The organism is Nocardia inohanensis NBRC 100128 (assembly GCF_001612945.1).
GTDB classification, from domain to species: Bacteria; Actinomycetota; Actinomycetes; order Mycobacteriales; family Mycobacteriaceae; genus Nocardia; species Nocardia inohanensis.
Map to the genome: position 1 here is coordinate 1 of NZ_BDBK01000008.1, position 228,815 is coordinate 228,815.

General features: G+C 67.7%; 223 protein-coding genes, 2 pseudogenes and 1 riboswitch (1 of these 226 running past the window's edge). Of the genes and pseudogenes, 103 read left to right on the forward strand and 122 right to left on the reverse strand.

The annotated features are described in order from the left end of the window. Positions 1–39: 39 nt before the first annotated feature. Together NI1_RS15725 and NI1_RS15730 are read right to left on the reverse strand one after the other, a co-directional pair. Positions 40–1,335, reverse strand: coding sequence for a DUF6882 domain-containing protein (locus NI1_RS15725; protein WP_157535143.1), 1,296 nt, complete (start codon positions 1,333–1,335; stop codon positions 40–42). Between the two features lie 42 nt (positions 1,336–1,377). Continuing rightward, a complete protein-coding gene (locus tag NI1_RS15730) occupies positions 1,378–1,989 on the reverse strand; it encodes a flavodoxin family protein (RefSeq protein ID WP_067820654.1) in 612 nt (203 codons plus the stop codon). Positions 1,990–2,289: 300 nt separating this feature from the next. On the opposite strand from NI1_RS15730, the gene NI1_RS15735 reads away from it, so the two are divergent. Further along, complete coding sequence (locus tag NI1_RS15735; protein WP_067820657.1) at positions 2,290–3,201, forward strand: short-chain dehydrogenase/reductase; 912 nt, start codon at positions 2,290–2,292, stop codon at positions 3,199–3,201. Between the two features lie 210 nt (positions 3,202–3,411). Continuing rightward, a complete protein-coding gene (locus NI1_RS15740) occupies positions 3,412–3,630 on the forward strand; it encodes a DUF397 domain-containing protein (RefSeq protein ID WP_218026752.1) in 219 nt (72 codons plus the stop codon). Between the two features lie 85 nt (positions 3,631–3,715). Here NI1_RS15740 and NI1_RS15745 read toward each other — a convergent pair whose 3' ends face one another. Genes NI1_RS15745 through NI1_RS15755 form a run of 3 tightly spaced genes read right to left on the reverse strand, consistent with a single transcriptional unit; the run spans position 3,716 to position 5,919 of the window. Next, positions 3,716–4,624, reverse strand: a complete 909-nt coding sequence (locus tag NI1_RS15745) for a helix-turn-helix domain-containing protein (protein ID WP_218026753.1) — start codon at positions 4,622–4,624, stop codon at positions 3,716–3,718. A 15-nt stretch (positions 4,625–4,639) separates the two neighbouring features. Continuing rightward, entirely contained in the window at positions 4,640–5,314 is a 675-nt protein-coding gene (locus NI1_RS15750; protein ID WP_157535144.1) for a trimeric intracellular cation channel family protein, read from the reverse strand. Next, a complete protein-coding gene (locus NI1_RS15755; protein ID WP_067820662.1) occupies positions 5,311–5,919 on the reverse strand; it encodes a cysteine hydrolase family protein in 609 nt (202 codons plus the stop codon). Before NI1_RS15755 ends, NI1_RS15750 begins: the two co-directional genes overlap by 4 nt. Before the next feature lie 150 nt (positions 5,920–6,069). Here NI1_RS15755 and NI1_RS15760 point away from each other — a divergent pair, with 150 nt between their 5' ends. Next, positions 6,070–6,906, forward strand: a complete 837-nt coding sequence (locus NI1_RS15760; RefSeq protein WP_067820665.1) for a helix-turn-helix domain-containing protein — start codon at positions 6,070–6,072, stop codon at positions 6,904–6,906. On the opposite strand, the gene NI1_RS15765 is transcribed toward NI1_RS15760, so the two are convergent. Beyond that, positions 6,877–7,512 (reverse strand): lysophospholipid acyltransferase family protein, encoded by a 636-nt coding sequence (locus NI1_RS15765; RefSeq protein ID WP_245663241.1) that lies wholly within the window; start codon positions 7,510–7,512, stop codon positions 6,877–6,879. The two genes, NI1_RS15760 and NI1_RS15765, sit on opposite strands and share 30 nt — an antisense overlap. A gap of 102 nt (positions 7,513–7,614) precedes the next feature. On the opposite strand from NI1_RS15765, the gene NI1_RS15770 reads away from it, so the two are divergent. The 9 genes from NI1_RS15770 to NI1_RS37950 all read left to right on the forward strand — a co-directional run bounded on the left by NI1_RS15770 (position 7,615) and on the right by NI1_RS37950 (position 15,586). Next, on the forward strand, positions 7,615–8,265 hold the full coding sequence (locus NI1_RS15770) for an NAD(P)H-binding protein (protein WP_067822327.1): 651 nt from the start codon (positions 7,615–7,617) through the stop codon (positions 8,263–8,265). A gap of 149 nt (positions 8,266–8,414) precedes the next feature. Next, entirely contained in the window at positions 8,415–9,620 is a 1,206-nt protein-coding gene (locus tag NI1_RS15775) for an AAA family ATPase (RefSeq protein WP_067820671.1), read from the forward strand. A 26-nt stretch (positions 9,621–9,646) separates the two neighbouring features. After that, a complete protein-coding gene (locus NI1_RS15780) occupies positions 9,647–10,621 on the forward strand; it encodes a DUF58 domain-containing protein (RefSeq protein ID WP_067820674.1) in 975 nt (324 codons plus the stop codon). Then, entirely contained in the window at positions 10,618–11,622 is a 1,005-nt protein-coding gene (locus NI1_RS15785; protein WP_067820677.1) for a VWA domain-containing protein, read from the forward strand. The genes NI1_RS15780 and NI1_RS15785 overlap by 4 nt, the downstream gene beginning before the upstream one ends. 136 nt (positions 11,623–11,758) lie before the next feature. After that, positions 11,759–12,475, forward strand: coding sequence for a 3-oxoacyl-ACP reductase FabG1 (gene fabG1, locus NI1_RS15790; protein WP_067820680.1), 717 nt, complete (start codon positions 11,759–11,761; stop codon positions 12,473–12,475). Positions 12,476–12,529: 54 nt separating this feature from the next. Continuing rightward, complete coding sequence (inhA, locus tag NI1_RS15795) at positions 12,530–13,369, forward strand: NADH-dependent enoyl-ACP reductase InhA (RefSeq protein WP_067820683.1); 840 nt, start codon at positions 12,530–12,532, stop codon at positions 13,367–13,369. A gap of 97 nt (positions 13,370–13,466) precedes the next feature. Beyond that, the gene (locus tag NI1_RS15800; protein ID WP_245663298.1) at positions 13,467–14,450 is read left to right on the forward strand and encodes a ferrochelatase; all 984 of its coding nucleotides are present in this window, start codon (positions 13,467–13,469) and stop codon (positions 14,448–14,450) included. A gap of 120 nt (positions 14,451–14,570) precedes the next feature. Then, the gene (locus NI1_RS15805) at positions 14,571–15,266 is read left to right on the forward strand and encodes a hypothetical protein (RefSeq protein WP_157535145.1); all 696 of its coding nucleotides are present in this window, start codon (positions 14,571–14,573) and stop codon (positions 15,264–15,266) included. 74 nt (positions 15,267–15,340) lie between these two features. Continuing rightward, positions 15,341–15,586, forward strand: a complete 246-nt coding sequence (locus NI1_RS37950; RefSeq protein ID WP_157535146.1) for a hypothetical protein — start codon at positions 15,341–15,343, stop codon at positions 15,584–15,586. Between the two features lie 8 nt (positions 15,587–15,594). On the opposite strand, the gene NI1_RS15810 is transcribed toward NI1_RS37950, so the two are convergent. Further along, complete coding sequence (locus NI1_RS15810; RefSeq protein ID WP_067820689.1) at positions 15,595–16,278, reverse strand: DUF1345 domain-containing protein; 684 nt, start codon at positions 16,276–16,278, stop codon at positions 15,595–15,597. Positions 16,279–16,391: 113 nt separating this feature from the next. Beyond that, positions 16,392–17,255, reverse strand: coding sequence for a M48 family metalloprotease (locus NI1_RS15815; protein WP_067820691.1), 864 nt, complete (start codon positions 17,253–17,255; stop codon positions 16,392–16,394). Positions 17,256–17,430: 175 nt separating this feature from the next. On the opposite strand from NI1_RS15815, the gene NI1_RS15820 reads away from it, so the two are divergent. Both NI1_RS15820 and NI1_RS15825 read left to right on the forward strand, forming a co-directional pair. Then, positions 17,431–17,886: a hypothetical protein gene (locus NI1_RS15820; RefSeq protein ID WP_157535147.1), complete on the forward strand. Its 456-nt coding sequence runs from the start codon at positions 17,431–17,433 to the stop codon at positions 17,884–17,886. A 120-nt stretch (positions 17,887–18,006) separates the two neighbouring features. After that, positions 18,007–19,227 carry a cytochrome P450 gene (locus NI1_RS15825; RefSeq protein ID WP_084523285.1) on the forward strand — a complete coding sequence of 407 codons (1,221 nt, stop codon included), beginning with the start codon at positions 18,007–18,009 and terminating at the stop codon, positions 19,225–19,227. A gap of 15 nt (positions 19,228–19,242) precedes the next feature. On the opposite strand, the gene NI1_RS15830 is transcribed toward NI1_RS15825, so the two are convergent. Then, on the reverse strand, positions 19,243–20,385 hold the full coding sequence (locus NI1_RS15830) for an acyl-CoA dehydrogenase family protein (RefSeq protein WP_067820698.1): 1,143 nt from the start codon (positions 20,383–20,385) through the stop codon (positions 19,243–19,245). A gap of 75 nt (positions 20,386–20,460) precedes the next feature. Between NI1_RS15830 and NI1_RS15835 the strand changes: the two genes are divergently transcribed. The 3 genes from NI1_RS15835 to NI1_RS38820 all read left to right on the forward strand — a co-directional run bounded on the left by NI1_RS15835 (position 20,461) and on the right by NI1_RS38820 (position 22,636). Beyond that, positions 20,461–21,057 (forward strand): TetR/AcrR family transcriptional regulator, encoded by a 597-nt coding sequence (locus NI1_RS15835; RefSeq protein ID WP_067820701.1) that lies wholly within the window; start codon positions 20,461–20,463, stop codon positions 21,055–21,057. Positions 21,058–21,155: 98 nt separating this feature from the next. Then, positions 21,156–21,935: an FAD-binding oxidoreductase gene (locus NI1_RS38815; protein WP_218026754.1), complete on the forward strand. Its 780-nt coding sequence runs from the start codon at positions 21,156–21,158 to the stop codon at positions 21,933–21,935. Beyond that, positions 21,932–22,636 (forward strand): FAD-binding oxidoreductase, encoded by a 705-nt coding sequence (locus NI1_RS38820; RefSeq protein WP_218026755.1) that lies wholly within the window; start codon positions 21,932–21,934, stop codon positions 22,634–22,636. Before NI1_RS38815 ends, NI1_RS38820 begins: the two co-directional genes overlap by 4 nt. Before the next feature lie 21 nt (positions 22,637–22,657). On the opposite strand, the gene NI1_RS15845 is transcribed toward NI1_RS38820, so the two are convergent. Further along, entirely contained in the window at positions 22,658–23,404 is a 747-nt protein-coding gene (locus tag NI1_RS15845) for a serine protease (protein WP_245663242.1), read from the reverse strand. A gap of 72 nt (positions 23,405–23,476) precedes the next feature. On the opposite strand from NI1_RS15845, the gene NI1_RS15850 reads away from it, so the two are divergent. Both NI1_RS15850 and NI1_RS15855 read left to right on the forward strand, forming a co-directional pair. Beyond that, positions 23,477–23,971: a pyridoxamine 5'-phosphate oxidase family protein gene (locus NI1_RS15850; protein ID WP_067820708.1), complete on the forward strand. Its 495-nt coding sequence runs from the start codon at positions 23,477–23,479 to the stop codon at positions 23,969–23,971. Next, positions 23,971–24,813, forward strand: a complete 843-nt coding sequence (locus NI1_RS15855) for a helix-turn-helix domain-containing protein (protein WP_245663243.1) — start codon at positions 23,971–23,973, stop codon at positions 24,811–24,813. Before NI1_RS15850 ends, NI1_RS15855 begins: the two co-directional genes overlap by 1 nt. Positions 24,814–24,891: 78 nt before the next feature. Here the strand turns inward: NI1_RS15855 and NI1_RS15860 are convergent, their stop codons facing one another. Together NI1_RS15860 and NI1_RS15865 are read right to left on the reverse strand one after the other, a co-directional pair. Then, positions 24,892–25,296: a VOC family protein gene (locus NI1_RS15860; protein ID WP_067820711.1), complete on the reverse strand. Its 405-nt coding sequence runs from the start codon at positions 25,294–25,296 to the stop codon at positions 24,892–24,894. Between the two features lie 58 nt (positions 25,297–25,354). Continuing rightward, positions 25,355–25,933: a PadR family transcriptional regulator gene (locus tag NI1_RS15865; RefSeq protein WP_067820714.1), complete on the reverse strand. Its 579-nt coding sequence runs from the start codon at positions 25,931–25,933 to the stop codon at positions 25,355–25,357. A 155-nt stretch (positions 25,934–26,088) separates the two neighbouring features. Here NI1_RS15865 and NI1_RS15870 point away from each other — a divergent pair, with 155 nt between their 5' ends. Then, entirely contained in the window at positions 26,089–27,543 is a 1,455-nt protein-coding gene (locus NI1_RS15870; protein WP_067820717.1) for a hypothetical protein, read from the forward strand. A 52-nt stretch (positions 27,544–27,595) separates the two neighbouring features. Continuing rightward, positions 27,596–28,414, forward strand: coding sequence for an alpha/beta hydrolase (locus tag NI1_RS15875; RefSeq protein ID WP_067820720.1), 819 nt, complete (start codon positions 27,596–27,598; stop codon positions 28,412–28,414). 13 nt (positions 28,415–28,427) lie between these two features. Here the strand turns inward: NI1_RS15875 and NI1_RS15880 are convergent, their stop codons facing one another. The 4 genes from NI1_RS15880 to NI1_RS15895 form a co-directional block, all read right to left on the reverse strand. Further along, entirely contained in the window at positions 28,428–29,285 is an 858-nt protein-coding gene (locus tag NI1_RS15880) for an enoyl-CoA hydratase-related protein (protein WP_067820723.1), read from the reverse strand. A gap of 61 nt (positions 29,286–29,346) precedes the next feature. Continuing rightward, entirely contained in the window at positions 29,347–30,351 is a 1,005-nt protein-coding gene (locus tag NI1_RS15885) for a DNA topoisomerase IB (RefSeq protein WP_067820726.1), read from the reverse strand. Positions 30,352–30,438: 87 nt separating this feature from the next. After that, entirely contained in the window at positions 30,439–32,454 is a 2,016-nt protein-coding gene (locus NI1_RS15890; RefSeq protein ID WP_084523289.1) for an AMP-binding protein, read from the reverse strand. A 202-nt stretch (positions 32,455–32,656) separates the two neighbouring features. Next, positions 32,657–33,064, reverse strand: coding sequence for a hypothetical protein (locus NI1_RS15895; RefSeq protein ID WP_067820728.1), 408 nt, complete (start codon positions 33,062–33,064; stop codon positions 32,657–32,659). A gap of 175 nt (positions 33,065–33,239) precedes the next feature. On the opposite strand from NI1_RS15895, the gene NI1_RS15900 reads away from it, so the two are divergent. Next, complete coding sequence (locus NI1_RS15900) at positions 33,240–34,157, forward strand: hypothetical protein (protein ID WP_067820731.1); 918 nt, start codon at positions 33,240–33,242, stop codon at positions 34,155–34,157. Positions 34,158–34,167: 10 nt separating this feature from the next. Here the strand turns inward: NI1_RS15900 and NI1_RS15905 are convergent, their stop codons facing one another. After that, positions 34,168–34,977, reverse strand: coding sequence for an Rv1486c family protein (locus NI1_RS15905; protein ID WP_067820734.1), 810 nt, complete (start codon positions 34,975–34,977; stop codon positions 34,168–34,170). A gap of 262 nt (positions 34,978–35,239) precedes the next feature. On the opposite strand from NI1_RS15905, the pseudogene NI1_RS15910 reads away from it, so the two are divergent. Then, positions 35,240–37,420, forward strand: a pseudogene (locus NI1_RS15910) (MMPL family transporter); the annotation flags it as partial. Between the two features lie 16 nt (positions 37,421–37,436). On the opposite strand, the gene NI1_RS15915 reads toward NI1_RS15910, so the two are convergent. Next, entirely contained in the window at positions 37,437–38,261 is an 825-nt protein-coding gene (locus NI1_RS15915; RefSeq protein ID WP_067822342.1) for a DUF3097 domain-containing protein, read from the reverse strand. A 175-nt stretch (positions 38,262–38,436) separates the two neighbouring features. Here NI1_RS15915 and NI1_RS15920 point away from each other — a divergent pair, with 175 nt between their 5' ends. Next, complete coding sequence (locus tag NI1_RS15920) at positions 38,437–38,868, forward strand: NfeD family protein (RefSeq protein ID WP_067820738.1); 432 nt, start codon at positions 38,437–38,439, stop codon at positions 38,866–38,868. 3 nt (positions 38,869–38,871) lie between these two features. Then, a complete protein-coding gene (locus tag NI1_RS15925; RefSeq protein WP_067820741.1) occupies positions 38,872–40,074 on the forward strand; it encodes an SPFH domain-containing protein in 1,203 nt (400 codons plus the stop codon). 50 nt (positions 40,075–40,124) lie between these two features. Here the strand turns inward: NI1_RS15925 and NI1_RS15930 are convergent, their stop codons facing one another. From NI1_RS15930 to NI1_RS15955, 6 genes are all read right to left on the reverse strand, one after another. Further along, positions 40,125–41,063 (reverse strand): TauD/TfdA dioxygenase family protein, encoded by a 939-nt coding sequence (locus NI1_RS15930; protein WP_067820745.1) that lies wholly within the window; start codon positions 41,061–41,063, stop codon positions 40,125–40,127. Positions 41,064–41,099: 36 nt separating this feature from the next. Beyond that, positions 41,100–42,449 carry an LLM class flavin-dependent oxidoreductase gene (locus NI1_RS15935; RefSeq protein WP_067820748.1) on the reverse strand — a complete coding sequence of 450 codons (1,350 nt, stop codon included), beginning with the start codon at positions 42,447–42,449 and terminating at the stop codon, positions 41,100–41,102. Positions 42,450–42,477: 28 nt separating this feature from the next. Then, complete coding sequence (locus NI1_RS15940; protein WP_067820750.1) at positions 42,478–43,353, reverse strand: ABC transporter permease; 876 nt, start codon at positions 43,351–43,353, stop codon at positions 42,478–42,480. Beyond that, positions 43,346–44,179 carry an ABC transporter ATP-binding protein gene (locus tag NI1_RS15945; protein ID WP_067820753.1) on the reverse strand — a complete coding sequence of 278 codons (834 nt, stop codon included), beginning with the start codon at positions 44,177–44,179 and terminating at the stop codon, positions 43,346–43,348. Before NI1_RS15945 ends, NI1_RS15940 begins: the two co-directional genes overlap by 8 nt. Next, positions 44,176–45,255 (reverse strand): ABC transporter substrate-binding protein, encoded by a 1,080-nt coding sequence (locus NI1_RS15950; protein WP_067820756.1) that lies wholly within the window; start codon positions 45,253–45,255, stop codon positions 44,176–44,178. The genes NI1_RS15945 and NI1_RS15950 overlap by 4 nt, the downstream gene beginning before the upstream one ends. Before the next feature lie 251 nt (positions 45,256–45,506). Continuing rightward, a complete protein-coding gene (locus tag NI1_RS15955; protein ID WP_067820759.1) occupies positions 45,507–46,283 on the reverse strand; it encodes an IclR family transcriptional regulator in 777 nt (258 codons plus the stop codon). A gap of 522 nt (positions 46,284–46,805) precedes the next feature. On the opposite strand from NI1_RS15955, the gene NI1_RS15960 reads away from it, so the two are divergent. After that, the gene (locus tag NI1_RS15960; RefSeq protein WP_157535197.1) at positions 46,806–47,111 is read left to right on the forward strand and encodes a transglycosylase family protein; all 306 of its coding nucleotides are present in this window, start codon (positions 46,806–46,808) and stop codon (positions 47,109–47,111) included. Positions 47,112–47,200: 89 nt separating this feature from the next. Here NI1_RS15960 and NI1_RS15965 read toward each other — a convergent pair whose 3' ends face one another. Genes NI1_RS15965 through NI1_RS15975 form a run of 3 tightly spaced genes read right to left on the reverse strand, consistent with a single transcriptional unit; the run spans position 47,201 to position 49,889 of the window. After that, positions 47,201–47,998, reverse strand: a complete 798-nt coding sequence (locus NI1_RS15965; protein ID WP_067820763.1) for an ABC transporter ATP-binding protein — start codon at positions 47,996–47,998, stop codon at positions 47,201–47,203. After that, positions 47,995–49,047, reverse strand: a complete 1,053-nt coding sequence (locus tag NI1_RS15970) for a taurine ABC transporter substrate-binding protein (protein ID WP_245663244.1) — start codon at positions 49,045–49,047, stop codon at positions 47,995–47,997. The genes NI1_RS15965 and NI1_RS15970 overlap by 4 nt, the downstream gene beginning before the upstream one ends. Continuing rightward, positions 49,044–49,889: an ABC transporter permease gene (locus tag NI1_RS15975; protein ID WP_067822343.1), complete on the reverse strand. Its 846-nt coding sequence runs from the start codon at positions 49,887–49,889 to the stop codon at positions 49,044–49,046. The genes NI1_RS15970 and NI1_RS15975 overlap by 4 nt, the downstream gene beginning before the upstream one ends. 279 nt (positions 49,890–50,168) lie before the next feature. Here NI1_RS15975 and NI1_RS15980 point away from each other — a divergent pair, with 279 nt between their 5' ends. Together NI1_RS15980 and NI1_RS15985 are read left to right on the forward strand one after the other, a co-directional pair. Next, the gene (locus tag NI1_RS15980) at positions 50,169–51,104 is read left to right on the forward strand and encodes a pyridoxamine 5'-phosphate oxidase family protein (RefSeq protein ID WP_067822347.1); all 936 of its coding nucleotides are present in this window, start codon (positions 50,169–50,171) and stop codon (positions 51,102–51,104) included. A gap of 21 nt (positions 51,105–51,125) precedes the next feature. Then, a complete protein-coding gene (locus NI1_RS15985) occupies positions 51,126–52,136 on the forward strand; it encodes an AraC family transcriptional regulator (RefSeq protein WP_169815585.1) in 1,011 nt (336 codons plus the stop codon). A 1-nt stretch (position 52,137) separates the two neighbouring features. On the opposite strand, the gene NI1_RS15990 is transcribed toward NI1_RS15985, so the two are convergent. Beyond that, on the reverse strand, positions 52,138–53,007 hold the full coding sequence (locus NI1_RS15990; RefSeq protein WP_067820772.1) for an alpha/beta hydrolase: 870 nt from the start codon (positions 53,005–53,007) through the stop codon (positions 52,138–52,140). A gap of 122 nt (positions 53,008–53,129) precedes the next feature. Further along, on the reverse strand, positions 53,130–54,095 hold the full coding sequence (locus NI1_RS15995) for a DUF1152 domain-containing protein (RefSeq protein ID WP_218026756.1): 966 nt from the start codon (positions 54,093–54,095) through the stop codon (positions 53,130–53,132). A gap of 256 nt (positions 54,096–54,351) precedes the next feature. Here NI1_RS15995 and NI1_RS16000 point away from each other — a divergent pair, with 256 nt between their 5' ends. Beyond that, positions 54,352–55,692 carry an MFS transporter gene (locus NI1_RS16000; protein ID WP_084523295.1) on the forward strand — a complete coding sequence of 447 codons (1,341 nt, stop codon included), beginning with the start codon at positions 54,352–54,354 and terminating at the stop codon, positions 55,690–55,692. 28 nt (positions 55,693–55,720) lie between these two features. Here NI1_RS16000 and ligA read toward each other — a convergent pair whose 3' ends face one another. Next, positions 55,721–57,712 carry an NAD-dependent DNA ligase LigA gene (gene ligA, locus NI1_RS16005; protein ID WP_157535148.1) on the reverse strand — a complete coding sequence of 664 codons (1,992 nt, stop codon included), beginning with the start codon at positions 57,710–57,712 and terminating at the stop codon, positions 55,721–55,723. Positions 57,713–57,886: 174 nt separating this feature from the next. Here ligA and NI1_RS16010 point away from each other — a divergent pair, with 174 nt between their 5' ends. After that, positions 57,887–58,900 carry a DUF5995 family protein gene (locus NI1_RS16010; protein ID WP_157535149.1) on the forward strand — a complete coding sequence of 338 codons (1,014 nt, stop codon included), beginning with the start codon at positions 57,887–57,889 and terminating at the stop codon, positions 58,898–58,900. Between the two features lie 149 nt (positions 58,901–59,049). On the opposite strand, the gene NI1_RS16015 is transcribed toward NI1_RS16010, so the two are convergent. Then, positions 59,050–59,763 carry a TVP38/TMEM64 family protein gene (locus NI1_RS16015; protein ID WP_439957265.1) on the reverse strand — a complete coding sequence of 238 codons (714 nt, stop codon included), beginning with the start codon at positions 59,761–59,763 and terminating at the stop codon, positions 59,050–59,052. Between the two features lie 168 nt (positions 59,764–59,931). On the opposite strand from NI1_RS16015, the gene NI1_RS16020 reads away from it, so the two are divergent. The 4 genes from NI1_RS16020 to NI1_RS16035 are packed head-to-tail and all read left to right on the forward strand — an operon-like array spanning position 59,932 to position 65,646. Continuing rightward, positions 59,932–61,791 carry a methylmalonyl-CoA mutase family protein gene (locus NI1_RS16020; RefSeq protein ID WP_067820781.1) on the forward strand — a complete coding sequence of 620 codons (1,860 nt, stop codon included), beginning with the start codon at positions 59,932–59,934 and terminating at the stop codon, positions 61,789–61,791. Between the two features lie 2 nt (positions 61,792–61,793). Beyond that, positions 61,794–64,052, forward strand: coding sequence for a methylmalonyl-CoA mutase (gene scpA / locus NI1_RS16025; protein WP_067820785.1), 2,259 nt, complete (start codon positions 61,794–61,796; stop codon positions 64,050–64,052). Beyond that, the gene (gene meaB / locus NI1_RS16030) at positions 64,049–65,116 is read left to right on the forward strand and encodes a methylmalonyl Co-A mutase-associated GTPase MeaB (RefSeq protein WP_084523297.1); all 1,068 of its coding nucleotides are present in this window, start codon (positions 64,049–64,051) and stop codon (positions 65,114–65,116) included. Before scpA ends, meaB begins: the two co-directional genes overlap by 4 nt. After that, positions 65,113–65,646 (forward strand): GNAT family N-acetyltransferase, encoded by a 534-nt coding sequence (locus tag NI1_RS16035; protein ID WP_245663245.1) that lies wholly within the window; start codon positions 65,113–65,115, stop codon positions 65,644–65,646. The genes meaB and NI1_RS16035 overlap by 4 nt, the downstream gene beginning before the upstream one ends. A 152-nt stretch (positions 65,647–65,798) precedes the next feature. Here NI1_RS16035 and NI1_RS16040 read toward each other — a convergent pair whose 3' ends face one another. The 4 genes from NI1_RS16040 to NI1_RS16055 all read right to left on the reverse strand — a co-directional run bounded on the left by NI1_RS16040 (position 65,799) and on the right by NI1_RS16055 (position 69,734). Next, a complete protein-coding gene (locus tag NI1_RS16040) occupies positions 65,799–66,452 on the reverse strand; it encodes a response regulator (protein ID WP_067820789.1) in 654 nt (217 codons plus the stop codon). Positions 66,453–66,576: 124 nt separating this feature from the next. Further along, the gene (locus tag NI1_RS16045; RefSeq protein WP_067820791.1) at positions 66,577–67,452 is read right to left on the reverse strand and encodes an amidohydrolase family protein; all 876 of its coding nucleotides are present in this window, start codon (positions 67,450–67,452) and stop codon (positions 66,577–66,579) included. Beyond that, positions 67,449–68,483, reverse strand: coding sequence for a nucleoside hydrolase (locus NI1_RS16050; protein ID WP_067822361.1), 1,035 nt, complete (start codon positions 68,481–68,483; stop codon positions 67,449–67,451). The genes NI1_RS16045 and NI1_RS16050 overlap by 4 nt, the downstream gene beginning before the upstream one ends. A 39-nt stretch (positions 68,484–68,522) precedes the next feature. Next, complete coding sequence (locus NI1_RS16055) at positions 68,523–69,734, reverse strand: FAD-dependent monooxygenase (protein ID WP_067820794.1); 1,212 nt, start codon at positions 69,732–69,734, stop codon at positions 68,523–68,525. Positions 69,735–69,841: 107 nt separating this feature from the next. Here NI1_RS16055 and NI1_RS16060 point away from each other — a divergent pair, with 107 nt between their 5' ends. Further along, positions 69,842–70,414, forward strand: coding sequence for a TetR/AcrR family transcriptional regulator (locus NI1_RS16060; RefSeq protein WP_067820796.1), 573 nt, complete (start codon positions 69,842–69,844; stop codon positions 70,412–70,414). On the opposite strand, the gene NI1_RS16065 is transcribed toward NI1_RS16060, so the two are convergent. Continuing rightward, on the reverse strand, positions 70,415–71,980 hold the full coding sequence (locus NI1_RS16065) for an MFS transporter (protein ID WP_084523299.1): 1,566 nt from the start codon (positions 71,978–71,980) through the stop codon (positions 70,415–70,417). Positions 71,981–72,125: 145 nt separating this feature from the next. Further along, the gene (locus NI1_RS16070) at positions 72,126–73,511 is read right to left on the reverse strand and encodes a CoA transferase (protein ID WP_067820799.1); all 1,386 of its coding nucleotides are present in this window, start codon (positions 73,509–73,511) and stop codon (positions 72,126–72,128) included. A 34-nt stretch (positions 73,512–73,545) separates the two neighbouring features. Between NI1_RS16070 and NI1_RS16075 the strand changes: the two genes are divergently transcribed. After that, complete coding sequence (locus tag NI1_RS16075; protein WP_245663246.1) at positions 73,546–74,382, forward strand: thioesterase II family protein; 837 nt, start codon at positions 73,546–73,548, stop codon at positions 74,380–74,382. On the opposite strand, the gene NI1_RS37200 is transcribed toward NI1_RS16075, so the two are convergent. Together NI1_RS37200 and NI1_RS16080 are read right to left on the reverse strand one after the other, a co-directional pair. Beyond that, on the reverse strand, positions 74,265–74,642 hold the full coding sequence (locus NI1_RS37200; protein WP_157535150.1) for a DUF2784 domain-containing protein: 378 nt from the start codon (positions 74,640–74,642) through the stop codon (positions 74,265–74,267). The two genes, NI1_RS16075 and NI1_RS37200, sit on opposite strands and share 118 nt — an antisense overlap. Positions 74,643–74,652: 10 nt before the next feature. Beyond that, positions 74,653–75,006, reverse strand: coding sequence for a hypothetical protein (locus NI1_RS16080; RefSeq protein WP_067820805.1), 354 nt, complete (start codon positions 75,004–75,006; stop codon positions 74,653–74,655). A gap of 140 nt (positions 75,007–75,146) precedes the next feature. On the opposite strand from NI1_RS16080, the gene NI1_RS16085 reads away from it, so the two are divergent. Both NI1_RS16085 and NI1_RS16090 read left to right on the forward strand, forming a co-directional pair. After that, complete coding sequence (locus NI1_RS16085; protein WP_157535151.1) at positions 75,147–76,490, forward strand: helix-turn-helix domain-containing protein; 1,344 nt, start codon at positions 75,147–75,149, stop codon at positions 76,488–76,490. Next, on the forward strand, positions 76,487–77,068 hold the full coding sequence (locus NI1_RS16090) for a GNAT family N-acetyltransferase (protein WP_067820810.1): 582 nt from the start codon (positions 76,487–76,489) through the stop codon (positions 77,066–77,068). Before NI1_RS16085 ends, NI1_RS16090 begins: the two co-directional genes overlap by 4 nt. Here NI1_RS16090 and NI1_RS16095 read toward each other — a convergent pair. From NI1_RS16095 to NI1_RS16110, 4 genes are all read right to left on the reverse strand, one after another. Beyond that, complete coding sequence (locus NI1_RS16095; RefSeq protein ID WP_067820813.1) at positions 77,059–77,832, reverse strand: O-methyltransferase; 774 nt, start codon at positions 77,830–77,832, stop codon at positions 77,059–77,061. The genes NI1_RS16090 and NI1_RS16095 overlap by 10 nt on opposite strands. A 332-nt stretch (positions 77,833–78,164) precedes the next feature. Further along, positions 78,165–79,625 carry an SDR family NAD(P)-dependent oxidoreductase gene (locus NI1_RS16100; RefSeq protein WP_067820816.1) on the reverse strand — a complete coding sequence of 487 codons (1,461 nt, stop codon included), beginning with the start codon at positions 79,623–79,625 and terminating at the stop codon, positions 78,165–78,167. A gap of 93 nt (positions 79,626–79,718) precedes the next feature. Next, positions 79,719–81,251, reverse strand: a complete 1,533-nt coding sequence (locus NI1_RS16105) for a hypothetical protein (protein ID WP_067820820.1) — start codon at positions 81,249–81,251, stop codon at positions 79,719–79,721. After that, positions 81,248–81,463 (reverse strand): hypothetical protein, encoded by a 216-nt coding sequence (locus tag NI1_RS16110; protein WP_067820823.1) that lies wholly within the window; start codon positions 81,461–81,463, stop codon positions 81,248–81,250. Before NI1_RS16110 ends, NI1_RS16105 begins: the two co-directional genes overlap by 4 nt. Positions 81,464–81,697: 234 nt before the next feature. On the opposite strand from NI1_RS16110, the gene NI1_RS16115 reads away from it, so the two are divergent. The 3 genes from NI1_RS16115 (at position 81,698) to NI1_RS16125 (ending at position 84,372) form a co-directional block, all read left to right on the forward strand. After that, the gene (locus NI1_RS16115; RefSeq protein ID WP_245663247.1) at positions 81,698–82,393 is read left to right on the forward strand and encodes a TetR/AcrR family transcriptional regulator; all 696 of its coding nucleotides are present in this window, start codon (positions 81,698–81,700) and stop codon (positions 82,391–82,393) included. An 88-nt stretch (positions 82,394–82,481) separates the two neighbouring features. Further along, positions 82,482–83,627: an acyl-CoA dehydrogenase family protein gene (locus tag NI1_RS16120; RefSeq protein ID WP_067820828.1), complete on the forward strand. Its 1,146-nt coding sequence runs from the start codon at positions 82,482–82,484 to the stop codon at positions 83,625–83,627. 109 nt (positions 83,628–83,736) lie between these two features. Next, entirely contained in the window at positions 83,737–84,372 is a 636-nt protein-coding gene (locus NI1_RS16125; RefSeq protein ID WP_067822368.1) for a TetR/AcrR family transcriptional regulator, read from the forward strand. A 142-nt stretch (positions 84,373–84,514) separates the two neighbouring features. On the opposite strand, the gene NI1_RS16130 is transcribed toward NI1_RS16125, so the two are convergent. Beyond that, positions 84,515–85,435: a LysR family transcriptional regulator gene (locus NI1_RS16130; RefSeq protein WP_067822372.1), complete on the reverse strand. Its 921-nt coding sequence runs from the start codon at positions 85,433–85,435 to the stop codon at positions 84,515–84,517. 219 nt (positions 85,436–85,654) lie between these two features. Here NI1_RS16130 and NI1_RS16135 point away from each other — a divergent pair, with 219 nt between their 5' ends. From NI1_RS16135 to NI1_RS16150, 4 genes are read left to right on the forward strand one after another with little or no spacing between them, the layout of a single operon-like run. Further along, positions 85,655–85,852 carry a hypothetical protein gene (locus NI1_RS16135; protein WP_067820830.1) on the forward strand — a complete coding sequence of 66 codons (198 nt, stop codon included), beginning with the start codon at positions 85,655–85,657 and terminating at the stop codon, positions 85,850–85,852. Further along, positions 85,852–86,664 carry an SDR family oxidoreductase gene (locus NI1_RS16140; protein WP_084523302.1) on the forward strand — a complete coding sequence of 271 codons (813 nt, stop codon included), beginning with the start codon at positions 85,852–85,854 and terminating at the stop codon, positions 86,662–86,664. Before NI1_RS16135 ends, NI1_RS16140 begins: the two co-directional genes overlap by 1 nt. 5 nt (positions 86,665–86,669) lie before the next feature. After that, positions 86,670–87,866, forward strand: a complete 1,197-nt coding sequence (locus tag NI1_RS16145) for an MFS transporter (protein ID WP_067820833.1) — start codon at positions 86,670–86,672, stop codon at positions 87,864–87,866. 40 nt (positions 87,867–87,906) lie between these two features. Continuing rightward, entirely contained in the window at positions 87,907–88,470 is a 564-nt protein-coding gene (locus NI1_RS16150) for a dihydrofolate reductase family protein (protein WP_067820835.1), read from the forward strand. A 6-nt stretch (positions 88,471–88,476) separates the two neighbouring features. On the opposite strand, the gene NI1_RS16155 is transcribed toward NI1_RS16150, so the two are convergent. Continuing rightward, positions 88,477–90,063 carry a DUF4139 domain-containing protein gene (locus NI1_RS16155; RefSeq protein ID WP_067820838.1) on the reverse strand — a complete coding sequence of 529 codons (1,587 nt, stop codon included), beginning with the start codon at positions 90,061–90,063 and terminating at the stop codon, positions 88,477–88,479. A gap of 74 nt (positions 90,064–90,137) precedes the next feature. On the opposite strand from NI1_RS16155, the gene NI1_RS16160 reads away from it, so the two are divergent. After that, a complete protein-coding gene (locus NI1_RS16160) occupies positions 90,138–90,974 on the forward strand; it encodes an LLM class F420-dependent oxidoreductase (protein WP_067820841.1) in 837 nt (278 codons plus the stop codon). On the opposite strand, the gene NI1_RS16165 is transcribed toward NI1_RS16160, so the two are convergent. From NI1_RS16165 to NI1_RS16190, 6 genes are all read right to left on the reverse strand, one after another. Further along, a complete protein-coding gene (locus NI1_RS16165; RefSeq protein WP_067820844.1) occupies positions 90,975–91,391 on the reverse strand; it encodes a VOC family protein in 417 nt (138 codons plus the stop codon). It lies immediately after the preceding gene. Between the two features lie 83 nt (positions 91,392–91,474). Next, positions 91,475–92,530, reverse strand: a complete 1,056-nt coding sequence (locus tag NI1_RS16170) for a DNA polymerase domain-containing protein (RefSeq protein WP_067822378.1) — start codon at positions 92,528–92,530, stop codon at positions 91,475–91,477. Positions 92,531–92,538: 8 nt separating this feature from the next. Next, entirely contained in the window at positions 92,539–93,642 is a 1,104-nt protein-coding gene (locus tag NI1_RS16175; protein ID WP_218026757.1) for an ATP-dependent DNA ligase, read from the reverse strand. Between the two features lie 52 nt (positions 93,643–93,694). After that, on the reverse strand, positions 93,695–94,087 hold the full coding sequence (locus tag NI1_RS16180) for a cold-shock protein (protein ID WP_067820847.1): 393 nt from the start codon (positions 94,085–94,087) through the stop codon (positions 93,695–93,697). 40 nt (positions 94,088–94,127) lie between these two features. Then, complete coding sequence (locus NI1_RS16185; RefSeq protein ID WP_067820849.1) at positions 94,128–95,228, reverse strand: SPFH domain-containing protein; 1,101 nt, start codon at positions 95,226–95,228, stop codon at positions 94,128–94,130. Between the two features lie 45 nt (positions 95,229–95,273). After that, complete coding sequence (locus NI1_RS16190; RefSeq protein ID WP_369690139.1) at positions 95,274–95,573, reverse strand: NfeD C-terminal domain-containing protein; 300 nt, start codon at positions 95,571–95,573, stop codon at positions 95,274–95,276. 181 nt (positions 95,574–95,754) lie between these two features. Here NI1_RS16190 and NI1_RS16195 point away from each other — a divergent pair, with 181 nt between their 5' ends. Both NI1_RS16195 and NI1_RS16200 read left to right on the forward strand, forming a co-directional pair. Beyond that, positions 95,755–97,284, forward strand: coding sequence for a DHA2 family efflux MFS transporter permease subunit (locus NI1_RS16195; protein ID WP_067822387.1), 1,530 nt, complete (start codon positions 95,755–95,757; stop codon positions 97,282–97,284). 199 nt (positions 97,285–97,483) lie between these two features. Then, complete coding sequence (locus NI1_RS16200; protein ID WP_067820853.1) at positions 97,484–100,327, forward strand: transglutaminase domain-containing protein; 2,844 nt, start codon at positions 97,484–97,486, stop codon at positions 100,325–100,327. A gap of 240 nt (positions 100,328–100,567) precedes the next feature. Here NI1_RS16200 and NI1_RS16205 read toward each other — a convergent pair whose 3' ends face one another. From NI1_RS16205 to NI1_RS16215, 3 genes are all read right to left on the reverse strand, one after another. Then, complete coding sequence (locus NI1_RS16205) at positions 100,568–102,298, reverse strand: type IV secretory system conjugative DNA transfer family protein (RefSeq protein ID WP_067820856.1); 1,731 nt, start codon at positions 102,296–102,298, stop codon at positions 100,568–100,570. A 437-nt stretch (positions 102,299–102,735) separates the two neighbouring features. Next, complete coding sequence (locus NI1_RS40115; protein WP_067820858.1) at positions 102,736–103,842, reverse strand: redoxin family protein; 1,107 nt, start codon at positions 103,840–103,842, stop codon at positions 102,736–102,738. Between the two features lie 148 nt (positions 103,843–103,990). Then, complete coding sequence (locus NI1_RS16215; protein ID WP_067820861.1) at positions 103,991–104,881, reverse strand: DUF2268 domain-containing putative Zn-dependent protease; 891 nt, start codon at positions 104,879–104,881, stop codon at positions 103,991–103,993. A gap of 114 nt (positions 104,882–104,995) precedes the next feature. Then, a riboswitch (M-box (ykoK) riboswitch) is annotated at positions 104,996–105,176 on the forward strand. Between the two features lie 201 nt (positions 105,177–105,377). Here NI1_RS16215 and NI1_RS16220 point away from each other — a divergent pair. Genes NI1_RS16220 through NI1_RS16230 form a run of 3 tightly spaced genes read left to right on the forward strand, consistent with a single transcriptional unit; the run spans position 105,378 to position 109,158 of the window. Continuing rightward, on the forward strand, positions 105,378–106,085 hold the full coding sequence (locus NI1_RS16220) for an MgtC/SapB family protein (protein WP_067820862.1): 708 nt from the start codon (positions 105,378–105,380) through the stop codon (positions 106,083–106,085). Further along, on the forward strand, positions 106,082–107,815 hold the full coding sequence (locus NI1_RS16225; protein WP_067820865.1) for an ABC transporter permease: 1,734 nt from the start codon (positions 106,082–106,084) through the stop codon (positions 107,813–107,815). Before NI1_RS16220 ends, NI1_RS16225 begins: the two co-directional genes overlap by 4 nt. 17 nt (positions 107,816–107,832) lie before the next feature. Then, the gene (locus NI1_RS16230) at positions 107,833–109,158 is read left to right on the forward strand and encodes an ABC transporter ATP-binding protein (protein ID WP_067820868.1); all 1,326 of its coding nucleotides are present in this window, start codon (positions 107,833–107,835) and stop codon (positions 109,156–109,158) included. A gap of 51 nt (positions 109,159–109,209) precedes the next feature. Here NI1_RS16230 and NI1_RS16235 read toward each other — a convergent pair whose 3' ends face one another. Beyond that, the gene (locus NI1_RS16235; protein WP_067820872.1) at positions 109,210–109,641 is read right to left on the reverse strand and encodes a hypothetical protein; all 432 of its coding nucleotides are present in this window, start codon (positions 109,639–109,641) and stop codon (positions 109,210–109,212) included. 111 nt (positions 109,642–109,752) lie between these two features. Between NI1_RS16235 and NI1_RS16240 the strand changes: the two genes are divergently transcribed. Beyond that, positions 109,753–110,679 (forward strand): RpnC/YadD family protein, encoded by a 927-nt coding sequence (locus NI1_RS16240; protein WP_067822390.1) that lies wholly within the window; start codon positions 109,753–109,755, stop codon positions 110,677–110,679. Positions 110,680–110,725: 46 nt separating this feature from the next. Here NI1_RS16240 and NI1_RS16245 read toward each other — a convergent pair whose 3' ends face one another. Both NI1_RS16245 and NI1_RS16250 read right to left on the reverse strand, forming a co-directional pair. Then, positions 110,726–110,935 carry a DUF6374 family protein gene (locus NI1_RS16245; RefSeq protein ID WP_067820875.1) on the reverse strand — a complete coding sequence of 70 codons (210 nt, stop codon included), beginning with the start codon at positions 110,933–110,935 and terminating at the stop codon, positions 110,726–110,728. A 114-nt stretch (positions 110,936–111,049) separates the two neighbouring features. Next, a complete protein-coding gene (locus NI1_RS16250; protein WP_067822393.1) occupies positions 111,050–111,973 on the reverse strand; it encodes an oxygenase MpaB family protein in 924 nt (307 codons plus the stop codon). Positions 111,974–112,080: 107 nt separating this feature from the next. Between NI1_RS16250 and NI1_RS38835 the strand changes: the two genes are divergently transcribed. Beyond that, positions 112,081–112,701: a TetR/AcrR family transcriptional regulator gene (locus NI1_RS38835; RefSeq protein WP_218026758.1), complete on the forward strand. Its 621-nt coding sequence runs from the start codon at positions 112,081–112,083 to the stop codon at positions 112,699–112,701. 1 nt (position 112,702) lies between these two features. Here the strand turns inward: NI1_RS38835 and NI1_RS16260 are convergent, their stop codons facing one another. The 7 genes from NI1_RS16260 to NI1_RS16290 form a co-directional block, all read right to left on the reverse strand. Then, complete coding sequence (locus NI1_RS16260; RefSeq protein ID WP_067820881.1) at positions 112,703–113,329, reverse strand: TetR/AcrR family transcriptional regulator; 627 nt, start codon at positions 113,327–113,329, stop codon at positions 112,703–112,705. Between the two features lie 68 nt (positions 113,330–113,397). Next, positions 113,398–115,260, reverse strand: a complete 1,863-nt coding sequence (locus NI1_RS16265; protein WP_369690140.1) for a Na+/H+ antiporter — start codon at positions 115,258–115,260, stop codon at positions 113,398–113,400. Between the two features lie 72 nt (positions 115,261–115,332). Then, positions 115,333–116,661 carry a pyridoxal-phosphate dependent enzyme gene (locus tag NI1_RS16270; RefSeq protein WP_067820885.1) on the reverse strand — a complete coding sequence of 443 codons (1,329 nt, stop codon included), beginning with the start codon at positions 116,659–116,661 and terminating at the stop codon, positions 115,333–115,335. Then, entirely contained in the window at positions 116,661–118,091 is a 1,431-nt protein-coding gene (locus NI1_RS16275) for a type III PLP-dependent enzyme domain-containing protein (RefSeq protein WP_067820888.1), read from the reverse strand. The genes NI1_RS16270 and NI1_RS16275 overlap by 1 nt, the downstream gene beginning before the upstream one ends. Next, positions 118,088–119,338, reverse strand: a complete 1,251-nt coding sequence (locus NI1_RS16280) for a heavy-metal-associated domain-containing protein (RefSeq protein WP_067820890.1) — start codon at positions 119,336–119,338, stop codon at positions 118,088–118,090. The genes NI1_RS16275 and NI1_RS16280 overlap by 4 nt, the downstream gene beginning before the upstream one ends. Before the next feature lie 2 nt (positions 119,339–119,340). After that, positions 119,341–120,609, reverse strand: a complete 1,269-nt coding sequence (locus NI1_RS16285; protein WP_084523312.1) for an aminotransferase class V-fold PLP-dependent enzyme — start codon at positions 120,607–120,609, stop codon at positions 119,341–119,343. A 139-nt stretch (positions 120,610–120,748) separates the two neighbouring features. Next, complete coding sequence (locus NI1_RS16290) at positions 120,749–121,261, reverse strand: DUF2599 domain-containing protein (protein ID WP_067820892.1); 513 nt, start codon at positions 121,259–121,261, stop codon at positions 120,749–120,751. 202 nt (positions 121,262–121,463) lie between these two features. Here NI1_RS16290 and NI1_RS16295 point away from each other — a divergent pair, with 202 nt between their 5' ends. Continuing rightward, the gene (locus NI1_RS16295; RefSeq protein ID WP_067820895.1) at positions 121,464–121,964 is read left to right on the forward strand and encodes an HAD family hydrolase; all 501 of its coding nucleotides are present in this window, start codon (positions 121,464–121,466) and stop codon (positions 121,962–121,964) included. A 96-nt stretch (positions 121,965–122,060) separates the two neighbouring features. Here NI1_RS16295 and NI1_RS16300 read toward each other — a convergent pair whose 3' ends face one another. Then, complete coding sequence (locus tag NI1_RS16300) at positions 122,061–123,791, reverse strand: GMC oxidoreductase (RefSeq protein ID WP_067820898.1); 1,731 nt, start codon at positions 123,789–123,791, stop codon at positions 122,061–122,063. Positions 123,792–123,894: 103 nt separating this feature from the next. Here NI1_RS16300 and NI1_RS16305 point away from each other — a divergent pair, with 103 nt between their 5' ends. Further along, positions 123,895–124,563 (forward strand): MerR family transcriptional regulator, encoded by a 669-nt coding sequence (locus NI1_RS16305; protein WP_067820901.1) that lies wholly within the window; start codon positions 123,895–123,897, stop codon positions 124,561–124,563. A gap of 12 nt (positions 124,564–124,575) precedes the next feature. Here NI1_RS16305 and NI1_RS16310 read toward each other — a convergent pair whose 3' ends face one another. The 6 genes from NI1_RS16310 to NI1_RS16330 all read right to left on the reverse strand — a co-directional run bounded on the left by NI1_RS16310 (position 124,576) and on the right by NI1_RS16330 (position 129,372). Next, positions 124,576–125,901 carry a family 1 glycosylhydrolase gene (locus NI1_RS16310; protein WP_067820904.1) on the reverse strand — a complete coding sequence of 442 codons (1,326 nt, stop codon included), beginning with the start codon at positions 125,899–125,901 and terminating at the stop codon, positions 124,576–124,578. Between the two features lie 95 nt (positions 125,902–125,996). Beyond that, entirely contained in the window at positions 125,997–127,310 is a 1,314-nt protein-coding gene (locus NI1_RS16315) for a family 1 glycosylhydrolase (RefSeq protein ID WP_067820906.1), read from the reverse strand. 103 nt (positions 127,311–127,413) lie between these two features. Next, a complete protein-coding gene (locus NI1_RS16320; protein WP_245663249.1) occupies positions 127,414–128,016 on the reverse strand; it encodes a class I SAM-dependent methyltransferase in 603 nt (200 codons plus the stop codon). Between the two features lie 35 nt (positions 128,017–128,051). Continuing rightward, entirely contained in the window at positions 128,052–128,534 is a 483-nt protein-coding gene (locus tag NI1_RS37960; RefSeq protein WP_157535154.1) for a hypothetical protein, read from the reverse strand. Between the two features lie 90 nt (positions 128,535–128,624). After that, positions 128,625–129,086: an NUDIX hydrolase gene (locus NI1_RS16325; RefSeq protein WP_067820911.1), complete on the reverse strand. Its 462-nt coding sequence runs from the start codon at positions 129,084–129,086 to the stop codon at positions 128,625–128,627. 16 nt (positions 129,087–129,102) lie between these two features. After that, positions 129,103–129,372, reverse strand: coding sequence for a methyltransferase domain-containing protein (locus tag NI1_RS16330; protein ID WP_067820914.1), 270 nt, complete (start codon positions 129,370–129,372; stop codon positions 129,103–129,105). 90 nt (positions 129,373–129,462) lie between these two features. On the opposite strand from NI1_RS16330, the gene NI1_RS16335 reads away from it, so the two are divergent. Further along, positions 129,463–132,642, forward strand: coding sequence for an acetyl-CoA carboxylase family protein (locus NI1_RS16335; protein WP_067822399.1), 3,180 nt, complete (start codon positions 129,463–129,465; stop codon positions 132,640–132,642). Between the two features lie 128 nt (positions 132,643–132,770). On the opposite strand, the gene NI1_RS16340 is transcribed toward NI1_RS16335, so the two are convergent. Further along, complete coding sequence (locus tag NI1_RS16340; RefSeq protein WP_067820917.1) at positions 132,771–133,220, reverse strand: MarR family winged helix-turn-helix transcriptional regulator; 450 nt, start codon at positions 133,218–133,220, stop codon at positions 132,771–132,773. Positions 133,221–133,282: 62 nt separating this feature from the next. On the opposite strand from NI1_RS16340, the gene NI1_RS16345 reads away from it, so the two are divergent. Further along, positions 133,283–133,651 (forward strand): VOC family protein, encoded by a 369-nt coding sequence (locus NI1_RS16345; RefSeq protein ID WP_067820920.1) that lies wholly within the window; start codon positions 133,283–133,285, stop codon positions 133,649–133,651. A gap of 24 nt (positions 133,652–133,675) precedes the next feature. Here the strand turns inward: NI1_RS16345 and NI1_RS16350 are convergent, their stop codons facing one another. Continuing rightward, positions 133,676–134,431 (reverse strand): IclR family transcriptional regulator, encoded by a 756-nt coding sequence (locus NI1_RS16350; RefSeq protein WP_084523405.1) that lies wholly within the window; start codon positions 134,429–134,431, stop codon positions 133,676–133,678. A 282-nt stretch (positions 134,432–134,713) separates the two neighbouring features. Here NI1_RS16350 and NI1_RS16355 point away from each other — a divergent pair, with 282 nt between their 5' ends. From NI1_RS16355 to NI1_RS16390, 8 genes are read left to right on the forward strand one after another with little or no spacing between them, the layout of a single operon-like run. Then, positions 134,714–135,757, forward strand: coding sequence for an NrtA/SsuA/CpmA family ABC transporter substrate-binding protein (locus NI1_RS16355; RefSeq protein ID WP_067820926.1), 1,044 nt, complete (start codon positions 134,714–134,716; stop codon positions 135,755–135,757). A 1-nt stretch (position 135,758) separates the two neighbouring features. Continuing rightward, the gene (locus NI1_RS16360) at positions 135,759–136,598 is read left to right on the forward strand and encodes an ABC transporter permease (RefSeq protein WP_067820929.1); all 840 of its coding nucleotides are present in this window, start codon (positions 135,759–135,761) and stop codon (positions 136,596–136,598) included. Next, positions 136,595–137,353, forward strand: a complete 759-nt coding sequence (locus tag NI1_RS16365) for an ABC transporter ATP-binding protein (protein ID WP_067820931.1) — start codon at positions 136,595–136,597, stop codon at positions 137,351–137,353. The genes NI1_RS16360 and NI1_RS16365 overlap by 4 nt, the downstream gene beginning before the upstream one ends. Continuing rightward, on the forward strand, positions 137,350–138,369 hold the full coding sequence (locus NI1_RS16370; protein ID WP_067820935.1) for an ABC transporter substrate-binding protein: 1,020 nt from the start codon (positions 137,350–137,352) through the stop codon (positions 138,367–138,369). The genes NI1_RS16365 and NI1_RS16370 overlap by 4 nt, the downstream gene beginning before the upstream one ends. Beyond that, entirely contained in the window at positions 138,366–139,580 is a 1,215-nt protein-coding gene (locus NI1_RS16375) for an LLM class flavin-dependent oxidoreductase (RefSeq protein WP_067820938.1), read from the forward strand. Before NI1_RS16370 ends, NI1_RS16375 begins: the two co-directional genes overlap by 4 nt. Then, a complete protein-coding gene (locus tag NI1_RS16380; protein ID WP_067820941.1) occupies positions 139,577–140,740 on the forward strand; it encodes an LLM class flavin-dependent oxidoreductase in 1,164 nt (387 codons plus the stop codon). The genes NI1_RS16375 and NI1_RS16380 overlap by 4 nt, the downstream gene beginning before the upstream one ends. 9 nt (positions 140,741–140,749) lie before the next feature. Continuing rightward, positions 140,750–141,457, forward strand: a complete 708-nt coding sequence (locus NI1_RS16385; protein ID WP_067820944.1) for a class II aldolase/adducin family protein — start codon at positions 140,750–140,752, stop codon at positions 141,455–141,457. A gap of 28 nt (positions 141,458–141,485) precedes the next feature. Beyond that, positions 141,486–142,433, forward strand: a complete 948-nt coding sequence (locus NI1_RS16390; RefSeq protein WP_067820947.1) for an ABC transporter substrate-binding protein — start codon at positions 141,486–141,488, stop codon at positions 142,431–142,433. Positions 142,434–142,535: 102 nt separating this feature from the next. On the opposite strand, the pseudogene NI1_RS40255 reads toward NI1_RS16390, so the two are convergent. Together NI1_RS40255 and NI1_RS16400 are read right to left on the reverse strand one after the other, a co-directional pair. Next, positions 142,536–143,087, reverse strand: a pseudogene (locus tag NI1_RS40255) (hypothetical protein); the annotation flags it as partial. An 87-nt stretch (positions 143,088–143,174) separates the two neighbouring features. After that, complete coding sequence (locus tag NI1_RS16400; protein WP_245663250.1) at positions 143,175–143,774, reverse strand: TetR/AcrR family transcriptional regulator; 600 nt, start codon at positions 143,772–143,774, stop codon at positions 143,175–143,177. A 51-nt stretch (positions 143,775–143,825) separates the two neighbouring features. On the opposite strand from NI1_RS16400, the gene NI1_RS16405 reads away from it, so the two are divergent. Further along, entirely contained in the window at positions 143,826–144,668 is an 843-nt protein-coding gene (locus tag NI1_RS16405) for an alpha/beta fold hydrolase (protein WP_067820953.1), read from the forward strand. On the opposite strand, the gene NI1_RS16410 is transcribed toward NI1_RS16405, so the two are convergent. Genes NI1_RS16410 through NI1_RS16420 form a run of 3 tightly spaced genes read right to left on the reverse strand, consistent with a single transcriptional unit; the run spans position 144,587 to position 148,271 of the window. Further along, complete coding sequence (locus NI1_RS16410) at positions 144,587–146,188, reverse strand: SulP family inorganic anion transporter (RefSeq protein WP_067820956.1); 1,602 nt, start codon at positions 146,186–146,188, stop codon at positions 144,587–144,589. The two genes, NI1_RS16405 and NI1_RS16410, sit on opposite strands and share 82 nt — an antisense overlap. An 8-nt stretch (positions 146,189–146,196) precedes the next feature. Further along, on the reverse strand, positions 146,197–146,886 hold the full coding sequence (locus NI1_RS16415) for a cysteine hydrolase family protein (RefSeq protein ID WP_067820959.1): 690 nt from the start codon (positions 146,884–146,886) through the stop codon (positions 146,197–146,199). After that, positions 146,883–148,271 (reverse strand): allophanate hydrolase, encoded by a 1,389-nt coding sequence (locus NI1_RS16420; RefSeq protein WP_067820962.1) that lies wholly within the window; start codon positions 148,269–148,271, stop codon positions 146,883–146,885. Before NI1_RS16420 ends, NI1_RS16415 begins: the two co-directional genes overlap by 4 nt. A gap of 322 nt (positions 148,272–148,593) precedes the next feature. Here NI1_RS16420 and NI1_RS16425 point away from each other — a divergent pair, with 322 nt between their 5' ends. Genes NI1_RS16425 through NI1_RS16440 form a run of 4 tightly spaced genes read left to right on the forward strand, consistent with a single transcriptional unit; the run spans position 148,594 to position 151,268 of the window. Continuing rightward, a complete protein-coding gene (locus NI1_RS16425; RefSeq protein ID WP_067820966.1) occupies positions 148,594–149,907 on the forward strand; it encodes an ATP-binding protein in 1,314 nt (437 codons plus the stop codon). Next, complete coding sequence (locus NI1_RS16430) at positions 149,907–150,338, forward strand: roadblock/LC7 domain-containing protein (protein ID WP_067820969.1); 432 nt, start codon at positions 149,907–149,909, stop codon at positions 150,336–150,338. The genes NI1_RS16425 and NI1_RS16430 overlap by 1 nt, the downstream gene beginning before the upstream one ends. Beyond that, positions 150,335–150,682, forward strand: a complete 348-nt coding sequence (locus tag NI1_RS16435) for a DUF742 domain-containing protein (protein WP_067708509.1) — start codon at positions 150,335–150,337, stop codon at positions 150,680–150,682. Before NI1_RS16430 ends, NI1_RS16435 begins: the two co-directional genes overlap by 4 nt. Beyond that, a complete protein-coding gene (locus NI1_RS16440) occupies positions 150,657–151,268 on the forward strand; it encodes a GTP-binding protein (RefSeq protein ID WP_067820972.1) in 612 nt (203 codons plus the stop codon). The genes NI1_RS16435 and NI1_RS16440 overlap by 26 nt, the downstream gene beginning before the upstream one ends. Here the strand turns inward: NI1_RS16440 and NI1_RS16445 are convergent. Further along, a complete protein-coding gene (locus tag NI1_RS16445) occupies positions 151,249–151,584 on the reverse strand; it encodes a hypothetical protein (RefSeq protein WP_067820975.1) in 336 nt (111 codons plus the stop codon). The genes NI1_RS16440 and NI1_RS16445 overlap by 20 nt on opposite strands. A gap of 176 nt (positions 151,585–151,760) precedes the next feature. Between NI1_RS16445 and NI1_RS16450 the strand changes: the two genes are divergently transcribed. Both NI1_RS16450 and helR read left to right on the forward strand, forming a co-directional pair. Continuing rightward, the gene (locus NI1_RS16450) at positions 151,761–153,098 is read left to right on the forward strand and encodes a serine/threonine-protein kinase (protein ID WP_067820977.1); all 1,338 of its coding nucleotides are present in this window, start codon (positions 151,761–151,763) and stop codon (positions 153,096–153,098) included. A gap of 151 nt (positions 153,099–153,249) precedes the next feature. Beyond that, on the forward strand, positions 153,250–155,418 hold the full coding sequence (helR, locus tag NI1_RS16455) for an RNA polymerase recycling motor ATPase HelR (RefSeq protein WP_157535155.1): 2,169 nt from the start codon (positions 153,250–153,252) through the stop codon (positions 155,416–155,418). Positions 155,419–155,449: 31 nt separating this feature from the next. On the opposite strand, the gene NI1_RS16460 is transcribed toward helR, so the two are convergent. The 3 genes from NI1_RS16460 to NI1_RS16470 form a co-directional block, all read right to left on the reverse strand. Next, on the reverse strand, positions 155,450–156,898 hold the full coding sequence (locus NI1_RS16460; RefSeq protein WP_067820980.1) for an amidase: 1,449 nt from the start codon (positions 156,896–156,898) through the stop codon (positions 155,450–155,452). Positions 156,899–156,961: 63 nt separating this feature from the next. Further along, positions 156,962–158,206: a site-specific integrase gene (locus tag NI1_RS16465; RefSeq protein ID WP_067820982.1), complete on the reverse strand. Its 1,245-nt coding sequence runs from the start codon at positions 158,204–158,206 to the stop codon at positions 156,962–156,964. Positions 158,207–158,220: 14 nt separating this feature from the next. Next, on the reverse strand, positions 158,221–159,030 hold the full coding sequence (locus NI1_RS16470; protein WP_067820984.1) for a class I SAM-dependent methyltransferase: 810 nt from the start codon (positions 159,028–159,030) through the stop codon (positions 158,221–158,223). Positions 159,031–159,112: 82 nt separating this feature from the next. Here NI1_RS16470 and NI1_RS16475 point away from each other — a divergent pair, with 82 nt between their 5' ends. Continuing rightward, positions 159,113–159,691 carry a TetR/AcrR family transcriptional regulator gene (locus tag NI1_RS16475; protein ID WP_245663251.1) on the forward strand — a complete coding sequence of 193 codons (579 nt, stop codon included), beginning with the start codon at positions 159,113–159,115 and terminating at the stop codon, positions 159,689–159,691. A gap of 21 nt (positions 159,692–159,712) precedes the next feature. Here the strand turns inward: NI1_RS16475 and NI1_RS16480 are convergent, their stop codons facing one another. Continuing rightward, positions 159,713–160,507 carry a HugZ family pyridoxamine 5'-phosphate oxidase gene (locus NI1_RS16480; protein WP_067820987.1) on the reverse strand — a complete coding sequence of 265 codons (795 nt, stop codon included), beginning with the start codon at positions 160,505–160,507 and terminating at the stop codon, positions 159,713–159,715. 92 nt (positions 160,508–160,599) lie between these two features. Here NI1_RS16480 and NI1_RS16485 point away from each other — a divergent pair, with 92 nt between their 5' ends. Further along, positions 160,600–162,708, forward strand: coding sequence for a catalase (locus NI1_RS16485; RefSeq protein WP_067820988.1), 2,109 nt, complete (start codon positions 160,600–160,602; stop codon positions 162,706–162,708). A gap of 9 nt (positions 162,709–162,717) precedes the next feature. Here NI1_RS16485 and NI1_RS16490 read toward each other — a convergent pair whose 3' ends face one another. The 3 genes from NI1_RS16490 to NI1_RS16500 form a co-directional block, all read right to left on the reverse strand. Next, on the reverse strand, positions 162,718–163,581 hold the full coding sequence (locus tag NI1_RS16490) for an alpha/beta fold hydrolase (RefSeq protein WP_067820990.1): 864 nt from the start codon (positions 163,579–163,581) through the stop codon (positions 162,718–162,720). A gap of 116 nt (positions 163,582–163,697) precedes the next feature. Beyond that, the gene (locus NI1_RS16495; RefSeq protein ID WP_245663252.1) at positions 163,698–163,937 is read right to left on the reverse strand and encodes a hypothetical protein; all 240 of its coding nucleotides are present in this window, start codon (positions 163,935–163,937) and stop codon (positions 163,698–163,700) included. A 12-nt stretch (positions 163,938–163,949) separates the two neighbouring features. Continuing rightward, positions 163,950–164,492, reverse strand: a complete 543-nt coding sequence (locus NI1_RS16500; RefSeq protein ID WP_067820996.1) for a P-loop NTPase family protein — start codon at positions 164,490–164,492, stop codon at positions 163,950–163,952. A 185-nt stretch (positions 164,493–164,677) separates the two neighbouring features. Here NI1_RS16500 and NI1_RS16505 point away from each other — a divergent pair, with 185 nt between their 5' ends. After that, a complete protein-coding gene (locus NI1_RS16505) occupies positions 164,678–166,201 on the forward strand; it encodes an FAD-dependent monooxygenase (RefSeq protein ID WP_067822410.1) in 1,524 nt (507 codons plus the stop codon). Here the strand turns inward: NI1_RS16505 and NI1_RS16510 are convergent. Then, entirely contained in the window at positions 166,198–167,769 is a 1,572-nt protein-coding gene (locus tag NI1_RS16510; RefSeq protein WP_067820997.1) for a hypothetical protein, read from the reverse strand. The two genes, NI1_RS16505 and NI1_RS16510, sit on opposite strands and share 4 nt — an antisense overlap. Before the next feature lie 29 nt (positions 167,770–167,798). Beyond that, positions 167,799–168,374, reverse strand: a complete 576-nt coding sequence (locus NI1_RS16515; protein ID WP_067821000.1) for a TetR/AcrR family transcriptional regulator — start codon at positions 168,372–168,374, stop codon at positions 167,799–167,801. Positions 168,375–168,426: 52 nt separating this feature from the next. On the opposite strand from NI1_RS16515, the gene NI1_RS16520 reads away from it, so the two are divergent. Continuing rightward, positions 168,427–169,281: a phytanoyl-CoA dioxygenase family protein gene (locus NI1_RS16520; protein WP_067821004.1), complete on the forward strand. Its 855-nt coding sequence runs from the start codon at positions 168,427–168,429 to the stop codon at positions 169,279–169,281. A gap of 6 nt (positions 169,282–169,287) precedes the next feature. On the opposite strand, the gene dinB is transcribed toward NI1_RS16520, so the two are convergent. Next, positions 169,288–170,514, reverse strand: coding sequence for a DNA polymerase IV (gene dinB, locus NI1_RS16525; RefSeq protein WP_067821007.1), 1,227 nt, complete (start codon positions 170,512–170,514; stop codon positions 169,288–169,290). Between the two features lie 141 nt (positions 170,515–170,655). Between dinB and NI1_RS16530 the strand changes: the two genes are divergently transcribed. Next, positions 170,656–171,648, forward strand: coding sequence for a DUF1353 domain-containing protein (locus tag NI1_RS16530; protein WP_245663300.1), 993 nt, complete (start codon positions 170,656–170,658; stop codon positions 171,646–171,648). Between the two features lie 10 nt (positions 171,649–171,658). Here the strand turns inward: NI1_RS16530 and NI1_RS16535 are convergent, their stop codons facing one another. Further along, positions 171,659–172,858 (reverse strand): serine hydrolase domain-containing protein, encoded by a 1,200-nt coding sequence (locus NI1_RS16535; RefSeq protein ID WP_067821014.1) that lies wholly within the window; start codon positions 172,856–172,858, stop codon positions 171,659–171,661. A 127-nt stretch (positions 172,859–172,985) separates the two neighbouring features. Continuing rightward, positions 172,986–173,564, reverse strand: a complete 579-nt coding sequence (locus tag NI1_RS16540) for a TetR/AcrR family transcriptional regulator (RefSeq protein ID WP_218026759.1) — start codon at positions 173,562–173,564, stop codon at positions 172,986–172,988. A gap of 88 nt (positions 173,565–173,652) precedes the next feature. Here NI1_RS16540 and NI1_RS16545 point away from each other — a divergent pair, with 88 nt between their 5' ends. Further along, entirely contained in the window at positions 173,653–174,702 is a 1,050-nt protein-coding gene (locus NI1_RS16545; protein ID WP_067821019.1) for an alpha/beta hydrolase family protein, read from the forward strand. Positions 174,703–174,711: 9 nt separating this feature from the next. Here the strand turns inward: NI1_RS16545 and NI1_RS16550 are convergent, their stop codons facing one another. Further along, complete coding sequence (locus NI1_RS16550; protein ID WP_067821021.1) at positions 174,712–175,191, reverse strand: winged helix-turn-helix transcriptional regulator; 480 nt, start codon at positions 175,189–175,191, stop codon at positions 174,712–174,714. Between the two features lie 92 nt (positions 175,192–175,283). Here NI1_RS16550 and NI1_RS16555 point away from each other — a divergent pair, with 92 nt between their 5' ends. Beyond that, positions 175,284–175,985 (forward strand): SDR family oxidoreductase, encoded by a 702-nt coding sequence (locus NI1_RS16555; protein WP_067821024.1) that lies wholly within the window; start codon positions 175,284–175,286, stop codon positions 175,983–175,985. Positions 175,986–176,022: 37 nt separating this feature from the next. Beyond that, positions 176,023–176,448: a tautomerase family protein gene (locus NI1_RS16560; RefSeq protein WP_067821027.1), complete on the forward strand. Its 426-nt coding sequence runs from the start codon at positions 176,023–176,025 to the stop codon at positions 176,446–176,448. Here NI1_RS16560 and NI1_RS16565 read toward each other — a convergent pair whose 3' ends face one another. After that, entirely contained in the window at positions 176,449–176,784 is a 336-nt protein-coding gene (locus NI1_RS16565) for a hypothetical protein (RefSeq protein ID WP_067821030.1), read from the reverse strand. Between the two features lie 86 nt (positions 176,785–176,870). Between NI1_RS16565 and NI1_RS16570 the strand changes: the two genes are divergently transcribed. Genes NI1_RS16570 through NI1_RS16580 form a run of 3 tightly spaced genes read left to right on the forward strand, consistent with a single transcriptional unit; the run spans position 176,871 to position 180,421 of the window. Further along, positions 176,871–178,610: an N-acyl-D-amino-acid deacylase family protein gene (locus NI1_RS16570; RefSeq protein ID WP_067821033.1), complete on the forward strand. Its 1,740-nt coding sequence runs from the start codon at positions 176,871–176,873 to the stop codon at positions 178,608–178,610. Continuing rightward, positions 178,611–179,228 (forward strand): TetR/AcrR family transcriptional regulator, encoded by a 618-nt coding sequence (locus NI1_RS16575; RefSeq protein WP_067821036.1) that lies wholly within the window; start codon positions 178,611–178,613, stop codon positions 179,226–179,228. It begins immediately after the preceding gene. 44 nt (positions 179,229–179,272) lie between these two features. Next, positions 179,273–180,421 carry a DUF5925 domain-containing protein gene (locus NI1_RS16580; RefSeq protein ID WP_067822413.1) on the forward strand — a complete coding sequence of 383 codons (1,149 nt, stop codon included), beginning with the start codon at positions 179,273–179,275 and terminating at the stop codon, positions 180,419–180,421. A gap of 70 nt (positions 180,422–180,491) precedes the next feature. Here NI1_RS16580 and NI1_RS16585 read toward each other — a convergent pair whose 3' ends face one another. Next, positions 180,492–181,337, reverse strand: coding sequence for a DUF11 domain-containing protein (locus NI1_RS16585; protein WP_067821039.1), 846 nt, complete (start codon positions 181,335–181,337; stop codon positions 180,492–180,494). Between the two features lie 551 nt (positions 181,338–181,888). Between NI1_RS16585 and NI1_RS16590 the strand changes: the two genes are divergently transcribed. The 4 genes from NI1_RS16590 (at position 181,889) to NI1_RS16605 (ending at position 185,736) form a co-directional block, all read left to right on the forward strand. Then, a complete protein-coding gene (locus NI1_RS16590) occupies positions 181,889–182,800 on the forward strand; it encodes a coiled-coil domain-containing protein (protein ID WP_245663254.1) in 912 nt (303 codons plus the stop codon). A gap of 167 nt (positions 182,801–182,967) precedes the next feature. After that, positions 182,968–183,942 carry an alpha/beta hydrolase gene (locus NI1_RS16595; protein WP_218026760.1) on the forward strand — a complete coding sequence of 325 codons (975 nt, stop codon included), beginning with the start codon at positions 182,968–182,970 and terminating at the stop codon, positions 183,940–183,942. Positions 183,943–184,042: 100 nt separating this feature from the next. Continuing rightward, complete coding sequence (locus NI1_RS38510) at positions 184,043–184,711, forward strand: hypothetical protein (RefSeq protein ID WP_067821047.1); 669 nt, start codon at positions 184,043–184,045, stop codon at positions 184,709–184,711. A gap of 218 nt (positions 184,712–184,929) precedes the next feature. Beyond that, positions 184,930–185,736, forward strand: coding sequence for an SAM-dependent methyltransferase (locus tag NI1_RS16605; RefSeq protein ID WP_245663255.1), 807 nt, complete (start codon positions 184,930–184,932; stop codon positions 185,734–185,736). Positions 185,737–185,784: 48 nt separating this feature from the next. Here the strand turns inward: NI1_RS16605 and NI1_RS16610 are convergent, their stop codons facing one another. Both NI1_RS16610 and NI1_RS16615 read right to left on the reverse strand, forming a co-directional pair. Continuing rightward, complete coding sequence (locus tag NI1_RS16610) at positions 185,785–186,393, reverse strand: GNAT family N-acetyltransferase (protein ID WP_067822419.1); 609 nt, start codon at positions 186,391–186,393, stop codon at positions 185,785–185,787. Positions 186,394–186,397: 4 nt separating this feature from the next. Further along, positions 186,398–187,354 carry an MBL fold metallo-hydrolase gene (locus NI1_RS16615; RefSeq protein ID WP_067821050.1) on the reverse strand — a complete coding sequence of 319 codons (957 nt, stop codon included), beginning with the start codon at positions 187,352–187,354 and terminating at the stop codon, positions 186,398–186,400. Positions 187,355–187,403: 49 nt separating this feature from the next. Between NI1_RS16615 and NI1_RS16620 the strand changes: the two genes are divergently transcribed. Next, positions 187,404–187,820 carry a MerR family transcriptional regulator gene (locus tag NI1_RS16620; RefSeq protein WP_067821053.1) on the forward strand — a complete coding sequence of 139 codons (417 nt, stop codon included), beginning with the start codon at positions 187,404–187,406 and terminating at the stop codon, positions 187,818–187,820. Between the two features lie 3 nt (positions 187,821–187,823). Here NI1_RS16620 and NI1_RS16625 read toward each other — a convergent pair whose 3' ends face one another. Then, positions 187,824–188,234 (reverse strand): nitroreductase family deazaflavin-dependent oxidoreductase, encoded by a 411-nt coding sequence (locus NI1_RS16625; protein ID WP_067821055.1) that lies wholly within the window; start codon positions 188,232–188,234, stop codon positions 187,824–187,826. Between the two features lie 71 nt (positions 188,235–188,305). Further along, positions 188,306–189,439, reverse strand: a complete 1,134-nt coding sequence (locus NI1_RS16630) for an epoxide hydrolase family protein (RefSeq protein WP_067821058.1) — start codon at positions 189,437–189,439, stop codon at positions 188,306–188,308. 133 nt (positions 189,440–189,572) lie between these two features. On the opposite strand from NI1_RS16630, the gene NI1_RS16635 reads away from it, so the two are divergent. From NI1_RS16635 to NI1_RS16645, 3 genes are all read left to right on the forward strand, one after another. Then, positions 189,573–190,889 (forward strand): cytochrome P450, encoded by a 1,317-nt coding sequence (locus NI1_RS16635; RefSeq protein WP_067821060.1) that lies wholly within the window; start codon positions 189,573–189,575, stop codon positions 190,887–190,889. A 58-nt stretch (positions 190,890–190,947) separates the two neighbouring features. Next, complete coding sequence (locus tag NI1_RS16640) at positions 190,948–191,532, forward strand: TetR/AcrR family transcriptional regulator (protein ID WP_067821063.1); 585 nt, start codon at positions 190,948–190,950, stop codon at positions 191,530–191,532. A gap of 117 nt (positions 191,533–191,649) precedes the next feature. Then, positions 191,650–192,237: a DUF308 domain-containing protein gene (locus tag NI1_RS16645; RefSeq protein ID WP_169815587.1), complete on the forward strand. Its 588-nt coding sequence runs from the start codon at positions 191,650–191,652 to the stop codon at positions 192,235–192,237. A 67-nt stretch (positions 192,238–192,304) separates the two neighbouring features. Here the strand turns inward: NI1_RS16645 and NI1_RS16650 are convergent, their stop codons facing one another. Further along, positions 192,305–195,613 carry a HEAT repeat domain-containing protein gene (locus NI1_RS16650; RefSeq protein ID WP_157535157.1) on the reverse strand — a complete coding sequence of 1,103 codons (3,309 nt, stop codon included), beginning with the start codon at positions 195,611–195,613 and terminating at the stop codon, positions 192,305–192,307. A gap of 135 nt (positions 195,614–195,748) precedes the next feature. Between NI1_RS16650 and NI1_RS16655 the strand changes: the two genes are divergently transcribed. Together NI1_RS16655 and NI1_RS16660 are read left to right on the forward strand one after the other, a co-directional pair. Then, the gene (locus NI1_RS16655; protein WP_157535158.1) at positions 195,749–195,967 is read left to right on the forward strand and encodes a hypothetical protein; all 219 of its coding nucleotides are present in this window, start codon (positions 195,749–195,751) and stop codon (positions 195,965–195,967) included. Between the two features lie 16 nt (positions 195,968–195,983). Beyond that, positions 195,984–196,913, forward strand: coding sequence for a hypothetical protein (locus NI1_RS16660; RefSeq protein ID WP_157535159.1), 930 nt, complete (start codon positions 195,984–195,986; stop codon positions 196,911–196,913). On the opposite strand, the gene NI1_RS39875 is transcribed toward NI1_RS16660, so the two are convergent. Then, positions 196,885–197,589: a TetR/AcrR family transcriptional regulator gene (locus NI1_RS39875; protein WP_067821078.1), complete on the reverse strand. Its 705-nt coding sequence runs from the start codon at positions 197,587–197,589 to the stop codon at positions 196,885–196,887. The two genes, NI1_RS16660 and NI1_RS39875, sit on opposite strands and share 29 nt — an antisense overlap. 90 nt (positions 197,590–197,679) lie before the next feature. On the opposite strand from NI1_RS39875, the gene NI1_RS16670 reads away from it, so the two are divergent. Both NI1_RS16670 and NI1_RS16675 read left to right on the forward strand, forming a co-directional pair. Then, positions 197,680–199,266 (forward strand): FAD-dependent monooxygenase, encoded by a 1,587-nt coding sequence (locus NI1_RS16670; RefSeq protein WP_067821081.1) that lies wholly within the window; start codon positions 197,680–197,682, stop codon positions 199,264–199,266. 148 nt (positions 199,267–199,414) lie between these two features. Next, positions 199,415–200,608: a DUF418 domain-containing protein gene (locus tag NI1_RS16675; RefSeq protein ID WP_067822422.1), complete on the forward strand. Its 1,194-nt coding sequence runs from the start codon at positions 199,415–199,417 to the stop codon at positions 200,606–200,608. Here NI1_RS16675 and NI1_RS38840 read toward each other — a convergent pair. The 6 genes from NI1_RS38840 to NI1_RS16700 all read right to left on the reverse strand — a co-directional run bounded on the left by NI1_RS38840 (position 200,569) and on the right by NI1_RS16700 (position 205,528). After that, on the reverse strand, positions 200,569–201,069 hold the full coding sequence (locus NI1_RS38840) for a Rossmann-fold NAD(P)-binding domain-containing protein (protein WP_218026761.1): 501 nt from the start codon (positions 201,067–201,069) through the stop codon (positions 200,569–200,571). The two genes, NI1_RS16675 and NI1_RS38840, sit on opposite strands and share 40 nt — an antisense overlap. A 3-nt stretch (positions 201,070–201,072) precedes the next feature. Continuing rightward, positions 201,073–201,408, reverse strand: a complete 336-nt coding sequence (locus tag NI1_RS38845) for an SDR family oxidoreductase (protein WP_218026762.1) — start codon at positions 201,406–201,408, stop codon at positions 201,073–201,075. 101 nt (positions 201,409–201,509) lie between these two features. Next, the gene (locus tag NI1_RS16685; protein ID WP_067821083.1) at positions 201,510–201,869 is read right to left on the reverse strand and encodes a VOC family protein; all 360 of its coding nucleotides are present in this window, start codon (positions 201,867–201,869) and stop codon (positions 201,510–201,512) included. A gap of 57 nt (positions 201,870–201,926) precedes the next feature. Then, the gene (locus tag NI1_RS16690) at positions 201,927–202,757 is read right to left on the reverse strand and encodes an alpha/beta fold hydrolase (protein ID WP_067821086.1); all 831 of its coding nucleotides are present in this window, start codon (positions 202,755–202,757) and stop codon (positions 201,927–201,929) included. Positions 202,758–202,919: 162 nt separating this feature from the next. Continuing rightward, positions 202,920–204,389, reverse strand: coding sequence for a rifampin monooxygenase (gene rox, locus NI1_RS16695; RefSeq protein ID WP_067822425.1), 1,470 nt, complete (start codon positions 204,387–204,389; stop codon positions 202,920–202,922). 203 nt (positions 204,390–204,592) lie between these two features. Continuing rightward, positions 204,593–205,528 carry a MerR family transcriptional regulator gene (locus NI1_RS16700; protein ID WP_067821089.1) on the reverse strand — a complete coding sequence of 312 codons (936 nt, stop codon included), beginning with the start codon at positions 205,526–205,528 and terminating at the stop codon, positions 204,593–204,595. Between the two features lie 86 nt (positions 205,529–205,614). Between NI1_RS16700 and acpM the strand changes: the two genes are divergently transcribed. The 3 genes from acpM to NI1_RS16715 are packed head-to-tail and all read left to right on the forward strand — an operon-like array spanning position 205,615 to position 207,252. Next, entirely contained in the window at positions 205,615–205,920 is a 306-nt protein-coding gene (acpM, locus tag NI1_RS16705) for a meromycolate extension acyl carrier protein AcpM (protein WP_157535160.1), read from the forward strand. Next, a complete protein-coding gene (locus NI1_RS16710) occupies positions 205,917–206,357 on the forward strand; it encodes an SRPBCC family protein (protein WP_067821095.1) in 441 nt (146 codons plus the stop codon). Before acpM ends, NI1_RS16710 begins: the two co-directional genes overlap by 4 nt. 19 nt (positions 206,358–206,376) lie before the next feature. Then, the gene (locus NI1_RS16715; protein WP_218026763.1) at positions 206,377–207,252 is read left to right on the forward strand and encodes a MerR family transcriptional regulator; all 876 of its coding nucleotides are present in this window, start codon (positions 206,377–206,379) and stop codon (positions 207,250–207,252) included. Here NI1_RS16715 and NI1_RS16720 read toward each other — a convergent pair. Further along, complete coding sequence (locus tag NI1_RS16720) at positions 207,241–207,642, reverse strand: GlcG/HbpS family heme-binding protein (RefSeq protein ID WP_067821098.1); 402 nt, start codon at positions 207,640–207,642, stop codon at positions 207,241–207,243. The genes NI1_RS16715 and NI1_RS16720 overlap by 12 nt on opposite strands. A 119-nt stretch (positions 207,643–207,761) precedes the next feature. Here NI1_RS16720 and NI1_RS16725 point away from each other — a divergent pair, with 119 nt between their 5' ends. The 3 genes from NI1_RS16725 to NI1_RS16735 all read left to right on the forward strand — a co-directional run bounded on the left by NI1_RS16725 (position 207,762) and on the right by NI1_RS16735 (position 210,159). Further along, positions 207,762–208,619: a helix-turn-helix domain-containing protein gene (locus NI1_RS16725; RefSeq protein ID WP_245663256.1), complete on the forward strand. Its 858-nt coding sequence runs from the start codon at positions 207,762–207,764 to the stop codon at positions 208,617–208,619. Between the two features lie 86 nt (positions 208,620–208,705). Then, on the forward strand, positions 208,706–209,257 hold the full coding sequence (locus tag NI1_RS16730) for a carboxymuconolactone decarboxylase family protein (RefSeq protein ID WP_067821105.1): 552 nt from the start codon (positions 208,706–208,708) through the stop codon (positions 209,255–209,257). An 83-nt stretch (positions 209,258–209,340) separates the two neighbouring features. Beyond that, positions 209,341–210,159 carry an alpha/beta fold hydrolase gene (locus NI1_RS16735; RefSeq protein WP_067821107.1) on the forward strand — a complete coding sequence of 273 codons (819 nt, stop codon included), beginning with the start codon at positions 209,341–209,343 and terminating at the stop codon, positions 210,157–210,159. 6 nt (positions 210,160–210,165) lie between these two features. Here the strand turns inward: NI1_RS16735 and NI1_RS16740 are convergent, their stop codons facing one another. The 4 genes from NI1_RS16740 to NI1_RS16755 all read right to left on the reverse strand — a co-directional run bounded on the left by NI1_RS16740 (position 210,166) and on the right by NI1_RS16755 (position 212,365). Next, positions 210,166–210,588: an SRPBCC family protein gene (locus NI1_RS16740; protein WP_245663257.1), complete on the reverse strand. Its 423-nt coding sequence runs from the start codon at positions 210,586–210,588 to the stop codon at positions 210,166–210,168. Between the two features lie 29 nt (positions 210,589–210,617). After that, on the reverse strand, positions 210,618–210,968 hold the full coding sequence (locus tag NI1_RS16745) for an ArsR/SmtB family transcription factor (protein ID WP_084523324.1): 351 nt from the start codon (positions 210,966–210,968) through the stop codon (positions 210,618–210,620). Then, the gene (locus NI1_RS16750; RefSeq protein WP_067821113.1) at positions 210,965–211,417 is read right to left on the reverse strand and encodes an SRPBCC family protein; all 453 of its coding nucleotides are present in this window, start codon (positions 211,415–211,417) and stop codon (positions 210,965–210,967) included. The genes NI1_RS16745 and NI1_RS16750 overlap by 4 nt, the downstream gene beginning before the upstream one ends. Positions 211,418–211,510: 93 nt before the next feature. Further along, complete coding sequence (locus NI1_RS16755; RefSeq protein ID WP_067821116.1) at positions 211,511–212,365, reverse strand: SMP-30/gluconolactonase/LRE family protein; 855 nt, start codon at positions 212,363–212,365, stop codon at positions 211,511–211,513. Between the two features lie 154 nt (positions 212,366–212,519). Here NI1_RS16755 and NI1_RS16760 point away from each other — a divergent pair, with 154 nt between their 5' ends. Together NI1_RS16760 and NI1_RS16765 are read left to right on the forward strand one after the other, a co-directional pair. Continuing rightward, entirely contained in the window at positions 212,520–213,422 is a 903-nt protein-coding gene (locus tag NI1_RS16760) for an alpha/beta fold hydrolase (protein WP_067821119.1), read from the forward strand. 267 nt (positions 213,423–213,689) lie between these two features. Next, positions 213,690–214,532, forward strand: coding sequence for an SMP-30/gluconolactonase/LRE family protein (locus NI1_RS16765; protein ID WP_245663258.1), 843 nt, complete (start codon positions 213,690–213,692; stop codon positions 214,530–214,532). A 64-nt stretch (positions 214,533–214,596) separates the two neighbouring features. Here NI1_RS16765 and NI1_RS16770 read toward each other — a convergent pair whose 3' ends face one another. The 11 genes from NI1_RS16770 to nuoD all read right to left on the reverse strand — a co-directional run. After that, complete coding sequence (locus tag NI1_RS16770; protein WP_067821122.1) at positions 214,597–214,920, reverse strand: hypothetical protein; 324 nt, start codon at positions 214,918–214,920, stop codon at positions 214,597–214,599. Positions 214,921–215,056: 136 nt separating this feature from the next. After that, positions 215,057–216,694, reverse strand: coding sequence for an NADH-quinone oxidoreductase subunit NuoN (gene nuoN, locus NI1_RS16775; protein ID WP_245663259.1), 1,638 nt, complete (start codon positions 216,692–216,694; stop codon positions 215,057–215,059). Continuing rightward, entirely contained in the window at positions 216,691–218,307 is a 1,617-nt protein-coding gene (locus tag NI1_RS16780; RefSeq protein ID WP_084523327.1) for an NADH-quinone oxidoreductase subunit M, read from the reverse strand. Before NI1_RS16780 ends, nuoN begins: the two co-directional genes overlap by 4 nt. Then, entirely contained in the window at positions 218,304–220,193 is a 1,890-nt protein-coding gene (nuoL, locus tag NI1_RS16785; RefSeq protein WP_067821132.1) for an NADH-quinone oxidoreductase subunit L, read from the reverse strand. Before nuoL ends, NI1_RS16780 begins: the two co-directional genes overlap by 4 nt. A gap of 1 nt (position 220,194) precedes the next feature. Further along, entirely contained in the window at positions 220,195–220,494 is a 300-nt protein-coding gene (gene nuoK, locus NI1_RS16790) for an NADH-quinone oxidoreductase subunit NuoK (RefSeq protein ID WP_067563639.1), read from the reverse strand. Beyond that, positions 220,491–221,321, reverse strand: a complete 831-nt coding sequence (locus tag NI1_RS16795) for an NADH-quinone oxidoreductase subunit J (protein ID WP_067821135.1) — start codon at positions 221,319–221,321, stop codon at positions 220,491–220,493. The genes nuoK and NI1_RS16795 overlap by 4 nt, the downstream gene beginning before the upstream one ends. After that, positions 221,318–223,078 (reverse strand): NADH-quinone oxidoreductase subunit NuoH, encoded by a 1,761-nt coding sequence (nuoH, locus tag NI1_RS16800; RefSeq protein ID WP_067822438.1) that lies wholly within the window; start codon positions 223,076–223,078, stop codon positions 221,318–221,320. The genes NI1_RS16795 and nuoH overlap by 4 nt, the downstream gene beginning before the upstream one ends. Before the next feature lie 82 nt (positions 223,079–223,160). Beyond that, positions 223,161–225,629 (reverse strand): NADH-quinone oxidoreductase subunit G, encoded by a 2,469-nt coding sequence (locus NI1_RS16805; RefSeq protein WP_084523329.1) that lies wholly within the window; start codon positions 225,627–225,629, stop codon positions 223,161–223,163. Then, positions 225,626–226,939: an NADH-quinone oxidoreductase subunit NuoF gene (gene nuoF / locus NI1_RS16810; RefSeq protein WP_067821138.1), complete on the reverse strand. Its 1,314-nt coding sequence runs from the start codon at positions 226,937–226,939 to the stop codon at positions 225,626–225,628. Before nuoF ends, NI1_RS16805 begins: the two co-directional genes overlap by 4 nt. After that, positions 226,936–227,631, reverse strand: a complete 696-nt coding sequence (gene nuoE / locus NI1_RS16815) for an NADH-quinone oxidoreductase subunit NuoE (protein ID WP_067821141.1) — start codon at positions 227,629–227,631, stop codon at positions 226,936–226,938. Before nuoE ends, nuoF begins: the two co-directional genes overlap by 4 nt. Then, positions 227,628–228,815 carry the 3' portion of an NADH dehydrogenase (quinone) subunit D gene (nuoD, locus tag NI1_RS16820; protein ID WP_067821144.1) on the reverse strand. Its footprint extends 162 nt past the window's final position, so only the last 1,188 of its 1,350 coding nucleotides appear in the window; its start codon lies off the right edge, out of view; it ends in the stop codon at positions 227,628–227,630. The genes nuoE and nuoD overlap by 4 nt, the downstream gene beginning before the upstream one ends.

A 228,815-nucleotide genomic window follows, 5' to 3' on the forward strand; every position in this document is an offset into this window, starting at 1 on the left:
GACCGAGAACCTGAAGGTCATCCAGCAGCCGATTCCGGATCAGCCGAGGGTGCCCGTCAGCCCGAAATGAGTGCGTATCAGACCACCCTCGGAACCGAATTCGGCCCGCATTTCGTACAGGCCGAACATCGCGCCGACGAAATACGGCTCACCGACGTAAAGCATTGGTAGACCGTAATATTCGAGGAACCCGGCAGCCATGGTGCGCATGGTCGGATAGCGATTGTGCGCGCGGGTGAGCGGATGCACCATGTCCGCGGCGTTCTCGAGCAGCACACACGCGTCGTCGGGATCGATGCCGCGGGCGCGGACGCGGGGATCGGTGAGCGCCAGGTTCACATAGCCGGAGGCGGTGGGCGCGTGCAGCCAGCCGATCGCCCCGCCCCGATGGACCGCCGCCGCGGCCAGCAGGTTCGCGATATTGGCCGGTCGCGCTTGTCCGTCCAGCGAAACCTGTTCGGCGGCCAGGTGATCGGCTTCGTGCTGCGTGGCGATGGCGCGGATCGTGGACGCCCCTTCGAACTCCGACCATTCCCACAGCCGGCGCTGCGCATCGAAATGCCCGATCTCGGCGGCTTCGAAGGTGAGATCGGGGCGTTCGGCGTAGAAGAACCGCCCGGCCGCCCGATCCCATACCGGTTGCCGCTGCCGGAGTTCGGTCAATTCGGGTTCGGCTTCGAGCAGCACCCCGCTCATACTCATGGCGATGGGCGCGCCCGGCGCCAGCACCGGCAGCAGCGAATCCGGGATGAATCCGGGCGCACTACCGGCCGGAGCCGCACCACCGGTATTCACCACGCGTGGAACGGAACCGGCCAGTATCTCGTCGGCGGCCTGCCGCGATTCGGCGGCCCGGCTCGGATCCGGGTTCGCCACCGGTACCGACTCGTCGTCGATCAGCACATACGTGTACGCCCGCCCACCGTGGTTGAACTTCGTCATCCCGCGCACGCCCAGCAATGCCTGCGCGATCAAAGCCAACTGGTCGGCCGCGGCCCACGGATCCTCGAATCGATCCAAATCCACCAGCGCCGTGGTGAGTTCGGGCACCCGGTGCGCCATCCCGAGTTCCCGCAGCCGGACCGAGTGCGCGACCCCGGGCATCCCGCGCAGGTTTTCGTTCGCCCAAGCCCACATGAAGGTGCGGTCCTCGGCGAAGGACCCCAGATGCCCGGACCGATCGAACTCCCGATCCCCGATCCACACCTTCGACAACTCCGAGTTCGCGGCGGTGTTCCCCGCCGGAATCGCCTGCGAGAAGGCGTAATACTGGTCGATCGCCCCGCCCAAGCTCCCCCGAGCGAGAGACGTCAATGCATCACTGAATGTCTCCACGCCCCGGACGCTACCAGCGGAACCCGGACGGCAGAACCGAGTTCATCCGGGGGCGGGATAGTTGTGGTCGCGCAGCAGACGGGCCAGGTGGGCGGCGTTGCGGGCCATGGTCGCGGTGGCTTCGGCGACGGCGGAGGGGACCTGGTCCAGATCACGGAAGTCGATGCTGCCCATGGCTTCTCCGTTCCAGTAGGTGCAGCCCTGGGACGGGATGGTGAAGCCGATATCGTTCAGGCCCTGGAAGAGGTCGGCCACGATTTTGTGGGCGCCGTCCTCGTTGCCGACGGCTGCGGCGAGGCCGATCTTGCCGGCCATGACCGGGCGGCCTTTGGAGTCGGTTTCGTGCAGGTCGGCGTCGAGGCGTTCCAGCACGCGCTGAGCGATCGAGGACATGTGGCCGACCCAGGTCGGGGTGGCGATCAGCAGGATGTCGGCGGCGAGTACCCGGGACCGCAGTGTGGGCCATTGGTCGCCGTCGCCTTCGTCGGCGCTCACTCCGGGGCGGATGTCGAGATCCGCCACGCGGACGAGTTCGCCTTTGATGTCGTGCTCGGCCAATTGGTCGAGGACCTGGCGGGCGATGAGGTCGCTACTGGATTCCGCGGGGGTGGGCTTGAGCGTGCAGACCAGGGCCAGCGCGGTCGGTGTGGACATGACGGCCTTCCCGAAAGTGGGTGGAACTGCTTCGTTCGGTTCTGCTGGCGCGATACCCGCGCGCCGAGCGAGCAAACGCCGAGCGGATTCCGGGCGCGAGGTTTGTACGGAACCCGGCGGGGAATGGCGGGATTGTCGAAAAATCGAATCGGACCGTCGGGCTGGCGAATGCGCGGGGCTGCTGCGAAAGTGGTTGGGGCGCTCTAGGATTCGAGATCGAAATAAGGGACCGTGGAATTCGGTGGCGATCAGAGTCGATATCTTCCGGACCGGTTCGAATGCCGGAGAGGAGCATTGACTATGGGCCGATTCGATTTGGACGGCAAGGTGGCGCTGGTGACGGGCGGGACGCGGGGGATCGGGCTGGCCACCGCGCGGGCGCTGCGGCAGCGCGGCGCGCAGGTCACGATCGTCGGGCGGGATGCCGGCAATACGGCGGCGGTCGCCGACACCCTCGGTGACGGTGTGCTCGGGGTGGGCGCCGATGTGGGGGACCGCGACGCGGTGGAGCACGCGGTGGCGGCGACCATCGACCGGTTCGGACGATTGGACGTGGCGGTGGCCAATGCGGGGGTGACCGCGCGGCTGGCCACGGTGCGCGGTATGCCGCCGGAGGAGTTCGAGAAGGTGGTGCGCGTGAACCTGCTCGGCGCGTACTACACCGCGCACGCGGCGCTGCCGCACATTATCGAGACCGGCGGGCATATTTCGCTGGTGTCGTCCATCTACGCCTTCACCCAGGGCGCGTTCGTGGCCCCGTACGCGGCCAGTAAAGCCGCCGTGGAGCAATTCGGCCGGGCGCTGCGGGTCGAACTCGCACCGCACAAGGCGAGCGTCACGGTCGCCTACTTCGGCTTCGTCGACACCGATATGGTCCGTTTCGAGGTGGATACCGATCCGCTCGGTGTGCGCGGAACCAGTTTGGTGCCATGGCCTTTGAACCAGCATCTGACCCCGGATCAGGGCGCGGAGGCGTTGGTGCGCGGTATCGAGCAGCGCTCCGCGCAGATCATCGCCCCCAGCCAATGGTCGGTGTTGTCGGTGCTGCGCGGCATCATCAACCCCGGCGTGGATTTCGTGATGTCGAAGCTGCCGCTCATCTCGGAACTGGTCGCCCAGGGCGATAGCCAAAAGGTCGCTGACAGCGCGCCCGACGCTACGCTGGAGCTGCCCGTGAACCGGGAGGCAGCGCGCGCCGGCCGCGTGGAATAACAGGCCGGGCAAGCGATTTCCGCTGCGGCGGCCCCCAAGTTTGTCGGTGGGTCGCCGTAGAGTTGCGTTCATGGGTACTACGGTGTTCCGGCGCGCTGGGCCGAGCGAATTCAGTTGCGCAGCTGGTGGTTCGGATATCACTGTGTGTGTCGTAAGTGATTCACGTGCAGGGTCATGGGGAGTGACCCTCCGGGGGAAGGAATGCATGCCATGAACGGCAACAAGATTCGCGCGGAGCATCGCGGCCCGCGGTTCGCGAAGAGCAGCTTCAGCTACGGCGGTGGCGACTGCGTCGAGGTCGCGTACCACGAAGGTCAGATCGCGCTGCGCGATTCGAAGGATCGGTACAGCCCGACCCTGTGGTTCACCCGATCGGAATGGCGGGCATTCGTGTCCGGCGTGCGCGCCGGCGAATTCGATTTCGGATAAAAGAGGCAGGTGGTGTCGCAGCGAATTCGCTGCGACACCACCACCCCTCGTGCGGCCGACCCCTCGTACAGCCGCGGGATTCAGGTCAACTGGTGGAAATGCGCAGGATTTCGGCCCGGAGTTCGGCGATGAATTCGCGGGCGTCGTTGTCGAACAGGGCCATTCGCGTCAATGCGTCCCAGCGGCGGCGGTGGGCGTCGACCTGTTCGGGGCCCCGGGTGACCATGCTCCCGGGTATCGGTTCCGCGGAGGCGAGGGCATTGTCCTCGCTTTCGTAGATGACGAAACCGTGCGGGATAGTGGTGCACGCCTCGATATCGTGCGGAATCACGCCGATGGTGACGGTATCGAGGGTCTCGATGGAGATGATCCGATCGAGCTGGGCCAGCAGCACCCGATGGGGGCCGGGCCGGAAGCGCAATGCCGCTTCGGTGATGAGGAATTCGAACCGCTTGGCGGTGTCGTAGAGCACGCGCTGGCGGTGCAGGCGCGCGGCGAGCGCGGCCGCCAGGTCTTCCTTGGAGTACGGGGGATCGAAATTGGCGAACACCCGCCGCGCGTACTCGGCGGTCTGTAGTAGGCCGGGGATCAGTGAAGGCTGGAAGTTCCGCACCAGGTGCGCGTCTTCCTCGAACTCGCGGACGTCGTCCTGTAGGTGGGCGCGCTCGGCGAGCGAGGCCGCCCAGTCGTGCACCTCGGGAGAGTGCGCCGCTTCGGTGAGCGTGCGTAGCGCGTGTTGCGTCTCCGCTTCGGCGCCGACCTCTCTGGCCCAGTCGAGCACCTGCGGTAGGGGCGGGACCACATGACCCGATTCGATGCGCGAGAGCGTCGACTGGCTGATTCCCACCCGTTTGGCGAGCTCCCGCCCGGAGATTCCGGCGAGGTCGCGCAACCGGCGTAGCTCACCACCCAGCCGCACCCGCGGGTGCGGTTCGGGCGCAACCGGATTCGCGGCGGCTGCCGCACCGGTCGCGCCCGGTATCGGGTGATTCACTGGATCCATAGTGATTCAAATCGAATCACTTTGATTCCGATCAGTCAAGACGGGCGGAATCGCCGGTCTGGCAAGCGGACTCGTCCAACCGCGCCCCATCGCGAGTATGCGCAGGCCGGCGGCCACGACCACCGCCGCGATGGTCGGAAAACCCGATCCTGTCCAAGGCCGGGCGATCAGGTAGACGGCGGCCGCACCCAAAGCCGCTGTGAGGTACCAAGATCCGACGCGCACGAGCGAGACCGGATCGCCCAGCAACAGATCCCGCAGCAGCCCGCCACCGCTGCAAGCGACCAGCCCGACCAGAACGGCGCCGGCGAGCGGCAACCCGGCGTGCTCCGCCTTGGTGATCCCGAGAATCAGATACAGACCGATCGACACCGAATCGAGCAGTGCGATCACCGGCTCCGCGCGAACCAGCAAGTGCGCGAAGGCCATTCCGGTCAAGGCGGCGATCAGCGTAACCAGCAGATAGCGGTCGGCGCGCAGCGCGGCGGGTTGCTCGCCGAGCAGCACATCGCGCAACAGGCTGCCACCGAGACCGGTAGCGAAGGCGACCACCGTCACGCCGAGCACGTCGATCCGGTCGGCGGCGGCCCGCACGGTGGCCGCCGCCGCGCCGCCGATCGCACCGACCGCCACCGCCGTCAGATCCAAACCGATTGGGATGCGCAGAATCTCGCCGCTCACGCCCGGGACACGGCGGTGCTGGCGAGAATGCCCGACCGTACCGGTTCCGGCCCGCCCGCGACCGCGTCGATCCACTCCCGGGTCGTGCAGACCGCCGCGAATCGCGACTGCAATGTCACCAGCACGGCCTCGTGCAATTCTTTGGCCCCGATGTTGCCGGCCTCATTGGCCATCCCCAGAGTGCCGGTGGCATCGGAGAGGAACTCCACCGCCAGGCCCCGATGCACGGCTTCGCGGGCGGTGGACTCGTCACAGTTCTGCGTCATGTACCCGGCGATCACCACGGTGTCGATGTCGTGTGCGGCCAGCCAATCGCCCAACCCCGTGCCGGTGAAACTCGAAGGCATCGTCTTCTCGAACAGCACGTCGAACGGGCGTTCCGCGACCACCGGATGCAGCGCGAAACCCGCGCTGCCGACCGCGAACAGCGGCGATTCCGGGGGAGCGGTGTGCTGAATCATCGCGATCGGTATCCCGGCCCGCACGGCGGTATCCATCGCCGCGGCGATATTGCCGAGGCTGATATCGAGCGGGGGATAGGCGATCGGCAGCTTCCCGCTGATGTATTCGTTCTGTACGTCGATCACGAGCAAAGCGCGCCGCATGGCTTCGGTTCCTTCCGAGATTGCCGGGTGATGGCCGGTCCTGGCCTCGACACCCAGCCTGGAGGACCCGGAAGCCGGTAAACAGCCCTCTGTTTCGCCCCGGGCGCACCCAACCCGGGGTCCGGCGGAACCCCTTTAGGATCTGCGTCCGTGGAGGAGATCTCGAATATCGGCGCGTTCCTGCGCACCCGGCGCGCCCGCCTGCGCCCGGAGCAGGTCGGCCTGGTCGCGCACGGCAATCGCCGCCGGGTGCCGGGCCTGCGCCGCGAGGAGCTCGCACAACTGGCGGGCATCAGCGTGGACTACTACATCCGCTTCGAACGCGGCCGTCTGGACAATGTCTCCGACACGGTGATCGACGCGATCGCCACGGCGTTGCGGCTGGCCGCCGACGAACGCGAATACCTGTACAACCTGGCCCGGCCGCCGCAGAACGAAACCGCCACGCGCAGTGCTCCGTTGCGCCCGCGCCTGACCCAGATGCTGATGGCGCTGGATCCCACACCCGCCTACGTGGTCGGACATCGCACCGACATATTGGGCTGGAATCGCGCGGCCTGCGCGGTGTTCGATCTGGATTTCGCCACCGTCGCGGAGCCCGAACGCACCTGGGCGCACCTGGTTTTCCGCAATGACGGCATTCGCGCACTCAGTGCACCGGTGTGGCCGCAGGTGGCCCGGCAGATCGTCACCTACCTGCGCTTGCGCGCCGCCGCCCGCCCCGACGACCCCGAACTGCGAACCCTGGTCACCGAGATGACCGCGACCAGCGAACAATTCCGGCACATGTGGGACACCCACGACGTCACCGATCTCGCCTACGGCCGCTACCACTTACGGCACCCGCGAGCCGGTGACCTGCACCTGGATTACGAATTCCTCAACCTGCCCGCCGATCCGGGCGCGCGAGCGGTGGTGGTCTACAGCGCCGAACCGGGCACCGGGTCCGAGGCCGCGCTACGCAAGCTCACCGCCGAGCTCATCTGAACCCAACTCCTCGATCCGCGACCGCAACACCTCGAGCAGCTTCTCCGCGTCATCGAATTCGCCGGGATCGATCGGCTCACCGAAGCGAATGGTCACCCGCTGACTGCGGTCGAACGCCTTCCCGTCCCCGCGCACCCGCCGCATCGGCAGCACCCGGTCGGTCCCGCGCGTCCCCACCGGCACGATCCGAACCCCGGTCGCCAGCGCCAGTTTCGCCACCCCGGGCTTGTAGGGCTCCTGCTCACCGGGCCCCACCAGCCGGCCCTCCGGATAGATGATCAATACGCCCCCGTGCCGCAGAATCGTCTCCGCCTGCGACATCGCCGCCTGCCCGGAGTCGCTGTCCCGCCGCACCACCGGAATCTGGCCGAGCCGCCGCACCAGCCACCCCACCACCGGCCACGACCACAGCTCCGCCATCGCGATGGCGATCGCCCGCCGCCGCAACGCGCCCCACAGGAACACCGCGTCCAGCATCGAAATGTGATTGCTCGCCACGATCACGGGCCCGGTGGCCGGCACCAGGTCCCGGCCGATCACCGTGACATGCACGAACCGCGACCACGCCAGCCCGCGCAGCACCCGCCGCACCAGCTTGGTGGTCACCCACGCCCGTTTTCCCAAACCTTTGGGGCGTCGTCCCGCGTGCTCGTCCATCCGTCCCCCAGACTGTTCGTTTGAGAGCGAAACTACCGGAGGAGGGTGCTCGTGAAGGTCTTCGTGATCGGCGCCGCAGGCGGTATCGGACGCCGATTGGCCGCCCTGCTGACCGAAGTCGGCGATGAGGTAACCGGTATGCACCGCAATCCCGATCAGGCCGACGCCATCGCGGATGCGGGCGCGAACCCGGTCACCGGGGACCTCATCACCGACGGCATCGACGCACTCGCCGCAAAATTCCGTAGTCACGAGGCGATCGTGTTCGCCGCGGGCGCGCACGGCACCGGGATGGACCAGACCACGCTCATCGACGGTAAGGGCCTGGAGAAGGCCGCCGATGCCGCCCGGCTCGCCGGAGTGTCGCGATTTCTGCTGGTCTCGGTATTTCCGGAGGCGGGCCGGGATCGAGAGATGAGTGAGGGTTTCGAGCACTACATGCGCGTCAAGAAGACCGCCGATGTGTATTTGACCCGCACCGAACTGGATTGGCTCATCGCGCGTCCCGGCACGCTGCGCAACGAACCCGGAAACGGCCTGGTGACAGCGGGTCCGGCGATCGAATACGGGGATGTGTATCGCGATGATGTGGCCGCGTTCCTGGCCGCGGCGCTGCATCGCCCGGAGTTGAACCGGGTAATAGTTGAACTGACAGCCGGCGCGACACCCGTCGCGGAGGCCATCGATCGGTTGCTGGAATGAGACTGGCAGACTGCCAAGCAGGGCGGCTGATCCCAACCAGGTGCGGCAAATGCGGCGGATACCTGGAATAGTTGTGGCAGCACGCACAGAGACCAAGGCGAAAGCGGGGATGTTGGGTGACTTCGACTGATGGTGTGAGTGGGGCGACGATGGCGAAATCGGATACGCCGGCTCCCGTTTCCAGCACCCTCGAGCGCGATGTCCAGACGCTGGAGAAGGCGATCTACGAAGTCAAGCGGGTGATCGTCGGCCAGGATCGCCTGGTCGAGCGTTTGCTCGTGGGCGTGCTCGCGCGGGGCCACGTGCTCCTGGAGGGCGTGCCGGGTATCGCCAAGACCCTCGCCGTGGAGACCTTCGCGAAAGTGGTGGGCGGCAGCTTCTCTCGCGTGCAGTTCACCCCCGACCTGGTGCCCACCGACCTCGTCGGTACCCGCATCTACCGGCAGGGGCGCGAGGAGTTCGATACCGAACTCGGCCCGGTGGTGGCGAACTTCGTGCTCGCCGACGAGATCAACCGCGCGCCCGCCAAGGTGCAGTCGGCGCTGCTCGAGGTGATGGCCGAGCGGCATGTGTCGATCGGTGGCAAGACCTACCCGATGCCGAATCCGTTCCTGGTCATGGCGACTCAGAACCCGATCGAATCGGAAGGCGTGTATCCGCTGCCCGAGGCGCAGCGCGACCGCTTCCTGTTCAAGGTGGTCGTGGACTACCCGTCGGTCGAGGAAGAGCGCGAGATCATCTACCGGATGGGCGTGACCCCGCCGGAGCCCAAGCCGGTGCTGGATCCGGCCGAGCTGGTGCGCTTGCAGCAGCTGGCCGCGAACACCTTCGTGCATCACGCGCTGGTGGATTACGTCGTGCGCGTCATCGCCGCGACCCGTAAGCCCGCCGATTTCGGCCTGCACGATGTGGCCGGCTGGATCTCCTACGGCGCTTCGCCGCGTGCCAGCCTCGGCATCATCGCCGCCGCGCGGGCCGTGGCGCTCATCCGTGGCCGCGACTACGTGGTACCGCAGGACGTCGTCGAGGTCATCCCGGACGTGCTGCGTCACCGTCTGGTGCTGTCCTACGACGCGCTCGCCGACGAGATCACCCCCGACGAGGTGATCCGCCGCGTGCTCCAGACCGTCGGCCTGCCGCAGGTGGCCCCGCAGGCGGTGGCCCCGGCCGGCGCCGCGCCGGCCGCGCCGATGCCGTCGGCTCCGCAGCCCGCCGCGCCCGCCATGGGCCCGCACGGTGTGCCGCAGGGCGCGCCGCAGGTTCCGCACGGCGGCATCCCGCAGCCGCCGCAGGGCATCCCGCAGCCGCCCAACGGTCAGGTTCCGGGCGTGCCCGGCCAGCCGCAGGCCAAGTGAGACGAGATTCGGATCCGGTTGCGCCCGTGACGAATTCCGTGCCCGGCGGTTCATCGCATCACCCGCCCTCCTTCCGGGCGGGTGACCTGCGTGATCCGCAATTGTCCGCCGCGTTGAAGACCCTCGAGCTCACCGTGCGCCGCCGCTTGGACGGCGTCCTGCACGGCGACCACCTGGGCTTGATTCCCGGCCCGGGATCCGATCCCGGCGACGCCCGCATGTATCAGCCGGGTGACGATGTGCGCCAAATGGATTGGTCGGTGACCGCCCGCACCACGCATCCGCACGTGCGGCAGATGATCGCCGACCGGGAACTGGAGACCTGGCTGGTGGTGGATCTCTCCGCCAGTCTGGATTTCGGTACCGGCAGGTGCCAGAAGCGGGATCTGGCGGTGGCCGCGGCCGCCGCGGTCACGCATCTGACCAGTGGCGGCGGCAATCGGATCGGCGCGGTCGTCGCCAATGGCGAACAGCTGATCCGGATTCCGGCGCGCAGCGGCCGGGTGCACGCCCAGACCATGCTGCGCAAGATCGCCACCACCCCGCACGCCCGCGACGGCGTGCGCGGTGATCTGGGCGGGGCCATCGAAGCCCTGCGCCGGCCGCAGCGCAAACGCGGTCTGGCCGTGATCATCTCGGATTTCCTCGGCGATATCGATTGGCAGCGTTCGCTGCGCGCCATCTCCGGCCGCCACGATCTGCTCGGGGTGGAGGTGCTGGATCCGCGCGATCTGGAGCTGCCCGACCTCGGTGATGTGGTGCTGCACGATCCGGAGACCGGCCGCACCCGCGAGTTCAGCGTGACGCCACAGCTGCGCGCCGATTACGCGCGCGCCGCGGGGCAGCATCGCGATCAGGTCGAAGGGGCGTTGCGCAGTTGCGGCGCGCCCGTCATGACCTTGCGCACCGATCGGGACTGGATCGCCGATGTGGTCCGATTCGTGTCCACCCGGCGCCACACTTTCGGCGCCTCGACCTCCCGGCAGGTACCGCGGCAGTGAGTATTACAGGCTTCACTTCGTATGTCTGGTTCCTGTTCCTGGCCGTGATCGCGGTCCTCGCCCTGGTGTACGTGCTGGTGCAGCGTGGCCGGCACAAGCAGATGCTGCGTTTCAGCAATATGGAGCAGCTGGAACTGGTGGCGCCGAAAAGTCCCAAACCGTGGCGGCACCTGCCGATCGTGCTGCTGCTGGCCGCGCTGGTCTGCTTCACCATCGGTGCGGCCGGTCCGACCGAGGCCAAGAAGGTGCCGCGCAACCGGGCCACCGTGGTGCTGGTGCTGGACGTGTCGCTCTCCATGGAGGCCACCGATGTGCCGCCCAGCCGATTGCAGGTGGCGCAGAAGGCGGCCAAGGAGTTCGCCGACGGCCTGACCCCGGGCGTCAACCTGGGCCTGGTCACCTTCGCGGGCACGGCGTCGGTGCAGATGTCGCCGACCACCAATCGCGAAGCGGTGAAGGCGGCCATCGACAACATCAAGCTGGCCGAGCGCACCGCCACCGGTGAAGGCATCCTGACCGCGCTGCAATCCATCGACACCCTCGCCTCGGTGCTGGGCGGGGCGGAGACCCCGCCGCCCGCGCGCATCGTGCTCATGTCCGACGGTAAGCAGACGGTGCCCGCCGACAACGACGTCGACAATCCGCGCCACGGTTTCACCGCCGCCCGCCTGGCCAAGAGCAAAGGCGTTCCGGTATCCACGATTTCGTTCGGCACCACCTGGGGCACGGTCGAGATCCCCGATTCCGACGGCAAGGGTTCGCAGCGCGTCAAGGTCCCTGTCGACGACGATTCGCTGCGTGAGATCGCCAAACTCTCCGGCGGCGAGTTCTATACGGCCTCCAGCCTGGAGGAATTGAACGCCGTCTACGACACTCTGGAAGAGCAGATCGGCTACGAGAACACCCGGGGCGACGCCAGCCGTCCCTGGATGCTGCTCGCCGGCCTCCTGGTCGCCGCCGGTGTCGGATCCGGACTGCTACTGCGCCAGCGCATTCCGTAACCCGCTCGACACGAAAATGCCCGACGCTACCCGACCTCGGCCAGGTGGTTTCGGGCATTCGTCATTTTGTTCCTATGACGAATGTGATGTCGCCCCAATGTGGGCATCACACCCCGGACCGGTTAAGTTCTACGGCATGTCGAACACTTCCAGGTCGGTACTGGTTACGGGCGGTAACCGCGGCATCGGGCTCGCGGTCGCTCAGCGCCTGCTCGCCGATGGACACAAGGTCGCCGTCACGCATCGTGGTTCGGGGGTGCCGGAGGGACTCTTCGGCGTGAAATGCGATGTGACCGATGCCGAATCGGTCGATCGCGCGTTCACCGAGGTCGAAGCGCATCAGGGTCCGGTCGAGGTCGTCATCGCCAACGCGGGCATCGTCGACAATGTGCTGTTCATGCGCATGGGCGAGGAATCGTTCCAGAAGGTCATCGACGCCAACCTGACCGGTGCGTTCCGGGTCGCGCAGCGGGCCAACCGCAATATGCTCAAGAACCGTTTCGGCCGCGTCGTGTTCCTCGGCTCGGTGGTCGGTCAGATCGGCGCGCCGGCGCAGGTCAGCTACGCGGCGGCCAAGGCGGGCCTGGTCGGAATGGCGCGTGCCATCACCCGTGAGGTCGGCAAGCGCAACATCACCGCGAACGTGGTCGCGCCCGGTCTCATCGACACCGATATGACCCGTGACGAGATGACCCCGGAGATGCGCAAGACGGCGCTCGAGTTCATTCCCGCCGGTCGCATCGGCCAGGCCGAGGACGTGGCCGGTGTGGTCAGCTTCCTGGTCTCCGACGACGCCTCCTACATCTCCGGCGCGATCATCCCGGTCGACGGCGGAATGGGCATGGGCCACTAGGCTTCACCTACCGCGCATTCCCGATCCCCAATACCGAGGAGAACCGACCAACCCATGGGTGGATTGCTCGAAGGCAAGACCGTACTCATCACCGGCATCATCACCGATTCGTCGATCGCCTTCCACGCGGCCGCGGTCGCGCAGGAGCAGGGCGCGAAGGTGATCATCACCGGTATTCCGGAGCGGCTGCGGCTGATCGACCGGATCGCCAAGCGGCTGCCGCAGGAGGTTCCTCCCGCCATCGGCCTGGACATCACCAGCGAGGAGAACCTCTCGCAGCTGGCCGAGAAGGTACGGGAGCTGGCGCCCGAGGGCATCGACGGCGTGCTGCACTCCATCGCCTTCGCCCCCAAGACCCTGATGGGCCCGGACGCGGTGAACTTCCTCGACGCGCCCGGTCCGGACGCGGCCAAGGCGTTCGAGATCTCGGCGTGGAGCTACGCCTCGCTGGCGCGCGCCGTGCTCCCCGTCATGAACGAGGGCGGCTCCATCGTGGGCATGGACTTCGATCCGCGCACCGCCATGCCGTTCTACAACTGGATGGGCGTGGCCAAGGCCGCGCTGGAGTCCGTGAACCGCTATGTGGCGCGGGAAATGGGCGAGGCCAAGAAGATTCGCTCGAATCTGATTGCGGCCGGCCCGATCAAGACCCTCGCCGCCAAGGCCATCGCGGGCACCGCCACCGATGACGCCAAGCAGCTGAACATGCTCAACGAGTACTGGGACGGCGCCTCGCCCATCGGCTGGGATGTGGACGACCCGACCGTGGTCGCCAAGTCCATCTGCACCTTGCTCTCGGATTGGCTGCCCGGCACCACCGGCTCCATTATCTACGTCGATGGCGGCGCCAGCCACAACACCTGGTTCCCGGAACAGGGTTTCGGCGCCAACTAGAGCTGAAGGAGGGGCTGTGGCCGCGGATGCCACCGCTGTGAAAGTGGATGCGCTGCTGCTGCTGTCCTTCGGCGGCCCCGAGCGCCCCGAGGATGTGATGCCGTTCCTGGAGAACGTCACTCGGGGCCGGGGCATTCCGCCGGAGCGTCTCGCCGAAGTCGCGGAGCACTATCTGCACTTCGGCGGGGTGTCGCCGATCAATGCGCTGAACCTCGACATCATCAAGGCGATCGAGGCCGAATTCGCTTCGCGCGGTGTGGAATTGCCGGTGTACTTCGGGAACCGCAATTGGCATCCGATGGTCGAGGACACCGTGGAGCGCATGCGAGCGGACGGGATCCGTTCGGCGCTGGTGTTTCCCACCTCGGCGTGGGGTGGGTATTCGGGGTGCTTGCAGTACCACGAGGACATTTCGCGGGCGCGGAAAGCGGTCACGGATGCCCCGGATCTGACCAAGCTGCGTCAGTATTTCGACCATCCGCTACTGATCGCGGCGTTCGCCGATGCCGTGCGTGCGGCGGTTGCGCAATTGCCGGCGGACCGTCGTGAACGCGCCCGCCTGGTCTTCACCGCGCATTCCATCCCGGTGTCGGCCGATCATGCCTCGGGTCCGCCCGAGGAGCAGGACCTCTACAGCCGCCAGGTCGCCGAGGCTGCTCGATTGGTCGCCGCCGCAACAGGTTTCGCGTCGCACGATCTGGTGTGGCAATCGCGTTCCGGCCCGCCGCGGATCCCATGGCTGGATCCCGACATCGTCGACCACTTGGACGCGCTGGCGGAACAGCACGTGGACGCGGTGGTGGTCTGCCCGGTCGGGTTCGTCTCCGATCACCTAGAGGTGATCTGGGATCTCGACAACGAGGCCGCCCAGCGCGCCGCCGAGCTCGGCATGGCCTTCGCCCGCGCCGCCACCCCGGGCCCGGACCCGCGCTTCGCCCAGCTGGTCGCGGACCTGGTGCAGGAGTACGTATCCGATGCGGCTCCGGCCCGCCTGAGCACGCTCACCGGCCTCGGCTGCACCACCAACGGCGCACCCTGCACCCCCGGTTGCTGCGCATTGCCCGCGCGCCCGGCCCGGTAGTCTCAGCCCGCACGGAATCGTCGATTCGCCGCCTCAGGTACCGCCCAGCGCGACTGGGCACCCGTCCGGTTGACCGCACGGGATACCATGCGAGCCATCACGATTCAGAAGGGTACATTCATGTCCAAACCCGGTGAGGGTGCGCAGGCCACGGCCGGTGACCATCCCAAACCGTCGCAGCGCTCCAGCTCGAAGTCCGCGGCGGTTCCGTCGATACCGGAGTACGCGCCCGCCGCGCCGCCGCCGTTCCTCAACGAGCCCAAGCGATCCGATGCCAACCGCGTCCCGCTCATTGCCGCGGGCGTGCTGGCGGTGCTGGGCATCGCCGGGACCGCGTTCTACGGTATGCGGGCGAGCAGCGCGCAGGACACCGCCGATCAGCGCGCCGACACCATCGCCCAACAGCGGCAGCAGGTTTCGGCCGCCAAACAGGCCGACGCCCGCCAGGGAGCGGCGGTGCAGGCTGCCTGCGACTACACGCAGCTGCTGGCGAGCTACGACTTCACCGATCCGGACCGGTACTTCACCGCGGTGCTGAACGCCTCCACCGGCGGCTGGAAGCAGGAGTTCGGCAATTCCACCGCTGGTCTGCGGGATTGGATCGGCGGGCAGTTCGTGCGCAGCACCGCCCTCGACACCCATTGCGGGCTTGCCACATTCGACGGCAAGAAGGCCGAGGCGCTGGTCTCGGTCAAACAGCAGCAGTGGAGCGTGGACGTTCCCGACTCGCACATCGTGCCGCTCACCCTGGTCCTGAAACTGGAGGAGCAGTCCGACGGCCGCTGGCTGGTCAGCGAGTCACGACCCGCCGTCTGAGATCATCGTGAGAACCTCCGCCCGCACCGCCCCTGAGCGCGCGCGGGCGGACGGTCGATTGTAGTGTCGCCCAGGTGAGTACACAGGGAAGAACAACTACGGCGCGACGTCCGCAGTCCGGGCGCGCGGGTCAGGCTGGGGGAGCGGCGCAGAAGAAGCGCGCGCTCGGCGCCCCCGACATGTTCGTGTGGTTGCCGGTGATGGGCCTGTTCATGGCGGCCGGCATCTGCGCCACCATCGGCCAATCGATCCTGCTAGCCGGTGGTCTGGTCGCCGGCGCGGTGGTGCTGGTGCTCGCCGATATGTGGTTCAACCGCTGAATTCGTAGTCATTTCAAGACATTGACCGCGCGGGCGATGACCAGGCTCATGGTGACCAATGAGATCGCCGATTGCACCATCATCATGAGCTTGGCCCACCAGGACATGGGCATCACGTCGGTCGGGCTGAACGCGGTGGCGTTGGTGAACGAGAGATACAGGTAATCCGGGAACTGCGGTTCCCAATCATCCGGAGCCAGGCCGGGATTCTGCATCTGCACGAAAGCGAAGTCCGGGTACTTCTTGCGGCCGTGGGCCCGCGCCGCCGGTCCGCCGCGATCGAATTCCCAGTACCAGAGCGCGAAGACCAGCACGTTCGACAGCCAGACCGCGCCGCCGGAGGTGAGCAGGCCGCCCGGATTGTTGCTGACCGATCCGTCGATGAGCGCCTCCACCAGGTGCGTCACCGAATAGACCATGGCGAAACCGAGCAACGCCATCATGGTGAGGCTGAGATGGCGCAGCCACTGTTCCTCACGGTCGAGCCGGAACGGACTGCCCACCACCAGCACGACGATCACCACGAACCCCAGCAGCGGCACCAGCCAATTCGGGGTCGGCGTGATCTGCTGCGGCAGGTAGTACTGCAACACCAGGAACCCGATCATCGCGGCCGTAGCGGCCCACCGGGATTCACCGGCGGTCTTGCGCGCCCACGCCGGAACCTGATCGTCTGTCTCGGAACCGCTCACGCCCAGCAGTATTACCCGCCGATCCGCCGGGGACCGGGAGCGACGCAGCGCAAGCGAGTGCACCGAGCGACCGCTAGGTTAATCGAGTGGAGCACGGACGCGGCGCGGTTCGACTACGGCGATGCCGGGCCCTGACGGCCGCGTTCCGGTAATGTCATGGCGCGCAGTCGATCCGGGATCGGTGGGTGGTCGTCGAACCAGCGCCGGAATGGTGCGGCGGGCTCGGTGCCGGTCGGTCGCTGCCGCCGGAGCAGGGCGTCGGCGAGTTCGTGCCGGTATCCGAGGTGGACGGCGATCGCGTCGGCTCGCAGCTCGGCTCGGCGCCGGCGGGCGGCGGTCGCCAATGGTTCGACGCCGAGCAGTACGGCCATGGCGGTCGCGGGCCATCCCGCGGCCGGGGTCAGACTCCATGCCGCGACAGCCAGTATCAGTACCGCGCTGACATACCGGACGGCCGTGGCAATCGGGCCGGTGGCACGGCGGGTAACGAGGCGTCCCGGTAGTGTCCCCAAGCGCTGCGCCAGCCGTACCGGTGCGCTGATCCAGGCTTCCAGCAACCGCAATCGGGCGTCGGAGACGATGTGGTGCCCGTATTCGTGGGCGAGCACGGCTTCCAGTTCCCGGGGCGGCAGCGTGCCTACGGCCCAACTGGTGACGGCGACGAGCCGGGCCGGGCCGGCGTACGCGTTGATCTGCGGCGACTGCTGGATCCAGAGTGAATAACCCCAGCCGTCGACCCCCGGCCGCTGCGACAGGTTCGCCCACGCCGTCGAGAGCGCATCCGATTCCCCGGCGACCGGGCGCCGTAGGCCGAAAGCGGCGGCGAGCAGGTCACGGCGTGGGTGGAACCATCCGGCATCGAACAGTGTCACGCCCGCCAACAGCCATGCCCCGCAAAGAGTGGCGAGCACCCACACTCCCGCGCATCGTTCGACGACGATCACGATCGAAGCGACGGCCGCCACGGTCACTGTCATCAATAGCGCTGTCACTGGTCCGCCCCTCCGCCGCCGGACCATTCACGCTACGGCCTATCGAACCGCGCCGAATTTGTATCGGATCAACACTCGATTGTCCGAATGAGCCTGTCCGGTAGGTTGAATCGACCGTTCGCATCGATGGCGGCGGCAGTGTGCGGCGGAAGGACAACCTGTGCGGAGTAGTACCGGCCCGATCATGCTGAGCGCGATCGCCATTGCGGTACTTGGGCTTTCGGCTTGCTCGAACGAAACGAGCGGCCACCCCGAAGCATCGCACTCGACCACGACGGCGTCAGCCCCGGCCACCACCGCCCCGAAGACAACCACCCGCACCTCCACCCCGCGCCCCACGAGCGCCGCCGCCGACTACATCCCCTGCGGCGCCGCCTCGAACGGGCTGGGCGTCCTGGCCGCGACCGCCAAGGGCGAATCCTTCTGCGCCCAAGCCGTATCCGTAGCGAACACATACATCACCCTCCGCAACCAGAACGGCGATACCACCGAAGATCTCGCCGTCCCCGCCACTCCCGACGACTGGACTTGCGGCCAGCGCGACGGCAACCCCAACCCCTACGTCGAATGCGTCAACTCGGCCCAGCCCACCGAACGTCTGAAGATCGTCTCCTGATCGGCGATTGAATGCCCGTAGCGTCGTTGGTAACGTTGCGCGGGCCGATCAAACACGTTGTGTGACACCGGCTTACATTCAGCAGTCCGATAACCGGTCTGCCCGATGAAAGGCCCGCCGATGGCACCGCAACCTCAGGAACGCCGGGTGCCGGCCGCCGCCTGCCCGATACCGACCGGCACGGCGCAGCGCTTGGAGATCGAACCGGAATTGGGCCGGCTGCGCGATGGCGACGGGCTGGCGCGGGTGGCGATGCTCTTCGGCGGCGATGCGTGGCTGGCGGCCCGGCACGGCGATGTCAAGACATCACTGTCCGATCCCCGCTTCAGCCGGGCGGCCGCACTCGGCGCCGATATACCGAGGTCGATCCCGGTGCCACCGACCGACACCAGCCTGGTTCTCATGGATGGCGCCGAGCACGCCCGGCTGCGCCGCCTGGCGGCGGGCGCATTCACCCATCGGCGCATGGAACAACTCCGGCCGCGGGTCCAGGAAGTGGTCGACACCCTGCTGGACCGCATCGTCGAACGCGGCCCGGTGGCCGACCTGGTACGCGATCTCGCAGTGCCCCTGCCGATCACGATGATCTGCGAACTACTCGGCGTCCCGTTCGAGGACCGGGAACAGTTCGGCGCCTGGACCGACGCGGCGCTCGCGCTCTCCGCCTACCCGCCCGAGCAGATCGTCAGCGCCCGCGAAGAACTCAAGCGGTACCTGACCGGACTGGTGGCGAGATGCCGCGCACATCCCAACGACGACGTCCTGGGCGTCTTGGTGCAGGCCCGTGACGACCAAGACGCACTCAGCGAAGATGAACTGGTTCAGTTCGGCGTGACCCTGCTGATGGCCGGGTTCGAAACCACCGTCAACCAGATCGGCAATTTCATCTACACCCTGCTCACCCACCCCCACCAGCTCGACCTGCTCAAAGCCGACCCTGCGCTACTGCCGCGCGCCATCGAAGAACTACTCCGCTTCACCCCGGCCGCCATCAGTCCACTGCTGAGCCGAATCGTGCTCGAAAACACCGAACTCGGCGGCACCCTGTTGCGCGCCGGAGACGCCGTGGCCGTCCACAATCCCGTGGCCAACCGGGATCCCGCCGTATTCGAGCGCCCCGACGAACTCGACCTCACCCGCCAAGACAACCCTCACCTTGCGTTCGGCTACGGCCCACACCATTGCCTCGGCGCACACCTGGCTCGAATCGAGCTCCAGGTAACCATCGGCACCTTGTTCCGGCGATTCCCGACCTTGGCTTTCGCTATACCTGTGGAGGACATCCCGTTCCGGCAAGGCCGCATGTTCCGTGGCCTCCTGGAACTACCGGTCACGTGGTAACCATCGCCGGGCCGATCAGTTGGCGGCGAGGCCGCGGGCGATCACGAGGCGCTGGATTTGGTTGGTGCCCTCGAAGATCTGGGTGATTTTGGCTTCGCGCATGTAGCGCTCGACGGGGAAGTCCTGGGTGTAGCCGTAGCCGCCGAAGACTTGGACGGCGTCGGTGGTGACCTTCATGGCGGCGTCGGTGGCGATGAGTTTGGCGACGCTGGCTTGGCGGGAGTAGGGGAGGCCGGCGTCGCGGCGGCGGGCGGCGTCGAGGTAGGTGGCTCGGGCGGAGTCTACGGCGGCGGCCATGTCGGCCAGGACGAAGCCCAGGCCCTGGTGGTCGATGATGGCTTTGCCGAAGGCTTCTCGGTCTTTGGCGTAGGCGACGGCGTCGTCGAGGGCTCGTTGGGCGATTCCCGTTGCCACGGCGGCGATTCCGAGGCGGCCACTGTCCAGGGCGGAGAAGGCGATGGGGAGACCTTCGCCGGCGGCGCCGATGAGGCGGTCGCGCGGGACGAATGCCGCGTCGTAGGCGGCGCCGGTGGTGGGGACGGCGCGGAGGCCCATTTTCTCTTCGGGTTTGCCGAAGGTGAGGCCGGGAGTGTCGGCGGGGACGAGGAAGCAGGAGATGCCTCGGGAGCCTTCGCCGGTGCGGGCGAAGAGGGTGTAGTAGTCGGCTTTGCCGCCGTTGGTGATCCAGGCTTTGGTGCCGGTGATGCGGTAGCCGTCCTCGGCTTCGACGGCGCGGCAGCGGAGGGCGGCGGCGTCGGAGCCGGCGTGGGCTTCGGAGAGGGAGTAGGCGCCGATCAGGTTGCCGGACAGCATGTCCGGGAGCCAGCGGTTCTTCTGTTCGTCGGTGCCGTAGGCGAAGAGGGGGTGGCAGGAGAGGCTGTGGACGCTGACCGCCACCGCCACCGCCGCCCAGCGCGCGCCCAGCTCTTCCAGGACTTGGAGGTAGACCTCGTAGGGCTGTCCGCCGCCGCCGAATTCCTCGGGGTAGGGGAGGCTCAGCAGGCCCGCCGCGCCGAGTGCGCGAAACGCCTCTTCCGGATACCGCTGCTGCTTCTCGAATTCGGCGGCGTCGGGTTCCAGGACCTTGTCGGCGATATCGCGGGTCAGTTCGAGAAGGTCGCGGGCTTCGGTGCTGGGCAGCAGGCGGTCGACTGGCATGCCATTACGTTACGGGTGACACCCAATTCCGTGCAAGGGTGCACGCAATTTCGGATGATTGGGTAGAGTGACCTGGTGGTTGCGGGTCTGCCTTTGAACAAGCATCAGGAGAAGAGTCTGCGAACGCGGGCGCTGCTGCTGGATGCCGCCATCGACAGCCTGGCCGAGGTGGGGTATGCGAGCGCGTCCATCGCCGATATCACCGCGCGAGCCGGAGTGACGCGGGGAGCGCAGTTGCACCACTTTCACACGCGGCAGGAATTGTTCGCGCAGACCATCGATCAGCTGACGCAGCGGCAGCGGGAGGCGCTGGGTAAACGGGTACGCACCCTGGGGGCGAGCGCCGCGCCCGGGGAAGTGCTGGTGGAGTTCGTGACCGCGCCGTTCGCGGGCAAGCTCGGCAAGGCCGCCGTCGAGCTGTACGTCGGGATCGCCAACGATAAGGAACTGCGGCGCGAAATGCTGCGTGTGCAGCACGAATTGACCGTCGAGCTGCTCGACGCGTGCGCGGCCCGGATCGATGTCTCGCGTGAACGCCTGGAGGCCGCGTTCTGGCTCACCATCAACCTGGTGCGCGGCGCCACCCTCGATGAGATGGTCGGGCGAGATCGGTTGCGCCGCAAGCAGGTTCTGGCGGACTGGACGCGCCTCGCCGAACAGCTGCTCGGCTGAAACACCGGGCCCATCGGGGGCGATGACCGGGCGGATGGTGTTTTCGTACCGGTTTCCGGTGTGCGGCGATCGGGAATGTCCTCGGGGGAGGCATCGCGATGGCGATCGATCGTCGGACTGTATTGCGTGCGAGCGGGGTGGTGGCGGTGAGCGCCGCGCTGGGGGCGTGGACGGCCGGCGGCCGGCAGCAGGCGGAATCCGCTCCGGGGCAGCTGGATTGGGCGGGATTGCGCAATCGGCTGTCGGGTTCGCTGCTGCTTCCGCAGGACAGCGGGTACGAGCGCGCGAAACTGGCGTTCAATCCGCGATTCGACGACCGGCGACCGGCCGCGGTCGCCAAGTGCGGCACCGTCTCCGATGTACAGGCCTGTGTGACCGCCGCCGCCGGCACCGGGATCACGGTCGCGGCCCGCAGCGGAAGCCACAGCTACGCAGGTTATTCCACCCCCGACGACGGCTTGATCATCGATGTGGGTGGGCTCGACGGCGTGGAGGTCCGGTCGGACGGCACCGCCGTGATCGGCGCGGGCGCCCGGCTGATGCCGGTGTACGCGGGCTTGGCCGACGCCGGCCGCTGTCTCCCGGCCGGCTCCTGCCCGACCGTGGGGATCGCCGGGCTCACCCTCGGCGGCGGTATCGGCGTGCTGGCCGGGAAGTACGGATTGACCTGCGACAGTCTCGTTTCGGCGGAGATCGTCACCGCCGACGGCACCGTGCGGACCGCCTCGGCGACCTCCGAACCGGACCTGTTCTGGGCGTTGCGCGGCGGAGGCGGTGGCAATTTCGGTGTGGTCACCTCGTTCACCTTTCGCACCCAGCCCGCACCCCGCCCGGCGGTGGCCAAGCTGCTGTTCCCGGCGGTTCGTCGACGGCCGTGATCGGCGGCTGGCAATCCTTCACCGCCACCGCCCCGGACGAATTCTGGTCCACCCTCGCGATTTCCGCCGGTTCGCCGCCGTCCAGCCGGATCAGCGTCTGCTATCTCGGCACCGACAAGGACCTGAACTCCCTGCTGGACAAGCTGATCGCGGCCATCGGCGCCCAGCCCGCGAGCCGCGAAGTCACCACCATGGCGTTCTTGCAGTCCGTGCAGTATTTCGGTGGCTGCTCGAACTATGCGGTCGCGCAATGCCGTCCGTCCTGGAACGACGGCGGCGCGCTGGAGCGCGAATCCTTCACCGCCTCCTCCCGGATGCTGACCGAACCGCTCGCGGATCCAAGCCGCCTCACCGCACTGCTGACCGGACGCGCCGGCATGGACGTGCTGCTCGACAGCCTGGGCGGCGCGGTGCGGCGAATCGGTGCGGCCGACACCGCGTTTCCGCATCGAAGCGCGCTGGCGACGGCGCAGATCTACGTCGGCGGAACGACCGCGGCGGACCGGACGGCGGTCGGCGAGGTGCGTGACGCGCTGGGCGATCTCGCCGGCGCGACCGGATTCGTGAACTACATCGACCCGGACCTGAAGGATTGGGGCCGGGCCTATTACGGCGCGAACGCCTCCCGGTTGCGCAAGGTCGCCCAGCGCTACGATCCGGATGGCGTATTCACTTTCGCGCAGTCGGTGTCGAAACTCTGAGGCGCGGGCGTTCGAACGAGATCAGAACGGCGCGGGCAGGCGTGCGTACACGCCCGGATATCCGGGTTGCGCCGCGCCCCGCGCCCACGAGGTGATTCCCACCAGTTCACCGTTCACCAAGAGCGGCCCGCCGCTGTCGAATTCGCCGGTATCGGCCGTGGTGGATCCGGCGCACACCATATCCGCGGCGTCGAACGCACCGGGGTAGGCGCGGGCGCAGTCGGCATCGGTGGTCATCGGAACCTCGGCCGCTCGGAGCCGGGTATTCGTGGTGTCGCCTTCGGCGGTCGCACCCCAGCCGAGCACACTGCCCGAAGTGCCGTGCGGTGCGGCGATCGCGACGGTCGCCCGCAGCTGCGGCTCGGCCAGGGTCAGAATGGCGAGATCGTGGCGATAGACATCCACCCCGTCCACCGTTTCCTGCCGGAAGTCCGGGTGGATCCGAACCGCCCGCACACCCACCGTGACTCCGTCGCTCGCCCGCAGGTCGGTGCGGTCGAAGCGGACGGTCAGGGCCTGGGGGAGCAGCGCGGCCAATTGCACGCAATGCGCCGCGGTCAGCACCTGATCGGGTGCGATGAGCGCACCCCCGCAGAACTGACCGGACGGGCGCTCGAAGAAGAACGGACTGCCCACGGCCGCGAGCCACGGATACGCACCCGCGCCGACCTCGGAGCCGCCGATCACCGCGGCGGCGGGGGAGACGGCCAGGGTCGCCCCGGCCAGCAGTACCGCGGCAGGTACCGCGAGACGACGGAAGACGGTCACGCCGCCCATTGAAACAGACCGTCCGCGCCGATGACGGCCGAACCTGTCGGCCCCCGCGCGTACCGTCGATCTATGACGTCCTGGTCCGAGTTCGCTGCTGCCGCACCGCACATCTCGTCGATCTTCACCCGCCGTCACGCCGCCACCGGCAATCTCTGCATGCTGGCCACCGTGCGCGCCGACGGCTCGCCGCGCATCAGTCCCATGGAACCTCGCTTCTTCGAGGGGCAGCTGTGGGTGGCGGGCATGCCCAACACCACCAAGTTCGCCGATCTGGCGCGTGATCCGCGTTTCTGCCTGCACACGGCGACCGTCGACACCCAGGTGGGTGATGGCGACGCCAAACTGTTCGGCACCGTCCGCAATGTGCGGGACGAGGCGCTGCACAAGCGCTTCGCCGACGCGCTGTTCGAAGAAACCGGGTTCGACCTACGTGGCCAGAAGTTCGATCCCTTCTACGCGGCCGAGCTGACGGGGGCGTCCGCGGTGGAGGTCGTCGACGGCAAGTATCTGGAGATCACGATGTGGAAGCCGGGCAAACCCGAATACACGGTGCGGAAGGACTGATGTCCGCGGACCCGGCGCAGGTGACCGCCGCGCGGGCGGGGCATGCGATGCGGGCGTGCAGGATGGGCAAGAATGCACGCGATGCAAGTGTGCGCGATGTGCCGAATACCGCGCATCCCAACGCATTTCCGGCCCAGGAGCAGTATCGCGAACGCTCGTCGAGTCTACCGGGCGCGGTCGTCTGGACCCGTGAAACGGTCGGCGCCACGGACGCCCGGGTGCTCCCGGACGGCTCCATGGATCTGCTGTGGATCGACGGCCGTCTCGCCGTGGCGGGCCCCGACACCCGGGCTTATGTCCTATCCGTCGGCCCTGCGACCCGCATCGCCGGAATCCGCTTCTTCCCCGGATCGGCTCCGGCGCTACTGGGCATACCGGCGCACGAACTCCGGGACGGCCGTGCCGATCTCGCGGATATCTGGGCTCCCGCCGATGTACGTCGTGCGAACGATCTGCTCGCCCGTGCCGGACACCCCGCCGCCGGTCTCGAGGAAATCGCTCGCTGGCGCGCCGCGGACGCCGCCGTACCCGATCCGCTGCTGCATGCCATTGTCAGCCAATTGCGCGCGGGCGAATCGGTATCCGCGCTCGCGGACAGCCTCGAGCTGGGCGCTCGGCGTCTGCACCGCCTATCCCTGACCGCCTTCGGCTACGGCCCCAAAACCCTGGCCCGCATTCTGCGCATGCAACGCGCGCTGGCCCTGGCCCGGACGGGTACGGCATTCGCGGAGGTCGCGGCCCGCACCGGCTACGCCGACCAGCCCCACCTATCCCGCGAAATCCGCGCCCTCACCGGCCTGTCGCTCACCGGCGTGACCCGCGCCCGCCCAGCGCAACCCTGACCAGGGTCGGCTGACCCGAGCGCTTCGCCGGGCGGGAGTCGCCTGACCCCGGTAGACGCGGGTGCCCGGTCCGCACCATCACCCCTGCGCGGATTCCCCCAGTGCCGCATAGAGATCCACACTGTTCCCGTCCGGGTCGGCCACGGTCGCGTAGCGCTGCTGCCAGAAGGCGTCGAACGGTTTCAGCTCTCCGTGGTACCCGGCCGCGACCAACTCCTCGAACTTCGCGTCGACCTCGCCGGGACTTTCACACCGCACGGCCAGCCCGATCCGCCCGGTCCCGCTCGCCCGCCACTGCGGGTGGAACGACCGAATGACCTCCTCGGTATCGAAGGTCAACCGCACCCCACCCGGCAAGCCGACCTCCACATGCGGCTCCGATTCGGCCCCCGCAGCGATATCCAGCCCGAGTCGCCGGTAAAACGCCAGCGCCGCCGCCATATCCGAGACGACGATCCCGATCACATCCAGTTGCACAGTCATACCCGAACCCTAGGAGCGCCCGAGCGGCTCTGTCTTGAACGAATCGGACACCCGGGTCTCAGTCGCGGTTCTCGAAGTCGGCGAGGGTGACCTCGAGCCACCCGATGAAGGACGCGGTGGAGGCGCGGCCCTGTTCATGTGCCGCGCGCATGACGTCCGCGGCCCAGAGCGGGCTGATCTCGTCGATCGGTTCGAGGGCGGCGGCCAGTTCGCCGACCCGGGTCGGTGTGCGCACCTGTTCGCGGCGGTAGTCGAGTTCGGTGCGCAGGACGCGGATGGCGGTATCGCGGCCGAGTATGCCGCCCAGGAGAAATCGGACCATGAAGTCGGGGTCCATCGGGCGCGGGGCGGGCTCGTAGGGCGAGTTCGCCCAGTCCAGAAGCGTCTGTTTGCCGTCGGCCGTGAGCCGGTAGACCTTGGCGTCGGGCTTGCCCGGACGCGGCTCGACCTCGAATTCGACCAGGCCGCGTTCGACCAGTTTGGCCAGCGCCCGGTAGACCTGCGGCAGGGTCACGCGATAGCCGATGAAGCGGCCGGGCCCATCCATCCACTTGCCCAGGTCGTAGCCGGACAGCGGGCGCAGCGCCAGCAGTCCGAGGATCACGGTATCGAGCATGCGGACAGCATATGTGCTCATGCATCTATGCGAGGGACATATGTGTGTGCGAACATATGCGGGTCCGTGAGCGGCTGAATAGGAGTGCGAGAACATTGGGCTTGGATGATGCTGGTGACGCGGTTTTTGGTAGGCGTACCTTCAACCTCGGCATTGCAGGGGCGCTGGCGATAGGTGTGTCAGCACTTACACGAGGCGGGCGAGCGACGGCTGAGACGCCCGCGCGCGGCCTGATCGCCGATACCGCGTTCCATCCGGTCGGCACCGATTTCTTCGGCGTCAACGGCGCCCGGATCATCTCCCCGCTGAATGCCCGGCAATGGCACGACCCGGCCTTCCTGGACCGGCTGGCGGCCGTCGGCCCGCGCCTGCTGCGGGTGCAGGGCGGCACCACCTCGCAGTGGATCGATTGGCGCACCGGCCGATTCGTAGAGCGGTCCGGCAGCAGCTTCGCCACCGCCAACGACGGCCGGCCGCCGCTCACCTTGGAAGACTGGGCGTTCGCCGTGCGCCGGATCGGTGCGACACCGATTTTCGATCTGAATGTGGCGACATCCACCTTGGCAGAGCAGATCGCCCAGCTGCATGCGGCCGAGCGGCTCGGAATGCCGGTGCGCTACCTCGAACTCGGCAACGAGATCTGGATGCCGATGTCGCCCTACACCGAGCTCTACCCGACCGGCGCCGACTACGCCCGCGTCATGAACGACTGGATCGTGGTGTTGCGCAAGGAGTTCCCGCAGGCCCGCATCGGGGTGCCCGCCGCGGACGATGCGCTGGGCTCGGCGCTCGGCGAACGGTACCGGACCTGGAATCAGGGCCTGTTCGACACCATCCGAGGCGCGGACGCCGCGGTGTTCCACCCGTACTGGATCGTCGACCCCGTTCGCGCGGACATCTCGTCCACCGCCGCGGGCGGCACCGTGGCCTGGACCGAACTGTCCCGCGCGCTGCCGAAAGTGCCTGCCGCGATGTCGATCTGGATCACCGAATACAACCAGATGGGCCGCGAGGGCACCCCACCGCTGACCATGCTGCCCGCCTTGCAGCAGACCTGGGCGGTGGCACTGGGCGTGGCCGCTTTCACCCTGCGGGCGCTGTGCGATCCCAAGGTGGAGATGGCCGTGCTGCACTGCGCCCTCAACGGCGCGCCCGGCAGCGACACCTCCGGCGGCGGCACCACCAACCAGGCCGTGCACGCCCTGATCTCCGACGGCACCGGCGGTTCGGAGGTGTTCGGCCGGACCGCGCACAATGTGGCGCTCACGCCGATCTATGACAGCCTGCGCGCGGATTCCACGGTGCGGATGCTGAGTTTGGATACGCCGGTCGAGGTTCCGGCGCTGCTGCTGGTGCCGGCCTACGCGGGGACGGTCTCGGCTTTCACCGGTGTGGAGCTGTCCTCCCCGGAAGGAACCAGCGCCGTGCTGCTCAATGCCGGCGCGGAACCGATTCGAATCACCCTGCCCGAGTATCTGTCCGGCGAGGCGGAGATCTATTGCGCACCGCCCGGCGCCGCGCCGGCCTTCGTGGCGGGCGACACCATCCCGGTCACCCGGATTCGCGCCTCGGGCTCGATCGAGTTGCCCGCCTACTCGGAGACCGTCCTGCGCGGATCACCCGCGGCCTGAGCCCGGCTCGCCCACAATCGAATACCCGATCCACGACAACGAGGAGTTCCCCATGCGACCAGCGACCCGCTCGGGTATCGCGCTCGCAGCCCTGGCCGTCACGGTCACCCTGGCCGCACCGGCCCGGGCAGAAGCCGGCGCGGCGCCCGCACTCGACTCGATCGAGCCCTGTCCCGCAGGTACTTCCGGCCACCCGATCCTGATGATCCACGGCACCAACGCCACCCTGGAGAAGAGTCTGGGCCCGACCTATCAGGCTCTGCTCGCGGACGGTCGTTGCGTCTACGGCCCGGATTATGATTCCAGTCGCGCGCTCGCGGAATCGACCGGCTACTTCACCGCCGTCGCCGAGCGCATCCTGGCGGTGAACGACGCCGCCTCCATCGATCTCGTCGGAAAGTCCCAGGGCGGGTTGATCGCCCGCGCCGTGAGCCTGGAACTCGCCCAGCGGCCGTCGAATCCGGTCCGGCGGGTGATCTCGGTCAGCGGCCCGCAGCGCGGCATCGACCCGGCCGGGAGCGCCGAGCTCGGCGCGCTGGCACTGCGCCTGCCAGGTCTGCCACCCGCGATGCACGACATGATCGCCGGCTCCGAATTTCTGACCGGACTCGATCGCGGGCAACCGGCCGCCCCCGGCGTGCGCTACACGATGATCGGGACCCGGTCCGACCAAATCGTGACGCCCTACACGCGGTCGTTCCTCGACGCCCCGAATGTCGAGAACGTCACCCTGCAAGACGGCTGCCCGGAGGATCTGGCCGGGCACCTGGCCGAATCCACCGACCCGCGCACCATCGACCTGACCTTGCACGCGCTCGATCCGGACCGGCACCCCGAAATTCGTTGCCAGGCCAACGACGACACCCGCTGACGATCGCGGTTCCTCACTTCGGCAGCCAGTCGCCCAGATCGGGTAGATCGGTGCTCGCCACGCCGGTGAATCGGGGCGGGCGCTTCTCCAGGAACGATGAGATGCCCTCGGCCAGATCGGGACTGGTGGCGGCGTGCGGGATGGATTTCCGGTCGAGGGCGAAGGCGGCTTCGGGATCGCCGTGGGCGGTCATCGCCACCAGGGCCCGGCGGATCAGGGCGGCGGAGGCCGGAGCGATCTCGGTGGCCAGGTCGCGGGCCAGAGCGTAGGCGGCGGGGAGCAGGTCCTCGGGCGCGTGCACGCTGGTGATCAGTCCGGCGGCGAGCGCCTCGTGAGCGGTGACGAGGTTGCCGGTGAGCATCCACTCCTTGGCCTTGGCCAAGCCGACGAGCTGGGGCAGGAACCAGGTGGAGCCGCCTTCGGGGAACAAGCCGCGCCGGGCGAAGACGAAACCGAATCGGGCGCGATCGCTGGCCAGCCGGAAGTCTGCGGCGAGCGTCATGGAGATACCGACGCCGACCGCCGGACCCGGGAAGGCCACGATCACCGGTTTGTTCGAATTCGTCATCGGCCGGACCACCCGGGTGGAGGGTTCGTCCCACTCCGGATCGGTGGTGTCGCCGAGCGACGGTTCGGCGAAATCCATACCGACACAGAAGTAGTCGCCGGCCGCCGTGAGCAGGATGACCCGGACCTGGTCGTCGCGGTCGGCCGCGGTCAGGGCGGCGCCGAGCTCGTCGGCCATGGTGAGGGTGAACCCGTTGCGGGCGTGCGGCCGATTCAAAGTGATCGTCGCGATCGCCTCCGCGACGGCGTAGGTGATCGTCGAATAGTTTGCCGCGCCGTCCGAGCGCCCGCCGTCGGTAGTCATGCCCGAAGATCCCGTCGTTGAGTGAATGGAACCTGAAGCCTCTCAACGCATCAGCATCTGGTCAATGCCCGCGCAGCAGGCGCGTCACCGCTCGGTCGACAAGGAGACGCTGTTCCTCGGGGCCCGCCCGCTGTGCCCGCCGCAGTGCGGCCGCGATGGTCCGCCCCTGCTCGAATGCGGTGACGATGCGCGGATCGACATAGGAGGCGCGGGTGACCGTGGCGGTATTGCCGAGCACCAGCGACACATCGGTCATCACCTGTTTGATCACGGCACGACGAGCGCGGGCCGATGCCGGCAGCTCACGGGTGGCGAAGTCGGCCGCGGCATGCACCGTCGCCTGCCAGGTCCGCAGGTCCTTGACGCTGAACTCCGGACCGGTGAGTTCGCGGAAGCGCCGGTTGATGTCCTCGGCGTGCAGCGGGTGATATCCGCTCGCGTCCTTCCACACCAGCAGCCGGTCGCTGCTCGCGGGATTGCGCAGCAGGGTGCGCGCCGCTTTCGCGAGCGCGGCGTCACACACCGTGACCTGTTGCCGGATACCGCCTTTCGCGATGAACTCGAAGTCGACCGCATCCCCCGACACCCGGACGTGCTCGCGCAGCATGGTCGCGACGCCGTGCGTGCCGTTGGATTCGGCGTACTCCTCGCCACCCACCCGGAAGACACCCGAATCGAGCAGCGCGATCGCCGCCGCGAGCACCCGGTGCTCGGGTACTCCCCGCAGCGCGAGATCGGCCCGGACCTGTTCGCGCAGGCGCGGCAGATGCTCGGCGAGCTCGAGCACCCGGTCGAACTTCTCCTCGTCCCGCTCGCGCCGCCATTGCTGGTGATACAGGTACTGCCGCCGCCCGGCACTGTCGCGGCCGACGGCCTGCACATGCCCGTTCGGATGCGGGCAGATCCAGACCTTGCGCCAGGCGGGCGGAACGGCCAGCGCCCGAATGCGTTCGAGGGTCACGTCGTCGGTGACCGGGACGCCCTCGGCGGTCGCGTAGGAGAACCCGCGCCCGCGCCGCCGCCGGACGATCCCGCCGGCGTAGAGATCGCTGTGCCGCAAACGCATGGCTGTCCTTTCCCCGGCGACCATCCCGCTACCGGGCAATACCCGCGTGGTCGGCGATCACACCGCCGTGCGCCCGAGGCGGTTCGGCTACGGGGTGGGATCCTCGGCGGCGGCGTTCAACAACCGTTTGAGCACCTTGCCCGTCTCACCGCGCGGCAAGGCTTGGAGGAAGACGATGTCGCGCGGAACACTGAAGCGGCTCAACCGATTCCGCACATACCGGCGCACCATCTCCGGGTCGAGCCCGGACCCCTCCCGTTTGACGATGTAGGCGGCCAGCCGCTGGCCGAAGTCGTGGTCCGGCACGCCGACCACGGCGACCTCGCTGACCTGGGGGAGATGGGCGAGCGCCTCCTCGACCGGGCGGGGGAAGACGTTCTCCCCGCCCGAGATGATCATCTCGTCGTCGCGTCCGGCGATGAACAATCGGCCCGCCGCATCGAGATATCCGAGATCGCCGGTGTCGAGCAGACCGCCGACCTCGTCCGGTGGCGGGCAGTTGACGTAGCCGTCGAACAGCATGTGGTTGCCGACGTATATGCGTCCGGTCGCGCCGACCGGCACCGGCCGCCGATCCTCGCCCAGCACAGCCACTTTGGTGCCCAGCGGCGGCCGCCCGGCGGTGGTGGGGGAGACGCGCAGATCCGCCGGGGTGGCGATGGTCGCCCACGAGACCTCCGTGGATCCGTACACGTTGTACAGGACGTCGCCGAAGACGTCCATGAACCGCAGTACCGTCGCCCCGGCCAGCGGCGCCCCGCAGCTGGCGACCACGCGCAGGCTGGAAATGTCGTAGCGGGCGCGCACACTGCCGGGCAGATCGAGAATGCGCTGCACCATGGTCGGCACCACCACCAGCACCCCGGCCCGGTGCTCGGCGATCAGCCGCAGGCACTGCTCGGCGTCGAAATCCTCCGACAGCACGACGATGTCACGCAATGCCACGCTCAATTGCAGCGCGGCCAGCCCCCAGGTGTGGAACAGCGGCGCCGCGATGAGGATGGTCTCGTTCATCCGCAACGGGATTCGTGACAGCAGCGCGGCGACGGTGGCGAAACCCTTGGCGTGCGGGCGGCGCGCGCCCTTCGGGGTGCCGCTGGTCCCGCTGGTAAGCACCACCAACCGCCCCGGCCGGGTGGGTCGCGGGAACTCGGGTCCGCCGGTCGCCACCAGCTCGGCGATGCTGTCCGGCCCGGCGTCATCGGTCCGATAGCGGCGGATATCGGCGTGCAGATAGTGGACGAGCGGCTCGAGGTCGCCGTCCACGAACAGCGTCCCGAGCCGATGCCGCTGCACGATGTCCTCGATGCGCCGCGCCGAGAGTCCGGCATTGAGCAGCACCACATCCACCCCGAGTTTGCCTGCCGCGACCATGGTTTCGACCATGCCGAGCCGGTTGCGCGCGAGCAGCCCCACCGCGTCCCCGGCGGCCAGCCCGAGTTCGGCCATGGCGCACGCCAGCGCGTGACTGCGCTCGTGCATTTCGCGGAAGGTCCGGCTGCCCGCGTCATCGACCACGGCCGTCCGACCGGGTGAGCCGGCGGCCGCCACCGCATACCCGCCGGCCAGATTGAATCCCCATCTGACCAGCTGTCTTACGCCGCGATCGATGCGTCCGGCGACGACGCCGGTCGAGACCATCTGCCGGGCCACCCGCAATCGCCGCCGCAGCGGTGTGTCCTCGCCGTTGTCCACGATGGAAGTCGGTGTGCCGGAAGCGAGTTCGCCCAGCCTGCGCAGCGCGTCGCGGGTCCACTCGGTGACCGCCGAATTCGATTGTCCGGCAACCACCGGATGCATCCGGCCCGGCGCGAAGTAGGTGACCGTGGCCCGAGTGTGCTCGCCGCAGGCCCGCAACCGGATCAACGCGAAGCTGCCGGTGTCCGGGCACTGGATCTCCAGCCCGTCGCCGTGTCCGCGCCGCACCTCGACGCTCACCGCTGCAATCCCGGCCTCGGGTGTCCCGATCCGGAGCTGCCACCGCGCTCCGCCGTCCGGCAGGGCGATCCGTTCACAAGCGCCGATTCCGGCGCAGATCCGCGGATACACCTGCGGGTCGCTCAGCAGTTCCCGCAGCGGCTGCGGCGCGACCGGCAGCTCCATGGTCGTATCAAATATCTCGGTTACCACAATCTCGCGGTTCTGGCCGGGCCGATTCCACCATCCCGAATCGGCGGGAGCCTCTTTATATCCGCGCGCCCATGGTCGGCCGACCATGATCATGGGGTTCTGTGACGCCGCCCTGCCGGGGACGGAATCGATTGTGGGAGTCGCCAATGCCGCGACCGCAGCCGCGGCAGTGGGGCTAACCCAGCGTCACTACCTTGGCCTGGCCGGAGACCACGTTCTCGCCGCTATCCACCAGCGCCACCCGGACCTGCACCGTCTGGCCCGCCGCGAGCGGGGTGGAGGCGGCCGAGGCCGGAGTGAGCACGACGACGGTGGTGTGGGCGGTGCCATCGCAGCTGACATCGGATTGGGTGCCGGTGGCCGAGGGGCTCTCGGCGTTGGGATCGCCGGCCATGGCCTGGATGCTCGCGACCCCGGCCGCGGCCTCACAGGTGTAATCGACCTGCACGTTCGCGGGACCGACGCCGCTGACGTCGATGGTGTTGGCCGCCGCCGCGGGCCCCGCCGTCGCGGCCACCCAGCCCAATGCGCCGCAGACGGCGAAGGCGAGTACGGGTCGTCGGTGATTGCTGATCTGCGCCATGGATCTTCGTCCTCCTGCGTCGTGGAATGATTTCCGAACACGCTCAGAAGAGATCGCGGCCGTCGCGCACCGCCCATCCATGGTCCCAGATCAGGACTCGGCCGCGCGCTCCGGCACGGTCACGCCGGTGGGTTCCGGCTTGGTTAGCCGCCGGATCGACGGGTAGTCGGCAGAGATGAAGGATGCGCCGATTCCCTGCAACGACCTGGTGACCAGTGCGGATGCTTTCTACGACGGCCCGCGCGCTTCCGACGTCTACGACAATCGATTCCACGGCAGCCATGCGGTACCGCATCTGGATACCCATGTCCCGCAAGGGCTGGCGGCCTGGTCGAACTGGGACGGTGAGAACGATCTGCTGTTGATCACCGCCTGCGTCCCGGACAGCGACGAGAACGCCTACCTCATCGGGTTGGACGCGAAGTCCGGAAAGCACATCGGCACAGCGCGAATCGACCCGACGCACGGTGGCGCGATCGCGGTTCTGGAGGAACAGGGCTGGGCATTCATCTCCGGCACCCAGCACAACCTGGTGCGTGCCTACCCGCTCGACAGGTTGCGCGGAGCGATCGCCGATTCGTCGCATATCGCCGCGGACGGCACCGACCGCGAGGTGTCCGGCGGTTCCTCACTCCTGGCCGGTCACGGTCCGACCGGCACCCTGTGGGCCGGTGCGCACGAACCCGACACCCGCGCCGAAATGTACTCCTACCGAGTCGATTCCAACGGCGAGCTGGACCACCGTGAAGGGCCGTGGGAGTTACCCCAGCAGACGAGAGGCGTGGCCGTCACCAGCGAGGTGTTCATCTACAGCACCTCCCACGGCGGTGCCGACAACAGCACGCTCTTTGTCGTGCGGCGTGGTGAGGACGCGGTGGAGCTCGATACCGCCCGGCTCCTCTGCTTCCGCTCCCCGAGCATGTCCGCCGGCCTGGCGATCCACGGCCAGGACATCTACGTCGTCTACGAATCGGGCGCGGCCCACCACCGCGCTGACCCGTCGAACCTGCCGCGCAACATCATCGAGCACCTGCACCGGGCCCAGATCTCCGAACTCGCCGACCTCCCACCCCACAGCGGCCCGAACGGTTAGCCGAGCCCGGTCAGCGGGCGTGCACGGCCGCGAGGCGGGCGGCGCGAATGGCATTCCAGAGCGGTCGCAGCAGCGATTCCTGTGCCGCGGCCGCGCTGGCCGAGGTCGGGGCGGAGGCCGGTTCGCGTTCGGCCACGGTCAAAATGGCCGCGACCTGGTCGGCGGAATCGAGGATGCGGCGGGCCCGCAGCGGCATGGATTCCGGGTAGGCGTGGCGGGTATGGTCGGCCAATTCGGCTTCGATCAACTCGCGGGGGCCGACGCCGCCGGTGTCCATGCGCGTGGTTTGCAATTGCTGTAGGGCGTCCGCGGCATCGCGTACCGCCTGCCGCATCGAATACTCGGCCTCGCCGAGCGGCATGTCCGGTTCGGCGCTGAGCGGGATCGGGGTGGCGTAAACCGTCCAGCGCAGGGTCTCGTCATCGGTCCACACCGGCACCAGCCCGGTGCCTTCGGTCCCGGGCGTTCCGAGCAGCAGTCCTTCACCGGCTTCGGTTGCGGCAGCGGCGAATTCGGAACCGGCGGGCAGTCCGCGGACGTCCCCGGGTACCGGCAGCACCAGTCGCATCTGGGCGTCGGGCGCGGCGGTGGCTTCCCGGATCAGCTTGAGCAGCACCATGATCCCGGCGCCGGGCGCCGCCTCGGCGTCGTCGTGCGCGGCCCAGGGCAGGCCGGTGTGGCCACCGGTCACCGGGTCCCCGGCCGCGACGCTCTGCTGCGGGGCCCAGGTGCGCAGGGCATCCAGCAGATCGTCGGGGGCGCTGCGGCCGGCCAGCCACGACCCGGCCCACACCGTCAGCGTCGTACTCGGTGAGCTCATTCCAACAGAATAACTGGGGGACAACTGGGGCATGGCCCGGAAATCGATCAACCGTTCGACGGTCGCGGGACTTGGTCTCGGGCAAGGGATCTGAGGGTCGGTTGTGGCGAGTCTGTGGATCCGGCCTGAATGTGAAACGGAAGTGGGTTCCCGGACGGTTGCATGTCGGACTCGTCAGTAATGTCGGGTGTGGGCAGCGGCTGCCGGCGGTTGGGCGGGCTGTTCGAAGGTGCACGGATCGGCTCGGATGAAGAGGGCATAGATGTTCGCGTGGTGGGGTGGTGTGGTCTACCGGCTGCGGTTCGGGGTGCTCGGGATCGTGGTGGCGGGGCTGCTGGCGTTGGGGGGCTACAGCGTCGGGGTGGCGGAGCATTTGACCGCGGGCGGGCTGGAGGATCCGGGGGCGGAGTCGTCGCAGGCGGCGCGGCTGGCGGATGAGGCGTTCGGGCGCAATCACGAGGTGGATGTGGCGGTGCTGTACACCGCGCCCGCGGGGAAGACGGTCGACGATCCCGAATTCAGCCGCAAGATCATCGACAATTTGAACAGCTTGCCGCGGGACTATCCCGAACAGATCTCCGGGATCAATGCCGCGTATTGGCGGACCGAGACCGGGAAGCTGAGCGGGGCGCAGGCCGCGACGAAGGATCGCACCCGGGCCATCGCGCTGATCGCGATTCGCGGTGACGGCGACACCGAGGTTTCGGCAAACTATCGAAAAGTCAAGGATGTCTTCTTCATTCCGGGGGTGGATGTCGAGGTCAGCGGTTTGCAGCCGGTGGCCGGGGAGTTGAACGACACCATGGCCGACGACCTGAGCCGGATGGAGCTCATCGCGCTGCCCGCGGTCGCGGTGCTGCTGTTCTTCATCTTCGGGGGGGTGGTCGCGGCGGCGCTGCCGTTGGCCATCGGCGGGCTGACCATGATCGGCGCGCTCGGGATCGTGCGCATCCTCACCAATTTCATCGAGGTCAACTCGTTCGTCTCCTCGGTGGTGACGATGATCGGGCTCGGGCTGGCCATCGACTACGGGCTGTTCATCGTCAGCCGCTTCCGTGAGGAACTCGCCGCCGGCCACGACAATCGCACGGCGGTACAGCGCACCGTGATGACCGCGGGCCGGACCGTGGTCTTCTCCGCGACCATGATCATCGCCAGCCTCGGCGGGATGCTGCTGTTCCCGCAGGGCTTCCTGAAATCGATGGCGTACGGGGCGATTACGACGGTCACCCTGGCCGCGCTGACCGCCATCACCATCCTGCCCGCCGCGCTCGGCATCCTGGGCGAGCGGGTGGATGCGCTGGGGTTCAAGCGATTCCGCAGCACCCAGACCGCGGAGCAGATCGAGAACGGTTTCTGGGGTCGATCCACCGCCTGGGTGATGAAGCATCCTTTGAAGATCGGCGTCTCGCTCTGCATCATCCTGCTGTTGCTCATCCTGCCGGTGCGGAACCTGGTCTTCGGCGGCTTCAGCGAAAAGTATCTGCCGCCGGACAATTCGGTTCGCATGGCCAAGGAACAGATCGACGAGCTGTTCCCGAACCGCCGGTCCGATCCCATCCAGCTGATCCTCGTCTCCGCCGACAGCACCGCGGTCGGCGCGGCCTGGCGAGAAGCCGGTGCGGCCCCTGGCTTGGACACGCCGTTCGAGGTACCGGCGCGCTCCACCATCGATCCGGACGTGTACCGGACCACCGCCACCGTCGCCGATGTGAACGACGCGGGCGAGACCATCGACTATCTGCGTTCGATCGAACTCCCCGAAGGCACAACGATGTTCGTCGGCGGCCTGCCCGCCATCCAGAAGGACAGCATCGACGCTCTGCTCGCCCGCATCCCGGTCATGGTGATCCTGGTCCTGTTGCTGACCACCCTGCTGATGTTCCTGACCTTCGGTTCCCTGGTCCTGCCGATCAAGGCCGCCCTGATGAGCGCCCTCGGCCTCGGCTCCACCCTCGGCATCCTGACCTGGATCTTCATCGAGGGCCACGGCGCGACCCTGCTCAACTTCACCCCGCAGCCCATCCAGGCCAATGTGCTGGTCCTGATCATCGCCATCATCTACGGCCTCTCCACCGACTACGAGGTCTTCCTCATCTCCCGCATGGTCGAAGCCCGCGCGGCCGGCGCGACCACCACCGAGGCCGTCCGCATCGGCACCGCCCACACCGGCCGCATCATCACCGCCGCCGCCCTCATCCTGCTGGTGGTGACCGGCGCTTTCGCCTTCTCGGACCTGGTGATGATGCAGTACATCGCCTACGGCATGATCGCCGCGCTCTTCATCGACGCCACCGTCCTGCGCATGCTCCTGGTCCCCGCCACCATGAAGCTGCTCGGCGACGACTGCTGGTGGGCCCCGGAATGGATGAAGCGAATCCAGCGCCGGATCGGCCTCGGCGAACCCACCCTGGAACCCGAAAAGCCTTTGCTGCCAACCGATTCCCTGACGGAGGCGGCTACTGGGGTTCGGTGACGAAGTCGATGAGGCGTTCGACCGCGCCGATGAGCGGAGTCTCCAAGTCGCGGTAGGAGGTTACGGCGTTGTAGACGCGCCGCCAGCCGTCTTGCGGTGTGCCCCAGCCCAATCGGCGGCAGATGCCGGTCTTCCAATCCTCGCCGCGAGGCACTTCGGGCCACGCCTTGATGCCTACCGCCGCGGGCCGGACGGCTTGCCAGACGTCGATGTAGGGGTGGCCGGTGACCAGGACGTGCGGGCCCAGGCCGGTGGTGAGGCCGGTTTCCTTGGAGCCGGTGACGAGATGGTCGACCAGCACGCCGACGCGGCGGCCGGGCCCGGGCTGGAAGTCGGTGAGGCGGGCGGCGAGGTGGTCCAGGCCCTCGAGCTGTTCCACCACGACGCCTTCGACGCGCAGGTCGTGCCCCCAGACCCGTTCGACCAGGGCGGCATCGTGGATGCCCTCCACCCAGATGCGGCTGGCCTTGGCGACCTGCGCCTTCACGCCCGCGACGCGGGTGGAACCGGAGGCCGAGCGGGTGGGCTGCTGCTGCGGCACGGCCTTCGGGCGAACCAGGGTGACGGGCTTGCCGTCGATGAGGAAGGCGGCTTCGCGCAGGGCGAAGAGCCGGACCCGGCCGGCGCGGTCCTCGAGTTTGACGAAGTCGCCGTCATAGCTGCGGTCGAATCCCACTACGGCGCCGCAGAATCCGGTGGCGGCGTCCTCGGCGACCAGGTCGCGTTCGGCGACTACCGTCGGGACCTCGCGTTTGCGCGTCCTGGAATGCCCGGAATAGATGTCGCCGTAACCGTGGTGCCCGTTCACGGGGGCGAGGGTACCGGGATCGGCGGCGAAACCCGGTCGCGCCGCGCCCAATCGGCACACGAGTGTGGGGGAGACCGCATCGGGACCGGGCGGATCGATTCGGAACGGGCGGTTCCGGCGGCAGGATGATCACGAAAACAGGCCGCCGACGGGCATGCCGACTACTGTTGGGGACGTGGCCGCAATCGTTTGGCTGGTCGCGGGGATCCTCCTCGCGGCGGCGGAGATGCTCATCGGGGATCTCACGCTGCTCATGCTGGGTGGCGCCGCGCTCGTCACGGCGGGGGTCAGCGGGCTGGCGGGGACCTCCGTGGTGGTGGATGCCGTGGTGTTCGGTGTCGCCGCGCTGGTGCTGATACTGCTGGTTCGCCCATTCCTGTTGCGGCGCTTCGCGACTCCGCCACCGCATCAGACCGGGGTGGCCGCGCTGCCGGGCAAGACCGCGAAGGTGATCGAGATGGTCGACGAGCACGGGGGCCGGGTGAAAGTGGACGGTGAAGTCTGGAGTGCGCGGCCGTTCGACCCCTCGGAGCAGTTCGAGGTGGGCGAGACCGTGTGCATCATGAAGATCGAGGGCGCTACCGCCGTCGTCTTGAAAGGGTCCTGAATCATGGGTGTACTCATTGTCGCCGCGGTATTGATCCTGCTGGTCGTGGTGGTGGTGTTCAAATCGGTGGCGCTGGTGCCGCAGGCCGAGGCGGCCGTCATCGAACGCCTGGGCCGCTATTCGCGGACCGTGTCCGGGCAGTTGACGTTCCTGGTGCCGTTCGCGGACCGGGTGCGCGCCAAGGTGGACCTACGCGAGCGGGTGGTGTCGTTCCCGCCGCAGCCGGTCATCACCCAGGACAACCTGACCGTGCAGATCGACTCGGTCGTCTACTTCCAGGTCACCAGCCCGCAGGCCGCGGTCTACGAGATCTCCAATTACATTGCGGCCGTGGAGCAGTTGACCATCACCACGCTGCGCAATGTGGTCGGCGGCATGACCCTGGAGGAGACCCTCACCTCCCGCGATCAGATCAACAGCCAGCTGCGCGGCGTGCTGGACGAGGCGACCGGCCGCTGGGGTCTGCGGGTGTCGCGCGTCGAGCTCAAGGCCATCGATCCGCCGCCGTCGATTCAGGAATCGATGGAGAAGCAGATGAAGGCCGACCGCGAGAAGCGGGCCATGATCCTCACCGCCGAAGGTCAGCGCGAGGCGTCGATCAAGACCGCCGAAGGCCAGAAGCAGGCGCAGATCCTGGCGGCCGAGGGCTCCAAGCAGTCGGCGATCCTGTCGGCCGAGGGTGAACGCCAGTCCCGGATCCTGCGCGCCCAGGGTGAGCGCGCCGCCGCCTACCTCCAGGCGCAAGGTCAGGCGAAGGCCATCGAAAAGGTTTTCGCCGCAATCAAATCCGGCAAGCCGACCCCCGAACTGCTGGCCTACCAATACATGCAGACGCTGCCGATGGTCGCCAAGGGCGATGCCAACAAGGTGTGGCTGGTGCCCAGCGATTTCGGCAAAGCCCTGGAGGGTTTCGCCCGTAACTTCGCGACCAAGGGCGAGGACGGGGTGTTCCGGTACGAGCCGGGCCAGGACGAGGAGACCGTCGAACGTCCCGAGGACGATTCCGAGGAGGTGGCCGGCTGGTTCGATACCGCCACCGATCCGGCCGCCGAACGCGCGGTGCGCGCCGCCGAAGCCGATGCCCGGACCCCGGTCGAGACCACCGGTATCCCGCCCCGCCCGCGTGCCGAAGAGCAACAGCCGCAACGGTATCGCCAGGATCCGGGCGATCAGCCGTGGCAGCCGCCGAAGCCCCTGGGCCGCTGACGAAACGAGCCCCTCGGCCGATCGGCCGAGGGGCTCGCGCGTGTGTGGGGTCAGTTCGCCGAACCCACGAACCGCTCACCGGCGATGGACCGCGACTCCTGACCGTCCACGCCGACCGGCACCTCGCCCTCGAGGGTGGTCCGGTAGAGCACCCGGGTGACGTCGAGATGATCCAGGTCGCTGGGCGCCAGGTGCGCGGTGGCGCGATTGTCCCAGAACGCGACACTGCCGTGCTCCCAGCGGAATCGGACCGTGTACGCCGGATCCGACAGCTCCGCGTACAGCAGTTCCAGCAGCGCGTCGCTCTGCCGCGGGCTCAATCCGACGATGCGGGTGGTGAAGCCCGGATTCACGAACAGCACCCGTTCCCCGGTCACCGGATGCACCCGCACCACCGGATGCTCGGTGACCAGGGGAGCGGCGGCGACCCGCTTGGCGTAATCGCTTTCGGAATCCCAGGCGGGCAGCTTCCCGCCGAATCGATGCTCGGCGCGCAGCCCGTCCAGGAACGATTTCAGCGACTCCGGCAGCCCCGCGTACGCCGCCGCCAGATTGGTCCACTGGGTGTCCCCGCCGCGCTCCGGTGCGATCTCGGCCCGCAGCAGTGATGCCGCCGGCGGGTTGATCAGCGGTGAGACATCGGTGTGCCAGTGATTGGTGTAGCTGAACTTCCGCTTCCCGAAACGCTTCTCGTACAGCCGGCTGTCCACGGCCAGGATCTCCGGATGCTCGGTCGGCGCGTCATCGTCGTAGGGATGCGACGGCGTCACCGCGCCGAACCGCCGCGAGAACGCGATCTGCTCGGCGTGCCCGATCTGCTGATCGCGGAAGAACAGCACCTTGTACTCGTGCAGCGCCGCGGTGAGCTCGGCGATCTGCGCTGCGCTGAAGTCGTCGCGCAGATCGATATCGCGGATCTCCGCTCCGATATGCCCGGCGACCGGTGCGATGGTGAATGTGCCGGTACGGTTTTCGGCCACAGTGGTCATGTTCGGTTCCTTCGGTGAGTTATCGGATCAATCGCTTCACGCCGTGGCGCGCGTCTCGGCCTGCTCCGCGAACTGGCTCTCGACGGGGTCGAGGCCGTAATGCCCGCGCAGCGTGGTGGCGGTGTAGTCGGTGCGGAACAGCCCGCGCTCCTGGAGGATCGGCACCACGCGGTCGACGAAGTCCTCCAGCCCGCCCGGCAGGTAGGGCGGCATGATGTTGAATCCGTCGGCCGCGCCCTGCTCGTACCAGGACTGCAATTCGTCGGCGACCTGTTCGGGCGTACCCGCGAAGGTGCGATGCCCGCGCCCGCCGCCCAGCTTGCCGATCAGCTGCCGCACGGTCAGTTCCTCGCGTTCGGCCAGGTCCTTCACCAGCGTGAATCGGCTCTTGCCGCCTTCGATTTCGCTCTCGGCGGGCAGCGGCGGCAGCGGGGCGTCCAGGGCGTGCTCGGTGAGATCCACCCCGAGCAGCGACGAGAGCTGCTTCAACGCGTAATCGGGGGAGATGAGGTCGGTGAACTCCTGCTCCAGCGCGCGGGCCTCGGCCTCGGTGTCGGCGATGAACGGCACCAGCCCCGGCAGCACCTTCAGCTCGTCGGCCGAACGCCCGTACTTGGCCAGGCGCGACTTCAGATCCCGGTAGAAGGCCCGGCCCTCTTCAATGCTGCGCTGCGCGGTGAACACGGCCTCGGCGTAGCGGGCCGCGAATTCCTTACCGCTCTCGGAGGATCCGGCCTGTACCAGCAGCGGCCGCCCCTGGGGTCCGCGCGGCGAGTTCAACGGCCCGCGCACCCGGAATCGTTCGCCCTGGTGATCGAGGGTGTGCACCTTCTCCGGATCGGCGAAGATCCCGGCTTCCTCATCGAGCACGATGGCCTCGGATTCCCAGCTGTCCCACAGCTTCACGGCCACATCCACGAATTCCTGCGCCCGCTCGTAGCGCCGCGCGTGCTCGGGAATCGAGTCGTAACCGAAGTTGAACGCCTCGTCCTCGTTACCCGAGGTGACGATGTTCCACCCGGCCCGCCCGCCGCTGATGTGATCGAGCGAGGCGAACTTGCGGGCCAGATTGAACGGCTCGTTGTAGGTGGTGGAGGCGGTGGCGATGAGCCCCACGTGTTCGGTGGCGGTGGCGATCGCCGCGAGCAGCGTGACGGGTTCGAACACCGCGAGGGTATTGCGCTTGATGCGCGGCCCGACCGCCAGCCCGTCGGCGAAGAACACCGAATCCAGCTTGCCGCGCTCGGCGATGCGGCCCAGCTCCTGGAAGTGCTTCACATCCAGGACCCGGTGCGCCTCGGTGCGCGGATGCCGCCAGGCGGCTTCGTGGTGGCCGACGCCCATCAGGAAGGCATTGAGGTGAAAAGGCTTACGCGACTCGGTCATACGAGGATTCCTTAGCAAGTGTGGTCGGTCAGGCTTGGGTGCGCCAGCGGGAGAGCCGTCGTTCGATGGCGACCAGCACCCCGTTGAAAGTCAGCCCGACCAGGGAGATGGCGACGATGCCCGCGTACATGTCGGGAATCTGGAAGTTCTGCTGCGCGGCGGTGATCAGATAGCCCAGACCCGCGCGCGCACCGACCATTTCGGCGGCGATGAGCACCAGAATGGAGGCCGAGGCCGCCATCCGGATGCCGGTGAAAATGCTCGGCACGGAGGCGGGCAGCACCACTTTCAGGAACAGCGGGATAGGCGAGAATCCCAGCGACACCGCCGATTTGACCAACAGCGGATCCACGGTCCGGACGCCGGTGATGGTATTGAGCAGGATCGGGAAGAAGCTGGCGTACACCACCAGAGCGATCTTGGAGGTCTCGCCGATGCCGAGGATCAGCACGAACACCGGCAGCAGGGCCAGCGCGGCGGTATTGCGGAACAGTTCGAGAATCGGGCTCAGGAACTCCGCGACCGGCCGGTACCAGGCGATCGCCACACCCACCGGAACCGCGGTCGCGAGCGCGATGGCGAACCCGGTGAACGAGCGGGTGAGGCTCGCCGAGACATGCTCCTGGAGTTGGCCGTTGCGGATGAGCCCGAGCCCGGCGTCCAGGACGGCGGTGAACGGCGGCAGGAACACCTCGTCCACCAGTCCGAGCCGGGGCGCGGCCTCCCACAGGGCCAGGAACAGGGCGATGACCAGCGTGGGTTTGACCACCCGCCACACCACCCGGCCGGTAGTGCGGGCGACCCGCGCCGCCGAGCCGGATTCCCCGGCCCGCGCCGGTGCTCGATCGGTCTCGGTGACCGGTGGGGCGGTGGTGACCGGTGCGATGGCGATGGCACTAGACATGGCTGTTCCCGTCCGCGGCGAGCGCCGCTTTCTCGAGTCCCTGCGCCCGCGTGACCTCGTCGTGCAGCAGAGTCCAGATGTGATGGCGGATATCGCGGAAGCGTTCACTGGAGCGGATGTCCTGGTCCCCGCCGCGCTCCAGGTCGATATCAACCACGGCCTTGACCCGTCCGGGCCGCGAGGTGAGCACCGCGACCCGCTGCCCCAGATACACCGCCTCGTCGATGCCGTGGGTGATGAAGAGAATGGTCTTGCCGGTGGCCCGCCAGATCCGTAACAGCTCGTCCTGCAACGACTCCCGGGTCTGCGCGTCCAGCGCCGCGAACGGTTCGTCCATCAGCAGCACTTCCGGGTCGAAGGCCAGGCTGCGCGCGATGGCCACCCGCTGCTTCATCCCGCCGGACAGTTCGTGCGGATACCGGTCGCCGAATCCGGCCAGACCGACCAGCTCGAGGTATTCGTCCGCGATCCGCTTGCGTTCGCGCCGGCGAATACCCTTGGCCTCCAAGCCGAATTCGATATTGGCGCGCGCCGTGCGCCAGGGCAGCAGCGCGTACTGCTGGAACACGATCCCGCGATCGAGACCGGGGCCGGCGATCGGCGCGCCATCGAGCAGGATCTGCCCGCCGGTCGGCTTGCTCAACCCGCCCAGCAGATCGAGCAGCGTCGATTTGCCCGACCCGCTGGGCCCGACCAGCACCAGGAACTCCCCGTCGCGCACCTCGACGCTGATGTCCTCGATGGCGGTGAAGGACTCCCGCTCACCGCGGACCGCGAACTCCTTGCGCACCCCCGAAAGGGCGAGTTTCACCGTTGCCGTACTCATTTCGCCACCTGCTCACCGCTCGGGCCGCTGGTCGCCGGGTAGGTGCCATTGGCGTAGGGATTGTCCTGATTGGTGTAGATGTCCTTGGCGGCGATCTTGCCCGCGGGCAGTTCGCCGTTGCGGACCAGCCAATCGATCCAGATCTGCAATTCACGCTCGGCGATGACGCCGCCCGCCACCGGAATTCCCGAACTCTTCCAGTACTGCAAGAGGTTCACGTTCTCGTTCCGCCCGCGCTTCTCGATGATCGACTTGAATTCGGCGAGCACCTCCTCGCGTGGCGTGACTTGCAGCCAGCGGGTGGCCCGTGCGGTGCCCTGCACGAAATCCCGCACCGCTTCCGGATGCGACTTGATGTAGTCGTTCCGGAAAACATAGGTGCCGTAATCGAATTGTCCGAACAGATCCTTGTCGGTATACAGCGTATGTATGCCGCCGCGCCCGACCGCGGTGTCCCGGAATACTCCGCCGAGGGCGGCCGCGTCGATCTGGCCGTTGCGGAGCGCGTCCTCGGTATTGGCCGGCGGCAGCACCACCAATTGCACCTGTTTGATCTCGGCGTCGCTGAGTCCCTGATCGTGCAACCACTGGCGGGTGATGAATTCGTGGTGCGCGCCCAAGGTGTTCACGCCGACCTTCTTGCCGATCAGATCGCGCGCCGCGGTGATTCCCGAATCGTCGCGCACGAAATACCCGGTGAAGGATTGCTCGTCCGCGCCATAGGAACTGAGCACGGAGGTGACCGGCGCGCCGCCGGCGATGAGCTTGACGACCGCGCCGTTGAAGGCGCTGCCGAACTCGATCTGCTTGGTCGCGGCCGCCTGGATATTGGCCGGGCCGCTGGTGGTGTCGCCCTCCCAATGCAGCTCGATCTTGGTGAAGTAGCCGAGGTCGGCGGCGAGCTCGACGGCCGAGACCTGGCCGGTGGAGCCCTGATAGCGAATTACCGTGCGGCCGTCGGCGGTGGTGCCCGCCTCGGTTTTCGCGCAGCCGGTGAGCGTCGCGAGCGCGGCGGTGACGGCGACCGCGGCCACCAGGGCGCGGCGCAGCGGTGAGCTGCGGAGTGACAGATGCATTGCTGATTCTTTCGGTGGGGACGCCGGAACGGCGAAGTTCGAATACGAAGGAATCAGGCGGAACAGATGCCGTGCGCGACACGCATGAGATCGACTGCGCGCCGGCGGGTGAGAAGCGAAGGCAGCACTCCGAATCCTTTGCGGGAGTAGTCCTGTGCGGAAATGGCGGTATTCACCGGTGGCCCATATGGTGCGGTGGGTTCGGGTCGCGCGGCAACCGCCGTTTCACGATGTGGAAATCAGCGTGATTCTTATTCGGCGCCGGAAAGCATTGGGGCGCCGGAGGTTTGGAAAAGCGGCGCGATACGGCCCGCGGCCACCCGCATGGCCGGCACGATATTGCGCACCAGGGCGTCATCGAGGCGGGCCGACCGGGCCTGAACCGCCAGCGCGCCGCGCACCCGCCGGTCGGGCCCGAGAATGGGCACGGCGATGGCGCGGATCGGGTCCTCGGTCTCGATGAGCTCGCTGGCGAATCCGGTGCGGCGCACGCGATCCAGTGTGGTGTGGGGGAGGGCCGCGCGCGAATCCCGCTGGGCGGCATGGGCTTCCATGATGGCCCCGGTGGGAGAGTAGGCCAGCAGCGCATGCCCCACCGCGCTGGCGCGCAGCGGCTGGCGGGCCCGCGGCACCTGGTTGGGGCAGAAGAACACCGGCGGCCGGGCCTGGAAGACGGTCACCGCATCGCGGTCCTCGGCCACGCTCACGCTCACGGTGATCTTGATGCCCGCGGCCAGTGCGTACAGGTGCGGGGCGGCCGAATCCAGGCCGAGGCGGGTGAGCGCGGGCCGGGCGAGCGAGGCCAAGCCGTGACCTATGCGGTAACGATCGGTGGCCGGGTCCTGTTCGAGCAGGCCGCCGCGCACCAGCGCCTGGGCCAGCCGGTGGGTGGTGCTCACCGGTAGCCCGGCCCGGGCCGCCAGCTCCACCAGCGACAACTCCGGATCGTTGCCCTCGAAGCAGCTCAGGACCTGGACGGCGCGGTCGACCGCGCGGGTGCCGGAACGGGGCTCGTCGGTGGTGCTCATGGCTGCTCCTGCCGAGGGGTGAGAGGGCGTTCCCGGCACTATCCCCAGTGCGCCGACCTGGGGCAATGATTGCGCGCAGCGCGATCCCAGCCGGTCAGCGCGCGAATGCCGAGCCGCCGCCCCGGTAATTGGCGGATAACGGCATCGCTTTGTTTCGGGTTTGTATTACGCGAGCCGGATCACTAAATGCCCGTGACCTCCGTCACAAAATTGCCGGTGAATTCGGCGTTTGTAATTTACCGGGCATCGGATGTCAGCTGCGAAAAGCCGCAATTTGTACCGAATGCCACTTTGTCAACCCCTCGTAATCCGAACGTGATTCGTCGTGATAGTTCCGTTACCGTCGCTCTCGGCTCGGATAACCGAGCTCGTACTCGAATCGCCGAACACCGGCAAGCCCGTCCCGCGATTCGAACGCAACCGACATCCCTGGGGACGGGGACCCGCAGCTCGGAGCGCGGGCCGGCAGGGCGCAGGCAGGGAACCGAACTTATGCATCGCAACCGGAAGCTCACCACCCGCATGCTCGCCGCCACCGCGGCCGTCGGCGCGCTCGTGTCCGTCCCGTTCGCGCTGTCCACCGCGACCGCGTCGGCCGCCAGTGGCGACTGGGATGCTGTCGCGCAGTGTGAGAGCAGCGGCAACTGGGGCGCCAACACCGGCAACGGCTTCTACGGTGGCCTCCAGTTCACCCAGAGTACCTGGAACGCCTACGGCGGCGCGGGCAACGCTGCCAACGCCAGCCGCGAGGAGCAGATCCGCGTGGCCGAGAACGTGCTGGCCGGCCAGGGCCGCGGCGCGTGGCCGGTCTGCGGCGCTTACCTGTAAGCGCTTCGGCACCGCAGCACATCACGAGCCCCCACCGTCCCGCGGTGGGGGCTCGCGGCGTGTCGGGGCGATGGGATCGGCGGATGGGCCTAGGTGTGCGCGTCGTAGATCGCCCGCGCCAGTTCCGACTTCAGGGCTTGGAAATCAGGCATGGCGGTCACCGCGAGGGACCGGACCCCGCCGGGCTCGTCACCCGGCAACTCCACCCGCCGATCCACGATCACCCGCCCCGGCCGGGCGCTCATCACCAGCACCCGGGTGGAGAGGAACACGGCCTCCTCCACCGAATGCGTCACGAACACAATGGTTTTCCCGGCCTGCCGCCACAGGCGCAGCAGCTCCACCTGCAAACGTTCGCGGGTGAGCTGATCGAGGGCGCCGAACGGTTCGTCCATGAGGATGATGCGCGGGTCGTTGATGAGCACCCGGGCGATCTGGGCGCGCTGCTGCATGCCGCCGGAGAGTTCGTAGGGGCGTTTGCCCGCGGCGTCGGTGAGACCGACCAGTTCGAGCAGGCGGTCGGCCTCGGCACGGCGGGTCCTCTTGTCCACGCCACGGCATTTCGGGCCGAACTCGACATTGCCGCGTACTGACAGCCACGGGTAGAGGGTGGGGGCCTGGAAGACCACGCCTCGTTCCGGGGCGGGTCCCGCGATGCGGTCGTCGCCCACGCGCAGGGCACCGGTGCTGGGTTCCAGGAAGCCGCCGAGCAATTGCAGCAGGGTGGTCTTGCCGCAGCCGGACGGGCCGACGATGCTGACGAATTCGCCGGGTTCGATGACCAGATCGGTGGGGGAAAGGGCGACGGTGGAGCCGGTGGCGGTCTCGTAGGTCTTCGAGACCTCGGTCAGTACCACGCGGTCACGGGTGTCGACGGCGGCTGTCATTTCGTGCTCACCGCGCCGTCGGCGTAGACGGCCCCCGCATAGGTCTCCGGGGTGGCGAGCCCCTGAATCTCGCCCTGGCTCAACAGGAATTCGGCCGCGGAACGCAGATCGCTGCCCAGCTGCTTGCCGAGGTAGGCCGCTCCGGCCTGCGCCGGCGCGTCGAGATAGCCGTACTCACCCAGTTGCTTGCGGATATCGGCGACGGGGACACCCAGCTGCGCGGAGATACGGGTGGCGGCCGCATCGGGCGAAGTGTTGATCAGCTTGACCGCCCAGTTCTGCGCGGCCGTCCATACCTCCAGGAAGCGGGGATTGGCGGCGACGAACTCGGCGCGCGCGCCCTCGAGGTCGTAGGTCGGTTTGCCCGCCTTGGCGGTCTCGGCGGCGCTGGTGATCACATGCCCGTTCTTGGTCAGCTCCGACAGTGTCGGCTCCCAGACGAACGCCGCGTCGATGCCGCTGTCTCGCCACGCCGCCGCGATCGCGTCGGGCTGCATATTGACCAGGGTGACGTCGCGTTCGATTCCGGCGGCGGTGAGCGCGGCCAGCAGACTGTAGTGCGAGGTGCTCGCGAACGGCACCGCGATCTTCTTGCCGCGCAATCCGGTCACGCTGGTGACAGCCGGGTCCTTCACCACCAGTGATTCGGCCGCGCCGATCACATCGTGCACCCACACCACCTTCATGGCGATATTCAGTGGGGCCGAAATCGCCCGCGCGGCAGCGGAACTGCCGAGCAAGCCCATATCCACGGAATTGGATCCGAATGCCTGGATGACGGTGGCCCCGGAGGCGAACTTGCTCCAGGTGATCTTCGCCTTGGGCAGGCAGGTCTCCAGCACGCCGGCGTCCTTGACGACCAGCGCACCATTGGGAATATCCTGGTAGCCGAGTCGCACTGTGCCGGTGAAGGATTCGTCCACCGCGACCGGGCAGGCGACTTGCTCCCCGCCGTCCCGCGATTGCGCGGTGCGCCCGGATTCGACGCAGCCGGTCAGTGTGACGGTCAGCGCACCGGCCAATGCCAGCGCCGCGAAAGTGGCTTTCACGCTTTGCCTTTCCACGGCACGACCAACGCGCCGATCCATTTGATGCCCGCGTCCAGAGTCAGCGCGGTCAATCCGATGACGATGATGCAGGCCATGGTCAGCGCCGTATTCAATTGCTGACCGGCCAGGAACGCCAGGCCGCCGATACCGGGGATGCCATTGTCGAGTTCGGCGGCGACCACGGTGGTCCAGGCGAATCCGATCGCCACCCGGATACCGCCGATCACATCGGGCAGGGTGGCGGGCAGCAAGACCCGGGTGACTACCTGAATCCGGTTCGCGCCCAGGGACCGTGCCGCGTTGACCCGGTCCGCCGAGACGCCGTGCACGCCGGAGATCGTCGCGATGACCACCGGCGGGAACGCGGCCAGGAACAGCAGCCAGATCTTGGAGGTATCGCCGATGCCGAACCAGACGATGAGCAGCCCGATGTATCCCAGCGGCGGCAGGGTACGCAGGAAGTTCAGGTACGGCTCCACCACCGCGCCGATGGTTTTCGAGGTGCCGAGTACGAAACCCACCAGCGGCCCGAGGACCACGGCCGCGCCCGCCCCGATGGCGATGCGCTGCAAACTGGCGACCAAGTGCTCCCACAGGAAGTAGTTCTGCTCCCCGCGCACCTCTCGTGGCACGCCGGGCGCGATCTCGTGCCAGCTGTTGGCGCGCAGGAACGCCTCCCACACCGCTCCGGGCCCCGGCAGGAATCGCGGATCGACCAGTTCGAAGGCCGCGACCAGCCACCACACGGTCACGAACGCGACCAGCGACAGCACCCGCACCGCGATGGCGCGCGCCCGCGACCCGGCGAAACCCGTTCGCGCCCTCCTCGTTTCGCGCGGCACCGGCGGGGCCGCGCCGTCCTCGCTGGTCGTGCCGTCGGCGACGGCGATCGGGGGAGAGGTCACGCGGGGGACTGCCTTTCCGGTCGAAGGGGGTGGACCGACGATCCCGACCCAGGCCGAAACCGTCCGGTCCGATCCTGTCCCCGTTCGAACGCCGCGAACACCTCCACGATCACCGTGATTCGAAGTCACCCGTCCGCGACGCGACGGCAATCACAAATTATCGCCTCGTTATCGAACCTCCACGTGATCTCGCCCGCCGGTTCCTACGCTCACACCATGACAGTTACCTGGCCCGACGAAGTCGACGCCGTCCTCGCCGGAGATCTGACCTGCGGCCTCGCCTACCTGACGCCGGCCGGCGGTGCGGTCGTCACCGCGGTGGCCCCGATCGGGCTGCGTGACCGCACCGCGGGCACCGTCGGCTTCACCACCTCCCTCGGGTTCGGTAAGAAGCTCGACCGCATGAAGCGAAACCCCAAGGTGGCCCTGGCTTTTCACACTCGCGAGCACGGCCTCGGCGCGCCGGAGAACCAGCGTTACGTCCTGGTGCAGGGCACCGCCACCTTCGACGAACACCCCGATCAAGCCATCCTCGACAGCATCGGCGTCCAAGCCACCCCGTATCTGGGCGCCCCGCGTCGCGGCCGTTTCTGGGACCGCTGGCTCAGCGCCTATTACGCGGACCGCGTGCTGGTGACCGTGCAGGTCGATCGCGTCATCGTCTGGCCCGACCTCACGGCCGCCAAATCACCCGAGGTGTACGGCGATCCGTTGCCGAGCGCACCGTCCGCGCCGCAAGCACCGCCCGCCAAAGGCACCGCGCCCCGCGTCGACGTGGCGAAGGCGGCCCGCAGGGCGGCGAAGCTTCCGCATCGGTTGCTCGCCTACCGTCAATCCGACGGTTACCCCGCCGTGGTCCCGGTCCGAATCTCCACCTCCGGGCCCGAGGGCATACACCTCACCGTGCCCGATTCCGTCCCCGAATCCGGCCGTCGCGCAGGGCTGCTCGCTCATGCCTATCGCCCGGCCCTCGTCGGTCTGGAGACCCGTCAGCACACCGGGTGGCTCGAGGTGACCGCCGACGATGCCGTCTACTCCCCGCATACCAGCGGCGGTTTCATCGCACCCCCGAACAAGACCCTCCTGCTGCTGGCCAATGGGTTCATGGCCCGGCGTGGCCTGAAACGAGCCGGTATAGACCGTTCGGTTTGAATGCTTCGCTATGCTCCGCCGGTGATCGAAGGCACCATCCCATTGCGAACCGCAGTCGTACTGCGGGATACGGCGGCCAAGGTGGGCGCGACGCCCTGGCACCTGGCCGGCTTCTCGGAGATGGATTCGGGGCGGCACGGGGACGAGCGGCTGCGGGTGCCCATCGAATCCGCTTGGCGGTTATGGGAATTGATCGGGGCGACCGGGGGACCGGGAGCCGGGTTGTGCGCGTCCGCGGCGGCCGATCGCGGCGTGCTCGGGGTTTGGGACTACCTGTTCACCAGCCGGGCGACACTGGCCGAGAGCCTGCGCGCGGTGATGGAGTTCCGTTCGGCGGTGACCGATCCCGCGGTGGTGTGGGAGGTCATCGAGGACGGCCGGGTGATGACGGTCCGGGTGGGCGTCGCCGCCGAGGCCGATCCGGTCTTCGTGCCGGTCGAGGAGTTCGTGCTGTCGCTCATCCTGCGGCGGGTGCGCGAGGCCACCGGAGAGCATGTGGTGCCGGCCCGAGTGGCGTTCACGCACCGGGTGACCCAGCGGCGGCGCGATCTGATCGACGAATTCGGCACCGGGCGAATCGATTTCGGTGCGCCGTATTCGGAGATCACGTTCCTGGACGCGGGAGCCCTGCCCACCGGCGGTGACCCGGGCCTGGGCGATGTGCTCTGCCGGTACGCCGGACTGATGCTGGAGACCTCGCGCAAGGCGCCGGACTGGCGGGACAAACTGCACGCCGCGATATCGGATGCGCTGGCCTGCGGTGAGATCGGCCTCGACGGGGTGGCGCAGCGGCTGGCGATCAGCCCGCGCACCCTCCAGCGCCGCCTGGCCGACATGGACACCACCTGGAGCGCGGAGATCGAGAACGTGCGGCACGAGCAGGCCCGGAACCTGCTGCGCGACACCGAACTTCCGGTCCAGACCATTGCGGCGCGGGTGGGGTACACCGATGCCCGCACCCTGCGCCGCGCCTTCCATCGCTGGTCCGGTCAGACTCCCGACGCGTTCCGCAAGCAGACGGCCGGAAGGTAGGTCAGCGCGCCAGGACCGCGCGGAACAGCTGGGCCGCGACATCGGCCGCGGGGTTGATCAGCTTCGGGTCGTCGTAGAAGTCGATCTGGCCGATCGATTCCAGCCACAGCTCCGACTTGGGCGCGGGCACGGTCGCGAAGAACTTGCGCGCGAACGGCGGCACCAGCGCGTGCTCGGAATGCACCATCGCGTACGGCACCGCGATGCGTGCGGCGGCCTCCATGGAATCGAAGTCACCGTAGGCGAACGATTGCACCGCATAACCATTGGTGTAGTTCGGGACCGCGCCGCGCGGCGTGCCGTAGAACTCGTAGGCTTCGCGCAGCGGCATGCCCACGTCACCGCCGTCGGGGGCGACCGCCGGAATCGTCTCGGCCGCACCGGTTTCGCGCCAGCGCGCCTCGGCGGCCCGGCCGCGCTCGAGGACCGCCGGGTCCGGCGGCATGGCGGAGGTGTCGGAGTAGAACCCGGCGACACCGGTGAAGGCGAGGATCCGCGGATCGTCGGCGACCGCCCGGGCCATGTAGCCCGCACCCGCGCACACGCCCACCGCGACCACCGGAAGCTCCTTGGTTCGCTCATCGGTGGTCAAGGCGGTGACGGCGTTCCGGATGTCCTCGGCCTTGCCGTACGGATTCTCGAATTGCCGCGGCTGTCCTTCGCTCTCACCGAAGGTCCGGTGATCGAAGGCCAGCGCCGCGAATCCGCGCTCGGCCAGCGCCTGCGCGTAAGCGCCCGCCGCCTGCTCCTTCACCGAGGTCAGCGGACCACTGGTGACCACCGACGCGATCGGCTCGCCGTCGGGCAGGTGCAGCACCCCGGCCAGCCGGTCACCGTTGCTGGTGAAAGTGAATTGTTCGGTTCTGGTCACCGTGATCCCCTCGAATTGTGTGGACGCGAGAACCCTAGGACGGTGTGCAGGCGCGGGGGAGGACTATTCAGGCCGCGCCGGGAACAATTCACGCCACTCGCACCGAATGGAAGCAGTCCGGATCAGTGCGGGATGACCCCGGCGGGCCGGGGTTCGGGGCGAGAGGTCAGATGGGCTTCGATCACCTGCGCCACCTGGTAGGCGTGCTCGGTGGGCTCCAGGTACGGCAGGTATTCCACGGTGCGGGCCAAAGCCGGGAGGTCGACGGAGAGATATACCGCCATGAGCGGATTCACGAACAGTTCGGTGCCCGTGGTGCGGTCGGTGGCGTGCACATCGCCGAATTCCCCGCGCATCGCACAGGCGATCTGGGAGTGGACGATGCTGGGGCGCAACGGTGTTTCGGCCAAGGCGTGCACGACCGCGGCGAAATAGGCGGTGCCCTCCGGGCTTTCGGCTGGAATGGAGAGAGCGCCGAGGTATGCGTGCTGCCGTTGCAGCGCGGCCAGGTTCTCGAGTACGTGGGCGTGGCAGACACCGTGATAGGCATCGATGCCGAAGCCGACCGACACCACCAGGCGGTTGATGTCGTCCAGTCCGGCGACAGCGGCCAGGCTCGTCATATCCTCCTGCGGGGTGCCCAGCGCGGCCTCGTCACCGCGCAGCAGGATGTCGGTGCCGCCGTCGATCAGCACGATGGCATCCAGGCGCAGTTGTTCGACCAGCGTGGCATACGCCGCTCGCAACGGCCGGACGCCGGATTTGGGGAAGGCGTACACCAGCGGATTCCGGCCGGTGGTGGCCAGCCAGCGAGCCAGGCTGCGCTCCGGAAAGTAGTCGTCGTTGCCCGCGGTCTCGGGGCCGACGGCCGCGACTCCCGGTGCGAACCAGTCTTCGAGCGGGGTGCGGCGCAGATCGCTGAACGAAAGATTCGCCAGATGGACCGTCTTGCCCTGCGCCTCCAGCGCGATGGCGAGCGGCAGGCCGCCGTAGACGTCGAAGCCGCCGCCCGCGCCCGCGATGAGCACTCTCGAAGCATCGCGCAGACGCGTGAACAACGGCGGCTCGGCCAGGCTGTACGAGGTCACCCGGCCCATGATGGTCACCGAATCGGGACACCGCCAATAGGTTTCGCTGAGCGGGCTCGAGAAACTGGATTCAGGCCGATTGTGACGGCAATCACAAAGATGATCTTCGCGCTGGTGAGAGCGGACGCCGGCGCACCCGCGCGGGGCCGTCACCGTTTGCCGATGGCATACATGGGTACCGGTCTGTTTCGTGCGAGAAACCACGGAACCGAACAAACCCGGCTTTCCGCTACGGAGGTCGGTCGCCGCGAGCGCCATGGGCAATGCCACCGAGTGGTTCGACTACGGCGTGTACGCCGCCACGGCCGGCTACCTCACCTCCGCCTTCTTCCCCGGCTCACTGGGGACCCTCGGCACCATGCTGGGCTTCGCGGTCTCCTTCGTGCTGCGCCCCCTGGGCGGCATGGTCTGGGGCCCGCTCGGCGACCGCATCGGCCGCAAAGCCGTGCTGGCGACCACCATCCTGCTGATGTCGGCCGCCACCGGCGCCATCGGCCTGCTGCCGACCCACGCCACCGCCGGCGTGCTGGCGCCGATCCTGCTGATCCTGCTCCGCGTCGTGCAGGGCTTCTCAACCGGCGGCGAATACGGCGGCGCCGCAACCTATCTCGCCGAATGCGCGAACGACCGCAAACGCGGCTTCCTGGGCAGCTTCCTCGAATTCGGCACCCTGGCGGGCTTCGTCGGCGGCTCGGCCGTCGTCCTGGCCTGCCAGCTCGCCCTCGGCTCCGACGCCATGTACGCCGGCGGCTGGCGCATCCCGTTCCTGCTGGCCATCCCGCTCGGCCTGGTCGGCTGGTACCTGCGCGCCAAACTCGACGAATCCCCCGTCTTCACCGAACTCGCCGAACAGGACGACCGCGACACCCCGCCCGGCGGCCTGCGCGAGGTCCTCACCACCTACCGCCGCGAACTGCTCACCCTCATCGGCCTGGTGGTCGCGCTCAACGTGGTGAACTACACCCTGCTCACCTATCAGCCCACCTACCTCCAGCACACCATCGGCCTCGGCGAATCCACCACCACCGCCATGATGCTGATCGGCCAGCTCGTCATGATGGTCTCCCTCCCATTCTTCGGCCGCCTCTCCGACCGAGTCGGCCGCCGCCCCCTCTGGCTGGTCTCCCTCACCGGCCTCACCGTCCTGGCCATCCCCATGTACTGGCTGATGGCCCGCGGAACCGCCTGGGCCGTAATCGGGTTCGTAATCCTCGGCCTGCTCTACGTCCCCCAGCTCTCCACCATCAGCTCCACCTTCCCCGCCATCTTCCCCACCCACGTCCGCTACGCCGGATTCGCCCTGGGCTACAACATCTCCACCGCCCTCTTCGGCGGCACCGCACCCCTGGTCAACGAAGCGGTAATCGAAAAGACCGGCTGGTCCTTGTTCCCCGCGGGCTACATGGTCGCCGCCTCGGTGATCGGTCTCGTCGCCTGCGCCTTCCTCCGCGAAACCGCGGGAACCTCTCTGCACGGCACCGAGATCCCCGAAACCGACCCCTCCGAGCTCACCCCCGTCGGCGCGCAACTCCTCCCGGGAGCCCCGGCCTCCGAACCGTCGCCGCGCCCCGACCCCACGGCTCCGGCCGCGGGCTGAGCAGGCCCCCGGCCGGACGCGCCGGCGGCTAGACGACGTTGGCGGCGATGAGCATGGTCCAGACCTCGCCCTGGTCGACGACCTCGACACCGAGTTTCTCGGCTTTGGTGAGTTTGCTGTCGCCGACTCCGGCGCCGGTGATGAGCAGGTCGGTGCTCGCGGAAACCGAGGATGCCGTTGTCGCGCCGGCCCTTTCGCAGAGGCGTTGGAAGGTGGGGCGGGCGACCTTTTCGCCAGAGCGAGGGTCGCTGATGGCGCCGGTGATGACCACCGTCTTGCCTGCCAAGGGCGCGCCGGCGGCGACTACGGGCGGTAGATCTTCTTCGCGGACATCGAGGGAGACGCCGTTCTCGCGGAGGCGGTCTAGTTCCGGGCGCAGCCGGGTGAGGTGGGTGACCAGGGAGGCGGCGACCTTCTGGCCGATATCGTCGACTTCGACGAGCCGGTCCTCGCCGGCGTCGGCCACTTCCTCGAGGGAGCCGAAACCCGCGCGGGCCAGGCGGGCGGCGGTGCCGTCGGAGGCCATCGGGATGGCCAGGCCGATCAGGGCGCGGCGCAGGCCGACCTGGCGGCTGGCATCGATCGAATCGATCATGCGCTGGGCGGAGACCTCGCCGATGCGCTCGAATTCGAGGAGGCGTTCCTTGGTGAGGGTGTAGAAGTCCGAGGGGCGTTCCAGGATGCCCGCATCGGCCAGGCGCTCGATCCACACCGGGCCGATGGCGTCGATGTCGGCGGCCGCGCGAGACGCCCAGTGGATGAGGCGGCGCACGGTCTGTGCGGGGCAGGAAACGTTGGTGCAGAACAGTTCTCGGCTATTGCCCTGCTCGGTGACGGGTTGCCCGCAGGAGGGGCAGACGGACGGCGGCACGATCTCGCGCTCCTCGCCGGTGCGCTTGGAGGCGTCGAGCACGCCCGCCACGAACGGGATCACATCGCCCGCGCGGCGCACCAGCACCGTATCGCCGATCTTGATATCCCGGGCGCGGATCACCTCTTGATTGGCGAGCGTGGCCTTCGTGACGGTCGTGCCGCCCACGAATACCGGCTCCAGCCAGGCGACCGGCACGATCTTGCCGGTCTTGCCTACATCCCACACCACGTCGGCCAGCAAGGTGGTCTTCTCCTCGGCGGCGAACTTGAACGCCAGCGCCCCACGCGGCGAATTCGAGCGAGTTCCCGCCGCCGCGTACGCATCCCGATCCGCGAGCCGCAACACCGCGCCGTCGAGGTCGTAATCCAAATCGTTGCGGCCCTGCTCGATCGCGGAGATCGCCGCCTGCGCCTGCTCGGCATCATCGCAATGCCGCATCTGCGCCCCCGCGATCCCCAGCGCCGCCAGCCCCTCCTCCAGATCGACCGCCGTGCCCCCTTCGGAAGCGTCCAGATCGAACCCGAAGAACTGCAACCGCCGCTCGGCCACCGTCGCCGGATCCTTCGCCCGCAACGTGCCCGCCGCCGCATTCCGCGGATTGATCAGCGGCTTGTCCGGATGCGCCGTGTTGTACGCGACGAACGTCGACCGCAACATCACCGCCTCGCCCCGCACCTCCACCCGCCCCGCAACCTCGATCTTCTCCGGCACCCCGTCGACCAACGCCCGCACCAGCATCGTCACGTCATCCCCGGTGGTGCCGTCCCCCCGGGTCACGGCCCGCGCCAGCCGCCCCTCCTCGTAAACCAGCGACAGCGACAACCCGTCCAGCTTCGGCATCACCACCACCGACTGCCCCGGGAACCGCCCGAAGAACGCCACCACCTGCTCCGGCTTGGTCGCCTTCTCCAACGAAAGCATCGGGCGCGCATGCCGAACCGGCGCATGCAACACCGCCGGCGCCCCCACCTGCTCGAGCGGATTAGGATCCGGCGCCAACTCCGGATTCGCCTCGATCAACCCCCGCAGCTCATCCTCGACCACGTCGTATTCGGCATCCGCCACCAGCGGCGATCCCCGATAGTAGGCATCGCGCAACGCCACGATCCGGTCGGCGAGCTCTTGAATGCGTTCCCCAGTCTCCACAACCCAGACGCTACCGATCCCCACCGACACCCGCGCGCAGCGACTCATCCTCGACGCACGATCAGCGGGGCGCGTCCCGGCCCGGCCCGGGGCGCCGATACTATTCTCGCTTCAGCTAAGTGCTGGTTATCGCTGATGGTCCGGTTCTTCCACAGCTCGCGCGAGGAGATCTTCGTGGCAGTGAGGCGTGTTCCGTTGGTGATCGCCGGGTGCGTCCTGTGTGTACTAGGGACGCTCGGTGTCGTTCCGGCCGAAGCTGATCCGCCGCAAATCGACGATTCGCTCGGCTCGCGGCTGGTGCTGGGCGTGGCTCACCTACCGCCGACGCTGGCGCTGCTCCAGATCACGCGCGAGCTGTTTCCCGAGGGCGGGCCCTACGTGCCCTGGACATACCGGCTACCTCCCGCGCCGATTCCCCACACCCCAGCACGCGGGGTGTGCCCGAGCGGGGCCGACAGCTGTATCGACGACACCATCGCCGAAATGGAAACCAGGGCCGCGGTCATGAAACGCGACTGCGACGACAACGCGCCCCTGCTGCTCAGCTACCTGCACACCACGAAGGGTGAACGCGAAATCGCCCGGGAGCAAGGCGGTTTCGAGCACCCCGCGCACGTCAACGACTGGTCCACCAGCTACGCCCACCACTATTTCGACGCCATCGACAACTACTACCGGTATCACCGCCCCGACCTGGTGCCCGAATCGTGGAAACAGAACTTCCGCGCTTCCGACGACCATTCACTCACCGTCTTCGGCAATGTGGCCGCCGCCTACAACGCCCACATCACCCACGACCTCCCGATCGTCATCGCCGAAATGGGTGTCACGGCCCCCGACGGCTCCTCCTACAAACCCGACCACGAGAAAATCAACGCCCTACTGTCCCAAGCCGAGCAAGGCACCGTCGAAGAACTGGCCGCCCTCTACGGCGATGCCGACCCCGCCATGCGCGCCCCCTACGACTCCGAACCCCTCACCGCCACGGCCTTCGGCCAAACCATCCAGATCTGGCGCGAATACGCCTGGCGCGGCGGCGAACAACTCCTCCTGGCCCCCACCCCCGAAGCCGCCCGAGCCATCGAACAGCAAATAGACGCCCTCTCCAACCTCCTGGGCGAGGTAATCCTCCGCCTCTTCGCCCGCACCGACCCACCCCCGCACCAATCCCACTGCCCAGCCCGCTAACTCACCCTCGTAACCAGATTGCCAGGGCGTCCAGGTCCGTATTGCTCAGTGCCCGAGAAGGTTCGACGTGCCACAGGAGCGGAGTGGTCAGTCGACGACGAGGAACATCAGCGGGCGTTGCATGTCGGATGTTTACCGTAGCGAGCCCGTCAGCGTTCGCCGGGCACCGCCAGGCGGGCGTCTACGACCAGGCCAACGACGCCGGCGGCGAGGCAGAGGGCGGTGATCGCGAGTTGGGCGGGGGAGGTGCGGTTGGTGAGGGCGTCGCCGAGCAGGACGGTGCCGATGGTGCCGGGGAGGATGCCGAAGATCGTCGCAATGACGAAGGGGGTCATGCGGATCGAGGACAGGGCCGCGCAGTAGTTGACGATGGAGAAGGGGGCGAAGGCGATCAGGCGGAGGGAGCCGATCGCCAGCCAGCCGCGGCGGGCCAGGCGGGCGTCGACGGATTGGACGGTGGGGTGGGTCAAGCTGGCACGAACGCGGTCGTGGTCGAGGGCGCGGACCAGAAGTAGGGCGAGGACGGCGCTCAGGGTGGTGGCGGCGAGGGCCAGGCTCAGGCCCAGTGCCGAACCGAAGAGCATGCCGGCGCTGAGGGTGAAGATGGTGCGGGGGAAGGGGAGGACGCACACCAAGGTGTGGAGGGCGAAGAAGACCAAGGGGAGTGCCGGGCCGACCGAATCCGCCCAGGAGCGGATCTGTTGCGGGCCGGGGTGCGGCGCGAATGCCGCCAGGGCGAACAACACGGCGCAGCCGAGCAGAACGGCTAGGACGCGCGGTTGGCGGAGTCGGCGCAGCAGCTCGGGGAGGCGGGTGAGCTGGGCGGACAGGCGTGTCCGGGGCCGGCTCTCGGTTGTTGGCACCGCGCCAGGTTACCCGCTGGTAGCGAGACTGGGTGGACAGGAATCGGAATGCTGCGGTTAGCATCAGGGTAAAGACGATGAATGCTCGTTAACCGAAGTGCCCGTTGAGCTGTGGGAATGCAGTCGAAACCGGTCAGACGGTCAGTGAGTGGAAGAGGAACAGCAGCTATGCCGATTGCTTCAGACTCGGGCACCGAGCCGGTGCCCGGGTATGCCGCCTGGCGCAAGGGTGTCGCCGGGGTGCTGGCCAAGGCCCGCAAGGTGGATGTGTCCGAATTGCCGGACGAACCGGAGAAGCTGCTTGCGGTCAAGACTTATGACGGCCTGACCGTCAATCCGCTGTACACCCGTCGCGACGAGCTGCCCGAACAGCCGCTGCCGGGGCAGTTCCCGTTCGTGCGCGGTGGGGATGCGACCCGTGATGTGCACCGGGGCTGGTATGTGAGCCAGCGCTTCGGCGGCACCGACGCCAAGAGCGTGAACGAGGAGATCCTCTCCGCGCTGGAGAACGGCGTCAGCGCAGTGTGGTTGAGCGTGGGCGCGAATGCCGTGCCGGTCGCCGACCTGCCGGTCGCGATCCAAGGCATGCTCTTCGATCTGGCCCCGCTCACCCTGCACGCCGGCGCCGAAGTGAACGAGGCTGCCGCGCAGCTGTTCTCGGTGCTCGACGGCTACCAGGCCGAGGACCGCAAGGCGATCAGGGTTTCGCTCGGCGCGACCCCGCTGACCAGCCTGTTCGCGGGTTCGTCCGCCATCGACCTGGATGGCGCCGTCACCCTCGCCCAGCAGGCCGTGGCTCGCCTCGAGACGGTCCGCGCGATCACCGTGTGCGGCATCGCCTTCCACAATCAGGGCGCCTCCGATGCCCAGGAACTCGGCGCCGCCATCGCCGCCGGCCTGGAGTACCTGCGCGCGCTCACCGACGCCGGCGCCGATATCGCCGATGCGCTCGGCCAGCTGGAGTTCCGCTTCGCCGCGACCGACGACCAGTTCGAGACCATCGCCAAATTCCGTGCGGCCCGGCGACTCTGGGCCCGCGTGGCCCAGGTGTGCGGCGCCCCGGACTTCGGCAATGCCCCGCAGCAGGCCGTCACCTCGCCCGCCATGATGACCCAGCGTGACCCCTGGGTGAACATGCTGCGCACCACCCTCGCCGCCTTCGGTGCGGGCGTCGGTGGCGCGGACTACGTGACCGTCCTGCCCTTCGACGACGCCCTGCCCGCCGGGGAACTCGGTGTCTCGCAGGCGTTCTCGCAGCGCATGGCCCGCAACACCCAGCTGCTGCTGCTCGAGGAATCCCACCTCGGCCACGTGCAGGACCCGGCCGCCGGCTCCTGGTACGTCGATTCGCTCACCGATGAACTCGCCGCCAAGGCGTGGGAGTTCATGCAGGAGATCGAGCAGGCGGGCGGCTACCTCGCCGCGCTCCAGGCCGGTCTGCTGGCCGAGCGCATCGCCGCGACCAAGGCCGAGCGCGATTCCGATGTGGCGCACCGCAAGACCGCTGTCACCGGCGTCAACGAGTTCCCGAACCTGGCCGAGCAGCCGCTCTCCGAAGCGGCCCGCGTGCCCGCTGCGACCGCTCGTTACGGGGCGGCCTTCGAGGAGCTGCGCAACCGCTCCGACGCCTTCCTGATCGCGAACGGCGCACGCCCCAAGGCGCTGCTGGTTCCGCTCGGGCCGGTCGCGGAGAACAATGTCCGGGTCACCTTCACCGCCAACCTGCTCGCCTCCGGCGGTATCGAATCGGTGCACCCGGGCGCCATCGGCCTCGACGAAATCGGTAAGGCCGCGGCCGAATCCGGTGCCTCGATCGCCGTGCTGTGCGGTGCGGACAAGCGCTACGCCGCCGAAGCCGGTACCGCCGTGGACGCCCTGCGCGCCGCCGGCATCACTACCGTGCTGCTGGCCGGTCCGGAGAAGGTGGTCGCCGACCTGACCGGAACCTCGCGCCCCGATGGTTTCGTGGCCGCCCGCATCGACGCGGTCGCGGCGCTGTCCGGCCTGCTCGAGAAGCTGGGAGCATAGGAATGAGTGAGATCAAGCATCGCATCGGCAATTTCGCCGAAGTGCCCCTGGCCGAGGGTGACGCCACCGCCGCCGAGGTGGGCGCGACCGAGGTGAGCGAATTCGTCGCCGCGGCCGCCGCCGCCAATCACTATGCGCCCGAACAGCTCACCTGGGCGACCCCCGAAGGCATCGACGTGCCGCCGGTCTTCACCAAGGCCGACCGGGACGCCGCCGTCGCCGCGGGCTATCCCCTCGACAGCGTGCCCGGCATCTCGCCGTTCCTGCGTGGTCCGTACCCGACCATGTACGTGAACCAGCCGTGGACGATTCGCCAGTACGCGGGCTTCTCCACCGCCGCCGACTCGAACGCCTTCTACCGCCGCAATTTGCAGTCGGGTCAGAAGGGTCTGTCGGTCGCGTTCGACCTCGCCACCCACCGCGGTTACGACTCCGATCACCCGCGCGTGACCGGTGACGTCGGCATGGCGGGCGTCGCCATCGACTCCATCCTGGATATGCGGGAACTGTTCGATCAGATTCCGCTGGACCAGGTTTCGGTGTCGATGACCATGAACGGCGCGGTGCTGCCGATCCTGGCGCTCTACGTCGTCGCCGCCGAGGAGCAGGGCGTCAAGCCCGAACAGCTGGCCGGAACCATTCAGAACGACATTCTGAAAGAGTTCATGGTCCGCAACACCTACATCTATCCGCCCAAGCCCTCGATGCGGATCATCTCCGACATCTTCGCCTACACCTCCGCGAAGATGCCGAAGTTCAACTCGATCTCCATCTCCGGCTACCACATTCAGGAAGCCGGTGCGACCGCCGACCTGGAGCTGGCCTACACCCTCGCCGACGGCGTGGAGTACCTGCGCGCCGGTCTGGACGCGGGCATGGAGATCGACCAGTTCGCGCCGCGGCTGTCGTTCTTCTGGGCCATCGGCATGAACTTCTTCATGGAGGTCGCCAAGCTGCGGGCTGGGCGACTGCTGTGGGACGAGCTGGTCGCGAAGTTCGAGCCCAAGAGCGCGAAATCGCGTGCGCTGCGCACACACTCGCAGACCTCGGGCTGGTCGCTGACCGCGCAGGACGTGTTCAACAATGTGGCGCGCACCTGTGTCGAGGCGATGGCGGCGACCCAGGGGCACACCCAGTCGCTGCACACCAACGCCCTCGATGAGGCCCTCGCGCTGCCGACCGACTTCTCGGCTCGTATCGCGCGCAACACCCAGCTGCTGATCCAGCAGGAGTCCAATACGACTCGCCCCGCCGACCCGTGGGGCGGCTCCTACTACGTCGAATGGCTGACCCATCAGCTGGCCGAGCGGGCCCGCGCCCACATCGCCGAGGTGGAGGCGCACGGCGGTATGGCGCAGGCGATCTCGGAGGGCATTCCGAAGCTGCGCATCGAAGAGGCCGCCGCGCGCACCCAGGCGCGGATCGATACCGGTCAGCAGCCGGTCATCGGCGTCAACAAGTACCAGGTCGAGGAAGACACCCCGATCGAGGTGCTCAAGGTCGAGAACTCGCGGGTGCGCGCCGAGCAGAACGCCAAGCTGGAAAAGCTGCGTGCCGAACGTGATGCGGATGCGGTGCAGCGGGCACTCGCCGAATTGCCCCGTGCCGCAGCCTCTTCCGAGGGCGGCATGGAGAACAACCTGATGGCCCTGGCCATCGCGGCCGCGCGCGCCAAGGCCACCGTCGGCGAGATCTCCGACGCCCTCGAGCAGGTCTACGGCCGCCACCAGGCCGAAATCCGTACGCTCTCCGGCGTTTACCGTGAGGAAGCGGGCAAGGTGACCAATATCAGCAAGGCCATCGCGCTGGTCGAGGAGTTCGGTGAAGCCGAAGGCCGCCGCCCGCGCATCCTGGTCGCCAAGATGGGTCAGGACGGGCACGACCGCGGCCAGAAGGTGATCGCCACCGCCTTCGCCGACCTCGGCATGGATGTCGATGTGGGCCCGCTGTTCCAGACCCCCGAAGAGGTGGCCCAGCAGGCGGCGGACAACGACGTGCACATCGTCGGTGTCTCCTCGCTCGCGGCCGGTCACCTCACGCTGGTGCCCGCCCTGCGGCAGGCGCTGGCCGATGTCGGCCGCCCCGACATCATGGTCATCGTCGGCGGCGTCATCCCGCCCGGTGACTTCGACGAGCTCTACGAAGCCGGCGCCGCGGCGATCTTCCCGCCCGGCACCGTCATCGCCGAAGCCGCCATCGATCTGATCAAGAAGCTGGCCGGATCGCTCGGCCACGAGATCGGCACCGGCGCGGACGCATGAGCGGCGGGGATTCCCGGCTGAGCACCACCTCCGGGACCGGTGCGGCCGGACCCCGCCCGGTCGCGCCGGGCCCTCGCCGCACCGTCGATGTCGATGCGCTGGCCGAGCAGGTGCGCTCCGGTCAGCGCGCCGGGCTGGCGCGGGCCATCACCCTGGTCGAGTCCACCCGGGCCGATCATCGGGCGCTGGCCCAGCAGCTGCTGCTGAAGCTGACGCCCGAAACCGGCGCGGTCACCTCCAATCGGGTTGGCATCACCGGTGTTCCGGGTGTCGGCAAATCGACCTTCATCGATGCGCTCGGCATGTACCTGATCGGTCAGGGGCATCGGGTCGCGGTGCTGGCGGTGGATCCGTCCTCCACCCGCACCGGCGGTTCGATCCTCGGCGACAAGACCCGCATGGCGCGGCTGTCGGTGCAGCGCGACGCGTTCATCCGGCCCTCGCCCACCGCGGGCACCCTCGGTGGCGTGGCCAAGGCGACCCGCGAAACCATCGCGCTGCTGGAGGCCGCCGGCTACGACGTGATCCTGGTGGAGACCGTCGGCGTCGGCCAATCCGAGGTCACCGTCGCGAACATGGTCGACGTCTTCTGCTTCCTCACCCTGGCCCGCACCGGCGATCAGCTCCAAGGCATCAAGAAGGGTGTGCTGGAACTGGCCGACCTGGTCGCGGTCAACAAGGCCGACGGCAAGCACGAGCTGGAGGCCAAGGCGGCGGCCCGCGAACTCCAGGGTGCGATGCGTTTGATCCACCCGCGCGAATCCCTCTGGCGCCCACCGGTTCTCACCATGAGCGGCCTGAACGGCCAGGGCCTGGACACCTTCTGGGATACCGTCCTCACCCACCGCCGCGTCCTCACCGAAGCGGGCGAATTCGTCGAGAAGCGCCGCCGCCAGCAGGTCGACTGGACCTGGACCATGGTCCACGACAACCTGCTGCGCCGCCTGGCTGACAACCCGAACGTGAAATCCCTGCGCGGCGAGGTGGAACAGCAGATCCGCGACGGCTCCCTGACCCCGGCCCTGGCCGCCGAGGAGATCCTGCGCGCCTTCGACGGTCGATGAACGACATCGAGATTCGGCCCGGCACGCCCGCCGACGCGGATCCGGTTGCGGTGCTGCACATCCAGAGCTGGCGCACCGCCTACCGGGGCATCATGCCCGATTGGTTCCTCGACACCCTGCACCCGGGCATCCGCAGCGAACAATGGCGCGACCGGCTCACCGCAGCCGACCCCTCCACCGCCCTGTTCATCGCGGAATCCGACGGCGAAATCCTCGGATTCACCTACCTGTCCGCCCAACCCGACGGCCGCGTCCTACTCGACAACCTGCACGTCCGCCCCGACCTGAAACGCGCCGGAATCGGCGGCCGCCTGTTGCACCGCGCCCTGCTCTGGACCGCCACCCAATTCCCCGGCCACCCCCTGTACCTCGAGGTCCTCGAAGACAACCTCCCCGCAATCGAGTTCTACGAACGCCACGGCGGCGAACGCACCGCCGAACGGATAGCCCATTGGCCCCAAGGTTTCGATCTGGCCGAATTCGAATACACCTGGCCCGCTACACCCCCCAACAGCGAGTACCCTGGATAATCCGAATCCCGCAATAGGCCAGCAACCCACTGACCCGGTACTCCAAGGAGATGGTGGCGATGGGGTGGGAATTCAACTGGATGCTGAACCTCCTCACCTACCTGAGCAGCATCGGCACACTACCGCCCATGTCCCTGCGCAAATAGTCCGCGTCAGGTTCGCGGCGGGGAGGGGGTGGTCGAGCGCAGGCGGGAGGCTAGTACGGCGGCTTGGGTGCGGCGTTCCATGCCCAGTTTGGCCAGGAGGCGGGAGACGTAGTTCTTGACTGTCTTCTCGGCCAGGAACATTCGTTCGGCTATCTGGCGGTTGGTGAGGCCCTCGCCGAGGAGGTCGAGGAGTTTGCGTTCCTGGTCGGTGAGCATGGATAGGGGGCCGTCGGGTTCGGTGCTGCGGCGCAGGCGCTCCATGAGGGCGGCGGCGGCTCGGTTGTCGAGAAGTGAACGGCCGGAGCCTATTTCCTTGATGGCTTTGGCCAGTTCCATGCCTTTGATGTCCTTGACGACGTAGCCGCTGGCGCCGGCCAGGATGGCGTCCATCATGGCCTGTTCGTCGGTGAAGGAGGTGAGGATCAGGCAGCGGAGATCGTCGATGCGGGAGAGGAGTTCGCGGCAGAGTTCGATGCCGTTGCCGTCGGGGAGGCGGACGTCGAGGACGGCTACGTCGGGGCGCAGGGCGGGGATGCGGGCGAGGGCTTGGGCGACGTCGCCGGCCTCGCCGACCACGGTGAGTTCGGGATCGCCCTCCAAGAGGTCGATCAGTCCGCGGCGGACGATCTCGTGATCATCGACGAGAAACACCTTGATCATGGGGCGCGTCCGATCTGCGGTCCGGAACTGACCCACCCAACATAGTCCGAACGGCCCGGCTCGGGGATGGACCAAAGTCCCTAATCAGACGACGTTCAGGGCGTTTCGCGCGGCGTCCAGGTGGTTACTCGATACCGAATATCCGCGCTGCGTTGTCGTGAAGGACGCGGCGCAGCCAATCCGCGCCGAGATCCAGGCGTTCCAGGGCGAAGAGGGCATGGCCGTACGGGTAGGGGATGTTCGGGAAGTCGCTGCCGAACAGGATGCGGTCGGAGAAGTCGCGTAGCCGGGCGTGTTCGGTGACGGGGAAGGGGTCCGCGGCTTCGAAGAAATCGGTGAAGTTCATGGTGGTGTCGAGCAGTACCCGGTCGTGATCGGCTGCGATATCGAGGAATTCGCGATACTCGGGCGCGCCGAGATGGGCGATGATCAGCGGTAGCCGGGGAAACCGCCGCAGCAGGGCGCGAATCGGGTCCGGCCCGGTGAATCGGCCTGGTGCGGGCCCGGATCCGCAGTGGATGACCACCGGCACCCCGGCATCCTGGATGAGGCCCCACACCTCGTCCAGCAGCGGGTCACCGGGATCGAAATCACCGACCTGTATGTGCACCTTGAAAACCCGCACGCCGGCGGTGAGCGCCGCACGCACATATTCGCCCGCGCCCGGCTCCGGATAGAAGGTCGCGGTATGCAGGCAATCGGGGGTGCGGGCCGCGAAATCGGCCGTCCAGCCGTTGAGCCAGGCCGCCATATCCGGTTTGTGCGGGTACACCATGGAGGTGAACGCGCGAACTCCGAACCCGCGCAGCGTCTTCAGCCGCACCTGCTCCTCATCGCGATAGGCGATCGGCCATTCCCGCCCGACCAGCGGCCCCGCCGCATCGAAGTACCCCCACACTTTGCGCATGACCGGATCGGGCATGAAATGCGTATGGATGTCGATGATTCCGGGCAGCCCCAGGCGATCGCGGAGCGAAGCGATGTAGTCCTCGTCGCTCACCGGGCAGCCTCGGGCGGGTACACGCCGCGCGCGAAATCGCCCACCCGGCTGATCATCCGCTCGAAGAACCGCTCCGGATCAGTCCCGATCACGATGTCCGCGTTGGGTTCCCGCCCCCACATCCCCGCCCAGTCGGCAACCGTCGTCGCCCGCGTGATGGTCCCCGCCAGTTCCACATCCACGGTCGCGGGTTTGGTCACCGCCAGCGCCGAGTCCAATGCCACCGCCGCCGCGAACGGATCGTGCATATGCGCCAGATATCCCTGGTCGTAGAGCCGGTGGAAGTCGAAGTAGAACCGCACCGCATCGGTGAAATACCGGATGATCGGATTGCTCGCCGCCGAACGCACTTCCGGCCCATCGCTCTCCGACACCAGCTCGATGGGCGTGCTCCCCGCCCGCTCGGCCAGCAGCGCCACATGTTTGGGCCGCATCTCGATGGTCTCGGTGACATCCAGCGCGCACACCAGCGGCCGCCGATCCGCCGGAGCCGCGCTGAAGGCATCGAACACCTCTTTGGCGGCCTCCGGATCCACGTGCACATTCCACTCGTTGGTGGGCGTGGTGTTCCCCGGATGGTTGAACGCCCCGCCCATGATCACCAGCCGGCGCAGCAGCCGGGGGAGTTCGGGTTCGATCCGCAGTGCCAGCGCCAGATTGGTCAGCGGCCCCGTGCACAACCCGACGATCTCTTCCGGATGCGCCCGCACCAGATCCACCCACAGCTGCGCCGCCGACCGTTCGGACAACTTGCGTTGCGACTCCGGCAGTTCCGCGTACCCCACCCCCTGCGGCCCGTGCGTGTCCTCGGTGGTCCGCAGCGGAATGGCGAGGGGCTCCGCCGCCCCGAGCGCCACTTCGATCTCCCCGGCCCGGCACACATCCAGCCAGGCCAGGTTGTTGGCCGCCACCCGATCCGCGGGCACATTGCCCGCGGTGGCGGCGATTCCGACGATCTCGGCCTCGGGGGAGGCGAGCAGATAGAGCAGGGCCAGCGAATCGTCGATGCCGGTATCCACGTCCATGATCATCTTCTGCCGCACGTGTCGAGCCTAGTCGCCGTCCGCTACTCAGTAGGTCGGCAGCTCGTAGTCCTCGGTCTGGTCCAGCATCTTCATCATCACCGGCCGCATCACCTTGGTGGTCATCAGCTTGCCCATCGCCTGCGCGGCCTTGAGCCCGAATTCGGAGTTGGGCAGCATCATCTTGATGCCACCGCCCGGCAGCTCCTTGGCCTTCGCCAGGAAAGGGGTCACGATCTCCTCGTACCGGGTCAGCGCGGCCACGAGATCGGCCGGGCTCGAAGCGATCTCGCCGGCGAGCACATACGCGCCGACCAGCGCCATGGCGGTGCCCATACCGGTCATGGGCGAGCCGCAGAAGCCCGAATCGCCCAGCAGCACCACACGACCCGCCGACAGCGACGGCATATCGATCCGCACCAGCTCGTCGAAGTAGAAGTCGGGGGTCTCGGCCATACCGTCCAGGATCTGCGGCGCGATCCAGCCCGCCTTCGCCAGCATGTCGCGAATCAGCCGCTGCTGCGCCGCCACATCACGCCGCAGGGCCGGATCCTGTTCGGCGCGCAGGGTGATGATGGCCTTCGAGGTGGCCGGGTCCGCGTCGGCGCGCACGCCGACCGAAGCCTTCGGCACCGGGTGGATGGTCATCCAGCGCGGATCGGTCTCGGCGGGCGTCGGAATCGTGTAGAAGGACATGTATCCGCCCAGGTAGGTGGCGAACTGCTCTTCGGGCCCGAAGGCCAGCTTGCGGGTGCCGGAGTGCACGCCGTCGGCCCCGATCACCAGGTCGAACCGCTCGGCCCGGCCCGAGGCGAAGGTGACATCGACCCCGGTCTCGTCCTGGGTGAGGTCCTGGATCCAGTCGCCGTAGCGGTAGTCGAGTTCGCCGCCGGCGGCGCCGAGCGCGGTCAGCAGTACCTCGTTGAGGTCGCCGCGGGAGATCTCGATATCGGCGACCGGTCCCTTGCCGCCGAACATGTCGGCGTCCATCCGGTAGATCTCCTTGCCCTCGCGGTTGACCAGCAACATGGCCTCCTCGTCGAGCTGGTACTTGCGGATTCCCTCCATCAGGCCCATCTGCTCGGCTACCCGCCGGCTCGGGCCGCGCAGGTCGACGGCCTGCCCGCCGGGGCGAGGAGCGTCGGCGCGTTCGACGACCGTGGCCGCGATCCCGGCCCGCAGCAGTTGCAGCGCAACGGAATTCCCGGCGATGCCGCCGCCGGCGACGAGGATGCGGAGGTTGGTGGCGGTGGTGCTCATGATGCTGACTCCCGGTGTAGTGGAGAACGTCTGTCTAAGACATATGTCTAACAGACCTTGGAACGGTTGTCTAGAACAAATGTCTAAGACGCTGGTAGGGTGGGGTTATGGGAAACCGAGAAGATCTGTTGATGGGAGCACGCCGGGCGATCCTGGACCGCGGACTGGCCAAGGTCACCGCACGCGATATCGCCAAGGAGGCGGGCGTCAGCCTGGCCGCGATCGGCTATCACTTCGGCTCCAAGGACAAGCTGGTCCTGGAGGCGATGACCGAGGGGGTGGGCAGTCACATCGGTGACGAGATCGATACGGCCATCAAGGACGCGGGGGAGGGGCATCGGCTCTGGGAAGCCCTGGCCGCCACCTGGAACGGCCTGGTCGACGTGATCGACGGCAATCGGGACGAACTGCAATTGAGCGCCGAGAACGGCGTGCAGATCGCCCGCGATCCGGAATCCCAGGCGTACATGGCCGACGCGACCGCCCACGCGGTGGCCGATATGACCGCGACGCTGCGCGAGGTGTACCCCGAACTGACCGCCGGACAGGGTCGTTCGCTGGCCAAGCTGCTGTTCACCCTGTTCCAGGGTATGGCCATGCAATCTCTCGTCGCACCGGGCGCCGACCTGCTCGACGGCGACGATCTGGTCACCGCCGTGCAGGCCATGCGCGGGCTCTGACTAGCCGGGCGGGATGTGCCGCAGCCGCGTCATCGCGATGAACGCCAGCAGCAGCGCCGCTCCCGCCGCGATGGCCGAGGTCAGATGCATCCCGGTGAGGAAGGCGTGCTTGGCCGCATCGGCCACGGCCGCGCCCAGCTTGCCCGGCAGCGTATCGGCGACCTGCATGGCCGCGCCGAGGGTGTCGCGGGCGGAGTGCGCGTCCGGATCGCGCAGGCCGTAGGGCAGGGTATCGCCGAGACTGCTGCGATAGATGGCGATGCTGATGCTGCCCAGAATCGAGATGCCCAGCGCGCCACCGAATTCCGCACCCGTCTCGGAGAGCCCGGAGGCCGCCCCGGCCTGCTCGGGCGGCGCGGTGCCCACGATCAGCTCGGTGGTGATCCCGAAAACCGGTGCGAGACCGAAGGACACCAGCAGTGAGGCCGCGATGACCAGGCCCACCCCGCCGGTGACGGTGATGCGGGTGAGCAGCAGCAGCCCGGCCGCCGCCATGGCCATGCCGACGCTGATCATGTAGGCGGGCCGCACCGACTTGCCGATCCGCGGGCCCAGCTGGGAGCCGATCATGAACCCCAAACCCGCGGGGATGGTGCAGATTCCGGCGCGCAGCGGCGACATGCCCAGCACCAGCTGGAAATACTGCCCGACGAACAGGAAGTAGCCGAAGGCCACGAAGATGGCGACCATATTGATGGTCAGCGCGGTGCGAAAGCTGGCCAGCCGGAACAGCCGCAGATCCAGCATGGGCTCGGGCGCGGTGAGCTGCCGCCGCACGAAGATGAACCCGATGATCAGCCCGGCGGTCAGCGCGGTCACCGCGGGCGTGCCCGGGCCGTCCTGCGCGGCCTTCTTCATGCCGAACACCACCGATAGCACCGCGGCCGTGCACAATCCGGCGCTGATCAGATCCAGCTGCCCGGCATGCGGATCACGGAATTCGGGCAGCACCCGCGGCGCGAGCACGATGAGCAGCAGCATGACCGGCACCGCGAGCAGGAAAACCGCTCCCCACCAGAAGTGTTCGAGCATGAACCCGCCCGCCAGCGGGCCGATGGATCCGCCTACCGAGTAGGACCCCACCCAGACGCCGACCGCGACCGAGCGCTGCTCCGCATTGCGGAACATGGTGAAGATCAACGAGAGCGTGGACGGGGCCAGGGTGGCGCCGGCGACCCCGAGCAGGGCGCGGCAGCCGATGAGCACGGGTGCGGAGGGGGCGAACGCGGCGATCACCGAGACCATGGCGAAGGCGGCCGCGCCCACCATGAGTAGTCGTCTTCGCCCGATCCGGTCGCCGATGGTGCCCATGGTGAGCAGCAGGCCGGCGACCAGGAATCCGTAAACGTCGATGATCCAGAGCAATTGGGAACCGGTGGGGCGGAGCTCGGCGCTGATCTGCGGGACGGCCAGGTGCAGGACGGTGAGATCCATCGAATACACCAGGCATGCCAGTGCGAGCACCGCCAATCCGGTCCACTCCCGACGTCCCACTGAGACGGTGGCGGTATCCACCGCGGTTAGCAGGGGAGCAGGTGTGTCCACGATGACGACCTCCATACGCATGCCGGCAACTGTGTCGGTATTAACGATGTCGGTTTCAGCATCTCATCTATTAACGGCACAAAAGCCCACTGTACGAGGGGAATTCAGATTTATCCGAGGTGTTCTTGCGGGTGTGCGTGCAGGTGATCGTGTACCTTCCCGCACATTAAGAACCGGCCGGTCGGACTGTCCAATCCGCCGTATCCGCACCGTATTGCGGGGCAGGCCACCGGAAATCCGGATAGGCTGACAGCGCCGGTCCGGCGGTCGTGATCGAATCATGAGTTACCGCGTAGCATGCGTCCGGTGCGGTGGCGGGCGCGTGGTCCGGAGTCCGTCCCGGCGCGGCCAGCAGCCAGGAGGCGGTGCGCGCCAATGCGACTCGCACATCCCGACCGGTGTCGTCGTGAGCGCGTGCGACGAGCGCGTCGATCACACCCGCGGCCAGCAAATATCCACTGGCGTGGTCCAGCGCCTGTGCGGGCAGGGCGCCGACCGGTGACTCGCTCCGTGAATCACCCTGCGCGCCTTCGATGAGCGAGATACCGGATGCGGCCTGCACTATGCTGTCGAACCCCCGCCGGTCGCCCCACGGCCCGTGCTCGCCCCAAGCGGATACCCGCCCGTATACAATTCCGGGACCAATTTGCCCGGCGTCTACTCCGGCCCGTAACAAAGCGCCCGGTCGGTAACCTGAGATGATTACATCTGCATTCTCGAGCAGATCTCGAAATAACGGCCATTCGGTCCGAATATCGAGTAAGGTCGACCTTTTCCCCTGACAGGTATCCCGAAATTGCCATTCGATCTCGGGCATGCCCGGCGGATCGATTCGCAACACCTCGGCCCCCAGTAGCGCCAGTGCCCGCGTCGCCACCGGCCCCGCGATCACCCGCGTCAGATCCACCACCCGCACCCCGCGCAGCGGTTGCAATGAGGTTGGGGCGAAACGTGACTCGTTTGCTGCCCGGTCGGCGCGCACGCGATCCGCACGCGGCTCGATCGCTACCAGGGGACCGGCGGCGGTTGCCCGGCCCTGCGGGCTGTCGGCCCATTCGTGTTCGGTGCGCACTCGGACCGCGATCGCGCCGTGATCGTGTGCGCGGTCTTCGATCTCCGATGCCGGCAGCGCCGCGACCCGTTTCGTGAAGTCCGCGCGCGAGGTGCCGGGTGGCAGGCCGAGCGCGGTGAGCAGGCGGGTGCGGTGGTGCGGGTAGTTGGCGTGGGTGCGGATCCAGCCGTCGGCAGCGGCGAAGAACCCGGACAGCGGCGCGAAGACATCGGGTGCGGCGCCGCCCGCGCGGAAGAGCCGCTCGCTGGAGAAGGCCGCGGTGATCCGGCCCGGATCCGGCACTTCGCCGAGCGGATCGAGTCCTGCCGCGACTCGGAACCGGTCGGTTGCCCTGGAGTAGGCGGTCACCGCCCCGCCGGCGAGCGCCCACACCGGCAGCGCCGCAGCCAGATTCGATCCCGGATCCACACCGGGCATACTCGAACCGTCGACCCCGATACCGGACTCGTAGGCGTGGACCAGATCCGCGTATTCAGCCACGAGCCCGACACTAGTGCTCAGAGGAGGCTTATCCGTGGTGGCAATTCTCACCGGCACCGCCTGGCTGCGCGAACTGCGCCCCGACCCCGCGCCGCACACCGTGCTGGTCTGCTTTCCGCCCGGCGGCGGATCTGCCACCGCGTACCGTGCGCTGGCCCAGCGTTTCGGCTCCGGCACAGCGGTTTTCGCGGTGCAGTATCCGGGCCGCCAGGATCGGCTGGGGGAGCCGCTGCTGACCGACCTGACCGAGCTCGCCGAGCGGGCCGCCCGGGACCTGCTGGGCTGGCCGAAAACGCTGCGCCTGGCCATCTTCGGGCACAGCATGGGCGCGACCGTCGCCTACGAGGCCGCGCGCCGGGTGCGGGCCGGGGGCCGCGCCGTCGATCACCTGATCGTCTCCGGCCGCCCCGCACCGGATTCCACCGAAACCGGCGAGTTGCACCGCGGTCCCGACGCCGACCTGATCTCGCAGCTGGAACTGCTTTCCAACGAACCGGCCTCGGTCGCCATCCTGCGCGAGGAACCCGGCCTGGCCGAACTGGTGCTGCCCGCGCTGCGCGCCGACTACCAAGCCGTCGAAACCTATCGGTACGTGCCGGGCGATCCGCTCGACTGCCCCATCACCGCGCTGATCAGCTCCGAGGACCCGACCACCACGCCGGACGAGGTAGCGCGGTGGCGCGAGTTCACCAGCGCCGACTTCGCCACCCGGACCTTCCCCGGCGGCCACTTCTACCTCGATCTGCCCGAAACTCAGCCCGCCGTAGCCGATTTCATCGCCCGCCGCCTGAGCAGCACGAACCCGACCCAGGACGCCAGCACCAGCAGCGCCACCCCCACCCGCACCAACTCCAGCGCACTACGCGGATAGAGCACCCCGGTGATGTAGTGGTCGATGAACCCGCTCGACGGCAATCCGGCCTGCCCGGCACGGTGCCGGCTCCAGTTCTCCAGATTCGTCAGCGGGCACTCGAACCCGAACAGCACCGTGCTGAATCCCCAGGCGAAGGCGGCCAGATGCAGCCAGATCGTGCGCCGCCATCGCCAGGCCAGGAATCCACCCACCACCACGTACGCCACGAACAGGAAGTGCACGATCGCGGTGGCGTCGGCGAGCAGCCGGTACAGCATGCCGTCCAGCCTACGAGGACACTCGCCGCCCGTCTCTGAGGTCGGGCAGATCGCCGGTGGCGTACCGGGCGTAGGTGTGCTCGGGTTCCACCGTGATCACATCGGTTCTCGCCACCAGTTCCCCGGGCACCAGATCGCCTTCGAAGTGCCCGGGGCCGGGCACGATCACCGCCTCCACTCCTAATCGCTCCACCACCATGGCCAACCGGAGCACGGGTTCGTCGGTATGCGGTCCGAACACGATCGTCTTCCGCAACTCGTACCCCAGCCGTGCCGCCAGACTCCGGATCTGCGCCTCGTCCCACTGCTGGCGCTCGCCGGACACATCCCGACGCAGATAACCGATCGCGCCTGGTCTCACCATCCACCTCTTGTCTCGTTGTTTGCCGGGTTACGGCATGCCACGAGCCTGACGGAAATGGTCTCGCCGTCCCAGCCACGGAACTACAACGGAGGTAATACGCTTCCGATACGCACGGTTGCACCCCCAGGGCGGAAGTGGCGATGATCGTCAGCAGATGGACCGGTAAGGAAGTCCGAGCATTGCGCACGGCCGCCCTACGGCTGACGCAAGAGGAGTTCGCCGATGTCGCCGGGTATGTCCCGGCCACCATCCGGAAATGGGAACGGGCGACCACCCACCGCCCGATCGTCGGCAAGTCGGCACAGGTGCTGGACACCATCCTCACCCGGCTGGAAACCCCGCAACTGGAGCGTTTCACGTCGGCGCTCACCCCGCCGGAGGGACGGCAACCCCACGAGCATCCGGCCACCGCTGACGGACGGGCCGCGCTCGAGCACGGATCAGACACCGCGTTCGGTCTCTATTCCTGGGAGGTCGGTGACGCCGTGAAGAGGCGAGAATTCGGAAAACTGGCGGCGGTCGGCGCGACCGCGGCCTTCCTCGGCGCGGGCGGCGAACACGTCGGCATGAGCGATGTGCGGCGGCTGATGCACGGGGTGGCCGCACTGGAGCAGGAGGATCAGCGCATCGGCGGCGGGGCGCTGGTGGACTTCGCGGTGCAACAGCTCGCGAAAGCCAAGCACCGCTTGGACATCTGCGCGTACGACACCCCCACCGGGAACGCCTTCACCAGCGCGGTGGGCGAGCTCGCGGTCCAAACCGGTTGGCTGGCCTACGATTCCGCGCGGCATCCACTGGCGCGGCGTTGCTACGCGGATGCTCTGGCGCTCGGCACCGAGGCCGACGACCGCGATCTCATCGCACACGCCTGCCTGAGCGCCGCCACCCAGTCGATCTCGTTGTCCCGCACCGGTTCCGGCAGCCCGTATCACGCCATCAAGCTCATCGACCGGGCCCGTGACCTGATGCGCGGGCGGCCACCGGGCCGGATCCACGCCCTGGTCGCGGTGCGCGACGCGCAGGCGTACGCCATGCTCGCCGACCGTCCCGCCTTCGAACGCGCCATCGCCACCGCCTGGCGGGAGCTCGATTACGCCACCACCTACGAGGCGCTCGCCGACTGCCCGCAGTGGTTGCGTTTCGTCACCCGCCTGGAGATCGTCGGCCACGAGGCGCGCGGCTGGGCGGACCTGGGTGAATTCGACCGGGCCGTGGCGCTTTTCGAGGGCGCCACCGGTGGGGACGGCAGCGCCCGCAACGATGCCAACCTGCGCGCCTGGTCCGCCGCCACCCGCGCCCGCATGGGTGATCTGCACGGCGCGCTCGGCGAAGCCCTGCCCGTGGTGGTGGACCTGGCCGAGGTGTCCTCGGTCCGCACCCTCAGCGTGCTGGAGCCCGTCCGGGCGGCCACCACGCATCTGGCCGCCGCTGACGATTTCGGCCGCCGGTTCGACCTACTGTCCCGGAAAGCTATCACCGCATGACGCTCTCGTTCCCCGGTCTCGAATTCCAGCATTTCACCGCCGCACAGGCGCGCCGGCATCGAGACCTCGTGGAAGACGTGTTCCGCCGCTCCTACGTCGAGGCCATCGACTCCGGTGACCCGTTCGAATCCCCGGCCGCCTTCATGGCGCGCTTCGACGCCTACACCGCGCCCTCCCGGTCCTCCGGTTTCGTGCTGGTGCTGGCGCACGTCGACGGTAAGCCGGCCGGCCAAACCTGGGGCTGGCCACTGACTCCCGGCTCGGCCTGGTGGCAGCACCTGGTGCTGGACCAGGGCGATCCCGTCGAATTCACCACCGAAACCGGTCACCGCACCTTCGCGCTGTCGGAGATCATGGTCTGCGCCGAGTACACCGGCCGTGGGCTGGCCCGGCGGCTGCACGACGAAATCCTCGGCAGCCGAAGCGAATCGCGGGCGACGCTGCTGGTGGATCCGGCGAATCAGCGCGCCTACGATCGCTACCTGTCCTGGGGCTGGCAACGGGTGGGCAGGCTGCGGCCGTCCTGGGCCGATGCCCCCGAGTTCGATGTGCTGCTGCGGGAGCTACCTCAGCGCTGATACACCGACTCGAGCACCAGATCCCGCAGCAGGGACTGATATTCGACATGGGTGCGATGCTCGGTGGTGCGCCACGACCGGCCTTCCTCGTCCCGCATGTAGCGGCGATAACCCGGTGCGCCCGGGACGCCGACATTGTCGGCGAGCACCACGCTGCCGCGATGGAACCAGCCGGCGCCGATCAGCGTCTTCAGATCGGGCAGGTAGGCGTCCTTGTCGTGATCGATGAAGACGAAATCCAGTGTGCCGGGCCCGAACCCGTGATCGGCCAGCCGGGCCATGGTCTTGCCGTCGTCGCCGATGCTGCCGTCCAGCACGCTCACCCGGTCGGACAGGCCCGCGTGATCGATGACGGCACGGGCGATCTCGGCATTGGCCGGATTGAACTCGACCGAGACCAATAGATCGTCGGGGGAGAGGGCGCGTCCGGTGCGGACGGCGCTGTAGCCGCAGTACGCGCCCAGTTCGAGCAGCAGGTGCGGCTCGGCGCGCGCGAGCGCGGCGTCGAGGATGAGGCCCTTCTCGTCGCCGATATTGACCAGCATGCGGTGGTCGCGGGCGAAGTCGTCGAAGGCGGCGAGCACACTGTCGGGGTCGCCGGCGGTGGAGTGGGCCAGCACGTACGCGCGGGCTGCGGCTTCGCGTCCGTCACCTACCTGGCCGGTGCGCACGAAAGTCGGTGCGCCGAGCACGAATCGGATCCAGGACCATCGCAGAAACGGAACCCGATCGCGCAGGACCGAGCCAATACCCTTGCTGCCCATGGTGATCGATTATCGCCGACCCGGCGGGGCGGGGGAGGGGATTGGTTGATAGAGGCATCTCCACATGCGGATATGCGCAGTTTGTGATGTATGTCCGGAAGTGTCGGTATCGCTTCGCGTCAGGCATCCCGGGCGAGGAGCCGGCCGATTCGGCTGGTCACGCTTGTGTCGGCGTATATACGCACCCCCTTTACTGGCCTTATGTTTTACATATCAATACTTAGATATGCGCATCTACGCATGTAAAAGTGCTTCAGGTAGTAGAAGACTCCCAAAAACCAAAGGATTAAAGACCAGCCCATGAAGAGAGAGGCCGCTCGGCCCCTCCGGATTCACCAGTTGGAGGGTTCGTAGTCCTTGAGGAAGACGCCGTGCAGATCGTCGCCGTCTTCGCCGCGCACGATCGGGTCGTACACCCGCGCCGCGCCGTCGACCAGGTCGAGGGGAGCGTGGAACCCTTCCTCGGCGAGGCGGATCTTGGTGTAGTGCGGACGCTCGTCGGTGATCCAGCCGGTGTCGACGGCGGTCATGAGAATCCGGTCGGTCTCGAACATTTCGCGCGCGCTCGTGCGGGTGAGCATGTTCAGCGCGGCCTTGGCCATATTGGTGTGCGGATGCCCGGGGCCCTTGTAGCCGCGGGCGAAGACGCCTTCCATGGCCGAGACGTTGACGACGTACTTGCGTTTGGCCGCGGCCGAGGCCATGGAGGCGCGCAGGCGCGAGATCAGGATGAACGGGGCGACCGAGTTGCACAGCTGCACTTCGAGCAGTTCGGTGGCATCGACCTCGCCGACGCCCTGCACCCAGCTGTTGGTGTGCGCGAGATCGGGTACGAGGCCGCCCGCGTCGATGGCGACGCCGGCCGAAATGCGTTCGGGGGTGGCCGATCCGGCGACCAGGGCGAGGTCGGTGATGTCCTCGGCGGTGAGCGAGGGTGTCAGCGATGCGGTCAGCGCGGTCGGGTGCGCCTGCATGGTCTTGCCGAAGGTGACGACGTCGGGGAGTTCGCCGGCGGGCAGCGGCCCGTTCTCGGCTTCGACGAGTGCGCTGTAGGCGCCCGCGCTGCGGCGCACGGTCTGCGCGGCGTTGTTGATCAGGATGTCGAGGGGGCCTTGTGCCGCGACGTCATCGGCAAGGGCGACGACCTGGGCGGGATCGCGCAGGTCGATGCCGACGATGCGCAGCCGGTGCAGCCAGTCGGCGCTGTCGGGCTGGGCGGCGAAGCGGCGGATGGCGTCGTTCGGGAATCGGGTGGTGATGGTCAGGTGCGCGCCGTCGCGGAGTAGTCGCAGCGCGATGTACATGCCGATCTTGGCGCGGCCGCCGGTGAGCAGTGCGCGTCGTCCGGTGAGGTCGGTGCGGGCGTCGCGTTTGGCGTGGCTGCGGGCGGCGCAGTCGGGGCAGAGCTGGTGGTAGAAGGCGTCGACGCGGGTGTATCGCTGCTTGCAGATGTAGCAGGGGCGCGGCCGGATGAGGGTACCGGCGCTGCCGTCCTCGGTGGCGGAGCTGATGGGGATGCCCGCGGTCTCGTCGTCGATGCGGCTGGGTGATCCGGTGGCGGTGGCCGCGACGACGGCGCGGTCGGCGGCGGCGACGGCTTCGCGTGATTCGATGCGCTTGTTGCGCTTGAGCTTTTTGAACATGCGCCCGACGGCGCGCTGCACGGTGATGGAGTCGGGGTGCTTGGCGTCGAGTTGGCCCGCTTGTTCCAGGACGCGCAGGCAGGTGGCCAGCTCGTCGGGGTCGATGGCCGGTGCGTGGGTCTGGTCTACCGGGGTGGTGTGCTCGGCCATCGGGAGGTGCGCTGATCCTTCGTGTGCGGGGTGGGGGACGGTCCATTCTCGCATCGCGCCGTCGGGTGACGGCTCCCCACCCCGCCGCGGGGGTTATTCGGTGTGGGCGCCGACGGGTTCGAGTTGGTCGGCGTCGGTGTCCCGGCCGAGTTCGCGGGCGCGTTCGGCGAGCAGGGGCAGCAGGTTGGCGGGGATTTCGTCGCGGACTTGAATGAGGGCCTGCCACACCACGTCCGGGGTTTCGGGGGTGAGTGCGGTGAGGAATTCCTCGAGTTCGTCCATGCCGTCGATGATTTGCAGGACGCGGGGGCGGCCGCTGGGTTCCTGGGCGAGGGCGATGTCGACGAGGGTGTGGATGTTGTCGCTGCGGGAGGCGGTGAGGATGGCGGCCAGGAGTTGGTCGCGGGACAGGTCGCCGATGGCTGCGGCGAGGGTGGGTTTGGCGCTGTCGGGCAGGGCGTCGACGAGTGGCAGGGCTTGGGACCAGAGGTCGTTGTCGGCGGTGGCGGTGATGACGGCGCGCAGTACTTCGGTTTCCTGCATGACGGGCAGTCCGGCCATGCGGCGGCGGTGGTCGTCGGTGAGGGTGAGGGCGATGGGGATGAGGGCGTCCCAGAGTCCGGCGGTGTCGGCGTCGCGGATGAGTTGGCCGAGGCGTTCGTCGTCTTGTTCGCCGACGCGGGTGGCGATGAATTCGAGTGCGGGGGTGGGCAGGTGGCCGGCGAGGGGTAGCAGGTCGACCCATTGGCCGCCGTCGAGGGCGGTGTCCATGACGGCGGCGAGGACGGGTTCGGCGTGTACGGCGGGGCGTTCGGCGAACAGGCGCAGGCTGTCGTGGCTCATGGCGCTGGTGATGGGCAGCAGGGTCGCCCAGGCGTCGAGTTCGGCGACGGCGCCGATGAGGGCGTCGAGGACGTCGCCGCCGAGGCCGGCGGTGATGTCGCCGATCCAGGCGCGGTTGTGGGGTGCGATGGAGTCGAGCAGGTCGATGCCTTCGGCCCACATGTTCTGGGTGTGGGCGGCGCGGATGACGCCGGCGACGCGGTCGGAGACGATGTGCAGGACGTCGTCGATGGCGGATTTGTCTTCGAGCAGGAAGCCGATGCGCAGCAGGTCGGTGTCGCTCATGATGGGTGCGGCCGCGCGCAGGGCGGGTTCGGGGACGACGTGTACGAAGCGGCCCATGGTGATGTGGTCGCCGCGGGCGAGTAGTTCGCGGGCGACGTCGGCGACCATTTTGGGTGGTACGGCGGCGATGATGTCGGCGGTGCGGCGGGGGTCGAGCAGGACCGAGCATTCGGCGAGGAATCGGGTGGGCAGGGCTTTGGCGATGTCGATGGCGCGCTGTGGTTCGACGGCGCCGGCGACGGCGGCGCAGAGGACGGGTCCGAAGGCGCGTTCGGCCATTTTGGAGCTGATGCCGACGGGGACGAGTTTGCTGGCGGCAGCGATGCCTTTGAGCCGCTTGGCGTCTCGGTCGAAGAGCAGGTCGGTGGCGCGTTCGCGGAATTCGCGGATGGCGGCGGGTGGCAGGTCGACGAGGAAGTCGAGTTCGGTGGGGTCGGTGATGCCGAGGAGCCGGGCGAGTTTGGTGGTTTCGGCGACGGCGACGAGGTGTTCGCTCACAGGCCCAGTGCTTTCTTGACGGCCGGGCGCATGAGGCGCGGCACGATGTCGAGGGAGTTGCCGATGGCGTTGTCGAGGCTTTCGCCGCGGCGGGTGAGCGCGGTGGTGAGGAGGCGTTCGAGTTCGGTGTGGTCGGCGTCGCTGAGCCGGTCGAAGGCGGCGGGTAGTGGCGCCCCGAGGGTGTCGGCGAGTTGGGTTGCTGGGTGTGTCATCGGCGTCTTTCCGGTCGAAAGCGTCTGGTTTCCGTGCCGGTGTGACCCCTGCGCACACCGGTGCGTACCGCCGGTACGGTTATCGATACTGGCAGTACGTTCGAGGTGAATGCAATGCCGTGTGGCGGACCTCGGATGTGTCGTCTGTCACGTGTCTACCCGGTAACGACGCGGACAAACCGGGCGGGATGCTGGGGGAGGGCGGCGTACCGGCGGTACATGTACACTCGGCGGGTGGCTCGTACCAGTGCCGGTTCCGTGCGCCCGGTTTCCCGTGACGACATCGTGGACGCTGCGATCCGGGTGATCGATCGCGACGGCCCGCGCCCGAGCATGGACGACATCGCCCGCGAAGCGAACATCACCAAGCCGCGCCTGTACCGGCAGTTCGCGGACAAGGGGGATCTGTTCACCGAGATCGCCGATCGGATGTCGCGGCAGGCGTTTTCGGCGGCGGGCAGCGATATGACGCTCATGCTCCAGCCCCCGCGCGCGGCCTTGCGCAAGGTGTTCACCTTGTACGCGCAGGGAATCCTGGAGCACCCCAACGTCTTCCGCTACCTGGGTCAGGCCCCGGTGTTGCAGCAGTCGGGTTCGGGTGTGCTGCAACTGGATCTGGGCCGGGCCGCCGCGCGGCGGCTGACCAAGATGGCGCAGCAGATCGCCGAGGCCGTACCCCTGGATACCGCGGGGCTGGACTACCTTTCGCGCGCGCTGATCGGTGCGGTGGTCGCCATCACCGATCTGTGGCTGACCGATTCGGATACGCCCACACCGGAGCAGACCACCGAGTTCGTCGCGCAGGCCACCGAGCTCACCTGGGGTTTGATCGATGGCTATCTGCGTCGTCAGGGCATCGAAGCCGATCCGGACACGCCGATCTTCACCACGCTCGCCGAGGTCAATCAGTCCCGCGCCGGCGGTCATTGACACTCTGTTGACACTTCGCCAATAGCGCTGCATCCTTGGTCTCGACACGGCGATGTGTCGCACGCGGCAACGAGCGAAGGAACTTTCGATGGCACGCCCCGCCTGGAGCGACGACGAGGTCGAAGCGGTACGTGGTCTGGCGACCACATTCTTCGAGAAGGAGGTGGTGCCGCACGAGGAGAAGTTCGTCGAACAGGGCCACCCCGACCGCGCCCTCTACAACCGGGCCGGTGAACTCGGCCTGCTGTGCGCGGCCATCCCGGCCGAATACGGCGGCGGCGGAGGCACGTTCGCGCACGAGGCCGCCATCATCGAAGCCCAGACCCACGCCGGGGACGGTGCGCTGGGCATGTCGGTGCACTCCTCGATCATCGCGCCCTACATCCACCAGTTCGGGTCCGAGGAGCTCAAGGCCCGGGTGCTGCCCAAGGCCGCCTCGGGGGAGATCGTGCTCTCGATCGGCATGACCGAACCGGGCACCGGCTCGGATCTGCAATCGATCAAGACGCGGGCGGTGCGCGAGGGCGACGAGTACGTCATCACCGGTTCGAAGATCTTCATCTCCAACGGCTGGCTCTGCGACGGCATCGTCATCGCCTGCAAAACCGACACCTCCCAGGGCGCGGCGGGCATCTCACTGATCTACGCCGACGTCTGCGACGACACCCCGGGATTCAATCGCGGCCGCATCCTGTCCAAGATCGGCGGCAAGGGCCAGGACACCGCCGAGCTGTTCTTCGACGGCCTGCGCGTGCCGGTCTCGAACCTGCTCGGTGACGCCGAAGGCCAGGGCTTCTATCAGATGATGGCCATGCTGGCGCAGGAACGTCTGGTCACCGGCATTCTCGCGGTCTCGATGACCGAGCGCGCGGTCGAGCTGACCATCGATTACACCAAGGGCCGTGAGGCTTTCGGCAAACCGCTGTTCGCCATGCAGAACACCCGGTTCGAGCTCGCCGAGTGCGCCACCATCGCCAAGGTCAGCCGCGTGTTCCTGGACGACTGCATCACCAAACACCTGGCCGGACAGCTCGATATCCCCACCGCCGCCATGTCGAAGTACTGGTTGACCGATCAACTCGGTAATGTGGTGGATCGCTGCCTTCAGTTCTTCGGCGGCTACGGATACATGACCGAGTATCCGATTGCCCAGCTGTACACCGGCGCCCGGGTTCTGCGGATCCTCGCGGGCGCCAACGAGGTGATGAAGGACCTCATTGCCCGCTCACTCTGACGTCGCACCGCCGGCCACGCCCGGCCGCGACAACGACACCGCGTCGCCGGAGCACTCCGGCGACGATCTCGGCAGCGCTGCGCCCGGCAAGCCCGTGGGCGAGAGCGCGATCGAGCCGACCGCACCCGAGACCGACGCCCCCTCCCGGCGGCGTCGCCTCGAACCCGACGAACGGCGCGCCCAGATCCTCTCGTGCGCCATCGACATGTTCGGCGAACGCCCGTACGCGGCGGTCTCCACCGCGGAACTGGCCGCCCGCGCCGGCGTGGCCCGGGGTCTGATCAACCACTACTTCGGCAACAAACGCGACCTGTACCTGGCGGTCGTGCGCCGCATGGTGACCCTGCCGCGCCCGGAGAAGATGGCCGCCCCCACCGGCAGTACCCGCGAACGCGTGGAGGCCAGCGTGGCCTGGCTGCTGGACACCATCGGCGAGCACGGCAGCACCTGGGTGAAGGTCACCGGGCACGAAGGCGTCGGCGACGACCCGGAAGTGCAGCGCATCCTGGACGAAGCCGACTACGCCGCCGCCGACCGGATGGTCCAGATGATGGGCCTGTCCGATTCGCTGCACAGCGCCGAATTGCGTGCCCTGGTGCGCTGTTACGGCGGCCTGGTCAAGGCCGCCGGCCGGGAATGGATCGTGCGCGGCAGCCTGACCCGCGAACACGTGCACGCCCTGCTGGCCGACTCCCTGGAAACCCTGGTGGCCCAGACGTTCCCGAAGGTCAACGGCACCCGCTGAGCCGGCCTTCGTCCCGGCGTCCGACACACCAGTCGATGCGGCGTGCTCCCGGCCGGAATCTCACCTACCGCAGTGAGATTCCCGTCGAAAGCGTGCCGCGGTGACGAAAAGGGCCGCGCGGGCAGCAGATTCGTCCCGCGGCTCAGGCCGCCGTGGCCGCCGGGCGGGTGTAGCCGGTGATCAGGCGCACCTCGGCGATCATGCGCGCGATCAAGGCGTGCGGGGCGGTATCGGTCCACACCACGGCCAGTTCCGAGGGCGGGGCGTCGGTGACCGGACGCCAGACCACCGAGGTCAGCGGGATCCAGCGGCTCAAGGGTTCCGGGGCCAGCCAGACGCCCTTGCCGCGCGCCACCATTAGCAGGGCGTCCTCGAGCGCGGTGACCGCGGGGCCGCGCAGGGCGGGGGAGCCGTCCGGGCGCGGGTCGGCGATCCAATGGCAGAGGTTCTCCTCGGACAGGAAGATGTCCGGCCGGATCACCGGTTCGGCCGCCAGATCGGTCAGCGTCACCGAATCCTGCTGGGCCAGCGCATGTTTCGGTGACAGGGCGACGGCGCGGTGGTCGGTGCGGATGGCCGCGTGGTGCAGCACCGGATCCCCGAGCGGAGTCCACATGAACGCCGCATCGCATTCGCCCGACAGCAGCAGGGCCCGCTCCTGGGGCGGGGTGTGCACGGTGACCAGTTCGACTTCCAGGCCCGGGACCGCGGCCTCCATGGCATCGGCGACCTCGGTGGCGAACAGGGCGGTCGCGTACGGGCAGCAGGCCACGCGCAGCCGGCCCAGCCGCCCGCTCTCGGTGGCGCGCACCCGTTCCGCGAGTTCGCCCGCGTCCGCGACCAGTTCCCGGCCGCCGCGCTCGAGCTCCACTCCGGCGGGCGTCAGCAGCACCCCGCGGGAGGTGCGCACCAGCAGCGTCACCCCGATCGCGCGTTCGAGCTGCTGGATCTGCGCCGACAGCGTCTGCTGGGTCAGGTGCAGGCGCGCAGAGGCGCGGGTGATGTTCAGCTCCTCGGCCACCACCAGGAACGACTGCAACTGACGAATATCGAGAGCTATCACGCGATCACCGTACGCGAGGGGCGAATCAGCCGCCGCGCGAGCCGAATTCATCCACATCGATGCTGGTAGAGCGAATGTCGCTGGGCCACAGGAAATGTCGGTGGCCGATACAGAAAGCTCCTGTTTCCGTTCCGGTCGCGGGCACAGCAAGCTGAAAGCAACAGCGAGCGACCCGCCCGCTGCGCCTCGGCCCCGACCCCCGCGAAGGACAGCTCGACCATGATCACCACACCGCCCGACCACGCCGCTGCCGCCGCGACCACCGGCGCGCGCGGCACTCTCACCGGGCCCGCCGGCTCCGGAACCGGCAGCACCGAGCGGACTTTCGGCCGCCGTCCCTCCTGGCGCAGCCGCAACTGCTTCACCCCCGCGCGCACCGAACAGCCCGCCGTGACCGACCCGCACGGCCGCACCTGATGGACACCGCCGTCCCGTGCGAGCAATACGGCCGGCGCGACGCAGCGAGCGCCGCCGCACGCGATCTCACCGGCAAGGTGGCGCTGGTGATCGGCGGCAGCCGCGATCAAGGTGCGGCGTGCGCGGAATCGATGGCGGCACGCGGCGCGGTCACCGTGCTCACCTACTCCCGCGGCGAGCATGCCGCCGCCCGCACCCTGGCCCGGCTGGACCGGTACGCGGTGCCGGTGGAGGCCATCCGCTCCGACGCCACCCGCTCCGAGGATGTGACGCGGCTGTTCTCGGGCGTGAAAACCCGGCACGGACGCATCGACATCGTCGTGCACACCGTCGGCAGCATGCGCTCGAAGGCGTTGTCGGACTCCACCGACGCCGATTTCGATCTGCTGATCGACAGCAATGTCCGCAGCGTCTTCCACACCTTGCGGGCCGCCACCGCGCACCTGGCCGACCACGGCCGATACGTGGTGATCAGCAGCGCGCTCCCGCCCGCCGGGCGCGGGCTGTACGCGGCGGCCAAAGCGGCGGTCGACACCCTGGTCGTCGCCGCCGCGCACGAACTGGCGGCCCGCGACATCACTGTCAACGCGGTCGCCCCGGGCCCGGTCGGCGATAGCGCGGCGGGCGAGGATCAGCCCCTGCCCGCCTCCCCGCGTGGCCGGCTCGGCCAGCCCGAGGACGTCGCCCGGGTCGTGGAGTGGCTGACTTCGACCGGCGCGGACTGGGTTTCGGGCCAGACGATCCGCGTCGACGGCAGCCCACACCTCGGCCTGACCGCAAGCCGGCCTCACACAGAACGATTCCAGGAGTAACCGAAATGACTTCAGTAACCGAATCATCCACTGCACCAGGCGAATCCGAGCGCGTGTCCTGGCATCGCTGGCTGGGGGTGGGTGCGGTGGCCGTGGGCACCTTCGCCATGGTCACCTCCGAACAGCTGCCCGTCGGCCTGCTCACCTCGGTCGGCGCCGACCTGCACGTCTCCGAGGGCACCGCCGGACTCATGGTGACCGCGCCCGGCCTGGTCGCCTCGGCCACCGCACCGGTGCTGCCGGTCGCGATCGGCCGGCTCGATCGCCGCCTGGTGCTGCTCGGCCTGATCGTCCTCATGGTCGCGGCCAACGTCTTGTCCGCCACCGCACCGTCTTTCGCGGTCCTGCTCGGCTCCCGCGTACTGATCGGCATCGCCATCGGCGGCTTCTGGGCGCTGGCCGCGGGCATCGCGGTGCGCATGGTGCCCGACCGCTACGTCCCGCAAGCCACCGCCATCGCCTTCGGCGGCGCCACCGCCGCGAACGTACTCGGCGTCCCCGCCGGCACCCTGATCGGTGAACTCACCGACTGGCGAGTGGCTTTCGGGCTGCTGGGCGGACTCGGATTGCTGGTGGTGGCCGCCCTGCTCCTGCTGCTACCGCCGCTGCCGGCCGGCACGCCCGTCCATTTGCGTACGCTCGCCGCACAATTCCGCAACCCGGTCGTACGCACCGGCGTGCTCATGACCTTCCTGCTGGTCAGCGGTCACTTCGCGGCCTTCACCTTCATCAGCCCGATCTTGCAGGACCACGCCGGAATCGACAAGGCGATGATCGGGCCCGCCCTGCTGGCCTTCGGAATCGCGGGCATCGTCGGCAATTTCGTGACCGGCACGGCCACCGGCCGCAATATCCACGCCACCCTGGTCACCATCAGCGTCACCCTGGCCACCGTCCTGATCCTGGTCGCCCTCCTCGGCGCCACCCCCATCACCGCGATCGCACTGCTGATCGCCTGGGGTCTGGCCTTCGGTGGCATCCCGGTCGGCGTGCAGACCTGGATCCTGCGCGCCGCCCCCGATTCCACCGAGGCCGCAACCGCATTGAACACCGCCACGTTCAACCTCGCGATCGCCTCGGGCGCACTCTTCGGCGGCCTCCTCACCGACTCGATCGCCCTGACCGCGGTGCTGTGGTTCGGCGCCGCACTCAGCGCGCTCGCCTCGGTCGCGGTATGGCTCACCCCGGCCGGCGACCGGTAAAAGACCACCATCGAATACCGGCTCGTGTCAGTGTGATGCCATGCGGAAACTCACCTTCGGCATGAACCTGAGCCTGGACGGCTACATCGCCGCGCCCGGCGACGACCTCGGCTGGAGTGCACCCGACGACGAGTTGTTCCAGTGGTGGTCCGACCGGGTCGCGGCGACGGGCCTGGCGCTGTACGGGCGCAAATTGTGGGAGACGATGAGCTCCCACTGGCCGACCGCCGACCAGCAGCCGGGTGTCACCCCGGCGCAGGCCGAGTACGCCCGGCGCTGGCGGGACATGCCGAAGGTGGTGTTCTCGGCCACCACCCGCGACGTCGACTGGAACACCCGCCTGGTCACCGGCGACGCGGTCACCGAGATCACCCGGCTCAAAGGCGAGGACGGCGGCCCCATGGATATCGCCGGCGCCACCCTCGCCGCCGCGGCCATGCGGGCCGGGCTGATCGACGAGTACGTCACCGTCACCCACCCGGTCCTGGTGGGCGGCGGCACGCCGTTCTTCACGACCCTGGACAACTGGGTGAACCTGAAGCTGGTGGAGACCCGGACCTTTCCCGGCGGCGTGCTGCTGGCCAGGTACCAGACCAGGCGCTGAGTGGTGCTACTCCCGCCAGCCCGCCAACTCGATGCCGCGGGCGGTGTCCACCCGGAATCCGACCGTAATCTCTACGGCCGCATTGGATTCCAGGGCCAGCTCCCAGGTGAGCTCTCCGAGTTCGGTGCGCTCCTTGGGATCCGGGCGGCAGGTGACATCCTTGACCGTGATGCCGTCGTCACGTGACACCGGAAGCTGGTCGAGGACAGTGATTTCGGTGGCGCGTGGCGAATGGTTGGCGACCTTGATGCGGTATTGGGCTTCGCGGCGTTTGCTGCTGCCGATCATCGCCTTGCCCGCGGTGCGGCGGATCAGCTCTCGTTCGACCCGGATACGGTCGTCCACACCGAGATTCAACTCCACCTCCTCACCCGGCGCCCACACCTCGAGGGTGGTGGTGCCGACGAACTCGTCCTCGTGGAACACCGACGCCTTTCCCGGCCGCAACGCATGCTCGGAGGTATTGATCGCGGTGGCGCGCAGGAACGCCTCGGTGCCGGCGACCGGTGCGGTGACATGGTCGAGGGTGGCGCCCAGGTCGATGACCGTCACCGTGGTGCGATGCGCCGAACCATCGGCCGGCACCGCGACCGTGCGGGTGGGGCGATAGGTGGTGGCGGCGACACCGTGCTCGACCACGGCCTGCGGCGGGGGCGTGAAACTTCGGCGCGCCATCATCCGGGGTGCGGACGGCACGGCACTCTCGCCGTCGGGCATTGCGCCCGGCGCCGCGCCGTAACCCCCGGCCGCCACCGGGACCGGCGCAGGCGGCACCGGTGGGAGTTTGCGGTCCAGGAACCAGGGTTCGAGCTCGGGCAGCCGCGCCGCGATCGCCGGGCGCGCCGTGGACAGCGCGAGCTCGCACTCGGGCCAATCCTCCCCGGTGTTCTGGGTGATCTCCGCATGCCAGGTCAGGGTGAGTTGTTCACCGCGCAACCGGATGTCGTAGCTCGAGACCCAGCGCGCGTCGTCGAGCACATACGACAGCTCCACCTCGACCGGCCCGTCCGCCCGCACCTCCAGATCGACCACCACCGCCTGCCGATCCGGGGCGCTCTGACGACGCAATGCCGCCAATTCCCGCTCCACGGCGTGCAATTCCTGCTCGCAGCGCCGACGTTGCTCGGCCAGCTCGCGTTTGCCGGCCAGCGCGTCCGAGAGCTGACGCGCCATGGCGTCGTTCACCGTCGCGATCCGCTGCGGCTCGATCTTGCTGTGCGCCAGCGCTTTCGCCAGCGTCTCCCCGGATTTGCGGCCGATCTCGCGCAGCAATTCGATGCGCCCCTCGGCGACGGCCTCGCTGTCGGTCACCTCCGCCAACCCCAGCCGGGCCGCCAGTGCCCGCTTCTCCAGCTCGTGCACCGTCTCATCCGGTGATCGCGGATTGCGTGCCGTGGTGACATCCACCCCGACCACGCTCGCCTCGCCGCGCCCGTTGATGCGCACCGAATCGCGCAGCAAACCCAGCGGTAGTCCGCCGATCTCCACCCGTCGCGCCCCGGTTTCGAGGTCGAGGGTGGCGCGGCGCGTGATTCTGGCCTGACCGGGATAGACGGTCACGGCGACGATCGGTGCTTGCACGGTGTCGGTCACCCCGCGAGGCTACGCGCCCGCACCCGCCGCCCGCACCGGGAATTGCCTGAGATATCCAGGTGTTGCGGACTCGTATGACGACAGACGATCTCGGGAAATACGGTGTTTGGCAAGCCTATTCGACGATGACACCGCAGGCGGCCCGCGAAATCGAGGAACTCGGTTACGGTGCCATCTGGCTGGGCGGCTCCCCGGCCGCGGACTGGGACGGCTACGACGGCCTGCTCGAGGCCACCGCATCGATCACCATCGCCACCAGCATCGTCAACATCTGGTCGTCCCCGGCCAAGACCGCCGCCGACACCTACCATCGCCTCGAACAGCGATTCCCCGGCCGCTTCCTGCTCGGTGTCGGCGCGGGCCATCGCGAGAACGACGGTGATTACACCAAACCCTATGACGCCCTGGTCGCCTACCTCGACGAACTCGACGAACTCGGCGTCCCCCAGCGCGGGCGCGCCCTGGCCGCTCTCGGCCCGCGCGTCGCGAAGCTGGCCCGCGACCGCACCGCCGCCGCCCTGCCGTACCTCACCGTCCCCGAGCACGTCGCCGAATTGCGTACCCAGCTCGGGCCCGACGCGCTCATCATCCCCGAACACAAGGTGGTCTTGGACACCGATGCGGACCGGGCGCGCGCGGCCGCACGCCCGGTCATCGGCTTCTACACCGGCCTGTCCAACTACACGAACAACCTGCGCCGCTTCGGTTTCGACGACGCCGACCTGACCACCCCCGGCAGCGATCGCCTCTTCGATGCCGTCGTGGCCCACGGCGACGCCGACCGGGTCGCCGACCAGGTCACCGCCCACTTGCGCGCCGGCGGTGACCACATCGCGGTGCAGATCCTCGGTGCTCACGACACCCTGCCCGCGCTGCGCGCGCTGGCGCCGGTGCTCGCCGCCCGCGCCTGATCACAGGTGCGCGACCAGCTCCAGCGCGATGTTGTCGGGGTCGCGGAACTCCAGGATCGCCATCAGTCCGAGCTCTTTGATCGGTTCGTGCGCGATGCCGTGCTCGTCCAGCAGCACGGCCGCGGCCTCGAGCGCGGCCCGATCGGGCACCGTGAACGCCAGATGATCCAGCCCGCACCGGTCTTCGTGGAATTCGTCCTCGGCGACCGGCCGCAACCCCAGCAACTGGTTGTCACCGAGCCGGTAGAGCACACCGCCGAACAGGAACCCCAGCGCCTTGCGCGTCGCCTCGTCGGCGTTCTCGGGATGCTCGATGAGGATCGGCCAGTCGAAGACCGTCTCGTAGAACTTGCGTGAGGCTTCGATATCGGAAACCGTCAGCCGCACATGGTCGATGGAGGTGGTTGCGATAGGCATGCGCCGATGCTGCCACGCCCCGCAAATAATGGAAAGAGTTCCTTTCGTAATTCGGGAGGTGGTGCCGGGCAGGGCATTGCGGGCTACTGCTCGGCATCCTTGGCGCGAGCCTTGCTCGGCTGCACGCGCGGCGGCTCGCCCGGCATCTTCGGATACACCGGCGGCCACGGCGCATCCATCAGCCCGGCGGCCATGTCCTTGTCCGACATCTCGAGCAGCGGCGTGATCGACTGCGGGGTGCGGTCGGCCCACGGATCACCGAGCTCGGCGACCCGGGCGGGCACAGTGGCGATGGTCAGCTGCTCGGGCACGATCTCGGCCAGCTCGTCCCAGGCGATCGGGGTGGAGACCTGCGCGCCGACCTTCGGGCGCACACACCACGCGCCGAAAACCGTTTTGTGCGGGGCGTTCTGGTTGAAATCGACGAAGACGCGGGAGCCGCGCTCCTCCTTCCACCAGGCCGCGGTGATGGTGTCGGGATGGCGGCGCTCCAGCTCGCGGGCCAGCGCGACCGCGGCGGCCCGCACCTGGTAGCCGTCCCATTCCGGTCGCAGCAGGGCGTACAGATGCAGGCCGCGCGAGCCGGATGTCTTGACCCGCACGTCGATTCCCAGTTCCCGGCACAGCTCGCGCACCCGGAACGCGGCCGCGCGCAGATCCTCGAAGGAGATGCCGGGGGAGGGATCGAGGTCGATGCGCAACTCGTCGGTGACCCCGGTCGGCGGCAGCACCGCGCCGGCCGCGTCGTACACCGGGGGCGCGGTGCTGACCTTGTCGGCGTCGGCGTGGGTGGGCCAGACGTGAAAACCCAAGCAGCCCAAGTTGACCGCCCACAGGATGTGCGCCATATCGGCCGCCACCAGTGCGTCGCTGACGGTGCCGTTCGGAGTGGAGACCTCGGTGGTCTGCAACCACTCCGGCACCGACTTGGGTACTCGTTTCTGGAACCACGATTTACCGCCGGCCCCATCGGGATAACGCTCGAGCAGCAGCGGCCGATCGCGCACGGTACGCATCAACGGCTCACCCACGGCCAGGTAGTACTCGACCAGATCGCGTTTGGTCTCACCGCGTTCGGTGAAGTACACCTTGCCGGGATTGGAGATGGTGACCGTGCGCCCGTCGACCTGCACGCTCATCGACTCCTTCACCGCCCGGCCTCCTTCGCGGCTCTGGCCTCGGCGAAGATATCGGCCAGCTCGGCCGGTGCCACCTCGTCGAGCTGAGCGTAGGTACACGATTCGGGGGTGCGGTCGGTGCGGAAACGCACCAGCCGGCCACCGTGGCGCAGCCGTCTCGCCATCACGTGCTCATAGCGCACCTCACCGACCAGCTCGGGCCGCAACGGCTCCCACGACAGATCCTTGCCGCCGGTCCAGCGCGAGACCCCGCCGGGCATCTTGCCCTCTGCCTTGGCCTGGGCGGCGGCATCGGCCCAGCTGCGCCACGGATGGTTGTCCAGGGCGTACTCGCGCAAGGGTTTCAATTCGTCCACCAACTCTTGACGGCGTTTGGCGGTGAAACTGCTCGCCACCCCGACGTGATGCAGGTTACCTTCGTCGTCGAACAACCCCAGCAGCAGCGATCCCACGCCCTGGCCGTCCTTGTACCAGCGGAATCCGGCGATCACGCAGTCCGCGGTGCGCTCGTGCTTGATCTTGAACATCAGGCGTTTGTCCTGCATGTAGGGCAGATCGGCGGCCTTGGCCATCACTCCGTCGAAGCCCGCGCCCTCGAATCGGGTGAACCAGTCCTGCGCCACCTCGGGATCGGAGGTGATCGGGGTGATGTGGGCGCGCGTGTCGTCCGCGGTGTCCAGGATGGTTTCCAGGAGTTTGCGGCGCTCGGCGAAGGGCTGCTCGGTCAGGTCCCGATCGCCCAGGGCCAGCAGGTCGAAACCGACGAAGCTGGCCGGGGTTTCCGCGGCCAGCTTCTTGACCCGTGAGGCCGCCGGATGCAGCCGCTGTTGCAGCGTGTCGAAATCCAGTCCGTTCGCGGTGACCACCACGATCTCCCCGTCGATGACGCACCGCGGCGGCAGCACCTGACCCAGCAGCTCCACCAGTTCGGGGAAGTACCGGGTCAGGGGCCGGTCGTTGCGGGATCCGAGTTCGATCTCGTCGCCGTCGCGGAAGACGATGCAGCGGAAGCCGTCCCATTTGGGTTCGTACAACAGCCCGGGATCGCGTGGCAGCTCCGAGATCGATTTCGCCAGCATCGGTTTGACCGGCGGCATGACGGGCAGATCCACGCGACCTCCTCGGTTGAGAGTCCTTACCCGAGACGATCGTAATCCGAACCGGTCAGTTTTCGATCCAGCCGTGCTGATCCGCGAACGCCGTCAATCGATCCCGGATGGTCAGGATCTCCCCGGCCGTCAGCGCCGGCGAGGCGTCCAGCAGCAACTCGGTGATCAGCCGCTTGTGCTCGGTCGCGGTCAGCTGCCCGCCCGCCCCGCGCTCCTTCTTGTGCCGCACCGGCGGCGCGCTCTGCCCGGCGACCAAGGCCAGGTTGACCGCTTTGGGCCCCCGATCACCCTCGGTCACATCGAATTCGAACACCCGCCCCTGCCGCAATTCGTCCTCGTCCAACCCGATGTCGTTGACATGGACGAACACGTCCGGCCCACCGTCTTCCGGACGGATGAAACCGAAACCCCGAGAACTATCGAACGACACCAATTTCCCGATGGACACCTAAACACCCGCTCCTCGTCGCGTCCCTCTCGCGGTCACTCTAGTCCGCGTGCTGATCATTGTTGGAGGAAAGTGCCTTTTGCAACGAATTGAACACCGTCAAGCCCTGTCCCACCATGCCGTTCACCAATTCGCTCACCCCGTCCGGGCCGTTGAGCACGGTCAGATTCGCATTCGAGAGCCCGCCCGCGGCCTGCTTGACGATCTCGGGCAGCTGCTCGATCAGCAACTGGTCCAAGGCGATCCGATTGTTGCTCGCGGCCGCCTCGGCCTGGATGCGGGTGCGATCGGCCTCGGCCACCGCCAGGATCCGCACCCGTTCCGCCTCTGCCAGGGCCGGTTTCACCACTTCGGCCTGCAACTGCTGCTCGCGCAGTTCGGCCTCCTTGCGGGCCTGCTCGGCGCGCGCGGTCAGCACCTCCTGCAACGCGGTGGCCTGCGCGAGCGGACCCGCCTGCGCCGCTTCGGCATTGGCCTTGTCGATATCGCGCTGATACTGCGCGCGCAGGATCGCGGTCTCGCGCTGATACTCGGCCTGCTTGCGCTGGGACTCCTGCTCGGCTTGGGCGGCCACCATGGCCGCGGCGGCCTGGGCGACCTGCGCGTCGCGCTGCACCGCGGCATTGTGCGGGGCGGCCAGCGCGGCGATATAGCCCAGATTGCCGTCGTCGATCGATTGGATCTGGAACGAATCGACGGTCAAACCGATCGAGCCCATCTCGATCTTCGAGGCGATCAGCACCTCGTCGGCCAGCTTCTGGCGCTCGCGGATGATCTCCTCCACCGTCATCGAGCCCACGATCGAACGCAGATGCCCGGAGAAGATGCGCCCGGTCAGCACCGACATCTCCCGCTCCTGCTCGGACAGGAACCGTTGCGCCGCATTGACGATCGACTGCGTGTCGTTGGCGACCTTGAACGCGATCACCGCCCGTACATCCAACTGGATGGCCTGCTTGGTGACGCAGCGTTCGCCGATCTCGGACTCGAACATCGCCAGCGACAGATACCGCACCTTGCGGAAGAACGGCATCACCCAGGTGCCCTGCCCGATCACCACCTTGAACGGTGCGTTGTCCTTGGTGCTGCCGCCGGACACGAGCATCGCCTCGTCCGGATCGGGCACGTGATAACCCAGCACGACTTCTCTCCCCTCGGTACTCGGGAGAACCACTCTCCCGAGAAGTCAATCGCCGGGCAGGGGAATCCACGCAACAACATCGACCACACGCCCGGGATGCACCCCCACCACCAGCACCGGGCTGCCCGCGGGCAGTGCCTCCTCGGATTGCGCGATGTAGAGCTCGGTTCCCCCGCGGATGGCGACCAATACCTCCCCGAGCGTTCCCGCGCCGCGGATCGGCGAGGTGAGCGTACCCGTCAAACCCAGTACCGGGTCGATCATCGCGATGAACTCCTCCAACCGCTGGAAAACCCAGCGTACGAGCAGGATCGGCGCAGCGGGCAAGCGGGCGGGCACGATCATGTTCGCCCGAGATTCGCTACCGGTCGGTATGGTGGGTGGGGTTCGCGTTCGGGCACGCGGCGTCGGCCACGATGACGACGGCCGGCCCCCGCCCTCCCGCCGAGGGCGCTGATCGGGTGCGCGCGCGTGTCGCTGGTAAAAGATGCTGGTTCCCCGACCTCCGACCTGGCAGGCTGAAGCGGTGACAACACCTCCGGATACCCAGGCGGCCGACGCCGCCGACGACAAACTAGACGCGCGCGTCCTCAAGATCGCCGGTGTGGTGGTGCTCGGGGCGATCATGTCGATCCTCGACATCACCGTCGTGAACATCGCGCTGCCGAAGTTCCAGCAGACCTTCGACACCACCACCGCCGTCGCCGCCTGGTCGCTGACCGGCTACACCCTGGCCCTGGCCACGGTCATCCCGCTGACGGGCTGGGCCGCCGACCGCTTCGGCACCAAACGCCTCTACATGCTGGCGCTGGTGCTGTTCGTGGCCGGCTCGGTGCTGTGCGCGACCGCGTTCAGCATCGAATCGCTGATCGCCTTCCGCGTCATCCAGGGCCTGGGCGGCGGCATGCTGATGCCGCTCGGCATGACGATCATGACCCACGCCGCCGGGCCCCAGCGCATCGGCCGCGTCATGGCGGTGCTGGGCGTGCCCATGCTGCTGGGGCCGATCGGCGGCCCGATCCTGGGCGGCTGGCTCATCGACAGCTTCAGCTGGCACTGGATCTTCCTGATCAACCTGCCCATCGGCATCGTGGCGCTGTTCCTGGCCTGGCGGATCTTCCCCGCCGACCGGCCCGAACCCTCGGAAACCTTCGACTTCGTCGGAATGCTGCTCGCCTCACCGGGTTTGGCACTGTTCCTCTACGGCGTCTCCTCCATCCCCGGCGAAGGCACCGTACTGGCCAAGAAGGTGCTCATCCCGGCCGTCATCGGCCTGGCACTGCTGGTGGCGTTCGTGTTCCACGCACTGCGCACCAAACACCCGCTCATCGACCTGCACCTGTTCCAGAACAAGTCGCTGCGCTATGCCACGCTCACCATGACCCTGTTCGCCATGGCGTTCTTCGGCTCCAGCCTGCTGCTGCCGCTGTATCTGCAACAGGTGCGCGGGGAATCGACCCTGGCCGCCGGTCTGCTCATCGCCCCGCAGGGCCTGGGCGCCATGCTCACCATGCCCATCGCGGGCCGGTTGGTCGACAAGATCGGGCCCGGCAAGATCGTGCTCACCGGTATCACCATCATCTCCATCGGGATGGCGTTCCTGACCCAGATCAAAGCCGACACCCCGTATCCGCTGATGTGCGGCGCGCTGTTCATCACCGGTCTGGGCATGGGCTGCACCATGATGCCCACCATGACCGCCGCCATCCAGACCCTCACCCACGGTCAGGTCGCACGCGGCTCCACCCTGATGAACATCGTCAACCAGACCGCCGGATCCATCGGCACCGCAACCATTTCCGTGGTGCTGACCAGCCTGCTCAACGATCACGAGGCAGCGGGGGTGGCGATCGCCTCCAACTACGATCCCTCGATCGCCTCGAAGGTCCCGGCACCGGTACTGGCCGAAGGCTTCGATCAGGCCGCCTCGGCGTTCGGGCACACCTTCATCATCGCCCTGGTGCTGCTGCTGGCCACGCTCGTCCCGGCCGCGTTCCTGCCGCGCACCAAACCGGCCAACCCCGAAGCGGCGGAGAAAGCCATCATGGCGCACTAGCGTTCCCGCCCGCCGAGATTCACCGATCGCCCGCCCCGGTAGCAGCCGGAGCGGGCGATCGGCGTTCCGGTGCAGGTGAGAGCGGCGGGGGCGAGTAGTGCGCGGCAGCGGAATCGGGTAGCCGGGCACGCGGGTGCCGGCGCGAACTCGCGGTGATGCTGGAGACGGGTCGGGAAGATCCAGCCACCCAGGGGGAGCCATGACACTCGGACCGGACATCAACGACAGGTACCCGATTCAGGAGAGCCTGTCCCCACCCGAGATCGCGCGCCCGGTGTACGAATGCGCGCAGGCGGTCTACGTCACCGGATTCCTCGCGCACGCCCTGGTGCGGGTCTACGCCAACGGCAACGACCTGCTCGCCGAGACCGAACCGCCCTTCGGATTCGCCACCATCACCCTGCGCCGGGCGGTCGCCGCCGGCGAGGTCCTCACCGCGCAACAGGTCGTCGCCGGGCAGCGCAGCCAGCATTCACTGCAACCGGTCACCGTGGAACCCTTGGACGGCAACCGGATTCGCACCACCCAACCGGTGATCGCCGCACCGGTGTACGAATGCGGCATCGTGGTGCCGGTCGGGAATCTGGTGCCCAGCACACAGGTGCACGTCACCGAGAACGGCGGGCAGATCGGGGCGATGGCCGCGGCGCAGCCATACCATCCCGTGGTCACCGCGCCACTGCACGCGGGCAGCAGCGTGCGTGCGGCCGCCATCGCCTGCGAGGGCACCGATCACGAGGTCCGCGGCCCCGAATCCGGTGCTGTCACACCGCTGGCCGCGCCGGTACCCCCGCCCGCGCCACGGGTGGACGCCGCCACCTTGATTCCCGGCAACGACGCGGTAACCCTGACCGGGCTGCTGGTCGGCGCGGCCGTCGAGATCTTCGACAACGGGGTGTCGGTCTCCTCGGGCTGGTACGCCACCGCTGACGCCAACTACTTCCCGTTGCAGCGCAGGCTCTCCAACACCCCGATCACCGCGCGACAGCAATTGTGCGGCAATGTCAGTCCGGAGTCGGCTCCGGAGACACCGCGCGCGAAGCTGCGCGCACCACAGGTGGTCGGGCCGATCTGCGCGGGCGCCCGGCACGTGGTCGTTCGCGGGTCGGTGATCAACGCGGCGGTGGTGGTGCTGCGCAACGGCAGTCCCATGACCCACGGCGGCGCGGCCCCCGGCGACCTGATTCTCGCGCTCGGACAGGGCGCGCAATTGGCGGCCGGTGATGTCATCAGCGCCGTGCAGTACATGAACGGCACCCTCAGCCCCGTCTCCAATACGGTGACGGTGTCCTCCGGGCTCGAAGCGCCCGTCATCGAAATCGACGGCGGGCACCCGTTCTTCGCGCCCGCCCCGGGCGAACAGGCGATTGCGGGCGGAGTGTTCCCGCGTGGGCGCGGCGGCCCCCGCATCCGGATCCAAGCCTGCTGCCGGGACCGGGTGGTCGCCTGGCTCACCGGGCCCGGCGGCGAACACGTCGCCGATCTCGCACCGGCCCAGCTGTATCCGGGCTACTACACCGCCGCCTGGGACTGGCAGAACCAGGCCGGATGGGCGGTACCGGCGGGGATTCCGGTGGGCGAGTATCAGGTGCACGTCCGCAGCGCCTGCCAGGACCGCGAGGGCCGGGCCTCGTTCTTCGTGATCTTCGACCCGGACGCGGCCGGCGGGCCGGCGCGCTTCGCCTTCGACCCCGCCGCGGTCTGGTTCGGCAGCGGCACCAACAGCATTCAGGGACTGCACTACTACCTGCGATGCAGCGACTGGCGCGTGTTCCGGATCGCTATCACCGCGGCCGCGCGGGCCGTGGACCCCTACACCGCGGCGGTCGCGGTGGCGCGCGCCGAGGAGAGCCTGTTCGGCTACAGCCTCAGCTATCACACCCAGGACGTGCTGGACCTGATCACCAACTACTCCGAGACCCAATGCGCCGACGACGCCGCCTGCCTGACCGCGCTGCTGCGCGCCATCGGCGTGCCCGCCCACCCGGTCACCGCGGACGCCGCCCTCGAAACCGGCGCCGCCGATTGGACATTCGATACCTGGATCGAGTTCCTCGCCGCGCACGGCGGCGCGCCGCAATGGTGGGCGCTGCATCCGCACCAATACCCGGGCATGGCCCCGGAGACCCGCGCGCAGTTCGGGGTGCGCGGGGTGGCGAGCAAATCGTTCAACGATCTCATCGTGATGGCCAACGAGAACTGGATATTCGCCCAGCTCGACGACGGAGCCTCCGATGTCACCTACAGCCGCAACGAATGCCGGGAACCGCAGCAGTCCATCGCCAAGGCGTCCTGGATCGACGAGTTGTGTGAAGCCGGGTATTGGTCGCAACCGCATTGGGATTGCGCCGGGGTACGGACTCGCTCGCTCGCGCCGGGCAACGGATTCCGGATCACCGACGGCGAACCCGTCTACGGCGGACGCATCGTCGGCACGGTCGAGCTGGTCAACGCCGAAACCGCGCGCGTATTCGGCAGCGCCGCAGTCGATCTCGTCGTGCACCGGATCGAGGAGAAGGGATTCGACCGGGTGATCGGCACCGCGCGGCGCGAGATCGCTGTGGACCCCGACGACGCCGTGGAGCTCGAGTTCGAATTCGATCTGCCCTCCACCCTGGCGCCAGGGGAGAATCTCTACCTGCGTGCCCGGCTGGACCGGCGCACCGCGCTGATCCGGCACCTGCGCCTGCCGCAAACGCTCACCGCCGAAATCGACCTGCCCGGTGAATGGGGCGTCGGCGAGGAGCACACCGTGCCGATCCTGCTCGAGAACCGGGGCGACGACACCGTGACCGGGCTGACCCTGGAACTGCTCGCCCCCTACGCCCTGCATATCGAGGCCTTGGACAATCGCATCCCCGATCTGGAATCCGGTGCGCGAGTAGAACTCTCGGCGCGAGTACGCGCGATCGCACCCCTGCCCTCGGGCAGCGTTCACATCGCGATCGCCAGCCGAAATGCCGGTGCAGTACTGCTACGCCGACCCTTCCAGGTCCGTGCCGACGCGACCGGCGAGGTCATGGTCAGCGTGCGACCGGACTGAAACCCACTCGCGCCGGTACCTGGGCCGCCGTCGTTGGCATCGTGTCCGCCGGGTTCATCATGTTCGTCGGCGGCGGTCATCTGTTCGCGCCGCAGAAGATGGCCTTCGGGGTTCGGCTTCACCGACCGGCCGCACCCCGAGGCCCACGGCTTCCTGAACGTCAAGGGCATCCGCGATGTGGACGACGAACTTGCCGTCAGCCGATTCGGAGTCGGGGCGCGCGCCGAGTGGCACGCGCTACTACATCGGTTTGACCTCGTCGATCGACGGCGAGCCGGGATCCGGCGGCTGATCGGGATCGATAAGCGTGGACTCTGTCCGGGCAGTGGATTCGGTGGCGGCGGTGGACTCGGTCGGGGCAGCGGACCCCGTGCGGGCAGCGGACCCTGTGCGGGCCGGAATCAGGTCGGTGAATTCGGTACGGCGCGAACCCGGTTCGTGTGCGGCGAGCGACTCGCGGACCGGGGTGGCGTAGTCGCCGTCCCACCACGGCTGGGTCCTGATGAGCGCGGGCGGGGCGCCGGCAGCGAAGAGGACGGCGCGTCCGCGTGGAAGCGCCCGCAAATCCGCCACACCGAACTCGGGGCTGCCGATACCGTCGGCGCGGTCACGCAGGAAGGCCGCGTCCTCGACGCCGGGGCCCAGCACCTTCACCGTGGCCGCCGACCACAGCTCGCTCATGCCGCCCTCGCCCCAGCAACGCACGCCCTGCGCCCAGGATTGCAGCAGTACCATCGCCGTGATGCCGTGGGCGCCGAATCGGCTGCACCGTTGCGGAAAGTCGTTCCAGCGCAGCGCGTTCGCGGCATCGTCGAAGACCGCGGTCAGCGGGACCGCGAGCTTGCCGCCGGGGGAGGCGCCGGCCCGGGTGACCGCCACCTCCAGCACCGCCTCGGCCAGAGCACCGACCAGGGGTGCGGCGGAACCGTGGCCCGGTGTCGCCACGCAGTACAGGGTGCCGAGGCTGTCGAGGAAGTCGCCTTCGTCGAAGGGAACACGATTGCCGCCCGGGGTGAGCCAGGGATGCATATCGGTGTATTGCAGGCAGCGCACCATCACCTTGGCGGTGCCGAAAATGCCGCTGCGCGTGCGCTCGTCGGTGTTGTAGATGGCCGCGACACCGGCCGCGGCGAAATTGCGGCCGTGACTGCGCAGCAACTCCACCGGTTCGCTGTCCATCGGATTGGCGATCCAATCCCACACCTGCACGATCGGACGGGAATCCAGTGAGGCGGCCAGGAACAGCCCGGCCAGCAACTCCTCACCCTCGATATCGAAGTAATCGCGCGACTCGTTGCGCAATTCCCCGTGCGCGAAATGCCCGGCCAGATGCGCGGCGCGTTTACGATCACCCGCCACCCAGGCCAGCGGATCCCAATACCAGCCCGGCTCCTCCCCGAGCCGTCCCTCCGGATCGAACACCCGCACCGGACTTCCCTTGGCGGCCCGCACATCCCGGGTGGCATCGACCAGCCGCCGGGTTCCGGTGGTGACGATGACCGCACCGATCGCATCGAGCACCGACGGAACAGCCCGGCACGCCGACTTCCCTTGCCGCGGACCCCAGATGTCGAGATGCAACTCCTCGAACGAGCCGTACAACCGTGCCCCGCCATCGACCGCGAACCCGATCGGCAATCCCGGCTGATCGTCGGCTCCGAGCCGCAACCCGTACTCGTGCGCTCGCTGCCGTGCGCCGGCCTCGGTCAACGGTCGCAGCCCCGCGCTGAACGCCAGCACCTCGGCTTTCTCGTCGACCGGCAATCGTCCTCGTAGCCGATGCCGCCGCACCAGAACCCAAACCGTCGCCAGCACCACAACCACCACTGCGGCGGCTGCGATCACCTCCGGCTTCCTCATCCAATCCGGTTGCCCAACAGCAAGTTCTGTGATCATGGCGATCGGCTTCACCAGCACATCCTCGCGCACGGTCGGCGGGCTCGGCAGCGGAACAGGGGCGGACAATCGCATGGAATCGATTGCCAGTTTTTGGGGGCCGCCTATGGCGGAAACGAAATAGTGTGGCCACTTCGCCTACCGTCCCCGACGTTGGTCCCCCAGCCGACTGCCGTTACCTCGCCTCCCGGCGTCGGCGGGGCCGTTGTCACCTTCTCGAGCGGAAAAACCAAGAACAAGAAACAGACTCATCGGTCACTGGGAAATGGTTGCGGGGTTTCACGGCGTGTCGCCGCAACCAGTTCCCACTGACCGACGGGTCTGCTACCGAGCGCCCGAAATGTGCCGATTCTTCACGCTCGAAAAGTCGACAACGGCCCCGACGACGCTGGAAGGCGAGGTAACGGCAGACGGCGGGGGGACCACAGTCGGGGACGGCACACGAAGTGGCCACACTAATTTCATTTCCGCCATAGGCGGCCCGGCGGCAGGACCCAAGAACCGAACCGTCTTCAGGAGAGCGGATGGACACGTAGCCAGTCGAGCACCTCGTCTGCGTGACGGTCAGGCGCGAACACCGGATAGAAGACATGCTCGATGCCACCGTCGCGCACGATCATCGTCAATCGCCGATACAGCCGGTCGGCACCGGCGGTGAAGGTCGGCAGGTCCAGAGCATCGGCCAGTCGCAGGCCCGGATCCGACAGCATCGCGAACGGCAGCCGCAGCCGTTCGGTCACCTCACGCTGATAGGCGGAATCCTGACTGGACAAGCCGAATACTCGATTCGCGCCCGCCGCAAGCAGATCGGAGTGATGGTCGCGGAACCCGCACGCCTGCGCGGTGCAGCCCCGCGCCCCGGGGATCTCGTTCCAGCCAACGGGCAGGTCCGTATCCGGGCGGCCGGTCAGTGGATACAAATACAAAACGGTGCGGCCCGGGCCGAGCGCAGCCAGATCGATCAAGGTGCCGTCGGTGGCCGTGTGGGACAGCGACGGCAGGCGCATCCCCGGAAGGTGGTCCGCGGCACCGTCGTCGACCGGAAGCGGCAGGCCGGGCGAGAGGGTGCACAGAGCTGCCTGTGCCGGTAGGGGTATCGGGAAATCGACTGGGGGAGTGCGCTCATCGGCCGCTCGACCCGGCTGGGCAGCAGAGTCGGCGGTGGTTCGGGGAGGCGTGGATATCGCCGAGATGTCAGTGGATCGCGCGGTCGGGATCGGGTGGGTTCGGGCGGCAGCGTGCGTGCCCGGCAGTGGCGGCGGGGTGGTCCGATATGCGGCGGCGCGCAGGCGGCGGGTCAGGGTTTCGCGGCGGGCGGTGAGGTTGTCGATCTGGGCGGTGAGATCCGCTATCGCCCTGCGATATTCGGCGAGTGAGGCCGGGCAGTCGTCGGCGTTGGGGCTGCCGTCGGCCAGGCAATCCAGGAAGGGGCGGGTGTCCTCGACGGGGATGCCGAGCCGGTTGAGGCCGCGGATCTCCTGGACCGCGCGCACATCTCGGTCGTCGTACTCGCGATACCCGTTGGCGCGCCGCGCCGGAGCCACCAGGCCGAGGGCCTCGTATCTACGGATCGCTTTGGGGCTGGCGCCGGTGAGCGCCGCGAGTTCGCCGATCTTCATGGATCGACGGTAAACCTTGTCCCCGGGGACAGGGTCAAGCGTGTGACGGAAGCCGCTGGAGGCGCGCGGCTCGCGTACGTTCGCCGACTTCAACCAGGCCGCCTCGCGTGAAAAGGTTCGGCGCTCACCGTATCCACGGCGGCAGCACTCAGATCGGCAGATGTGCCAGCGCGGTGGCGATGATCTCGCCGCTGTCGGCGTGCAGGGCTTGCGCCGCGGTGCGGCCTGTCGCCGCGAGATATGCATCGACCAGGCGGTTGCCGGCCGCATATCCCGCACCGGTCGGCAATCCCACCGGTGCGGCGCCATAGCGGCGGGCGGTCTCGTCGCCGTGCACCCACGCGGCGAAATTCGCCATGCCGGTGACATCCAAGCCCGTCAGCACCTTCTCGAAGACCGCGTCGTCGTGCAGGTGCGGGACTCCGATTCTGGTGTAACCGATTTCGTCGCCGTAGAGCTGGCGGGCGAAGGCGTCGGCCAGACCTTCGGAGATCACGTGTTCGCCGACGGTGACGGTGGCCGGATTCCACACCACCCCGCCCGGGCCGTAGCGCAGGTTGTGGGCGAGTTCGTGCACGACCGTCGACTCGAGGCGTGCCACATTTTCCGGATACGGCCACACCGTGACCACGATGTATCCCGAAATGCCGCCGTTGCCGGTCACTCCCAGCGCCGGGCCCATGAAATGGGTGTCGCCGGGATCGCCGAGCACGACGAGCACGTTGATATCGGGAACCTGAATCGAAGGTGTGGCAGCCGATTGCACCGCCAGCGCGTCATCGAGGGCGCGACGGATGCGAGTCCAGGCGTCGGCCGCGGTCAGCACGTCGAGGGCGTCCAAGCATCGGTGTTCGTCACGATCGATCGGGAATCCGGACCCCATCGCGTGCATGGCCACCGGATCCACCTCGCCCGGGAAGTAGCGGTACATCCCGGTCATCGATTCGAGCATGGCCGTCAGCAGCGCGGGGCGATCGGCGGTCGGCGCGAGCAGGATTCGGCGCATCGCCACATCGGTATCGAGCACGGTGATCGTCATGTGCGGCAACGCTAAAGGTTGCCGTAGCGGCAAAGTCAAACGAGATTGCCATGACGTAACCCGGCCCACATCGGGTTGCCATCCGCACGCCAGAGGTGTTTACTCGCAAACGCAAGGTGCCGTCGTTAGCTGAGGCTCCTTCACGGATACAGGCCGGCGATCCCGAACGTCGAGAGACGCCCCGGATCAGGACAGGTCTCCCCGGATTAAGGGGACACCCCGACCGGCTACCCACCCGAAACAGCGGGTGAGTTCACGCCGTGGAGTGCTGAAGGTCTTACGAGGAGTGGTACTCGACCCGGCGATTCCCGCCGATCCCGCTCCCTCGGCGTTCGTTGTGTGCGTGTGGAGCGGAGGTGGTTGTGATGCCTGGCGGATCAGACAAAGTTCCGTTAGCCAATCGTTCACTCGGCGACACTCCCGCAATCCGCTGCACGCTGCCCGCATCCCGGTAGCGTGCGATTTCGAGTGCGCCGACCTCTACCGGGAGGGCGTCATGACCACCTTGGAAATGCTGCTTCGCCTCGGCGCCGGCGTCGGATTGGGCGCGGTGATCGGGTTCGAGCGGCAGTATCGGGCCCGCATGGCCGGACTGCGCACCAACGCGCTGGTCGCCGCGGGCGCGACCCTGTTCGTACTACTGTCCGCGCACGGTTTCAGCGGCACCGACGCTGATCCGACACGTGTTGCGGCGCAAATCGTTTCGGGTATCGGATTCCTGGGCGCGGGTGTCATCCTGCGCGACGGGTTCAATATCCGCGGGCTCAATACCGCCGCCACGCTGTGGTGTTCGGCCGCCGTCGGCTCGCTCGCCGGCGCGGGCATGTTCAGCACCGCGGCCGCCGGGGCGTTCGTCGTGGTCGTGGTCAATACCGCGCTGCGCACCGCCGCCCGTGCGGTCGACCGGCCCATCGACGACGGGACGGCCATCGAAGCGCTGTACGCGTTCACCGCCGACACCGACGACGCGCACGAAGCGCATGTGCGGGCGCTGCTCGTACAGTCGCTGACCCGCACCGATTTCCGGCTCGTCTCCATCTCGAGTCACGACACCGACAACGGGCGCGTGCAGGTGCGCGCCGAACTGACCGGTTTGCGCCGCGACGACCGCCAGATGGAGGCCGCGGTCAGCCGTTTGAGCCTGGAACCGTCGGTGACCAGCGTCGGCTGGCGCACCGTGCCGCAGCCGGAGGTGCAGGCATGAGCGTCACGACCTTCCCGTCCCGGGGTGTGCTGGAACGGCCGCGCTCGCGCTGGGCGGATGTGGCGGTGTTCCTGGGCGCGGCCGTCCTGATCTGGCTGATCGTGCGGGTATCGGCCGGGATGAACGTGCCGTTCGACGACACCGCCACCACCGCAACCATTTCCACCGATCCCGCCGAACTGCCCTACTATGCGGCCCGGTCACTGCTGCGCATGTTCATCGCGCTCGGGGCCTCGATCCTGTTCACCTTCGTCTTCGCCACCGCCGCGGCCCGGCTGCCGCGCGCGGAGAAGGTGATGCTGCCCGCGCTCGACATCCTGCAATCGGTGCCGGTGCTGGGTTTCCTGTCGGTCACCGTCGCCGGATTCATCGCCTTGTTCCCGGGCTCCTCGCTCGGGCTGGAAGCGGCATCGATCTTCGCGATCTTCACCGCGCAAGCCTGGAACATGGCCTTCGCCTTCCACCACAGCCTGGTCTCGCAGCCACGCGAACTCGACGAAGCCGCCCGGAATCTGAGATTGTCACGCTGGCAACGCTTCTGGCGGATGGATGTGCCCTCGGGCATGTTCCCGCTGGTGTGGAACGCGATGATGAGCTTCGGTGGCGGCTGGTTCTTCCTCACCGCTTCGGAAGCGATCAGCGTCTACAACCGCGAGTACATGCTGCCCGGGATCGGATCGTATGTGGCGGTCGCGGCCGGCGACAGCGATACCCGCAAGGTCGGGCTGGCCGTGCTCACCATGATCGCGATGGTGATCGGGCTCAACATCCTGTTCTGGCGGCCGATCACGGTGTGGGCCGAACGATTCCGGGTCGAGGACACCGAAGCCGCCGACAGCCCGCGCAGCCTGGTGCTGGATCTGTTGCGGCGCAGCCACATTCCCGGATTCCTCGGCCGGATGTTCGGGCCGCTGGTGTATCCGATCGACCGGGCGATGAGCGTGTTCGGGCTCGCCGAGCATCCGCTGTATGTGCCGCGCGCACGGCGGCGGGCCGGGGATCTGGCGTTCACGGTGATCGTCGGGTCGGCGCTGGTGGTGGGCTGCTACTACATGCTGCACTACATCCACACCACCGTCGGCTTCGGCGAACTCGGGCACGCGGCCGGACTCGGAGCCGTCACGCTGCTGCGGGTGATCGTGGTGCTGATCTTCGCGACCCTGGTGTGGGTGCCGGTGGGCGTGTGGATCGGATTGAACCCCAAGGTATCCCGGCTCGCGCAGCCGGTGGTGCAGGTGCTGGCCAGCTTCCCCGCCAACTTCCTGTTCCCGCTCGTGGGCGCGATCCTGGTGGCCACCGACTCGAGCCTGCAATGGGCCGGCATCATCCTGATGGCGTTGGGCGCGCAGTGGTACATCCTGTTCAACGTCATCGCCGGCGCGTCCGCGGTCCCCAACGATCTGCGCGAAGCCGCCGCCAACCTGCGCCTGCCGCGAAACCTGTGGTGGCGCAAGCTGATCCTGCCCGCCGTATTCCCCAGCTACGTCACCGGCGCGATCACCGCCGCCGGTGGCGCCTGGAACGCCTCCATCGTCGCCGAGATCGTCACCTTCGGCTCCACCACGCTCACGGCCACCGGTCTGGGCGCCTACATCTCCGATGCCACCCGCGACGGCGACAGCCCCCGCATCCTGGTCGGCGTGCTCGTCATGAGCGCCTACGTCGTCGGCATCAACCGTGTCTTCTGGCGCCGCCTCTACGCCCTCGCGCAGCGCCGCTACTCGCTCTGAACCCAGGGAGAATTCGCATGACCTCCACCTTCACCCCCGGCGAAGTCCTCATCGATATCGACGACGTCGGCATGGCTTTCACCGGTGCCGCGGGCGAACGCCTGCACGTGCTCGACCACGTCGACCTGCAATTGCGTGACGGCGAAATCGTGGCGTTGCTGGGGCGCTCCGGTTCCGGCAAGTCCACGCTGCTGCGCGCCATCGCCGGACTCATCGCCCCCACCAGCGGGCAGGTCCGCTACCGCGGGCGCAAGCTCACCGGAACCAACGCCGGTGCGGCCCTGGTCTTTCAATCCTTCGCCTTGATGCCGTGGCTGACCGTGCAGGACAATGTCGAACTCGGCCTGGCCGCCCGCGGCATCGCCCCCGATGCCCGTCGCCGCCGCGCCCTGGAAGCCATCGACCGCATCGGTCTCGACGGCTTCGAATCGGCCTACCCCAAAGAACTCTCCGGCGGTATGCGCCAACGCGTCGGATTCGCCCGCGCACTCGTCCTGGAACCGGACCTGCTGCTGATGGACGAACCGTTCTCCGCCCTGGACGTCCTGACCGCCGAGAACCTGCGCACCGAACTGGTGAACCTGTGGTCCACCAAGGATTTCCCCACCAAATGCGTCTGCATCGTCACCCACAACATCGAAGAAGCCGTCCAACTGGCAGACCGCGTCGTCGTGCTGGGCGCCAACCCCGGCCATATCATCGCCGAGGTAGCCATCGACCAGCCCCGCCCCCGCAACCGCCGCGCCCCCGGCTTCCAACTCCTGGTAGACGAGATCTACGGCCTGCTCACCGGCCGAGACGAAGAAAAAGCCACCGCCACACCGGATTCGGGAACCCCGTTCACCATCCCACTCCCAGCCGCCTCGGTCGGCGGAGTAGCCGGCCTGCTGGAACTGGTCTGGGGCAACGACGGCCGAGCCGACCTCCCGGTAGTAGCCGACGAACTGAACTTCGAACTCGACGACCTGCTCCCACTGGTGGACGCCGCCGCCCTCCTCGGCTTCCTCACCGTCGACTCCGGAGACGTCATCCTCACCAACATCGGCACCCGCTTCGTCCACGCCGACATCCAAGCCAGCAAACAACTCTTCGCCGCCCAAGCCCGCCGCCGCGCCCCCTTGGTCCGCACCATCTGCTCAGCCCTCATCGGCAGCCCCGACGAATCCGTCCGCGCCGACTTCGTCCTGGACCTCCTAAAACGCGGCTTCTCCGACGACGACGCCCGCAAACAACTCCAAACCGCCATCGACTGGGGCCGCTACAGCGAACTCTACGACTACGACACCGACTCCGGCCGCATCACCGCCGACCCCACCGCCGACCTCCGCCCCGACCACACCTGACCGCCGACCCCATCCCGGGGCACGAAGTTGTCCAGCCGTTCCCGGGCACCTTCAAAGCTCGAAGTCGTCGGCAAGTTCGTCCCACCGAAGGCTTCGCAGACTGGGCTCTGCGTCCTCGCCTGACGGTACTTCGGGAGTGGATTGGAGCCACATGACCGTCAGCGCGGAGTAGTGCAGCACCGAATCCTTCGCGGCATCGATCGGGCGAGAGGAGAAGAATCCGATGCAGGTCACGGCGGGCAGCAGCTCGACCGGGCCGAAACTGCCCGGTGCGACGTCGGGCAGCTCTCGCACTGGCGGGATCAGATGCACAGGGAACGCTGGCCGATCCGCCCCGGCTCGTTCGAGCATGCCTGCCAGCTTGCGGTCGTTCCATCGCTGGAACGGATACCCCTCCAACATCGTGCCGTACGTCGATGACAGTCGAAGCTCCGAGAGTTGAATCGAGCGGCCGGAGGTGAGTACGACCTGCGCCAATGCCATGACAGACCACACTAGCGGCATGCATTGGCGCAACACGCCCACGAGTGGAGAAATCGGGCAGGTCCGAGCAGTTCGGGAACGGATGTTCGAATGTGTTGCTACGTTGCCGTCGTGCCGTCCATCCGTCACGAGATTCCGTTGCAGCTCTTGCGAAATCGGCCCGAGGTCGCGCCGCAGATAGCGCGAACCGTCCTCGGCTTGTCGATCCCGGACCTACCGTGTTGGCGGCCGGGGCCCGAAACGGTCACGTTGCTCTCGCCGGGTGAACTGCACCTCGATCTCGTTCTTGTCGGCACCAATGCCGACAAGCCCGAGTATGCCCTCATCCACGAGGTCCAAAACGCCTGCCGTCCAACGGAACTCGAACGTATCGCGTTGAGTTGGCCCGCCTATGTCACCCATGTCCGGCAACGATTGGGCTGCCCGGTAGTGCTGCTAGCGTTCTGTCCGGACGAAGCAACCGCCCTGAGAATTGCGACTCCGATCGAGACCGGCCACCCCGAATTCGTTTTCCAACCCCGCACGTACTGGCCGGGCATGCTGCCCGCGATCACCACCGTCGCGGAGGCGGACCGCTGGCCGGAGCTCGCGCTGCTGTCCGCGCCGGGACACCTGAGCGATGCCGAACGTCACAACGTTCTCGTCATGGTCCTCGAGGCTATGCAACATCTCCAGCCTGACCTGCGCGTCCATTACCATGACTACATCAGCAAATGCGTACCAGCCCGGTACCGAAAGGAGTGGGAGGAGCTCGTGGCCATCGCAATCGAGAACTACCACTGGGAGAGCGACTTCGCGCACGAACACCAGGCCATCGGCCGCGAGGAAGGGCGGGCGGAGGGCAGGGCGGAAGGGCGGACCGAGGCACTGGCGGCGTCCGTTTTGCGGATTCTCGATCGGCGCGGGCTCATGGTCGATGATGCGGTCCGAACACGCGTCACCGACTGCTCGGATCTCGAGCAGCTGACGCGGTGGTTGGATGCGGCGCTTGTTGTGAATTCGGCCGAAGAGATCTTCGACATCGGTAGGAGCCTGTAGTTCACGGAGCCGACGAGAGTTCGGGCACCGAGGCGGATGACGTGAGTTAGTGGGTTTGGGGCCAGGGGGTGGGCCAGGGGTTTTCGGGGTGTTCGGTTTCTTCGAGGAAGATGCGTAGGCCTTCGGAGATCTTGCCGGCGGTGGTTTCGAGTTGTTCGGGGGTGAGGGGGGTGCCGAAGGCGGCGGCGTGCAGGAGTTGGTTGCGGGCGTGGTCGAGGTTCATGGTTGCCCAGTCGCGGCGGGAGAGTTCAGGCATGCGGGGAGACTACCTCGAGTAGAACGTATGTTCGAGTGTTCGAGGGTGGGAATTTCGCGGGGGCGGGGCGTGAGTTGTGCGGTGCGCCTTGCGGTTCCGGTGGGGAGGGAGTGACTACGCGGCGCGGGTGGCGGGGGCGGCGAAGGAGTCCAGGAGGATGCTGCGGTAGAGGTCGCGGAGGCGTTCGTAGCGATAGCGGTTGTAGGCCAAGGGTTCCAGGGTGAGGCGGCGGGGGAGGTAGCGCCAGGCGGTGCCCAGGAGTGTGGTGTAGAGGGTGTATTCGAACTGGTGGCGGGGGGTCCAGTGCACGTGGAGGAGTTGTTGCATGCGGGGGTGGGCGGCGCCGGAGGAGCAGACTGTGACCGGGCGGGCGGCTAGTTTGGTTGCTGCTCGCCATAGTGGGGTGAGGGCGGGACGGGCGGCGCGGGGGACGAACAGGGCTGGTAGGGGGAGGGTTTCGAAGCTGCGGCGGGCGAATTGGAGGAATTCGTTATCTGCGAGGTGGGTGGTGGCTACTCGGTCGTAGTAGGCGCGCATCTCGGTGAGGGTTTCGGGGAGTTTGCCTCTGCTGCCGGGTAATTCGAGGTAGCCGAGTTCGGTGCGCAGGGTTTGGTAGACGATTTCTTGTTCGTCGGCGGTCAGGGTGCGGCCGCAGAGGTTCACGTATGCCTGGTGGATGGCGTTGAGGCCGCTGACGGCGACCCAGGTCCACATTTCGGGGGTCAGGGCGCTGTAGCGGGTGTCGGCGAACTCGCCCGTGCCGGTGCCGCGGACGTCGCGGTGCAGTCGCTTCAGATCCTCGCGGAACGCTTGTGCGTCAACCGGATCGGCGAAACCCATCAACGCGGTGAACGCCACGCTGCGCAGTCCGCGGTCGGTGAAATTCTCGGCGAAACGCCCCGTGCGATCCACGGCCGCCGCGATCTCGCGATAGGCGACCTGGTCGAGGGCGAGGCGGCCGAAGACCGCGGCCAGGGGCGAGCCGGTGAACCAGCGAACGTCGTCGGCCAGTGAAACCTGGTGCGGCACTGCACTCATGGTGACCATCCGGGGTGGGAAGAAGAGAGGAAATTACTCTCACGGTATGCCCGGAATCGGGTCGTGCCAAGTCACTCGACTTGAACTGTTGGCGTATCGTCACCCTGGTGAGCGTGCCGCAGGCCAGAACCCCCGGGCGGCGGGCACAACAGCGCGCCGAAGCGCGAATCGCGTTGCTGGACGCCACCATCGAGAGCCTGATCCGGCACGGTTACGCGGCCACAACCACGCGCGGCGTCGCGGAATTGGCGGGCGTCAGCCAAGGCAAACAGCAGCACTACTATCCGACCAAAGCCGAACTGGTGAAGGCCGCCGCACTGCATCTGGCACAGGTGTTCACCGAGGCCATCCGCGCCGAACCCCCCGAAGCCGACTCCGAACACGACCGCGCCATGCGCATGATCGACGCGCTGTGGCTGGCCGCGGGTCAGCCGCTGACCAACGCCCTGCTGGAGTTCGTCGCCGCCGCCCGCACCGACACCGGTATCGCCGCCACCGTCGGCGACATGCTCGAACGCATGGAAACCATGGCCTACAGCCTGTTCCGCGATATGACCCCCACCCTGGCCGCCGCCCCCGGCGCCCGCGACTGGTTGCGGATCAGCGCGAGCATCATGTGCGCCGCGGTCGCGGTGACCGCCCTGCCCGGCGGCGCACACCTCGCGGCGGGCTGGGGCAATATTCGCGAGACCATCGAAGCGGGCCTGATCCGCCTGACCGAACGCTGACCTAGCCGCGATACATGGACCGATACGCCGCGATGGTCTGCACCAGATGGTCCACGATCTGATCCCGGCTGGCCCGCAGCGTCCCGTTCAACCACGCCGAGAACATGCCCGCATTCCCGCTGGCCATGGTGACCGCCGCGACCCGCCGCTGCACCGGATCCTCGATATGGGCGAACAGATGATCCTGGATGAGCCGGGTGAACGCGGGCATCACCGCGATGGTGGTCTGCCCCAGCCCGGTCGAGGAGTACGGCTCGACCAGGAACAACCGGGACTTGCGCGGGTCTTCCAGCACCTTGTCGACCAGCGCCTCCGACAGCGCCCGATCCCGGTCGGGATCATCACCCACCGCGAACGCGGTCATCGGTTCCAGGAATTCATCGGCGATCTGCCGGTACAGCACATCCAGCAGTTCGTCTCGGCTGCTGAAGGATTCGTAGAAATACCGATCGGTCAACGCCGCCCGCCGGCACACCGCGCGCATGGTGACCGCCCCCGCCCCGGACTCCCCGATCAGATCCAGGGCGGCGTCGAGCAGCGCCGCGCGCCGCGCCTCCCGGCGTTCGGTGAGGGTGGTTCCACCCCAGATGCGGGGTTCGGCGTCGTTGGAGGGCTGGCCAGTCTGCACCGGCTCAAGGGTAGTGCCCGCGCGCGGTGCTCCGCGCACACCAGGCCCGCTGACAGGTCGCCGGGCGGCTATCCCAGCAGTTCGTCCAGGTAGCACCAGCGCCACGACTCGCCCGGTTCGACGCTGCGCATCACCGGATGCCCGGTCGAATGGAAGTGGTTGGTGGCGTGATTGCCCACCGAGGAATCGCAGCACGCCACATGCCCGCACGCCAGGCACATCCGCAGATGCACCCACACCAATCCTTCTTCCAGGCATTCCCCGCAGGCGTCGGGAGTGTCGGGCACCTTGGTGTGCGGGGCTTCGCGCAGATGCTCGCAGCCGCCGGTGGCCGGCGCGGCCAGCAGGTAGTCGTCATCGTCGGCGTCGGCTTCGGCGACCCGGTCGATGGTGGATTCCTCGAGGTCGATGGTGGCCATCACGGCCTGCAACACCTCATGTTCGACGGCCCCCGAATCCCGCACCCGCAGCAGCGTTTCGCGTTCGGCGGCCAGCATGGCCAGCCGCAGCCGCCGGTATTCGCCGCCCGGAGTGACCCGCTGGGATTCGGATCGTCCCAGCAATTCCCATGCCGTCCGAGCCCGATACACCACCCGGCTGCGCAGCGCGTCCACCACTTCCGGCGGCGTCTCCTCGACGATATTGGCCTCGAGCGCCTGCAATCCGGCGGCGGTCGCCTGTTGCAGCAGGTTCGCCTCCTGCAACAGGTCTTCGGCATGACTGGGCCCGCGCAGTTTCAGCGCCCGCACCAGCCACGGCAGCGAGATGCCTTGCAGCAGCAGGGTTCCGCCCACCACGACGACCGCCAGCAACGTCAGCGTCGCCAGCTCCGGGGTGTCCAGGGGCAGCAGCAGCGCCGCGGCCAGGGTCACCACCCCGCGCATGCCCGCCCAGGACAGCACCGCCGGACCCGTCCATGCCGGTTTGGGTTTGCCCAGCCGTTTGCCCTCGACATACCAGGCGAAATAGGTGGCCGGGAACATCCAGATCGGCCGCACCACGATCACGGTCAACAGCACCGCCGCGCAGGTGATGAGCAGCGTGGAGTGCGGCAGATCGCTGTGCCAGGCGTCTTCGACGATATGACGTACCTGCAATCCGATGAGCAGGAACACCGCGCTCTCCAGAATGAACGCGATGGTCCGCCAATTGGTGTGCTCGGCGATGCGGGAGGCCGCGCTCTGCCAGCGCGGCGCTCCGTGTCCGAGGATCAGCCCGCAGGTGACGACCGCGATCACCCCGGAGGCGTGCACCGATTCGGCCGGCAGGTAGGCGATCCACGGTGCCAGCAGCGAGACACTGGTGTCGAGCACCGGATCGTTGATGCGTTTACGCAGGAACACCAGCACGATCGCCGCGAGGGTGCCGATCAGCGCACCGCCACCGGCCGCCCCCAGGAAGTCGAGTCCGGCCTCCCAGATGGTGAAGGTGCCCGCCATGGCCGCCACCGCGGTGCGCAGGGTGACCAGCGCGGTGGCGTCGTTGAACAGGGATTCGCCCTCGAGCAGCGTGGTCATCCGCCGCGGCATGCCGACTCGGCGCGCGACCGCGGTGGCCGCGACGGCGTCCGGCGGCGCCACGATCGCCCCGATCGCCACCGCCGCCGAGAACGGCACGGGCAGCAGCCAATACACCACCCCGCCCACCGCGAACGCGGTGAACAGCACCAACCCCACCGACAGCAGCGTGATCGACACCTTCTTGGGCCGGAAGTCGACCAGCGAGGTGCGGATGGCGGTGGTGTAGAGCAGCGGCGGCAGCAGCCCGAGCAGCACCAGTTCCGGTTCGATGTCGAATTCGGGCACGAACGGCAGGTAGGAGGCGATCACCCCGGCGATGGTGAGTACGAACGGTTCCGCGATACCGAGTCGCCGGGCCAGGGCCGCCAGTGCTACCGCGGCCGCCACCAGGGCGAGAAGTCCGAACGCCACCTCCACAAGGTCATATCGTGCCAGCCGGGCCGGGCGTCGTGTGCACCGACCGGCCGGTGTGTGATCGGCCGGTCAGCGCCGGGGCGCGGATTCCATGGATTTGCCGCTGTCCCGCCACGCCCCGATACCCCCGGCGAGGCTGGATGCGTCATAGCCCGCGCGCCGGGCCAATGCCGCGAACCGCAGCGACACCTCACCGACCGGGCAGACGAAAACCAGTGGCCGCGAACGCGAGAACGGGACACCCTGCGCGAACATGTCCTCGAGTTGGTCGTCGCGAATATTCACCGCACCCGGCACGTGCGCGATCCGGTACGCCATCGCCCCGCGCGTATCGACGATGGTCGGCCGCGCGGTCCGGTCGAGTTCTTCGAGCGCATCCGGCGACAGCTGCGGCGTCGCATCGAGCTCGGCGGGCGAGGGCGGCTGCGCGCGAACCGCTTTGCCGAACAACTCCGGCCGCCGCTTGCGGATATAGGACAGATACGGCTCGATCCGATCACAGACGATGAACACCGCCACCACCGGCTGCGCGGGACTCGAATCCGCCACGGCCGCCAGCTCTTCCAAAGCCGCCGCGTACGTGGCCCCGCTGGTCGGCCCCGCCAGCACCCCGTGCCGCATCGCCAATTCCAGGGTCGCGTCCACCGCCCGCCCGGCCTCCACGCTCACGATCCGGTCGTAGAATTCGGGCTGGAACAACCCCACATCCCACATCTCGGTCTCGGAGCGGATGCCGGGAATGAAATCGCCGCGCTCGGACACCACCGCGACGGTCTTCAATTCCGGATTGTGCTTGCGCAGGAACGTCGCCGCCCCGCGCGTGGATCCGGTGGTACCCAATCCGCCGATCAGATAATCGACCCGGGTGATGCCGTCGCGCGCCAAATCCTCGTGAATCTCGCGCCCCGTCCCCTGATAGTGCGCCTCGATATTCTTCTCGCTCGTGTACTGCGACGGGTGATACCAATCCGCAGGCGCTTTCGCCATGGTCGATTCGATGACCGAGTACACGTCGTTGGGCGCGGTCGGGTCGGGGCACTCCGACAGCCCCGGCAGCTCCTCGATATCGGTGTCGAACAGCTGCAACAGCTCTCGCACCTCACCGACCCGGATGCGATTGGTCACCGCCCGCAACCGCACGCCGTGCATGCCGGCCAGAATCCGCAACGCTTTGGCGGTATTGCCGCTGGAGGCCTCGATCAGCGACTGCCCGCGCGCCACGATCTGCTCCAGATCGTCGCGAATCATGCCCCACGCCACCCGATCCTTGACCGAGCCGAACGGGTTGAAGAATTCGAGTTTGGCGTACAACTCCAGATTCGGCACTCCGTGCACCGCCGGATCCAGCCGCAGCAGGGGAGTATTGCCGATGAGTTCGGTGATGTGGTCGTAGCGCATTACCGCACCCGCTCGGGCTCGTATTCGGCGTCGCGGCACACCCGGAACCCGTCGCCCGCGCGCGTGACCGCCAGTTTCGGTGGCAGTCGATGCATGGATGCGGTCGCTGCCGACAAATCCATATGGTAGGCAGCGGTATTGGGAAACACGATCAGATCCCCGGGTTCGGGCCGCGCCGGCAGCCACACCTTGTGATTGGTGATCAGATCCCGTTCCAGGCACAACCGCCCCGCCAGAAACACCCCGGTCGCAACGGTTTCCGGGCGCGGGCGGGCGGGGATCAGCAGCGGGTCCACCATGACTTCCTGATCGGCCGGGGTGACGGTGTCGCGGCTGAGATCGAGGTTGGCCAGCAGTGACCCGTCGGCGGTTTCCTTCAGGAACTCCACCCGCGCCACCGTGATTCCCGCATGATCGACCAGCGCCTTGCCCGGCTCCAGCCACACCTCGAGGAGGTTCTCGGCGGCGACCTGCCCGAACTCTCGCCCGCCCTGCGATTCGAGTCCGGCGGCCAGCAACTCGGCCAGCATGCGGTCGGCGGGAACGGTATTGGCGTACTTGTGGAACACCGGCGTCCCGTGCACCGCGCCGCCGTCGAGATGGAATCCGAAGGTATTGCCGCCCCACGCCATCGCCTCACCGCGGCCCAGCAGCGCTTCGCGCAGGGCGATCACATAGTGGTCGAAGGCGTCGGGGTCGGCGGTGAACACCTGCCGGAACCCGCCGCCGATATTGAGCACCGAGGGCGCGAGCCCGAGCTCGTAGGCGCGTTCGGTGGCGGCCAGGCACGCCTCCACCGCCCGCAGCCGTTCGGCGGGCTCCCCGGAATCCAGGTGAAAGGCGAACCCCTGGAAGCCGATCCGGTCCCGCTGCGCGGCCAGCACCTCCAGCACCTGCCCGAGCCGGCGCACCGGAACCCCGAACCGGCTCACCGGCGTCCCCGGAAAACCACTCAGCCGCACCAGCACCGGCGCGACCACTCCGCGTTCGCCCGCCAGCTCACCCACCCGCCGCAGTTCCCACACATTGTCGACACTGATGGTCACCCCGGTCCCGACCAGCTCCCGCAGAAACCCGTCACCCTTGGGCCCGGTCACCTCGATCCGCTCCGGCGCGAACCCGGCCCCGCCCGCACTGGCCAGTTCCTCGGCCGAGGCCACATCGATGCCCACCCCGGCCGCCTCGGCCGTGCGCACGAACGCCCGCGATTGATTCACCTTGTGCGCATAGCAGATCCGATACCGCCGCACACCGGCCTCCAAGACCGCTCGCAGCCGCTCCAGGTTCTCGGCGAACACCTGCGGAAACACCAGATGCGCCGGTGACGAACCTCCCTTCAGCGCATCCTCGACCGCGCCGGGCGCATCCAGGAACGCACGCACCAGCGGATGGATCTTCGCCGGCAGTCCCGGCGGCGCCGCAGCGCTCATACGGCCGTTTCGGTGGCGGCGGGCACCTGCGTGGTGGGGTTGTAGCCGCTGTCGCGCAGGGATTCGAAGGCCCGGAACCGATTCCGCGGCGACCGGAACTCGGCCACCACCCGTTTGCTGAGCAGATCGATGTCGTGCACGCCGATCCCCATCGACTCCAGCACGCCGGTAATGGTGCGCACGCAATGCTGGCAGGTCATATCCGGCACCCAGAACACCCGGTCCTCGGCGCTGGTCTCCTCGCTGTCGGACCCGGTGTCGGCGGGCACCTCACCCACGGTCATCCGCCCCACCACGGTGGTGAACAGTTCGGTGAACCGGTCCACCACCACCGGCAGCAGACTGTAATGCTCCCCGTCGAGCTGATGCGGCATGGCGGCCAGGCAGGCCGGGCGCGTCCCGGGTGGCAGCAGCGCGTACTGCCGCGAGATCACATCCAGCTCGTCGTGATACTTGGCGATCGCCTCGGCCACCGACAGTCCCTCGACATTGGTGGCGCGCCGCATGACCCGGTGCGCGTCGGCGATGGTCATATCCTTCATCGACCGCAGCGTCGCCACCGTCTCCGCCGAATACCGGACCGTACCGTCCGGTTGTGTCGCCAGGGTCACCGCGATCATGCCCCGCCGGTAACTGGACGCCTGCAACTCCCAGAACCAGCGCGTCGCCACCGCCGAATAGATTCCCGAATCCCGCATGCCGAGCGCGAATTCGGCCGGACTGCGGTACGGCGTCCAGCGCGCCAGCAGCGCATGCTGTGCCAGCGCCCGCCCGCACGCCTCGATCCCCACCCGGAAGATATCGAGGGGTTCGTGATCGGTGGTGGTGCCGGCCAGCACCGCCTGCTCACGTGCACCCAGTGCCGAAATCCGCTGCGCCAGTGCTGCATCGGCGTCGAGGGAATGCCACAGCGCCAGCACCGTCTCCCGCATGGCGATCGGCACGATCGGCCCCAGCCCGCCCGAATGATAGAACCCGGTATTGGGCACCCCGTCCGAATCCGTCCACGCCATCCGATGCGTCGCCGAGGTGACCTGATCGGCCCGGCACGGCCGCATGAACCGTTCCAGGTACAGCCGCTGCGACAGCGTCAGGTGCGAGCCCGATTCGGGCTGCAATGGCGTGCAGGTGTATTCGACGTGCCGGGCGGGCGGCGGCGCGACGGGCGCGCCCAGTCCCGGCCGGGCCAGCACGGCCAGCACCCGGGATGCGGCACGGCGGTCATAGCGCGGTTCCAAGCTGTTCATCCTCAACCGACCTCCTCGGCAATCGTGGCGACACACTCGGTGAACCGGTCGATCTCGTCGAAGGTGTTGTAGATGTGGGTGCTCACCCGCACCGAATCCGCGTCCGGCTCACCGTCGGGCACGCAGTGCGCACCGGCGCGGACCAGGAACCCGAATTCGCTGAGCACGAAACCCAGATCGGTGGCACTGATCCCGGCGAGGGTGAAAGACACGATCCCGTACCCGGTTTCACACGGCGCGTACGCCGGTCCGGGCGTGAACTCGAGCCCCCGAACCCGTCGTAGCCCGGCGATCAACGCGATCGTCAATGCCCGATTGTGGGCAGCGACGGCATCCATCCCGAATTCGTTCAGCACCCGCAATGCCGCACCGAGTGCCAGAATGCCCGCGATATTGTGGGTGCCGCCCTCCAGCAGCCGCGGCATCGCCCCCGCGCGCAGGCCGGAATCATCCACTGTCACAGCCGAATTGCCGCCCGGCAGGAACGGGCTCAGTTCGCCGTGCCGCTGGCGACGGCAGTACAGCACCCCGGTGCCGGGCGCCCCGAACATCTTGTGCGCGGCGAACACCGCGAAATCGGCGTGAAGCTCGGCCACATCGACCGGTAGATGCCCGCCGCTCTGCGAACAGTCGAAACACAGGGCGATCCGCGGATCGATATGCCCGCGCAGCTCTTCCAGGGTGGTGAGCGCTCCGAACACGTGATGCAGATGCCCCACGGTGATCAACCGGGTGCGCGGGGTGATCTTGGCGGCGATATCGTCGATGTCGGCCTCGCCCATGGCATTCACCCGGTACGGCACCAACCGCACCGTCCGCCCGAAACCGCTCAGCAGCTGCCGCAGATGCAGCCACGGATACACGTTCGAGGCGTGATCGCGTGGACTGTACAAGATTTCGTCGCCGTCCCCCAGGTTCGTCAGCCCCCACGCCAGCGTCACCGCGTTCAACCCGGCCGTCGCCCCGCCGGTGAACACGATCTCATCCGATTCCGCGCCCACGAACCGGGCCATCCGCGCCCGCACGTCCTCGATCTCAGCGGTCAGCCGCGAGGCCCACGGATAGCTGCCGCGCCCGGCATTGGCGGTCCGCGATTCGTGATATCCACGCACCGCGTGAATCACCGGCAGCGGTTTCTGGGTGGTGGAGGCCGAATCCAGATACACCGCATCGGTTTCGGCGAGCGCCGGAAATTGCGCGCGCAGACCCGGGGACGCGGGTTCCCGGGCGGGGGAGGACCCGGCGGTGGACGCAGGCGCACAGGACCGCACCGTCGCTCCCTCCGAGGAGTACGCGATTCGACCTCACCCACGATACGCATGTTTCGATGCCCGCTCGAAGGTTCTGGCAGGCAACCGCTTTCGTCGGTACCTTCTCGTTACTCCACCACTTGACGGTGCGGCGGGCTGCTCAGCGCTCGGGTCCGCCCGGATTGCACAGCGCGTTCACGGTGGCCTGATATCCGACCGCGGGCCGCCACGGTTCCAGATTCCAGCTGGTCTTGTTGGGCTGTACGACCCGCGCCCACTCCCAGTGGCAGATGAATTGGTCACGCATGCCGGGAGTGTCGGCCTCCGGCGATTGCGACAGCACTTCCTGCCACGCGCGCTCCCCGGCGGTCGGGTAGACATCGGCGCGTCCGGCCTGGGTCGGGTAGACCAGCAATCGGCTGCCGTCCACCGCCTCGGTCCATTCGGTGTGATCGATGAGTGCGACACCGGCGTACACATCGACCATCGGGGTCGGCGAAGTCGACGGCGAGGCGATGGGATGCGCGGTCGAGGCCGAGGATGCGCCGGGGGTTTGCGCGGCCGCTGTCACCGACCCGACCACCACGGGCGCCGATTCCTCGGCCGCACCGCATCCGGTCAGCCCCAGCGCCAGCGCGATCAGCGCGCCCGCCGGCCTCCAGCGCCGCCGCATCGGCCTCGCCCCTTTCCGTTCGTTCTCGGCCGGACCATCGCCACGTAGCGGTGGCACTCTGGCCCAGACAGCCCCTACGATGTCACGCGCGGGGCGATTCCCGAAAGTGGGGTCCGCCCCGCTCCCGAGCTACCGGTAGTTTGCTACCTGTCGTCGTGAGTACACGACAAGGGGACACTGGATCGACCGTAGGGGCGCGAACATGGCAGTTGCGAGTGTGAAAGTCCTTGTCTGGGAGGTAGACAACTCCCTGTGGGACGGCGTGGTGTGCGATTCGACCGCCGGAGCGCCACGAGCGGAGGCGGCGCGCGCACTGCGCATCCTGGCCGAGCGCGGCGTCATGCACGCCGTCGCCAGCCGCGGAGAATGGGCCTGGACGGTCGAGCAGTTGCGCCGGCACGGACTGCACGAACGCTTCGCGGTGGTCGAGGTCGGCTGGGGCCGCAAATCCGCCGCCATCACCCGCATCGCCCAAACCCTCGGCGTCCAGCTCGAACAGGTCGGCTACCTCGACTCCGAACCCCTCGAGCGCAGCGAAGTCGCGCACGCCCTCCCGCAGGTCCGCTGCTACGCCGCCCGCCACGTGGACGTGCTGCCCGCCCTCCAGGAATTCCGCGCTCCCGTCGGGGACGTCCCGCCGCCCACCTCACCCATGGGCATCTCGCACATCCACGCCACCGACGAGCAGCCCCTCATCCGCTGACGGCGGTAGCCGCTCGAAGCGACCGGAACGCGAGAATTCCCGCAGCCGATGCGGGATGGCATCGACTGCGGGAATTCCCGGTTCGGTGAAAACGCCTCAGGCGGGCGTGGATTCGGCCCCGCCGGAGCGGATCTGCACGATCGGCAGCACCAGTGCCGCGGGCGCGTAGGCCGGGACCACCGGCTGCTTGGGTGTCACCGGCGCGATGCGCTGATAGCCGGCGCTCTGCTCGGGCCGGGTGTCCTGCTCGCCCTTGTTCGGCCACATGGCCGCCGCCCGCTCGGCCTGCGCGGTGATCGTCAGTGACGGATTCACGCCCAGGTTCGCCGATACCGCCGCACCGTCCACCACGCTCAGGCTCGGGTAGCCGTATACCCGGTGATACGGGTCGATCACACCGTGCTCGCGGTCCGCGCCGATAACCGCGCCGCCGAGGAAGTGCGCGGTCAGCGGGATATTGAAGACCTCGCCCCAGGTGCCGCCGGCGACGCCGCCGATCTTCTCGGCCACCTTGCGCGTCACCTCGTTGCCCGCCGGGATCCAGGTCGGATTCGGTTCGCCGTGACCCTGTTTGGAGGTCAGCTTGCGGCCGAACAGCCCGCGCTTGGTGTAGGTGGTGATCGAATTGTCCAGATGCTGCATGACCAGTGAGATGATGGTGCGCTCGCTCCAGCGGTAGGGCGAGAGGAACTGGATCAGCGTCAGCGGGTGGCGCAGCACCACGCCCAGGAACCGCAGCCAGCGCGGGATGCGGCCGCCGCCGTCGACCATGAGGGTTTGCAGCAGGCCCATCGCATTGGAGCCCTTGCCGTAGCGGACCGGTTCGACATGGGTGTCGGGGGTGGGGTGGATGGAGGAGGTGATGGCCACGCCGCGGGTGAAGTCGGTGCCCGGCATCACCTTCCGGGTCGCCGCGCCCACGATCGATTCGGAGTTGGTGCGGGTCAGCACGCCCAGGCGCTCGGAAAGATCCGGCAGCAGGCCCTGATCGCGCATGGCGAACAGCAGCTGCTGGGTGCCGCGCGTGCCGGCCGCGAGCACCACGTGCTTGGCGGTGTAGGTCTTGGGCCGCTTGCGCAGCCATGCGCCGGTGCGTTCGGTGGCCACGTCCCAGGTGCCGTCCGGCAGCGGGCGCAGGGTGTTCACGGTGGTCATCGGAATGACCTGCGCCCCGGCCTGTTCGGCCAGGTAGAGGTAGTTCTTGACGAGGGTGTTCTTGGCGTTGTGGCGGCAGCCGGTCATGCATTCGCCGCATTCGATGCAGCCGGTGCGTTTGGGGCCCGCGCCGCCGAAGTACGGATCGTCGACGGTCTTGCCCGGCTCGCCGAAGAACACCCCGACCGGGGTCTGCACGAAGGTGTCCCCGAAACCCAGGTCGTCGGCGACGGATTTGAAGACCTCGTCGGCGGGGGTCATATGCGGGTTCTGCACCACGCCGAGCATCTTGCGGGCCTGCTCGTAGTAGGGCATGAGCTCGTCGTGCCAGTCGGTGATGTCGCGCCACTGCGGATCGGCGAAGAAGGGGGCGGGCGGTACATACAGGGTGTTCGCGTAGTTCAGCGAGCCGCCGCCGACACCCGCACCGGCCAGGATCAGCACATCGCGCAGCGGATGAATGCGCTGGATTCCGTAGCAGCCCAGCTTGGGCGCCCACAGGAACTTACGCAGGTCCCAGCTGGTCTTGGGCAGCTCGTCGTCGGCGTAACGCATACCGGCTTCGAGCACGCCGACCTTGTAGCCCTTCTCGGTGAGGCGCAGCGCGCTGACGCTGCCGCCGAATCCGGACCCGACGATGAGCACATCGAAGTCGGTGTCACGTTGGGTCATCAGGAGAACTCCCTTGTCGTCGTCGACAGTGTGGCGGCGGTTACGCTAACGCGGACAGTAGCTACTGTCAACGTTAGCTGTTCGCTGTATCTATGCTGTTCGCGTGGACCGATTCAGCCGCACCCAACTCGCCGAACTCAGCGGGATACCCGCCCGCACGATTCGCTACTACCACTCCTTCGGCGTGCTGCCCAAGCCCGGACGGGCCGGGAAGGAAGCGGTCTACAGCGGCGAACACGTGGAACGACTGCGGGCCATCGCGGCCATGCAGGCGCGCGGACTGCGACTGGAAGCCATCCGCGAGGTATTCGAAGCCGACACCGCGCGCGACGCCGACTGGCGGGAGGTCTTCGATCCGCGGCTGCCGCGCGAGGATGAGATCGTCAGCGACGAGCGGCTGAGCGAGCTGCTGGGCGATCGGCGGCCGGAGATTCTCGACGAACTGGTCGGCCAGGGATACGTGGTGCGCGAGGGCGAGGGCTGGAGGGTGCCCGAACCCGCGATGCTCACCGGTGCGCTGGTGCTCTACGACGTCGGCACCGACATCTCGCTGTCGGGGGTGCTGCGCAAGCTGATTCGCAGTCATATCGCGGTGCTGGCCGACGACATCGTGCAGACCTTCCGCGATGCGGCGGGCACCAGTTACGGCGGCGAGGGGCCGAGCGTGGACCTGGACCGGTTCGGTGACCGGTTGCAGGCGATCGCCCGGGAGGTCGGCGGGGCGACGCTGGCCGAGGAGATCATGCGCGCCGCACGCGAACTCGACAGCTGAGGCCATCGCGGCTCAGGGCACGGTGACGGGGGAGTCGCAGCTGGCGGGCGGATCCACGAGTACGCAGTCCGAGGGGGCGCGCACCGGGGTGTAGGTGCTGGGCACACCGCCGGTGCTGATGATCTGCCGATAGGCCGCTACCGCGTCGGTGGGGGTGCGGGTCAGCTCCGGATCATTGCGCGCATCGACGGTGTAGAGGCCGAATCGCGGTGTGTAGGAGCCCCATTCGTAATTGTCGGTGATGCTCCAGTAGTTGTAGCCGATGATCTTCATGCCGTCGATCTTGGCGCGCTGCAACCAGTAGACGGTGTCGCGCAGGTGATCGGAGCGGGTGTAGCCGTCGGCGCGCGGTTTGCCGTCCTCGGTGGGCATACCGTTCTCCACCACCCACAGCGGCTTGTCGGGGAACATGCGCGAATAGTGTTGCAGCGCGAAGTAGATGCCCTCGGGGCGGATCGGCAGCTCCCACATACCGGCGGGCGGGGGGACCGACCCGTCGGGTTGATTGACGGCGTTCTTGGGCGGTTCGTGCCCGAAGTAGTAGTCGACGCCGATGAAATCGAGCTTGTCCCCGATGCGCTCGATCAGCGGCCCGTTCACCTCGGACTCGGCCCCGGCCACATACCCGACATTGCTGGTCACCTGCGCGCCCGGCTGCACCTGATGGATGTAGTCGTAGATCTTGTTGTGCGCCTCGGCCACCCGATCCAGCATCTCGTCGGCGTTCTGCTCGTTCTGCCGCACCTCGTGCATGATGTAGGCGACCGGCTCGTTCACCGTGACCCACACCGGATTCCGCGCCGCGAACCGATCCACCACCTTGCGGGCATTGGCCAGCCAATCGGCCACCATCTCCGGATTGCGCCAGCCCCCGCGCGCGGCCTCCCAGCCCGGATACACCCAGTGGTCCAGGGTCAGCATCGGCTGCATGCCCGCGGCGATGATGGTGTTCACCACGTCGTCGTAGAACCCGAACGCCTCCTCGTCCCAGCCGTCCGGCGTCGGCTGCACCCGCGCCCATTCGATGCCGACCCGGAACACCTTCACGCCCAGGCTCGCGGCCAGGGCGATGTCATTGGGGTAGCGGGAGCGGAAGTCCACCGACTGGCCGTAGAGGTCCCAATCCGGATTGTTGCGGATGTAGCGCTGCCAGTTGCTGTCGGCGGCATGGCCTTCGGACTGGAATCCCGACGCCGCCACGCCCCACAGGAAGTTCGAGCCGAGCACGCCGTGCGTACTCGGCGCGGGCGGGGTGGCGTGCGAGGCGCCGGCTACCGGCAGCAACGTCGTGGCGGCGGCCAATCCGGCCAGGGCGAGACGGTGCAGCCGTGCGCGCATCGGGACTCCTCCTCGGGACAAGCGGGTCGGAAATGTCCCGATCGGAGCGTAGCTGTCAAATAGCCGGATTCCCGTGCAGCGCGGTGCGTGTCGGGTTATCGGGGGACGGTGACGGGGTTCACGCAGCTGTCGATGCCGTTCACCAGTGAGCACGTGGCGGGTGCGCGGGTGGGGAGATAGCCGGGCGGCACGCCATCGGCGCCGGTGATGGCGCGGTAGGCGTCCACGGCGTCGGTGGGGCGGCGGGTCAGGGTCGGATCGGTGAGTACGTCCACGGTGTAGAGGCCGAAACGTGGTGTGTAGGAATCCCACTCGTAATTGTCGGTGAGACTCCAATAGTTGTAGCCCATGACGTTCATGCCGTCGGCGTGGGCGCGTTGCAGCCAGTAGACGGTGTCGCGCAGGTTATCGGCGCGGGTGTAGCCGTCCGGGCGCGGTGCTCCGTTCTCGGTCGGCAATCCGTTCTCGACGATGTACAGCGGTTTGCCCGGGAAGAGGTTGCTGAAATGACGCAGCGCGTAATAGATGCCCTCCGACTGCAACGGCAGCTCCCACAGCGCTGAGCGCGCGTACCCGGCGAAGTCCGCCGCGGTGTCCGGAGACATGCCGTAGTAGTAGTCGATCCCGATGTAGTCCAGCCGGGCCGCGATGCGTTGCAGCATCGGCCCGTTCACCACGTCGTCGACGCCCGGGACATAGGCGACATTGCTGGTCACCATCGCGCCCGGCTGCACCTGGTGGATGTAGTCGTAGATGCTGTTGTGCGCCAGGGCCAGCCGATCCTGCATCACCCCGAGGTCGGTCGCGGGCAGCCCGCCGTTGCGGATCTCGTTCATCATGTACGGCCCGGGCTCGTTGATGGTCACCCACAGCGGATCGAACCGGGCATATCGGTCCACCACCGCGCGCATGTTCGTCAGCCAGTCGTCCACCATTCCGGCGTGCGCCCAGCCGCCGCGGTCGGCCTCCCAGCCCGGATACACCCAGTGATCCAAGGTCAGCATCGGCCGCATCCCCGCCGCCCGGATCGCCGCGATCACCTTGTCGTAGAAGGCGAATCCCGCTTCGTCCCACACCCCGGGCTGCGGTTGCACCCGTGCCCATTCGATCCCGATCCGGTACACGTTCACGCCGAGGTCGTGGGCCAATGCGATATCGGAGGCGTAGCGGGTATAGAAGTCCACGCTCTCGCCGTACCGGTCATAGCTCTGGTTCTTCTCGACATACCGCCGCCAATTGCTGTCCGGCGCATGCCCTTCCGATTGGAACCCCGAGGCGGCCACACCCCAATAGAATCCGTCACCCAACGCCGGGACCTCCGGGCCGGCGGCGGCGGGGCCGGCGCTGGTCAGCAGTGCTGCCGAGGTGACGGCGAGCAGAACAGCGGCGGAACGAATGGACGAGCGCATCTGAACTCCTCATGGTCTCGCCCGAGCCGAACGAGCTGGGCGCGCGTCCAAAATAGCTGCTCGCCGTCGCCACCCGGGCGAATTCACCGACGGACGCTCGAGATCACGATGTCAGTGCACGGATTACCAGCGTGTCGCCCCCCGGCAATTCCCGGCGATGGCCTGACCAGCCGCTTCGGGTGCGGGCGTGAGTAATACGCGGGCCGGGTAGCTCCCGGGCGGCGGGCACGGCAAGGTAGCGGGAAGCCAGCACGGACGGCGTGAGGTCCTCGATCACGGCGAGCCCCGCGAGGTTCAGCAACTCGCACGCCGCATGCGGCACGGTCTCTGCCGCATGGTCGAAAATGACGGCGCTCCCCGCGGCGCAGCCGCCGACATATCGGAGCGCGGCGGTCAGCGCCGGATCGGTCAGCGATGCGCTGCCATCCAGGCGAACGAAGAACCCGGCGGCCGCAGCGTCGAAACCGGCACCGCTGAGCGCGTTCTCGAGCTCCGCCGCCCCCGGCACCTCGAACACGCGCACCCCCCGATACGGATTGTGCGCGGCGAAATTCTCGAGCCCGTCCCCGATCAGCACCACCTGCCCGATCCCGTCACTGATCGCATCGGCGAGCCGATCCTCGGCGAACCGGCACCGAGCCGCCGCGCACAGTCGAGAACTGATCCGGGACGTGCGCGCGGCGGATGCGGCGCGAGCGGCAGACATCATCGGTCGGACTCTCACTCGAACCGGTCCGCCGCTCAGGCGGACTCGCCTTCACCCCCAGGCCGCCCCGGCGGCGTATGCGGGTTCGGCCCGTGCCCCATGAACGGCGGCACCGGCATCCTTGGCATCTCAGGCATTTTCGGCACGTTCGGCAAGGGCGGCACCTGCGGCATCGGCGGCACAGGCGGCATAGGCGGACCCGAAGGCATCGGCGGAATGGGCATCCCACTCGGCCCACCCCCGAACCGCTGGAACGCGGCCTGCCGGGATGTCCCGAAAATTTCCCCCACTTCCGCCCACGTCCGTCCCTCGTCCCGAGCCTGCTGCACCAGCGACCGCAGCACATCATCGACAACACTGTCGAGACTGCGAGCCGCCCGCAACGCAGCCATCACCGAAGGCGCCGGCGTCCCCGCCGCCGGATGCAACACCTCGGCCAGGAATTCAGCATTGGTAGACAACAACTTCGCAAGTACCGCCCGCTCATCAGCGTTATCGCGGTCAATCGATTCACTCATGCGTAAATGCTGCCTTTACATGTACCGCCTTGTCAAGGTTGCGTTTACATCACGCGCAGTCGAAAGTTTGCCGAGACCCCTCTCCGGCTCCTAGGTAACCGCCTGCGCGGCAGCGGATTCGGGCCACCCGGCCAGACCGAACGCCAGCCCCCGGCGGAACAACCCCAACCCTTCACAGGTGTACGCCAAGGTATCGGCAGGAATCCCCGCGAGAGGAAACCACCGCAGCTCCGAGCATTTGTGAGGCTCGGCGTTGACCACTTCACCCCGCCAGCTCGTGGCATGGAAGAAGAACCCGACCCGAGGCGCACTGTCCGGCGGATTGTAGTGAAGAGCGGCAGCCATCCGGATGTCCCTGCGCCGCAATGTTATTCCGATTTCCTCCTCCGCTTCACGGATCACGGCGGCCTCGAGATCTTCCCCGGGCTCGAGCTTGCCGGAGGGAACGTTCCACAAGCCGTCCCCGTACCCGGTGTTCGCGCGCCGAGTCAGCAGGATCTGGTCGCCCCTAGTCGCGATGAGCAGTACATCGACCGGGCAGGTGTAAGCCATGGCTTTGATCCTGCCGCTATCCGACAGTGGAGATCGCGAGAACGTAGCCTTTGGGGTCACGCCAAGGGGTGCCGGGGTCGTCGGCGAACCAGTCGGTGATGTCGGTACCGATCCCCGCGAGTATCCGTGCACGACCGGGGTAGTCGGGGCGGACGCGGTGGAATCCGAGCAGGGCCGCCGGTGAGGTGTCGACTCCGATGAGAGGTCCGCGGTGGCCGCCGGCCGCCAGTTCGGCGAGGAATCTGCCATCGCCGCAACCAATGTCGAGCAGGCGTCGTCGGTCCACGGAATCGGCGGGAGTTCGTATTGCGACCGAGGGGTGGGACACGGTCGGCGTAATCGCCCCTTGCCGCGGCTGTTCGGGAACACTGGCCGCGTGCGAGTGGTGATTGCGAATCGGGGAGAGATAGCCGTTCGAGTGGCGCGGACGGCGCGTGAGCGGGGGTATGGGACGCTGGCGTTGTATACGGCGGAAGAAGCCGGGAGTCTGCCGGTGCGGCTGGCCGAGGAGGCGGTGTGCCTGCCGGGCGAGGGGGCGGGGGCCTATCTCGATGTGGACGCTGTCGTGGTGGCGGCGGCGCGTGCCGGTGCGGGTGCGCTGGTGCATCCGGGGTACGGATTCCTCAGTGAGAGTGCGGATCTGGCTGCCGCGTGTGCTGCGGCGGGACTGGTGTTCGTCGGACCGGGCCCTGAGGCGCTGCGGCTGTTCGGGGACAAGCTGACTGCACGGGCGGTCGCCGAGCGGGCCGGGGTGCCGGTGCTCGCGGCGACTCCGGTGGACGGGGGGCTCGAGGCGGTGTTGTCGTTGTTGGCCGCCCACCCGCAGGGTGTGATGGTGAAGGCCGCCGCGGGTGGGGGCGGGCGCGGTATGCGGGAAGTGCATGATCGGGCGCAGGCCGCCGACGGGTATGAACGCTGCCGCGCCGAAGCGCTCGCCGGATTCGGTGACGATCGGGTGTATGCCGAGGCTTTGGTGACCGGCGCACGCCATATCGAGGTGCAGGTGATCGCCGATGGCGGGGGAGCGGTCGCGCTCGGCGACCGGGATTGCAGTGTGCAGCGCCGGCATCAGAAGCTGATCGAGATCGCGCCGGCGCCGGATCTGGTTGCGGGACTGCGGGATCGGCTGCACCATTACGCGGTGCGGATCGCCGAGTCGGTGGCCTGCCGTGGTGTGCTCACCGTCGAATTCCTGGTCATCGGCGACGAGGCTTGGTTCTTGGAGGTGAATCCCCGCCTGCAAGTGGAGCACACCGTCACCGAGGCGGTGACCGGCGTGGACCTGGTCGCGGTGCAATTGGATCTGGCGCAGGGCGCTACGCTGGCCGACCTGCGCCTCCCGCTGGGTACCGCCCCGCGCGGCTACGCGATTCAAGCCCGCGTCAACGCCGAGCTGCTCAGCGCCGACGGCACACCGCTGCCGAGCTCCGGCGTCATCACCGAATTCAGTGCGCCGACCGGTATCGGGGTGCGCGTCGACACCGCCGTCCGCCCCGGCACCCGGCACGGCGTCCGGTTCGACTCCCTGCTCGCCAAGATCATTGCCCACGGGCCGTCCTATCCGGCCGCGCTGCAACGGTGTTCCGATGCCCTCGCCGAAACGCTGATCACCGGCGTGGACACCAATATCAGCCTGCTACGCGCGGTCCTCGACGAACTGCCGAAGGCCGGACCGGTCAGCACCGAATGGTTCGAACAGCGGCTGAGTGAATTCCACACGCGGGCAACCGATTACCAGGAACCCGCGCCGGAGGTCGATGCGGCCGCCGGCCCGGGTGCCCCGGATCTCGACGACACCGAACAACCCCTGCGCACGCCGATGGGCGCCACCGTCGTGAGCCTCGCCGCCTCCGGCGTACTCGTCCCGGCCGGGGCTGAAGTCGCCGTCCTGGAAGCGATGAAAATGCAGCACGTCCTGCGTGCCGAGGAGCCGCTGCGCGTGCTGCGCCACACCGTCACCCCCGGCGACGTGGTCGATCCGCACACCGTCCTGCTCACCTGGACCGCCGCCGACGATGAAGGCGCGAGCACGGAAACCACTGTCCTGGACTTGGATTCGCTCCGCCCGGACCTCGCCGAGGTGCATGCCCGCCACCGCACCCTCACCGATGCCGCCCGCCCCGAGGCGGTAGCCAAACGCCACCGCCTGGGCCGCCGCACCGCCCGCGAGAACATCACCGACCTCGTCGACCCCGGCAGTTTCGTCGAATACGGCGGCTTGGCCATCGCCGCCCAGCGTGCCCGCCGCAGTCTCGAAGACCTGATCGCCAACACCCCCGCCGACGGCCTCGTCGCGGGCGTGGCCACCATCGACGCCGACCGTTTCGGCCCCGACCGTGCCCGCGCGGTCGTGCTCTCCTACGACTACACGGTCCTGGCCGGCACTCAGGGCATGCGCAATCACGTCAAGACCGACCGCATGCTCGAACTCGCCCGCGAGCAACGACTTCCGGTCGTCTTCTTCTGCGAAGGCGGCGGCGGCCGCCCCGGCGACACCGACCACGGCGGTATCTCGGGTCTCGATGTCACCACCTTCCGCGCCATGGGCGCGCTCTCGGGCCGGGTCCCGCTGATCGGCATCGTCTCGGGCCGCTGTTTCGCCGGCAACGCCGCCCTGCTCGGCATGTGTGATGTCGTCATCGCCACCCCCGACGCGAATATCGGCATGGGCGGCCCCGCCATGATCGAAGGCGGGGGATTGGGCGTCTACGCACCCGAGGACATCGGCCCGATCGAGGTCCAGCGCCGCAACGGCGTGGTCCACATCGTGGCCGCCGACGAAGCCGAAGCGGTCGCCACCGCCCGCCGCTACCTGTCCTACTTCCAGGGCGAGATCGCCGACTGGCAGGCCCCCGACCCGCGCCTGTCCCGGCACGTCATCCCCGAGAACCGCTTGCGCGCCTACGACATTCGTGCCGCCATCGACTCCATCGCGGACGTCGGCTCGTGCCTGGAACTGCGCCGCGACTGGGCGGTAGGCATGGTCACCGCCCTGATCCGCATAGAAGGCCGCCCCTTCGCTCTGATCGCCAACAATTGCCACCACCTCGGCGGCGCCATCGACGCCCCCGCCGCCGAGAAACTCAGCGCCTTCCTCAACCTCTGCGCCGCTCACCACCTCCCGATCGTCTCCCTCTGCGACACACCGGGCTTCATGGTCGGCCCCGAAGCCGAAAAAGACGCCACCGTAACCAAATTCAGCCGCCTCTTCATCGACGCCGCCGCCCTGGACGTCCCCTTCGGCACCGTCATCCTCCGCAAGGGCTACGGTCTGGGCGCGCAAGCCATGGCCGCCGGCTCCTTCCGCGCCCCCCGTTTCGTAATCGCCTGGCCCACCGGCGAAATCGGAGGCATGGGCCTGGAAGGCGCGGTCCGCCTCGGCTTCGCCAAGGAACTGGCCGCCATCGAGGACCCCGCCGCCCGCCAATCCGCCTTCGACACGCTCGTATCCCACGCCTACGCCGCAGGCAAAGCCCTGACCGCCGCAACAGCTTTGGAACTCGACGACGTCATCGACCCCGCCGACACCCGCCGCTGGCTCCGCACCCTCCGCTGACACCGGGTCGGATACCCGGCCGGGTGGTCCCGCGGATCACGAAGTTCCCGGCGGTCCATGACCGCAGTGCGGCGGAAACTCGCTAGCGTCCCGAAAAGCGTTCGGCTACTGTTCGATTCCCACCGCCCTCACCGACTGCTGCCCTCCCGTAAAGAATCGATCATGCTGCGTAGCATGCGGAACGCGGCTGACTGCTCGGTCTCGGTGAGGCCGGCCAGCATTCTGAGCTCGACGGATCGGACCGCGGCGCTCGCCTTCTCCAGTTGACGCCGGCCGCGAGGGGTGAGCTGGGTCGGGAGCACTTTTCCGACCGGCGCTTCCGCGGGCCTGGTCACCTGGCCATCTCGCTCCAGGGTCTGGAGCAGGACGTTCATCGTCTGGCGTGTCACGAACGCCCCTCGTGCGAGCTCGGAGTTCGACAGGCCCGGTCGCTGCGCCAGCAGTTCCAGGCACGAGTAGTGCGTCACGTTCATTCCGAGCGGGCGCAGTACCTCCTCCATGGCCACGCGCAGCGCACTCGATGCCTCTTTCAGCAGGTACCCCAGCGACGTCTCCAGGTCGACACCGTCTTGACTCATGTCAGTATTCTGACATACATTGGGCATGTCAGAAAACTGACACGGAATCAAGGAGTGTCATCATGCCCGTCACCGGCCCCGACTTCATCTCGCTGCAAGTAGCCGACCTCGCCGCGTCCCAAGCCTTCTACGAGCAATACCTCGGCCTGGTCCGCTCACCGGCCGGCCCGCCGCACGCCGTCGTCTTCGAAACCAAGCCGATCGCCTTCGCGCTGCGCGACATCGTCCCCGGCACCGACCTCGCATCGGTCCCGCAGCCCGGCATCGGCGCCGCGATCTGGCTGCACGCCACCGACGTTCAAGCCATCCACGACGCCCTCGCCGCCGACGGGCACCGCATCGCCGCCGCCCCGATCGACGGCCCGTTCGGCCGGACCTTCACCTTCGCCGACCCCGACGGCTACCAGATCACCCTGCATGACCGCGCCTGACGGTTCATCGCCGGGAGATCCCCGCTACGAGGGCTGATCCGCGGCGAAGCGGGCTGCGATATCGGCCGCGGTGACCTTGGCCAGTTCGACCAGGAACGGAAGTCGTTCCGGAATCATCAAAGTGGTGGGTCCGCGCAGGCCGAGCGCGAAGCGGCAGTCGCCGGCGGGGGTCAGGATCGGCAGGGCGATGGTGCGGAAGCCCGGGTCGAGTTCCTCGTTGTTGTAGGCGTAGCCGCGCGCGCGGGTGAGTGCCAGTTCCTCGCGCAATTCCGCAGGGGTGGAGACGGATCGGGCGGTGCCCTCGTCGTAGGGCAGGCCGTCGAGGAACTCATCGGGGGTTTCGGAGTACGCCAGCAGCGCTTTACCGAGGGCGCTGGCGTGCAAGGGGAGTCGCACGCCCATGAGGCGGTGACCATCGGATTCACGCCAGCGGCTGGTGCCGAGCAGTACCGCGTGAATGCTGTGACGGATGGCGACCGAGGCACTGGCCCCGGTGGTGGCGGCCAGCTGTTCCAGGCAGGGTTCCGCGAGATAGATGCGATGCTGCCGGTAGGCGATCTGACCGTATTCGGCCAGGGCGCTGCCCATGCGGTAGCGGCTGGAGAGCTCGTCCTTGTCCAGGAACCCGGCCTGCACGAGTGCGGCCAGCAGTCGATGGGTGGTGCTGACCGCCAGCCCCTGTTGGCGTGCGACCTCCGAGACGCCGCGTTCCTCGCCGCCACGGAAGCAGTCGAGAACCGACAGGGCGCGCGCGACGGTCTGCACTCCGGAAGCTTCCACGTCGGCGACGGTAGCACGGCTCACCACTGCCTCGTGCGTTTCGCTTTCCACAATATGGAAAGACTGTGGGGCTATCGGTTTCGTTCGGGCTGCGCGAAACCATTTCCTGTCGACGAGGTTTCGCCTGGCAGTCCCGAATCCGCTGACTCATAACGCCTCTCGGCCCGTTCTGTCAATCCTTCCGATCCTCGGAAAGCATTACCTCGCCGCGCCCGCACCGGATCCCTACTGTCGCTGAGCATCGATCGATTGCGATCCATGACTCGGAAGAGGTGTTCCACGATGCTCCGCACACGCCGGCCAAACCGTTGGCGGCTCGCGCTCGCGCTCGCGCCCGTCGTTGCTCTGGTGGCGGCGTGTGGATCCGGATCGGCCACCGATTCCGGATCGCGGGCCGAGCTGGTCCTGAAGGTGGCCGACCCCGGCAATTCCGGTCCGCTGGCGGTGGCCAAACGCGACGGCACCTTCGACAAGGCGCTCGCCCCGCTGGGCGCCAAGGTCGAATGGGTCAACACCACACCGGGTTTCAGCTCGATGCTCAAGCTGTTCAACACCAAGGAGCTCGATATCTCGGGCGCGGCATTCAGTCCCGTGGTGGGCGCGCTCTCCAAGGACGTGGCCGTGCGCATCGTGGCCGTGCAGGACCCGGCGGGCAAGGACCAGAGCGGCATCATCGCCGCCAAGGACTCCGGTATCCACTCGGTCGCCGACCTGGCCGGTAAGCGGGTCGCGGTGAATCCGGCCGCCAAGGGTGAGTACATCCTGTTGAAAGCGCTGGCCCAGGCCGGGATCCCGGCCGACAAGGTGACCCGGGTGCCCTTGCAGCAGAAGGACGCCGCCTCGGCCTTCGCCACCGGCAAGGTCGACGCTTGGGCCTCGTTCCTGGTGCCCTACCAGGAGGCCAAAGCCAATGGCGGCGTCGAGATCGCGACCGAGCAGAGCATCGGCTCCAAGGACAACTCGGTGGTGGTGTTCCGCACCGAGATCCTCGACAAGCGACCCGAAGTGGCCGCCAAATACCTGGAAACGCTGCAAGCGCTGACCGCGCAACAGCACGCGAACCCCGCCGGTTTCGAGAACGTCTTCGAACAGACCGGTCCGCGCGCGCTCGGCGGGCAGCGTCTCGCGGATGCCCTGCGGGTGGGTGGCGAGGTCACCGTCCCGCGCCTGCCCACCGATTCCGACGCGGCCGATCTCGCCGATGTGGTGAACCTGTTCGCCGACAACGGCGTCATCAGCCGCAAGATCACCGCCGCCGACATCTTCTACGACCTGAAGTCCAAGCTCACCGCCGACCAGCTCGCGGCCTTGCAGACGGGCCGCTGACATGGCCGTCCTGATCGCCGCCGCGGAGCCGGTCGCACACCTGGCGCCACCCCGCAATCGAGTCGAGAAGCCCAGGCCCGCTTGGCTTTCCATACCGCTGCGCTTCCTGCTGCCCGCGCTCATCTTCGCGGCATGGTGGATCGGTTCGGCGACCGGCGCGCTCTCCCCGCAGGTGCTGGCCGGCCCGCCCAAGGTGTGGTCGGCGTTCCTGGAGCTGTCGCGCAGCGGCCAGCTCACCGATTTCGCGCTCGCCTCCTTCACCCGTGCCGCCTTCGGGGTGGGGCTGGGTGTCACCGTCGGACTGGTGCTCGGCCTGATCGCCGGATTGTCCGCGCTCGGTGAGGAACTGGTGGACTCCACCATGCAGATCGTGCGCGCGGTGCCGTTCCTGGCGCTGGTGCCGCTGTTCATCGCCTGGTTCGGCATCGACGAGCTGTACAAGGTGCTGCTGATCGCCGTAGCCACCGTCGCCCCCATGTACGCCTACACGTACCTGGGCGTGCGCAATGTCGACCGCAAACTGGTGGAGGCCGCACGCGGCTTCGGCTTGCGCGGCGCCCGGCTGGTGCTCGAGGTGATCCTGCCGTCGGCGCTGCCGGGCGTGCTGATGGCATTGCGAGTCTGCCTGTCCATCAGCATCACCGGATTGATCGCCGCCGAACAGGTCGGCACCGACGAAGGCGTCGGTTATCTGGTCACCCTCGCACAGGAATACAACCGCACCGACTACATGGTGCTGTGCGTGGTGCTCTACGCGGTGCTCGGCCTGATCTTCGACGGCCTGGTGCGGATCGCCGAACGCTTCGCCATGCCGTGGCGGCGACAGGTGGCCATCCGATGACCGCTCTGGACACACCCCGCACCGCCGCCCCGATCGCGGTCCGGCTCACCGGCCTGCGGAAAACCTTCGGCGACAAGGTGATTCTGGACGGCGTCGACCTCACCGTGCGGCGCGGCGAGTTCGTGGTGCTACTGGGCCCCAGCGGCACCGGCAAGACCACCCTGCTGCGGCTGCTCACCGGGCTGGAAGCGCCCGACACCGGTGAGGTGCTGGTGCCCGCCGCCCGCACCACCGTGTATCAGGAGCCGCGTCTCATCCCGTCCAAACGAGTCCTGGCCAATGTGACCGTCGGACAACGCCGTTCCCGGCAGACCCGCGACGCGGGCCTGCGCGCCCTCGCCGAAGTGCATCTCGACGGCAAGGCCCGGCAGTGGCCGGCGACCCTCTCCGGTGGCGAAGCCCAGCGCGCCGCCCTGGCCCGCGCCCTGGTGCGCGAACCCGAATTGCTGCTGCTGGACGAGCCTTTCGCCGCCCTGGACGCATTGACCCGATTGCAGATGCAAGACCTGGTCGGCGATCTGGTGGCCCGGCACCGTCCGGCGGTGCTCATGGTCACCCACGATGTCGACGAAGCCATCCGGCTCGCGGACCGGGTGCTCATCCTCGATCACGGCCGCTTCGCCGTCGACGCCGATATCGACCTGGTCCACCCGCGTGACCACACCGATCCCGCTGCCCTGCGCTACCGCGCGGCCTTCCTCGCCCAGCTCGGCGTCGGCCGCACCCCCGACGAAAACCCCAGGAGCACTTCATGACCGACACTCTCTGGTACACCCGCTGCCCGGTGCCGACCGCCAGCGGCCTGGCGCACAGCCTGGGCTGGCTCGGCGAGACCGCACGACAGCACGGCCTGGAATTCGGGGTGCTGCAAGACGCGGGCCCGGAACTGGCCGGGCACCACTTCGATCACACCCTGCCGGGCTTGATCCGCGAAGGCGGCAACGTACCCGCGCTCGCCGCCCGCGCCCAGGGGTCTCCGACCAGACTCGTGGGATTGACCTGGATCGATGAGGCCCAGGCGATCCTGGTCGGCCCGGACTCACCGGTCGCCACGGCCGCCGATCTGGCCGGGCTGCGCATCGGCATTCCGGCATGGGCGGCCGATCGGGCACGCAGTTTCCCGCGCGCCATGGCCCTGCACGGGTTCACCGGCGCGCTGGGCCTGGCCGGGCTCGGTCTCGCCGATGTGCGTGTCGTCGAACTCGAGGTGGAACGAGACCCGCAGGTGCGCAACGCGGTTCGCGATCGCGCCGTCACCTGGGGGGTGGCCGAACTGCTCGACGGCGCGGTGGACGCCATCTACGTCAAGGGCGCCCGTGCCCAAGAAGTCGCGAAGCAGCACGGATTGCGGGTGGCGGTGAACCTGGACGCCACCGACAGCAAGCGCTCCCGCGTCAACAACGGCACCCCGCGACCGATCACCGTGCACCAGGAACTCCTGGACACCAACCCGGACGCGGTGATCGGCTTCCTGGCGCAGAGCCTGCGCGCCGGGGATTGGGCCGCCGGAGATCTCGACGGCGTGCGCAGCGTCCTGCAACGCGAAACCCGCTCCGGCCCGGAAGGAGTCGTCGCCGCGTACGGGGCGGACTTCCATCTCGGACTGCATCCGTCGCTCGACCCCGAGCGCCTGGAACTGCTGGGCGTGCAGAAGCAGTTCCTGTACACCCACGGCTTCCTGGCCGCCGACTTCGACCTCGACTCCTGGGTCGATCCGGAGCCTTTGGCGCGGGCGCGGGCCCTCGCCACCGCGGAGGGGGTGCCCGCGTGAGCGAATACCTGTGGCGGCTGCCCAGCCGCGGTGACGGCCGCCGGGCGCGCCCGGAACTGCGGCACCGCGGCGGATTCGGGCCGGGCGCACCGACTCCCGCATCCGGTGCCATCCCGGCGGATGGCATCGGTGCATCCGGACCGATCACCAGGAGCGTGGAGCGCGCTGCGGATGCCGCAGCGGGTGCCGCACCCATATCCGCGCCGGCCTTCGATCGCACACCCACCGATGTGCGCACCGGGCGTTTCGGCCCGTTCGATGATCTGCATCAGGTCGTACACGCCGCTGAACTGGCCGGTCTGGATGGAGTGCTCGCACCGTACGACCCGCTGGGCGAGGAGTCCTGGATCGTCGGCGGGGGAGCGTTGCGTGCCACTCGGCACAGCCGGGTCGTCATCGAATTCCAGCCCGCCTTCGGCACTCCCGTCTACGCCGCCAAGCTCTCGGCCACCTTGCAGCGGCTGGCGGCGGGCCGGTTGGCCTGGCGGCTGGCCGTGGACACCGACCCCGCCGATGCCCGCGCCCGGGGCGATCTGGTCGCCGACGACGACCGCTACGCGCGGGCCGCTGAATTCCTCACCGTCGCACGCGGGGTGTGGAACGCCGAACCCGTTGCGGGGGCCGGCTTCCGGGGAACCGGATTCGAATTCGCCGGAGAGTATTACGACGTGGCCGACGGGGGATTCCGGGGCATCCTGTCCGGACTGCCGTTCCCGCAGGTGTATCTGACGGGCAATTCGCCTGCGGCATTGGAGCTTTCGGCGCGCCACGGTGATGTGCACGTCTTCGCCGAAGCACCGGCCGGCGTCGCCGAACAGCTCGCCGCGCTGCGTGCGCGCACCGCTGTCACCGGCCGTACCGTGCGCGCCGGCTTGGAGCTGCCCATCATCGCCCGCGAAACCGAGGACGAAGCCTGGGCGCGTGTCGAAAGACAGTGGCGGGAAGTGCATCCCGAAGGACCCGGCGCGGATTCGCTGAGCCTCGGCGACGGCCGGTGGGCCGGGTTCACCGAACTCGGCTACCCGCAGTCGATCGGATTGGTCGGCAGCTATGAGCAGGTGGCCCGTCAGCTCCAGGTGTACGAAGCGGCCGGGATCGACAGCTTCACCCTCTCGGGCCACCCGCACATCGAGGAAGTCCATCGCGCCAGCGAACACCTGCTGTTCCTGGCCGATCCGGCCGGACGCACCCTGAAGGAGGTCGCGGTATGAGCATCGACGTCTATTGGCGCATCGGCATGGAAGGCGATCACGCCTCGCTGCGCACTCCGCGCCGCTACAACCGCGGCAATGCCGGAAGCTACGGTCCCGGCAATATCGCCCCCGCCATCCGGGGCGGCGAGCTCGACGGTTACAGCTATATCGACCATGTCGCGGCGGTCGCCAAGGCGAGCGAATCCGCCGGCTTCCTCGGCGGGCTGCTGCCCTCGTTCCCGGTGACCGAGGATCCTTGGGCGATCGCCGCCGCACTGGCCCGCGAAACCACCACCTACCGATTCATGGTCGCCTTCCAGCCCGGCTTCCTGCACCCGGTACAGGCCGCGCGCATGTCCGCCAGCCTGCAACGCGCGACCGGCGGGCGGCTGGTCTACAACATCATCAGCGGCGGCGGTGGACCGGCCCAATTGTGGTGGGGCGACAAGGTTTCCCACGACGACCGCTACGCCCGCACCAGCGAATTCCTCGATGTGCTGCGCGGTGTGTGGGACGGGCAACCGTTCACCCACGAGGGGCGCTTCTTCCACACCGACCAGGCCGCGCTGCCGCCCGGATTGGCCGGGCAACCGTTCCCGGAGGTGTACTTCTCCGGCTCGTCCGGAGCCGCGGTGCAGGCCGCAGGCCGGCACGCCGACTACTACCTGTCCTGGCTCGAACCCTTCGCCGACCTGCGCGCCAAATTCGACGGCGTGCGCGCGAACGCCGAAAAGCTGGGCCGTACTCCGAAATTCGCGGTGCGCATCGACATCGTCGCGCGTCACACCGAGGAAGCGGCCTGGGCGGAGATCGAGAAGGGCTGGGCGTTCGTCGACCGCGACGCCGCCAACCGCGCCGCCCAGGGTGATTCCGTCGGCGCGGCCCGCATCCAGGGCTGGGTGCCGGAAACCATCACCGGCTACCGGGATCTGGAGGTCCAGCCCAATGTCTGGTGCGGGTTCAGCCTGATTCGCGGCGGCCCCGCCTTCGGTCTGGTCGGCAGCTACGAACAGGTCGCGCAACGCCTGGACGAACTCGTCGACCTCGGCGTGGACGCCTTCATCCTCGCGGGCAACCCGCACCTGGAGGAGGCGTACCGGGTCGGCGAGGAAGTGCTGCCGCTGCTCGGGCGATCCCGCCTCACCACACCCGAATCCGCCCTGTCGCTCGCACTCTAGGGAGTCGCCTTGACCACCATCGAAACTCACCTCACCGACACCGTCCGCGAATTCGTCGACACCGTCACCCGCGATGCCGCCAAGGCGTTCCGGGTGCTGCGGGAAACCGGCACGGTGACCGGCAACGGCACCGTGAACTTCGTCGAACGCGTGCCGGGCACCGAGATCGCCGTCGCGCTCAACGAACCCGGCCCGTGGGCCGACGACCGCACCGTGCATCCGGTGGTCGCCACCTTCGACGGAGAAGTGCTGTCGGGCAAGGGATCCGCCGGATTCGTCACCGGCTACGCCAAGGTGTTCCGGGCCCACCCCGAGATCACCTCGGTGGTCCACGTGCACAGTCCGTGGCTGGGCGGCTGGGCGCAAACCCATCGCGTGTTCCCGATCCGCTACGCCGCCGTGCAGCGGCTGACCCTGTCCCGCGAGATTCCGCCGCACATCGACCGCAGTGTCGGCGCGGGCGACTTCATTCTCGATCAGCTGGCCCGGGACCCGGACCTGATCGCGATCTTCGAGGCCAACGGCGGCGCGAACGTCATCGGCCGCAAGGGCCTGCTCGACCTGGCCCAGCTGATCGTCCTGCTCGAGGAAGGCGCGCAGTATCAGGCCATCGCCGAATCCCTCGGCGGCTCCGTCGATTTCGACAAATCCAATCTCGCCGTCCAGTGGTCGCGCACCGGCCTGGCCGACGAAGCGCGCCGCCGCGGCCTGCTCTGACCATCCCCACTACTTCAGGAGTGCACCCGTGACCATCCGTGTCGGCTACTTCCCGCACAACAACTCCCTGTTCGTCCTGCGCCATCGCGGCATCCTCGAACGCGCCCTGCCCGATGTGGAATGGGTCGATCTGCGCACCCTGCCCGCGCCGGCCCCCGTCGATGTGAAGACCGCGTTGCCCGCCCAGCATTCGGATTACCTGTTCAGCGATCCCGGCTACGACTTCATCGGCACCGGCTTCACCCCGCCCATCACCGCGCTCGCCAACGATCGCGACATCGTCTACGTCGCCGTCTCCGGCCCGCGCGTCGAGAACGGCCGCCTGGTCACCAAGGCGGGTAACGGCATCGACTCGGTCGCCGACCTGAAGGGCAAGCGCGTCGGCATCGCCCACGGCTCCTGGCAGACCACCCTGCTGCTGCTGGCCCTCGACCAGGCGGGCCTGCACTGGTCCGATATCGAGCCCGTCGACACCGGCGTCAACGAAGGCGGCCCCCTGCTGCTGGACGGTGCCCTCGACGCTTGGATCGGCGCCTATCCGGGCCTGGCCGCCGTCGAAGTCGCCACCACCCTGCACACCCTCGTCGACACCGAATCCATCTTCTCCCACCCCTCGCTCTGGTTCACCCGCCGCGATTTCGCCGAATCGCACCCCGATGCCCTCCGCGCCATCATCGACGCGCTCCAGGAATCCGACGCCTGGATCACCGAAAACCCCCGCGCCGCAGCCCAATACTTCGTGGACGACATCACCTCCCGCGGCGGCACCGCCTCCCTCGACCACTGGGAAGCCGCCCTCCGCGGCCGCCCCTTCGGCCTGAACCCCGTCGGCCCCGAATTCCTCGCCGAACAACAACGCGCCGCCGACCTGCTCGCCGCCAACGGCCTGCTCCCCACGCGAATCCAGGTCGCCACCGCCGTAGACCCCGCGATCAACGACTACCTGGCGTCCTCGGCCGCGGTGCTCCAGCCGTGATGCGGTAACCGGCGGCGGCCGCTCAGGTCGCCGCCAGGAAGCATCCGGCGTGCAGTGTGGTACCGAAACCGGCTGCGAATTCGCCACTTTCGTAGACGAGTCGGTGAGACGGTGCACCGCCTGCGCGATCGTCATGAATCCGCGCTGGTGGACGCGTTCGAGCAGGCGGACGCCGAAGTTGTAGAAGGCCATATTGTGCAGGTGCGCGCCGGAATCGGCGAAACCCACCTGCACCCGGGGTGACCGTTGCAACCGGTCGAGGACATCGTCACGGTCGTTGGCGATGGTGGTGCGCCAGCGCAGTTCGGTGCCGTGTGCCACGGTCAGGTCCAGCAGTGCGTCGGCGGGTTCGATGCCGCGGATGCGGGCGACTTCGGCGAAGGACAGGCCGACGACGGAAGAGTCCGGGCAGGACACGATTTCGGCGTCGTCGAGGTTCCGATGCCAGACCCGGGGGCCGAACCGTTCGGCCACATCCCTGCGGAATCGGCGGAAGGGCACCGGTAGGTGTTGCCAGCGGAAGTTGCCGCCGGCCCGGTTGGTGAGCGCCGCTACCGCCGTCGCCGCACGGGCGACGGTGCGGTCGGCTTTGATGTCCGCGGCCGAGATCAGCGTGGTCTTGAGCGGTTTACGCTTCCGGCGGCCGAGGCTCTGCTCCAGTCGAAATCAACCATCGCGAGTCACCTTCTACCTTCGCGCGCCTGCCGGTAACCGCGAGTGTCGTGCCCACCGTGCCGGCTGTCAATGTGATTGCGCCCATGCCAAGATCGACTCTACCTGCGCGGCCATGGCGGCGCCGGAGGCGTGCAACGGCTCAGCCGAGCGCAGCGTCCGGCTGAGTATGAACGCCCCTTCGAGCGCCGACAGCACCGACAGGATGAGGGCGCGGGCTTCAGCTGCGGAAACCCCGCGGCGCGTGAAATACGTTGTGCCCTCATCGATCCAGGAACCGATCACTTCGGCGGCCACCGCCCGTAACTCGGGCTCGCTGTCGGCGATCTCCCCGGCGACCGTCCCGACCGGACACATATTGAGCCACCCGCCCTGCTCGATCACCTCCGCCGCGGAGGCGAACGCCGCTGGAACCGCCTGGCGCAGATCGTCGTACGGGTCCATCAGCATCGGCAGCAGCTGGATGTAGGCGGCCCCCGAACTCCGCAATGCCTCGGCCGCGATCTGCGGTTTGCCGCCCGGGAAATGGTGATAGAGCGAACCCATCTGCGCCTGAGCGGCTTCGGTGATCTGTTTGACCGTGATCGCGCTGTACCCGCGCACGCGCATCAACTCCGCGACCGCGCTCACCAGGCGATCCCGGGTATTCGTTGACATCTTCTCCGCCACTGCACCAGACTAGAGCAAACGCACTAGAGCGAATGCTCAAATGGAGGGGTTATGCCGAAAGTCGACCTTCCCGCCGGCCCGATCCACTACGAAGACCAAGGTCAAGGCCCTGTCGTGGTGCTGCTGCACGGCCTGCTGATGAATCACACCGTGTGGGACGAAGTGCTGCCGCTGTTGCCCGATGGCTTCCGCTACGTGCTGCCCGACCTGCCGCTGGGCGCGCATCCGGAACCCATGCACGAGGGCGCGGATCTGAGTCTGCGCGGTTTGAACCAGCTCATCGCGGACTTCCTGACCGCTCTGGATCTCGACGCGGTCACCCTCGTCCACAGCGACTGGGGTGGCGGCTTGTTCATGACCGCCTATGGCCTCGACAAACGCATCGCAAACCTGATCGTCCTGCCCTGCGAGGCCTTCGGCAATTTCCCGCCCGGTCTCCCCGGCAAGATGGCGAACGCCATTACCTACGTGCCCGGCGGAATCAGTCTCGCGCTCAGGCAATTACGCATTCCGTTCTTGCGCAACTCACCGATCATGTTCGGCTCGATGGCCAAACGCCCGCTGCCGGACGAAGTGGTGGTTGCTTGGACCGAACCCGGATTGCGGGACAAGCGCATTCGCCGCGATCTGATCGCCTACAACCACTCCGGGTTCCGCAAAGCCGAACTCATCGCGAATACCGAAGCCCTGCGCGGGTTCTCGGGGCGTGCCCTCATCCTGTGGTCGTCCGCGGGCAAGGTGATGCCCCGGGAGCACGGCCGTCGCCTGGCCGCCCTGATTCCCGGAGCCACCCTGGTCGAACTCGACGATGCCTATGTCTTGTCGATGCTCGACTCGCCTGAAGGGGTCGCCTCGGCCATGGGCGAGTTCCTGGTCGCCGGCAGGAAGGAATAGGCGAGGCAGACCAGGCCGAACAGCAGATAGCCGAGGGCCACCCGCGGTGCTGCGGCCCAATCGACTTCGGCCGCATGAATGAGGCCGATCCAGCTCAGCGCCGCGCCGACGATCGCGGCTGTCGCCGCGGCGCGGAAGCGTTTGTCGAGAATGAAGGTCACCATGGTGCCGAGCACCAGACCCGCCAGCACCGCACCCGCGCCGAGGGTTCGCAATCCGTCGTAGACGACGCCCGCTTGCCCGAGCGCGGCGGCGCCGACCTTGTCGGCGGAGGTGCCGGCGGCGCTCAGCGCATTGTCGATCTGGCCGACACCCCATTCGGCGAGGTTCGGCAGCAGGGCGGCCACCACCGCGACCGCGTGCAGTCGCGGCACCGCTTGGAAGGCTTGAGCGCCGATGAGCAGCCCGATGTAGAGCAGGATCGGGACGATGGCCGGAATGGGCAGCACGGTCGCGAGCAGCCCGAAAAGCCCCAGCAGGCACATGGATCCGATGGCCGCGCCGCTGGCCAGGGAGTAACCGGTGCGGCCGCCGGCATCCTTCCAGCCGGGATGACCGATGTACACGGCGGGCGGGAACGGCGAACCGAATCCGGACCCGATGATCGCGCCGAACCCGTCGGCCAGCAGCACGCTGCGCAGGTTGTAGTTGTCGCCCGCCGCGGCCGCGCTCTCCACATTGCTCATGGCCTCGGTGAAGTTGTATACCCCCAAGGGAACCGCGGTGGCCAGCAGCGGTGCGAGGTTCCCGAGGCCGTCGAAGAGCAGCCCGAGCCGCAGATCCGGCAGTCCGAGCGCGATATCGTGGGCGGCCTGGGTGACGTCGGGCACCGACATGTACCCGCCGATCCAGCCGATGGCGGTGCCCGCCAGCAACGCGACCAGGCCCACCGGAATGTTCCCGGGCAGCTTCACATCGGTGAAGAAGCCGATGAGAATGATTGCCAGCACCGGCAATCCGATCCAGGCCGCCTCCCACATCTGTGCGGCCGGCCGCATGGCGATGAAGGTGATGGAGATGCCCGCGAGGGTGCCGAGCATGGCCGCGCGCGGAGTGATCCGGCGAATGAAGGGTCCGACGAAGGCGCCGATCATGACGATCACGCCGATCATGAACGCCCACGCCAGCCCGGCGGCCCACGCCTGCGCCGGATCCCCGGTCTTCAGGTAGATCGGCAGCATCACCACGAACACCACGATGAACATGTGCGGCACGCTCGGCCCGTAGGGCAGCGCGGTCACCGTGGCGCGCTGCTCCCGGCGGGCCAGCCGCCGCGCCAGCAGCATGTAGTACAGGTTGCCCAGGACCAGGGCGATTCCCAAGGCGGGCAGCACCGTTCCGAGCACATCGGCGCTGGGAATCTTGACCACCGCGACGGAGAGCGTGGTCAGGGTGAGCACATTGACCAGGATGTTGAACGACAGCCCGAAGAAGGCATTGGTGTCGCCACGCGTCCACCACGGCAGGTGCAGTGGAACCGCGGGATCGGTGGCGTCGGTGAGTTCGGTATCGACGGACATGGTGATTCCTAAACCGGGGTGTTCGAGGGGGAGAGGGCGCCGAGAACGGCGGCGGAGTCCGCGACCCAGCCGAAGATGCCGCCCTGTGCGGCGATCATCTCCAGTCCGGCGCGCTGGAATTCCGGGAAATAGGAACCGACGCAGTCGGATACGACCAGGCATTCGTAGCCGCGATCATTGGCCTCGCGCACCGTGGTGTGCACGCAGACCTCGGTGGTGACACCGGTGACCAGCAGCGACCGGATACCGTTGCGCTCCAGCACGCCCGCCAGTCCGGTGGCGTAGAACGCGCCTTTGCCCGGTTTGTCGATGACGATCTCGCCCGCGACCGGAGCGAGTTCGTCGATGATGTCGTGCCCGTACTCGCCGCGCACCAGAATCCGCCCGAACCTGCCGATATCCCCGATGCGCTGAGCCGGGTTGCCGCGCAGCAGTTTCGCGGGCGGGCAATCCGACAGGTCGGGCAGATGCCCCTCCCGCGTATGGATGACGGGCATACCCGCCGCGCGCGCCGCCGCCATCAGCCGTGCGAGCGGTTCGATGACCGCCCGCAGCAGGCTCACGTCATTGCCGAGGCTCTCCCCGAATCCGCCCGGGAGCAGGAAGTCTCGTTGCATGTCGATGACGAGCAGCGCCGTCGACTCGGTGTCGAAAGGAAAGGGACCCGGCCGGGCCGGAACAGGTGAAACCGCTGTCATTTTCGTTCTTTCTGTCCGAGCCGGATATCCAATTGCGCCGGGGACAGGCGCGGCTCGTCACGGATGCGGGCGGCGGCGGTGAGCACCGCGTCGTCCGCGAGGGCGGGACCGAACACCATGGCCGAGACGGGCCGGCCGTCGGCGGCGGTGCCGATCGGCACCGCGATGGCGGTCAGGTCCAGCAGATTCCCGAAATGGGTGTAATGGCCGAGCATGGTATTGGTGGCGATCGGATCGGCCAGCACCTGATCGACGGTGAACGTGGTGCCGATGGTCGGCACCACCATCAGATCGAAATCGGCCCACACCCGGCTGACCTGTGCGCGCAGCTCCTGTAGGCGCTGCTGCGCGCGGAACACGTCCACGGCGTCGAATCGATAACCGCCGGTGAGGATTTCCCGGATAACCGGCAGCACCGAGTCCGGATGCTCCTGGAGGAACGTATCGAATTCCACCAGCCGCTCGGCCACCCACGGCCCCTGGTACAGCAGTTCGCCCGCCGCGAGAAACGGCCGCAGCGAGGCCGGCACGCACCGGAACCCGAGCCGCCCCAACCGGTCGCGGAAACCCAGATGCGCGTCCCGGAACACCGTGTCGCCGAAGAACTCCAGCTCCTCCACTCCCGGCAGCCCGACCCGCAGCTCCCCGCCGATGAAGCGCGGCCCCCGCTCCCGGCTCCACGGGTCCCGGGCATCCACCCCGGCCATGACCGCGAACGCTCGCTCGAGATCTTCGACGCAGGAGGCCATCAAGGTCATGCAGTCCAGTGACTTACACGCCGGAACCAAACCGACCGTGCTGATCAATCCGCGCGAGGGCTTCCAGCCCACGATCCCGTTGAGCGCCGCCGGCACCCGCCCCGATCCGGCCGTATCGGTGGCCACACAGAACGGCACCTGCCCGAGCGCCACCGCCCGCGCCGACCCCGAACTGGAGCCGCCGCAGATCAAGTCGCCCCCGAACACACTGCGCGGTATCGGATACGGGGTGCGGGTGCCGTTCAATCCGGTCGCGAACTGATCGAGATTGGTCTTGCCGACGAACAATGCCCCCGCATCCAGCAGCCGCCGCACGGCGGGCGCGGTCTCGGTCGCCACGTACGCGTAATCGGGGCACGCGAGGGTGGTCGGCCACCCCGCCACATCGATGCTGTCCTTCACCCCGAACGGCACCCCGTACAACGGCAGCGTGCGCGCCCCCGGCCGTCGCTCGATCGCCGCCGCCGCGGCCAGCAGCCGATCGCGCGGCACCGGCGTGATCCAGGTGCCGTCCGCGCCCCGCGCCGCGATGGCGTCCGCGACCCGCGTGGCGGTGGATATCGGCGAGCCGCTGCCGCTTTCGTGCGAAGCGAGAATCTCGGCGACCGTCGGCCCGGGGTTCCACATTCGTCGATTGTCGGAAGCGCGTATGAAGCCGGAAGTGTCCGAATGTATCGAGTGTGTTGCCGGGCCGCGGACCGGAGCGGCTTGCGTGCGTGTCGATCTCGATCCGGCGCGGCGGTGACCGGCCCCGAGTCACCGATCGGCTATTCACCGGTCCCGGACACGCGGCATCGGGCCTGGTCGACGCGCCGGGCGTCAAATCGACTGGGCCACAGTAGGTCTTGAAGCATGCAGCGCGATAGTGTCGAATTACTTGGCGTCAGAAATGATTCTGCTAGGGTGGCTGCGCCGAGCCTCGGATCGGACGGGAACGACAAGAGAATTGATGAATCAAGACACTGCCGTAGTCCTGGCGTGGGTGCTCGCTGCCGCGCTCGTCCTGGCCCTCGCCGCAGCGGGTTTCGCGTGGCGCGCGGTCTTGCAGCAACGATCCCGCGCACGGGAGCTCCGCCGGGAGCTGGCCGAGCAGCAGGAGGCGTTCGAGCGCGAGCTCGCCGCGCGCGAGGAGGCCCTCGCTCAGCGTGAGGCCGCCGCGCAGCAGGCCGCCGCGCAAGCCGCCGCCGCCGCGCGCGGAGAGACCGAAATCGCCGCCCGGGAGGTGACCCGGGCCGCGGTGCGCGCCTTCGGCACCTCCGTGGTGAGTATCGGTGCCGACGTCGGGCCGGTGCTCAGCGGTGCGCTGCGCGTGCACCGCGACGACGAGGTGTACGAAACCCTCACCCGCATCGACCATTCGGTACAGCAGATGGTCCGCCAGGCACAGTCCTATGTGATCGTCTGCGGTGGCCTGCCCGGCCGCCGCTGGCCGCAGCAGACGCTGACCGATGTGGTCGGCGGTGCGATCGGGCGCGTGCGCGACTTCACCCGGGTGCGCCCCACCCAGCTGGATCGCACCGTGGTCAGTCGCGCGGTGGAGCCGCTGGTGCACACCGTGGCGACGCTGCTGGACAACGCGCTGCGCTATTCGCCGCCCACCTCGTTCGTGGATGTCGCCTTCCAGGAAGGCCATCACGGCGTCACGCTGATCATCGACGATGCCGGTGTGCGGATGAACGCCGAACAGCTCGAGGAGGCCCGGCAGCTGCTGGCGGGCGAGCGCACCGTCGACATCCACCAGCTCGGACCCTCACCGCGCGTGGGCATTCCGGCGGTGGCCGCACTGGCCCGGCGTTACGGTTTCGCCGTGTACGTCGACGGCCCCAACGTGTACGGCGGTATGCGCGCGATGGTCTTCGTGCCCGACGCTCTGCTGGTCGCCGGCGCCGCCGGCCCGGACACCGTGCAGGTCTCGCCGATCCCGGTCTCCTCCATGGTCGTCGAATCGCCGCGGGTGTCCAACCCGGTGGAACCGGTGGCCCTGGTCCAGGAGCCGATCGCCCCCGCCCCGGCCCCCGTCGCCCTGGTTCCGGAACCGGTCTCCATCGCCCCGGAACCGGCCGCAGGTGAACCGGAACCGGATTCGGGCACCGATATCACCCCCGGCGGGCTGCCGAAACGACGCCGCCGCGCGGTGGCGGCCGTTCCCACCGAGTCCGCCCTCACCACCGGCCCGGCCCGGCCCGAAGTCGTCGCCGCATGGCATAGCGGCTCCCAGCGCGGCCGCGCGGCCGCGATCGACCAACCCGAAGGGATGTCCTGATGACCACACCCGGTACGGCGATCACCGACAGCAACAAGCTCGCCTGGCTACTCGAAGACCTCAAGGTCACCGGAGTGCGCTTCGCCGTGCTGCTGTCCGAGGACGGCTTACGGATCTCCAATACCCGCGGCATCACCGTCGAGGACGCCGAGCGCTTCTCGGCCGCCGCGTCCGGTCTGCGTTCGCTCGGCAAGGCGCTCGCCGAGTTCTGCGGCGGCGTGGTCGATAACGGTGTGCGGCAGTCGATGACCGAGTACGGCGAGGGGATGATCTTCATTACCGCCGCCGGTGCGGGCGCGCTGCTGGGTGTGTCCACCACCCACGACGTGGATGTCAGCCTGATCGCGCATCGGATGAACGAGCTCGCCGCCCGGGTCGGTCACGAGCTAGGCAGTATGTCGCGCAACAGAGCGGACGCTGGCCGGCCATGAGCCGCCCGCGGCGCGATCCGGACCTGGTCCGGGCGTATGTGCGCACGGGTGGGCGGTCGCGGCCGACGCGCCACCTGGATCTGGTGACACTGGTTGTCTCCGCGAAGGATCCGGGGGTGGGCGCGTCGACCGATGCCCGTCGCATCATCGAGGTGTGCCGTCGTGGCGCACTCTCGATCGCCGAACTCTCGGCATATCTGGACCTGCCCCCGTCCGTGGTGAAGATCGTCACAGCCGATCTGCTCGACAGCGGTCACCTGGTCGCCCCCGCCCCGGCAGAAGTGCTGCCGGACACCGCTTTGCTCGAGGAGGTACTCAATGGGCTCCGCGCTCTCGCCGTCTGAGCTCGTTGTCGACTATGTGCCGCAGACCGTGACCCGATCGGTGAAGTTGCTGGTAGCAGGCAACTTCGGGGTCGGGAAGACCACGTTCGTCGGCAGCGTGTCGGAGATCCGGCCGCTGCGCACCGAGGAGACGATCACCGAGGCCAGCGTCGGCATCGACGATATGGCCGGGCTGCCGGGTAAATCCACCACCACCGTGGCGATGGATTTCGGCCGTATCACGCTGAATCCGCAGCTGGCGCTGTACCTGTTCGGCACGCCCGGACAGCGGCGCTTCCTGCCCATGTGGGAAGAGCTGTCGGTGGGTGCGCTGGGTGCGCTGGTGCTGGTCGACACCCGGCGCATCGAGAAGGCCGACGAGGTGCTCTCGGTGCTCGAGGAGCGCGGGGTGCCGTACTCGGTCGCGGTCAACGAATTCGAAGGCGCGCAACGGTTTCCCCTGGAGGAGATCCGCGACGCCCTGGATCTGGCCCCTGGCACACCGCTGACCAGCCTCGATGCCCGTGATCGTGCGCGCTGCCTGCAATCGCTGATCACCTTGGTGGAGTATCTGTTCCAGCGGCAGACTACGGGTCGAGCACGTTGAACGGGGCCTCCCGCGGGCCTTGATCCAGCGGGGTGCTCCAGCTCGGTCCGGTGCTCGGCGCCGTCCACACCGGACCCGAGCCGGGCGGTCGCGCGCAGTCGAGGGGGTATTGCGCGGGCGGCGGTTGTGGTGCGGGGTCCGGAATTGCCGGAGCCGGGAGCGCGGGAGCCGGTGCGCCGCAATCGAGCACGCAGGATCCGGGCGGGCCGGGAATGCCGGGTTGCGGATAGTTCGGGTCCGGCAGCGCGAGCATTCCGATCGCCGGCACGCTGACCACCGCTGTCACCCCGAAACCGATCGCGACTATGAACGCCATCGACTCGACTCCCTTCCGCGAAGCTGTGACAGGCAGGCGATAGCCGGTGCCCGGGTAGGTAAACCTGCCGGTAGTGCCCGGACCGGGTGCGCGCGGGGCGGGGCCGGTCGGTAGGCTCAGGCACCGTCGTGCCAGGGATATTGCTGCCGTGGCCACGCTGGGTAGGAGGTTGTTGCGTGCCGCTGCTGCACGGGAATGTGTTGGCCGGCTACACCATCGAGCGATTGCTCGGGGTGGGCGGTATGGGGGCGGTTTATCTAGCACGGGATCCACGAACCGACCGGTTGGTGGCCCTCAAGGTCTTCAATGATGCCTTCGCCGCGCGCGAACAAGGACGGACCGCCTTCGCCCGCGAGGCCGGATTGCTGGCGGGGCTCGAGCATCCCAATATCGTGGCGGTCGCCGACCACAGCGGTAGCGGTGACGAACAGCTCTGGATCGCAATGGAATTCATCGACGGCATCGATGCGGCGCGCCTGATCGCCGACGCCGGGACGCTCGATCCGGAGCATGCTGTCGAGTTGATCTCGCAGGCCGCCGACGGACTCGCCCACGCCCATGCGGCGGGCGTGGTGCACCGCGACGTGAAACCCGCGAATCTGCTGGTGGAACCGTCGGATTCGGCCGCCGAGCGCCTGCTCGTCACCGATTTCGGGATCGCCCGCGCGCTGGGGGAGACCGCCACCGCGGGCAATATGACCGCCACCTTCGCCTACGCCGCCCCGGAACGCTTCCAGGACGCGCCGATCGACGAACGCGCCGACGTCTACTCGCTCGGCTGCACCCTGTTCGAATTCCTCACCGGCCAGCCGCCCTTCCCGCGCAATGATCCCGCCGCGGTCATGATGGCTCATCTCTTCGAACCGTCGCCGCCCGCCAGTGCGATCCGCCCCGAACTCCCAGCGGCGCTGGACGCCGTGCTCGCGACCGCGCTCGCCAAGGATCCCGGCGAGCGGTTCGCGGACTGCCGGGCCTTCGCTCTCGCCGCGCGCCAAGCGCTGACCACGGCCGATTCGGTTTCCACGCAGCCGAATACCGGGGATCCCGCTGCCGCCGAGCCCGCACCCGCACCATCCGTGGCCGGCACGCCGCCTCGACCGCGCACCCGCCCGGTCAGTCTCGGTACCGCGGCGGCCGCCACCCTACTGGCCGGTGGCGTCGCGGTGCTCGCCCTCGCGATGTCACCCGGACGAGACCACTTCCACAGTGGCGCAGCGGCTCCCACCGGCACCACGCAGCCGCCAACCTCGCTCGTCCAGGATCCGGCCGTTCCCGCGCGCATCCCGGCGGCGCTCACCGAACCCGCACCGGTCATCGAACCGGTTGTGTCGGAAGATGTTTCGGCCGCCGCCCGCGCCCAATGCCAGGCGTACGTGACGGTGGTCCAGCAGAACGGGGTCGACGGCGCGCTCGCGATCATCGAAGCCGAACCGGCGTGGAGTCTCGCGTCCGCGACAGAACAGGCGACGGTGCGCGAGGCGGTCCGGCTGGCCGGTGGCGGAGAATGCGGATAACCGGGCCCACACAGGCCGGCGCATAGAAAAAGGAAGGAGTACTACTCCTTCCCACTCTCAACTTATACCGCACCCCGGGGCTTGCGGCAAGACCCCGGGTATGCCGCAGAATCGCTCATCGAAGCTCGAACCTGCGGAAATGGAGTTGTGAATGGGTGCTGCCGACGTGAACTCGCCGACCATCGACGCTTTCGATCTTCCGGAGCGGCTCGCCGCGAAGGCCGACCCGGTATTGATCGCCGAAGACCGGCGGCATTTCGCGGCGATCGCGACCAGCCTCGAACAGTCCATCAAGGACCTGTCCGACCGGCTCGACGCCGTCCGCAAAGCGCCGGTCTCGCTCGGGCAGGAAGCTGTGGACCGGGACTACGAGGTCCGCCAGCTGAACAACCGGCTGCGCGGCCTGCGCCGCTTCGGCCTGGACCTGTGCCTCGGGCATTTCATCGGAGCGGACAGCGCCGAACCCGTGTATGTCGGGCGGCTCGGGCTGACCGACAGCGCGGGCGAGCGGTTGCTGGTCGACTGGCGGTCTCCGGCGGCCGAGCCGTTCTTCGCCGCGACGCACGGCAATCCGATGGGGTTGATCCGCCGTCGCCGGTACCGCTGGACGCTGGGCCGGATCAGCGATTATTGGGACGAGGTCTTCACGGCGGACGGGTTGGAGAACGACGCCGCGCTCGATGACCAGTCCGCCTTCATCGCCAGCCTGGGCAGCAATCGGTCGGCGCGGATGCGCGATGTGCTGGGCACCATCCAAGCCGACCAGGACGCGATCATCCGTGCCGGATCGCAGGGCGCGCTCGTGGTCGACGGCGGTCCGGGTACCGGTAAGACCGTGGTGGCGTTGCACCGTTCGGCCTACCTGCTCTACGCCGATCCGCGACTGGGGCAGCGCCGGGGCGGGGTGTTGTTCGTCGGTCCCTCCCGCCCGTACCTGTCCTATGTGGCCGATGTGCTGCCCAATCTCGGTGAGGAAGGGGTGCAGTCCTGCACGCTGCGCGATCTGGTCACCGAAGGGGCGGGGGCGCGTGCCGAGTCCGATCCGGAAGTGGCGCGGCTCAAGTCCTCCGCGGATCTGGTGGCGGCCGTCGACGCGGCCGTGAAGTTCTACGAGACGCCCCCGAAGAAGGGCATGATGGTCGGCACCGACTGGGCCGATGTCTGGCTCAGCCCCGCCGATTGGGCCGAGGCATTCGACGCACCGGAAGCCGGCACCCCGCACAACGAAGCCCACGAGCAGATCTGGGATGTGCTGGTCACCATCCTCGCCGAGAAGCACGACAACGATGTGCCACGCGACGAACTGCGCGAATCCCTGTGGCGGAACAAGGAATTGCGCACCGAACTCAATAACGGCTGGACGCTGATCGAAGCGGCCGACCTGGTCGCCGACCTCTGGTCGGTCCCCGCCTACCTGCGCAAATGCGCGCCCTGGCTGACCGCCGAGGAGGTGCGGAAGCTGCAACGCCCGGACCCGAAGAACTGGACCGTGTCCGACCTGCCCTGGCTCGATCTCGCGCGCCAGCGGCTCGGCGATCCGGAAGCGGCGGTGCGCAAGCGCCGCCAGGAGGCCGTCCTGGCGGGCGAACGCGCCCGCATGGCCGATGTCATCGGCGACCTGATCGCCTCTGCCGTGCACGACGACGGCGAGGGCCTGATGACCATGCTGCGCCAGCAGGACCTGAAGGACACCCTCGTCGACGAATCCGCGCTCACCACAATCGAACCCGACCAGCTCGCCGGCCCCTTCGCGCACATCGTCGTCGACGAAGCCCAGGAACTCACCGACGCGGAATGGCAGATGCTGTTGCAGCGCTGCCCATCCCGCAGCTTCACCATCGTCGGCGACCGCGCCCAGGCCCGGCACGGCTTCGTCGAAACCTGGCAGGAACGACTCGAACGAGTCGGCCTCGACCGCATCAAGGTCGCGGGCTTGACCGTGAACTACCGCACCCCCGAAGAGGTCATGGCCGAAGCCGAACCGGTGATCCGCGCCGCCCTGCCCGACGCCAACGTCCCGACCTCCATCCGCAGCAGTGGCCTGCCCGTCGTCCACGGCCCCACCTCGGACCTGCACTCGATCCTCGACAACTGGCTGACCGAGCACAGCGAGGGAATCGCCTGTGTCATCGGCGATCCCGCGTTCGAGGAAACGGCCCGCGTCCGTTCGCTGACCCCGGAATCGGCCAAGGGTCTCGAATTCGACCTGGTCGTTCTCATCGATCCGCAGGAGTTCGGTTCGGGCATCGAGGGCGCGGTCGATCGCTACGTCGCGATGACACGAGCGACCAGTCAGCTGGTCGTACTCACCTCCGAATGAAAGCGCCCCGGCCGCCCGCCATTTCGCGAAGCTACGGGGCTCGGAAGCCGCCGATCCGCTGCTCGAGCAGTTCGGCCAGCCGCAACGGGGTGCGGTCCTCGAACTTCGGGCCGATGAGCTGCACTCCGACCGGCAGGCCGTCGGGGGACAGGCCCGTGGGTATGGCCGTGGCGGGCAGGCCGGGCATGGTGGCGACGCCGGCCCAGACGAGTTGGTCGAAGTAGGGGTACTCGACGCCGTCGATGTCGATGCGCCGGTTCTCCAGACTTCCGTTGTGGTCGTGCGGGAAAGCGGGAGTGGGGGTGATGGGGCATATCACGGCATCGAATTCGGTGAAGAGCTGTCGCCAGCCCTGGCGGTGGAGTTGGCGGCGGTGGTCGGTCGCGACCCAGTCGCGGTGGCTGAGGACCATGCCGCGTAGCCGTGCGGCGTCGAGGCTGTGGTCGTCCGCGTTCAGGGCGGCGGCGCGGGCCCGCAGCTGTTCGTATACCTCGATGGGGAGGCCGGCGGCGGCGTTCGACAGCATCAGCTGCATGTAGAGCGATGCGGCTTCGGTGAGGTCCGGTAGCAGCGGGGTGTGCCGTGCGATGTGAGCGCCCGCGTCGGCGAGTGCGGCGGCGACACGGTTCACGCCCGCCCGCACCGCTGATCCGGTCGGGATGAGCGGATGGTCTTCGATGATCAGGACGCGGAAGTCCGACAGGTGTTCGTGGCGGGCGGGCGGCAGTGCGAGGTCGTAGGCGATGCCGTGGGTCAGCGGGTCCGGTCCGGCCATCACGTCCAGCAGCAGCGTGAGATCGCGGGCGGTGCGGGCCATCGGTCCGACTACGGCGAGGTCGAGGTCGATCGGCAGGGCGGGCGCGGGCGGGGCGATCATGCCGCGGGTCGGGGCCAGACCGAGGGTCGGCTTGTGCGAGTAGATGCCGCAGAAGTGCGCGGGGGTGCGTAGCGAACCGGCGAGGTCGGAGCCGATGGACAGCGCGCCGAATCCGGCCGTCAGGGCCGCCGCCGAGCCGCCGGACGACCCGCCCGAGGTGCGGGCGTGATCCCACGGGTTGTTGGTGGTGCCGTAGATCTCGTTGAAGCTCTGGATATCTCGCAGTGTCACCGGCACATTGGTCTTGCCGAGGATCACCGCGCCGGCGGCCTTCAACCGCGCCACCTGTACCGCGTCCTCGGTCGCCACATGGTTCGCGTTGTGCGGCAGGCCCCAGGTCGTGGGCAGCCCGGCCATGTCGTAGGACTCTTTGACCGTGACCGGTATACCGAGCAGCGGCCGGTCCTCACCACGGGCCCGCGCCCGGTCCGCTTCGCCCGCGGCGGCCCGCGCCCGGTCGAAGTCCGGCACACAGATCGCGTTGATTGCCTTGTCGTCGCGCTCGATTCGAGCGATCGCCTCGTCGGTCAGCTCCACCGAGGTCACCGCACCGGCCCGCAATGCGGTCGCCAGTTCTTCGGCCGATCGATAACTCCACTCCATGAATCCGACGGTATCGGGGTGCCGGAGAAGCCATAAAACTTCACTTCGCGCAATCGGCGAAAGTCAAAGACCGAGTTTGGTTACGGCATTGTCTTCGAGGGGATTCGCGGTCCGGATGTAGCCGTGCACGGTGCGCGGGTTGGACCAGCGGCCCTGGCGCATGATCTCGCGATCGCTGGCCCCGCCCAATGCGGCCTGGGTGGCGAATCCGGCACGCAGGGAATGCCCGGAGAACAGGTCGGGGTCGAGACCGGCCCGGGCCGCATAGCGTTTGACGAGTTCGGCCACCGCACGGCCGGACATGGCGGAGTCCCCGATGCCGCCGTGCCGGGAAATCGTCGGGAACAGTGGCAGATCCGGGTCGGTGAGGGTGGTACCGGTGAATCCGTGGCAGCGGTGAATAGCGGTCTCGGCGGGGCGATCGCCGTCCACCCAGGCGGACAGCCCGAGCGGATTCGCGATATGCGCCTCGCGCAGCCGAATCCAATCGGCGAAAGCGCACACCGGGCAGGTATGCGGACGCTGCCCGCGCGGCAGCGCGACCCGCTGCTCGTTCACACCGGTGGGATCGGTTTTGGTGGTGGGCAATTGCAGCAGCAACAGCGGCTCACCACTGTGGTGATCGGTATGCACCCGCACATCGCTGATCCGCAGCCCCGCGAGCTCACTGCGCCGCAGCGCCCCCGCGAATCCGACCAGCAGCAGCAAACCATCGCGCCGGCGTGCCGGTTCGGTCGGCCAGCCCGCCGCCGGTAGTTCGCTCAGCAATTGATCCAAGGTATGCAACAACACCGGCCGCTTCCGCTTCGGCTGACTACGCCGCGTCCGCCGAATACCGCGCAATGTCAACCGCACCACATCGGCCCGGGTGGGGGAGGGCAGCCCGTTCGCGGCATGCACCGCCGCGATGGCGGCCGCCTTCCGTTCGAGAGTGGCCGCGCTGAAAGCCCATTCGCCGTTCTCGCGCCGCGCATCAGCCGCCGCTGCCAGATAAACGGCCACATCCAATGCATCCGCCGGCAACGCCTGCCGGGATTCCCCCAAACACCATCCCGCCCAAGCGATCCAATCCGTCCGATAAGCCCGCAACGTATTGGCCGACTGCGAAGCCTCCAGATACCGCCGCAACGACCCGGCCTGCTCATCATCGAACCGCTCCCGAACCAATTGCAGCGCAGCGGTATCCACCAGCACACTCCGCACCCCGCGCCGCAATTCGGTCCGCACCGCATCCGGCACCGCGATCACCGCCCCCCGCGCCGCACCCTCGGACTCCACAACCCCCTGTGATTCCACCGGTCCGACCATCCCCCGACCCTACGTCACCTCTGGCGAATCGCTGTGACGGCGAGGGTGGTGTAGGGCATGGTGAAGCTGCCGCCCAGGGCATCGATGGCCGCGCCGACCGCATCGTGGATCGGGGCTTGCTGTTCGTCGGAGAGCCGGGTGAGTGGGCCCTGTGTCGGGAGCAGGTCCAGCCAGGCGTCGCGGGTGTAGTCGAGTTCCCAGTCGAAGCGCCACTGCTCGGGTTCGTCGAAGCGGGCGGCGGCACGGATTCCGGTGGTGGCGGTGTCGATCATGTGCTGGTAGCTGTCGATCGCCGAGGTGACGGCTCCCGGATCGAACGGGGAGTCGGGGACCGCCTGCCGGAAGGCTGCCCAGAAGGCGTCCATGACAGATGCGGGCGGTTGGAATGCGTTCCAGAACAATGCTATTCGGCCGCGAGGGCGCAGTATGCGCGCCACTTTCGCCGCGCCGGCGACCGGATCGACCCAATGCCAGGTTTGCGCGGCGATGGCGGCGTCGAAGGTGCGGTTCGCCGGGTCCCAGTTCTCGATGGTCGCCACTTCGACCGGGATGCCGCTCTGCCGGGCGAACTCGGCCATACGCGAGTCGGGTTCGACGCCGAGCATTCGGCAGCCGTGGGCTCGGAACTGCCGGGCGGCAATGCCGGTGCCGCAACCGATATCGAGAAGCTCGGGACCGGGACTCTCGGCGATGACCCGGCGCACCAGGGCTTCGGGGTAGCGGGGTCGAGTCCGGTCGTAGCGTTCGGGATTCACCCCGAACGATTCCGCCACCTGCCGTAGCCGGTGCGGTTCCTGCGGCACTTCCGGTCGTATAGTGGGCATGCGCCCACCATAGTGGGCGCATGCCCACTCGACAAGGTGGTGGGCGATTGAACGAAGGGAAATCGGCACGGTGCCAACGGGTGTGGCGATTCGCGATGCACGCGAGCAGCTGTTCGAAGCGGCCGAACGCATCCTGCTGCGCGACGGTCCGAGTGCTTTGACCAGCCGCGCGGTCACAACGGAAGCGGGCTGTGCCAAGGGCGTGCTGCATCGCCATTTCGCGGACTTCGATGCGTTCCTGGTGGAGCTGGTTCAGGATCGGATCGTCAGGGTGCAGCGGCAGTCCGAGGCCCTGAATGCCTCTGCCGGTTCGGGTTCGGTGGTCGAAAACCTCACGGAGGCAATCTCACTGGCGTTCGGGCCGGTCGCGGTGGCGGTCGTCAGCCTGATCACCTTCCGGGACGAGGTGCGTTCCCGGCTGCGCGCGACCCGGCCGGTCGGTGTTCCGCTCATTGCCGATATCGCCGAGATGATCGCGTCCTACTTGAGGGTGGAACGCGAGCTCGGGCGGCTCGAGCGTTCCACCGACATCGACACCCTCGCGCCCACGCTGATCGGCGCCGGGCATCTGCTGTTCGCCGACCGGACCGGCGCCCCGCCCACTCCGGAGGCCGTCCGATCGATGGTCACGGCCGTCGTGGGCGCGAGCGCGACCGGATAGGCCCGGCCGCTCACCGGATCATCAGTCGCGTGACAGCCGAGTCAATTCGACAGTGGCAGCACGTAATTCACCGATGGAATCGATAGGCGATACGTAACCCACCCGGGTGACGGCCACTCCGCGCGGCGTCGTGACCCGCAGATCCAACCCATATCGGTCGGCCCGTTCACACACCGCCGCGGTCGCATCGGGGTACCCGCCACGCGCCCGCGCCATGGCCAGCAGGGCATCGGCATGATCATCGTTGAGATGCGCGATGGCCCGCCCCGCCGCCGGAATGACCGGATCCGCCGCAGCCGCGGCGTACTGCTCGGCACTCGCCGAATCCATCCGCCCGTACCCGCCGACCCACCGCACGCGTTCGACCCGCAGCACCCACAGCGTGAAATCCGAGAAGTCGATGTAAACCTTCGCCGCCGGCACCGCGGCCAGATGCGCCTCGCGCGCCGCCACCGCCTCCGCGCCTTGCGGCTGTTCGACCCGCCCTGCCAAGGTGACTCGGGCCGCGGCCAGCGGATCCGCCGGCAACTCCGGCATCACGATCGACAGGCTGGCCCGCGGGTCCGCGGCCAGGTTGCGCCCGTGCTCGGCCATCCGCGAGACGCACAGCACCGGCTGCCCATCGAGCAACCCGTAGGTTACGAACGAGGCCCAGGGCGATCCATCGCCGCTCAGCGTCGCCAAGGTCGCCGTATTGGTCGCCGCCGCAACCGTTCTGGCCTCATCGGCCGCCGTCGGCAGCGTGGCCTCGATGATCTCCGTCAGCGGAGGCGGAGTGGAGGGAGCGTCGCCGGGGTCACCGTGATCCAGAGCCATGCTGAAAGGCTACGCGGCGCCGCCCCGCTCGCACCGACCGCTCATGATCCATTTGCGCGCGTATCAACCCGCCGCCCGGGTATGCGCCCGCTATGAACACAGACGACAGCACCCCGGAACGGAACGCCAAACAGCAACAACTCGACGCGCATCGGGTAGATCGCGAGCACGGCCGCCTGACCACCCAGCAGGGCGTGCGCGTCGACGACACCGACAACGCACTGAAGGCGGGTGACCGCGGGCCGACCCTGCTCCAGGACTTCCACGCCCGCGAGAAGATCACGCATTTCGATCACGAACGCATTCCCGAGCGGGTGGTGCATGCGCGCGGGGCCGGCGCCTACGGCCATTTCGAACCGTACGACGACTGGTTGCGCGAATACACCGCCGCCGAATTCCTCACCACACCCGGCCTCCGCACGCCCGTATTCGTGCGCTTCTCGACCGTCGCCGGCTCCCGCGGCTCCGCCGACACCGTCCGCGACGTGCGCGGTTTCGCCACCAAGTTCTATACCGAGCAAGGAAATTACGACCTGGTCGGCAATAACTTCCCGGTCTTCTTCATCCAGGACGGCATCAAGTTCCCCGATTTCGTGCACGCGGTGAAACCCGAACCCCACAACGAGATTCCGCAGGCGGCCTCCGCGCACGACACGCTCTGGGATTTCGTGGCCCTGCAACCGGAAACCCTGCACGCCATCATGTGGCTGATGTCCGATCGCGCGCTGCCGCGCAGCTACCGCATGATGCAGGGCTTCGGCGTGCACACCTTCCGATTGGTGAACTCCAGCGGCGCGGGCACTTTCGTGAAATTCCACTGGACGCCGCGCCTCGGCGTGCATTCGCTGATCTGGGACGAGTGTCAACAGATCGCCGGCCGCGACCCCGACTTCAATCGCCGCGATCTGTGGGAAAGCATCGAATCCGGCCATTACCCGGAGTGGGAGCTGGGCGTGCAGTTGATCCCCGAGGACCGCGAACACGATTTCGACTTCGATCTGCTCGATGCCACCAAACTCGTTCCCGAGGAGCAGGTTCCGGTGCGCCCGGTGGGCAGGCTGGTCCTGAACCGCAATCCCGACAATTTCTTCGCCGAGACCGAACAGGTCGCTTTCCATACCGCCAACCTGGTGCCCGGCATCGACTTCACCGACGATCCGCTGCTGCAACTGCGCAACTTCTCCTACCTCGACACCCAGCTGATCCGGTTGGGCGGGCCGAATTTCGCGCAATTGCCGATCAATCGGCCGGTGGCGGAGGTGGTCAATCACCAGCAGGACGGTTACGGGCAGCACACCATTCCGCAGGGCCGGGCCGCCTACACCGAAAACAGTATCGGCGGCGGCTGCCCGGCGCTCGAGGGCGGCTTCCAGCACTATCCGGAAACGGTGTCCGGCGCGGCCATCCGTCACCGCGCGGAAAGCTTCGCCGACCATTACCGCCAGCCGCGCATGTTCTGGCGCAGCATGTCCGCCCCCGAAGCCGACCACATCGTCGACGCCTTCGGATTCGAACTCGGCAAGGTCGAGGTCCCCGAGATCCGCGTGCACGTCCTGGAACACCTGGCGCGCATCGACCCGCGCCTGGCCGCCCGGGTAGCCGCGAAACTCGGCCTCCCCGCGCCGATCCCGGCCGAAGAGCCCGCAGAGGTCCCGCTCTCCCCGGCCCTGTCACAACTGGCGGTGGCCGACACCATCGCCACCCGGAAAATCGCGATCCTGGTCGATGACGGCGTCGACGCCGCTGGCGTGGAACGCCTGCGCGACCTGCTCACCGAACTCGACACCGTCCCCGAAATTCTCGCCCCGCACGGCGGCCAGGTGCGCGGCGCGGAAGCCGGTGACCTGACCGTCGATCGCGCCCTGCCCACCACGGCCTCGGTGCTCTACGACGCCGTCATCATCGCGGGCGGCGACGAAGCAGCGAAATCCCTGTCCGCCAACGGATCCGTCCTGCATTTCGTCCTCGAAGCCTTCAAACACGGAAAGCCCGTCGGCGCGCTGGGATCCGGAACCACGGTGCTGCGCGGTATCCGGATCGCCGACGACATCCCGCCCTACGGCAACCTCGCCGAGGCCGACGGAGTGGTGCTGGCCGGTTCCGACGACACCGAAACCCTGACCACCTTCGTAACCGCCTTCGCAGGCGTACTGATGCGGCACCGGGTCTGGCAGCGCGCCACCGACCGAGTCCCGGCCTGACGACTCGCCCTACACCCGCCCCAGGAAATCCCTGATGAGCGCGGCGATTTCGTCGCCGTGGGTCTCCAAGGCGAAGTGGCCCGCGTCCAGCAGGTGCAGTTCGGCGCCGGGCAGATCACGCAGGTAGGCGCGAGCACCGTCGGCACCGAAGATCTCGTCGTGTTCGCCCCAGGTGATCAGGGTCGGGGGCTGGTATTCGGCGAAGTACTTCTGGAAGTCGGGGTAGCCGTCGAGATTGAGTTTGTAGTCGGCGAACAGCTGCAACTGGATCTCCTTGTTGCCGGGGCGATCCAGGTAGTGCTGATCCAGGGTCCAGGTGTCGGGGCTGACCCGGTTCAGCCGGTCCGCGGGCACGCCGTGGGTGTATTGCCATGTGGTGGCGTCGAGTTCCAGCAGCTTGCGGACGGCGGGTTCGTGGGTGGCGCGGTCGTTGGCGTGGGCGAACAGCACCTCCCAGAAGGGGGTGAATCCTTCGAGGTAGGCGTTGCCGGATTGGGTGATCAGCGCGGTGACCCGTTCGGGATTGCGCGAGGCGATCCGCAGCCCGATGGGCGCGCCGTAGTCCTGGATGTAGAGCGCGAACTTCTCGAGGCCGAGGGTGTCGAGCAGCTCGAGGGTGATCTCGGTGAGTTTCTCGAAGCTGTAATCGAATTCGTCGACCCGCGGCATGGCCGATTGTCCGAACCCGATGTGGTCGGGCGCGATCAGGTGATAGTCGTCGGCGAGCGCCGGGATCAGATTCCGGAACATCGCCGAACTGGTCGGGAACCCGTGCAGCAGCACCAAAGTCGGCTTCGCCCGATCACCCGCCTCCCGATAGAAGACATCCAGCCCCTGAACCTGCACAGTCTGATGCGAAACAACGCTGGTCATAACCCCTACTTCATCGATCCATCCGCCCCGAACGAGGCAGCGAGATCAACCTATGACCGTTCCGACACCACACCGGGGGACCGAACCCGCCGACAAGCGGTCCAAACCCGCCGCACTCAGTGCGAGTCCACCGCCAGCATCCCGAACCGGCTGACGTGCGCGTGGTGTTGCCCATCAGGACTGGTGATCACGACCTCGGTGGGATTGGTGAGCGCGATACAGCAGAAGCGATCGCGATCCTGTTGCACGCTGAGCGACAACAGGCGTTGATTGTTGACCCGCTGCCATTCGTCCATGCACTCGTACAGCCCCCGCATGGAAGCCTCTTCGAAGTAGACGAGGTTCTGCTTGTTCATTTCCGGCATGCTCTATGGTGGCCCTTCGAGGGGCATCCGCGCAGCACGAATATCGCGGACAATGCGATCGACGAGCGTGTCCAGGCTCCAGCTCGCGTCCAGCCGCACTTCGTCTACGAAGGAAAGCGGCTGCCATCCGTGATACCACTGCGCCATCTGTTCCGGCGAGAACTGTTGTGCCTGTGGCCTTGTCGTGTGCCGCGCGAGTGTCTCCTCGAACGAGAGGTCGAACCCGTAGTGTAATGCGTGTGCCGCTGAAGCCGTGAGTCGTTCGAGCATGTCGCCGTAGCGGTGGGCGTCGAGAATGCCTTCCACGATCACGACGAGGCTGCGGGCCAGGCCGAATGCCGCGATATGTTCGATCAGATCGATGTTCGCTGCGCCCACGATGTCATGCTCGCGGAGCATTGTTCGGCGGACCGTATCCTGCTGTACGACAAGGCATTCGGCGCGGGGGAAGGAATGTTGTACTGCCAGCGCCGCGGTCGACTTGCCGGAGCCGGAATTGCCGCGCAGGACGACCAACGTCCCGGTCGGCCGCGGCGGTCCAGCCATTTCGTGTCGACCTCATGATGCGATTCAGGTGCCATCGAGGATTCTGGGCGCTGCGGGGTGGCTGGCTGTTTCTTCCCTCTTCAACTTATAACGCAGCGGGGGACTTGCCGCAAGGGCTGGGGGATGGCCCAGAATCGCTGCTTGTAGTTGATGGAGTGTGGGAACAGGAGTTTGGGTTGCGAGTCATGGACACCGACGTGATCATTGTCGGCGCGGGGCCGACGGGGCTGATGTTGGCTGGTGAGCTGCGGCTGGCGGGGGTGCGGCCGGTGGTGTTGGAGCGGCATCCGCAACTCTGGGATGTGCCGAAGGCCAGTGGGATCGGGGGGCGGATTTTGGATTTGCTGCGGTATCGCGGACTGTTGGAGCGGTTCGAGGGGGCCAGTGCTGATCCGTATCCGCCGTTGCGGTTGCCGTTCGGGGGGATGCATTTGGACTTCACTCGGATGGCGGAGGCGCCGATGAAGGTGTTGCCGATGTCGCAGATGGAGATCGAGCGGCTGCTCGGCGCGCGTGCTGATGAACTCGGGGCGGAGGTGCGGCGTGGGCATCGGGTGGATGTGGTGCGGCAGGACGAGGATTCGGTCAGTGCGGAGGTGACGGGGCCGGATGGGGCGTACACGGTGACTGCGCGGTACCTGGTGGCGTGCGACGGTGGGCGTAGCCGAATCCGCGAGATGGCGGGGATCGCGTTCTCCGGCACCACTTATCCGGAAGTGGTGCGGCTGGCGCAGGTCGCGGTCGGTGATGGCGTGACCGTGTACGAGAACGGTGATCTGGAGGTGCCCGGATTCGGCCGGGTCGCAGCGGGATTCACGCGGACCGATGGTGGTCAGCTGGCGTTCGCGACGACCCCGGACGGGCAGCTGCACCTGTCCACCACCGAGGACGAGACCACCGAATACGACGACGATGTCCCGATGACCATGGACGAACTCCAGGCCAGCATTCGCCGGGTGCTCGGCGCTGAGATCCCGATGCGGGACGCGAAGCGCCTGTCACGCTTCACGTTCAAGGATCGCCAGGCCGAGCAGTATCGTGCCGGGCGGATCTTGGTGGCCGGTGATGCCGCCCATCTCTTCCCCGCCACCGGTGTCGCACTCAATGCCGGCATGCTCGACACGGTGAACCTGGCGTGGAAGCTGGGCGCGGAGATCAACGGCTGGGCGCCGGCGGGTTTGCTCGACACCTACCATGAGGAACGCCACGCCGCCGGCGCGCGCACCCGCATGCAGGCTCGCGCTCAAGTCGCATTGCGGCGCGGGCAGGATGCGGCGTCCGAAGCGCTGCGGACCCTCTTCCAGGAGCTGACCACCGACGAACCGGCCCTGCGCCGAGTGGGTGACCTGATCGCGGGCAACTGCACCCGATACCCGCAATCCGGTTCCGCCCAGCACCCTTTGACCGGCACCTTCGTCCCCGATCTCGCCCTCAACACCGAAAACGGTGCGACCAGCATCGCTGAACTCATGCGCACCGCCCGCCCTGTCCTGCTCATCCTCACCGACCGTCCGGACCTGAGCGAAATCGCCGACGCCTGGCGCGATCCCGTCGAAATCCACACCGCCACAACGGCTGATCGCCCCGCAGACGCCCTGCTCATCCGCCCCGACGCACATATCGCGTGGGCCGCAGCCGTCGACGAGCCCATCGAATCGGCCGCGGGCACCCTCCGCGAAGCGCTCTCGGTTTGGTTTGGCGAGTCCTAGCCATGCATTGCTGATTCCGGCACCAGTAAGTCGGTGAGCCGCCGCGCCTGGTCGTATCCGGCTGTGCGCGGCGCGGAGTCGGCCAGCATCGCACCGAAATGCTCGTCCACCCAAGCTGTCGCCGACGACCCCGGCCACAATGTCCCGCCCCTGAGCCGTGCGAGAACCTGCTTGTTCTTAAGCAAAGAATCCAAGACCCCGCATCGATCCAGGACGTACAGCTCGTACGGCATGGAGAAGATCAGCCGCAGCGCCCGGTCGTCGGTCAGCACCAACTGGGTGATGGCCTTCTTCCGATTCTTCAGGATCGCGTCGGAGACGCCGAAGAGATAGCCGTGCTGTTCCAGATGCGTGCGCAGATCGGCGACATCCTCGGTGAGGCGATCCAGCCCCGCGGCCGTGGCATATTCGCGAAGCTTGGCGAAGACCCCGGACGAGCTGCCGATGGTCAGAGCGACCGCGCGATAGGCCGTCAGCGCGGCGGCCGGTCCATCCCGCAGGGCCAGCGCATCGCATGCCTCCTGCGGGTCGGCATCGTGATGGAAGGTGAGCGCGTACATCAGATCCGGGTCGGCCGACAGGTTCGAACGCCGGCATGCCGAACGGATTTCGGTGCGGCAGGTCTTCACCCCGGTGTGCTGATCGGTCCAATGGCTGCCGCCGCCGGTGTCGAAGGTGGACGAGCACGCCGAGACCCAGAAGGAGGCGCGATGGCGGACAGGCAGCCGGGCCGCGGCGCGCTGTAGGACGCCGACCGCCGCGTCCGGATCGTCGTCGTAGGCGAGACGCCGGGCTTCGGCGAGTGCACACACACCCTCGATCGCCTCGGCCTCGGCGATCACGTCGTACTGCTGCGCCCACGCGGGAAAGCCCAGTAACGGATGCCGAATAGCCGCCGCCACCGGCGGACTCACCTGCGCCGGTGGACATCCCAGCTGTGCGGCATACAGATCCGCGCCGACCGCCTCGGCTTCGGTGAGCAGCCGCGCGACCGGGCGATCACCGAGCTCGGCGTGCCGGTAGACATGCACGCGCACCACCTGTTCACGCGGATAATCCGGGCTCTCGGTGTCGGCCACGACGACCGGCAGGGGAGCCAGACCGACCCGCAGCGCGCGATCGCGACCGTGATCACCGGCCCGCCGGGCGTCGTATTTCCCTGGCCGCCAGCGCAATCCGCGCCTGACGAGCTGGTCCGCGACCGGTGAACGCCCCGCCCCGCCCAGCAGTGCGCGGGCGGCCGCGAGATCACCGATGTCCTCACTGTGCGGAAAAACCAGCTCCGTCACAGTGACATTGCGCCGCCCACCATCGAATCCCACTACCGCCACACCGGATTCGCCGATCTCGTCCAGCAATCCCGCCACCGCGATCGCACCGCCGGCCGAATCCTCCCATTGCCCCACAAAGGTGGCCCGCAATACTGTCCGCCAAGCCGGGTCGACCCACAGCCGCCGCAGCAGTTCGACCGGCACCGTGTGACAGCCGTCGGTCCAGCGATCCACCTGACGGCGTATTACCAGCTCATGATCGGACAGCCAGGATTTCTGCGTGGGAACGAGATTCACCGCGCCGATGCTAGCGGCCGCAACCGATTTCAGCCGAGTTGCAGTGCGGCGGCGGTGAGCTGCCACAGGCGTTCGGTGGCTTGATCGACGCTCGCCCGCGGCGTCACCCGCAGCTGTTGCGCGATACTGTGCCGCAGTCCGCCGATCACGAAATGCCCCGCGCTGTCCGCGTCGACCGTCGCCGGGATCTCGCCGGATTCCTGACCGCGCCGGATATTCGCCGCGGCCGCATCGCCGAGGTTGAGGATGTAGACGGCTTCGAGTTCGGTGAGCCCGGGGTCGGGGGCGGCGCGATTGAGCAGCAGCGACGCCAGCGGGTGCGCCAGGTGGTATTCGACGAAGCAGCGGGTGCGTTCACGTTCCCGCGTCGCCCAGTCCGCGTCCGGGAGCCGATCATCGGCGGTGGCCCGGCTCAGCCCTTCGTAGAAGTCGTCCCAAATGGCCGCCAGCAGACCGACTTTCGACCCGAAATGGTGATAGACCGCCCCGGTGCTCAACCCGGCGCGCCGGGTGAGCGCGCCCAGTTCCAGCACGCCGCTGCCGCGAATCAGTTCGTCGCGGGCGGCGTCGAGAAGTTGTTGACGTCCGATCGGTGCGCGTGCCACAGTCGAAGCATAACCGAATTCGGTTATGTTATGACTTCCGGAGGGAGCCGCCATGAGCGCGGACGTGTCATCGCTGGTGGATCTGAACGGCGATCTGGCAGGCACCTATCGCCGTACCGCGAGCAGTGGCGCGAGCATCGATCCGGCCGTGGTGGATGCGGATCTGGCGGCCTTCGAACGGGACGGTTACGTCATCCTGCGCGACCTGCTCACCCCCGAAGAGCTGGCCGAGATTCGCGAAGCCGTTGTGCCGCTGCTGGATCGGACCGGCCGCAATGCCTTCGAAGGGCACGGCACCCAGCGCCTCTACAGCGTGCTGAACAAGACCCGCGCCTGCGACCGGATCGCCGACCATCCCCGTGTGCTGGCGCTGCTGGACCGGCTGTTCCTGCCCAACTATCTACTCTCCATGCTTCAGGTCATCAGGATCCTGCCCGGCGAACAGGCGCAGATGCTGCACACCGACGACGGTTTCTATCCGCTGCCGCGACCGCGTAAACCCTTGGGCGCGGCCACCATCTGGGCCATCGACGACTTCACCGCCGAGAACGGCGCCACCGACCTGATCCCCGGCAGTCACCTGTGGGGCGACCGGCTGCCCGACGGCGAAGAACGCGTCCCCGTGGTCATGCCCGCCGGCTCCTGCGTCTTCTTCGGCGGCACACTCTGGCACGGCGGCGGGGCCAACCGCACCGACGCACCCCGCCTCGCTCTGACCGCGCAGTACTGCGAACCGTGGCTGCGACCGCAGGAGGCGTTCACGCTGTCCATCACCCGCGACACCGTTCGCGCTGTCTCCGAGGACATTCGGCGCATGCTCGGCTACAGCATCCATCCGCCGTTCATCGGACAGGTCGACGGCATGCACCCCAAGCGCCTGCTCGAACCCGGCGCGCCGGCGGTCTGACCCCGCTCAATCGGGAAGCGTCGGCACCGACAGCCCTTCGCCGCGGCCCAGCAGCGCGGCGCGGGTGACGGTGCCCGCCCCGAACCGGTCGCGCAGCGCGTCCAGCGTGGAATCGAGGGTGTTCTCCGCGCGCTCTTCCAGCGGCAGCGCAAGCTGCATGGTGTCGGAATCGTCGAGGTTGGTCAGCGCCAACCCGATCAGCGTCAGCCCGCGCTCGTGGATCATGGGCAGCGCGGCCTCCAGTAGCGTGCGCGCCGCCCGCAACACCACCTCCCCGCGATCGGTCGCCTGCATCAGCGTGTGCGATCGCGTGGCCCGGCTGAAATCGTCGAATCGCAAGCGCAACACCACCGTCCGGCACACCCGCCCCGCCTTGCGCAGCCGGTGCCCGAGCCGATCGGCCAGCCCGTGCAGATACGCCTCGATCTCCGCATCGGTGCGCGTTCGCCGACCCAATGCCCGCTGCGCGCCGATGGAGCGCCGCCGGCGCCCGGTCTCGACCCGGCGCGGATCCCGCGCCCACGACAGCGAGTGCAGATGCCGCCCGGCCGCGGGCCCGAGCACGGCGGCCAGCGGTCCCTCACCCAGCTCCGCCAGCTGCCCCACCCGCGTGATCCCGCGCTCCCGCAATTCCCGGGCCGTCACCTCGCCGACACCCCACAACCGCTCCACCGGCAGCGGATGCAGGAACTCCAGCTCCCGATCCGGTGAAACCTCCAGCAGCCCATCGGGTTTGGACACCGCACTGGCCACCTTGGCCAGGAACTTGGTGCGCGCCACCCCCACCGAGATCGGCAACCCGACCTCGGCCCGCACCCGGGCCCGCAAAGCCTGTGCGATATCCACCGGCGCTCCCGCGATCCGCCACAGCCCGCTCACATCCAGAAACGCCTCATCGATGGAGATGCCCTCGACCTCGGGCGTCGTATCCCGGAAGATCTCGAACACCGCCTTGCTCGCCTGCGCGTACGCCGACATCCGGGGCGGCACCACGATCGCGTGCGGGCACAAGCGGAGCGCCTGCCGGGAATTCATCGGCGTCCGAACCCCGAACGCCTTCGCCTCGTAACTGGCGGCCAGCACGACTCCGGATCCCACCAGCACGGGTCGTCCCCGCAGTCGCGGATTGTCGCGCTGCTCCACCGAGGCGTAGAAGGAGTCCAGATCGGCGTGCAGGATCGCCGCCCGCTCGGGGCGGTGACGGCGACTCGCTTCGGATCCGTACACGAACATATGTTCGCATACCCTTCGGTCTCTTCGGCGGGTACCGCCCGAACCGGATCTCCCGCAGGCGCTGGAAACGATCACGCCGCACCTCGGTTGCATTTCGCTCTACCTGCGAAAATGCGGGCGCGAGAGGAGCATGCTGTGGGAATGAAGCTCGGGGGTGAGCGGGACGACGGATCGTTCTACGACGGGGGCAGGGCGCCCGCCGAATCGGCGGCGGCCGATGTGGGCCCCGGAGCGGTGGTGGTCAACAAATCGGCGGAAGCCCATCCGCCGGAATCGGCCCCGCCGCCGCCCGAACCGCCCATCCCGGTGACACCGGATCTGACCATCATGCTGGATCGGCGATTCAATCTGGCCACCAAACGCGAGGAGTTCCGGCTGCTGCGGCGCATCGGCTACAACGATGATTCGCCCAACGGCGTGGGGGAGATCCTGGTGCCCGCGGACCTGGAGCACTGGACCACCGACCTCACTTCGGTGCCGGCCTTCCTGACCTGGCTGGTGCCCAAGACCGGCGCGCATCTGCCCGCGGCGATCCTGCACGACGGTCTCGTGCTCGACAAGGGGGAGCCGGCCAGCTACATCGCCGGCCGCGAGATCCATCGCGACGAGGCGGACCGCATCTTCCGAGACGCGATGGCCAAGACGGGAACCGGCGTGATCCGCCGCTGGCTGGTGTGGTCCGCCGTCACCGCCGCGACCATGCACCATGGGCGGCAAGTGGATTGGACGCCGCTGCGCAAATGGCACTACCGGATCGCGCTGTACGGCACCCTCGCGCTCATCGTGCTGCTCGGAATCTGGTGCACGCTGGACATCCTCGATATCCCCGGCATCCCGGGCGCCCCGTGGATCGGCGAACGACCTTGGCACGCACTGATCGGCGGCCTCGCCGGGGTTGTCGTGATCCCGCTGCTACTCGGTATCACCTGGGGAAAATTCCGGATCGCGGGATGGATCATCGGTTCACTGGTGGCATTGGTGATACCGGCGGTCTTGCCGATCGTGCTCGTGGGCGCGCTTTTCGCGGGCGTGAACCGGCTCGAGGAGTGGCGGCCCGAAGTGGCCAAGGCGCTGGCGATCGCCTTCATCGCCTTGGCATTCGTGGTGTTCGTGGTTTCGTGGTGGCTGGACTGACGCCCGGAGATCAGCCCGCGGCGGCGGTGCGCAGCTGCTCCATACCGGGGTTGGCGCGTGCCGATCGGGCAGCCAATGCGGCCAGCACCGGCAGGCGCGCATCGCCGAGCGTGGACGCCCGATTGCCGAGATGGTTGGTCACGAACGCGATGGACAAACCCAACCCGGGCATGGCGATACCGCCGGACCCGCCGATACCGAAGTGGCCCAGCGAGTCCCGGCGCAACCGGGTGCCGACGATGGCGCGGTGGTAGCCCAGCGAATGATTCGGCGGGGCGCCGAGCACGTAGTCGAACTTGCTGTTGAACGGCATTTCGGTAATGTGGGCAACGGTTTCCGATTTCAGCAGCCGCTGATTGCCGACCCACCCGTCATTGGCGATGGCGGCGTACATGCGCGCCACCGAGCGAGCGGTGAACACCCCGTTCCAGCCGGGCATCATCGCGTCGTAGGAACGGTCGGAGTAGTGCGCTGCGTGCAGCATGCCGTCGAAGAGGACGCCGCGCAGGGACCGCAGTGGCGGCACGGCGGCCGCCACGCCCAGCAGCCGATCGACCGGCAGCTTCGCCACATTGGCGCGCGGGCCGAGCTGCGCGATCCGCCCGCGCTGATGGGCGGGAACGCCGAACCAGAAGTCGCTGTCGCCCAGCGGAACCGCGAGCTCCTCACGCACCAGCTCACGGAAGTCCCGCCCGGTGGCGCGCTGCGCGATCTCGGCCACCAAGGTGCCGAAGGTGACCGCGTGATATCCGGAAGCCTTGAGGCGCAACGGGTCCGGCGCACTCGCGGCCAATGCGGCAGCCACCGCGTCATGCTCGTAGAGGTCCTCGACGTCGGGTAGCAGACCGCGTATCCGCTGCAACCCCGCGCGATGGCGGAGCACATCGCGAACGGTGATCTCGCCCTTGCCCCGCACCGCGAACTCCGGCCAATACTCGGCCACCCGCGCGTCGTAATCGATGAGCCCGCGATCCGCCAGCCGATGCAGCACCGTCGCGGCCACACCCTTGCTGGTGGAGAACGACAGCGCCATGGTGTCGGCCCGCCAGGGACGATCGGGCGCGGCCCAGCCCGCCCAGATATCCACTACCGGTTCGCCGTGCAGATAGACGGCCACCGCGCCGCCACCTTTCCGCGGGGCACCGAACAGCGAGAAGAATTTCGCGGCAACCGAGGTGAATCGGTCGTCGACAAGCATCGCAGCCGACATTCCAGACTCCTTTGTCTGTACAGGTCGCCCGCACACCACACGTTTAACAGTTGCAAGCGCCTTTGCTAACCACTCTCGACGATACGACCGACCGGGGAACAGGACAAGAGTCCACCGGCAACGACGTTCATTCCCGCAGGCCGTGCACGATGGTGGCGGCGAGTTGCCCGGCCACCGCGGGGTCGATCGGCTCCGGCGACAGCAGCGCCCGGAAATGCAAGGGCGACACCAGCATTTCGAGCACCAGCCGAGCATCGGCCGACGGCGGTATCTCGCCGCGCCGCACCGCCCGGGTGACCATGACTCCGGCGGCCTCGGAGCGCGCCGTCCAGAATTCGACCTGGGTCGCACGCGCCTCCTCGCCCGCGACCAGCATCGCCCGTGCCGTCGCCTGCCCGAAAGGACTGTGCAGGAAGGCGATCACGTGGGTGGCGAACTCGGTCAGATCGCCGTGCAGGGTGCCGGTGTCGGGGATCGGCAAGCGCTCCCGGCTCTGCCGCAGCAGCGCATCGAGCACGAGCTTTTCGCGCGTGCCCCAATGCCGGTAGATGGACACCGGATTCACCTCGGCCCGCTTGGCCACCTCATTGACGGTCAAGCCGTCGAGGCCCTGCTCGGCGAGTACCGCCAGGGTGGCGTCGACGATCGCACCGCGCACGCGAGCGGTTCGTCCACCGGGGCGGCGCCGGATCTCGGTATCTTCCACGCCCTCAACCATAAAGCAATGCCTCTTGCTTTTGCCCACCCCCGGATGCACTCTTAAAGAAAGTTGGCTTGCTTTAAGGAGTTGAACAATGGCGTTCCAGTGGAAATTGGACCCTGCGGAGCTGTTCGTCGAGCGCTACCCGCAGATGGTCAATACCGGCCTGCCCGTGGCGGATGTCGACGCCGTCCGGGCCGCGATCACCGCCATGTGGCCGGATGAACCGGGCGGCTGGGTTCACGAGTGGTCACGTCTGGGGGCGCGGTACGCGGAGGCGGGGCGGCACGACGCGGCGGTGTCGGCCTACGGGTGGGCGAGGTTCCCGACCTTGGCCGATGACGCCAAACATGTCGCGTTCCAACGGCAGTTGGAGCAATACCAGCTCGCCGCGGCAGAATTCCCCGTCAGCTTCGAGCGCCGGGTGCTGCACCTGCCGCACGCGGGATCCACCACCCCGGTCCCGGTGCACCTGCTCGGTGCGCACGACCGGCCTGACCCCGCTCCGGTGCTGCTCGTCAGCGGCGGCGTGGACAGCTGGAAGATGGATCTGCACAACCTCTTCGCGAGCCTCGCCGTGCGCACCGGCGCGCTCGTGGTCGCGTTCGACATTCCCGGCACCGGAGAATCGCAGCTTCCCCTCGACGTCACGAGCGCGGAGCTCGTCGATGAACTCGTCGCGGCGGCACGCGAATTGGGGAACGGCCGCGTCGTGCATTTCGGCATCTCCATGGGCGGGTACTTCTCCGCGCGCACCGGACTGAGCGGCCACGCCGATGCCGCCGTCGTGCTCGGCGGACCGGTCGAGGCGGCGTTCGCGCCCGATCGCGGCTGGGCTTTCGGCATGGCCGGCATCGTCGGCAATGCCATGGGCTTCGATGCCGTCCCCGAACCGGCCGAGATGAGCGAGCGTATGGCGGCTATGACGCTGCGCCCGCTACTGGACCTCGATACCGGATCGCCGATGTTGATCGTCAACGGCGCCGACGATGTTCACATCCCGGCTACGGACACCCTCGTCTTCGAGGGCCGCCGCGCGACGGAAGTGCATCTGATGCCGGACACCGGGCACTGCGCGATCTCGAAACTGCCCGCCGCACTGGACATCATCGTCCCGTGGCTGCAACGGAATCTGCGGGACTAGCCGGGAGAATCAGCGCCGCCGGGCCGGATTCACCCGGACCTCGATATCGCCGGACGTCACCTCGGCCACCGGTTCCGAGGTGACGAGGACGCTCAGCGCGCGGTCGCTGCCGCTGTCGAAGAACGCGAGGGGCGGGCGGCCGTCCTGGAGATACTTGTCGCCCCACTGCATGAGGGACATGAAGACCGGCAGCAGGTCCTCGCCCGCCGGGGTGAGCCGGTATTCGTCGCGGGCGCGGCGGCCGGGTTCCCGGTATGGCGTGCGCGCCACGATCCCGGCGGCCTCCAGCTGTTTCAATGCCCGCGACACGGCGGGGGCGGAGGTGCCGATCCGGGTGACGAAATCCTCGAATCTCGTGGTGCCGTAGAAGCATTCGCGGACCACCAGGAACACCGTCTTGGTGCTCAGCAGATCCAGCACCCGCTCGGCCGAGCAGCCGTCGCCGATCGTCCAGGCGTCGCGGTCGCGTAGTCGCTCCTCGAATTCCATCGCCACTCGGCCAGTGTAGCTAACGCTTGCGTTATCCAGCATCGGCATGCTTCCATCTAACTAACGACATCGTTACCTAGACGGAGGATGCAATGGTGGCAGTAGCGGGCAAGGTGGCCGTGGTGACCGGGGGCCGACGTGGCCTGGGCGCGGCACTGGTCGACGAGCTGTTGGCGCGTGGGGCGCGGAAGGTGTATTCGACCGCGCGATCGGCCTATGCCGACGAGCGCCCGGAGGTGGTGACCGCCGAACTCGAAGTGCGCTCGGCGGATTCGGTCGCGGCCTTCGCGGCCACGGCCACCGATGCCGAATTGGTCTTCAACAATGCCGGTGTGCTGTTGCCGGCCGGACTGCTCACCGGCGACTTCGAAAGCATCACCGACACTTTCGATGTCAATGTCTTCGGTCTGCTGCGGGTGGCGCGGGCCTTCGCCCCGGCCCTGGCCGCCAATGGCGGGGGAGCGCTGGTGAACATGCACTCGGTGCTGTCCTGGCTGGCGGGAAGCGGTGCGTACGGCGCCTCCAAAGCCGCGGCTTGGTCGGTGACGAACTCGCTGCGGCTGGAACTGGCCGCCCAGCACACCGAGGTGGTGGGCGTGCACGCCGGATTCATCGATACCGACATGGTGTCCGCCATCGAACGGCCGAAGGCCACCCCGGCCGAGGTCGCCGCCCGCATCCTCGACGGCCTGGAAGCCGGTGACCCCGAAGTCCTCGCCGACGACGTCACGGTCACCGTCAAAGCGGCGCTGTCCGGACCTGTCGAACACCTGACCTTCGTCGCCGCGGGCTGAGCCGCACCCCCAGCATCCCGAGGAGAATCGAACCGCCATGCCGCTGTGGACCATTCACCACACCCCCGGAATCTTCACCCCCGAGGAGAAGCATCAGCTCGCCTCCCGCATCGCCGATCACTACGAGCGCGTCGGCCTGCCCCGCTTCTATGTGGTCACGCTGTTCCAGGAAACCCAGCCGGAGAACTTCTACGTCGGCGGTGAACCCACCCCGGCCGGGGTCCGGGTCGTCATCGACCACATCGCCCGGCGCAATCCCGATGCGGAGGCGCGTCGCCGCACCACCCAGTGGATCAACAGCATCCTGAAACCGCACCTGGACCGTCATCCGGATCTGCACTGGGAGTTCCACGCCGACGAGACCAGCGAGGAGCTCTGGATGATCAACGGCCTGGTGCCGCCGCCGGGCGGTTCCGAAGCCGAAAAGGATTGGGCGAAGCGGAACCTCGCCGCCCCCTACTGATCAGCGGGTGGCGCGCTCGACGCGCGCCCGGGCCGCGGCGAACCATGCCTGGGTATCGACCAGTCCCGCGGCGATCTCCTTGCGAGCGCCGTTGAATCCGTAGAGCGCTCCGGCGTACCGGGTCAGGATGGACCCTTCGGGTTCTTCGAGGGTCTCCAGCATTTCGGCATCACCCAGCAGGTATGCGACACCCGCGAGGTCCCCGGCGGCCCAGGCTTCGCGGTAGTCGTCCCATCCGTGCTGCTTGACGGCGATCGCCCGCTCGACCAGTTCGGCTTGCAGGGCATCGCGTTCGGTATCGCTGGGCTGCCGCGATTTGAGGTGATCCCAGTTCATCGCTCGAGTATCCACCATGGCTCGTGCGGGCCGATTCGCGCGAGGCAGCCCTTGACACTTAGTGACCGATCGGTTGCAATGTTGTTGTGAGCTATGACACGATCATCAAAGGCGGACGCTGGTTCGATGGCGCCGGATCCCCTTCTGCCATCCGCCATCTCGGATTGCGCGGTGATCGTGTCGCCGTGGTCGCCACCGAGCCGCTCGACGAAACCGATTGCCCGCGAGTCATCGACGCCGCGGGCAAATGGGTGCTGCCGGGCATGATCGACATCCACACCCACTACGACATCGAAGTCCTGCGGGCTCCGGGACTGACCGAGTCTGTGCGGCACGGCATTACGACGGTGATTCTCGGTTCGTGTTCGCTCTCCACGGTGCACGCCGAGGCCACCGACGCGGGCGACCTGTTCGGCCGGGTCGAGGCGATTCCGCGCGAGCACGTGATCGCCGCGGTGCGCGACAAGAGCTGGAACTCCGCCCGCGAGTACGTGGCCGCGCTCGAGGCGTTGCCACTGGGCCCCAATCTGGCCGCGATGATCGGGCATTCGGATATCCGGACCGCCCTCATGGGCCTGGACCGCGCCACCCGCAAGGAGGTCCGGCCCAGCGCGGCGGAGCAGGCGGCGATGGAAGCCGCGCTCACCGAGGCGCTCGACGCCGGATTCGTGGGGATGTCGGCGCAACAGCTGCTCTTCGACAAACTCGACGGCGAGGTCGCCCGGTCACGCACGCTGCCGTCGACCTATGCCGGGGCGCGGGAACGCCGGCGGCTCAATGCGATTCTGCGCCGGCGCGGGCGGGTATTGCAGGGCGGACCCGATGTCACCTCGCCGCGCAGCATCGCCGCCATGACCTTCAGCAGCGTCGGGCTCTTCCGCAAGCGGTTGAAGACCACACTGATCTCGGCCGCCGATCTCAAGGCGAATCCGCTGCTGGTGTATCTGATGGGCGCCATCACCCGCGTGGTGAACGGCCTGGGCGGCGACTTCCGCTGGCAGCATCTGCCGATCCCGTTCCAGGTGTATGCCGACGGCATCGACCTGGTCATCTTCGAGGAGTTCGGATCCGGTGCGGCCGCACTGCATCTCGCCGATCAGGTCGCGCGCAACGCGCTGATGAGCGACGAGTCCTACCGTAGGCGGTTCCGCAAGGATTACGACAACAAGTTCGGGATCCGGGTGTGGCATCGCGACTTCTTCGACGCCGAGATCGTGGGCTGCCCGGATTCCAGCGTGATCGGCAAGACGTTCGGGCAGGTGGGCGTCGACCGCGGCGGGCTGCATCCGGTGGATGCGTTCCTGGATCTGGTGGTCGAGCACGGCACCAAATTGCGGTGGCGCACAACGATCTCCAATCATCGGCCCGAGATGCTCAACAAGCTGAGCGCGCATCCGGGCGTGCAGCTGGGCTTCTCGGATGCGGGCGCCCACCTGCGCAATATGGCCTTCTACAACTTCGGCCTGCGCTTCCTGCGGCGGGTGCTGGAGGCCGAACGGTCCGGCGATCCGTTCCTCACCTTGGAACAGGCGGTGCGCCGGGTGACGGGCGAACTCGCCGACTGGTACGGCCTCGACGCCGGATATCTGCGCGCGGGCGATCGCGCCGACCTGCTCGTCGTCGATCCGGCCGGCTTGGACGAGTCGCTGGAGACGTACGCCGAATGCCCCGTGCCGACCTACGGTGACCTGCCACGTATGGTCAATCGCAATGACAAAGCCGTGTCGGCCGTATTCGTCGGCGGCCAGTACGTCTTCGGCGACGGTGTTCCCGCCGAGGTGCTGGGCGCCGAGCGGACCGGCCGATTCCTGCGAGCTGGAGGCTAATTGACGACCGCGCGACGAACTCAGGCCGAGCGCCGCGCCGCCACCATCACCAAACTCGTCGAGGCCACCATCGAGGCCATCGCCGAGATCGGTTATCACAATGCCTCGCTCGGTGAGATCAGCGCCCGGGCCGGGGTTTCCAAGGGCGCCATCTTCCGCCACTTCGAATCCCGGACCGATCTGGTCGTCGCCGCCGCGGACGAGGTGCGCCGCCGCCATATGGTCGCGGTCGCGGATCTGCGCGTTCCCGGGAACACCACGCATCCGGTCGATCTGGTGGCGGTGCTGCGCCTGATGCGCCGCGAGATTCGCGACACCACCAATACGGTGTGGCTGGAGCTGCTCGTCGCGGCGCGCACCGAACCCGAACTGCGCCTGCGCCTGGAACCCGTGCTGCGGGACATGATGCGCGAGGTCGAGGAGCTCGCCGTCACCGTCCTCACCCCCGACGTCTCCCCGGACGCCGCCCGCCTGATCGCCACCTCGCTGACCCACATGTTCGATGGCGAGGCCATCTTCCGGCACACCTATCCGCGCCCCGAACTGGAGGAGGCGCGGGTCGAGCAGATCGCGAATGCGTTCCACCAGTTGACCTCCCGTACCGACGCCACCCCCTGAATATTGGCTGGACCTCGATCAGGTTGCACCGGATCATCTTCGGAATGATCTCGACACCACAGGAACGCGTGCGGACGGCCGGCCGGGAAGAGCCCGCCGGCGCGCTCTCGTGGGTGATGAACCTCGACGACGCCGATACTCCGCACGACATCATCGACGCCCTCGCCATCGCCCGCTTCGCCAGCGGCGAACAGCCGCACGCGCTCTCGGTGCAGCTCTACGGGGTCAAGCCCGATGCGCCGCTGCTGCCGAACGCCGCGCGCATCCTTCGGACCAGCGAGGACGACTCGCGGACCACCCTCGCGGAAGGGGAAGGCTGGACGCTGCGCGTGGTCCGCCGCAGCAACGGCAGCGCCGTGCTCCAGATCGTCGCGACCAGCGAGGAACTGGCGCGCAAGGTGATCGACGAGTGCGGCCACGAGGCCACGGTGGAACCGGAATCCGACGACGATCAAGTGTCGATGGGCTTCTGGCATTACGGATCTCACGGCCCGCAACGCCGCGAACGCACCATCAGCGCGGCGGCGTGGCCCGAGATCGCGGGCAACTACGGCACCAATACGGGTGCGGCCCTGCACCGTTTGATGACGCTGACCCCGGCCGAAGTCAGCGGCCGCCTACTGCTGCTGCACGGCCCGCCCGGCACCGGCAAGACCTCGGCGCTGCGTGCCCTCGCCCGGGAATGGTCCGAATGGTGTCAGGTCGACTGCGTCCTCGACCCCGAAGTACTGTTCTCCACCCCCGGCTATCTCATGGAGGTGGCCATCGGCGTCGATGCCTACGACGAGAACAAGCGCCGCTGGCGGCTGCTGGTCCTCGAGGACTGCGACGAACTGATCCGCGGCTCCGCCAAAGAATCCACCGGCCAGGGCCTTTCCCGTCTGCTGAACCTCACCGACGGCATGCTCGGCCAAGGCCGTGACGTCCTGGTAGCCATCACCACCAACGAGAACCTCTCCCGCCTGCACCCGGCCGTCGTCCGCCCCGGCCGCTGCCTGGCCCAACTCGAAGTCGGCCCGCTCTCCCCGGTCGAGGCCACCGCCTGGCTGAACCGTGAACTATCGGACCGCCCCAAACCCGCGGTGGGACCGGACGGTCTGACCCTCGCCGAGCTGATCGAGGCGCGCGAGCAGCGCACCCGTATCCAAGCGACCCCGGCCGACTCCGACTCCACCCTGGCCGGATACCTGTGAACGGAACGGTCGGTGCGACTCCGAGGAGCCGCACCGACCGTGTCATTCAGATTTCCGAATCCGTTGTGCGTCAGGGCTTCTGCGCGCATTCGGCGGGGGCCACGATGCCCTGGTTGGCGACCTGGTCGCCGAGCAGGACGGTGATCTTGGCCTCGACCGGGGTCTGGCCGGGCGCCGAGATCTTGACGATGAAGGATTCGGTCTTCTCCGCGGCGGTCGCGGTGCACTGCGCCCGCCAGGCGACCTTCTGTCCGTCAGCGCTGATCTCGGAGCTGACGTAGCCCTTCTTCGGTTCGGCGCTGGTGACCGACACGATCTTGGCGGTGACACCGGCCGGGATATCGACCAGCTCGGAGATCGGAGTCTCGGCGCGCCCGAAGGTGTTCACCGAAGCACGGTCTTCCTTGGCGACCAGTGTGCCGGTGGGCCCGGCGCCGGTGGTCGTGGTGGTGAGCGTGTTGGACGCTGCGGTCGTATCGAAGGCCCCGTTGGTAGCGAACCCCTTCACCACCGCCTCGCTGGAGATAGCGGTCTTGTCCGGGGTCTTCCCGTCGACCATCACGGTGAGGGTGGCGGTCCCGGTCTTGGTCTTGGAGATCTCGCCGAGGGTGAACTGCACCTTCTGCCCCTGGCGAGTCCCGCCGGACTGATAGGTGGTGCTGTTCGGAATGGTCACTTCGGCAACCACATTGGTGAAGGTGTCGTTGCCCGCGGTGCTCACCGTGAGCACACACGCGACCTCGTCGCCGGGGAACAGGCTGCCCGGGGTCTGGATGTCCTTGCACTCGTACTTGGAGCTCGGCCCGGCCACGGCGTAGGCCGGAGCGGTGGCGAGCTGAAGCCCGCCGGCGGCGAGGGCGATCGTCGAGGCGACCATCGCGACTCGTTTCAGCGCGGGCTTGGGGGCACTGGTCATTGTCTTCTCACTTCCTGGTCGGTTGATCGGCCCCCGCGCTGACTGCGGTTCGGATCATCCTCTGCTGTGTTCTGCACCCAGGGTCGGTGGAGTGACTCTGTATCCACCAATGAACGACTAACGGTCGCGAATCGGGGGGTGCCCAGTTTTTGAGGGGATTTCGTTGGATTGTGTTTCGTATGCGCCAACCAAACGGAAACGCAATAGATTCGGCTGCTCAACGGGGGAGTCGGGAAGCCTGACCCCCGATAAGGTTCACTTATCGGAGGTCAGAACGGGCGCGGATAATTTGGGGCGCAACGGGTTTCGTTTCGTGTTCTTACGTTGGAAATGACGAAACCAACGCTACGATTCTCGTTGTGCCGACGACTTGCAACTACCCGGGATGTGTCCGACCGATTACTCGCGGAGGGGGACCCGGAAGGCCATCGGAATACTGTGATCACCCGGACCACACCCGGTGGCGGGCTTGGAAAGAGCGGCAGCGGCGGCAGAACGCGGAGGGTGAGACCTCGGCCGCGAACGTCACTGTGACGCAACAGGGTCCGGCCGTGGTTGCTCGACTGCGGGCCGATGAATTGCTCGGTCAGTTCCGTGGGCTGGCTGATCAGTTGGGGAACACGCTCTCGGCGGCGGTGGCCGAGTTGTCCACGCTCGCCGATCCTTCGGTGGCGGAAGCGCAGGTCCAGGCGGTGCAAGCGGATGCGGCGCGGAGGATCGCGGAGGCGGAGGTGGCGACGGTCGCGGCCGAGCAGGCGCGGCGGGAGGCCGAAGAAGCCCGGGAGGCAGCCGAAGCGGCGGCCGACGACGCGGCGGCGGCGGCAGAGAGCGCGGAGGCGCGGATCGCCGAAGCTCTCAGTGCGCGGGACGATGCGCTGCGCGAGGTCGAACGCGTCAGTAAGCAGGCTGGGGATGAGGTGTTCGCGGCGCGCGCCGAGGCGGAGGCCGAGATTCGTACCGTGCGCCGGGAAGCCGCCGAAGATGTGGAGCGGGCTCGTCAGCAGGCCGGCGAGGAGATCGAGCTGGCGCGGTCGAAAACCGCCACCGAGATCGAGGGCGTTCGCCGTGAGGCCGGTCAGCGCATCACCGCTGCCGCCGCGGAGCGGGATCTGGCGGTACAGCGGGCGGCCGATGCCGAGCGTGCCATCGACCGGGCGGAAGCGGCGGTGGCCGAACGCAATCAAGCACTGGGCGAGACCCGGGACGAGCTCAAGCGGGTGCGCGAGGAGCTCGACCGTTCACGCTCCGAACTCGCCGAAGTCCGCAAACAGGCCGCCGCCGATATCGCGGCCGTGCGCGCCGAATCCGCCGCAGCGGTCGAGAAAGCCGGAAAGCAGGCGGCCGAACGACTCGCCGCCCTCGATGACGCCCGTGCGCAAACCCTGGCCCGCGCCGAACGAGCCGAGCAGCAACTCGATCAGCTCCTCGCCGAACGCCCCGCCACAGCGCGCGAGACTCGGTGACGGCCAACGAGATCCCCGCACCTCGTCGATTGGAACCTGTTTCAGAATAGGCGATCTTGCAACCCCGATCCGCAGTAGCATCACCGGCATCCACCGGAGGGTGGCGGATTGAATGGGGGGATGCCGTGCGTACGGGGTGGGGGCGAGCCGTGCTCGTCACGGTCGTCATGACGATCGCGGGAATGGTCGCCGCGCCGGGACCGGCGGTCGCGAGTGCGGAGCCGGACTGCCGGGACATCGACATCCCGGTGACCGTTGCGGGTGCGGCGCACACCGTGTACGGCCGGTTGTGTAATCCGGCCGGCGGTCCCTCCGCGGCATTGCAGGTGCTGGTGCACGGCGCGACCTACGACCATTTCTATTGGGATCTACCGGGATTCGACGGCCGATACTCCTATGTGCGACGCGCGAGCGAGGCCGGGTACTCGACGCTGGCGATCGACCGGATCGGTTCGGGGCGCAGCAGCCGCCCGCCGGCGACCGAGGTGACGGCGCTGTCGAACGCGGAGGTGCTGCATCAGGTCGTGCGGGCGATGCGGCGCGGCGAGGTGTCCGATCCGTGGAAGTACGTTGTCACCGTGGGTCATTCGTTCGGCACGGTGGTCACCGACGTGGAGGCCGCGACCTACCGGGACGTCGATGCCGTCATCGCGACCGGATGGCTGAGCCGGCCGGGGCTGCTGACCTCCATGGATTTGATCACCAGGCAGCAGGCCGGCACGGACGGCGCACTGCCTGCCGGATACTTCACCATGCGGCCGAACGGGCGCGAGATGTTCATGGCGGCGGGTCATTACGAACCGCAGGTCTTGACCGCGGTGGAGGCGCTGGGCGGGACGATCACGCTCGGTGAGACGGCGACTCCCATGACGGCTCCGCTGGTGCAGGCCGGCAATCCGATCGCGGTGCCGACACTGCTGGTGCTGGGCGAATACGATCCGTTCTTCTGCACCCCGCCCGAGCATCAGCCCTGCACCGCCGCCGGAGTGCTGACCTCCGAGCGCCCGTTCTTCACCGATGCCGCGCAACCGGCGGTCCATGTACAACCCGGCGCCGGTCACAGCATCGCGCACGAGACGAATGCCCAGGACGGTTTCGACGCCATGCTCGCCTGGATGCGAAATAGGGCATTTGTCCGATAGCTTCCGGTTCGTCCCACCTTTTAAGGTCGGCTTCGGGTCGGGGTGGTCCGGAGGAGGAAGTTCGCGGATGATGCGGTCGCGGAGTCGCTTTCGAGCGGCGATGGGTGCGTTGGTGGTTGTGGTCGCGCCGGTGCTGGTGGTGACGGCGTGCTCGACGAAGGATACGAGTTCGGGGGCGTCGGCATCGTCGACGGTGAGCCGGACCTCGGTGAGTGCGACGAAGACGGTGACGCCGACGAGTTCGGGTGCCGCGCAGGGTAATCAGGGTGGTTCGGGCGGCGGTCAAGGCGGCTCGGGCGGTTCCGGTGGTACCGGCGGCGGAGCGAATTCGGGTGGTGGTCAGGGCGGCGGCACCCCGGACGGGGCCGGGTATCCGCCCGGATATCAGGACGGCGGCCCGATAAACGGCAAGCAGGCCGACGGCTCGGGCTATTACGCGGATCCGACCGCGCCCGAATCGCCGTATATGCATTCGCCCACGCCCACCCCGGGCGGTACCGATATCGGCTGCGGCGTGGATTGCGGCGTGATCAAGAACTGCGCGTCGCAATACAACTATTACGGCGACCCGCGCACGCCCGCCGAGATCGATGCGATCGGCCAGCGAGATGGCAAGTGCCCCACACCGATCAAGGGCACCACGACCACCTCGCCGAAGGCGGATCCGCCGGTGACTTCCACGACGGCTCCGGCCCCGGAACCCAGCACGACCATTGCTACCTCGGCTTCTGTTCCGACCTCGGCCGCGACCACTTCGCCGGCGAACTAGCGAACCCGTAGCGCCCACAGATCCGCTGCGGACCGCATCCTGCATGCTTCGCGACGGAAGCTCCGATGTTGCTCGCATCCGGCCCGTTCAGCGGTATCGTCATGGGCAAGACGGCACCGCCCGGACCTCGCTTCTGCAATGATCTTCGATCGAGGGTTCGTTATCCGGCGGGCCGCCCGTGCAGGGATCCACCGACAGGTGCACGGAAGGGTAAAGGGGTGCGAGACTTGAACATCGACGCCATGCGAGCACGGCAATCCCGGCCAAGTGTGGCGCGCGTCTACAGCTACGTGCTCGGCGGGCGCGACAACTACGGGGTCGACAAAGAAGTCGGCGACTTCTTCATGGGCGATCTGCCCGGTTCCGAGCTACTCGCGATCACCAATCGGCAGGCGGTGCTCCGCGCTACGCGGAGTATGGCCGGGGACGGGATCAAGCAGATCATCGATATGGGCTGCGGTCTGCCCACCGATGTCAACGTGCATGACGAGTTGCGCAAGATACATCCGGACGGACGGGTGGTCTATATCGACAACGACCCGTTCGTGGTGGCGCACGGTCGTGCGCTGCTGGCGGTGGACGACAATATCCTGGTGCTCGAGGCCGAGGTGGGTGAGCCGGAGAGCATCGCCGGTAATCCGGACGTGCAGCGGCTGATTGATTTCGACGAACCGGTTGGAATCATCTTCGGTGCGGTGCTGAGCTTCCTCGAGGACAAGGAAGACCCGGCGGGCGTGGTGCGGTACTGGGCCGAGCGCATCGCCTCCGACAGCCGCATCTACATCTCACACTTCCGCACCGGCCACAATCGCGAGGCGGCGGCCACCGAGCGGAAGATCGTCGAGGCGTTCGGCCGCGGCAAATGGCGTACCGATGCCGAAATCCGGGCTCTGTTCGGCGATTTGGAGGTGCTCGAGCCCGAGGTGCAGCCGTGCGCGGAGTGGCGGCCGGACCCTTCGGCCGTGAAGCACGACCTCAGCGATTACGAACTGCTGATCGTCTGCGGGATCTCCCGCAAGCCATAGCGACTCCCGGGTGCGGTAGGTGCGAAAGCAGCTACCGCACACTGCTGTTCAGCGCGGCTTCCGCCACATCGGCCACATGAGTGGCCCACCGCCGGTGGCATCCAGTTCCCCGGTGACCTCGAAACCGAAACGCTCGTAGTACGGGACGTTTTCGGCCTTGCTCGACTCCAGATAGGCCGGCGCACCCTCGGCGTCACAACGGTCCAACCGCGAGGCCAGCAGCGCGTGACCGTAGCCGAGCCCGCGGGCGCTGGGCAGCGTGCCGATCGCCTGGAGGTACCAGTGCGGTTCACGAGGATGCTGCGCGGCCATGGTCTCGGCCAGCTGCCCCGCCTGCCCCAGCCGCCGCCCGAACGCTCGGATCAGGCTCGGCAGCGCCCGCAGATTCGCGCCCTGGGAACTGTGCCAGCGACCGGGTGGGGCCCAAAGCGTCGCTCCCGCAATCCTTCCGGCGTCGTCTTGGGCGACTTCGACGCCGCCGTGGGCGAGGAAATGCGTGCGGACCTGCCCGGCGAACAGCTGTGCGGCGCGCTGCGGCCGGACGGCGTCATCGGGGATGAGCCATTCGAAGACCGGATCGTCGCCGAAGGCGATGCCGAGTACGCGCGCCAGCTCCCGGATGTCCGTTTTCAAGGCGGGGCGAACGGTGACCTCCATGCCCTCACGGTACTGCCTCGGCCGCATCGGGATGCCCGGCCGCGAGATGTCCGGCGGCGGAATGGTCATGGGTGGGGACGATCCGCACCGTATGCCGGACCACGTGCAACCGGTGCAGAGTACGGAAGGTCTCGTCGCGATCGGCATCGACGAAGCGGCCCGGGATCGCCGACTTCTGCCGGATCTCGCTGACCTGCAAGGCATCCCAGGCGGCGTCGCCGGCCAGCAGCACCCACCCGCTCGCGGTGTGGGCGAGCACGCCGACGCTGCCGGGCGTATGACCGGCCAGGTCCACCAGCACCACGCTGCCGTCGCCGAACAGGTCGTGGCTGCGGGCGAAGGTGAGTACCGGCGGACCGTCCAGCTCGTACTCGACGATCGGCCGATCGAGCAGCGAATCCCGGACACCACCCGCCGGCGCCACCGCACCGGCGGTGATCCACTCGTGTTCCGGGCGGTGCATGTGCACCGGCAGACCCGGCAGGTCCAGCAAGCCGCACACGTGATCCCAGTGCGCGTGCGTCGGCAGCGCGAAATCCGGTGTGGGCAGCGCGGGTACGCGGCGCAACGCATCGATTGTCGGGAGGGTGTCGGCGGGCGGGCGGACGATCCGGCGCAATGCGGCCGGCAGCTGGCCGATCGCCCGGGTCTCGGCATCCACGCACACGCTCGGATCGACCAGGAAGGTGGCCTGCGGATGCTGAACCACGAACGTGGTCAATGCGGTTCGGATCCGGCGAGGCTGGAACACGCCCTCCACGACCATGGCGGTGGGCACCGGCCGCGGCGCCTGGGGCAGCGCGGTCACCCGCACCGTATTGCGCGGGGTGGGCAGGCCCGCATCGGTGAGCGACCGCAGAAACCGCTCGTCCGGCCGGCGTGGGCGGACCATGCCGTGCACCAGACCGGCTGCGGCGGAGCAGCATTCGAGGAGGGTGGGGGTGCGTACTGGATCTGACATGACCGAACGTTAATACTTAAGGTCGACATGAAGTAAAGGGGTAGAGGTCATGACCACCACCGCACTGATGAGGATCGGCGACGCGGCGGCCGCGCTCGGCATCGAAGCGCACGTGCTGCGGCATTGGGAATCGGTCGGCCTGCTGTCCCCGCCGCGCACGCCGTCCGGGCATCGCGGATACGACGAGCAGACCCTGTATCTGGCCCGCCTGATCCGCATCCTCCAGCGCACAGGCTTGTCGCTGGACCAGATTCACGAACTCGGCCGTATCGACCGGGACGGCCGGAAGGAGCTGATCGCCACCCGCCGCGCTCAAATCCAGGACCGGATCGCGGTGCTGGAGCGCACCGACCGCTTCCTCGAGCATCTGGTCACCTGCCACCACCCGGTCATCTCCGAATGCCCGGAGTGTTCGGATTTCGCCCGGTCCGATCGCACCGGGCATCGTCCGCCCGCTCGCGACTGACTCTCAGCCCTGCCGGTAGGCGACGAACACCGGAATCACCCGAGTCGTATTCGCCTCGTAATCCGCGAACTGCGGCATCACCTCGACCATCCGTGCGTAGAGCGCATCACGCTCGGGTCCGGTCACGAGTTCGGCCTTGGCCCGGTACTTCTCGTCCCCGATCTCCACCTCGAACTCCGGATTCGCCCGCAGGTTGTGATACCAGGCCGGATGCTTGTCGGCGCCGCCGTTCGAGGCGATCAATACGATCCGGTCGCCGTCGCGCACGAAGACGAGCGGATTGGTGACCTCCCGACCCGATTTCGCCCCGACCGTGGTCATCAGCATCATGTTGTCGCGCCCGGCGAACACCCCGCCCACCTTGCCGCCATTGGCCCGGAACTCGGCGATCACACCGGCATTGAAGTCGTTCATCCACGCTCTCCTTCTCGATCGTCTCCCGAAGCGGCAACCTCCGGGAATCGGCCCTCATTCCCGGGGAGCGTTCAGCGGATCTTGCGGAAGAAATCGCGCAGGTCGGTGGTGAGCAAGTCGGGGGTCTCCATCGCGGCGAAGTGCCCTCCTCGGGGGAATTCGGTCCAGTGGGTGACGGTGTGCTGTTTCTCCGCCAGGCCCCGAATCGTCTTGTTGCCGGGGAAGAGTGCGATGCCCGTGGGGACCCCGGAGTTGGGGAGGTCGGCGCCCCAGTGCTGGGATTCCTTGTAGAGGCGCAGCGAGGAGCCGATCGTATTGGTGAACCACAGGATCGACAGGTTGGTCAGGAGCAGGTCGCGGTCGATGGCGTCGGTTGGGGTGGCCTTGGCGGGGTCCTTGTAGGTATTCACCACATCGACGACCCAGGCGAGCAGGCCGGCCGGGGAATCCGTGACGGCCGGTGCCAGGGTCTGCGGGCGAGTTGAGTGCATGCTCGCGTAACCGGAGGTGTCTCGACTGGACCAATCGGACATTTCAGCCAGCTTCTGCTGATCGGCCGGGCTGTAGGAGGATCCGTCGTCGCCCCGGGACGGGATGGTGATGGGGTCGTTGAGGTGGATGCCCACGAGATGATCGGTGTCCATCCGCCCCAGCTGGGACGCGATGAAGGATCCGGCGTCGCCGCCCTGCACGCCGTACCGCGAATAGCCCAGGGCGGACATGAGTTTCGCGATCAGCTCCGCACTGCGCTCGGTAGCGGCATCGCCCGGACGGTGGGTGGGACCGGAGAAGCCGAAACCGGGCAGTGTCGGGACGACCAGGTGGAAGGCGTCCCGGGGATCGCCGCCGTGCGCGCGCGGGTCGGTGAGCGGACCGATCACCTCGCGGAAGTCCTCGAAGGGCCAGCCGTGAACGAGCGCCAGCGGGAGGGCATCGGGTTCGGGGGAGCGGACATGGGTGAAATGCAGACGCCGGCCGTCGATTTCGGTGACGAACTGAGGGTGGGCGTTGAGGTCGGCCTCGTGCTGGCGCCAGTCGTATCCGGTGCGCCAGTAGTCGCACAGTTCGCGGACGTATCCGGTCGGGATGCCGTAGCGCCACTCCACGCCCGGCAGCTCGGCGGGCCAGCGGGTGGCGGCCAGGCGAGCGTTCAGATCGTCGATGTCGTGCTGCGGGACCGCGATTCGGAAAGGAGCGAAGTTCATCCCTCCACGGTAGGTAGGAAGTAGGCCGGTTCCCGTCCTACTTCACGCGATGTGTTCCATATTCGAATCCCGGGCCGGGCTCTACGCTGGAGGAGGCTGCCGCGCGGACGCGGCCTGCGCGAAGGGACGTCTCGTGAACCTCGCTTTCCCGCCCGGACCGCCCGTGCCGCGCGCGATTCAGACGCTGATGTACGCGAAATGGCGCGCACCGCTGCTCATCGCGTCGGCGCGGCGCTACGGCGACGTGTTCACCCTGCGGCTGATCGAACCGTACGCATCGAGCGTTGTGGTGTTCTCGCGCCCGGAGCACATCCGGGAGATCTTCGCCGGCGATCCCGCCGATCTGCATGCGGGGGAGGGCAATCGGCTGCTGCTGTATGTCATGGGCGAGCATTCGCTGCTGCTCACCGACGAAGCCGAGCATGCGCGAGCGCGGCGGTTGCTCATGCCCGCCTTCGCCGGTTCGGCGTTGCGCGGCTACCGGGGCATGGTGGGGTCGATCGCCAAGGAGCACACCGAGCGCTGGGCCGACGGCTCCACGGTGCCCACCCTGGACCGGATGAACGACCTCACCCTCGATGTCATCATGCGCGTGGTGTTCGGGCTGAGCGACGCCGGGCGGCGGGCCGAACTCGCGCCGCGGCTGCGGCAGATCGTGAACCTCAACCCGATCGTCTTCCTCGGCTGGAAGTACCCGCGGCTGGAGCGGTTCGGACCGTGGAAGCGTTTCCGCGAGACCCAGCAGGCCGTCGACGCGCTGATCTATCGCGAGATCGCCACCCGCCGCGCCGACCCGGACCTGGATCAGCGCACCGATGTACTGTCCCGGCTGCTGGCCGTCGGCTCGGGCGAGAATCCTTCGGACGCACCGCTTTCCGATGCCGAGTTGCGCGACCAGCTCATCACCCTCCTGCTGGCGGGTCACGAAACCACTGCCTCGGCGCTCTCCTGGACGCTGCACGAACTCGCCGCCGACCCGGCAATCCAGGAAACGGCGCGGCGGGCGGCCCGCGAAGGAGACGCCAAGTACCTCGAAGCCGTTCTGAAGGAGGGCATGCGCCGCCACACCGTCATTGCCGCGACGGGCCGGAAACTGACCCGCGACATGACGATCGGCGGCATCGACCTGCCGCGCGGCACCGTGGTCTCCACCTCGATCCTGCTGGCGCATCGCAGCACCGGCAACTATCCCGACGCGACCGCCTTCCGTCCGGAGCGTTTCCTGGACGGCAGCGTCGGCCACAACGCCTGGCTCCCGTTCGGCGGCGGCGTGCGCCGCTGCATCGGCGCGGGCTTCTCGCTCATGGAAGGCACCGAGGTGCTGCGCGCGGTCCTGACCCGATACCGGTTGGCGGTGCCCGCGGGACGCGCGAATGAACGCGCCAAGATCCGCAATATCACCCATGTTCCGGCGCACGGCGCACCGATCCGGGTCACCGCGCTCCGGTGAGCGTTTCGCATGCTTTCCAGCGCGTGCCAGCCGCCGGTCCGGGCGATAAGATACGTGGATGACAATCGTCGACAACTCGATTGTCGAAGTGCGCGAGCGAATTCTGCTCGCCGGCTACGACTTGTGCACCCGCCAAGGGGTGCGGGCGGTCAGCGGAGCCGCGGTGGCCGGTCAAGCGGGGGTCGCCGAAGCTGTACTGTACGAACATTTCCCGACGCTGGACGCCCTGGTGCTGGCCGTGCTCGAGCGGCGCGAACGGCTGTGGACCTTCGCGCTCATCGAGGAGCAGTCGCGCGCCCGCGGCAATACCGCCGAAGCCCAGTTGCTGGCGATTTTCGACGTCTTCGAAGAATGGTTCGCCGGTAGCGATTTCGACGCCTGCACCTTCATCAACGTCCTATTGGAGATGGGCGCCGAACACCCGCTGGGCCGTGCCTGTGTCGAACACTTGCAAAACATTCGCGACATAGTCCGCACCCGCGCCGAACGCGCCGACCTCACCGATATAGACAACTTCGCCCGCTCCTGGCACATCCTGATGAAGGGCGCGATCATCGCCGCCGCCGAGGGTGACAGCGGCGCGGCCCGCCGCGCGAAAACCATGGCCCGCGCCCTGATCGAAGCCCACCGCGCCCAACCCTGAGCCGCGGCTCGGTATCCAGCGCGACACGCCGGTGACGCGCCATCGTGCATCGGCTGCGGACATGCCGTAAACGCAAACAGCCAGGTAATCGGATATTCCGGTCATATCATGGAGGGCATGCCCACCAATCGGATCGAGGGGCGGATCACGGTGTTCGCCGACTGGGCTTGGCAAGCGCTGCTGGTCAGCGGTGCCTGCTCGGTGCTTTTGGGTGTGGTCACCGTGGTCTGGCCGAACAAGAGCGACACCGTGCTCGGCATCCTCGCGGGGCTCGTCCTGCTGGCCACCGCCGCCGTGCAGCTGGTGGTGGCGTTCGGCGCGAACATCGCCACGCCGCTCAAGGTATTGGAGTTCGCCGCCGGCGCGGCGGCCTTCGTGCTCGCGCTGTGGTCGTTCAGCAGCGGGCAGTGGATCTCGTTGCTGTCCTTGTGGATCGGTATGGGCTGGATGGTCCGCGGCATCGCGCAGGCCATTGCCGGCGCGTGGTCGGAGCAGCATGCCGGGTCGGGGCGGCAGGAAGTGCTCGGCCTGGTCACCGCCGCGCTCGGCATGATCCTGGCGATCGGCCCGTTCCAGACCCCGACCGCCTTCTCGATCGCCGTCGGATTCTGTGTCGCCGCCCTCGGGGTGAGCGAGATCCTCACTGCCGCGCAATTGGTCGTCCCGGAGCAGTCCCGCGGCGTCACGGGCTACCCGCCCGCGTAGACGCCGACGGGGCACTCCGCTTCGCGGTGGCCGGCTTTCGCCCCGGACCCACCGGACCGGGGATCGATCACTCCGGTGCGAGCGGGACCGTGCTCGCCGCGCGTCGCACATCCACATCGGCATGGCCCCGCAACTCGGTGAGCAGACCGCTCCAAGGGTCGCTCCATCCGAACCGCTCGCCGCACTTGGCGATCACCGCGACCGCGGCGAGTGCGGTGGACGGATCGGCACCGGCCGCCAGGGGAGTCACCAGCGCGGTCCAGCGTTCGATCGGCACCGTGTCGAGAGCGGGGAAGACGCGGGCGGCGAGCCGATCGGCGGGCACCGTGACCAGCGCGCCGGTGGCGTAGACCGCCAGTGACCGCATCGTCGATACCGCGGCTTCGGGGTCGGTCCAGCGCACCGTGACGATCGCCAGTTCGATGAGGTGCCGATGCCAGAGCGGATCCCCGGCCAGCAATGCGCTCACCGGCTCGGCGGCCGGGAGCGCGGTGTCGTGGTCGCGGACCGTCACCGCCAGCCAGTCCAGCAAATGGGAGAGTCGCTGTCGCGCAGGCTGATCGCGGCCGGGCAGCGTGACGGTCGAATCGCGAAGGGCGGTCACGGCCGCGAGGAGTGCGCGCGGATCGCCGTCGTGCGCCAGGTCGGCCAGCAGCGCGCGGGCCGCCGCGGTCCAGAGACCGACTTGCGACAGCTCGGTCAGCAAGCGGACGTACACGTCCCTGGTGTCGGCCGGAGTCCAGCGCCGCCACCGCGTGATGTAGTTCAGGGCCTGTCCGGCCGTCCGCGGATCACCGCCGGCGATCAGGTCGCGCAGGAATACCGCGAAGCGCAAGCGCTGCGGCGGTGGCAGCAGAGCGGGAGTGATATCGAGGATAGCTCCGGCGATTTCCGGGTCGGCGACGGCATCGGCGAGCACTTGCCAGGCCTGCGGCCGATCGAAGAGCGAACGCGTCGTGGAGACGGCCGCGCGGCGCACATCCCGGTGCACGTCCGGCCGGCTCCACAGGGCCGCGATGATTTCCATGGCATCGGGAGCGTGCAGGGTCGCGATCAGCCGGATGCCCTCTTTCTGGGCGGTCACCTTCCGCGAACTCAGCAGCGGCGCAAGTGCTTCGGAGAGCCGATCGGCCGGAATGTCGCGCGCGAGGGTCGCGACAGAGCTCACCGCGACCCGTGCCCGGTCGCCGTCGACGTATCGGTTCAGCACCGCGATCGCGTGGCCGGGCTCGTCGCTGCGCCCCAGAGCGGTGAGGGCGGCCTCCTGAACCACCAGATCGGCGGATTCGAGGTGCGCGCACATGCGCGCGAAACTGCCTGGCAGGCGGCCCAATTGGCGTACCGCGTCCGCTCGTTCGTGCAGGGCGGCACCGGAACTGCGCGCGTAGGAATCCAGCAGTCGTGCGTACCGCTCCACCTGCGCGGGCGACCAGTGGTCGAATCCGCTGTAGAACATGGGCACGAATCGGATCTTCCCGGACAGGAAACGCCCCGAGGTCGATTTGCTCAGCAGCATGTCGAGCAGATCGGTGCGGCGGGAGGCGACGAGGTTGCGGACCGCCGGGAGCGCGATCAGCGACCGATCGTGGCGCAGTATCTCGTCGAGGTGCGCATCGCGGGTGGCGGGTGCGGCCAGCGCCAGCGGTACCGCACTACGCACGGTCGAGTCACTGTGCGCGGTACAGGCGCGCACCAGCAGGCGCTGTAGTTCGGGGACCGTGAATGCCCGGCGGTCCAGGCCGGTCGCGAGATGGAGGGTCAGGTCCCACCGGTCGCGGTCGGCGTCGGCGAGCAGGCGAGCCCGCAGGCTCGCCCACAAGCGCTGTTCGGCGCCGCGCGGCAGATTACGGTGCAGCCCATGGAGATTGACGATGCTCGCGAGTTCGGCGAGCCGGGTGAGGATGCGCAATGCCGTCTCGGTGAAGGCGGGATCGCCGGACTCGGCGCCGCGCAGCAGCAGGGTACGAGCGAGAGCGCCGATCGTGTACGTGGTTCGGTACGAGCGATCCCGGGCTTGCAGGGCGTCCTCGGCGAGCTGCTCGAGCGCGGCCAGGTGATCGGTTCGCAGCAGCAACGCCGGGATGCCGTTCACCGCCTCCAGCGCACTGCGGCGCACCGGGTCCTGTTCATTGCGCAGCCGTCCCAGCATGCCGAGCATGTCGCCGACTACCTCGGGGTCACGACTGCCCGCGGCGGCCGTGGCGAGCAACGGGTACGCGGCCGCGCGTTCGTCGGCGGTGGGACGACGGATGGCTTCCGCGAGCACCGGTTTCGCCTCCGGCCACGGCAGCCGGGCGGTGAGCTGTTCGGCGACCTCGGGCACATCCGCACCGCCCGGACGGGCCAGCAGGTCCCGGACCAGGGCGGCGCGATCCCGGCCGGGCAGCATGTCCAGCGCGGCCATATCGACCTCACCGGGCGCGAGACCGATCCGGGCGATCACCGAACCGGCGACCACGGCGCGGCGTGCGGGCGGCAGCGTCCGCAGGAAGCTCTGCCGGTAACGGGTGGGGCACGCACGGTACAGCTCGCGCAATCGGTCGTCCGGGAGCTGCCGCAGGCCACGCCACATGGCCGGGCCGGCGAGCCCGCGGCCGTTACCGCTGGAATGCGTGATCAACCGGAATACGGACTCGGCGTCGAATCGCGCCAAACGCCCTGCCACGGTGGACAGTTCATGGATAGACACCCATTCCACCGCCCGCCCGGCCACCACCAGCACCCGGGCCAGGTCGAACTCCACGGCCGTCTCGGCGGCGGCGGTGAACCGCGCCCACCATTCGGCCCAGTCGTCACGTCCGGACGCGGCGGTCAAGCCCTCGACCTGTTCGAACACCACCTCGATGTGCCGGCGACCCAGCATGCGCCAATTCGGCACGGCATAACCGAGTTCGGGCAATAGTTCACGCACGATGGCCGCCGAGCAGAACGGCAGCACCCGCGCCGCCTCGGCGTCGCCGAACAGGGCGCGCACTCGCGGCAACAGGGCGCCGGCCAGCTCCTCCCGATCGCCGGAGGCCAGTGCGCGCCGGATGTACTTCCTGGTGTGATGGGAGAGCCCGGGCAGCCGGTCGACGACCACCCCTGGCTCGACGCCCAGCCGCACCAGCCCCGTCATCGCCCGATTCGAGCAGGCCGGATCAGTCGAATCCAATTGCCCGATCAGGTAATCGCGCGCCCCGCCCACCTCGGCCATCCGGATGGCGGTCAGCCGCTGATAGCGGTCGCCCGCGCCCAGCTCACCCAGCAGCCGATCCAATTCGGCGGTCCCCGCGAGCCGCCGCGCCTCCGCCGAGATCGCATGCAAACGCCTCGGCACCGACATCGCCGCCGTCGACTCCAACCATCGTTTCCCCGCACCAGTCACGGCAGCCACGTTACAAAGGTCGACGCGCGGCCGCCGGTTCAGCGCGCCGGGCAGGGCGGATGCTGTTCGGCCGGTGCGAACAGCTCGGTCCGGGAGTCGGTGAATCAGCGTTCTTCCCAATCGAATTCGGATACGCTGGACGACGTGTCGGAGATCGAGCGACTATCGAGTGTCTCTCGCGTACCGCACGCCGATATCGCCGCACTGGGGGATCTCGACGAGGGGGAATACGCGACCCTGCGCGCCGCCTACGAGCATGCGCTGCAATTGCGGGAGCGCGAGTTGAGTGTGGCCATCGACAAAGGTCTCGGCATCATTCCCAAACTGCTGCGCCCGGCGGCTCGGCGCATCCTCTTCTCCTGAGGCGACCATGACGAGTTTGGCGGCACGTGCGGAAGTGGTGAAGCTGGCGCGCGAATTGCACACCGCGCCCGAGGATCTGGCGTTTCTACTGGAATCCGACCCGCAGGCTTTGCGTCAGGTGCGCCGCGGCATGCACAAGGGCTTGGATGCCGAGCATCGGCCGATGTTCGATCGCCTCGCCAAAACCAGTGCGCTGATACCGAATCCGCTGGCCGTCACCATCGCGACGCGATTCTTCGGCCCGGTGCTGTGCGGCATGATCGCGCCCTCGCTGAGCCCGGAGCGCGCACAGGCCCTGATCGGTCACGTGCCCATGCGTTTCCTGGCCGACCTGGCCCCGCACGTGGATCCCGACGCCGCCACCCCCATCATCCGCTCCCTCGATACCGAGGTGATGGTCCCGGTCATGCGGGAGATGCTGCGGCGCAAGGACTATGTGACGCTCGCGCGGTTCCTGGTCGCCGCCACCGACCGGCAGCTCCTGGAGGTATTGCCGCACCTCGATTCCGGCGAGGACATGCTGCTGGTGGCGTTCAACGCCGAACTGGACGCGGTATCGGACCGCTTCGAGGTCGTCATGGCCGCGCTGCCGGAGGAACGCATTCGCGAGGTCCTGCTGGCCGGCTACGAGCAGGACCGGGTGGTCGAGGCGCTGACCTTCATGCAGTTCCTCAGCACCGAGACGCTCGCCCGGGTCGGGAACACCCTGGCCGAAATGGACGACGAGATCCTGACCCATATGGTGGAGACCGCGCATCGTGAGAGCGCCTGGGCGGAGCTGATTCCGATCGCGACGGCCATGTCCGAGCAGAATCAGCTGCGCATGGCCGAGCTCGAGGTGTGGGATGACGAGAAGATCGAGGCCATCACCCGGGTAGCCGAGCAGCACGGGCTCGCCGGGGAACTCGGCAAGATGATCATCGCCGCGGCTGAGCGGCGCGACTGACACCGTCGAGCACGCATGCCAGCCCGAACGCGAACTGGTCGGCGGGTTCGGGATCCTCGGCTTCGATCACCCGGCGGGTCAGATGCGGGTACTCGCCGCTCTCGATGACCGCGCGGACATACGGTCCGACGCTGGCCCGCCACTGCTCCTCGGTGAGGCCGGTGCGCTGCTGCACCCGTATCTCGGCGAGCTCCTGACTGACCGCGCCGAAGACATAGGACAGCACCGTCGAGACGATCTGCGAGGCCAGGGTGGGGTCCGAGGTGAGCGGCGCGACAGCGGCCAGGGCCAGGTCGTAGCGGCGTAAAGCGTTGGGGCCCAAGGCCGGGCGACCCGACAGCTCGGGGCCGAGCCATGGGTGCCGCAGCAGCATGGCGCGCATCAGTGCCGCCAGCTCGGACAGGTCGGCGCGCCAATCGCCGGAGAGTTCCAGCAGCGACAACTCGGCCTGGGCGGCATCGATCATCAGATCCAGCAGTTCGTCACGATTGGCCACGTAGCGGTAGAGCGAGGCCGTGCCCGAACCCAGATCGGCGGCGACCCGGCGCATCGATACCGCCGTCAGCCCTTCGGCATCGGCCACCGTGGAGGCGGCCCGCACTATGCGATCCACGCTGGGGGCCTGCCGAGCGGGCACGCGTCGGTCTTTGCTCCACACCAGCTGCGGGTCGGTCATCGGCGTCCTTTCCTGTCGATTGCGCACAGCCTAACACTGTGGTTACGGTGTAACCAGAACGGCTACGGTGTATCCATAAGGAGAGTTGTGATGGCGGACAAGCGAGTTCCGGTGCTCATCGCCGGTGGTGGATCGGTCGGATTGGCGGCGGCGTTGTTCCTGGCGGATCGAGGAGTGCCGCCGCTCGTCGTGGAGGCGCAGGCGGGGCCGTCCACGCATCCACGGGCGACCGGGCTCGGGTCACGCACCATGGAGATGCTGCGGGCGCTCGGGCTACAAGAGGCCGTGAACGCGGTGAGCGTGGACATGGTCGGCGCGGGACTCGGGAAGGTGTACGCGCGCAGCCTCGCCGAAACCGATTTCGGTGCGATGCCGGTGGTCGCGCCGTCACATAAGGCGTGGGGCAGAGACGAGGTGAGCCCGGGTCGCACCCGCGGCACCTGCCCGCAGCATCGGCTGGATTCGGTGCTGCTGCCCGCCGCTCGGGAACGCGGTGCGCAGCTGCGGTATTCGACCCGGCTGGTGTCGCTGACCCAGGACGAGGCCGGTGTGTATGCGGTGCTCGACAGCGGGGAGACGGTGCAGGCGGACTACCTGATCGGTGCCGACGGCATCCGCAGTACGGTGCGCGCGAACCTCGGCATCGGCACCAGCGGACCCGGCGCGCTCGGAAAACCCATGGTGAGCATGCTGTTCCGCGCCGATCTTGCCCGGTACCTGAACGATCGCCAGTTCGTCACCTGCAATATCGAGAACCCGGGCGTGACCGGGATGCTGGTGACCGTCGACGGTGAGAAGGAATGGATCCTGCATGTCGCGGCCGCCGACGAGACGGTCTTCGCTGACGCCCGGTGCATCGAGTTGATCCGCGCGGCCATCGGCGACGCGGCGGCGGAGGTCGAACTGCTGAGCGTATTGCCGTGGCGGCCGCGCGGATTCCTGGCCGACAGCTTCCGCTCCGGCCGGGTCTTCCTGGTCGGCGACGCCGCGCACGCCGTGCCGCCGATCGGCGCGTTCGGGCTCAATACCGGCTTCGCCGACGCGCACAATCTGGCCTGGAAGATCGCGGCCGTACAGCACGGCCAGGCCGGGCCGGCACTGCTGGACACCTATGCCGCCGAACGAGAACCGGTGGTCCGGATGACCTTCGATCAAGCCCTGCTGCGCTCGTCCGACCCGCGCCTGCACTGGGACAACAGCGCCGAGACGGTCGCCGAGCGGATCGCGAAGGGCGTGCTGAACGCACCGGTGGTGCATCTGGGGTACCGCTACGACTCGGCGGCGGTCATCGGTTCCGATCCCGAACTGCCCTCCACCGAGGATGTTTCGCTCGTGCTGGACGGCACGCCCGGTTCCCGGCTGCCGCATCGCTGGGTCACACACGACGACCGGACCGTATCGACCCTGGACCTGATCGGACGGGGATTCACCGTCTTCACCGCCGACGAGGAGTGGGCCCGAGCCGCCGAGCAACTCCCGGATCTCACCGTGCGCCGCATCCCGGCCGCGGACGAAGCCTGGATCGGCAGCCTGGGCATCTCCGCACGGGGTGCCGTTCTGGTCCGCCCCGACCATGTCGTCGCCTGGCGCACCTCCGAATCCGCCACCGCTCCAGGCCAGGAACTCGCCCGCCTGCTGGATCACCTGCTCGCACAACCCCATCGCCCCGGCAAGTGAGCGCTCGTGCGATTGCCCGCGCCGCACGGTTGCATCGGCCGCAATCATGCGGCATCCCCGAGGATGACTGTCAATACCGCTGAGGTCGAATGGATTTGCGCTCCCCAGGCCGATGTGGCGGGTGCGGCGGCGACCGTACCGTGACGATATGTCCGTTCAGGCCGTGTCCTCAGTCGCCGCCGGGCGGCGCATCGGGGAGGTCGATACGCTGCGCGGGTTCGCGCTGTTCGGCATTCTCGTCACCAACACCGTCGTGCTGACCATGCTCATCTCCCTCCACGGCGGCGGAAGCGAGGTGACGTTCGGATTCGACAGCGGCTGGGATCGTTTCGGGTACGCGATCCTGGAGGGGTTGTTCCTCGGCAAGTTCTATCTGCTCTTCGCGTTCCTGTTCGGATACTCGTTCACCTTGCAGATCGCGGCGGCGGAGCGGGCCGGGGCGCGTGCGGTGCCGCGACTGCTACGGCGCAGCGGGATGCTTCTCTTGATCGGGCTCGCGCACGTGCTGTTGCTTTGGCTGGGCGACATTCTCACGCTGTACGCCGGATTGTGCGTGCTGCTCATCCTGTTCCGGAAGTTGCGGGCGCGGACGGCATTGATCACCGGGCTCGTGTTGTACGCGCTGTTCATGGCGCTGGCGTTCCTGCCGTCCGCCGATGCGGGGGATATGTCGGGGCTGGGCGAGGTACTGGACGTGGCTCGCCTGCGCGACGGATTCACCGGCGGGTTCACCGACACCTTCCACGCCCAGGTGGCGACCGCGCCGGTGTTCATCCTCTTCACCTGGGTCGGTCAGGGGATTCCCGCGTTCGGGATGTTCCTGATCGGCATGGCAGCCGGTAAACGGCGGGTGTTCGAGGACACGGAGTTCCTGCGGCGCTGGACTCCGCGGGCGCTGGCGCTGGGATTCGGTGTGGGCCTGCCGATCGCGCTGGTCACCATCGTGCTGTGGAGTCTGCACGGCGGGGTGCCCACGTATTGGTATGGGCTGCAAGAGCTCACCAATCCACTGCTGACGCTCGGATACGTGGCGGGCATCGTGTGGTTGACGCGGTCGCGCTGGGCGGATCGGATCGGTCTGCTCGCACCGGCCGGGCGGATGGCGGCCTCGAACTACATCGCGCAATCGATCGTCTTCATGTTCGTCTACACCGGATACGGTCTGGGGCTGGGTGATCGGGTGCCGCCGATCGGGGTGGCCGCCATCGCCGTGGTGATCTACGCGGGCCAGGTCCGGCTGAGCGTGTGGTGGTTGCGGCGGCACGCCTACGGGCCGGTGGAGTGGGTGCTGCGGGCGGCGACCTATCTGTCGGTGCCCGCCTGGCGGAAATCCTCGGCGTGAACGGTGGCCCACTGGGCGAAGGTGCGCGGGGCGCGACCGGTGATCTGCTCCACGGTCGGGCGGACCACCGATTCGTCGATGGCGCCGCCGACGTAGAAATCGAAGAAGGCGTCGACGTACTCCACCGGGGTGGTCTTCAGCATGTCGGCGCGGGCCTGCTCGTCGGTGAGGCCGACGCATTCGAGATCACGATCCAGGACGCGGGCCAACAGTGCGACCTGTTCGGCGGGCAGCAGCGATTCCGGACCGGTCGGAAACAGGACCTCACCGTGGAAAGCCTTGTCGCGCAGCGCGTATGCGGCGACCGCGGCCAGATCGTAGGGGTCGAGGCTGGCGGTGCGGACCTGTGGGAAGGGGACCCGGATGACGTCACCCTCGCGCAGCTGCGGGAGCCAGCGCAGGGCATTGGAGTCGAATGCGCTGGGGCGCAGGATGGTCCAGGTAGCCCCGCAGTGCTGCACCTCCTACTCGGAGGCCATCATGTAGCGGGAGATGGCGTTGCCGGCATCGCCGGTGCCGGCGGAAACGCCCGAGAGCTGCACGATGTGTTCGACACCGGCGCGCGCCGCCGCCTCGGCCACGCCCGGATAGCCGGGGAGCAGGAACGCGGCCCGGACGCCGTCGAAGGCCGGGGTTAGCGAATCGGGTGCGGTCAGGTCAGCGGCTACCGGTTCGATGCCCTCGGGCAGGATCGCGCGCCGCGGGTCACGGACCGCCGCACGTACCGGTTCGTCGCCGCCCGCCAGCGTCTGTGCCAGCTCCGCACCGATATTGCCCGTCGCGCCCGTTATCAGAATCATTCGCCCACGCCTTCACCTTGTGCCCGAACCGTGCTCAGGGATACCCGAAAATCGTACGTGCAGAACGGATCTGCACGATTCCTTTACACGGTCGGGGTCGTTCAGGCGAGGTCGTAGGCGACCGGATGGCGAGGTTGATACAGCCCGACCTCGCCCGCGCCCGGCACCAGGAAGCTGGTCAGCAAGCCCCATCCGGCGTCGGTGACCTCGGCGGTGAACTCGACGTCCGCGGCCCGCAGGTCCGCCATGGTGGATTCCAGGTCGTCACACATGAAATAGATTCCGGCGGCGCCGCTTTCGGGTGCGGCTGCGGGGTGGACGGCCAGCTCGGCGGGTGGGGATTTGAAGATGAGCCAGCCGCCGCCGGCGTCGACGTTCGGGAATTTCAGCACATCGCGGAAGAAGGCGCGCGCCCGATCGGCGTCGGAGGCGTAGAGGATGGTGTGCGCTCCGTTGATCATGCGCCGACGGTAGCAAGGCGGGGGCCGCCGATCCCGAATGTGCGGAGCGTGCGCGCGTCAGGTCACCACGGGGGAGAGCAGCGTTTCGACCAGCAGGTTCGCGAAGGCCACGGGCTCGTCGGTGAATCCGCTGTGGCCGCCGGGGAATTCGGTGACGGTGATACCGAGTCGCGCGGCGAGTTCCGCAGCGGGGCGGGCCGGGAGGTGGGTGCCGGTTTCGCGGCCGGAAGCCAGGACCAGGCGGTCGGTCACCGGTGCGAGGGCGGCGATATCGGGCAGGTGTGAGGTGAATTGGCGCAGTTCGTGTTCCATCATGATCGGGGCGTTGGCGAACAGGCGGGACATCATCGCGGCGGCGCGGGGCGGAAGATCGGCCGGATTCGGCATCGATCCCATGGTGCCGCCGATGCCCTCGACGAACCGGGCGCCCGCAGCGGCCACGCCATCGGTGCGGAACAGGTGATAGACCTCGTCCACGAAAGCTCGCTGCACGGCGGCATCGGGCAGGATCGCGAAGCACGGGGGCTCGTGAGCGACCAATTTGCGCACCCGTTCGGGATGTCTTGCCAGCAGGTCCAATCCGACGATGGCGCCGCCGCTGCCACCGAAGACGTAGGCGGGTTCGTCGGTGAGATGGTTGATGAGCCGGTAGGCGTCGTCACTCTGCACCTCGACGCGTTGGTCCTCGGGGCCGTTGTCCAAGGTGCTGCGCGAATATCCGCGCGGATCGATGGCCACCAGGGTGAACCGGTCGGTGAGCGTGTCGGCGATCGCATCGACGATGGCCGCGTCGCCGCCGCTGCCCGGCAGGAACAGCAGCAGGGGGCCGGTGCCGCGCACCTCGTAGTACAGGTGCGCGCCGGGCACACGCAGGGTTTCGGATCGCATTCGTACTCCTCAGCAAACAACAAACCTAGTATTCCTAGGTTTCATCCTAATATACATAGCCAGCTGAGGCGGCTGGTCCACTTGTCAGTTCAGGTCGATGCGAACGGTCAGTAGATCGGTACCGACCGTTCGCACACCTGATTGTTCGCCTTGGCCAAGCGATTACGGCGTTGGCCGTGACGGTCGGGGATCTCGGTCAGCATCTTCGGGTGACGGCATCCCGAACCACTTGGCCAGATGATCGGCCAAGTCCTGTTGGTCCGCGCCGACCCATGCCACATGCCCATCCGGGCGCAGCAGCACCGCCGGCACCTCCAATTCCTCGCTCACATCGACGACGTGGTCGACCCGATCCACCCAGCCCGCAACCGAAAGCCGTCCGGTCTGGTCGAGGAGCAGTCCGCGCCCCTCGCGCATGAGCTCGTAAAGACGTCCGCCCTTCAAGGTGACATCCCGCAATCGCCGCCCGAGCAGTTCATGCCCCTCGCCGAAGTCGTAGCGCACCGAGACCGCGATGACCCGTTCCAGCAGATACCGGTTCACCTCGTCGAAGTCCATCAGCTTCGACATCAGACTCCGCACCGCCTGCGGGCCCGGCTCCAACGTTGTCAGCTCGACCATCGCCCGCGTGCTCTCCAGCACGTCCGCCGCCACCGGGCGCCGTTCGATCTCATAGCTGTCCAGCAGATCTTCCGGAGCCCAGCCCTGGATCTCGGCCGCCAACTTCCAGCCGAGGTTGAAGGCATCCTGAACGCCCAGATTCAACCCCTGCCCGCCCTGCGGCGGATGAATGTGCGCCGCATCGCCCGCCAACAGCACCCGGCCCGAACGGTACTGGTCAGCCAGGCGGGTGGCATCCCCGAAACGCGACAACCACCGCGGCGAATGCGCACCGAAATCGGTTCCACCCCACCGCCGCAACTCCTGCTTCAACTCCTCCAAAGTCGGTGGCGTAGCACGATCTTCGGCCACCTCCGCCGCCGGCGCACCCACGCGATAGAACCCGTCCCCGAGCGGCATCGCCCCGAAACGCAACTGCGTCTTGCGAACCTCCGTCACCACCGCCGTCACCTCCGCCTCCGGCGCGGTGAACTCCACCTCGGCGATCAAGGTATCGATCCGGCTCGGCTCGCCCGGAAACTCGATCCCAGCCAACTTGCGGACCGTGCTGCGCCCACCATCGCACCCGACCAGGTACCGCGCCCGCAGCGTGGTGCCGTCACCCAGCTCGACATCCACCCCCTGCCCGTCCTGACTCAGCCCGGTCACCTCACACCCGTACCGAACCTCGACCCCCAACTCCCCGGCATGCTCCAGCAACAACCGCTCGGTCTCCGGCTGCGGAATCCCCAGCACGAACGGATACGTGGTGTCCAACCGCTCCGGCTGCGGCTTGGCGATCCCCGCGAAAAACCCTCCGAGCGGATACTGCTTCCCCACCGCGAGAAACCGCTCCAACAACCCCCGCTGATCCATCACCTCGATACTCCGCGCATGCAACCCCAGCCCCCGCACCACCTTGCTCGGCTCCACCTCCTTCTCCAGCACCACCACACCCACACCCCGCAACTTCAACTCACTGGCCAGCATCACGCCCGTCGGCCCACCACCGGCAACGATCACATCAATCATGAACACCCCATCCGCCAATCTGATCTCATCGATTTCCGCAGGTACCGGCTTCGGCAGCCGATTGTGCAGCATCCCCCGCCCCTTGCCGCAAGCCCCGGGGTCCGATATAAGTTGAAGTGGGAGGGGGATTCTCCGCGGGCCGAATTGCCGGTTACCTCTTCGGCTTCATGCCCACCAGGCGCCGACGGGCGTGTAACCCATCGCTACACGTCGGCCTGGGCCTCGTCGGGACCGGTGAGGGCTTCATAGAGCCAGTGGTGGGCTTGGCCGACGGTGGCGGAGGTGTCGAGCAGGTCGGCGGTCAAAGTCCAGTAGCGGCGGATGCGGCGGTCGGCATCGGATGCGTTGGCCAGTAAGTGGTTTCGGAATTCTCGCGAATCGCGTTCGTTGCGGGCTTTGGCGTGGGCGGCGACGAAACGGTCCAGTTCGGGGCCGGGGTGGGGGTGGGTGTTTGCGGCGACGAAGGGGATTACCTCGACCAGGAGGCAGCCGACGTCGAAGAAGAGGGCTCGGCGGTCGCGGATGGTTTGCGGTCGGGTGCGCCAGAGTTGTTGGCCCATGGCGTAGTACAGGTCGGGGTCGGATACGAGGGCGGTCAGTTCGGCGTAGGCGACGATCTGCTCCACCGACGGGTCGGCGGGTGGTTCGGGGATGTTGCCGCAGGCGAAGAAATTGAAGTCGGCCACGGTCAGGGTGGTTAGCAAGCGCCGCCAGAATTGGATCAGGCGATCGTGTGCGGCGGTGCCGTCCTGCGCTGCGGCCAGTAGTGCGAGGCGTTCGGGGCGCTGGGTGAGGTCGGCCGAGCCGAGTGCGCGCAGGGACGCGCGACGCCACGCCAAGGAGTTGAATTCGGTATCCAGGCGGATGGTTTCGGCGGCGATGACTTCGTCGATGGATCGTTCACCTTGCAGGACTTCGGTAATGGCGGTGAGACCCAGGCCGAGAGTTCGCAGGCGCCGGACCAGCAGGAGTCGTGCTGTCGCGGTATCGGCATCGAAAAGACGGTGACCGCCAGTGCTGCGGTGCGACTCGAGAATTCCTTCGTCGCAATAGAAGCGGATCGTGCGCACCGGAAGCTCGGTGCGGCGTGCCAATTCGCCGATGCTCAGCAAACCGGGCTGTTGTGTGCTGTCCGTCACAGTTGCTTGAACCTCCACCCCACTGGAGGTCCTAGCGTATCGGCAATCGAACGGGGCGTTCGTGATTGGTTCTGGAAGGGATGTTCGTGACTACCACGCAGGTCGAGATTGTTGCCGGGATCGCGCAGATCGTGGAGGAGGTGACCGGGATCGAGACGGCGGAGGTGACAGTCGAGAAGTCGTTCGTGGCGGACTTGGAGATCGATTCGCTGTCGCTGGTGGAGATCGCGGTGCAGTTGGAGGACAAGTACGGGGTGCAGATTCCGGACGAGGATATGGCGAGCTTGCGAACCGTCGGGGACGCGGTGGCCTATGTGCAGAAGATGGAGGCCGAGAAGCCGGAGTTGGCGGCGGAATTGGAGACCAAGTTCAAGGAAGGACACGGGAATTGATCGCCGATCCCGGATTGGATCCGGCGGCGGTCGAGATCGGGGGCTTCTTTCCACAGCCGCTGGAGGCCGTGTGGCGGGCCTTGACGGTGCCGGATCTGCTCGAGCGGTGGCTGATGCGGCCGAGCCGCATGATCGCGACGGCGGGGACGCGATTCATCTTCGTGCTCCCGTCCCATCCACACAACGAGATCGAGTGCGAGGTCATCGCGTTCGAGCCTCGGGAGCAGTTGACCTACACCTGGACCAATCCGCGCGCCGAATGCCCGAGCGCGGGGACGGTGGACTGGACGATGCGGGCGCAGGGCCACGGCACGCGGTTATTGTTGACGCACACCGGATTCGATATCGGGGATCGCAGGCAGAAGATGGTTCGCAATGCCATGGAGCGGGGGTGGCGGAATCGCTTTCCACGACTACACGAGGTGCTCGATCGGTAAGTCGGTAGGGATCGGCGAATTGGCGCGGCGCACCGGGCTTCCGGTGCGCACCATCCGGTTCTATTGCGATGAGGGCATGCTGGAGTGCTCGCGTAGTGCGGGCGGGCATCGTTTGTTCGAGGCCGACCGCGCCGTCGAGCGTTTGTTGCTGGTGCGCCGGCTGCGCACGCTCGGTCTGGGGCTCGATTCGATCGCGAGCGTGCTGCGCGGCGACAGGTCGATTGCCGAAGCCGTCGCCGTCGAAAGCGACCGGCTCGATATGGAATTCCGGGCGTTGAGTTGGCGGCGTGCGGCACTGCGCGCCGTCGAGGCTGCCGTCCCGGCGCAGCGGTCACGGCGTCTTGCCTTGCTCGCCGCCGCGCAGGACGGCGACGCGGCCCATGACTGCCTGGTCCGGTTCTGGCGGCAGATCCTCGCGCCGATACCGGGACGCGAAGTCGACGGGTGGCTGGAGTGGAACATTCCGGAGCCGCCCGCCGACCCCTCGGTCGAGCAGGTCGTCGCTTACGCCGAACTGGCCGAGCTGACTACCGACGCCGGCATGAACAACGCTGTGCGACACCAACTCTTCCGGCATCAACCCGAACGCATCCGCGACCTTCGAGGGCTCTATTCCCAGGTCGGTGACGTGATGGCCGAGGTGGTGCCGCTGGTGTCGGAAGGCGTCCGCCCGCGCGGCGGCGGCGAACTCGATCGGTACGTAGCGGCGCACGCCGGCGCGCGAGGCGAATACGACACCCCGGGCTTCCGTGAACGGTTGCTGACCGGCGCCACCGATTCCGACCACCGGATCCACCGCTACTGGGCGCTGACGAGCGAGTTCCTCGGATCCCGGCTCACCGTGGGGCAAGCCCACAACTGGGTGTACGACGCGCTGGCCCGCTCAGAGAACTGACAGGCAGGCGCGAGCCACCTCGACATCCTGGTCGGCGGTGCCGCCGGAGACGCCGACCGCGCCCACGACGGTGCCGTCCGGGGTCGCGAGAGGCAGGCCGCCGCCGAAGGTGATCAAGCCGTCATTGCTGACTTCGATGCCGTAGATGGGACCGTTGGGCCGGGACAGCTCGCCGAGAGCGGCGGTGGGCATACGGAACAGCAAGGCGGTCTTGGCTTTTCGGTGGGCCAGGTCGATGGAACCGAGCAGGGCGTTATCCATGCGGGTGAAGTGCAGCAGATGACCGGCCGCGTCGACGATGGCGATGTTCATCGGGACGCCGAGGGCGGTAGCGGTCTTGTGCCCGATGGCGGCGAGACGGTTGGCGGTATCGAGATCGATCGTTGTCATGGGATCGAGCTTGGGCCGGTGCGGGCGGGCGAACCAGGGCGGTGTCGTGGCGGGGGCAGGCGTGCCTGGGGATGACAGCCCCAGGCACGGGACCGCCTGCGGGTGCGAGACTGGGCGATGTGAGTGAGCTCGGCGATTTTCTGAAAGCCAAACGGGCCGCCTTGACGCCCGAGGCGGCCGGGCTGCCCACGGCCGGGAATCCGCGGCGGGTCAAGGGATTACGGCGCGAGGAAGTCGCGATGCTGGCGGCGGTGAGCGTGGACCATTACACGCGGCTGGAGCAGGGGCGGGTCGCGGCGGCGTCGGAGAATCTGCTGGCCGGGATCGCGCGGGCATTGCGGCTCAGCGACGAAGAGCACGAGTATGTGCGAATGCTGGTGGGGGTGCGGCCGCCGCGTCGGAAGTCCGCTGAGCCGCGGGTGAGCGGCGCGCTGCGGGATCTGCTGGACGTGCTGCCGACGCCGGCGCTGGTGCTGGGTCCGCGCACCGACATCATCGGCTGGAACGCGTCGGCGGCGGCGCTGTTCCTGGATTTCGCCGAAATACCGGTGCAGCAGCGGGCTTTGGTGCGGATGGTGTTCCTGGAACCGCGCATGCGAGGGCTGTTCCTGGATTGGGAGCAGGTGGCGGCCGAGGCGGTGGATCGATTGCGGATGGCGGCCGCGCGCACGCCCGGGGACGCGCGGCTCACACAATTGGTGGGGGAGTTGTCGGTGCACGATGCCGACTTCCGGCGGTGGTGGGCGGGTCACGGCGTGCGGGCGATGGCGGGTGGGCGTAAGCGGCTGCGCCATCCCGTGGTGGGGGAGTTGGAGTTGGATTGGCAAGTGCTTCAAGTCCTTTCCGCCGCCGACCAGACGCTGGTCACCTATACCGCTGCGGCCGGGTCGGCGAGCGCGGAGGCGCTGCGGATCCTCAATTCGTGGTCGGCGACCGCGGCGCCGGCGCGGGCCGGTTCGGTTGACGCAGATCACTGACGCGGATCCGGTGAAGCTCTACTACGACGTGTCGTGGTCGTCCTACTATCTGGAACAGGAAGACTCGACGAGCAAGGGGGCCCGCGATGCGAGCGATGACTCGAACCTGGAACTACATCAAGGCTTTCGGGCGTGCCCGGAAGAATCAATCCGATCTGGTGGGGTGGCTGATCCGGCGGCCGCTGGTGTTGCTGGGGACGATGTTCTACGAGACGGTGCTGCTGCTCAGTAATCGACTGGATCCGCATTTGAAGGAGCTGGCCGAGCTCAAGGCGGCTGCCCTGGTGAATTGTCAGTTCTGTCTCGATATCGGTTCAACGCTGGCGCATTACAGTGGTTTGACCGAAGCACAGGTCACCGAGCTGCCCAAGTATCAGACCAGCGCGGCCTACTCCGAGCTCGAGAAGCTGGTGTTGTCCTTCGCCGAGGCGATGACGGTGACGCCGTCCGCGCTGGATCTCGAGGAGGTGCGGACCGAATTGCTGAAGCGGCTGTCCAAGTCGCAGGTCGCCGAATTGGCGGCTGCGGTCGCTTGGGAGAACCAGCGGGCGCGGCTGAACCAGGCGCTCGGCGTGCGACCCACCGGTATGGCGGAGGGTATGGTGTGCGCGCTGCCGGAACCTGGAAAAGCGCTGTGAACCAAGCCGATTCGCGGCGATGAATTCCCGGCGGTCGTACCGTCGGTAGTGGTGTCCGTGCCGTACGCCCGCTGGGAGAAACCATGACCTCGTCCACCCCCGTCACCTCCGGAACCTTGGCCGTGCCCGATGGCCGCCTCTACTACGAGGTCCGCGGTAGCGGGCCGCTGATCGCGCTCGTCGGAGCGCCCATGGAGGCCGCGCCGTTCGCGGCCGTCGCCGACGCGCTGGCGACCGATCACACCGTGCTGACCATGGATCCGCGCGGGCACGGGCGCAGCGAACTCGACGATCCGGCCCAGGATTCCACCCCCGAGTTGCGGGCCGACGACCTGGCGCGGCTCATCACCCACCTCGGTGTCGGACCGGCCGCGGTATTCGGTTCCAGTGGCGGCGCGGTGACGGGTCTCGCGCTCGTGCTGACCCATCCCGAGGTGGTGCACACCCTCATCGCGCATGAGCCGCCCGTGCGTGAATATCTCGAGGACCGGGCCGAAATGCGGGTGGTCACCGACGACATTCTCGCCACCTATGCGACCGGCGGTCCGGTCGCCGCCATGCGGAAGTTCTTCGCCTTCACCGGGATTTCCGTTCCCGATTCCATGATCGAGCAGATGTTCGGCGGCGAGCGCGATCCGCGTGTGGTCGAAGGTGAGCGTTTCTGGTTCGAGCACGAATTCAACGGCACCGTCGAATTCCATCCCGATTTCGATGCGCTGCGTGCGGCACCCGCCCGGATCATCATCGGGATCGGTGATGCTTCGGCCGGCCAGTACTGTGACCGGACCTCCCGGGCGCTGGCCGCCGGACTCGGCATCGAGCCGGAGTTGTTCCCCGGTGGGCACGGTGGGTTCACCGAGGATGCCGAGTCCTTCGCCAAGCGAGTGCGCGAGGTGCTGTAGTCGCGGTCAGTGCCAGTCGCTGATCTTGACGTCGTGGGGGTCCGGGGCGCCCTTCCCGGTCTCCACCAGCGCCTTCATGCTCTGTAGGAATACGCCCCATTTGGTGGTGCAGTGGTACATGAACTCCACCGGTTCACGCCAGCCCTCATGTTTGAACAACACGATGGTGTATTCGCCGGTGCGGGAGAGGTTCCAATCTATGAAGGTGCCGATCCATTCCTCCGGGCCGTCCACCACTTCCCAACGGACCCGCTGATCAGGGTCGAGTTCGACCACCTTCATATCGAATCCGCCGGGGCCGAAACGGAATTCGATGATGCCGTCGATATCGCCGGGCTTGCCCCGGGTGTCGGTCGTCCACCACCCGGCCAGGCCGTCGACGGTGGTCAGCGCCGCGTACACGTCGGCGGCCGGGGCTACGATGCCCACTCTGTGCAGGATGTCTACCATTCGATCTCTCACTTTCCGGCGTTCTGATCCTTTTGGCGCTGAATCGCTTCCGCGATCCGCTTGATGCGCCGCAACCTGGCATCCCAGGCCTCACCTACCGCGGACAATTGCGCCACCGCGCGAGCCAGTTGCGCTTCGTCCACCCGATATCGGCGTTCACGTCCGGTGGCCGTGGCATGCACCAGGCCGACGCGGTCGAGTACCGCGAGATGTTTCGCGATGGCCTGCCGGGTCACCGGCAGCTGCTCGCTGAGACTGGTGGCCGTGCCATCGCCGGCCGCCAGGAGCAGGTCGAGCATCCGCCGACGGGTCGGATCTCCGACCGCGGACCACAGGTCGTCGTCGACGGTGGCGTTCACTTGGCCGACACCAGCCGCGTGAGGTACTCCGCGAGCCGGGGTAGGAAGATGCCCCAGCCGTTGTCGTGGTCGCGGTAGACCTCCTCCAATTTGGCCGCCTCCCAGCCCATCTCACGGAACCCGGTCTCGGTCATCTTGATCAGGGTGCCGGTGCCCGAGGGGGTGAGCTCGAAGGTGACCAGTAGTGAGTCCGCGACCTCGTCGGCGACGTTGTCGGGATAGCACCAGCGGAAGGCGAACAGCCGCGGCGGGTCGGCGGTCACCACCCGCATGACCGCAACGTCTACCCGGTCTCCCCAGACCAGTTCCCCTACGGACCCCACGGTCGGCTTGAAGTCGGCTTCGTCGCTCCACCATTCGGAGACGTGCTCGGGGCTGCTGACCACCTCGTACACCACTTCGGGTGAGGCGTCGACATGAATCTCACGTTCGATACTTCCGAACTCCATCGGATTCCTCCATATGCAACGTTTGGTTGCATATAAAGCTAGCCCGCAGTCACGCCATGCGCAACCCTTGGTTGCGCATTCGTTCGAACATCCTCACGGGTGCCCCGCCCGTGTTGCCGGCGCCCGCACTGCCAGCACCTGCCCCGTCCGGTTCTCCGATGTCATCCCCTCGGCCCCGAGCCATTGCGCCGCAACCACATACAGCGTCGGCTCCGCCACCCCGCCCAGCATGCACGCGAACGCGCTGCGATCCAACGGCACCTCCGCCAGCACCTCCCCACCCTCCCGCACCCGCACGCACCGCTCCATCGCCGCACACCACACCGCCCCCTCCGCATCCAGGCAGATCCCATCCGGATACCCGTCCACCTCAGCCCACACCCGCCGATTCACCAATTCCCCATCCGCCCGAATATCGAAGGCGCTCAACCTTTTCGCGTGCGACTCCGACACGATCAACGTGCCGCCATCCGGCGTCACCACCATCCCGTTCGGAAATGCCATCCCATCGGCAACCTCGCGCACCGCCCCCTCCGGCGTCACCAACGCGATCACCCCCAGCCCCGGCTCTGCCCCGCCCATCATGTCGTACCCGATCCCGTTCACATACGCGTTCCCCCGCCCATCCACCACGATCTCGTTCCACGCATGCTCATCGATCCCACCCAATTCCGCATGCGTAACCCAAGCCCCACCCTCCGCCCGCCGCAAAACTCTCCGCCCGTCCCCATTCGACACCATCAGCATCCGCCCATCCGGCAACCAGTCGAAACAAAACGGCAACCCCTTCGCCCCGAACTCCACCACCCTCCGCCCCACCTCATCAACACTGAACACTTCCCCCGCCACCCAATCCGACAACCACAACTTCCCCCCGTGCCACCGCGGCGACTCACCCAATGCCAGCCCCTCGACCAGCACCTTCGGCTCCAGCAAAACCCCGGACATAAGCCACCTCCGACTCGATCGATGCGCGATACAACAGAGACGCCGTACTCGTCACGATTTCATCGGTCCGTCAGAATCAGCCATAACCGGCCGGTTGGCCGCGGCACGAATCGGGTAACGAATCCATTACCTGTCAAATCGCAGTGGGGGAGACATGACCGAACCAGCTCATCGAATTACGGAAACCGAGAGCGCCGCACCAACCTTCGTATTCGTGCACGGCCTGGCCAGCAACAGCTTCTTCTGGACGCCCGTGGTTCGCGAACTCGCCCTGCTCGGCCACCGCAGCCTGCCGGTGGACCTGCCCGGTCACGGCCTCGAAACCTCGATCCCCGTGTCCTATCAAGCACCTCAAGACCTGCCCGCCTATACCACCGGCTCCTCGCCGATGTCCGCGATTACCTTGCAGGACAACGTCTCCCACGTCATCGACGCCGTACGCCAGGTCCGGCGACACGGCCCGGTCATCCTGGTCGGCCACAGCCTCGGCGGCATCACCCTCGGCTTGGTCGGCAATGCCATCCCCGAGGCCATCGATCGAATCGTCTACGTATCCGCCTTCTGCCCCTCCACCCCCGAAGCCCCGAATGCGATGGCCCTGAGCCAAACCCCGGAAGCGCTGAAAGACGTCCCCGCCCCGAACCCGAATCACTCCCTGTTCCTCGGCCTGGACGCCCCGCCACCAGGCATCATCCGATTCAACTTGCGTTCGGCCGACCTCGAGGCCCTCGAGGACTTCCGCCTCGTCAACATGCCCGACGCCACCCTGGATCAGACCCTGACCGTCCTCAATTACTTCATGCAACACGAGGACTCGGCCCAACCCAGCTTCACCGACGCCCGCGTGGACGCCCAAACCTGGGGCCGAATCCCACGCACCTACATTCGCCTGACCCGCGACAACGTCATCTCCCCGGCCCTGGCCACCAAAATGATCGAAGACGCCGACCGCCTCACCCCCGACAACCCCTTCGACGTCCACGACCTGCGCGCCGGCCACACAGACGTCACGTTCCACGCCCGCGAACTAGCGGCCATCCTCGACCAACTCACCTGAACGCTCACGACTCGGATCAGCCGGTGGGCCGCGGATTACTGAGCACCCGGATCGCGTCCGACAAAGGAATCATCCGATCCGGCTGCTCGGTGGCGGTCGGCAGGTGCGGATGGGTCTTGATACGTTGACGTGGTGCGAGGTGTCAAGAGGGGGAGCCGGCGGCTCCGAACGGGCTGGTTGGTTGCTGCGGTCGCTGCGGGAATCGTTGTGGTGCAACCGGATGCGGGGGCTTCGCCGTTTGCGCCGGATTGTTCGGCCGGGTGGGAAGTGAGCACCGTGATGAGCGGGCGCGGGGAGCTGGAGAATCTGGATTCGGATGGGCGGGGCGGGTTTTACGTCACCACCATTCTTGCGGGCGAGCTGCTGCATGTGGGCGCGGACGGGGGTGTCGAGACTGTCGCGCAGGGGTTCGATCATCCGGCGGGAGTGCGGTTCGATGGGCGGTACGTGTACTTCGTTACCGGGGACGATTTTTCGGCGGCTCCGGGGCAGTTGTATCGGTATGACACGGAATCGGGTGAGCTGGTTTCGCTGCTCAGCGGGTTGAGCATGGCCAATGGCCTGTTGTTGCTGCCCGATGGGGACCTGCTGATCGCGACCAGTTCGTTCACCGGTGCCTCGCAGGGGATTTCGCGCTACCGTCCCGCGACGGGTGAGTACATCAAGGGATGGGCGCCGCTGACTGCCGCGAACGGGCTGGCGCTGTCGGAAGACGGTAAGGCGGTTTACGCGAGCTCGCTGACCATGCGAATTCAGCGGGTGCCGCTGGATAATCCGCAGGCCGCGACCTTCGTGACCGGTGTGCCGAAGGTGCTGGCTTTGCCCGACGATATGGAGGCGACGCGATCGGGGCTGCTGTTCTTCGGCGATCACGGGGTCGGTGCGATCTACCGGACCGATACCGCCACCGGCGAAACCTGTTCGATCATCGACGGTTTGATCAAACCGTCCGCGACGCGGGTGCCACCGGACGGCGTCAGTTCGGTTCGCATCGCGCGCGACGGCGACGGCTGGGCGCTCTACGCCACCGCGATGGACGGCAATCTGCGTCGCCTGCGCCCGCCGCCGGGCATCGACCTCACCCCGGTCACCAATCGTCCAGGTAACTGAGCCGCCACACATCGGACCGTAATCGATACGGCGGGAATAACTCTCGTGGGTTTGTTCGACGGCTTCAGTCCAGCGGCGGGATGAGCCATCGGGCATAGGTGTTCTCTGGGGAGACGGTGATCAGATCGGCCACCTTGATGACGTCGGCGGGCACCTCACCGTCGAAATGTTCGAGGCTGGGGGTGATTACGGCTTCGGCATCCAGCCGGGTGAGGACGGTGCGGACGCGAGCGAGGAGCCGATCGGTGTCAGGGCCGAGGACGAGCGTCTTGCAGAGGTCGTAACCTAGTCGGCCGGCGAGGTGACGAATTTGCGCCTCGTCCCATTGTTGTCGAGCGCCCGACACGTCGTGTCGGAGGAAACCTATGGCGGCTGGTTGCGGCCGCATGACTCCTCCTCGAGGGAAGCCGTGATGGTGCTGGTTTCAACGCTAAGCGACGCGGGCGGGGTGGGGAAGGATAGTGCGGAGGGCTACCGAAACAGGAAGGGCCGGGCGGATGCCCGGCCCTTCCTGATGGGGTCGATCAGTGGATGAGAGTGGCCGCCTGCTCGGCGAGGTCGAGCAGGGGTTGCGGGAAGATGCCGAGGACCAGGGTGGCCGCGGCGGTGAGGGCGATGACCGTGGTGGTGAGGGTGGGGAAGACGACGGTCGGGCCGGGGGTGGGGGCGTCGGTGAAGAACATGAGGACGATCACGCGGACGTAGAAGAAGGCCGCGATGGCGCTGGTGACTACGCCGACGATGACCAGTGGAGTGGCTCCGCCGGAGGAGGCCGCTTGGAAGACAGCGAATTTGGCGATGAAGCCGCTGGTCAGGGGGATGCCGGCGAAGGAGAGGAGGAACAGGGACAAGATGGTGGCGAGCCAGGGGGAGCGGCGGCCCATGCCGGCCCAGGCGGTGAGAGAGGTTGCCTCGTCGCCGTTTTCGTCGCGGACCAGGCTGACGATGGCGAAGGCGCCCAGGGTGCCGACGCCGTAGGTGGCGAGGTAGAACAGGACCGAGGAGATGCCGGCGGTGTTGGCCGCGACCAGTGCGGTGAGGATGAAACCCGCGTGGGCGACGGCGGAGTAGGCGAGCATGCGCTTCATGTCGGTCTGGGTGATGGCCAGGATCGCACCGGCCACCATGGTGGCGATGGCGATGGCGGCCAGGATCGGACGCCAGTCATCACGCAGGCCCGGCACCGCGACATACAGCACGCGGAGCATGGCGCCGACGGCCGCGATCTTGGTGGCGGCGGCCATGAAGGCGGTCACGGCGGTGGGCGCGCCCTGGTAGACGTCGGGCACCCAGCTCTGGAACGGCACCGCGCCGATCTTGAAGAGCAGCCCGACCGCCAGCATGGCGACGCCGAGAACCGCCAGGGTGTGCGAGTTTCCGCTGTCCCGGGTGACCGCGTCGGCGATACCCGCCAGCCGCACCGTCCCCGCGTACCCGTACAGCAACGCCATCCCGTAGAGGAAGAACGCGGACGAGAACGCCCCCAGCAGGAAGTATTTCAGCGCCGCCTCCTGGGAGAGCAGCCTGCGCCGCCGCGCCAATCCGCACAGCAGATACAGCGGCAGCGACAGCACTTCCAGCGCGATGAACATGGTCAGCAGATCATTGGAGGCCGGGAAGAGCATGAGCCCGGCGACCGCGAACATGGTGAGCGGGAAGACCTCGGTGGTGGCGATTCCGGCTCGGGTGGCGGCGATTTCGTCGGAACTGCCGGGAGTGGCCGCGGCCTGCGGGGTGAAGGCATCCACGCCGCGCGAGGCCGTCAGGCTCCAGGTGCCGGGTCCTTCCCGCCGGATCGGCATCCGGTCGGCCCGGCGCTCGGCCATGAACAGCAGTCCGAGCATCGACACCACCAGAATGGTCCCCTGCAAGAACAAGGTCACGCCGTCGATGGCGACCGCTCCGACCACCGCGCTCTCCTGGGTGCCGCGCAATCCGATGACCGCGCCGAGCGCCACACCGAGACCGCCCAGTCCGAGAACCAACTGAATGAAGTAACGAGACACCCTGGGCGCGAACGCCTCCACCAGCACCCCGGCCACCGCGACGCCGAACACGATCAGCATCGGCGACAGGTCCCGGTATTCGATGGACGGCGCCGGCACCGCCGCCGCGAGCGGCATATCCGCTCCGGCGGCGAACAGCGAAGAGCCTGCACTCATTTGTGTGCACCTCCGGTTTCGGTCTGAGCGGCTTCGGGCTGCACCGCCGGTTTCGGATCGTGCTGCCCGATGGTGCTGAGCGTGTTGGCCACGGCCGGATCGATGCGGTCCAGTACCGGCTTCGGGTAGAACCCGAGCACCAGCAGCGCCACCAGCAGCGGTACCACCACGACCATTTCGCGCGGCAGCAGATCGTAGAGCCGCTCATTGCCCTTCTTGACCGGGCCCGTCATCATGCGCTGGTACATCCACAGGATGTAGAGCGCGGCCAGCACCAGCGCCGTGGACGCCAGGATCGCCGCCACCGGGTAGCGCGTGAAGGTGCCGATCAGAACCAGGAATTCACTGATGAACGGCGCCAGCCCCGGCAGCGACAGCGTGGCCAGACCGGCGATGAAGAAGCTGCCCGCCAGCACCGGCGCCACCTTCTGCACCCCGCCGTACTCGGCGATGAGCCGGGTTCCGCGCCGCGACACCAGGAATCCGGCGATCAGGAACAGCGCAGCCGTCGAGATCCCGTGATTGACCATGTACAGCGTCGCACCGGACCCGCCCTGGGTGGTGAGCGCGAAGATGCCCAGAATGATGAACCCGAAGTGCGAGATCGAGGTGTAGGCGATCAACCGCATCACATCGGTCTGCCCGATGGCCAGCAGCGCCCCGTAGATGATCCCGATCACCGCCAGCACGCTGATGAACGGCGCGTAAGTCGAAGTGGCGGAGGGGAACAGCAGCAGGCAGTAGCGCAGCATGCCGAAGGTCCCGACCTTGTCGACGATGGCCATCATCAGCACCGCGCTGGCCGGCGTCGCGGCCACGGCGGCATCCGGCAGCCAGGTGTGCAACGGCCACAGCGGCGCCTTCACCGCGAACGCGAACATGAAGCCGAGGAACAGCGCGTTCAGCACCGCCGGCCCGGCCCCGAGCTGCCCGGAGTTGGCGGCCTCCATGACGGCGCGGAAATCGAAGGTGCCCTTGCCGTCCACGCCCAGCTTCTCGCGCGCGGTCAGCACGTACAGCCCGATGACGGCCGCCAGCATGATGAGCCCGCCGAACAGGTTGTACAGCAGGAACTTCACCGCCGCCCGCGACCGCTGCGCCCGCACCGCCCGATCGCTGGTGCGCGGCCCGAACCCGCCGATGAGGAAGTACATCGGGATGAGCATGACCTCGAAGAACACGTAGAACAACAGGATGTCCAAGGCGGTGAAGGAGATCAGCACCATGGACTCGACCACCAGCGTCAAGGCCATGTAGTAGTGCGTCACCCGGTGCCCGGTGCCCACCGAACGCTCGTCCTGCCAGCCGGCCAGGATGAGCAGCGGCACCAGTCCGGCGGTCAGCAGCACCAGAACCAGTGCGATGCCATCGATTCCGAGCGTGTAGCCCGCGCCGAACGCCGGAATCCATTGATGCGATTCGACGAACTGGTAGTGCTCGCCGCCAGGCTCGAAATCGATAGCCAGCCAGATCCCCACCCCGAGCGTGCCCAGCGACACGATCAGCGCGAAGGCGCGGGCGGCGGTCCGCCACGCGGCGGGGAACAACAGCACCAGCACCGCCCCCACCATGGGCGCCGCCCACAGCGTTGTCAGCCAAGGAAAGTCGTTCAAAACAACCTCACCGCCAGCAGGGCGGCAGCCACCAGGGCCGCGCCGGTGAACATGGACAGGGCGTAGGACCGCACGAAACCGGTTTGCACCCGCCGGACCCGCGCCGACAATCCGCCGATGACCGCGGCCGTCGTATTGACCAGCCCGTCGATGCCGCGATTGTCGACGAACACCAGCGAACGGGTCAGGTACTGCCCGGTGCGCATGAACGCCGCCTCGTTGACCGCATCGCCGTAGAGATCCCGGCGCGCGGCTTCGATGAGACCCGATGCGGCCGGGGCGGTTTCGGGAATCGCCTGTCCGGCGTACTGGTCGTAGGCCACCCACACGCCCGCCGCGACGACCGCGAGCGCGAAGAAGGTGATGGCCCAGACCGGAATGACCGGCTCCCCGTGATGCGCTCCGACGACCGGCTCCAGCCAGTTCGCCAGCGAGGATCCCCAGGCGAAGATCGCGCCGGAGGCGACGGATCCGATGGCCAGCAGGATCATCGGACCGGTCATGGACACCGGGGCCTCGTGCGGATGCGTGCCTTCGCGCCAGCGCTTCTCACCGAAGAAGGTGAGCAGCATGACGCGGGTCATGTAGAAGGCGGTGATACCCGCACCCGCCAGCGCCGCGATACCGGTGACGATGCCGCCCCAGCCGCCGTGCGCGAACGCCGCTTCGATGATCCGGTCCTTGGACCAGAATCCGGCGAACGGCGGAACACCCAGGATCGCAAGGTATCCGAGCCCGAAGGTGACGTAGGTGATGGGCAGCAGTTTGCGCAGTCCGCCGTAGCGTCGCATATCGGTTTCGTCGTTCATGGCGTGCATGACCGAGCCCGCGCCGAGGAACAGCCCGGCCTTGAAGAACCCGTGCGTGAGCAGGTGCATGATGGCCGCGGCGTAACCGACCGGGCCGAGCCCCGCCGCGAGCACCATGTAGCCGATCTGGCTCATGGTCGATGCCGCGAGGGCCTTCTTGATGTCGTCCTTGGCGCAACCGATCACCGCACCGAAGATCAAAGTGACCGCGCCGACGGCCATGACGCCCGCCCGCGCGCCCGGCGCCAGATCGAAGATCGGATTGGATCGCGCGATCAGGTATACGCCCGCGGTGACCATGGTGGCCGCGTGGATGAGCGCCGACACCGGGGTCGGGCCCTCCATCGCGTCCCCGAGCCAGGATTGCAGCGGTACCTGCGCGGACTTACCGCAGGCCCCGAGCAACAGCAGCAGCCCGATCGCGGTGAGCGTGCCCTCGCTCGCCTGGGACGCCGCTCCGAACACCGTCTGGAAGTCGATGCTCCCGAACGTCGCGAACATGACCATCAAACCGATGGCCAGCCCCATGTCACCGACCCGGTTCACCACGAACGCCTTCTTGGCGGCCGTTGCGGCCGAGGGCTTCTCGTACCAGAACCCGATCAGCAGATAGGACGCCAGGCCGACGCCTTCCCAGCCCAGGTACAGCACCAGGTAGTTGTCGGCCAGCACCAGCACCAGCATGGCCGCGAGGAACAGGTTGAGGTAGGCGAAGAATCGCCGCCGCCCCGGATCGTGCGACATATAACCGATCGAATAGATGTGGATCAGCGATCCGACACCGGTGATCAAGAGCGCGAAGCACATCGACAGCTGATCGAGCTGGAAAGCGAAGTCCACCTTCAACCCGCTGACCGGCACCCAGTCGAACAGGCTGTAGTGCACGGCGCGTTTCGCATCCGAGCGCCCCAGCATTTCGGTGAACGCCCACACCGCGACCCCGAAGGACGCGAGCGCCAGCAGGGACGCGACCCAGTGACCCCACTTGTCGGTGTATTTGCCGACCAGCAAAAGGAATACGGCTCCGCCCAACGGCAGAGCGGGCAGCAGCCACAGCATCATCTGCGCGGTATCCATGTCAGTACCGCAGCAGATTCGCGTCGTCGACCGAGGTCGAGCGGCGGGCCCGGAAGATGGTCATGATGATGGCCAGGCCGACCACGACCTCGGCCGCCGCGACCACCATGGTGAAGAACGCGAACACCTGACCGTCGAGATTGGCGTGCAGCCGGGCGAAGGTGACGAACGCGAGGTTCACCGCATTGAGCATCAACTCGATGCACATGAACACGACGATGGCATTGCGCCGCACCAGCACTCCGGCCGCGCCGATGGTGAAGAGCAGAGCCGAGAGATACAGGTAATTATCGGGATTCACCGCAAACCTTCCTCGGGGGAGTCGTTGCCGCCGTCGCTCACAGTGCCGTTCTCGCGCACATTGCGCGCCGCCGCTTCGGTGTGCGCGCGTTCGCGCCGATGCCGCAGGATGGTGCTGACCGACAGTTCCTCGAAGGAGCCGTCCGGCAGCCGCGCCGGCGCATCGACGGCATTGTGGCGGGCGTATACGCCGGGCGTCGGCAGCGGCGTGACCCGCTTGCCTTCGCGGAAGCGCTGTTTGGACATTTCCCGCTGATCCTGACGCGGTCCGAAGCGTTCGCGGTGCGCGAGCACCATGGCCCCGATGGTGGCGGTGATGAGCAGTGCGCCGGTCAGCTCGAACGCCCACACGTAGCGCACGAAGATGAGTTCGGCGAGCGCGCCGACGGTGTCGTTGCCGCCGAGGCCGGGCCCGGTGAGCGCCACGCTCTTGTCGGACATGCCGCGGGCGACGGCCGCGATGATCAGCAGCCCGAAGCCGATGCCCACCACCAGCACCGCGATCCGCTGCCCGCGAATCGATTCCTTCAGCGACTCCGCCGAATCCACGCCGACGAGCATCAGCACGAACAGGAACAGCATCATGACCGCGCCGGTGTAGACGACGATCTGCACCACGCCCAGGAACAGCGCGTCCTGGGCGATGTAGAACACCGAGAGCGTGATCATGGTGGCGGCCAGGCAGAGTGCGGAGTGCACCGCCTTGGGCGCGCACACCATGCCCAGCGCACCCACCACCGCGATCACCGCGAGCACCCAGAACAGCACGGCCTCTCCGGTGGAGGTGCGGGTGATCAGCTCCGGATCGGCAGCCAGCAGGTCGATCATTTCGCCGCCCCTTCCGCGTCGGCCAGTTCGCCAGGCGCGCCGGGTACTTCACCCCGGTAGTAGGAGCCCTCGTCGGCACCGGGGTACATGGCGTGCGGCGGGGCCAGCATGCCGTTGCGCAGCGGTGCGAGCAGGTCGTCCTTCTCGAAGATGAGGTCGGCGCGATTGTCGTCGGCCAGCTCGTATTCGTTGGTCATGGTCAGCGCCCGGGTCGGGCAGGCCTCGATGCACAGGCCGCAGCCGATGCAGCGCAGATAGTTGATCTGGTAGACGCGGCCGTAACGCTCACCGGGCGAGAAACGTTCGTCCTCGGTGTTGTCCGCGCCCTCGACGTAGATGGCGTCCGCCGGGCAGGCCCAGGCGCACAGTTCGCAGCCGATGCACTTCTCCAGGCCGTCCGGATGCCGGTTGAGCTGGTGCCGCCCGTGATAGCGCGGCGCGGTCGGCGTCTTGACCTCCGGGTACAGCTCGGTGTTCGGCTTCTTGAACATGGTGCCGCCGGTGACCAGGAAGCCGCCGAGCGGTTCCAGCAGACCGGGTTTGGGCTTCTCGGCGGGCGGTTCCTTCGGCATGGGCGGCACCGGGAACGCCGAGTAGGCGGTGGTGGCGTCCTCGTCCGGTGCGGCCTTGGTGCGATCGTCGCCGGCGTGCCCGGCCTTGAGCACCAGCCCGATCAGCAAGCCCGCCACCAGAATTCCGCCGATGATCATGCCCGGCGTCTGAACCTCGATGCCCTCGTTCTGCAAGGCGCGCAACGTGGCCACGTACATGACCCAGGCCAGCGACACCGGGATCAGCAGCTTCCAGCCCACGTTCATGAACTGGTCGTAGCGCAGGCGCGGCAGCGTGCCGCGCAGCCAGATGAACACGAACAGGAACGTCCACACCTTGGCGGTGAACCACAGCATGGGCCACCAGCCGGAGTTCGCGCCCGCCCACAGGCTGAGCGGGAACGGCGCGTGCCAGCCGCCGAAGAACAGCGTGGTCGCCAGCGCGGAAACCGTTGCCATGTTGATGTATTCGGCCATCATGAACATGGCGAACTTGAGCGAGGAGTACTCGGTGTGGAAGCCGCCGACCAGCTCGCCCTCGGCCTCGGGCAGGTCGAAGGGCGCGCGGTTGGTCTCGCCGACCATGGAAACCGCGTAGATCAGGAACGACGGCAGCAGCAGGAAGACGTACCAGGTGCCGTACTGCGCCTCCACGATGCCGGAGGTCGCCATGGTGCCCGAGAGCAGGAACACCGCGGCGAAGCACAGCGCCATGGCGATCTCATAGGAAATGACCTGCGCGGTGGAGCGCAACCCGCCCAGCAGCGGGTAGGTGGACCCGGAGGCCCAGCCCGCCAGCACGATTCCGTACACGCCCACCGAGGCCATGGCCAGGATGTAGAGCACGCCGACCGGCATATCGGTCAGCTGCAACGGCGTGCGATGCCCGAACATACTGACTTCGGGTCCGAACGGGATGACCGCGAACGCCATCACGGCCGGGATCAGCGAAATGATCGGCGCCAGAATGAAGATCGGCTTGTCCACGATGGCCGGGATGATGTCCTCTTTGAGGAGCATCTTCACGCCGTCGGCGATGGATTGCAGGGTGCCGCGCGGGCCGACCCGGTTGGGGCCGACGCGCATCTGCATGAACGCCACGATCTTTCGCTCCGCGTACACCGCCAGCATCGGGGTGAGCAGCAGGAAGACGAAGATGCCGATCGATTTCACCAGCACCAGCCACCACGGATCGTGGCCGAACATGCCCAGCGGGTTCGCGTCGGGCCCGGCGGCGGCAGCGTGCGTCACCACGTAGGGCCCAGCGAACCCGCCGATCGAATAGAGCTCACTCACGGTGGTCCTCCCGTCGGATACGCACGATGCGGCCGGGTGTGGTGCCGAGCTGCACCAGCACGTCCGAGCCGGGGGAATTCATGGGCAGCCACACCACGCGGTCGGGCATCTCGGTGATGACCAGCGGCAGCGTGATGCGCCCGTGGTCGTTGCCGACCGTCACCGGATCGCCGGTGGTGGCCCCGATCTCGGCGGCGGTGTGCGCGGAGAGCCGGACCACGGGGGTGCGGGCGGTGCCGGCGAGGTTGGGTTCGCCGTCCTGCAACTTGCCGCGGTCGATGAGCATGCGCCAGCCGGACAGGATCGCCGCGCCCGCGGGCGGTTGCGGGAGGGGCTGCGGCCGCAGAGAGGGTGTGGCGGCGGCGGGGCCGTCCCACGCACCCAGGTCGGCCAGTTCCGCGCGCGCGTGGGCGGCATCGGGCAGGCCCAGGCGCACCCCCATTTCCTGGGCGATGGCATCCAGCACGCGGTACTCGGCCAGCGGCGCGGGCTCGCGCCGGACCGTGGAATCGCGCAGCGCGGCATCGAATTGGCGGTGGCGGCCCTCCCAGGTCAGGAAGGTGCCGGTCTTCTCCATGGCCGAGGCGACGGGGAAGACCACGTCCGCGCGGTCGGTGATATCGCTGCGCCGCAGTTCGAGCGAGACCACGAAGCTGGCCGCGTCGATGGCCTGCAAGGCCGCGTGCGGGTCGGGCATATCGCCGACCTCCACGCCACCGATGAGCAGTGCGCCCAAAGTGGGTGCGGCGGCCAGGATGGCGCTGGTGTCCTTGCCCGCGGTCGCGGGCAGCTCGCCCATGCCCCACGCTTCCCGAAGCTGAAGCCGCGCAACGGGATCCGAGAGGGGACGACCGCCCGGCAACAGTACCGGCAGGGCTCCGGCTTCCAGCGCTCCGCGTTCTCCGGCGCGCCGGGGAATCCAGGCCAGGCCCGCGCCGGTCTCGTCGGCCAGCCGGGCGGCGGCCGAGAGCCCGCCGGGAATCCCGCCGAGCCGTTCACCCACGAGGATCAGCGCGCCCGGTTCCCGCAGCAGCGCCCCGATTTCGTGCAGCCGGCCGTACTCCGCCGCGATGCCCTCGGTCGACCCGGTCCGAATCGCCTCCAGCAGATGCGGTTCCACACCCGGCGCGGTGGCGACCAAGGTCCCGGACATGCGCTGCAAACCACGCGTCACGTACGGAGCCATGGAGAAGATGGCCGCGCCGTTCTTGCGGGCCGACTTGCGCAGCCGCAGATATACGATGGGCGATTCTTCCTCCGCCTCGAATCCGACCAGCAGCACCATCGGCGCGCGTTCCAGCGCCGCGTAATCCACCGTGATGCCCTGGCCCGCGACCCGCGCCGCCAGGAAGTCGGCTTCCTCGGCGGAGTGCGCGCGCGAACGGAAGTCGATGTCGTTGGTGCCCAGGGCGACTCGCGCGAACTTGGAGTACGCGTAGGCGTCCTCCAGGGTCACCCGCCCGCCCACCAGCACACCGGCATTGCCGTGAGCCGAGGCCAGCCCTCGCGCGGCGGCGGTCAGCGCCTCCGACCACGAGGCAGGCTGCAACGAACCGTCCCAGCTGCGCACCAGCGGTGTGGTGAGCCGATCGGGTTCGGTGGCGTACTGGAACGCGAATCGTCCCTTGTCGCAGTTCCATTCCTCGTTGACCTGCGGGTCGTCCCCGGCGAGCCGGCGCATGACCTTGCCGCGCCGATGATCGGTGCGCTGGGCACAGCCGGAGGCGCAGTGCTCGCACACCGCCGGGCTGGACACCAGATCGAAGGGCCGGGCCCGGAACCGGTAGGTGCTGCCGGTGAGCGCGCCCACGGGGCAGATCTGCACGGTATTGCCGGAGAAGTAGGAGTCCAGGGGCTCCCCGGCCGCGATGCCGACCTGTTGCAGCGCACCGCGATCCATCAATTCGATGAACGGGTCGCCCGCGACCTGCTGCGAGAACCGGGTGCAGCGCGCACACAGCACGCAGCGTTCACGATCCAGCAGGATCGCCGAGGAGAGCGGAATCGGCTTGGGGTAGGTGCGCTTCTCGCCGTCGAACCGAGATTCGGCGCGACCGCTGGACATGGCCTGGTTCTGCAACGGGCACTCGCCGCCCTTGTCGCAGACCGGGCAATCGAGGGGGTGGTTGATGAGCAGCAGCTCCATCACACCCTCCTGCGCCTTCTCCGCGGCGGGCGAGGTGAGCTGGGTGTGCACCACCATGCCGTCGGCGACGGTCATGGTGCAGGAGGCCACCGGCTTGCGCTGCCCCTCCACCTCGACCAGGCACTGCCGGCACGCGCCGACCGGGTCCAGCAGCGGGTGGTCGCAGAACCGCGGAATCTGGATGCCGATGAGTTCGGCGGCCCGGATCAGCAGCGTGCCGGGCGGGACGGAGACCACGGTCCCGTCGATGGTTACGCTCACCATCTCGGCGGGTGCGAGATCGCCGCCGGTGCTGGAGCTGACTGTGGATGTCATCGCACTCCTTCAGCCCAGACGGTGGACCGGGCCGGGTCGAACGGGCAGTGGCCGAGTCGGATGTGCTCGGCGTACTCGTCGCGGAAGTACTTCAGGGAGGAGAAGATCGGGCTGGCCGCGCCGTCACCGAGGGCGCAGAACGATTTGCCGTTGATGTTGTCGGCGATGTCCAGGAGCTTGTCCAGGTCGGTCTCGTGGCCGGTGCCGTTCTCCAGGCGTTGCAGCAACTGCACCAGCCAGTAGGTGCCTTCGCGGCACGGGGTGCATTTACCGCAGGATTCGTGGGCGTAGAACTCGGTCCAGCGCAGGACGGCCCGCACCACGCAGGTGGTTTCGTCGAAGAGCTGAAGCGCCTTGGTGCCCAGCATGGATCCGGCCGCGGCCACGCCCTCGTAGTCGAGTGGGACGTCGAGGTGCTCGGCGGTGAACAGTGGAGTGGAGGAGCCGCCCGGCGTCCAGAATTTCAGCGTGTGCCCTTTTCGGATGCCGCCCGCGTGAGCGAGCAACTCGCGCAGGGTGATTCCGAGGGGTGCTTCGTACTGGCCCGGTCGCGTCACGTGACCCGAGAGCGAGTAGATCGTGGTGCCCGGCGACTTCTCGCTGCCGAAGCCCCGGAACCACTCCACGCCATTGGCGATGATGGAGGGTACGGAGGCAATGGATTCCACATTGTTCACCACGGTCGGGCAGGCATAGAGCCCGGCGACGGCGGGGAACGGCGGACGCAGCCGGGGCTGACCGCGGCGGCCTTCCAGGGAATCCAGCAGTGCGGTCTCCTCGCCGCAGATATACGCGCCGGCTCCGGCGTGTACGACCACTTCCAGGTCGTAGCCGGAGCCGAGGATATTGCGGCCGAGATAGCCGGCGTCGTACGCCTCGCGGACCGCGGTTTGCAGCCGGCGCAACACCGGGACGACCTCGCCGCGCAGGTAGATGAACGCATGCGAGGCACGGATCGCGTACGCCGCGATGATCACACCTTCGACCAGGGTGTGCGGGGAGGCCAGCATGAACGGAATGTCCTTGCAGGTCCCCGGTTCCGACTCGTCGGCATTGACCACCAGGTAGTGCGGTTTGGTGACGCCGTCCGGGCCCGGCCCCTGCGGGATGAATCCCCACTTCATTCCGGTCGGGAAGCCCGCGCCGCCGCGACCGCGCAGCCCGGAGTCCTTGACGGTCGCGATGACCTCGTCCGGTTGCATGCGCAGCGCCTTCGGCAGGGCGCGGTAGCCGTCCTGGCGGCGGTAGTTCTCCAGCGTCCACGATTCCGGATCCGCCCAGTGGCGGGTGAGTACCGGCGTCAGGGTCACTTCGCGCCTCCGTCGGTCGAATCATCTTGCACCGCATGCAAACCCGCGAGCGTTGCCGCGCCGGGATCACCGTTGTTGGCATCGGGCCGGTCGTCGGGGTATCCGGCGAGAATCCGCGCGGTCTCGCGGAAGGTGCACAGCGGTGCGCCGCTGCGGGTTCCGGTCACCTGCTCGCCGCGGCGCAGCGAATCCACCAGCGCACGAGCCTTGTCCGGGGTCTGGTCGTCGAAGAACTCCCAGTTGACCATCACCACCGGCGCGTAGTCGCAGGCCGCATTGCATTCGATGTGTTCGAGGGTGACCGCGCCGTCGGCGGTGGTCTCCCCGTGCTTGATGCCCAAGTGCTGCTTCAGTTCCGCGAAGATCTGGTCACCGCCCATGACCGCGCACAGCGTGTTGGTGCAGACGCCGACGTGGAAGTCACCGGTCGGCGTGCGCCGGTACATGGAGTAGAAGGTGGCGACCGCGGTCACCTCGGCATCGGTCAATCCCAGCTGCTCGGCACAGAATTCGATGCCGGTGCCGGAGACGTAGCCCTCCACCGATTGCACCAGATGCAAGAGCGGCAGCAGCGCCGACCGCGAATGCGGGTACCGGTCGATGATCTCCTTGGCCTCCAGCTGGAGGCGGTCGTGCACCTCCTGCGGATACGGGATCGGGCGCACGGTCAGGTTGAGCAGGATCTCGGTCATCGGTCCACACCACCCATCACCGGGTCGATGGAGGCGACCGCGGCGATGACGTCGGCGACCATGCCGCCCTCGCACATCGCCGCCACCGCTTGCAGATTCGTGAAGGAGGGGTCACGGTAGTGCACGCGATACGGGCGGGTGCCGCCGTCACTGACGATATGCACGCCCAGCTCGCCACGCGGGGATTCCACGGCCGTGTACACCTGGCCGGGCGGCACTCGCATTCCCTCGGTCACCAGCTTGAAATGGTGGATGAGCGACTCCATCGACTTGCCCATGATGTTGGAGATGTGCTTGGGGGAGTTGCCCAGACCGTCGGGACCCAGCTCCAGATCCGCCGGCCACGCGATCTTCTTGTCCTCCACCATGACCGGGCCCGGGCGCAGCTTGTCCAGGCACTGCTCGACGATCTTGAGCGATTCCTTCATCTCGTTCACGCGAATCAGGTAGCGCCCGTAGCAGTCACAGCCGGTGTCGACCTGCACCTCGAACTCGTAGTTCTCGTAACCGCAGTACGGCTGAGCTTTACGCAGATCGTGGGGCAGGCCCGTGGAGCGCAGCACCGGGCCGGTGATGCCCAGCGCCATGCAGCCGGTCAGGTCCAGGTACCCGACATTGCGGGTGCGGGCCTTCCAGATCGGGTTCTCGTTGAGCAGCAGCTCCATGTCCCGCAGGCGCTTCGGCATGAGCTCGAGCAGCTCGCGCACCTTCTGCACGCCGTCCTCCGGCAGATCCTGCGAGACGCCGCCGGGCCGGATGTAGGCGTGGTTCATGCGCAGGCCGGTGATGTTCTCGAACACGTCCAGGATCAGTTCGCGTTCACGGAACCCGAACAGCATGGGCGTCAGCGCGCCCAGCTCCATACCGCCGGTGGCCAGCGCCACCAGGTGCGAGGAGATGCGGTTGAGCTCCATGAGCATGACGCGAATGACGTTGGCGCGCTCGGGAATATCGTCGGTGATATCGAGGAGCTTCTCCACGCCCAGGCAGTACGCCGTCTCGTTGAAGAACGGCGACAGATAGTCCATGCGGGTGACGAAGGTGACGCCCTGCACCCAGCTGCGGTACTCGAGATTCTTCTCGATGCCGGTGTGCAGATAGCCGATGCCGCAGCGGGCCTCGGTGACGGTTTCGCCCTCGATCTCCAGAATCAGGCGCAGCACCCCGTGCGTGGAGGGGTGCTG

Bases quoted from the DNA above. Each gene is read 5' to 3' on its own strand.
- NI1_RS16805 (WP_084523329.1), bottom strand. From the start codon at position 225,629: ATGACATCCACAGTCAGCTCCAGCACCGGCGGCGATCTCGCACCCGCC.
- NI1_RS16425 (WP_067820966.1), top strand. From the start codon at position 148,594: ATGAATCAAGACACTGCCGTAGTCCTGGCGTGGGTGCTCGCTGCCGCG.
- dinB (WP_067821007.1), bottom strand. From the start codon at position 170,514: ATGTTCGTGTACGGATCCGAAGCGAGTCGCCGTCACCGCCCCGAGCGG.
- NI1_RS16230 (WP_067820868.1), top strand. From the start codon at position 107,833: ATGACCTCCACCTTCACCCCCGGCGAAGTCCTCATCGATATCGACGAC.
- NI1_RS15940 (WP_067820750.1), bottom strand. From the start codon at position 43,353: ATGTCTAGTGCCATCGCCATCGCACCGGTCACCACCGCCCCACCGGTC.
- nuoL (WP_067821132.1), bottom strand. From the start codon at position 220,193: ATGGATACCGCGCAGATGATGCTGTGGCTGCTGCCCGCTCTGCCGTTG.
- NI1_RS40115 (WP_067820858.1), bottom strand. From the start codon at position 103,842: ATGAAGATCGGCGAACTCGCGGCGCTCACCGGCGCCAGCCCCAAAGCG.
- NI1_RS15860 (WP_067820711.1), bottom strand. From the start codon at position 25,296: ATGACTGTGCAACTGGATGTGATCGGGATCGTCGTCTCGGATATGGCG.
- NI1_RS16080 (WP_067820805.1), bottom strand. From the start codon at position 75,006: ATGGTGAGACCAGGCGCGATCGGTTATCTGCGTCGGGATGTGTCCGGC.
- NI1_RS15930 (WP_067820745.1), bottom strand. From the start codon at position 41,063: ATGACCACTGTGGCCGAAAACCGTACCGGCACATTCACCATCGCACCG.
- fabG1 (WP_067820680.1), top strand. From the start codon at position 11,759: ATGTCGAACACTTCCAGGTCGGTACTGGTTACGGGCGGTAACCGCGGC.
- NI1_RS16480 (WP_067820987.1), bottom strand. From the start codon at position 160,507: ATGGCTCTGGATCACGGTGACCCCGGCGACGCTCCCTCCACTCCGCCT.
- NI1_RS38510 (WP_067821047.1), top strand. From the start codon at position 184,043: ATGGGTGCGTTGGTGGTTGTGGTCGCGCCGGTGCTGGTGGTGACGGCG.
- NI1_RS16730 (WP_067821105.1), top strand. From the start codon at position 208,706: ATGCGAGCGATGACTCGAACCTGGAACTACATCAAGGCTTTCGGGCGT.
- NI1_RS16640 (WP_067821063.1), top strand. From the start codon at position 190,948: ATGACAATCGTCGACAACTCGATTGTCGAAGTGCGCGAGCGAATTCTG.
- NI1_RS16250 (WP_067822393.1), bottom strand. From the start codon at position 111,973: ATGAGTGCAGTGCCGCACCAGGTTTCACTGGCCGACGACGTTCGCTGG.
- NI1_RS15885 (WP_067820726.1), bottom strand. From the start codon at position 30,351: ATGCGTTTGCGGCACAGCGATCTCTACGCCGGCGGGATCGTCCGGCGG.
- NI1_RS15965 (WP_067820763.1), bottom strand. From the start codon at position 47,998: ATGACAGCCGCCGTCGACACCCGTGACCGCGTGGTACTGACCGAGGTC.
- NI1_RS16555 (WP_067821024.1), top strand. From the start codon at position 175,284: ATGGTGGCAGTAGCGGGCAAGGTGGCCGTGGTGACCGGGGGCCGACGT.
- NI1_RS15895 (WP_067820728.1), bottom strand. From the start codon at position 33,064: ATGGCGCAGATCAGCAATCACCGACGACCCGTACTCGCCTTCGCCGTC.
- NI1_RS16585 (WP_067821039.1), bottom strand. From the start codon at position 181,337: ATGACCAGTGCCCCCAAGCCCGCGCTGAAACGAGTCGCGATGGTCGCC.
- NI1_RS16755 (WP_067821116.1), bottom strand. From the start codon at position 212,365: ATGTCCGGGGTTTTGCTGGAGCCGAAGGTGCTGGTCGAGGGGCTGGCA.
- NI1_RS16270 (WP_067820885.1), bottom strand. From the start codon at position 116,661: ATGCGCTACGACCACATCACCGAACTCATCGGCAATACTCCCCTGCTG.
- NI1_RS15800 (WP_245663298.1), top strand. From the start codon at position 13,467: ATGCCGTTCCTGGAGAACGTCACTCGGGGCCGGGGCATTCCGCCGGAG.
- NI1_RS16735 (WP_067821107.1), top strand. From the start codon at position 209,341: ATGACCTCGTCCACCCCCGTCACCTCCGGAACCTTGGCCGTGCCCGAT.
- NI1_RS16235 (WP_067820872.1), bottom strand. From the start codon at position 109,641: ATGGCATTGGCGCAGGTCGTACTCACCTCCGGCCGCTCGATTCAACTC.
- NI1_RS16460 (WP_067820980.1), bottom strand. From the start codon at position 156,898: ATGGAGTGGAGTTATCGATCGGCCGAAGAACTGGCGACCGCATTGCGG.
- NI1_RS16275 (WP_067820888.1), bottom strand. From the start codon at position 118,091: ATGAGCGCTGCGGCGCCGCCGGGACTGCCGGCGAAGATCCATCCGCTG.
- NI1_RS16405 (WP_067820953.1), top strand. From the start codon at position 143,826: ATGCCGAAAGTCGACCTTCCCGCCGGCCCGATCCACTACGAAGACCAA.
- NI1_RS16465 (WP_067820982.1), bottom strand. From the start codon at position 158,206: ATGGTCGGACCGGTGGAATCACAGGGGGTTGTGGAGTCCGAGGGTGCG.
- NI1_RS16360 (WP_067820929.1), top strand. From the start codon at position 135,759: ATGGCCGTCCTGATCGCCGCCGCGGAGCCGGTCGCACACCTGGCGCCA.
- NI1_RS16190 (WP_369690139.1), bottom strand. From the start codon at position 95,573: ATGATCGTGCCCGCCCGCTTGCCCGCTGCGCCGATCCTGCTCGTACGC.
- NI1_RS16355 (WP_067820926.1), top strand. From the start codon at position 134,714: ATGCTCCGCACACGCCGGCCAAACCGTTGGCGGCTCGCGCTCGCGCTC.
- NI1_RS16035 (WP_245663245.1), top strand. From the start codon at position 65,113: ATGAACGACATCGAGATTCGGCCCGGCACGCCCGCCGACGCGGATCCG.
- NI1_RS16580 (WP_067822413.1), top strand. From the start codon at position 179,273: ATGATCTCGACACCACAGGAACGCGTGCGGACGGCCGGCCGGGAAGAG.
- NI1_RS16565 (WP_067821030.1), bottom strand. From the start codon at position 176,784: ATGAACTGGGATCACCTCAAATCGCGGCAGCCCAGCGATACCGAACGC.
- NI1_RS38815 (WP_218026754.1), top strand. From the start codon at position 21,156: ATGGCGATCGATCGTCGGACTGTATTGCGTGCGAGCGGGGTGGTGGCG.
- NI1_RS16610 (WP_067822419.1), bottom strand. From the start codon at position 186,393: ATGGAGGTCACCGTTCGCCCCGCCTTGAAAACGGACATCCGGGAGCTG.
- NI1_RS38845 (WP_218026762.1), bottom strand. From the start codon at position 201,408: ATGATTCTGATAACGGGCGCGACGGGCAATATCGGTGCGGAGCTGGCA.
- NI1_RS16645 (WP_169815587.1), top strand. From the start codon at position 191,650: ATGCCCACCAATCGGATCGAGGGGCGGATCACGGTGTTCGCCGACTGG.
- NI1_RS16675 (WP_067822422.1), top strand. From the start codon at position 199,415: ATGTCCGTTCAGGCCGTGTCCTCAGTCGCCGCCGGGCGGCGCATCGGG.
- NI1_RS16435 (WP_067708509.1), top strand. From the start codon at position 150,335: ATGAGCCGCCCGCGGCGCGATCCGGACCTGGTCCGGGCGTATGTGCGC.
- NI1_RS16245 (WP_067820875.1), bottom strand. From the start codon at position 110,935: ATGCCTGAACTCTCCCGCCGCGACTGGGCAACCATGAACCTCGACCAC.
- NI1_RS16065 (WP_084523299.1), bottom strand. From the start codon at position 71,980: ATGCGTATGGAGGTCGTCATCGTGGACACACCTGCTCCCCTGCTAACC.
- NI1_RS16315 (WP_067820906.1), bottom strand. From the start codon at position 127,310: ATGCGCTCGTCCATTCGTTCCGCCGCTGTTCTGCTCGCCGTCACCTCG.
- NI1_RS16055 (WP_067820794.1), bottom strand. From the start codon at position 69,734: ATGAGCACCACCGCCACCAACCTCCGCATCCTCGTCGCCGGCGGCGGC.
- NI1_RS16220 (WP_067820862.1), top strand. From the start codon at position 105,378: ATGACCACCTTGGAAATGCTGCTTCGCCTCGGCGCCGGCGTCGGATTG.
- NI1_RS16595 (WP_218026760.1), top strand. From the start codon at position 182,968: ATGACGATCGCGGGAATGGTCGCCGCGCCGGGACCGGCGGTCGCGAGT.
- NI1_RS15890 (WP_084523289.1), bottom strand. From the start codon at position 32,454: ATGGAGCTGCCGGTCGCGCCGCAGCCGCTGCGGGAACTGCTGAGCGAC.
- NI1_RS15945 (WP_067820753.1), bottom strand. From the start codon at position 44,179: ATGAGTACGGCAACGGTGAAACTCGCCCTTTCGGGGGTGCGCAAGGAG.
- NI1_RS16720 (WP_067821098.1), bottom strand. From the start codon at position 207,642: ATGACAACGATCGATCTCGATACCGCCAACCGTCTCGCCGCCATCGGG.
- NI1_RS16145 (WP_067820833.1), top strand. From the start codon at position 86,670: ATGACTTCAGTAACCGAATCATCCACTGCACCAGGCGAATCCGAGCGC.
- NI1_RS16200 (WP_067820853.1), top strand. From the start codon at position 97,484: ATGACACTCGGACCGGACATCAACGACAGGTACCCGATTCAGGAGAGC.
- NI1_RS16295 (WP_067820895.1), top strand. From the start codon at position 121,464: ATGGCAGTTGCGAGTGTGAAAGTCCTTGTCTGGGAGGTAGACAACTCC.
- helR (WP_157535155.1), top strand. From the start codon at position 153,250: ATGGGTGCTGCCGACGTGAACTCGCCGACCATCGACGCTTTCGATCTT.
- NI1_RS16625 (WP_067821055.1), bottom strand. From the start codon at position 188,234: ATGAACGACTTCAATGCCGGTGTGATCGCCGAGTTCCGGGCCAATGGC.
- nuoE (WP_067821141.1), bottom strand. From the start codon at position 227,631: ATGACCGAGATCCTGCTCAACCTGACCGTGCGCCCGATCCCGTATCCG.
- NI1_RS16430 (WP_067820969.1), top strand. From the start codon at position 149,907: ATGACCACACCCGGTACGGCGATCACCGACAGCAACAAGCTCGCCTGG.
- NI1_RS16495 (WP_245663252.1), bottom strand. From the start codon at position 163,937: ATGAACAAGCAGAACCTCGTCTACTTCGAAGAGGCTTCCATGCGGGGG.
- NI1_RS15960 (WP_157535197.1), top strand. From the start codon at position 46,806: ATGCTCGCCGCCACCGCGGCCGTCGGCGCGCTCGTGTCCGTCCCGTTC.
- NI1_RS16685 (WP_067821083.1), bottom strand. From the start codon at position 201,869: ATGATCAACGGAGCGCACACCATCCTCTACGCCTCCGACGCCGATCGG.
- NI1_RS37960 (WP_157535154.1), bottom strand. From the start codon at position 128,534: ATGAGTGAATCGATTGACCGCGATAACGCTGATGAGCGGGCGGTACTT.
- NI1_RS16040 (WP_067820789.1), bottom strand. From the start codon at position 66,452: ATGATCAAGGTGTTTCTCGTCGATGATCACGAGATCGTCCGCCGCGGA.
- NI1_RS16370 (WP_067820935.1), top strand. From the start codon at position 137,350: ATGACCGACACTCTCTGGTACACCCGCTGCCCGGTGCCGACCGCCAGC.
- NI1_RS16545 (WP_067821019.1), top strand. From the start codon at position 173,653: ATGGCGTTCCAGTGGAAATTGGACCCTGCGGAGCTGTTCGTCGAGCGC.
- NI1_RS15755 (WP_067820662.1), bottom strand. From the start codon at position 5,919: ATGCGGCGCGCTTTGCTCGTGATCGACGTACAGAACGAATACATCAGC.
- NI1_RS16135 (WP_067820830.1), top strand. From the start codon at position 85,655: ATGATCACCACACCGCCCGACCACGCCGCTGCCGCCGCGACCACCGGC.
- NI1_RS16290 (WP_067820892.1), bottom strand. From the start codon at position 121,261: ATGCGGCGGCGCTGGAGGCCGGCGGGCGCGCTGATCGCGCTGGCGCTG.
- NI1_RS16300 (WP_067820898.1), bottom strand. From the start codon at position 123,791: ATGACCCAACGTGACACCGACTTCGATGTGCTCATCGTCGGGTCCGGA.
- NI1_RS16050 (WP_067822361.1), bottom strand. From the start codon at position 68,483: ATGATCATGGACGTGGATACCGGCATCGACGATTCGCTGGCCCTGCTC.
- NI1_RS16310 (WP_067820904.1), bottom strand. From the start codon at position 125,901: ATGCGCGCACGGCTGCACCGTCTCGCCCTGGCCGGATTGGCCGCCGCC.
- NI1_RS37200 (WP_157535150.1), bottom strand. From the start codon at position 74,642: ATGCTGTACCGGCTGCTCGCCGACGCCACCGCGATCGTGCACTTCCTG.
- NI1_RS16120 (WP_067820828.1), top strand. From the start codon at position 82,482: ATGGCACGCCCCGCCTGGAGCGACGACGAGGTCGAAGCGGTACGTGGT.
- NI1_RS16485 (WP_067820988.1), top strand. From the start codon at position 160,600: ATGAACACAGACGACAGCACCCCGGAACGGAACGCCAAACAGCAACAA.
- NI1_RS16535 (WP_067821014.1), bottom strand. From the start codon at position 172,858: ATGTCGGCTGCGATGCTTGTCGACGACCGATTCACCTCGGTTGCCGCG.
- NI1_RS16505 (WP_067822410.1), top strand. From the start codon at position 164,678: ATGGACACCGACGTGATCATTGTCGGCGCGGGGCCGACGGGGCTGATG.
- nuoN (WP_245663259.1), bottom strand. From the start codon at position 216,694: ATGAGTGCAGGCTCTTCGCTGTTCGCCGCCGGAGCGGATATGCCGCTC.
- NI1_RS16410 (WP_067820956.1), bottom strand. From the start codon at position 146,188: ATGTCCGTCGATACCGAACTCACCGACGCCACCGATCCCGCGGTTCCA.
- NI1_RS15900 (WP_067820731.1), top strand. From the start codon at position 33,240: ATGAAGGATGCGCCGATTCCCTGCAACGACCTGGTGACCAGTGCGGAT.
- NI1_RS16530 (WP_245663300.1), top strand. From the start codon at position 170,656: ATGAAGCTCGGGGGTGAGCGGGACGACGGATCGTTCTACGACGGGGGC.
- rox (WP_067822425.1), bottom strand. From the start codon at position 204,389: ATGATTGATGTGATCGTTGCCGGTGGTGGGCCGACGGGCGTGATGCTG.
- NI1_RS15735 (WP_067820657.1), top strand. From the start codon at position 2,290: ATGGGCCGATTCGATTTGGACGGCAAGGTGGCGCTGGTGACGGGCGGG.
- NI1_RS16320 (WP_245663249.1), bottom strand. From the start codon at position 128,016: ATGTCTGCCGCTCGCGCCGCATCCGCCGCGCGCACGTCCCGGATCAGT.
- NI1_RS16500 (WP_067820996.1), bottom strand. From the start codon at position 164,492: ATGGCTGGACCGCCGCGGCCGACCGGGACGTTGGTCGTCCTGCGCGGC.
- NI1_RS16365 (WP_067820931.1), top strand. From the start codon at position 136,595: ATGACCGCTCTGGACACACCCCGCACCGCCGCCCCGATCGCGGTCCGG.
- NI1_RS16085 (WP_157535151.1), top strand. From the start codon at position 75,147: ATGATCGTCAGCAGATGGACCGGTAAGGAAGTCCGAGCATTGCGCACG.
- NI1_RS16345 (WP_067820920.1), top strand. From the start codon at position 133,283: ATGCCCGTCACCGGCCCCGACTTCATCTCGCTGCAAGTAGCCGACCTC.
- NI1_RS16620 (WP_067821053.1), top strand. From the start codon at position 187,404: ATGACCACCACCGCACTGATGAGGATCGGCGACGCGGCGGCCGCGCTC.
- NI1_RS15905 (WP_067820734.1), bottom strand. From the start codon at position 34,977: ATGAGCTCACCGAGTACGACGCTGACGGTGTGGGCCGGGTCGTGGCTG.
- NI1_RS16560 (WP_067821027.1), top strand. From the start codon at position 176,023: ATGCCGCTGTGGACCATTCACCACACCCCCGGAATCTTCACCCCCGAG.
- NI1_RS15875 (WP_067820720.1), top strand. From the start codon at position 27,596: ATGCGACCAGCGACCCGCTCGGGTATCGCGCTCGCAGCCCTGGCCGTC.
- NI1_RS16090 (WP_067820810.1), top strand. From the start codon at position 76,487: ATGACGCTCTCGTTCCCCGGTCTCGAATTCCAGCATTTCACCGCCGCA.
- NI1_RS16445 (WP_067820975.1), bottom strand. From the start codon at position 151,584: ATGGCGTTCATAGTCGCGATCGGTTTCGGGGTGACAGCGGTGGTCAGC.
- NI1_RS16215 (WP_067820861.1), bottom strand. From the start codon at position 104,881: ATGACGATCACCGTGCTCGATACCGATGTGGCGATGCGCCGAATCCTG.
- nuoH (WP_067822438.1), bottom strand. From the start codon at position 223,078: ATGTTCGGCCACGATCCGTGGTGGCTGGTGCTGGTGAAATCGATCGGC.
- NI1_RS15865 (WP_067820714.1), bottom strand. From the start codon at position 25,933: ATGAGCACATATGCTGTCCGCATGCTCGATACCGTGATCCTCGGACTG.
- NI1_RS16415 (WP_067820959.1), bottom strand. From the start codon at position 146,886: ATGACAGCGGTTTCACCTGTTCCGGCCCGGCCGGGTCCCTTTCCTTTC.
- NI1_RS15935 (WP_067820748.1), bottom strand. From the start codon at position 42,449: ATGACCGAGTCGCGTAAGCCTTTTCACCTCAATGCCTTCCTGATGGGC.
- NI1_RS16670 (WP_067821081.1), top strand. From the start codon at position 197,680: ATGGCGGACAAGCGAGTTCCGGTGCTCATCGCCGGTGGTGGATCGGTC.
- NI1_RS16100 (WP_067820816.1), bottom strand. From the start codon at position 79,625: ATGGCCGAGCACACCACCCCGGTAGACCAGACCCACGCACCGGCCATC.
- NI1_RS16325 (WP_067820911.1), bottom strand. From the start codon at position 129,086: ATGGCTTACACCTGCCCGGTCGATGTACTGCTCATCGCGACTAGGGGC.
- NI1_RS16520 (WP_067821004.1), top strand. From the start codon at position 168,427: ATGAGCGCGGACGTGTCATCGCTGGTGGATCTGAACGGCGATCTGGCA.
- NI1_RS16225 (WP_067820865.1), top strand. From the start codon at position 106,082: ATGAGCGTCACGACCTTCCCGTCCCGGGGTGTGCTGGAACGGCCGCGC.
- meaB (WP_084523297.1), top strand. From the start codon at position 64,049: ATGAGCGGCGGGGATTCCCGGCTGAGCACCACCTCCGGGACCGGTGCG.
- NI1_RS15880 (WP_067820723.1), bottom strand. From the start codon at position 29,285: ATGACTACCGACGGCGGGCGCTCGGACGGCGCGGCAAACTATTCGACG.
- NI1_RS16110 (WP_067820823.1), bottom strand. From the start codon at position 81,463: ATGACACACCCAGCAACCCAACTCGCCGACACCCTCGGGGCGCCACTA.
- NI1_RS16140 (WP_084523302.1), top strand. From the start codon at position 85,852: ATGGACACCGCCGTCCCGTGCGAGCAATACGGCCGGCGCGACGCAGCG.
- NI1_RS15775 (WP_067820671.1), top strand. From the start codon at position 8,415: ATGGCGAAATCGGATACGCCGGCTCCCGTTTCCAGCACCCTCGAGCGC.
- NI1_RS16420 (WP_067820962.1), bottom strand. From the start codon at position 148,271: ATGTGGAACCCCGGGCCGACGGTCGCCGAGATTCTCGCTTCGCACGAA.
- NI1_RS16000 (WP_084523295.1), top strand. From the start codon at position 54,352: ATGGGCAATGCCACCGAGTGGTTCGACTACGGCGTGTACGCCGCCACG.
- NI1_RS16630 (WP_067821058.1), bottom strand. From the start codon at position 189,439: ATGAACTTCGCTCCTTTCCGAATCGCGGTCCCGCAGCACGACATCGAC.
- NI1_RS16340 (WP_067820917.1), bottom strand. From the start codon at position 133,220: ATGAGTCAAGACGGTGTCGACCTGGAGACGTCGCTGGGGTACCTGCTG.
- NI1_RS16770 (WP_067821122.1), bottom strand. From the start codon at position 214,920: ATGCGGCCGCAACCAGCCGCCATAGGTTTCCTCCGACACGACGTGTCG.
- NI1_RS16150 (WP_067820835.1), top strand. From the start codon at position 87,907: ATGCGGAAACTCACCTTCGGCATGAACCTGAGCCTGGACGGCTACATC.
- NI1_RS15815 (WP_067820691.1), bottom strand. From the start codon at position 17,255: ATGACAGTGACCGTGGCGGCCGTCGCTTCGATCGTGATCGTCGTCGAA.
- NI1_RS16550 (WP_067821021.1), bottom strand. From the start codon at position 175,191: ATGGAATTCGAGGAGCGACTACGCGACCGCGACGCCTGGACGATCGGC.
- NI1_RS16490 (WP_067820990.1), bottom strand. From the start codon at position 163,581: ATGACCAGCGTTGTTTCGCATCAGACTGTGCAGGTTCAGGGGCTGGAT.
- NI1_RS16750 (WP_067821113.1), bottom strand. From the start codon at position 211,417: ATGGAGTTCGGAAGTATCGAACGTGAGATTCATGTCGACGCCTCACCC.
- NI1_RS16615 (WP_067821050.1), bottom strand. From the start codon at position 187,354: ATGTCAGATCCAGTACGCACCCCCACCCTCCTCGAATGCTGCTCCGCC.
- NI1_RS15830 (WP_067820698.1), bottom strand. From the start codon at position 20,385: ATGCCAGTCGACCGCCTGCTGCCCAGCACCGAAGCCCGCGACCTTCTC.
- NI1_RS16470 (WP_067820984.1), bottom strand. From the start codon at position 159,030: ATGCCCACTATACGACCGGAAGTGCCGCAGGAACCGCACCGGCTACGG.
- NI1_RS15980 (WP_067822347.1), top strand. From the start codon at position 50,169: ATGACAGTTACCTGGCCCGACGAAGTCGACGCCGTCCTCGCCGGAGAT.
- NI1_RS16205 (WP_067820856.1), bottom strand. From the start codon at position 102,298: ATGCGATTGTCCGCCCCTGTTCCGCTGCCGAGCCCGCCGACCGTGCGC.
- scpA (WP_067820785.1), top strand. From the start codon at position 61,794: ATGAGTGAGATCAAGCATCGCATCGGCAATTTCGCCGAAGTGCCCCTG.
- NI1_RS15805 (WP_157535145.1), top strand. From the start codon at position 14,571: ATGTCCAAACCCGGTGAGGGTGCGCAGGCCACGGCCGGTGACCATCCC.
- NI1_RS15740 (WP_218026752.1), top strand. From the start codon at position 3,412: ATGAACGGCAACAAGATTCGCGCGGAGCATCGCGGCCCGCGGTTCGCG.
- NI1_RS16760 (WP_067821119.1), top strand. From the start codon at position 212,520: ATGACCGAACCAGCTCATCGAATTACGGAAACCGAGAGCGCCGCACCA.
- NI1_RS16795 (WP_067821135.1), bottom strand. From the start codon at position 221,321: ATGATCGACCTGCTGGCTGCCGATCCGGAGCTGATCACCCGCACCTCC.
- NI1_RS16440 (WP_067820972.1), top strand. From the start codon at position 150,657: ATGGGCTCCGCGCTCTCGCCGTCTGAGCTCGTTGTCGACTATGTGCCG.
- NI1_RS15850 (WP_067820708.1), top strand. From the start codon at position 23,477: ATGACGTCCTGGTCCGAGTTCGCTGCTGCCGCACCGCACATCTCGTCG.
- NI1_RS39875 (WP_067821078.1), bottom strand. From the start codon at position 197,589: ATGACCGACCCGCAGCTGGTGTGGAGCAAAGACCGACGCGTGCCCGCT.
- NI1_RS15730 (WP_067820654.1), bottom strand. From the start codon at position 1,989: ATGTCCACACCGACCGCGCTGGCCCTGGTCTGCACGCTCAAGCCCACC.
- NI1_RS15825 (WP_084523285.1), top strand. From the start codon at position 18,007: ATGGCACCGCAACCTCAGGAACGCCGGGTGCCGGCCGCCGCCTGCCCG.
- NI1_RS16095 (WP_067820813.1), bottom strand. From the start codon at position 77,832: ATGGGCAGCAAGGGTATTGGCTCGGTCCTGCGCGATCGGGTTCCGTTT.
- NI1_RS16160 (WP_067820841.1), top strand. From the start codon at position 90,138: ATGACGACAGACGATCTCGGGAAATACGGTGTTTGGCAAGCCTATTCG.
- inhA (WP_067820683.1), top strand. From the start codon at position 12,530: ATGGGTGGATTGCTCGAAGGCAAGACCGTACTCATCACCGGCATCATC.
- NI1_RS16280 (WP_067820890.1), bottom strand. From the start codon at position 119,338: ATGAACAGCTTGGAACCGCGCTATGACCGCCGTGCCGCATCCCGGGTG.
- NI1_RS15855 (WP_245663243.1), top strand. From the start codon at position 23,971: ATGTCCGCGGACCCGGCGCAGGTGACCGCCGCGCGGGCGGGGCATGCG.
- NI1_RS16380 (WP_067820941.1), top strand. From the start codon at position 139,577: ATGAGCATCGACGTCTATTGGCGCATCGGCATGGAAGGCGATCACGCC.
- NI1_RS15950 (WP_067820756.1), bottom strand. From the start codon at position 45,255: ATGCATCTGTCACTCCGCAGCTCACCGCTGCGCCGCGCCCTGGTGGCC.
- NI1_RS16165 (WP_067820844.1), bottom strand. From the start codon at position 91,391: ATGCCTATCGCAACCACCTCCATCGACCATGTGCGGCTGACGGTTTCC.
- NI1_RS16060 (WP_067820796.1), top strand. From the start codon at position 69,842: ATGGGAAACCGAGAAGATCTGTTGATGGGAGCACGCCGGGCGATCCTG.
- NI1_RS15955 (WP_067820759.1), bottom strand. From the start codon at position 46,283: ATGAGCACCACCGACGAGCCCCGTTCCGGCACCCGCGCGGTCGACCGC.
- NI1_RS16020 (WP_067820781.1), top strand. From the start codon at position 59,932: ATGCCGATTGCTTCAGACTCGGGCACCGAGCCGGTGCCCGGGTATGCC.
- NI1_RS16690 (WP_067821086.1), bottom strand. From the start codon at position 202,757: ATGCGATCCGAAACCCTGCGTGTGCCCGGCGCGCACCTGTACTACGAG.
- NI1_RS16170 (WP_067822378.1), bottom strand. From the start codon at position 92,530: ATGAGCGTGCAGGTCGACGGGCGCACGGTCACCATCTCCAATCCCGGC.
- NI1_RS15925 (WP_067820741.1), top strand. From the start codon at position 38,872: ATGGGTGTACTCATTGTCGCCGCGGTATTGATCCTGCTGGTCGTGGTG.